228 protein-coding genes, 1 tRNA gene and 6 pseudogenes (2 of these 235 only partly in view) are annotated in these 224,742 nt (G+C 69.2%); 94 read left to right on the forward strand and 141 right to left on the reverse strand.

Features of this window, described 5'->3' with window-relative positions; genetic code table 11:
- The 3 genes in view from RPX00_RS02670 to RPX00_RS02680 are tightly spaced (at most 41 nt apart) and all read right to left on the reverse strand, a layout consistent with a single transcriptional unit that may run on beyond the window.
- Positions 1-415 carry the start of an acyl-CoA carboxylase epsilon subunit gene (locus RPX00_RS02670; RefSeq protein WP_406642738.1) on the reverse strand. It extends 515 nt beyond the left edge of the window, so the window shows 415 of its 930 coding nt (coding positions 1-415); it begins with the start codon at positions 413-415; its stop codon lies beyond the left edge, outside the window.
- A 41-nt stretch (positions 416-456) separates the two neighbouring features.
- Complete coding sequence (locus RPX00_RS02675; protein ID WP_406637109.1) at positions 457-2,025, reverse strand: acyl-CoA carboxylase subunit beta; 1,569 nt, start codon at positions 2,023-2,025, stop codon at positions 457-459.
- Positions 2,018-2,788: a thioesterase II family protein gene (locus RPX00_RS02680; protein ID WP_406637111.1), complete on the reverse strand. Its 771-nt coding sequence runs from the start codon at positions 2,786-2,788 to the stop codon at positions 2,018-2,020. The genes RPX00_RS02675 and RPX00_RS02680 overlap by 8 nt, the downstream gene beginning before the upstream one ends.
- Positions 2,789-2,948: 160 nt before the next feature.
- Between RPX00_RS02680 and RPX00_RS02685 the strand changes: the two genes are divergently transcribed.
- Complete coding sequence (locus tag RPX00_RS02685) at positions 2,949-3,785, forward strand: alpha/beta hydrolase (protein WP_406637113.1); 837 nt, start codon at positions 2,949-2,951, stop codon at positions 3,783-3,785.
- On the opposite strand, the gene RPX00_RS02690 is transcribed toward RPX00_RS02685, so the two are convergent.
- On the reverse strand, positions 3,764-4,450 hold the full coding sequence (locus RPX00_RS02690; protein ID WP_406637116.1) for a GNAT family N-acetyltransferase: 687 nt from the start codon (positions 4,448-4,450) through the stop codon (positions 3,764-3,766). The genes RPX00_RS02685 and RPX00_RS02690 overlap by 22 nt on opposite strands.
- A 155-nt stretch (positions 4,451-4,605) precedes the next feature.
- Here RPX00_RS02690 and RPX00_RS02695 point away from each other — a divergent pair, with 155 nt between their 5' ends.
- Both RPX00_RS02695 and RPX00_RS02700 read left to right on the forward strand, forming a co-directional pair.
- Positions 4,606-5,328: a VOC family protein gene (locus RPX00_RS02695; RefSeq protein ID WP_406637118.1), complete on the forward strand. Its 723-nt coding sequence runs from the start codon at positions 4,606-4,608 to the stop codon at positions 5,326-5,328.
- Between the two features lie 39 nt (positions 5,329-5,367).
- On the forward strand, positions 5,368-5,856 hold the full coding sequence (locus tag RPX00_RS02700) for a GNAT family N-acetyltransferase (protein ID WP_406637120.1): 489 nt from the start codon (positions 5,368-5,370) through the stop codon (positions 5,854-5,856).
- A gap of 7 nt (positions 5,857-5,863) precedes the next feature.
- On the opposite strand, the gene RPX00_RS02705 is transcribed toward RPX00_RS02700, so the two are convergent.
- The gene (locus RPX00_RS02705; RefSeq protein ID WP_235079332.1) at positions 5,864-6,316 is read right to left on the reverse strand and encodes an Lrp/AsnC family transcriptional regulator; all 453 of its coding nucleotides are present in this window, start codon (positions 6,314-6,316) and stop codon (positions 5,864-5,866) included.
- 140 nt (positions 6,317-6,456) lie between these two features.
- Here RPX00_RS02705 and pdhA point away from each other — a divergent pair, with 140 nt between their 5' ends.
- Genes pdhA through RPX00_RS02720 form a run of 3 tightly spaced genes read left to right on the forward strand, consistent with a single transcriptional unit; the run spans position 6,457 to position 9,811 of the window.
- On the forward strand, positions 6,457-7,557 hold the full coding sequence (pdhA, locus tag RPX00_RS02710; RefSeq protein WP_406637123.1) for a pyruvate dehydrogenase (acetyl-transferring) E1 component subunit alpha: 1,101 nt from the start codon (positions 6,457-6,459) through the stop codon (positions 7,555-7,557).
- Positions 7,554-8,570 (forward strand): alpha-ketoacid dehydrogenase subunit beta, encoded by a 1,017-nt coding sequence (locus tag RPX00_RS02715; protein WP_406637125.1) that lies wholly within the window; start codon positions 7,554-7,556, stop codon positions 8,568-8,570. Before pdhA ends, RPX00_RS02715 begins: the two co-directional genes overlap by 4 nt.
- On the forward strand, positions 8,570-9,811 hold the full coding sequence (locus RPX00_RS02720) for a dihydrolipoamide acetyltransferase family protein (protein WP_406637127.1): 1,242 nt from the start codon (positions 8,570-8,572) through the stop codon (positions 9,809-9,811). Before RPX00_RS02715 ends, RPX00_RS02720 begins: the two co-directional genes overlap by 1 nt.
- 6 nt (positions 9,812-9,817) lie before the next feature.
- On the opposite strand, the gene RPX00_RS02725 is transcribed toward RPX00_RS02720, so the two are convergent.
- From RPX00_RS02725 to RPX00_RS02745, 5 genes are all read right to left on the reverse strand, one after another.
- On the reverse strand, positions 9,818-11,086 hold the full coding sequence (locus RPX00_RS02725; protein WP_406637129.1) for a glycosyltransferase family 2 protein: 1,269 nt from the start codon (positions 11,084-11,086) through the stop codon (positions 9,818-9,820).
- Positions 11,083-11,256, reverse strand: a complete 174-nt coding sequence (locus RPX00_RS02730) for a hypothetical protein (RefSeq protein ID WP_406637131.1) — start codon at positions 11,254-11,256, stop codon at positions 11,083-11,085. Before RPX00_RS02730 ends, RPX00_RS02725 begins: the two co-directional genes overlap by 4 nt.
- Before the next feature lie 21 nt (positions 11,257-11,277).
- On the reverse strand, positions 11,278-12,960 hold the full coding sequence (locus RPX00_RS02735; RefSeq protein WP_406637132.1) for a DUF2334 domain-containing protein: 1,683 nt from the start codon (positions 12,958-12,960) through the stop codon (positions 11,278-11,280).
- Complete coding sequence (gene wecB, locus RPX00_RS02740; protein WP_406637134.1) at positions 12,957-14,150, reverse strand: non-hydrolyzing UDP-N-acetylglucosamine 2-epimerase; 1,194 nt, start codon at positions 14,148-14,150, stop codon at positions 12,957-12,959. Before wecB ends, RPX00_RS02735 begins: the two co-directional genes overlap by 4 nt.
- A gap of 370 nt (positions 14,151-14,520) precedes the next feature.
- Positions 14,521-15,006 carry a carboxymuconolactone decarboxylase family protein gene (locus RPX00_RS02745; RefSeq protein WP_406637136.1) on the reverse strand — a complete coding sequence of 162 codons (486 nt, stop codon included), beginning with the start codon at positions 15,004-15,006 and terminating at the stop codon, positions 14,521-14,523.
- A gap of 46 nt (positions 15,007-15,052) precedes the next feature.
- Between RPX00_RS02745 and RPX00_RS02750 the strand changes: the two genes are divergently transcribed.
- The 4 genes from RPX00_RS02750 to RPX00_RS02765 all read left to right on the forward strand — a co-directional run bounded on the left by RPX00_RS02750 (position 15,053) and on the right by RPX00_RS02765 (position 18,969).
- Positions 15,053-16,450, forward strand: a complete 1,398-nt coding sequence (locus RPX00_RS02750) for a PLP-dependent aminotransferase family protein (RefSeq protein ID WP_406637138.1) — start codon at positions 15,053-15,055, stop codon at positions 16,448-16,450.
- Between the two features lie 64 nt (positions 16,451-16,514).
- Positions 16,515-16,691, forward strand: a complete 177-nt coding sequence (locus RPX00_RS02755) for a CsbD family protein (protein WP_406637140.1) — start codon at positions 16,515-16,517, stop codon at positions 16,689-16,691.
- Positions 16,692-16,806: 115 nt separating this feature from the next.
- Positions 16,807-17,415, forward strand: coding sequence for a TetR family transcriptional regulator (locus RPX00_RS02760; protein WP_406637142.1), 609 nt, complete (start codon positions 16,807-16,809; stop codon positions 17,413-17,415).
- A gap of 18 nt (positions 17,416-17,433) precedes the next feature.
- On the forward strand, positions 17,434-18,969 hold the full coding sequence (locus RPX00_RS02765; RefSeq protein ID WP_406637145.1) for an FAD-dependent monooxygenase: 1,536 nt from the start codon (positions 17,434-17,436) through the stop codon (positions 18,967-18,969).
- Here RPX00_RS02765 and RPX00_RS02770 read toward each other — a convergent pair.
- A complete protein-coding gene (locus RPX00_RS02770; protein WP_406637147.1) occupies positions 18,941-19,750 on the reverse strand; it encodes a class I SAM-dependent methyltransferase in 810 nt (269 codons plus the stop codon). The two genes, RPX00_RS02765 and RPX00_RS02770, sit on opposite strands and share 29 nt — an antisense overlap.
- Before the next feature lie 23 nt (positions 19,751-19,773).
- Entirely contained in the window at positions 19,774-20,595 is an 822-nt protein-coding gene (locus RPX00_RS02775; protein WP_406637149.1) for a methyltransferase domain-containing protein, read from the reverse strand.
- A 36-nt stretch (positions 20,596-20,631) separates the two neighbouring features.
- Here RPX00_RS02775 and RPX00_RS02780 point away from each other — a divergent pair, with 36 nt between their 5' ends.
- A complete protein-coding gene (locus RPX00_RS02780) occupies positions 20,632-22,062 on the forward strand; it encodes an FGGY-family carbohydrate kinase (protein ID WP_406637151.1) in 1,431 nt (476 codons plus the stop codon).
- A gap of 4 nt (positions 22,063-22,066) precedes the next feature.
- Positions 22,067-22,750, forward strand: coding sequence for an alpha/beta hydrolase family protein (locus RPX00_RS02785; RefSeq protein WP_406637153.1), 684 nt, complete (start codon positions 22,067-22,069; stop codon positions 22,748-22,750).
- Here the strand turns inward: RPX00_RS02785 and RPX00_RS02790 are convergent.
- The 3 genes from RPX00_RS02790 to RPX00_RS02800 all read right to left on the reverse strand — a co-directional run bounded on the left by RPX00_RS02790 (position 22,743) and on the right by RPX00_RS02800 (position 25,136).
- Positions 22,743-23,441 (reverse strand): anti-sigma factor family protein, encoded by a 699-nt coding sequence (locus RPX00_RS02790; RefSeq protein WP_406637155.1) that lies wholly within the window; start codon positions 23,439-23,441, stop codon positions 22,743-22,745. The two genes, RPX00_RS02785 and RPX00_RS02790, sit on opposite strands and share 8 nt — an antisense overlap.
- Positions 23,438-23,977, reverse strand: coding sequence for a sigma-70 family RNA polymerase sigma factor (locus RPX00_RS02795; RefSeq protein ID WP_406637157.1), 540 nt, complete (start codon positions 23,975-23,977; stop codon positions 23,438-23,440). The genes RPX00_RS02790 and RPX00_RS02795 overlap by 4 nt, the downstream gene beginning before the upstream one ends.
- A gap of 916 nt (positions 23,978-24,893) precedes the next feature.
- Positions 24,894-25,136 (reverse strand): hypothetical protein, encoded by a 243-nt coding sequence (locus RPX00_RS02800; protein WP_406637159.1) that lies wholly within the window; start codon positions 25,134-25,136, stop codon positions 24,894-24,896.
- A 128-nt stretch (positions 25,137-25,264) separates the two neighbouring features.
- Between RPX00_RS02800 and RPX00_RS02805 the strand changes: the two genes are divergently transcribed.
- Entirely contained in the window at positions 25,265-26,149 is an 885-nt protein-coding gene (locus tag RPX00_RS02805; protein WP_406637161.1) for a DUF3800 domain-containing protein, read from the forward strand.
- Between the two features lie 6 nt (positions 26,150-26,155).
- Here RPX00_RS02805 and RPX00_RS02810 read toward each other — a convergent pair whose 3' ends face one another.
- Positions 26,156-26,575, reverse strand: coding sequence for a DUF5709 domain-containing protein (locus RPX00_RS02810; protein WP_378313735.1), 420 nt, complete (start codon positions 26,573-26,575; stop codon positions 26,156-26,158).
- 71 nt (positions 26,576-26,646) lie between these two features.
- On the opposite strand from RPX00_RS02810, the gene RPX00_RS02815 reads away from it, so the two are divergent.
- From RPX00_RS02815 to RPX00_RS02825, 3 genes and pseudogenes are all read left to right on the forward strand, one after another.
- Positions 26,647-27,720 carry a VanZ family protein gene (locus tag RPX00_RS02815; RefSeq protein WP_406637163.1) on the forward strand — a complete coding sequence of 358 codons (1,074 nt, stop codon included), beginning with the start codon at positions 26,647-26,649 and terminating at the stop codon, positions 27,718-27,720.
- 50 nt (positions 27,721-27,770) lie between these two features.
- Complete coding sequence (locus RPX00_RS02820; protein ID WP_406637165.1) at positions 27,771-29,255, forward strand: AlkA N-terminal domain-containing protein; 1,485 nt, start codon at positions 27,771-27,773, stop codon at positions 29,253-29,255.
- Positions 29,252-29,725: pseudogene (locus RPX00_RS02825) on the forward strand (methylated-DNA--[protein]-cysteine S-methyltransferase); the annotation flags it as partial. The gene RPX00_RS02820 and the pseudogene RPX00_RS02825, both read left to right, overlap by 4 nt.
- A 717-nt stretch (positions 29,726-30,442) precedes the next feature.
- On the opposite strand, the pseudogene RPX00_RS02830 reads toward RPX00_RS02825, so the two are convergent.
- A pseudogene (locus RPX00_RS02830) lies at positions 30,443-31,311 on the reverse strand (isocitrate lyase/phosphoenolpyruvate mutase family protein).
- A gap of 86 nt (positions 31,312-31,397) precedes the next feature.
- Entirely contained in the window at positions 31,398-32,030 is a 633-nt protein-coding gene (locus tag RPX00_RS02835; RefSeq protein WP_406637167.1) for a peptide deformylase, read from the reverse strand.
- Positions 32,031-32,123: 93 nt separating this feature from the next.
- Here RPX00_RS02835 and RPX00_RS02840 point away from each other — a divergent pair, with 93 nt between their 5' ends.
- The gene (locus RPX00_RS02840) at positions 32,124-33,320 is read left to right on the forward strand and encodes a cysteine desulfurase-like protein (RefSeq protein ID WP_406642740.1); all 1,197 of its coding nucleotides are present in this window, start codon (positions 32,124-32,126) and stop codon (positions 33,318-33,320) included.
- Entirely contained in the window at positions 33,321-34,055 is a 735-nt protein-coding gene (locus RPX00_RS02845) for an enoyl-CoA hydratase-related protein (protein ID WP_406637169.1), read from the forward strand.
- On the opposite strand, the gene RPX00_RS02850 is transcribed toward RPX00_RS02845, so the two are convergent.
- Complete coding sequence (locus tag RPX00_RS02850) at positions 34,052-34,567, reverse strand: TetR/AcrR family transcriptional regulator (protein WP_406637170.1); 516 nt, start codon at positions 34,565-34,567, stop codon at positions 34,052-34,054. The two genes, RPX00_RS02845 and RPX00_RS02850, sit on opposite strands and share 4 nt — an antisense overlap.
- Complete coding sequence (locus tag RPX00_RS02855) at positions 34,500-35,093, reverse strand: N-acetyltransferase family protein (protein WP_406637173.1); 594 nt, start codon at positions 35,091-35,093, stop codon at positions 34,500-34,502. The genes RPX00_RS02850 and RPX00_RS02855 overlap by 68 nt, the downstream gene beginning before the upstream one ends.
- A 318-nt stretch (positions 35,094-35,411) precedes the next feature.
- Here RPX00_RS02855 and RPX00_RS02860 point away from each other — a divergent pair, with 318 nt between their 5' ends.
- The 4 genes from RPX00_RS02860 to RPX00_RS02875 all read left to right on the forward strand — a co-directional run bounded on the left by RPX00_RS02860 (position 35,412) and on the right by RPX00_RS02875 (position 38,324).
- Positions 35,412-35,834, forward strand: coding sequence for a hypothetical protein (locus RPX00_RS02860; protein WP_406637175.1), 423 nt, complete (start codon positions 35,412-35,414; stop codon positions 35,832-35,834).
- Positions 35,835-36,288: 454 nt separating this feature from the next.
- On the forward strand, positions 36,289-36,843 hold the full coding sequence (locus RPX00_RS02865; protein ID WP_406637177.1) for a hypothetical protein: 555 nt from the start codon (positions 36,289-36,291) through the stop codon (positions 36,841-36,843).
- A gap of 492 nt (positions 36,844-37,335) precedes the next feature.
- On the forward strand, positions 37,336-37,785 hold the full coding sequence (locus tag RPX00_RS02870; RefSeq protein WP_406637179.1) for a helix-turn-helix domain-containing protein: 450 nt from the start codon (positions 37,336-37,338) through the stop codon (positions 37,783-37,785).
- On the forward strand, positions 37,782-38,324 hold the full coding sequence (locus RPX00_RS02875; RefSeq protein ID WP_406637181.1) for a toxin: 543 nt from the start codon (positions 37,782-37,784) through the stop codon (positions 38,322-38,324). Before RPX00_RS02870 ends, RPX00_RS02875 begins: the two co-directional genes overlap by 4 nt.
- Positions 38,325-38,596: 272 nt before the next feature.
- On the opposite strand, the gene RPX00_RS02880 is transcribed toward RPX00_RS02875, so the two are convergent.
- Together RPX00_RS02880 and RPX00_RS02885 are read right to left on the reverse strand one after the other, a co-directional pair.
- Positions 38,597-41,992, reverse strand: a complete 3,396-nt coding sequence (locus RPX00_RS02880; protein WP_406637183.1) for an aminotransferase class I/II-fold pyridoxal phosphate-dependent enzyme — start codon at positions 41,990-41,992, stop codon at positions 38,597-38,599.
- Between the two features lie 108 nt (positions 41,993-42,100).
- The gene (locus RPX00_RS02885; protein WP_406637185.1) at positions 42,101-43,042 is read right to left on the reverse strand and encodes an NAD-dependent epimerase/dehydratase family protein; all 942 of its coding nucleotides are present in this window, start codon (positions 43,040-43,042) and stop codon (positions 42,101-42,103) included.
- 266 nt (positions 43,043-43,308) lie between these two features.
- On the opposite strand from RPX00_RS02885, the gene RPX00_RS02890 reads away from it, so the two are divergent.
- Positions 43,309-44,439 carry an MAB_1171c family putative transporter gene (locus RPX00_RS02890; RefSeq protein WP_406637187.1) on the forward strand — a complete coding sequence of 377 codons (1,131 nt, stop codon included), beginning with the start codon at positions 43,309-43,311 and terminating at the stop codon, positions 44,437-44,439.
- Here the strand turns inward: RPX00_RS02890 and RPX00_RS02895 are convergent.
- The 5 genes from RPX00_RS02895 to RPX00_RS02915 all read right to left on the reverse strand — a co-directional run bounded on the left by RPX00_RS02895 (position 44,421) and on the right by RPX00_RS02915 (position 47,617).
- Positions 44,421-45,071: a DUF998 domain-containing protein gene (locus RPX00_RS02895; protein WP_406637189.1), complete on the reverse strand. Its 651-nt coding sequence runs from the start codon at positions 45,069-45,071 to the stop codon at positions 44,421-44,423. The genes RPX00_RS02890 and RPX00_RS02895 overlap by 19 nt on opposite strands.
- A gap of 79 nt (positions 45,072-45,150) precedes the next feature.
- A complete protein-coding gene (gene trxA / locus RPX00_RS02900; protein WP_406637191.1) occupies positions 45,151-45,459 on the reverse strand; it encodes a thioredoxin in 309 nt (102 codons plus the stop codon).
- A complete protein-coding gene (locus tag RPX00_RS02905; protein ID WP_406637193.1) occupies positions 45,456-45,848 on the reverse strand; it encodes a MerR family transcriptional regulator in 393 nt (130 codons plus the stop codon). The genes trxA and RPX00_RS02905 overlap by 4 nt, the downstream gene beginning before the upstream one ends.
- 29 nt (positions 45,849-45,877) lie before the next feature.
- On the reverse strand, positions 45,878-47,077 hold the full coding sequence (locus RPX00_RS02910) for an FAD-dependent monooxygenase (protein WP_406637195.1): 1,200 nt from the start codon (positions 47,075-47,077) through the stop codon (positions 45,878-45,880).
- 84 nt (positions 47,078-47,161) lie between these two features.
- Entirely contained in the window at positions 47,162-47,617 is a 456-nt protein-coding gene (locus RPX00_RS02915) for a MarR family winged helix-turn-helix transcriptional regulator (protein ID WP_406637197.1), read from the reverse strand.
- A 55-nt stretch (positions 47,618-47,672) separates the two neighbouring features.
- Here RPX00_RS02915 and RPX00_RS02920 point away from each other — a divergent pair, with 55 nt between their 5' ends.
- Complete coding sequence (locus tag RPX00_RS02920; RefSeq protein WP_406637198.1) at positions 47,673-48,488, forward strand: class I SAM-dependent methyltransferase; 816 nt, start codon at positions 47,673-47,675, stop codon at positions 48,486-48,488.
- Between the two features lie 80 nt (positions 48,489-48,568).
- A complete protein-coding gene (locus tag RPX00_RS02925) occupies positions 48,569-50,053 on the forward strand; it encodes an alpha/beta hydrolase (RefSeq protein WP_406637200.1) in 1,485 nt (494 codons plus the stop codon).
- A gap of 60 nt (positions 50,054-50,113) precedes the next feature.
- Here the strand turns inward: RPX00_RS02925 and RPX00_RS02930 are convergent, their stop codons facing one another.
- Positions 50,114-50,521: a hypothetical protein gene (locus RPX00_RS02930; RefSeq protein ID WP_406637201.1), complete on the reverse strand. Its 408-nt coding sequence runs from the start codon at positions 50,519-50,521 to the stop codon at positions 50,114-50,116.
- 114 nt (positions 50,522-50,635) lie between these two features.
- Here RPX00_RS02930 and RPX00_RS02935 point away from each other — a divergent pair, with 114 nt between their 5' ends.
- Entirely contained in the window at positions 50,636-51,031 is a 396-nt protein-coding gene (locus tag RPX00_RS02935) for a GNAT family N-acetyltransferase (protein ID WP_406637203.1), read from the forward strand.
- Positions 51,032-51,113: 82 nt separating this feature from the next.
- On the opposite strand, the gene RPX00_RS02940 is transcribed toward RPX00_RS02935, so the two are convergent.
- Together RPX00_RS02940 and RPX00_RS02945 are read right to left on the reverse strand one after the other, a co-directional pair.
- Entirely contained in the window at positions 51,114-52,502 is a 1,389-nt protein-coding gene (locus RPX00_RS02940; protein ID WP_406637204.1) for an aspartate aminotransferase family protein, read from the reverse strand.
- Positions 52,503-52,670: 168 nt separating this feature from the next.
- On the reverse strand, positions 52,671-53,156 hold the full coding sequence (locus tag RPX00_RS02945) for an Lrp/AsnC family transcriptional regulator (protein WP_406637206.1): 486 nt from the start codon (positions 53,154-53,156) through the stop codon (positions 52,671-52,673).
- Positions 53,157-53,344: 188 nt separating this feature from the next.
- Between RPX00_RS02945 and RPX00_RS02950 the strand changes: the two genes are divergently transcribed.
- Complete coding sequence (locus tag RPX00_RS02950; protein ID WP_406637208.1) at positions 53,345-54,715, forward strand: APC family permease; 1,371 nt, start codon at positions 53,345-53,347, stop codon at positions 54,713-54,715.
- Here the strand turns inward: RPX00_RS02950 and RPX00_RS02955 are convergent.
- The 6 genes from RPX00_RS02955 to RPX00_RS02980 all read right to left on the reverse strand — a co-directional run bounded on the left by RPX00_RS02955 (position 54,627) and on the right by RPX00_RS02980 (position 60,960).
- Complete coding sequence (locus tag RPX00_RS02955) at positions 54,627-55,544, reverse strand: class I SAM-dependent methyltransferase (RefSeq protein WP_406637210.1); 918 nt, start codon at positions 55,542-55,544, stop codon at positions 54,627-54,629. The two genes, RPX00_RS02950 and RPX00_RS02955, sit on opposite strands and share 89 nt — an antisense overlap.
- 90 nt (positions 55,545-55,634) lie before the next feature.
- The gene (locus tag RPX00_RS02960; RefSeq protein WP_406637212.1) at positions 55,635-56,126 is read right to left on the reverse strand and encodes a GNAT family N-acetyltransferase; all 492 of its coding nucleotides are present in this window, start codon (positions 56,124-56,126) and stop codon (positions 55,635-55,637) included.
- Complete coding sequence (gene rho / locus RPX00_RS02965; protein ID WP_406637214.1) at positions 56,127-57,194, reverse strand: transcription termination factor Rho; 1,068 nt, start codon at positions 57,192-57,194, stop codon at positions 56,127-56,129. It abuts the gene before it with no gap.
- Between the two features lie 297 nt (positions 57,195-57,491).
- Positions 57,492-58,256 (reverse strand): ArsR/SmtB family transcription factor, encoded by a 765-nt coding sequence (locus tag RPX00_RS02970; RefSeq protein WP_406637216.1) that lies wholly within the window; start codon positions 58,254-58,256, stop codon positions 57,492-57,494.
- 107 nt (positions 58,257-58,363) lie between these two features.
- Entirely contained in the window at positions 58,364-59,818 is a 1,455-nt protein-coding gene (locus RPX00_RS02975) for a M81 family metallopeptidase (protein WP_406637218.1), read from the reverse strand.
- Complete coding sequence (locus RPX00_RS02980; protein WP_406637220.1) at positions 59,815-60,960, reverse strand: ROK family protein; 1,146 nt, start codon at positions 60,958-60,960, stop codon at positions 59,815-59,817. Before RPX00_RS02980 ends, RPX00_RS02975 begins: the two co-directional genes overlap by 4 nt.
- 150 nt (positions 60,961-61,110) lie before the next feature.
- Here RPX00_RS02980 and RPX00_RS02985 point away from each other — a divergent pair, with 150 nt between their 5' ends.
- The 6 genes from RPX00_RS02985 to RPX00_RS03010 all read left to right on the forward strand — a co-directional run bounded on the left by RPX00_RS02985 (position 61,111) and on the right by RPX00_RS03010 (position 68,405).
- Positions 61,111-62,907, forward strand: coding sequence for a peptide ABC transporter substrate-binding protein (locus RPX00_RS02985; RefSeq protein ID WP_406637222.1), 1,797 nt, complete (start codon positions 61,111-61,113; stop codon positions 62,905-62,907).
- Positions 62,908-62,911: 4 nt separating this feature from the next.
- Positions 62,912-63,871: an ABC transporter permease gene (locus RPX00_RS02990; protein ID WP_406637224.1), complete on the forward strand. Its 960-nt coding sequence runs from the start codon at positions 62,912-62,914 to the stop codon at positions 63,869-63,871.
- On the forward strand, positions 63,868-64,698 hold the full coding sequence (locus tag RPX00_RS02995; RefSeq protein ID WP_406637226.1) for an ABC transporter permease: 831 nt from the start codon (positions 63,868-63,870) through the stop codon (positions 64,696-64,698). The genes RPX00_RS02990 and RPX00_RS02995 overlap by 4 nt, the downstream gene beginning before the upstream one ends.
- Positions 64,695-66,320, forward strand: a complete 1,626-nt coding sequence (locus RPX00_RS03000) for a dipeptide ABC transporter ATP-binding protein (protein WP_406637228.1) — start codon at positions 64,695-64,697, stop codon at positions 66,318-66,320. The genes RPX00_RS02995 and RPX00_RS03000 overlap by 4 nt, the downstream gene beginning before the upstream one ends.
- Positions 66,317-67,234 (forward strand): ROK family protein, encoded by a 918-nt coding sequence (locus RPX00_RS03005; protein ID WP_406637230.1) that lies wholly within the window; start codon positions 66,317-66,319, stop codon positions 67,232-67,234. Before RPX00_RS03000 ends, RPX00_RS03005 begins: the two co-directional genes overlap by 4 nt.
- 226 nt (positions 67,235-67,460) lie before the next feature.
- Positions 67,461-68,405 carry an MBL fold metallo-hydrolase gene (locus RPX00_RS03010; RefSeq protein WP_406637232.1) on the forward strand — a complete coding sequence of 315 codons (945 nt, stop codon included), beginning with the start codon at positions 67,461-67,463 and terminating at the stop codon, positions 68,403-68,405.
- 171 nt (positions 68,406-68,576) lie between these two features.
- Here RPX00_RS03010 and RPX00_RS03015 read toward each other — a convergent pair whose 3' ends face one another.
- From RPX00_RS03015 to RPX00_RS03030, 4 genes are all read right to left on the reverse strand, one after another.
- Complete coding sequence (locus RPX00_RS03015) at positions 68,577-68,978, reverse strand: Lsr2 family protein (protein WP_037815144.1); 402 nt, start codon at positions 68,976-68,978, stop codon at positions 68,577-68,579.
- 358 nt (positions 68,979-69,336) lie between these two features.
- Positions 69,337-70,962, reverse strand: coding sequence for a phospholipase C (locus tag RPX00_RS03020; protein WP_406637234.1), 1,626 nt, complete (start codon positions 70,960-70,962; stop codon positions 69,337-69,339).
- 41 nt (positions 70,963-71,003) lie between these two features.
- The gene (locus RPX00_RS03025) at positions 71,004-72,200 is read right to left on the reverse strand and encodes a Dyp-type peroxidase (protein WP_406637236.1); all 1,197 of its coding nucleotides are present in this window, start codon (positions 72,198-72,200) and stop codon (positions 71,004-71,006) included.
- Positions 72,197-73,366: an EfeM/EfeO family lipoprotein gene (locus tag RPX00_RS03030; RefSeq protein ID WP_406637238.1), complete on the reverse strand. Its 1,170-nt coding sequence runs from the start codon at positions 73,364-73,366 to the stop codon at positions 72,197-72,199. The genes RPX00_RS03025 and RPX00_RS03030 overlap by 4 nt, the downstream gene beginning before the upstream one ends.
- A gap of 569 nt (positions 73,367-73,935) precedes the next feature.
- Between RPX00_RS03030 and RPX00_RS03035 the strand changes: the two genes are divergently transcribed.
- The 3 genes from RPX00_RS03035 to RPX00_RS03045 are packed head-to-tail and all read left to right on the forward strand — an operon-like array spanning position 73,936 to position 75,723.
- Positions 73,936-74,643, forward strand: coding sequence for an RraA family protein (locus RPX00_RS03035; RefSeq protein WP_406637240.1), 708 nt, complete (start codon positions 73,936-73,938; stop codon positions 74,641-74,643).
- Positions 74,633-75,334, forward strand: coding sequence for an SDR family oxidoreductase (locus RPX00_RS03040; RefSeq protein ID WP_406637242.1), 702 nt, complete (start codon positions 74,633-74,635; stop codon positions 75,332-75,334). The genes RPX00_RS03035 and RPX00_RS03040 overlap by 11 nt, the downstream gene beginning before the upstream one ends.
- Entirely contained in the window at positions 75,331-75,723 is a 393-nt protein-coding gene (locus RPX00_RS03045; protein WP_406637244.1) for an NUDIX hydrolase, read from the forward strand. Before RPX00_RS03040 ends, RPX00_RS03045 begins: the two co-directional genes overlap by 4 nt.
- Here RPX00_RS03045 and RPX00_RS03050 read toward each other — a convergent pair.
- The 5 genes from RPX00_RS03050 to pucL all read right to left on the reverse strand — a co-directional run bounded on the left by RPX00_RS03050 (position 75,701) and on the right by pucL (position 80,146).
- Entirely contained in the window at positions 75,701-76,801 is a 1,101-nt protein-coding gene (locus RPX00_RS03050) for a glycerate kinase (protein ID WP_406637246.1), read from the reverse strand. The genes RPX00_RS03045 and RPX00_RS03050 overlap by 23 nt on opposite strands.
- Positions 76,798-77,175, reverse strand: a complete 378-nt coding sequence (locus tag RPX00_RS03055) for a gamma-glutamylcyclotransferase (protein WP_009082380.1) — start codon at positions 77,173-77,175, stop codon at positions 76,798-76,800. Before RPX00_RS03055 ends, RPX00_RS03050 begins: the two co-directional genes overlap by 4 nt.
- 14 nt (positions 77,176-77,189) lie before the next feature.
- Entirely contained in the window at positions 77,190-78,632 is a 1,443-nt protein-coding gene (locus RPX00_RS03060; protein WP_406637249.1) for an NCS2 family permease, read from the reverse strand.
- Between the two features lie 128 nt (positions 78,633-78,760).
- Positions 78,761-79,243 (reverse strand): nucleoside deaminase, encoded by a 483-nt coding sequence (locus RPX00_RS03065; protein WP_406637251.1) that lies wholly within the window; start codon positions 79,241-79,243, stop codon positions 78,761-78,763.
- 30 nt (positions 79,244-79,273) lie between these two features.
- On the reverse strand, positions 79,274-80,146 hold the full coding sequence (gene pucL, locus RPX00_RS03070; RefSeq protein ID WP_406637252.1) for a factor-independent urate hydroxylase: 873 nt from the start codon (positions 80,144-80,146) through the stop codon (positions 79,274-79,276).
- 161 nt (positions 80,147-80,307) lie between these two features.
- Here pucL and RPX00_RS03075 point away from each other — a divergent pair, with 161 nt between their 5' ends.
- The 5 genes from RPX00_RS03075 (at position 80,308) to RPX00_RS03095 (ending at position 85,200) form a co-directional block, all read left to right on the forward strand.
- Entirely contained in the window at positions 80,308-81,828 is a 1,521-nt protein-coding gene (locus tag RPX00_RS03075) for a PucR family transcriptional regulator (protein ID WP_406637254.1), read from the forward strand.
- Between the two features lie 181 nt (positions 81,829-82,009).
- Complete coding sequence (locus RPX00_RS03080) at positions 82,010-82,309, forward strand: YciI family protein (RefSeq protein WP_406637256.1); 300 nt, start codon at positions 82,010-82,012, stop codon at positions 82,307-82,309.
- Between the two features lie 138 nt (positions 82,310-82,447).
- On the forward strand, positions 82,448-83,317 hold the full coding sequence (gene folP, locus RPX00_RS03085; RefSeq protein WP_406637258.1) for a dihydropteroate synthase: 870 nt from the start codon (positions 82,448-82,450) through the stop codon (positions 83,315-83,317).
- A complete protein-coding gene (locus RPX00_RS03090) occupies positions 83,317-84,129 on the forward strand; it encodes a dihydrofolate reductase family protein (RefSeq protein WP_406637260.1) in 813 nt (270 codons plus the stop codon). The genes folP and RPX00_RS03090 overlap by 1 nt, the downstream gene beginning before the upstream one ends.
- Positions 84,130-84,144: 15 nt before the next feature.
- Entirely contained in the window at positions 84,145-85,200 is a 1,056-nt protein-coding gene (locus RPX00_RS03095) for an amidohydrolase family protein (RefSeq protein WP_406637261.1), read from the forward strand.
- Here the strand turns inward: RPX00_RS03095 and RPX00_RS03100 are convergent.
- Entirely contained in the window at positions 85,197-85,712 is a 516-nt protein-coding gene (locus RPX00_RS03100; RefSeq protein ID WP_406637263.1) for a GNAT family N-acetyltransferase, read from the reverse strand. The two genes, RPX00_RS03095 and RPX00_RS03100, sit on opposite strands and share 4 nt — an antisense overlap.
- Positions 85,693-86,448 carry a hypothetical protein gene (locus RPX00_RS03105; RefSeq protein ID WP_406637265.1) on the reverse strand — a complete coding sequence of 252 codons (756 nt, stop codon included), beginning with the start codon at positions 86,446-86,448 and terminating at the stop codon, positions 85,693-85,695. The genes RPX00_RS03100 and RPX00_RS03105 overlap by 20 nt, the downstream gene beginning before the upstream one ends.
- Positions 86,449-86,541: 93 nt before the next feature.
- On the opposite strand from RPX00_RS03105, the gene RPX00_RS03110 reads away from it, so the two are divergent.
- From RPX00_RS03110 to RPX00_RS03120, 3 genes are all read left to right on the forward strand, one after another.
- Positions 86,542-87,360, forward strand: a complete 819-nt coding sequence (locus RPX00_RS03110) for a response regulator transcription factor (protein WP_406637267.1) — start codon at positions 86,542-86,544, stop codon at positions 87,358-87,360.
- A gap of 26 nt (positions 87,361-87,386) precedes the next feature.
- Complete coding sequence (locus tag RPX00_RS03115; protein ID WP_406637269.1) at positions 87,387-87,728, forward strand: VOC family protein; 342 nt, start codon at positions 87,387-87,389, stop codon at positions 87,726-87,728.
- Between the two features lie 98 nt (positions 87,729-87,826).
- A complete protein-coding gene (locus RPX00_RS03120) occupies positions 87,827-89,353 on the forward strand; it encodes an AMP-binding protein (protein WP_406637270.1) in 1,527 nt (508 codons plus the stop codon).
- 50 nt (positions 89,354-89,403) lie between these two features.
- Here the strand turns inward: RPX00_RS03120 and RPX00_RS03125 are convergent, their stop codons facing one another.
- The 3 genes from RPX00_RS03125 to RPX00_RS03135 form a co-directional block, all read right to left on the reverse strand.
- Positions 89,404-89,631 (reverse strand): hypothetical protein, encoded by a 228-nt coding sequence (locus RPX00_RS03125; RefSeq protein WP_406637272.1) that lies wholly within the window; start codon positions 89,629-89,631, stop codon positions 89,404-89,406.
- Positions 89,628-90,296 carry a hypothetical protein gene (locus tag RPX00_RS03130; protein ID WP_406637274.1) on the reverse strand — a complete coding sequence of 223 codons (669 nt, stop codon included), beginning with the start codon at positions 90,294-90,296 and terminating at the stop codon, positions 89,628-89,630. The genes RPX00_RS03125 and RPX00_RS03130 overlap by 4 nt, the downstream gene beginning before the upstream one ends.
- A 366-nt stretch (positions 90,297-90,662) precedes the next feature.
- Complete coding sequence (locus RPX00_RS03135) at positions 90,663-93,419, reverse strand: ALF repeat-containing protein (RefSeq protein WP_406637276.1); 2,757 nt, start codon at positions 93,417-93,419, stop codon at positions 90,663-90,665.
- 365 nt (positions 93,420-93,784) lie between these two features.
- On the opposite strand from RPX00_RS03135, the gene RPX00_RS03140 reads away from it, so the two are divergent.
- Positions 93,785-94,318, forward strand: coding sequence for a hypothetical protein (locus tag RPX00_RS03140; RefSeq protein ID WP_406637278.1), 534 nt, complete (start codon positions 93,785-93,787; stop codon positions 94,316-94,318).
- A 91-nt stretch (positions 94,319-94,409) separates the two neighbouring features.
- On the opposite strand, the gene RPX00_RS03145 is transcribed toward RPX00_RS03140, so the two are convergent.
- The 5 genes from RPX00_RS03145 to RPX00_RS03165 all read right to left on the reverse strand — a co-directional run bounded on the left by RPX00_RS03145 (position 94,410) and on the right by RPX00_RS03165 (position 97,594).
- Positions 94,410-94,955 (reverse strand): dihydrofolate reductase family protein, encoded by a 546-nt coding sequence (locus RPX00_RS03145; RefSeq protein WP_406637280.1) that lies wholly within the window; start codon positions 94,953-94,955, stop codon positions 94,410-94,412.
- Positions 94,956-95,041: 86 nt separating this feature from the next.
- Positions 95,042-96,079 (reverse strand): LLM class flavin-dependent oxidoreductase, encoded by a 1,038-nt coding sequence (locus RPX00_RS03150; RefSeq protein WP_406642742.1) that lies wholly within the window; start codon positions 96,077-96,079, stop codon positions 95,042-95,044.
- The gene (locus RPX00_RS03155) at positions 96,079-96,591 is read right to left on the reverse strand and encodes an SRPBCC family protein (RefSeq protein WP_406637282.1); all 513 of its coding nucleotides are present in this window, start codon (positions 96,589-96,591) and stop codon (positions 96,079-96,081) included. The genes RPX00_RS03150 and RPX00_RS03155 overlap by 1 nt, the downstream gene beginning before the upstream one ends.
- A gap of 70 nt (positions 96,592-96,661) precedes the next feature.
- On the reverse strand, positions 96,662-97,165 hold the full coding sequence (locus RPX00_RS03160) for a winged helix-turn-helix transcriptional regulator (RefSeq protein ID WP_406637284.1): 504 nt from the start codon (positions 97,163-97,165) through the stop codon (positions 96,662-96,664).
- A 39-nt stretch (positions 97,166-97,204) separates the two neighbouring features.
- On the reverse strand, positions 97,205-97,594 hold the full coding sequence (locus RPX00_RS03165; protein ID WP_406637286.1) for a cupin domain-containing protein: 390 nt from the start codon (positions 97,592-97,594) through the stop codon (positions 97,205-97,207).
- A gap of 51 nt (positions 97,595-97,645) precedes the next feature.
- On the opposite strand from RPX00_RS03165, the gene RPX00_RS03170 reads away from it, so the two are divergent.
- The 5 genes from RPX00_RS03170 to RPX00_RS03190 all read left to right on the forward strand — a co-directional run bounded on the left by RPX00_RS03170 (position 97,646) and on the right by RPX00_RS03190 (position 102,459).
- Positions 97,646-98,611, forward strand: coding sequence for a helix-turn-helix domain-containing protein (locus RPX00_RS03170; protein ID WP_406637287.1), 966 nt, complete (start codon positions 97,646-97,648; stop codon positions 98,609-98,611).
- A 222-nt stretch (positions 98,612-98,833) separates the two neighbouring features.
- The gene (locus RPX00_RS03175) at positions 98,834-100,003 is read left to right on the forward strand and encodes a lytic murein transglycosylase (protein WP_406637289.1); all 1,170 of its coding nucleotides are present in this window, start codon (positions 98,834-98,836) and stop codon (positions 100,001-100,003) included.
- 50 nt (positions 100,004-100,053) lie between these two features.
- Entirely contained in the window at positions 100,054-100,962 is a 909-nt protein-coding gene (locus tag RPX00_RS03180) for an SDR family NAD(P)-dependent oxidoreductase (protein WP_406637291.1), read from the forward strand.
- 61 nt (positions 100,963-101,023) lie between these two features.
- The gene (locus RPX00_RS03185) at positions 101,024-101,632 is read left to right on the forward strand and encodes a TetR/AcrR family transcriptional regulator (protein WP_406637293.1); all 609 of its coding nucleotides are present in this window, start codon (positions 101,024-101,026) and stop codon (positions 101,630-101,632) included.
- The gene (locus tag RPX00_RS03190; protein WP_406637294.1) at positions 101,629-102,459 is read left to right on the forward strand and encodes an alpha/beta fold hydrolase; all 831 of its coding nucleotides are present in this window, start codon (positions 101,629-101,631) and stop codon (positions 102,457-102,459) included. Before RPX00_RS03185 ends, RPX00_RS03190 begins: the two co-directional genes overlap by 4 nt.
- A gap of 2 nt (positions 102,460-102,461) precedes the next feature.
- Here RPX00_RS03190 and RPX00_RS03195 read toward each other — a convergent pair whose 3' ends face one another.
- Positions 102,462-103,265 (reverse strand): TetR/AcrR family transcriptional regulator, encoded by an 804-nt coding sequence (locus RPX00_RS03195; RefSeq protein WP_406637296.1) that lies wholly within the window; start codon positions 103,263-103,265, stop codon positions 102,462-102,464.
- A gap of 119 nt (positions 103,266-103,384) precedes the next feature.
- Here RPX00_RS03195 and RPX00_RS03200 point away from each other — a divergent pair, with 119 nt between their 5' ends.
- From RPX00_RS03200 to RPX00_RS03215, 4 genes and pseudogenes are all read left to right on the forward strand, one after another.
- A complete protein-coding gene (locus RPX00_RS03200) occupies positions 103,385-103,798 on the forward strand; it encodes a DUF1992 domain-containing protein (RefSeq protein ID WP_406637298.1) in 414 nt (137 codons plus the stop codon).
- A gap of 483 nt (positions 103,799-104,281) precedes the next feature.
- Positions 104,282-105,409: a metallophosphoesterase gene (locus RPX00_RS03205; protein ID WP_406637300.1), complete on the forward strand. Its 1,128-nt coding sequence runs from the start codon at positions 104,282-104,284 to the stop codon at positions 105,407-105,409.
- 118 nt (positions 105,410-105,527) lie between these two features.
- Positions 105,528-106,328, forward strand: coding sequence for an alpha/beta fold hydrolase (locus RPX00_RS03210; protein ID WP_406637302.1), 801 nt, complete (start codon positions 105,528-105,530; stop codon positions 106,326-106,328).
- Between the two features lie 36 nt (positions 106,329-106,364).
- Positions 106,365-107,022: pseudogene (locus tag RPX00_RS03215) on the forward strand (HAD family hydrolase).
- 177 nt (positions 107,023-107,199) lie between these two features.
- Here the strand turns inward: RPX00_RS03215 and RPX00_RS03220 are convergent.
- The gene (locus RPX00_RS03220; RefSeq protein WP_406637304.1) at positions 107,200-107,658 is read right to left on the reverse strand and encodes an NUDIX domain-containing protein; all 459 of its coding nucleotides are present in this window, start codon (positions 107,656-107,658) and stop codon (positions 107,200-107,202) included.
- Positions 107,659-107,790: 132 nt separating this feature from the next.
- Here RPX00_RS03220 and RPX00_RS03225 point away from each other — a divergent pair, with 132 nt between their 5' ends.
- On the forward strand, positions 107,791-108,237 hold the full coding sequence (locus RPX00_RS03225) for a DoxX family protein (protein WP_406637306.1): 447 nt from the start codon (positions 107,791-107,793) through the stop codon (positions 108,235-108,237).
- A gap of 20 nt (positions 108,238-108,257) precedes the next feature.
- Here RPX00_RS03225 and RPX00_RS03230 read toward each other — a convergent pair whose 3' ends face one another.
- The 6 genes from RPX00_RS03230 to kynU form a co-directional block, all read right to left on the reverse strand.
- Complete coding sequence (locus RPX00_RS03230) at positions 108,258-108,857, reverse strand: GTP-binding protein (RefSeq protein ID WP_406637308.1); 600 nt, start codon at positions 108,855-108,857, stop codon at positions 108,258-108,260.
- Positions 108,838-109,212 (reverse strand): DUF742 domain-containing protein, encoded by a 375-nt coding sequence (locus RPX00_RS03235; RefSeq protein WP_406637310.1) that lies wholly within the window; start codon positions 109,210-109,212, stop codon positions 108,838-108,840. The genes RPX00_RS03230 and RPX00_RS03235 overlap by 20 nt, the downstream gene beginning before the upstream one ends.
- A complete protein-coding gene (locus RPX00_RS03240; protein ID WP_009082431.1) occupies positions 109,209-109,625 on the reverse strand; it encodes a roadblock/LC7 domain-containing protein in 417 nt (138 codons plus the stop codon). The genes RPX00_RS03235 and RPX00_RS03240 overlap by 4 nt, the downstream gene beginning before the upstream one ends.
- A complete protein-coding gene (locus RPX00_RS03245; RefSeq protein ID WP_406637312.1) occupies positions 109,625-112,111 on the reverse strand; it encodes a nitrate- and nitrite sensing domain-containing protein in 2,487 nt (828 codons plus the stop codon). Before RPX00_RS03245 ends, RPX00_RS03240 begins: the two co-directional genes overlap by 1 nt.
- A gap of 374 nt (positions 112,112-112,485) precedes the next feature.
- On the reverse strand, positions 112,486-112,776 hold the full coding sequence (locus RPX00_RS03250; protein WP_406637314.1) for a hypothetical protein: 291 nt from the start codon (positions 112,774-112,776) through the stop codon (positions 112,486-112,488).
- Positions 112,777-112,969: 193 nt separating this feature from the next.
- On the reverse strand, positions 112,970-114,160 hold the full coding sequence (kynU, locus tag RPX00_RS03255) for a kynureninase (RefSeq protein ID WP_406637316.1): 1,191 nt from the start codon (positions 114,158-114,160) through the stop codon (positions 112,970-112,972).
- Between the two features lie 144 nt (positions 114,161-114,304).
- On the opposite strand from kynU, the gene RPX00_RS03260 reads away from it, so the two are divergent.
- Entirely contained in the window at positions 114,305-116,131 is a 1,827-nt protein-coding gene (locus RPX00_RS03260; RefSeq protein WP_406637317.1) for an AMP-dependent synthetase/ligase, read from the forward strand.
- A gap of 425 nt (positions 116,132-116,556) precedes the next feature.
- Here RPX00_RS03260 and RPX00_RS03265 read toward each other — a convergent pair whose 3' ends face one another.
- Positions 116,557-117,444 (reverse strand): SDR family NAD(P)-dependent oxidoreductase, encoded by an 888-nt coding sequence (locus RPX00_RS03265; RefSeq protein WP_406637319.1) that lies wholly within the window; start codon positions 117,442-117,444, stop codon positions 116,557-116,559.
- 354 nt (positions 117,445-117,798) lie between these two features.
- Between RPX00_RS03265 and RPX00_RS03270 the strand changes: the two genes are divergently transcribed.
- The 5 genes from RPX00_RS03270 to RPX00_RS03290 all read left to right on the forward strand — a co-directional run bounded on the left by RPX00_RS03270 (position 117,799) and on the right by RPX00_RS03290 (position 125,938).
- Positions 117,799-119,007 (forward strand): MFS transporter, encoded by a 1,209-nt coding sequence (locus tag RPX00_RS03270; RefSeq protein WP_406637321.1) that lies wholly within the window; start codon positions 117,799-117,801, stop codon positions 119,005-119,007.
- 461 nt (positions 119,008-119,468) lie between these two features.
- Positions 119,469-120,833 (forward strand): GGDEF domain-containing protein, encoded by a 1,365-nt coding sequence (locus tag RPX00_RS03275; RefSeq protein WP_406637323.1) that lies wholly within the window; start codon positions 119,469-119,471, stop codon positions 120,831-120,833.
- Positions 120,834-121,219: 386 nt separating this feature from the next.
- Positions 121,220-123,391, forward strand: coding sequence for a phospholipase A2 (locus RPX00_RS03280; RefSeq protein WP_406637325.1), 2,172 nt, complete (start codon positions 121,220-121,222; stop codon positions 123,389-123,391).
- A gap of 163 nt (positions 123,392-123,554) precedes the next feature.
- Positions 123,555-125,228: an LCP family protein gene (locus tag RPX00_RS03285; protein ID WP_406637327.1), complete on the forward strand. Its 1,674-nt coding sequence runs from the start codon at positions 123,555-123,557 to the stop codon at positions 125,226-125,228.
- 125 nt (positions 125,229-125,353) lie between these two features.
- Positions 125,354-125,938 (forward strand): helix-turn-helix transcriptional regulator, encoded by a 585-nt coding sequence (locus tag RPX00_RS03290; RefSeq protein WP_406637329.1) that lies wholly within the window; start codon positions 125,354-125,356, stop codon positions 125,936-125,938.
- 280 nt (positions 125,939-126,218) lie between these two features.
- On the opposite strand, the gene RPX00_RS03295 is transcribed toward RPX00_RS03290, so the two are convergent.
- On the reverse strand, positions 126,219-127,679 hold the full coding sequence (locus tag RPX00_RS03295) for a flavin-containing monooxygenase (RefSeq protein WP_406637331.1): 1,461 nt from the start codon (positions 127,677-127,679) through the stop codon (positions 126,219-126,221).
- A gap of 71 nt (positions 127,680-127,750) precedes the next feature.
- Between RPX00_RS03295 and RPX00_RS03300 the strand changes: the two genes are divergently transcribed.
- Positions 127,751-128,350, forward strand: coding sequence for a TetR/AcrR family transcriptional regulator (locus RPX00_RS03300; protein WP_406637333.1), 600 nt, complete (start codon positions 127,751-127,753; stop codon positions 128,348-128,350).
- A 220-nt stretch (positions 128,351-128,570) separates the two neighbouring features.
- A complete protein-coding gene (locus RPX00_RS03305; RefSeq protein ID WP_406637335.1) occupies positions 128,571-129,110 on the forward strand; it encodes a hypothetical protein in 540 nt (179 codons plus the stop codon).
- A gap of 795 nt (positions 129,111-129,905) precedes the next feature.
- Here RPX00_RS03305 and RPX00_RS03310 read toward each other — a convergent pair.
- Positions 129,906-130,127 (reverse strand): DUF3618 domain-containing protein, encoded by a 222-nt coding sequence (locus RPX00_RS03310; protein WP_037358573.1) that lies wholly within the window; start codon positions 130,125-130,127, stop codon positions 129,906-129,908.
- Positions 130,128-130,251: 124 nt separating this feature from the next.
- On the opposite strand from RPX00_RS03310, the gene RPX00_RS03315 reads away from it, so the two are divergent.
- Positions 130,252-130,325 (forward strand) — tRNA-Leu (locus tag RPX00_RS03315).
- Between the two features lie 368 nt (positions 130,326-130,693).
- Here RPX00_RS03315 and RPX00_RS03320 read toward each other — a convergent pair.
- The 5 genes from RPX00_RS03320 to RPX00_RS03340 are packed head-to-tail and all read right to left on the reverse strand — an operon-like array spanning position 130,694 to position 134,389.
- Entirely contained in the window at positions 130,694-131,059 is a 366-nt protein-coding gene (locus tag RPX00_RS03320) for a MerR family transcriptional regulator (protein WP_406637338.1), read from the reverse strand.
- 18 nt (positions 131,060-131,077) lie between these two features.
- On the reverse strand, positions 131,078-131,839 hold the full coding sequence (locus tag RPX00_RS03325; RefSeq protein ID WP_406637339.1) for an SDR family NAD(P)-dependent oxidoreductase: 762 nt from the start codon (positions 131,837-131,839) through the stop codon (positions 131,078-131,080).
- Positions 131,840-131,883: 44 nt separating this feature from the next.
- Entirely contained in the window at positions 131,884-132,474 is a 591-nt protein-coding gene (locus RPX00_RS03330; protein ID WP_406637341.1) for a dihydrofolate reductase family protein, read from the reverse strand.
- Entirely contained in the window at positions 132,471-133,277 is an 807-nt protein-coding gene (locus RPX00_RS03335) for a metalloregulator ArsR/SmtB family transcription factor (protein WP_406637343.1), read from the reverse strand. Before RPX00_RS03335 ends, RPX00_RS03330 begins: the two co-directional genes overlap by 4 nt.
- Positions 133,278-133,324: 47 nt before the next feature.
- On the reverse strand, positions 133,325-134,389 hold the full coding sequence (locus RPX00_RS03340) for an FAD-dependent oxidoreductase (RefSeq protein WP_406637345.1): 1,065 nt from the start codon (positions 134,387-134,389) through the stop codon (positions 133,325-133,327).
- A gap of 75 nt (positions 134,390-134,464) precedes the next feature.
- Here RPX00_RS03340 and RPX00_RS03345 point away from each other — a divergent pair, with 75 nt between their 5' ends.
- Positions 134,465-135,064, forward strand: coding sequence for a TetR/AcrR family transcriptional regulator (locus tag RPX00_RS03345; protein ID WP_406637347.1), 600 nt, complete (start codon positions 134,465-134,467; stop codon positions 135,062-135,064).
- On the opposite strand, the gene RPX00_RS03350 is transcribed toward RPX00_RS03345, so the two are convergent.
- A complete protein-coding gene (locus RPX00_RS03350; protein WP_406637349.1) occupies positions 135,051-135,950 on the reverse strand; it encodes an MBL fold metallo-hydrolase in 900 nt (299 codons plus the stop codon). The two genes, RPX00_RS03345 and RPX00_RS03350, sit on opposite strands and share 14 nt — an antisense overlap.
- 115 nt (positions 135,951-136,065) lie before the next feature.
- Here RPX00_RS03350 and RPX00_RS03355 point away from each other — a divergent pair, with 115 nt between their 5' ends.
- The 4 genes from RPX00_RS03355 (at position 136,066) to bcp (ending at position 138,387) form a co-directional block, all read left to right on the forward strand.
- Entirely contained in the window at positions 136,066-136,935 is an 870-nt protein-coding gene (locus tag RPX00_RS03355) for a LysR family transcriptional regulator (RefSeq protein ID WP_406637351.1), read from the forward strand.
- 31 nt (positions 136,936-136,966) lie between these two features.
- On the forward strand, positions 136,967-137,149 hold the full coding sequence (locus RPX00_RS03360) for a hypothetical protein (RefSeq protein WP_037358542.1): 183 nt from the start codon (positions 136,967-136,969) through the stop codon (positions 137,147-137,149).
- Between the two features lie 206 nt (positions 137,150-137,355).
- The gene (locus tag RPX00_RS03365; RefSeq protein ID WP_406637353.1) at positions 137,356-137,895 is read left to right on the forward strand and encodes a hypothetical protein; all 540 of its coding nucleotides are present in this window, start codon (positions 137,356-137,358) and stop codon (positions 137,893-137,895) included.
- Positions 137,896-137,910: 15 nt separating this feature from the next.
- A complete protein-coding gene (gene bcp / locus RPX00_RS03370) occupies positions 137,911-138,387 on the forward strand; it encodes a thioredoxin-dependent thiol peroxidase (protein ID WP_406637355.1) in 477 nt (158 codons plus the stop codon).
- A gap of 174 nt (positions 138,388-138,561) precedes the next feature.
- On the opposite strand, the gene RPX00_RS03375 is transcribed toward bcp, so the two are convergent.
- The 8 genes and pseudogenes from RPX00_RS03375 to RPX00_RS03410 all read right to left on the reverse strand — a co-directional run bounded on the left by RPX00_RS03375 (position 138,562) and on the right by RPX00_RS03410 (position 146,165).
- Positions 138,562-140,262: a sensor histidine kinase gene (locus RPX00_RS03375; protein WP_406637357.1), complete on the reverse strand. Its 1,701-nt coding sequence runs from the start codon at positions 140,260-140,262 to the stop codon at positions 138,562-138,564.
- 39 nt (positions 140,263-140,301) lie between these two features.
- On the reverse strand, positions 140,302-140,988 hold the full coding sequence (locus RPX00_RS03380) for a response regulator transcription factor (protein WP_406637359.1): 687 nt from the start codon (positions 140,986-140,988) through the stop codon (positions 140,302-140,304).
- 22 nt (positions 140,989-141,010) lie between these two features.
- Positions 141,011-141,620: pseudogene (gene rdgB, locus RPX00_RS03385) on the reverse strand (RdgB/HAM1 family non-canonical purine NTP pyrophosphatase).
- Complete coding sequence (gene rph, locus RPX00_RS03390; protein WP_406637361.1) at positions 141,617-142,393, reverse strand: ribonuclease PH; 777 nt, start codon at positions 142,391-142,393, stop codon at positions 141,617-141,619. The pseudogene rdgB and the gene rph overlap by 4 nt, the downstream one beginning before the upstream one ends.
- Before the next feature lie 37 nt (positions 142,394-142,430).
- The gene (locus RPX00_RS03395; protein WP_406637363.1) at positions 142,431-143,198 is read right to left on the reverse strand and encodes an MBL fold metallo-hydrolase; all 768 of its coding nucleotides are present in this window, start codon (positions 143,196-143,198) and stop codon (positions 142,431-142,433) included.
- Positions 143,199-143,234: 36 nt separating this feature from the next.
- Complete coding sequence (gene murI, locus RPX00_RS03400) at positions 143,235-144,035, reverse strand: glutamate racemase (protein ID WP_406637365.1); 801 nt, start codon at positions 144,033-144,035, stop codon at positions 143,235-143,237.
- Positions 144,032-144,718 (reverse strand): rhomboid family intramembrane serine protease, encoded by a 687-nt coding sequence (locus tag RPX00_RS03405; RefSeq protein ID WP_406637366.1) that lies wholly within the window; start codon positions 144,716-144,718, stop codon positions 144,032-144,034. Before RPX00_RS03405 ends, murI begins: the two co-directional genes overlap by 4 nt.
- A gap of 124 nt (positions 144,719-144,842) precedes the next feature.
- Positions 144,843-146,165 carry an MFS transporter gene (locus RPX00_RS03410; RefSeq protein WP_406637368.1) on the reverse strand — a complete coding sequence of 441 codons (1,323 nt, stop codon included), beginning with the start codon at positions 146,163-146,165 and terminating at the stop codon, positions 144,843-144,845.
- Positions 146,166-146,187: 22 nt separating this feature from the next.
- Between RPX00_RS03410 and RPX00_RS03415 the strand changes: the two genes are divergently transcribed.
- Complete coding sequence (locus tag RPX00_RS03415) at positions 146,188-146,832, forward strand: TetR/AcrR family transcriptional regulator (RefSeq protein WP_406637370.1); 645 nt, start codon at positions 146,188-146,190, stop codon at positions 146,830-146,832.
- A gap of 40 nt (positions 146,833-146,872) precedes the next feature.
- Here RPX00_RS03415 and RPX00_RS03420 read toward each other — a convergent pair whose 3' ends face one another.
- From RPX00_RS03420 to RPX00_RS03430, 3 genes are all read right to left on the reverse strand, one after another.
- On the reverse strand, positions 146,873-147,823 hold the full coding sequence (locus RPX00_RS03420) for a PLP-dependent cysteine synthase family protein (protein WP_406637372.1): 951 nt from the start codon (positions 147,821-147,823) through the stop codon (positions 146,873-146,875).
- Between the two features lie 4 nt (positions 147,824-147,827).
- Entirely contained in the window at positions 147,828-148,106 is a 279-nt protein-coding gene (locus RPX00_RS03425; protein WP_370934711.1) for a MoaD/ThiS family protein, read from the reverse strand.
- A 64-nt stretch (positions 148,107-148,170) separates the two neighbouring features.
- A complete protein-coding gene (locus RPX00_RS03430; protein WP_406637375.1) occupies positions 148,171-148,578 on the reverse strand; it encodes a Mov34/MPN/PAD-1 family protein in 408 nt (135 codons plus the stop codon).
- An 81-nt stretch (positions 148,579-148,659) separates the two neighbouring features.
- Between RPX00_RS03430 and RPX00_RS03435 the strand changes: the two genes are divergently transcribed.
- Positions 148,660-149,031, forward strand: coding sequence for a hypothetical protein (locus RPX00_RS03435; protein ID WP_378308048.1), 372 nt, complete (start codon positions 148,660-148,662; stop codon positions 149,029-149,031).
- Here RPX00_RS03435 and RPX00_RS03440 read toward each other — a convergent pair.
- From RPX00_RS03440 to clpS, 3 genes are read right to left on the reverse strand one after another with little or no spacing between them, the layout of a single operon-like run.
- Positions 149,015-150,067 carry a P1 family peptidase gene (locus RPX00_RS03440; protein WP_406637377.1) on the reverse strand — a complete coding sequence of 351 codons (1,053 nt, stop codon included), beginning with the start codon at positions 150,065-150,067 and terminating at the stop codon, positions 149,015-149,017. The two genes, RPX00_RS03435 and RPX00_RS03440, sit on opposite strands and share 17 nt — an antisense overlap.
- On the reverse strand, positions 150,028-150,585 hold the full coding sequence (locus tag RPX00_RS03445) for a DUF2017 domain-containing protein (protein WP_406637379.1): 558 nt from the start codon (positions 150,583-150,585) through the stop codon (positions 150,028-150,030). The genes RPX00_RS03440 and RPX00_RS03445 overlap by 40 nt, the downstream gene beginning before the upstream one ends.
- The gene (gene clpS / locus RPX00_RS03450) at positions 150,582-150,881 is read right to left on the reverse strand and encodes an ATP-dependent Clp protease adapter ClpS (protein WP_037718267.1); all 300 of its coding nucleotides are present in this window, start codon (positions 150,879-150,881) and stop codon (positions 150,582-150,584) included. Before clpS ends, RPX00_RS03445 begins: the two co-directional genes overlap by 4 nt.
- Before the next feature lie 74 nt (positions 150,882-150,955).
- Here clpS and RPX00_RS03455 point away from each other — a divergent pair, with 74 nt between their 5' ends.
- Positions 150,956-152,260 carry a nicotinate phosphoribosyltransferase gene (locus RPX00_RS03455; protein ID WP_406637381.1) on the forward strand — a complete coding sequence of 435 codons (1,305 nt, stop codon included), beginning with the start codon at positions 150,956-150,958 and terminating at the stop codon, positions 152,258-152,260.
- Positions 152,261-152,270: 10 nt separating this feature from the next.
- Positions 152,271-152,846: an isochorismatase family protein gene (locus RPX00_RS03460; protein ID WP_406637383.1), complete on the forward strand. Its 576-nt coding sequence runs from the start codon at positions 152,271-152,273 to the stop codon at positions 152,844-152,846.
- A 4-nt stretch (positions 152,847-152,850) separates the two neighbouring features.
- Here the strand turns inward: RPX00_RS03460 and RPX00_RS03465 are convergent, their stop codons facing one another.
- Positions 152,851-153,510: a choice-of-anchor P family protein gene (locus tag RPX00_RS03465; protein WP_406637384.1), complete on the reverse strand. Its 660-nt coding sequence runs from the start codon at positions 153,508-153,510 to the stop codon at positions 152,851-152,853.
- Between the two features lie 187 nt (positions 153,511-153,697).
- On the opposite strand from RPX00_RS03465, the gene RPX00_RS03470 reads away from it, so the two are divergent.
- The 3 genes from RPX00_RS03470 (at position 153,698) to RPX00_RS03480 (ending at position 156,821) form a co-directional block, all read left to right on the forward strand.
- On the forward strand, positions 153,698-154,288 hold the full coding sequence (locus tag RPX00_RS03470) for a biotin transporter BioY (protein ID WP_406637386.1): 591 nt from the start codon (positions 153,698-153,700) through the stop codon (positions 154,286-154,288).
- Between the two features lie 91 nt (positions 154,289-154,379).
- Positions 154,380-156,431: an ATP-dependent DNA helicase gene (locus RPX00_RS03475; RefSeq protein ID WP_406637388.1), complete on the forward strand. Its 2,052-nt coding sequence runs from the start codon at positions 154,380-154,382 to the stop codon at positions 156,429-156,431.
- Positions 156,432-156,488: 57 nt separating this feature from the next.
- On the forward strand, positions 156,489-156,821 hold the full coding sequence (locus RPX00_RS03480) for a hypothetical protein (RefSeq protein ID WP_037815281.1): 333 nt from the start codon (positions 156,489-156,491) through the stop codon (positions 156,819-156,821).
- A gap of 108 nt (positions 156,822-156,929) precedes the next feature.
- Here RPX00_RS03480 and RPX00_RS03485 read toward each other — a convergent pair whose 3' ends face one another.
- The 4 genes from RPX00_RS03485 to ctaD all read right to left on the reverse strand — a co-directional run bounded on the left by RPX00_RS03485 (position 156,930) and on the right by ctaD (position 161,631).
- Complete coding sequence (locus RPX00_RS03485) at positions 156,930-157,334, reverse strand: OsmC family protein (protein WP_406637390.1); 405 nt, start codon at positions 157,332-157,334, stop codon at positions 156,930-156,932.
- Positions 157,335-157,392: 58 nt separating this feature from the next.
- Positions 157,393-158,154: a peptidyl-tRNA hydrolase gene (locus RPX00_RS03490; RefSeq protein WP_406637393.1), complete on the reverse strand. Its 762-nt coding sequence runs from the start codon at positions 158,152-158,154 to the stop codon at positions 157,393-157,395.
- A complete protein-coding gene (gene serB, locus RPX00_RS03495) occupies positions 158,151-159,380 on the reverse strand; it encodes a phosphoserine phosphatase SerB (protein ID WP_406637394.1) in 1,230 nt (409 codons plus the stop codon). The genes RPX00_RS03490 and serB overlap by 4 nt, the downstream gene beginning before the upstream one ends.
- A gap of 478 nt (positions 159,381-159,858) precedes the next feature.
- Positions 159,859-161,631: a cytochrome c oxidase subunit I gene (gene ctaD / locus RPX00_RS03500; protein WP_378308058.1), complete on the reverse strand. Its 1,773-nt coding sequence runs from the start codon at positions 161,629-161,631 to the stop codon at positions 159,859-159,861.
- Positions 161,632-161,766: 135 nt separating this feature from the next.
- Here ctaD and RPX00_RS03505 point away from each other — a divergent pair, with 135 nt between their 5' ends.
- On the forward strand, positions 161,767-162,597 hold the full coding sequence (locus RPX00_RS03505) for a phosphotransferase (protein WP_406637396.1): 831 nt from the start codon (positions 161,767-161,769) through the stop codon (positions 162,595-162,597).
- On the opposite strand, the gene RPX00_RS03510 is transcribed toward RPX00_RS03505, so the two are convergent.
- A complete protein-coding gene (locus RPX00_RS03510; RefSeq protein WP_406637398.1) occupies positions 162,590-163,354 on the reverse strand; it encodes an alpha/beta fold hydrolase in 765 nt (254 codons plus the stop codon). The genes RPX00_RS03505 and RPX00_RS03510 overlap by 8 nt on opposite strands.
- Positions 163,355-163,416: 62 nt before the next feature.
- Between RPX00_RS03510 and RPX00_RS03515 the strand changes: the two genes are divergently transcribed.
- Positions 163,417-163,929, forward strand: a complete 513-nt coding sequence (locus RPX00_RS03515) for a GNAT family N-acetyltransferase (RefSeq protein ID WP_406637400.1) — start codon at positions 163,417-163,419, stop codon at positions 163,927-163,929.
- 170 nt (positions 163,930-164,099) lie between these two features.
- Here the strand turns inward: RPX00_RS03515 and RPX00_RS03520 are convergent, their stop codons facing one another.
- Together RPX00_RS03520 and RPX00_RS03525 are read right to left on the reverse strand one after the other, a co-directional pair.
- Positions 164,100-164,405 (reverse strand): hypothetical protein, encoded by a 306-nt coding sequence (locus tag RPX00_RS03520; protein WP_406637402.1) that lies wholly within the window; start codon positions 164,403-164,405, stop codon positions 164,100-164,102.
- A 475-nt stretch (positions 164,406-164,880) separates the two neighbouring features.
- Positions 164,881-166,005, reverse strand: a complete 1,125-nt coding sequence (locus RPX00_RS03525; RefSeq protein ID WP_406637404.1) for an alkaline phosphatase family protein — start codon at positions 166,003-166,005, stop codon at positions 164,881-164,883.
- A 45-nt stretch (positions 166,006-166,050) separates the two neighbouring features.
- Between RPX00_RS03525 and RPX00_RS03530 the strand changes: the two genes are divergently transcribed.
- Positions 166,051-166,254, forward strand: coding sequence for a zinc ribbon domain-containing protein (locus tag RPX00_RS03530; protein ID WP_078870550.1), 204 nt, complete (start codon positions 166,051-166,053; stop codon positions 166,252-166,254).
- 159 nt (positions 166,255-166,413) lie between these two features.
- Here the strand turns inward: RPX00_RS03530 and RPX00_RS03535 are convergent, their stop codons facing one another.
- The gene (locus tag RPX00_RS03535) at positions 166,414-167,526 is read right to left on the reverse strand and encodes a trans-sulfuration enzyme family protein (protein ID WP_406637406.1); all 1,113 of its coding nucleotides are present in this window, start codon (positions 167,524-167,526) and stop codon (positions 166,414-166,416) included.
- A gap of 59 nt (positions 167,527-167,585) precedes the next feature.
- Between RPX00_RS03535 and RPX00_RS03540 the strand changes: the two genes are divergently transcribed.
- Both RPX00_RS03540 and RPX00_RS03545 read left to right on the forward strand, forming a co-directional pair.
- Positions 167,586-168,101, forward strand: coding sequence for an Lrp/AsnC family transcriptional regulator (locus RPX00_RS03540; protein ID WP_406637408.1), 516 nt, complete (start codon positions 167,586-167,588; stop codon positions 168,099-168,101).
- An 18-nt stretch (positions 168,102-168,119) separates the two neighbouring features.
- The gene (locus tag RPX00_RS03545) at positions 168,120-168,554 is read left to right on the forward strand and encodes an N-acetyltransferase family protein (protein WP_406637410.1); all 435 of its coding nucleotides are present in this window, start codon (positions 168,120-168,122) and stop codon (positions 168,552-168,554) included.
- On the opposite strand, the gene RPX00_RS03550 is transcribed toward RPX00_RS03545, so the two are convergent.
- The 7 genes from RPX00_RS03550 to RPX00_RS03580 all read right to left on the reverse strand — a co-directional run bounded on the left by RPX00_RS03550 (position 168,548) and on the right by RPX00_RS03580 (position 175,834).
- Positions 168,548-170,314: a 3-hydroxyacyl-CoA dehydrogenase family protein gene (locus tag RPX00_RS03550; RefSeq protein WP_406637413.1), complete on the reverse strand. Its 1,767-nt coding sequence runs from the start codon at positions 170,312-170,314 to the stop codon at positions 168,548-168,550. The two genes, RPX00_RS03545 and RPX00_RS03550, sit on opposite strands and share 7 nt — an antisense overlap.
- 116 nt (positions 170,315-170,430) lie before the next feature.
- Positions 170,431-171,117 (reverse strand): dihydroxyacetone kinase phosphoryl donor subunit DhaM, encoded by a 687-nt coding sequence (gene dhaM, locus RPX00_RS03555; protein ID WP_406637415.1) that lies wholly within the window; start codon positions 171,115-171,117, stop codon positions 170,431-170,433.
- A complete protein-coding gene (gene dhaL / locus RPX00_RS03560; protein WP_406637416.1) occupies positions 171,114-171,737 on the reverse strand; it encodes a dihydroxyacetone kinase subunit DhaL in 624 nt (207 codons plus the stop codon). The genes dhaM and dhaL overlap by 4 nt, the downstream gene beginning before the upstream one ends.
- Entirely contained in the window at positions 171,737-172,738 is a 1,002-nt protein-coding gene (gene dhaK, locus RPX00_RS03565) for a dihydroxyacetone kinase subunit DhaK (RefSeq protein ID WP_406637418.1), read from the reverse strand. Before dhaK ends, dhaL begins: the two co-directional genes overlap by 1 nt.
- Before the next feature lie 78 nt (positions 172,739-172,816).
- Positions 172,817-173,812 carry a hypothetical protein gene (locus RPX00_RS03570; RefSeq protein ID WP_406637420.1) on the reverse strand — a complete coding sequence of 332 codons (996 nt, stop codon included), beginning with the start codon at positions 173,810-173,812 and terminating at the stop codon, positions 172,817-172,819.
- Positions 173,813-173,859: 47 nt separating this feature from the next.
- Positions 173,860-174,126: a hypothetical protein gene (locus RPX00_RS03575; protein WP_406637422.1), complete on the reverse strand. Its 267-nt coding sequence runs from the start codon at positions 174,124-174,126 to the stop codon at positions 173,860-173,862.
- Between the two features lie 10 nt (positions 174,127-174,136).
- Positions 174,137-175,834: a sodium:solute symporter family protein gene (locus tag RPX00_RS03580; RefSeq protein WP_406642744.1), complete on the reverse strand. Its 1,698-nt coding sequence runs from the start codon at positions 175,832-175,834 to the stop codon at positions 174,137-174,139.
- A 276-nt stretch (positions 175,835-176,110) separates the two neighbouring features.
- Here RPX00_RS03580 and RPX00_RS03585 point away from each other — a divergent pair, with 276 nt between their 5' ends.
- Positions 176,111-176,536: a hypothetical protein gene (locus tag RPX00_RS03585; protein ID WP_406637424.1), complete on the forward strand. Its 426-nt coding sequence runs from the start codon at positions 176,111-176,113 to the stop codon at positions 176,534-176,536.
- Between the two features lie 79 nt (positions 176,537-176,615).
- Positions 176,616-177,059 (forward strand): hypothetical protein, encoded by a 444-nt coding sequence (locus tag RPX00_RS03590; RefSeq protein ID WP_406637426.1) that lies wholly within the window; start codon positions 176,616-176,618, stop codon positions 177,057-177,059.
- Between the two features lie 6 nt (positions 177,060-177,065).
- Here RPX00_RS03590 and nucS read toward each other — a convergent pair whose 3' ends face one another.
- Positions 177,066-177,725, reverse strand: coding sequence for an endonuclease NucS (gene nucS / locus RPX00_RS03595; RefSeq protein ID WP_101438079.1), 660 nt, complete (start codon positions 177,723-177,725; stop codon positions 177,066-177,068).
- Positions 177,726-177,818: 93 nt separating this feature from the next.
- On the opposite strand from nucS, the gene RPX00_RS03600 reads away from it, so the two are divergent.
- A complete protein-coding gene (locus RPX00_RS03600; protein WP_406637428.1) occupies positions 177,819-178,358 on the forward strand; it encodes an NUDIX domain-containing protein in 540 nt (179 codons plus the stop codon).
- A 169-nt stretch (positions 178,359-178,527) separates the two neighbouring features.
- On the opposite strand, the gene RPX00_RS03605 is transcribed toward RPX00_RS03600, so the two are convergent.
- Both RPX00_RS03605 and RPX00_RS03610 read right to left on the reverse strand, forming a co-directional pair.
- Positions 178,528-179,301: an enoyl-CoA hydratase-related protein gene (locus RPX00_RS03605; protein WP_406637430.1), complete on the reverse strand. Its 774-nt coding sequence runs from the start codon at positions 179,299-179,301 to the stop codon at positions 178,528-178,530.
- The gene (locus RPX00_RS03610) at positions 179,274-180,272 is read right to left on the reverse strand and encodes a GlxA family transcriptional regulator (RefSeq protein WP_406637432.1); all 999 of its coding nucleotides are present in this window, start codon (positions 180,270-180,272) and stop codon (positions 179,274-179,276) included. The genes RPX00_RS03605 and RPX00_RS03610 overlap by 28 nt, the downstream gene beginning before the upstream one ends.
- A gap of 70 nt (positions 180,273-180,342) precedes the next feature.
- On the opposite strand from RPX00_RS03610, the gene RPX00_RS03615 reads away from it, so the two are divergent.
- Positions 180,343-180,900, forward strand: coding sequence for a cysteine hydrolase family protein (locus tag RPX00_RS03615; RefSeq protein ID WP_406637434.1), 558 nt, complete (start codon positions 180,343-180,345; stop codon positions 180,898-180,900).
- Here the strand turns inward: RPX00_RS03615 and ehuA are convergent.
- From ehuA to RPX00_RS03650, 7 genes are all read right to left on the reverse strand, one after another.
- On the reverse strand, positions 180,884-181,648 hold the full coding sequence (ehuA, locus tag RPX00_RS03620) for an ectoine/hydroxyectoine ABC transporter ATP-binding protein EhuA (protein WP_406637436.1): 765 nt from the start codon (positions 181,646-181,648) through the stop codon (positions 180,884-180,886). The two genes, RPX00_RS03615 and ehuA, sit on opposite strands and share 17 nt — an antisense overlap.
- 4 nt (positions 181,649-181,652) lie before the next feature.
- On the reverse strand, positions 181,653-182,309 hold the full coding sequence (gene ehuD / locus RPX00_RS03625; RefSeq protein WP_406637438.1) for an ectoine/hydroxyectoine ABC transporter permease subunit EhuD: 657 nt from the start codon (positions 182,307-182,309) through the stop codon (positions 181,653-181,655).
- Complete coding sequence (ehuC, locus tag RPX00_RS03630) at positions 182,306-183,004, reverse strand: ectoine/hydroxyectoine ABC transporter permease subunit EhuC (protein WP_406637440.1); 699 nt, start codon at positions 183,002-183,004, stop codon at positions 182,306-182,308. Before ehuC ends, ehuD begins: the two co-directional genes overlap by 4 nt.
- Before the next feature lie 16 nt (positions 183,005-183,020).
- Positions 183,021-183,923: an ectoine/hydroxyectoine ABC transporter substrate-binding protein EhuB gene (gene ehuB, locus RPX00_RS03635; protein ID WP_406637442.1), complete on the reverse strand. Its 903-nt coding sequence runs from the start codon at positions 183,921-183,923 to the stop codon at positions 183,021-183,023.
- A 300-nt stretch (positions 183,924-184,223) separates the two neighbouring features.
- The gene (locus tag RPX00_RS03640; RefSeq protein ID WP_406637444.1) at positions 184,224-186,248 is read right to left on the reverse strand and encodes a protein meaA; all 2,025 of its coding nucleotides are present in this window, start codon (positions 186,246-186,248) and stop codon (positions 184,224-184,226) included.
- A gap of 50 nt (positions 186,249-186,298) precedes the next feature.
- On the reverse strand, positions 186,299-186,616 hold the full coding sequence (locus RPX00_RS03645; RefSeq protein ID WP_406637446.1) for a DUF6191 domain-containing protein: 318 nt from the start codon (positions 186,614-186,616) through the stop codon (positions 186,299-186,301).
- 3 nt (positions 186,617-186,619) lie between these two features.
- Positions 186,620-187,153 (reverse strand): hypothetical protein, encoded by a 534-nt coding sequence (locus RPX00_RS03650; protein ID WP_406637448.1) that lies wholly within the window; start codon positions 187,151-187,153, stop codon positions 186,620-186,622.
- Between the two features lie 308 nt (positions 187,154-187,461).
- On the opposite strand from RPX00_RS03650, the gene RPX00_RS03655 reads away from it, so the two are divergent.
- Complete coding sequence (locus tag RPX00_RS03655; RefSeq protein WP_406637450.1) at positions 187,462-188,088, forward strand: LysE family translocator; 627 nt, start codon at positions 187,462-187,464, stop codon at positions 188,086-188,088.
- Between the two features lie 7 nt (positions 188,089-188,095).
- On the opposite strand, the gene RPX00_RS03660 is transcribed toward RPX00_RS03655, so the two are convergent.
- The 3 genes from RPX00_RS03660 to RPX00_RS03670 are packed head-to-tail and all read right to left on the reverse strand — an operon-like array spanning position 188,096 to position 190,477.
- Positions 188,096-189,286, reverse strand: coding sequence for an alpha/beta hydrolase family protein (locus RPX00_RS03660; protein WP_406637452.1), 1,191 nt, complete (start codon positions 189,284-189,286; stop codon positions 188,096-188,098).
- Positions 189,283-190,089 (reverse strand): NmrA family NAD(P)-binding protein, encoded by an 807-nt coding sequence (locus tag RPX00_RS03665; protein WP_406637454.1) that lies wholly within the window; start codon positions 190,087-190,089, stop codon positions 189,283-189,285. The genes RPX00_RS03660 and RPX00_RS03665 overlap by 4 nt, the downstream gene beginning before the upstream one ends.
- Entirely contained in the window at positions 190,082-190,477 is a 396-nt protein-coding gene (locus tag RPX00_RS03670) for a nuclear transport factor 2 family protein (RefSeq protein ID WP_406637456.1), read from the reverse strand. Before RPX00_RS03670 ends, RPX00_RS03665 begins: the two co-directional genes overlap by 8 nt.
- A 93-nt stretch (positions 190,478-190,570) precedes the next feature.
- Here RPX00_RS03670 and RPX00_RS03675 point away from each other — a divergent pair, with 93 nt between their 5' ends.
- Positions 190,571-191,161: a TetR/AcrR family transcriptional regulator gene (locus RPX00_RS03675; RefSeq protein ID WP_406637458.1), complete on the forward strand. Its 591-nt coding sequence runs from the start codon at positions 190,571-190,573 to the stop codon at positions 191,159-191,161.
- Between the two features lie 132 nt (positions 191,162-191,293).
- On the opposite strand, the gene murA is transcribed toward RPX00_RS03675, so the two are convergent.
- Positions 191,294-192,568: a UDP-N-acetylglucosamine 1-carboxyvinyltransferase gene (gene murA / locus RPX00_RS03680; protein ID WP_406637460.1), complete on the reverse strand. Its 1,275-nt coding sequence runs from the start codon at positions 192,566-192,568 to the stop codon at positions 191,294-191,296.
- A gap of 61 nt (positions 192,569-192,629) precedes the next feature.
- Here murA and RPX00_RS03685 point away from each other — a divergent pair, with 61 nt between their 5' ends.
- Positions 192,630-193,196, forward strand: a complete 567-nt coding sequence (locus RPX00_RS03685) for a cob(I)yrinic acid a,c-diamide adenosyltransferase (protein ID WP_406637462.1) — start codon at positions 192,630-192,632, stop codon at positions 193,194-193,196.
- Positions 193,178-193,372 (forward strand): hypothetical protein, encoded by a 195-nt coding sequence (locus RPX00_RS03690; protein WP_406637464.1) that lies wholly within the window; start codon positions 193,178-193,180, stop codon positions 193,370-193,372. The genes RPX00_RS03685 and RPX00_RS03690 overlap by 19 nt, the downstream gene beginning before the upstream one ends.
- Positions 193,373-194,026: 654 nt before the next feature.
- On the opposite strand, the gene RPX00_RS03695 is transcribed toward RPX00_RS03690, so the two are convergent.
- The 17 genes from RPX00_RS03695 to RPX00_RS03775 form a co-directional block, all read right to left on the reverse strand.
- Positions 194,027-194,200, reverse strand: coding sequence for a hypothetical protein (locus RPX00_RS03695; protein ID WP_406637466.1), 174 nt, complete (start codon positions 194,198-194,200; stop codon positions 194,027-194,029).
- A 79-nt stretch (positions 194,201-194,279) separates the two neighbouring features.
- Positions 194,280-194,714 carry a DUF2550 domain-containing protein gene (locus tag RPX00_RS03700; RefSeq protein ID WP_037815359.1) on the reverse strand — a complete coding sequence of 145 codons (435 nt, stop codon included), beginning with the start codon at positions 194,712-194,714 and terminating at the stop codon, positions 194,280-194,282.
- Positions 194,715-194,742: 28 nt separating this feature from the next.
- Positions 194,743-195,108 (reverse strand): F0F1 ATP synthase subunit epsilon, encoded by a 366-nt coding sequence (locus RPX00_RS03705; RefSeq protein ID WP_009082582.1) that lies wholly within the window; start codon positions 195,106-195,108, stop codon positions 194,743-194,745.
- Between the two features lie 114 nt (positions 195,109-195,222).
- The gene (gene atpD / locus RPX00_RS03710; RefSeq protein WP_406637468.1) at positions 195,223-196,650 is read right to left on the reverse strand and encodes a F0F1 ATP synthase subunit beta; all 1,428 of its coding nucleotides are present in this window, start codon (positions 196,648-196,650) and stop codon (positions 195,223-195,225) included.
- Positions 196,650-197,588: a F0F1 ATP synthase subunit gamma gene (locus RPX00_RS03715; protein ID WP_406637469.1), complete on the reverse strand. Its 939-nt coding sequence runs from the start codon at positions 197,586-197,588 to the stop codon at positions 196,650-196,652. The genes atpD and RPX00_RS03715 overlap by 1 nt, the downstream gene beginning before the upstream one ends.
- Positions 197,589-197,599: 11 nt before the next feature.
- Positions 197,600-199,237 (reverse strand): F0F1 ATP synthase subunit alpha, encoded by a 1,638-nt coding sequence (gene atpA, locus RPX00_RS03720; RefSeq protein WP_406637471.1) that lies wholly within the window; start codon positions 199,235-199,237, stop codon positions 197,600-197,602.
- Between the two features lie 54 nt (positions 199,238-199,291).
- A complete protein-coding gene (locus tag RPX00_RS03725; protein WP_406637472.1) occupies positions 199,292-200,116 on the reverse strand; it encodes a F0F1 ATP synthase subunit delta in 825 nt (274 codons plus the stop codon).
- A 6-nt stretch (positions 200,117-200,122) separates the two neighbouring features.
- Positions 200,123-200,677 carry a F0F1 ATP synthase subunit B gene (locus RPX00_RS03730; protein ID WP_406637475.1) on the reverse strand — a complete coding sequence of 185 codons (555 nt, stop codon included), beginning with the start codon at positions 200,675-200,677 and terminating at the stop codon, positions 200,123-200,125.
- Between the two features lie 28 nt (positions 200,678-200,705).
- Complete coding sequence (locus RPX00_RS03735; protein WP_009082593.1) at positions 200,706-200,960, reverse strand: hypothetical protein; 255 nt, start codon at positions 200,958-200,960, stop codon at positions 200,706-200,708.
- A 58-nt stretch (positions 200,961-201,018) separates the two neighbouring features.
- Positions 201,019-201,804, reverse strand: coding sequence for a F0F1 ATP synthase subunit A (atpB, locus tag RPX00_RS03740; RefSeq protein ID WP_406637477.1), 786 nt, complete (start codon positions 201,802-201,804; stop codon positions 201,019-201,021).
- 385 nt (positions 201,805-202,189) lie between these two features.
- Complete coding sequence (locus RPX00_RS03745) at positions 202,190-202,681, reverse strand: hypothetical protein (RefSeq protein ID WP_406637479.1); 492 nt, start codon at positions 202,679-202,681, stop codon at positions 202,190-202,192.
- Between the two features lie 51 nt (positions 202,682-202,732).
- Positions 202,733-203,890 (reverse strand): glycosyltransferase family 4 protein, encoded by a 1,158-nt coding sequence (locus RPX00_RS03750; protein ID WP_406637481.1) that lies wholly within the window; start codon positions 203,888-203,890, stop codon positions 202,733-202,735.
- Between the two features lie 87 nt (positions 203,891-203,977).
- The gene (locus RPX00_RS03755; protein ID WP_406637482.1) at positions 203,978-204,628 is read right to left on the reverse strand and encodes an L-threonylcarbamoyladenylate synthase; all 651 of its coding nucleotides are present in this window, start codon (positions 204,626-204,628) and stop codon (positions 203,978-203,980) included.
- 138 nt (positions 204,629-204,766) lie between these two features.
- Positions 204,767-205,963: a hypothetical protein gene (locus RPX00_RS03760; protein ID WP_406637484.1), complete on the reverse strand. Its 1,197-nt coding sequence runs from the start codon at positions 205,961-205,963 to the stop codon at positions 204,767-204,769.
- A gap of 129 nt (positions 205,964-206,092) precedes the next feature.
- Positions 206,093-208,117, reverse strand: coding sequence for a M6 family metalloprotease domain-containing protein (locus RPX00_RS03765; protein WP_406637486.1), 2,025 nt, complete (start codon positions 208,115-208,117; stop codon positions 206,093-206,095).
- 397 nt (positions 208,118-208,514) lie between these two features.
- A complete protein-coding gene (gene prmC / locus RPX00_RS03770; RefSeq protein WP_406637488.1) occupies positions 208,515-209,381 on the reverse strand; it encodes a peptide chain release factor N(5)-glutamine methyltransferase in 867 nt (288 codons plus the stop codon).
- 75 nt (positions 209,382-209,456) lie between these two features.
- Complete coding sequence (locus RPX00_RS03775) at positions 209,457-209,801, reverse strand: MerR family transcriptional regulator (RefSeq protein WP_406637490.1); 345 nt, start codon at positions 209,799-209,801, stop codon at positions 209,457-209,459.
- Between the two features lie 172 nt (positions 209,802-209,973).
- Between RPX00_RS03775 and RPX00_RS03780 the strand changes: the two genes are divergently transcribed.
- From RPX00_RS03780 to RPX00_RS03790, 3 genes are read left to right on the forward strand one after another with little or no spacing between them, the layout of a single operon-like run.
- Positions 209,974-210,585 (forward strand): alpha/beta fold hydrolase, encoded by a 612-nt coding sequence (locus RPX00_RS03780; protein WP_406637492.1) that lies wholly within the window; start codon positions 209,974-209,976, stop codon positions 210,583-210,585.
- Positions 210,582-211,355: a TIGR03619 family F420-dependent LLM class oxidoreductase gene (locus RPX00_RS03785; protein ID WP_406637494.1), complete on the forward strand. Its 774-nt coding sequence runs from the start codon at positions 210,582-210,584 to the stop codon at positions 211,353-211,355. The genes RPX00_RS03780 and RPX00_RS03785 overlap by 4 nt, the downstream gene beginning before the upstream one ends.
- Positions 211,356-211,390: 35 nt before the next feature.
- Positions 211,391-212,818: a hypothetical protein gene (locus RPX00_RS03790; RefSeq protein WP_406637496.1), complete on the forward strand. Its 1,428-nt coding sequence runs from the start codon at positions 211,391-211,393 to the stop codon at positions 212,816-212,818.
- Positions 212,819-212,825: 7 nt separating this feature from the next.
- On the opposite strand, the pseudogene prfA reads toward RPX00_RS03790, so the two are convergent.
- Both prfA and rpmE read right to left on the reverse strand, forming a co-directional pair.
- A pseudogene (gene prfA / locus RPX00_RS03795) lies at positions 212,826-213,893 on the reverse strand (peptide chain release factor 1); the annotation flags it as partial.
- An 81-nt stretch (positions 213,894-213,974) separates the two neighbouring features.
- Positions 213,975-214,202 carry a 50S ribosomal protein L31 gene (rpmE, locus tag RPX00_RS03800; RefSeq protein ID WP_009082617.1) on the reverse strand — a complete coding sequence of 76 codons (228 nt, stop codon included), beginning with the start codon at positions 214,200-214,202 and terminating at the stop codon, positions 213,975-213,977.
- 233 nt (positions 214,203-214,435) lie between these two features.
- Between rpmE and RPX00_RS03805 the strand changes: the two genes are divergently transcribed.
- Entirely contained in the window at positions 214,436-214,960 is a 525-nt protein-coding gene (locus RPX00_RS03805) for a CHAP domain-containing protein (RefSeq protein WP_406637498.1), read from the forward strand.
- Between the two features lie 161 nt (positions 214,961-215,121).
- The gene (locus tag RPX00_RS03810; RefSeq protein ID WP_406637500.1) at positions 215,122-216,675 is read left to right on the forward strand and encodes a S1 family peptidase; all 1,554 of its coding nucleotides are present in this window, start codon (positions 215,122-215,124) and stop codon (positions 216,673-216,675) included.
- A 57-nt stretch (positions 216,676-216,732) separates the two neighbouring features.
- On the opposite strand, the gene rho (RPX00_RS03815) is transcribed toward RPX00_RS03810, so the two are convergent.
- The 6 genes and pseudogenes from rho (RPX00_RS03815) to argS form a co-directional block, all read right to left on the reverse strand.
- A complete protein-coding gene (gene rho, locus RPX00_RS03815; RefSeq protein ID WP_406637502.1) occupies positions 216,733-218,712 on the reverse strand; it encodes a transcription termination factor Rho in 1,980 nt (659 codons plus the stop codon).
- Between the two features lie 406 nt (positions 218,713-219,118).
- Positions 219,119-220,009, reverse strand: coding sequence for a homoserine kinase (gene thrB / locus RPX00_RS03820; RefSeq protein ID WP_406637504.1), 891 nt, complete (start codon positions 220,007-220,009; stop codon positions 219,119-219,121).
- Entirely contained in the window at positions 220,006-221,061 is a 1,056-nt protein-coding gene (thrC, locus tag RPX00_RS03825; protein ID WP_406637505.1) for a threonine synthase, read from the reverse strand. The genes thrB and thrC overlap by 4 nt, the downstream gene beginning before the upstream one ends.
- Complete coding sequence (locus RPX00_RS03830) at positions 221,058-222,332, reverse strand: homoserine dehydrogenase (RefSeq protein WP_406642747.1); 1,275 nt, start codon at positions 222,330-222,332, stop codon at positions 221,058-221,060. Before RPX00_RS03830 ends, thrC begins: the two co-directional genes overlap by 4 nt.
- Positions 222,333-222,395: 63 nt before the next feature.
- On the reverse strand, positions 222,396-223,826 hold the full coding sequence (lysA, locus tag RPX00_RS03835) for a diaminopimelate decarboxylase (RefSeq protein ID WP_406637507.1): 1,431 nt from the start codon (positions 223,824-223,826) through the stop codon (positions 222,396-222,398).
- A 3-nt stretch (positions 223,827-223,829) separates the two neighbouring features.
- Positions 223,830-224,742 (reverse strand): annotated as a pseudogene (argS, locus tag RPX00_RS03840) (arginine--tRNA ligase); it runs 739 nt beyond the window's last position.

Raw genomic sequence — 224,742 nt, forward strand, 5'->3', positions numbered from 1 at the left:
CGCCCGAACCGCCCAGCACCCCAGTCGCTTCCCCCTGCCCGGCAAGCAGTTCCGCACTGGTCACATCCGGCACGCCAGCCGACCCACCCCGCTCCGCGGGAAGACGCGCTCCAGCCGCTTCTCCCTGCCCTGCAAGCAATCCCGCACTGGCCGCACCCGGCACGCCAGCCGACCCACCCCGCTCCGCAGGAAGACCCACCCCAGCCGCTCCTCCCCGAGCAAGCAACCCAGCACTGGCCGAATCTCCGCCCGCTACCCCAACACGCCCTCCGCCGACCGCCCCGGCAAGCCCCAACCCAGCAGCCTCACCCGAAGCAATCCCCGGCCCAGCACCAGCCGACCCACCCGACCCCTCGCCCCCGGCAAGCCCGTCACCACCGCCCGACCCCAGCCCCGTCAGCACCCCAGCCCCCATCGCCGCATCCGTTCCCCGACCCGAGACCCAGACCGTCGTGATCACATCGGCGGGTTCCCGTGCTTGCGCGCCGGAACGTCGGCGTGCTTGGCCCGCAACATCGCCAGCGACCGGATCAGCATCTCCCGCGTCCGGCCGGGCTCGATCACGTCGTCGACCAGGCCGCGTTCGGCCGCGTAGTACGGGTGCATCAGCTCGGTCTTGTACTCCTTGATCTTCAGCCGCCGCACCGCCTCCGGGTCATCGGCGGCGTTGATCTCGCGGCGGAAGATCACGTTCGCCGCGCCCTCGGCGCCCATCACCGCGATCTCGTTCGTCGGCCACGCCAGCGAAACGTCCGCGCCGATCGACCGCGAGTCCATCACGATGTACGCGCCGCCGTAGGCCTTCCGCAGGATCACCTGCACCCGCGGCACCGTCGCGTTGCAGTAGGAATACAGCAGCTTCGCGCCGTGCCGGATGATGCCGCCGTGTTCCTGGTCCACCCCGGGCAGGAAGCCCGGCACGTCAACCAAGGTCACCAACGGAATATTGAACGCGTCGCACGTCTGCACGAACCGCGCGGCCTTCTCGCTCGCCTCGATGTCGAGCACCCCGGCCAGCGTCGCCGGCTGGTTCGCCACGATCCCGACCACGTGCCCGTCCAGCCGGGCCAGTGCGCACACCACGTTCGTCGCCCAGCCGGCGTGCACCTGGAGGAACTCGCCGTCGTCGACGATTTCCTCGATCACGGCGCACATGTCGTACGCGCGAGCCGCGTCCGTCGGCACCACCTCGAGCAGTTTGTCCGTGCGGCGGTCCGCCGGATCGGCCGTCGGCTCCACCGGCGGCACCTCGTTGTTGTTGGACGGCAGCAACGAAATCAGATACCGCACGTCCTCAAGACAGCTGGGCTCGTCGTCGTAGACGAACGCGGCGACACCCGACGTCGAGGCGTGCACGTCCGCGCCGCCGAGGCCATTCTGGGTGATCTCCTCGCCGGTCACCGCGTGCACCACATCAGGGCCGGTGATGAACATCTGCGAGGTCTCGCGCACCATGAACACGAAGTCCGTCAACGCGGGCGAATACGCGGCACCGCCCGCACACGGGCCAAGCATCACCGAGATCTGCGGGATAACCCCCGAAGACCGGGTGTTGCGCTGGAAAATGCCGCCATACCCGGCGAGCGCTGTCACGCCCTCCTGAATCCGCGCGCCAGCTCCGTCGTTCAGCGACACCAACGGCGCGCCGGCCGACGCGGCAAGATCCATCACCTTGTGGATCTTCTGCGCGTGCGCCTCGCCAAGCGCTCCGCCGAAGATGCGGAAGTCGTGCGCATACACGAAAACCGTGCGCCCGTACACTGTCCCCCAGCCGCACACCACGCCGTCCGAATACGGCTTCCGGTGTTCGAGGCCGAAAGCGGTCGCCCGGTGCCGGCGCAGGGACTCGATCTCGGTGAACGAGCCCGGGTCAAGCAGCAACTCGATGCGCTCGTGCGCGGTCAGCTTGCCGCGGTCGTGCTGCCGGGCGGTCGCGGCGTCGTCCGGGCCGCGCCGCGCGGCGTCCTTGATCTCCCGCAGCTCCTCGAGTTTGCTGTCGAATCCGACCGCCAATGCCTCAGACATGCGCACGCCCCTTGTCGACAAGCCGATCGGTCAGATACCGGAGGATCACGTCCTGGTGGCGGGTCAGGAAGAAATGCCCGCCGGCGAGCGGGACCAGCTCGAAGCCCGCCGAGGTGTGCTCGCCCCACGACCGGACCTCGTCGACCGAGGCGACCGGATCGTCGGTGCCGGTGAACGCGACCACCGGGGTCGCCAGCGGCTCGCCCGGCTGGTACCGGTAGGTCTCCACGGCGCGATAGTCGTTGCGCACCACGGGAAGGATCATCCGCACGACGTCGTCGTCGCCGAGCAGGTCCATTTCGGTGCCGCTCAACCGGCGCAGTTCGTCGATCACGCCGTCGTCGGTGCGGGTGTGCACGTTCTCGTTCCGATGCCGCGACGGCGCGCGGCGGCCGGACACGAAGAGCGTGTCCACCGCGGTGCCGGCGGCCTCCAGCCGCCGGGTCACCTCGAAGGCGATCATCCCGCCCATGCTGTGCCCGAACAGCGCGAGCGGCAGGTCGTCGCGGCCGCGCAGCAGGTCGGCGATCCGGTCGGCCAGCGCGTCGATGGTGGTGAGGAACGGTTCGTGCCGCCGGTCCTGGCGGCCCGGGTACTGCACCGCCAGCACCTCGATGTCCGGGGTCAGCGCCCGCGAAACCGGGAAGTAGAACGGGGCCGAACCTCCGGCGTGCGGCAGGCACACCAGCCTTGCCTTCGCTTCGGGCGACGTGTGGAAGCGGCGAAACCAGCTGTCCTCGTCGGAGTTCGCACTACCCGTCATGTCGTCCCACCGCCTTTCCGACGTCTGCGCCGGGACGACCCGGCCACGGATCCTTCTTCGCCGATCCACGGTAACCGCGCCCACCAAGCGCAACGACCCCTAACTCCCCCTAGATCCACAATGGACACCAGGCATCGCCCGAACCAGGAAGAATCCCCGTATGCAGCCCACGTTCGTCCTCGTGCCCGGCTCGCACGCCAGCGGCCGCTGCTTCAGCGCGCTCCAGCGCGAGCTGGCCCTGCGCGGCCAGCGCTCGCTGGCCGTCGACCTCCCCGGCCACGGCACCGCCGGGTTCTCGACCGCCTACCAGGCCCAAGACCTGGCCACGTTCGCCGAAGAGCCATCACCGATGGCTGGTGTCACGCATGCCGACAACGTCGCACACGTCGTCGGCCTCGTCCGCCGCGTGCGCGAACACGGGCCTGTCGTCCTGGTCGGCCACAGTCGCGGCGGTTTCACCGTCACGAGCGTCGCGAACGCCGTCCCGGATCTGCTGGCGCGAACCGTCTACGTCTCCGCCTGGTGCTGCGTCACCGGCACCGCGGCCGACTACCTAGCCACCCCGGCCTTCCGGCCGCAGACTGAGCCCGGCCTCACCCCCGTCGGCGATCCACAACGCCTAGCCGCAGTGCGGATGAACTGGCGCACCGCAGACCCAGCCGCGCTGAAACGCGCCTGGACCGTCCATGGCACCGAGGCAGACGTCGTCGCCTTCCTCGCCGCCCTCGACCCCGACGAATCCCGAGACGCGGGCACCGACCTCGTAGATCCAGCCGCCTGGGGACGGCTTCCGCACACCTACGTCCGGCTGACCGCGGACGCCAGCCTGCCCCTCGCCTTGCAAGACCACTTCATCGAGGAGGCCGATGCGCTGACCCCCGAAAACCCCTTCGACGTCCACACCTTGCCGGTCGGCCACATCGACCCGCTGCTGGACCCGGCCCGACTAGCCGACCTCCTCGCCGGAACGGCGGATCACCACTCAGGAGTCCGATAAACGCCGAACACCATCTCCCGCGAGAGCCGGAACCCCAGCTTCTCGTACAACCGGATCGCGCCGGTGTTCGTCGCGGCGGCGTGCAGCAACGGTCGTTCCCCGCGTTCCCGGATCACTGCGGCCACCGCGAGGACCAGCCGGGCGGCCAGCCCTTGCCCCTGAAACGCCGGGTCGGTGCACACCGCGCTGATCTCCGTCCAGCCCGGCGGATGCATCCGTTCACCGGCCATCGCCACCAGCGCGCCGTCGCGGCGGATGCCCAGGTAGGTGCCCAGGGCGATCGTCCGGGGCAGAAAGGGGCCGGGTTTCGTCCGGGCCACCAGGTCGAGCATCTCCGGCACGTCCGCCTCGGTCAGCCGCACCGCTTCCGGGTCGGCGGCCGCCGGGGCGGCCGAACCGTCCATCTGGACACCGGCCATTTCGGCCTCCACCGTCCAGCCCTCGGGCGGCGGAAGCCGGACGCCGCCGACCACGAGTGCCGACACCCCGGGGCCGACGAGGTCGGCGATGTCGTGCCACACCCGTTCGTCCGGCTGGTCCGGCACGGCCAGGAACGGCGAAACGTCCGCCTGATACCGCAGGACCTGCCCCTTCTGCTCCGCGAAGGACGCGTCCGGGCCGCTCAGCGCGGCCCAGGCGGGGTTTTCGAGCGGGGACGTGCTCATTCTCGCCTGCCATTCCGATCCGGGGTACCTGATCAAGAATGCGTGCGCCGAACCGCGCGCGGCCACCTTCTCCCACATTCTGAGCGATCTGCCGAGGACCGCAGCTGTCCGCAATAGCCCCTAACGTCGCCGACATCACCGACGAAGGGACCGCAATGAGCACCGTCGACCGCAACCAGCCGCTCGGCACCCCGACCTGGATCGACCTCACCGTGCCGGACCTGGACCGCGCGCAACGCTTCTACGGCGCCGTCCTCGGCTGGACCTTCGACGGCGACCACTGCCTGCTGCGCGACCTCCCCGTCGCCGGCCTGCGCCAAGCGGCCGACCCCCGGCCAGCGTGGACGGTCTACTTCGCCGCCGACGACTGCGACGCCACCGCCAAAGCCGTCATCGCCGCAGGTGGCAAGGTCCTCGACCAACCCCGCGACGACAGCGACCACGCCCGCGTCGCCGTCGCGGAAGACCCGACTGGTGCGCGGTTCGGGATCTGGCAGGGCCGCAAGCTCCCCGGCACCCGGCTCGTCAACGAACCCAGCGCCCTGATGCGCAACGACCTCGTCACGCCCGTTCCCCAGCCGGCGCGCGACTTCTACTGCACGGTCTTCTCCTTCACCCTGGACGGCAACGACGACCTGCCCGGCGTCGACTTCACCTTCCTCCGCCGTCCGGACGGTCACGAAATCGGCGGCATCATGGGCGACCAGTCCGCCCCGGCTCCGGCTTGGGGAACCCTCTTCCTGTCCACCGACGCGGACGCGGCTGGTGCCCGGGCGGTCGAACACGGCGGCGAGATCGTCGAAGCGCAAGACAGCCCGTACGGGCGCATGGTGACCATCCGCGACCCGTTCGGCGCGGAGTTCGTCCTGGGCTCCTGAACCATTGCCCTGACCCGGGTTCCTGGCTAGACAGGACAGGTGGACCTCGAAACCCTCCCCGGCGCGACCCTGCACCCCGCGACCCCGGACGACGCCGCCGAGCTGATGGTGCTCCAGCGGTGTTGCTGGGTGCAGGAAGCGCTGCTCAACAACACCCTGGAGCACCCGGCGCTCACCGAAGACCTCGCCGAGGTCCGCAAGTCGATCGAGAACTGGCACGGCTGGGTCGTCCGGCAAGGGCACCGGCTGGTCGGCGCGGTCCGGGCCCGCACCGTCGACAGCGACAGCTGGGAAATCGGCCGGCTGATGGTCGCGCCCGATCTGGCCGGGCGCGGCCTCGGCCGGTTCCTCCTTGAGCACGCCGAGCGCCACGCACCCCCGGAAACGAAGCAGTACGTTCTCCTCACCGGCGCGGCCAGCGAGCGCAACATCGCCCTCTACGAACGGGCCGGTTACCGCCGCACGCCGATGCCGTTCGAAGCGACCGGGGTGCTCCGCCTCGCGGTCTACCTGGTCAAACCGGCCTGACGAGAAGTCACAGCTCGTCGAAGACCAGCACGGTGTGCGTCGAGAGCACGTCCGGCATGGACTGCAGCCGTTCGAACACCAAGTCCCGCAGGCTGTCCGCGTCGCGGGTCCGCACGAACAGGATCAGGTCGTTGTCCCCGGACACCAGGCCGCCGTGCTCGATTTCCGGGATGTGCTTCAGTTCCGCGCTCACCGTGCGCCACGAGTTCTGCGTGACCTTCAGGTACACGTACGCCGCCAGGCCCTGCCCCATCCGGCGCGGATCGGTGACCGCCGCGTAACCCGTGATCACGCCCTCGCGGTGCAGCCGCTCCACGCGCGTGTAGCAACCAGCCCGCGAAATGTGCGCGCGTTCGGCGAGGGCACGCATCGAAGCGCGGCCGTCTTTCTTCAGCTCAGCGATCAGTTTCAGGTCGACCTCGTCCAGCGCCGCTGCCATTTGTCCACCCGGCTGGGACATCTGCGCCACCTCGCAAGCCAATCGTCCAACCCAGACTCCACAACCCGGCCATCATTCCACAGTTCCCGCACAAGTCTGGATCACTGATCGCCAGACAGCGAGTATCAGGGCCTACTCGTCTTCGTCGATGGGAGCTGTCGGTGACCACCACGGAACGCACTGCCGCGTCCTGCTTTTTGCCCAGCGACGAGCCGCTCGGCCTCGTGAGCGCCGACGGCACGCCGACGCCGGACCCGGCGCTCGCGATGCCCGCGGAGGACGTCCTCCTCCGCCTCTACCGCGGCATGGTTTCCGGACGCCGCTTCGACACCCAGGCCACCGCGCTCACCAAGCAGGGCCGGCTCGCGGTGTACCCGTCGGCGCGCGGGCAGGAGGCCGCCGAGATCGGCTCGATCCTCGCGCTTCGCCCGCAGGACTGGCTTTTCCCGACCTACCGCGACTCGATGGCCGTCGTCGCGCGCGGCGTCGACCCGGTCGAAGTGCTTACCCTGCTCCGCGGCGACTGGCACTGCGGCTACGACCCGTACCGCGCCAACGTTGCGCCGCAGTGCACGCCGCTTGCCACCAACACACTGCACGCGGTCGGCTTCGCGCACGCTGCGCGCGTGAAGGGCGAAGACACGGTCTCGCTCGTTCTCGTCGGTGACGGTGCCACCAGCGAAGGCGACACGCACGAAGCGTTGAACTTCGCCGCCGTCTGGAAGGCACCGGTGGTCTTCCTCGTACAGAACAACGGCTACGCCATCAGCGTCCCGCTCGAGAAGCAGACTGCTGCGCCTTCGCTCGCGTACAAGGGTGTCGGCTACGGCATGCCGTCCGTACTCGTGGACGGTAACGACGCCGCTGCCGTACACGCTGTCGTCGAGCAGGCCGTCGCACGCGCCGCAGCGGGCGAAGGGCCGACGCTGATCGAAGCTGTCACCTACCGCATGGAGTCGCACACCAACGCCGACGACGCGACGCGCTATCGCGACAAGGCCGAAGTCGAGCAGTGGCTCACGCGCGACCCGATCAGCCGCCTCAAGCAGTACCTCACCGACCGTGGCCTCCTCGATGACAAGGCGCAGCAGGAGATCGACGCGCGCGCCGAAGAGGAAGCAGCCGCACTGCGCGAGCGAATGAACGTCGACACGCAGCTCGACCCGGCGGACCTCTTCCGGCACGTCTACGCCGAACCGACCGCCGCCTTGCGCCAGCAGGCCGCCGAACTGGCGAACGAGAACACAGAGGACCAGGCATGACCGCCACCCTGGACACGACGCTGTCCCTCGCCGGCGCGCTCAACCGCGCCCTCGCCGACGCGCTCGCCGAGGACGAACGTGTGCTCGTCTTCGGCGAAGACGTCGGCACGCTCGGCGGCGTCTTCCGCGTCACCGACGGGCTGGCCGCCCGCTTTGGCGACGCTCGCGTCTTCGACTCGCCGCTGGCCGAATCGGGCATCGTCGGCACCGCGATCGGGATGGCGATGAACGGCCTCCGCCCGGTGATCGAAATGCAGTTCGACGCCTTCGCCTACCCCGCGTTCGAGCAGATCACCAGCCATCTCGCCAAACTGCGCAACCGCACCAAGGGCCAGGTCGAACTGCCCGTGGTGATCCGGGTGCCCTACGGCGGCGGCATCGGCGGCGTCGAGCACCACTGCGATTCGTCCGAGGTCTACTACACGCACACGGCTGGCCTGCGCGTCGTCACCCCGGCCACGCCGGACGACGCCTACACGCTGCTGCGCGAAGCGATCGACAGCCCGGACCCGGTCATTTTCCTGGAGCCCAAACGCCGGTATTGGGAAAAGGGAACCGTTGACCCGCAACGCCGTTCGCCCGGACTCGACAAAGCAGTGATTCGCCGCGAAGGCAGCGACGTCACCCTGATTTCCTACGGCGGCGCGCTCGGCACGACGCTAGAAGCAGCCGAAGCCGCCGCTGAAGAGGGCTATAGCGCCGAAGTGATCGATCTGCGCAGCCTCGCGCCATTCGATCTGGAAACGGTCGCTGCGTCCGTCCGACGCACCGGGCGCGCGGTTGTGGTGCACGAGGCAAGCCGGTTCTGCGGTTACGGCGCCGAGGTCGCCGCGCAGTTGTCCGAGACCTGTTTCCATTACCTGGAAGCGCCGGTCCTGCGCGTCGCCGGATTCGACATTCCCTATCCGGCACCGAATCTGGAACAGCACCACCTGCCGGGCGTCGACCGGATCCTGGACGCGATCGAACGGCTCCAGTGGGACGACGCGGCACCGCTCGACGGGGAGAAGTGATGGCTGTCTTCAAACTGCCTGACCTCGGCGAAGGCCTGACCGAGGCGGAGATCGTCGCGTGGCACGTCGCGGTCGGCGACACCGTGACGGTCGACCAGACAGTCGTCGAGGTCGAGACCGCGAAGGCGAGCGTCGAGGTTCCGGTGCCGTTCGCGGGCCGGGTCGCGACCCTGCACGGCGCGGCTGGCGACGTGCTGACCGTCGGCAGCCCATTGATCACTGTGGACAGTGCCGCGGACTTCACCGAACCCGGCGTCGTGACGCCGGAAGGCAGCGGGAACGTCCTCATTGGATATGGCACCAGCCATACCGGCACGCGGCGCGCGAGGCGGCCACGCGGCAGCAAGGCACCCGCACCAACTCCTGCCCCAGTGCCGAAGTCCACTTCGGACCGCATCCGCGTGGTCTCCCCGCTCGTCCGCCGCCTCGCCCGAGAGTCCGGAGTGGACCTCCACCAGCTCACCGGAACCGGCACGGACGGCATCGTGAGCCGCGCCGACGTAGAACGCGCGATCGCCACCCTAGCCACCCCAGCCGCCCCCGCACCGACCCCGGACGAGCAACGAATCCCGCTGCGCGGCCTGCGCAAAACCGTCGCCGACAAACTCACCCGCTCCCGCCGAGAGATCCCCGAGGCGACCGTCTGGGTGGACGTCGACGCGACCGAATTGCTGCAACTGCGCACCGCGCTCAACAGCGATCCACACGCCCCGAAGATCAGCCTGCTCGCGCTCATCGCCCGGTTCGCCGTCGCGGGCCTGCACCGCTTCCCCGAGCTGAACGCGCATTTGGACGGCGACGAGATCGTCATCCCGTCCGCCGTCCATCTCGGCTTCGCCGCACAGACCGACCGCGGCCTGGTCGTCCCCGTGGTCCAGAACGCGCATCAGCAAACCCTGGAAGACCTCTCCGCCGCACTCGCCGACCGCACCGGCCAAGCCCGAGCCGGACAGCTCACCCCGGCCGACCTCACCGGCGGCACATTCACCGTGAACAACTACGGCGTGTTCGGAGTGGACGGTTCGGCCGCCATCATCAACTACCCGGAGGTGGCGATCCTCGGCGTCGGCCGGATCATCGACCGACCGTGGATTGTGGACGGTCAAGTCACCGCCCGCAAGATCACTGAGCTGACACTGGCGTTCGACCATCGTGTCTGCGACGGCGGTACAGCAGGCGGATTCCTCCGCTTCGTCGCCGACTGCATGGAAAACCCGGTGCGGCTGCTGCGTACGCTGTGAGGACGGTCAGGCTGGCAACTCTGCCAGCCTTTCCGTTTTCGCCCAGACGTTCCGCTTCAAGACGATCCGGAACACGGCCCGCCAGGTCGCCAGCACCCCGAGCAACAGGAAGGCCGGATAACACAGTCCGGCCAGCAACGCCCGCCGCAAGGGTTCATCACGCAACCGGACAAAGTAGACGATCGCCCACATGATTCCGGGCAGCAGCAACGCAGCCAACCACCACACCACCGCCTGCATCAGATTCCCGGTCTCCGCCACCAAGCCGCCGAACGAGTTCCCGGTCAACACCGCCACCGGCACGATCACCAGCAAAGCCGCGGCGATCAACGACAACGGAACGGTCAGCCACGGCACGACGAGGTAGACGAGGAAGTCGAACAACCCAGTCCCGGCAATGAATCGTGACGTCGCGAGACTCCGCAAATGCCGTGAGCACTGGAGATTGCCCTGCGCCCAGCGAGTCCGCTGACGCAGCAGCCGGCGCGCGTCTTCCAACCCCTGCTGCGTCACCCAAGCTCGCTGCGTGTACCGGATCCGCACCCCGGCGAGATGCAGCCGCAGCCCCAATTCAAGATCCTCGACCAGGCAGTCGCTCCACGGCGACGGGCCGAACTTCCGCAGCACCGACAGCCGCGTGAACTGCCCGTTCCCGCCCATTCCGACGCTGCCGAGGACATCGCGCAACGACTGCGACGCATCCGCGATCGCCCCGAACTCCAAGTCCTGCAACAACGCCAGCAGCCGGTGTCTATTGTGGATCCGCACCCGGCACTGCACCGCCCCGACCCCACGGCTGCGCAACATCGCCGCGACCTCAGTGAGCAGTCCCGCACTGCCACGCCCGTCACCGTCGATGATGCCGACGACCGTCTGCGCGACAGTGCCCTCTCGCGCCGCAATGGCGTCGATGTACCGATAACCCGCGTTCAGCGCCTCGCCTTTACCCTGTCGCGCATTCGGCAAGTCACGACGCAAGACGTGCAACCGATCGTCAGCAATACCGGCGACAATCTCCGGCGTCGCATCGTCGGAGCCGTCGTCGATAACCAGCACTCGCACCGGCGTTTCCGAACTGCCCAGCCGTAGCGCGTTCCGCACTGTGTTGGCGATGACGCGCTCTTCGTTCAGCGCCGGAATGACAATCCAGAACCGCAGAAGGCTCGGCGCGCGCTCCGAAGCGGGCCGGGGCGCGCGCCACGCGAACGCCGCCAGCACCAGGTTGTGCACCGGCCACCAGCACAGCAGCAGCACGAACCACCACGGCTGCGTCATGCCGCGTGCCGGCCCCGGGATCCGCTGGTGCGCAACCGAACCGAACGGACCGTCAACGCCATCGCCACGAATCCGACGACGGACAAGACAAACCACAACACCCCGTGGAACGGCGCGACACCGATCGCGGCGGCGGACACGACCGCGGGAGCGACCCGGGTGACAGACATTCTTTTCCTTCCAGAAGAAACTCAAGCAGCAACGGCGGCCGGGGACACGAAGCGGTAGCCGAGCCCCTCGATGCCTTCGACCACCTTCCGAAGGTCGCCGATGCCAAGAAACGGGTGATAGAAGAAGCTGACGACGCTGTCGGTGACCACGCGATGCGTTTTCGCGTCGGCCAGGATGTCGTCGGCAGTGCGCGCGGCGTGCTGGTTGAACTTGGCTGGAGCCACGTTTCCGACGTTCTCCGGCACCACGACCGTCCCGTAGACGTCGCGGACAGGATACGGGAAGAACTGGCCGTATACCTCGCGATAGGACACGTCAGTCCGTCCACATTGGCCGCCGTCGCACTGTCCGGCGTAGTAGCTCCCACGGTCGTACCGCGCCGGGAAGATCCGGCCAGCTTCCTGATAGTCCACTGCGGACCCACCGTAGTGCGGGAACTCGAACGAATCCGGCCGAGGCAGGCCGACCCGGTCGAACTCGGCGAGACCGGTCGCGATCCGGCCGCGGAACCACTCCGGCGAATCCTCCGGAACCGGACCACTGAGCCTCACATTGTCCTGATGGTCCACGGTCGCGCGGTAGAACTCGTAGTCAGCAGCGCTGGTCGCCGAGTACGGATTACCCGTCTCGCCGTACTGATGGCTGTACCCGTGCATCACCAAGGTCCCGCCGCGCGCGACCGCATCGCGCAGGGCCACAACGAGTTCCGGACTGTCCACCAGCCGCGCGAACGTGGGCTTCCCACCATTCGCCGACCCGCGCGGATCCGCGTAGTACGGGTACACCGCGAGAGAGAACGGCACGCCGTGGCCGCTGAGATAGTCCGTGATCGCCCGCACTTCCGCAGGCGGCGTACGCGGGCCGATGTCCTCAACCCGCACCAACGCGCGCCGACGTTCCGGGGCATCGGGGGCAAGCACGCCGAGAAGAATGTCCGCAGCTGCCAGATAACGATCGCCCGCGCCGACATAGGAATACGGCACTTCAGCGAGATACGTGAAAGATCCACTGTGGACCGCCCACGGAGAGGTCACTCCCTCGGCGGACTTTGCCTGCGCCAGCACCTTCGCCTTCGGCGAGGTCACCCGCACTCCCACAACGTCGATCCCCGCGTTCGGGTCACGCCGCAGCTCAGTGTCCCGATAGGACACCGTCGTGACCTTGTCCTCCCGAAAAGGAGCCCAGGTCCAGCCCCACTTCCCAGCCAGCTCCGGCGCGCGATCGAACAGCTGCCAGATATTGCTGCCGATCCACATCACCGGCAGCCGAGTCCGGCTCACGTCGTCCAGCAAAGCCGACGGAAGTTGCGCGTCGTAGACCGTTCCGACGTAGACGACTGCCTGGTACTCGTTCAGCTCGCCGCGCCGGTAGTCGGCGGCAGGCAGCATCCGCCAAGCGGTGGAACGGGAAACCAGATTCGCCGTCTGAATCGCGTTGGCCTGCGCCTCCTCCGCGACCTGCGTCGCGGGCGGGCTCGGCCGCAGCCGCCGGCCGTCGTCGAACAGCACCAACGTGCGCCGATCGTCGCGACCGCCCGGCCCGGCCATCCCGATTTTCGGTTGCCGCAGAACCGGTTCGACCGGATCAGCCGCCGCCGAACCTGAGCCGTCGTCCGAGACGACCACGACGATCCCGCCCACCAAGCTGACCACCGCGACGACGATGATCCCAAGCCGCAACCACGCCGGGAACCGCTGGTTCACTGCCCGACCTCGGCCAGCTCTGGCGTGAACGGCTCCGGAGCTTCCGCGGCCAGGCCAAGCATCCAAGCCACCGCCTGCTCAGTGCGCTCCGCCGCTCGACCGTCACCGAACGGATTGGTGCGCGCGTTCATCGCCGCCCGCTGCGCCGGATCGGTCAGCAGCTTCGACGCAGTGTCCACAATTAAGTCCGCGTCCGTACCGACCAGCATCGCGCACCCGGCGTTGACCGCCTCCATCCGTTCCGTCGTGTCCCGCAGCACCAGCACCGGAACCTTGAACGTCGGAGCTTCCTCTTGAATACCACCGGAATCGGACAGCACGAGCGAACTCGCCGCGATCGCCGCCGCGGTCTGCTCATAAGGCAGCGCCGGAGTGAGCACCACCCGCGGGTTGCCGGCGAGTGCCGCGGTGACCGCCTCCTGCACAGCCGGATTCGGGTGCATCGGCAGCAGCACGCGAACGTCCGGATGACGCGCCAGCAGAATGTCCACAGCGGACAGAATCCTCAGCAGCGGCGTGCCCCAGGACTCCCGGCGGTGCGCGGTCACCAGAACCAACCGGCACTCGCCCCGCGTCGCCGACTCGACCACCTCGGCGACCGCACTGTCGGCAAAGGACACTGGCCGGTCAGTCACCCGGGAAATCGCGTCCACCACAGTGTTTCCGGTCACCAGCAGGACACTGTCGTCGATGTTCTCCGCCCGCAGGTTCTGCGCGGCCGCCGGCGTCGGGGCCAGATGCAAGCTCGCCGTCTGCGTAACCAGCCGCCGGTTCAGCTCCTCCGGAAACGGCGACTGCAGATCGAACGAACGCAGCCCGGCTTCCAAGTGCACCACGGGAATCCGACGCCAGAACGCGACCAGCGCACCGGCCACAGTGGACGTCGTATCGCCCTGCACCAGCACCGCCGCGGGCGGACGGCGCGCGGCGAACGCGTCGAGCCCGGTGACGAGCTGCGACACCAGCTCCGGCTGCCCGCCGTCGACCCGGTCCAGCGTGAGCCGCAGGTCCGGGGCCAGCGAGAACGCCGCGAGCACCTGGTCGACCAGCTCCGGATGCTGCCCGGTCGCGACGAGCACCGGCTCGAGCCGTCCGGACCGGCGCATCTCCTGCACGACCGGCGCCATTTTGATCGCCTCCGGCCGGGTACCGGCAATCAGCCAGACCACCGGTGCGTCACCCCGGGTCATCACGGAACTCCATTTCCACGAGAGCGGACTGCGATCCGGAAACCGCGGCTGGATCGCTCCGACCACGCTAACTACGGCCTCCGGAATCAACCTCACCCTCGCGGGTCAAACTCACCGTCAGTAGTCGCCGTCACAAGCCGTCAATAAGACACCAAACCGCCGCCCACCAAGCTTTTAAGCATCTGCTTACACCGCCGACCCTCGATACACCAGACAATGCAAGCACGGTCAGTAATCAGACTGGATCGGTTAAGTCACGAGACCCGGAAAAGGGCACCCGAAATCTCGGATGCCCTTTTCCGCTTCCCCGGTCAAACTGCCGGTATGGCCGCCCGCGATCCTGCTCACATAGTGGTCCAGACCACCAGGCTCAATGCTCTCCCGGCACGTATTCGCCGGGCACCATCCGCGTCGTGACCGCGAACCGGTTCCACGCGTTGATCACCGTGATCGTCGCGATCAGCTGAGCCAGCTCGGTCTCCTCGAAGTGCTCCGCGGCGCGCGCGAAGACGTCGTCGGGCACGAAGCCGTCGGTGAGCACAGTGACCGCTTCGGTCAGCTCCAGCGCGGCGACCTCCTTCGCCGTGTAGAAGTGCTTCGACTCCCGCCACGCGGAGAGCTGGATGACGCGTTCGGTCGTTTCGCCGGCGGCCAGCGCGTCCTTCGAATGCATGTCGATGCAGAAGGCGCAGTGGTTGATCTGCGAAGCCCGGATCCAGACCAGCTGCCGCAGGACCGGGTCGAGGCCGTGCCGGGTCGCGGCGTCGAAGCGGATCATCGCCTTGTACGCCTCGGGTGCCAGCTCCGCCATCTTGAGCCGGAGCGGTTGTACCGGAAGTCGTTCTGTCGTGGTCATGACATCGACCCTACGAGCGATTGGCACTCTGTTATGGTCCATTTCCGTGCGCGCGGAGTGGGCCAGTTCGCTGAGTGAAGACCTCCACCTCGACCTGCGCGGGCCCCGCCTGCGCGACGGCCTGATGGAGGCGCTGCGGGACGCGATCCGCACCGGTCGCCTGACCCCAGGGGCGAAACTGCCGTCCAGCCGCACCCTCGGCGCGGATCTCGGAATCGCCCGGAACACCGTGGCGCAAGCGTATGCGGAACTCGTCGCCGAAGGCTGGCTCACCGCGAGACAAGGTGCCGCGACCCGCGTCGCCCCGCGCGCGGAAACCGCGCCCGCACCGACGATGCCGAAGCCCGCGCCGCGCCACCGGATCGTGCACGATCTACGCCCCGGCCAGCCAGATCTGTCCGCGTTCCCTCGCGCGGACTGGCTGAAAGCCGCGCGCCGCGCGCTGACCGGCGCGCCCGACGACGCGTTCGGCCTCGGCGATCCGTTCGGCCGCCCCGAGCTGCGCGAAGCCATAGCCGCATACCTCGCCCGCACTCGCGGCGTACGCGCGCACCCGGACCAGATCATGATCAGCACCGGCACGTCACACAGTCTCGTTGTGCTCGCCGAAGTACTGAAGCAGCGTGCGACACCGGCGGTCGCGGTCGAGTCGTACGGCCTCCAGGTCCACCACGCGCATCTCGCCAAGATCGGCCTCGGCACCCCGCTGCTGCCGGTCGACGCCGACGGCGCGGTGGTCGAGCACCTCGACGACCTGCCCGACGTCGGCGCGGTACTGCTGACCCCGTCGCACCAGTTCCCCACCGGCGTCGCGCTGCACCCGGACCGCCGGGCCGCGGTGGTGGACTGGGCTCGCCGGACCGGCGGCCTAGTGCTGGAAGACGACTACGACGGCGAGTTCCGCTACGACCGCAGCCCGGTCGGCGCGATGCAGGGACTCGACCCGGAACACGTGATTTACCTTGGCACCACAAGCAAAGCGCTCGCCCCGGGCCTGCGCCTCGGCTGGATGGTCCTGCCGCCGCGGATCGCCAGGGCCGCCGCCGAGGCGAAGGGCGAACGCGACCCGTACTCCGGCGTGGTCGACCAGCTCACCATGGCCGAGTTCATCACCTCCGGCAGCTACGACCGCCACATCCGCGCGATGCGGCTGCACTACCGCCGCCGGCGCGACCAGCTCGTCGCGGCGCTGGCCGAACACGCGCCGAACACCCGGGTGACCGGGCTGTCCGCCGGACTGCAGGTACTGGTGGACGTTCCGCGCGGCGAGGAAAGCGCTGTGGTGCAAGGGTCCGCGTGGCAAGGACTGTCGATGCACGGACTCGGCGCGTTCCGGCATCCCGACGCGCCCGCGGACCGCGACGCGCTGGTGATCGGCTACAGCACTCCGTCGGCGAGCGCGTGGTCGGGCGCGCTGGCCGCGTTGTGCCGGGTGCTGCCTTAGCCGTTCCCTCGCGTTTGCCACCCGCTGGAGCGGGTAGCCGCAGAAGGAGAAGGGAGGACGCATCGTGAACGACAAGCTCGAGAACAAGGCCGACGAACTCAAGGGCCGCGCGAAGGAAGCCGTGGGCAACGCCACGGACAACGAGCAGTGGCAGGCCGAAGGCAAGGCCGAGCAGGGCACGAGCCACCTCAAGCAGGCTGCCGAAAAGGTCAAGGACGCGTTCAAGAGCACCAAGGACTGACTCGCGCGTCGCCGCGAAGCCCGGGGCATCCGTGCCCCGGGCTTCTTCTCGCCCTTCAAACTTGCACAACACGCAAACTTTGCGCATTACGCAAGTAGCGCGCTACGCTGATCTCATGACCGAACGACCCAACCTCCGAGACCGCCGCCGCCAAGAGACCCGAGTCGACATCTCCTGGGCAGCGGTCCGCCTCACGGTCGAACGCGGTCTGTCGAACGTGACCATCGAGGAGATCGCCCGCGAGGCGGGAGTTTCGCCGCGCACCGTCAACAACTACTTCTCCAGCAAAGCCGAGGCGATCGTCGCGCGGCACCAGGACCGGGCCCGCGGGATCGCTGATCACCTCCGCGCGCGCCCGGCGTCGGAACCGCTGTGGACCGCGCTGCGGGAGGCCACGCTCAGGCAGCTCGACGTCGACCGCGGGGACGCTCCCGAGGGCGCGCCGGATCCACAATGGACCGCCGGAGTCCGGGTCATGATCGCGGAACCCGCGCTGGCGGGCGAATTCCTCAAGGCCAACGCGGCCGCCGAAGAAGCACTGGCCGAAGCGATCGCGGAACGCCTCGGCACGGAGGCCAGCGACCTCCGCGTCCAGCTCATCGCCACCACCGCCGGCGGCGTGCTGCGCGCGGTCATCCAGGAATGGCTGCGCGTCTCTCCGCCGAAGGACTTGGCCGACATCGTGCACCAGGCGTTCGACACTCTCGCCGAGGTGCTTCCCTGATCCCGCAAGGAGATCCCCGTGTCCGAAATCGTCATCGCGGGCGCCGGGCCGAACGGCCTGATGCTCGCCGCCGAACTCTGCCTCGCCGGAGTCCGCCCGATCGTCCTGGAACGGCTCGCCGAACCCGACGGCGTGCGCCGCGCCAACGGTCTCGTCGGCCAGGTCGTGCCGCTGCTGCACCGACGCGGCCTGTTCGAGAAGCTCACCGGTGCCCCCGAACCCGCTCCGGCTCCCCGGTTCGTCTTCGGTGCGTTCCCGATCGAATTCGCCGATCTGCCCCGAAACCCGATGTACCTCCTGCCGAAGCCGCAGCACGAACTTGAGCAGACCCTGATCGAGCACGTCCGCGCGCTCGGCGCCGAACTCCGCCGGGGCCACGAAATCACCGGCTTGACCCAGGACGAGAACTCGGTGACCGTACAGGTGCAGGGGCCGGACGGGCCCTACGAAATCGCCGCCGGATACCTGGTCGGCGCGGACGGCGGACGCAGCACCGTGCGCAAGCTCGCCGGGATCGACTTCCCCGGCGTCACGTGGGACGAGTCGGTGTCCCGCAGTGCGAACGTCCGGATCCCGGAGTCGTTCGTCGATCCCGCGACCGGCGGGCTCAAGCTGGAGACCGGGGTCCTCCCGCCGTTCCAGCACCACCGGACGGAAACCGGGGTGGCCGTGTTCGCGCCGTTCGACCCGGCGAATCCGGTGCTGTCGACCAGCGAACACGGCGGAGCCGCCGATTTCGCCGAGGACGAGCCGCTCACCATGGCCGAACTGCGCGCGAGCGTACAGCGGGTGCTCGGGGCCGACCTGCCGCTCGAACCGCCGTCCGGTCCCGGTCCGTTCCTGCTGCGCAGGCTGACCGGCGGCAACACCAGGATCGCCGAGACCTACCGGCGAGGCCGGGTGCTGCTGGTCGGCGACGCGGCCCACGTGCATTCCGCGATCGGCGGGCCGGGGCTGAACCTTGGCCTGCAGGACGCGGCGAACCTCGCCTGGAAGCTCGCCGCGGAGGTGCAGGGCTGGGCTCCGCCGGGGTTGCTCGACAGCTACGAAGGCGAACGCCGCCCGGTGAGCGAGCGCGTCGTGATGCATACCCAGGCGCAGAGCGCGCTCGTCGCGCCCGGCCCGGAAGTCACCGCGCTGCGCGAATTCTTCACCGAACTGCTGTCCTATCCGGATGCGCGACAGCACGTCGCCGACCTGATGTCGGGTGCGGACATCCACTACGGCACCGACCCGAGCAGCGGCCGCTGGGCTCCCGACCTGCCACTCGCCGATCCGGGCCCGCTCACCGCCGCGTATCGGGCCGCGCGCCCGGTGCTGCTGGACCTGACCCCGGACGCCGCGCTCGCCGACGCAGCCGCGCCATGGCACGACCGCGTCACCACGGTGTCCACCACGGCAACGGGAGAGGCACCGACCGCCCTGCTCATCCGCCCGGACGGTTACGTCGCCTGGTCCTCCACCGACGCCCAGCCCGACGTCGAGTCGCTCCGCGCCGCGCTCACGCAGTGGTTCGGCGCGCCGGTCAGGTCAGCCGTGTCGTCGCCACGTTGATCCGCGCCCCGGCCGGCAAGGTGCCGTCCGGGGTCACCAGCGGCCGGGTCGCCACCCTGAACGCGGTCCGCAGCCCCATCAGCTGCGTCTCGTCCAGCGCGTCGATCTGGTAGTAGGTGTCGTGGCAGGTCTGCCACACCGAATCCGGCGGGCCGGACAGGTCCACCAGCAGCTCGTGCCATTCGACCGGCGCGAATCCGGCCGGGCCGAGCAGCGCGTCGAGGCCTTCGCGGGTGCGGCTGCGCGGATCGCCGGAGGTCGGCACCTGACGGTCTTCGGCCACCACCGCGAAAAGCGGCCGGGCGACCTTCAGGAACACCTCGAGGGCATCGGTTCCACCGCCGCCCACGCCGATCACGAAGGTGCCGCCGGGCCGCAGCACGCGGGCGGTCTCGGCGATCACCTTTTCGACGTCGGACATGAGCATCAACGCCATGAGCGACACGACCGCGTCGTAGCTGTCGTCCGCGAACGGCAGCTCTTGCGCGCGACCTGGCCGCAGCTCCGCGTCAGCGAGCCCGGCCCGGCCGCGCGCGACTTCCAGCTGTTTGGCGGAAAGGTCGATGCCCGCGAGCTTTTCGGCGCCACGACCGGCGAGCACGGCCAGCAGCGCGCCGTCCCCGCAGCCGAGGTCGAGCACGCTGCGCGGCTGGCCCACGTGGCCGGCGAACGCCTCGTACACCGAGCGCCCGTCGACCCGGCCCCGCTCGGCCAGTTCGGACGCTGCCGCCGGGTTCCGGTCGTGAAAATCGCGCAGGAACTCTTCGGCGGGCGTCATCATGCCCGTGACGGTAGCGCGAACGGTCACTTCAGCAGCTCAGTTTTGGCCAGGTTGACGCAAAGCCCCGCCGGAAGCCGGCCGTCCGCGGTGCGCAAATGCTCGGTTTCGGCGAGGAACGCCGAGCGCAGCCGGGCCAGCTGGACGTCGTCCAACGTGTCGGTCGAGTAATACGATTCACAGCACAACGTCCACACCTCGTCCGGCGCGGCGGTCAGGTCGATCTCGTACGGCTCCCAGGAAACCGGCGCGAACCCGGCCGGTGCCAGCACCTCGTCGATCCCCTCGCGGTTCGACGTGCGCCGTTCGTCGGTGTAGGTGGCCCGCCGCTCCTCCGGCACCTCCCGGAACAGCGGCCGCGCCAGCTCCAGGAACACCGGCGTCGCGCCGGTCGATTCGGGACCGCCGACGACCACCGCGAACGCCCCGCGCGAGGCCAGCACCCGAGCCACCTCGGCGGCGACGGCTTCCGCGTCCTCCATGAGCATGAACGCCATGTGCGACACGACCGCGTCGAAAGCCCCGTCGGCGAACGGCAAATCCTGCGCTCGTCCGTGATGAAGCTCCGCGTCAGCCAGCTCAGGACGCTGCCGGGCAAGCGCGAGCTGCCCCGAGGACAGGTCGACGCCAGCAAGCTTTTCCGCGCCGCGCCGCGCGCAAACGGCCAGCAGCGCACCGTCTCCGCACCCGAGATCGAGCACCCGGCGGGCGGGCGCGACCCGATCGGCGAGCACCTCGTAGCTCGTCCGGCCGTCGCCGGCCACCCGGCCGGACTCGATCAGCACGGACATCGCGTCCGGTTTGCGATCGTGGTACTCGCGCAGGTAGTTCTCCGCGGCAGAGGTCATGCTTCGAAGGTAGCGAATTCCTGGTACCCCTGTGGCATGGACGAAGAAGCTCTGCTCGGCATCGACGTCGGCACGACCGCGGTGAAAGTCGCGGCGTTCGCGCCGGACGGCCGGGAACTCGCGGCGCACTCCGCGCCGTACCCGATCCGCCGGCCGCGGCCCGGCTGGGCCGAACAGGATCCCGAGGAGTGGTGGCGCGCAACGGACTTCGCGCTCCGCACCGTCCTTTCCGGACTTCCCGCCGGTTCCGTGCGCGCGGCCGGGATCGTCAGCCAGGTCAACACTCATCTCCTCGCCGACCGCGAACTGCGACCGCTCACCCCGGCGGTGATCTGGCAGGACCAGCGCTGCGCGGAGATCGCCGCGGAACTCGACGCGCGCTTCACCGACGACGACAAAAAACGCATCTGGGGCGGGCCTATCGTGCTCGATGCGTCGTTCGCTGGCGCACGGGCCGCGTGGTTCGCTCGCGAGCACCCGGAATTATGGTCCCGCGCACGATGGATGCTGAGCCCCAAGGACTTCATCGGCGCGCGGCTCACCGGACGGGTCGCGACCGACCTTCTGTCCGGCGTGCGCATCGCAGGCGCTTCCGGTTACCTGCCCGAAGCGGTCGCCCTCGTGGACGGGCTAGGCGACCGCCTGCCGGAACTGCTCGCTCCGGAGGAACCCCTCGGCCACGCTGCCGTCTTGGGCGACGCTCCGGTCGTCGTCGGGACAATGGACGCGTTCGGCGCGGTTTTCGGCACCCGCACAACGGAACCGGGCCGCGCGATGGTCACCTGCGGAACGTCGTTGGTAGTCGCGGCCGCCTCCCGCCGGAACGAATCAGTACGCGGCCTGGTCACTTTCCCGCCACGCGGCGACGTCGTCGTGCACGCCGGACCGACGCAAGCGGCCGGCGACGCGGTCCGCTGGTGGAGCCGAGTGTCCGGGCTATCCGTGCCGGACGTGTTCGCGTCCGCCGCGGAAGGCAAGCCCGGCGTGGTGTTCCTGCCGCATCTGCAAGGCGAACGCGCGCCGCTGTGGGATCCGGACCTGCGCGGCAGCTTCCTCGGCCTGACCTCGTCCACAAGCACCGCCGACCTGTCGCGAGCCGTGCTGACCGGGGTCGCGTTTTCCGCCCGGCACGTGCTCGAAACCGTCGAAGAAGCCTGCGGCGAACGCCTTCCGTCCGTGACGTTCTCCGGCGGCGGCGCGCGCAGCGACCTCTGGACGCAACTGCACGCCGACGTTCTGTCCCGTCCCGTCGAACGCCTCCGCGTCCACGACAGCGCCGCGCTCGGAGCCGCTCTTCTCGGCGCAGTCGGCGCGGGACGGTATCCAGCCGTCGAAACCGCAGCAGCCTCGACGGTCGCCGTAGAGCGGACCTTCGCCCCCGAGACCGACTTGACCAGCCTGTACGAGGCGTATCGCGCGGCCCACGAAGGGCTCGCAAGAGTGCACGAACGGCTAGCGCGATGGTGATCTAATGGCCAGCATGGAAACCCTCCGCTACGGCAGCGAGCCCAGCCAGTTCGTCGAACTCCACGGCGCCCCGGGCGGGCGGGGCACCGCGATCCTGCTGCACGGCGGATGGTGGCGCGCCCGGCACGACCTGCACCAGCTCGACCCGATGGCGGCCGACCTCGTCGCAGCGGGCTGGTACGTGGCGAACCTGGAGTACCGGCGCGTCGACGGCGACACCGGCGGCTGGCCGCAGACCCTGGAGGACGTCCTGGCCGCGATCGCCGCCGTCGACCGCCCGGCCGCGCTGCCGACCGTCGCGATCGGACACTCCGCGGGCGGGCACCTGGCGCTGCTTGCCGGACGGGAACTCTCCGGCGTCATCGCGCTGGCCCCGATCACCGACGTCCCGCGCGCCAGGGCCGAAGAGCTGGGCGAAGGCGCCGCCGGACTGTTCCTGACCGGCGACGACCCCGCCGCGTCCCCGATCCGGCAACTGCCGATCGGCAGCCCGCAACTGGTCGTACAAGGCGACGCCGACGTCCGGGTCCCCGTCGCGCACAGCCGTGACTACGTCGCCGCAGCGAAGGCGGCCGGGGACGACGTGGAGTACGTCGAACTCCCCGGCGTCGACCACTTCCGCCTGATCGACCCGTCCGACGAACCGTGGCAACCCGCCCGCGACTGGCTCGACCGGCGATTCAGCTGACGTCCGCCTCGACAAACCGGTGCCCGGCGGTGTTCTCGATGACCACCGCCGTCACCTGCGCAGGGTCGACGACCGCCGTGCCGTAGAGATTCGCGCCGTCGCGCGCCGCCCGCTCGGACACCATCCAGCCGCCCGCGACCTGACGCTGGCCGTCCTTGCCCAGCACCACGAGCAGGCATTTCTCCCCGGCCGGGATGCCGGTCACCGAACCGTCCACGCGCACCCACCCCGCTTGCGGAACGATGTTCGCGGTAAGCCGGGCCTGCCCGCTGGCCCCGGAAACCACCTTGGTGCCAGGAACCGCACTCGCCGACGGCGGCGCGGTCGGCACGGCCACCGCCGGCCCGGACGAACTGCGCCCCACCAACACCCCGACCCCCACCGCGGCCGCGGCCACCACTACCGCCGCGGCGACCGCCATCCACCGCCCGCGCCCAGCCCGCGCCCGCGACTCCGCGCGAACCCGGTCCACCGTCCGCCGCATCACCAGGTCCGCCCCCACCGGCGGCCCGTCCAGCAACGCCTCCGGCGGCAGTTCGCCGAGGAAACTCTGCACCTCCCGCAGCGAGGCAGCCTCCGCCCGGCAACGCTCGCACCCGTCCAGATGCGCCTCGACGTCGCGCCGCTCGCCCGAGGAGAGCTGACCGGACAGGTATCCCGCCAGGTCGACGTGTTCGTCGGCAGTGTTCATCCGGCCACTCCTTCCGCTCGCCGGAACTCTTCCCGCAACGCCCGCAACCCGTAATACGAGCGGGACTTGACCGTGCCCGGCGGAATCCCGAGCCGCTCAGCCGCCTCGGCGACGCTGCGTCCCCGCAAATACATCTGCTCGAGCACCTCGCGATGCTCCGGAGAAAGCCCGTCCAGCGCGGCGAGCACCACCATCGAGTCGACCACCTGATCGGCATGATCCCGCTCAACCGGCCCGCCCGACGCCGCCTCAGCGACCTCCTGCGGCCGAGCCTCCTTCGCCCGGACCCGGTCGATCACCAGATTCCGCACCACGGTGAGCAACCACCCGCGCACCGACCCCCGCCCGTTGACCAGGCTGTCCGGACTCCGCCACGCCCGGACGAGCGCCTCCTGCACCACGTCCTCCGCCGCCGCGCGATCGCCGAGCAGCCGGGTGGCGTAGGCGAGCATCGCCCGCCCATGCTCCTCGAAAAGCGCGCGAACGAGCGCCTCGTCCGCAACCGCCCGCCGATGACGGGCCCTGAACCCGGCCATGCCCCGATCATCCTCCCGCCAGGACCCGATTGTCCCTCGCGGGGTGCGGAACCCGTGCCCCGATCGATACCCGCCCAGCAGCGTGGTTCCGCCGACACGATCGGGGAACGGACCCTCCGCAGGCCCGGGACCTGGGCTAAGTTCGAAATTGATCCAGCCGGAAGGCTTGCTCACCAGGTCGGCGCACGCCGGTGCCGTGCACTGGGATCACCGCCCCGGCCGCCCGACCGCCCTGGAGCCGCCGGGAGCGCTGCGCACACCGCCCTCCCGGCGGCTCCGGGGCACCCAGGGGCTGTTTCCTGCCGATCGCTTCCCGCCCCCGGCCGGTCCCTCGGCAGCCACGGGCTGTTTCCCACCACTCGCTTCCGCCTCCCCGGACCGGCCCCGGTGCCCAGGGACTGTTTCCGGCCGCGCGCCTCCGCCGCCCCGCGCCGATCCCTCGGCAGCTAGGCCTTCAACCGGTTCCGTCCGCTTCTCGCCGCTCGCCTCCGCTAGGCCCGACTGGTTCCCTCCGCGGCCAGGCCTTCAGCCGATTCCGTCCGCTGCACCTTCACCCGGCCCTCCCCGCCGCCGGACCTTCGCTGCACCTTCACCCGACTCCCTGCGCGGCCGGTGCATCGACCAGCAACTGGGGCGGCGGCGATGCCCGGACGGCTTGCGCTGAGCCTGTGGCGGCAATCGCTCTCGAACCTCGCCCGGAACTCCGCGAAGCAAGCGACTGCCGCTCGCCAAAACCTCCGGCAGGAAACCCGCCCGCGCCCGCCTTGCTCGAGTGGCGACTCGGCCGATCACCACCACGAGGGCCGGTACCCGCCTGCTCCGGCCCCGCCGATCGCCTGCCAGACCGCCGCGTCCGCAACCCCAGCAGTCGGCCTGGACCCCAGCCCGGCACCACCGCGCAGCGTCCACAAAGGACTCAAGCCGCGGCGGCCCCCAGGTCGGTCAGCACCACCGGACTCGCCGGTGCGCCCCGGCGGCGGGCGATCTTCACCAAGCCCCGGCGGCGCAGGCGGTCCATCGCCACCGTTTCCCACTGCGGGACCCGTCCGCCGACCGACCACAGGTAGCACTCCGCGGCCCCGACGAATCCGTTGTGGACCACCACCATCCCGCGCCGCACGTCGTCCAGTGCGTGTACGTCCTCCTCGACGAGCACCATGACCGGCTCCCTCCGTCCCCTTCATGGTGAAACTTCGAGGGCCTCCGGCACATCCGGGAATCCACCTCAGGGGTCCCCTGGAGAAACGGGGTCGCCACCGTCTCGCGGGTCTGGCAGGATCGGACAGTGTGCGGCCGCCGACGATCGCGTGCGACGAGTCCGGGGCGGAGGGCGTGAACCTGATCGGCGCGAACACCGCGGTATTCGCGCATGCCGCCGTCCGGCTGGAACCCGCGGCCGCCGCCGAATGTGTTGCGCGGCTTCGGGAACTCATCGGTTCCCCCGCGCTCGAGTACAAAGCCAACCATCTCCTGCGCGCCAAGAACCGCGGCGCACTAGAGTGGCTGCTCACCGAGGCTCTCGCGGACGCCGCCAGCGTGCTGCTCGTCGACAAGGCCCTGTTCCTCGCGGGCAAAATCATCGATCTGCTGGTCGACCAGACCCCCTATCCGGAATGTCTGCGCCGCCGTCCGGACGCCCGCGCTCGCGCCCTGCATCGGGACGGCCCGCGCGTCCACGGCTCCCGCCGCTGGAATGAGTTCCTGCGCTCGTTCACCGGACTGCTGCGTACCTCGAACCGCCGCCTTCCCGCGACGACTCCCGACGAGTTCTTCGCTCAAACGGACGTCCTCGGCGATCTGGTCGCGGCCCGCCCACAGGTCACCGCGCTGCGCGACGAACTCCTCGCCGACCCCGGTCTCGTCCCACCGCTCGACCCGCTGATGCCCGCCCTCGCCGACACGATCGCGTTCTGGCGTGCGGAAAACGTCATCCACGACGAGCAGCCGTCCCTCACCCCGGCCCGGCTCGCGCAACTGCTCGACCCGGTGCCGCGGTGGCGATTCGTCGACTCGAAGTCCGAACCGCGGGTCCAGGCAGCCGATTTCCTGGCCGGAGTCGCCCGGCGGCTGACCGAGGAAACCCTGCACGGCGGCGGGGACGCGGACCTTGTCAAACTGCTGCGGCCGTACGTGCTTCCGGCGTCGGTCTGGATCGGGGAGCCAGCGGACTGAGCGTGGTCACCAGTCCCGCGGATTGACCACGTGCACAGCGGCTTCCTCAGCCGACGCCGCGCCGCCGTCGATGCCGATGTCCGAGGCGTACAACTCGTCCTCGGTGTCCGGTCCGAAGCCCGCGTTGGTGGCCACCAGTCGGCCCGCGCGGCGGTCGCCGACCTCGTCGTCGACCAGTTCGCCGTCGGTGTCGTCCGTGTCGCCGAGGCCGTCGCCGTCGGTCGCGCGGATGTCCGGGAGTTCCCGGGCCAGCCGGCCCGACCAGCTTTCCCCGGCGGCCTCTTCGGCGGCCGTGGTGCCCCAGTCTCGAGTCGCGAGTGGACGTTCCGGCGGCGAGTAACCCTCGTCGTAGGGGTCGGTGTCCTCCAGCGTGTCCTCGGGATCCAGCACTCCGGTGTCGGCGTTGTCTTCGATGTCGTCGTCCACTGCGCCTCCTTCCCGCGTGCTCAGGTTACTGCCGCCCGCTAGCCTGTGCGCTCACACCGGGTGGAGGAACGATGACTCAGTGGAGCGGTCCCACGCTGATCGCCGTGTTCGCCGGATTCGGGCTGGCATTCGTGTTGGTAATGCCGTACGTGGCGATCAGCTATCGCAAACGCGGCGAACTCGGCTTGCTCCGCGCCATCGCCGCACCGGCGTTCCTCGTGTACTGCTTCGCGCTCGTCACCTACACGTTGCTGCCGCTGCCCGACATCGACGCGGCGTACTGCGCGGCACACGAATCGCTGCGGCATCCGGTCTGGAACCCGCTCCAGTTCCTTGACGACATGAAGCAGTTCAACACTGGCCTGCTGGATAATCCGGCGCTGCGCCAGGTGTTGTTCAACGTCGCGTTCTTCGTGCCGTGGGGCGTGTTCCTGCGGCGAATGTTCGAGCGAAGCATCGGATTCGCCATCGTCAGCGGGTTCTTCGTGTCGCTCGCCATCGAGACGACCCAACTGACCGGCGTGTGGTTCCTGATGGAATGCCCGTACCGGCTGTTCGACACCGGCGACCTGATGGCCAACACCGCCGGCGCGGCGGTCGGCGCGCTCCTCGCCCCCGTGCTGCGTCGCTCCGGCCGGTTGCGTCCAGCCGACGAACCGCGTCCCGTCGTCGCCCGGCGGCGACTGCTGGGCATGGTGCTCGACCTGATCGCGGTCACGCTGCTGGGCGTCGTGCTGAGCATGATCGCGCTCGCGGTCCAGTACGTCACGAAGGGCACGCTGCAGAACAACACGCTGCTCGACGAGATCCTCGGCCGCTGGGTGCCCACCGCGGTCCTCCTTCTGCTCGTACCACTGGCGGGCAACGGCGCGACGCCTGGTCAGCGGGCAGTTCTGCTGACGGTCGTGCGCGCGGACGGGCGCCCGCCTTCGGTGCTGCAGTCGATCGTCCGGTTCCTCGTCGGCTCGGGCGGCTACTTCATCCTGGTCGGGCTGGATTCCGGGTGGACGTCGCTGTGGCTGCTGGCGCATCTGGTGTTCATGATCTTCACCCGGGGACATCGCGGCCTGACCGGGCTCGTGTGCCGGTTGTCCGTCGTCGACACCCGGGCGGCGGTTCGCGAGCCAGTTGCCCCGCCAGGGTGATGTCGTTTTTTCGCGAGGTTTAGCCGGACCTCCGGGGCAGACTGGTCGGCGTGTATGAGGACACCGAACGCTGCGTCCGCGCGGTGCAGTCCAAGGACGACCGGTTCGACGGCTGGTTCTTCACCGCGGTGCTGACCACGGGGATCTACTGCCGGCCGAGTTGCCCGGTGGTGCCGCCCAAGGTCGAGAACATGCGCTTCTACCCGAGCGCCGCCGCCGCACAGGCCGCCGGATTCCGCGCCTGTAAACGCTGCCGCCCCGATGCATCGCCCGGTTCGCCGCTGTGGAACGAACGAGCCGACGTCGTCGCGCGCGCCATGCGCCTGATCGGCGACGGGGTCGTCGACCGCGAAGGCGTGCAAGGCCTCGCCGCGCGACTGGGCTACAGCGTGCGGCAGGTGGAACGCCAGGTGCAGGCCGAACTGGGCGCGGGACCGCTCGCGCTCGCCAGGGCGCAGCGCGCCGAGACCGCCCGGTTGCTGATCGAAACCACCACGATGCCGATGAGCGATATCGCGCACGCAGCGGGCTTCTCCAGCATCCGGACGTTCAACGAAACCGTGCGGGCAGTCTTCGCGCTGACCCCGAGCGAGCTGCGCTCCCGCGTACGCGGCGGGAAGCGGAGCAAGTCACCGGGCGTCCTTTCGCTGCGGCTGCCGTTCCGTCGACCGCTGTGTCCGGACAACCTGTTCGGCCACCTGATCGCCACCGCGGTGCCGGGCGTCGAGGAATGGCGCGACGGTGCCTACCGCCGCACCCTGCGACTGCCGAACGGCCACGGCGTGGTGTCGCTCCGCCCGGAGCCGGACCACGTCGCGTGCCGCCTGAGCCTCACCGACCTGCGCGACCTCGCCGCCGCGATCAGCCGTTGCCGCTGGCTGCTGGACCTGGACGCCGACCCAGTAGCGGTCGACGAGCAGCTCGCCGCGGACCCGACCCTCGCTCCCCTGGTCGCCACCGCCCCGGGCAGGCGCGTCCCGCGCACGACCGACTCAGCCGAGTTCGCCGTCCGAGCCGTCCTCGGCCAGCAGGTCTCGACCGCGGCCGCCCGCACCCACGCCGCACGGCTGGTCCTGGCGCACGGCACCCCGATCGAGGACCGGGAAGGCGGCCTGACGCACCTCTTCCCGTCGCCCGAGGCGTTAGCGGACCTAGACCCGGAAACCCTGGCCATGCCCAAGACCCGCCGCACCACCCTCCTTGCCCTGGTGTCCGCGCTGACCTCCGGCGACGTCGACCTCACCGCAGGCGGCGACTGGGTCCACGCCCGCGCGCAACTGGCCGCGCTCCCCGGCTTCGGCCCGTGGACGGTGGAAAGCATCGCCATGCGCGCCCTCGGCGACCCAGACGCCTTCGTCGCGACCGACCTAGGCGTGAAGATCGCCGCCGAAACCCTAGGCCTGCCAACGAGTCCAGCCGCACTGATCGCCCACGCCAGCCGGTGGCAGCCGTGGCGCGCGTACGCGGTCCAGCACCTCTGGGCGACCGGCGACCACCCGATCAACCGGATTCCTGAGGTGGAGGAATCGGCATGACCGTGGTGCACACCGTCATCGACAGCCCAGAAGGCCCACTGACCCTCATGGCCCGCGACGGCGGCCTGGCCGGCCTGTACATCGGCGACGAGCAATACCGCCCGCCCCGCGCCGCCTTCGGCGACCGAGACAACCGCCCGTTCGGCGCGGCGACCCGTCAGCTGAACGAGTACTTCGCCGGTAAGCGAGTCGAGTTCGATCTTCCATTAGCTTTCAGCGGCACTCCTTTCCAAGAGACGGTGTGGCGGGCGCTCCTGCAGATCCCGTACGGCGAGACGACGACCTACCGAGAGCTGGCGGAGTCGATCGGCCGCCCGACGGCGTCCCGCGCGGTCGGCCTGGCGAACGGCCGCAACCCGATCGGCATCGTGGTGCCGTGCCACCGAGTACTGGGCAGCGACGGCTCACTGACCGGCTACGCGGCGGGGATCGACTGCAAACGACGGTTGCTGGAGTTGGAACGGGGCGGGCGGTTGGTTGCGGGACGAGCCGGGTTCGGCCCTGGCCGGTTGAACGGCGGCTGGGGTGGAGGAGCTGGCTCGGACTGGGCGGTTGGTCGCGGGGCGAGCCCTGTTTGGGCCTGGCCGGTTGAACGGCGGTTGGGCTGAATGAGCTGGCTCGGACTGGGCGGTTGGCCGTGGGGCGAGCCCTGTTTGGGCCTGGCCGGTTGAACGGCGGCTGGGGTGGAGGAGCTGGCTCGGACTGGGCGGTTGGCCGTGGCGCGAGCCGGGATCGGGCCTGGTCGGTTGCGCGACGGTTGGGGTCGGTGGGCTGGCTCGGGCTGGGTGGTTGATCGCGGGACGAGCCGAGTTCGGCCCTGGCCGGTTGAACGGCGGTTGGGGTGGAGGAGCTGGCTCGGACCGGGCGGTTGATCGCGGCGCGAGCCGGGTTCGGACCGGTCAGCCGAGCGGCGATTGCGGTGGGCGGGCTGGTTTGGGACTCGGCGGTAGTCACGGGGGCACGGTCGGCCGCGCCGCAACCGGAATGGGTCGGCTCGGGCTGGATGGGGCAGCTCGGGCTGAGTGGCTGGTCGCGGGGTGAGCCCGGTTTGGGCCGGTCGGCTGAGCTGCGGCTGGATTGGACGTCGTCGAGCTGGCCGACTGGGCTGCGGTCGGAGTGGACGTGGTCGGCCCCGGCTCCGCAGCCTCATCCCGCGCTCCGCTGCCTCCCTCTCGTGCTCCGCAGCCTCATCCCGCGCCCGACAGCCGCCTCGTCCCAGGCTTAGCAGTCGCTAGTTGAACCAGCCGTTCACCGTTCCAGAAGTCCAGTGCGCCAGTCACCTCCCCATACGTCCCCTGCTTCAGCACCTCGGCCGCCGCGTGGTGGGCCAGGGAGTATGCCGCCTGGGCGATCGACGTGCCTACGCTCACCCGGCGCACCCCGGCCGCTGCCAGGTCCGAGACTGGGGGCGCGCCCGGTCCGGCCATGGCGCTCACCGGGATCGGCGAGGACTTCGCCAGGTCCGCCAGCACCTCGACGTCCACCAGACCCGGCACGAAAATGCTGTCCGCTCCAGCCTCGGCGTAGACGCGGGCTCGGGTCAGCACGTCGGCGAAGCGGCCGGCGGGTTCGCCGATGCCGAAGAGGTATACGTCGGTCCGGGCGTTGAGCCACAGGTCCGCCAGGCCGGCCGACGCGGCGGCGGCGCGGGCTGCGGTGAAGCGTTCTGCCTGTTCGTCTGGGGTGAAGAGGGTGGCGGTTCCGGCGCGGGAGTCTTCCAGGTTCACGCCAACCGCACCGGCTTCGACGACTCCGGTCACGGTTTCGGCGACAGCCGAGGGGCTAGGCCGTAGCCACCTTCCACGTCCGCCGTCACCGGGAGTTCTACGGCTGCCGCGATCTGGGCGATCACCGCGAGCATTTCCGCGCGGGTGAGGTGTTGGCCGTCGCCTTTGGCCAGGGCCCAGGAGACGCCTCCGCTGGTGGTGGCGATCGCGGGGGCGCCGGCGCGTTCGATGGCGACCGCGCTGCCTGCGTCCCAGGCGTTGGGCAGCACCAGAACGTCGGCGGCGTGGAGTTCGCGGAAGAGTTTTGCCTTGTCCTGCAACGAGTTCATGAGGTTCTCCCCAGTGGCGGGCCCCGGGCGGGGCGACTGGGACGGAACGTATCAGCGGGCACCGACAAAAACCGGAGCCAAGCAGGTCAGGGGAGGTCGAAGCCCAGTTCACGGGCGGCATCGGCGGGGGTCGGCTGGGTCCAGCGGCGAGCGACGGCCTCGTGCGTGGACAGCGAGCGCAACTCGGCTCGGTCCAGGTACAGGATGCCGTGCAGATGGTCGGTCTCGTGCTGGACGATTCGCGCTGGCCAGCCGGACAGTTCCTCGTCCAGTGCCGCGCCAGTTTCGTCGCTGCCGCGAAGCCGGATTCGCAGGGCTCGCGCGACCACAGCCTGCCAGCCGTGCACGCTCAGGCAGCCCTCGAAGAACGCGGCGGTTTCGTCGCCCACTCGGGTGTACGTGGGGTTCACCAGCACGCGGAACGGCAGCGGGACGATTCCGCGGGTGGCGAGAGTGGATTCGGCGACGCCGGGGCGTTCGCGGGCACCGTCCTCAACGACGGCGATCCGGACCGACAGGCCGATCTGCGGCGCGGCGAGGCCGACGCCGGGTGCCGCGCGCATGGTTTCCTTCATGCCTTCGATCAGCGCGGACAGCATTTCCTCGCTCAGCTCGCCCTCGTACGGACGCGCGGCGGCGCGCAGCACTGGGTCGCCTGCCTGCACGATCGGCCACGGCAACGGCTGGGCGAGCAGCTTTTCGACCTGTTCGGCGAGCACCGGCGGACCCCTCTCCAAGGGCAACGGGACAGCGGCATGATCGCACCCGCGCGGAGCACGACACTCGCCCGGGGATCAGGCAAGCTGGCAGCCGTGGCCTACGACGTGAACGCGATCCGCAAGCATTTCCCCGCGCTCGAGGGCGGCGCCGCCCACTTCGACGGACCTGGCGGCTCCCAGGTACCGGACGTAGTCGGCGAAGCAGTGTCCTCGACTCTCTGCGCCGCTATCGCGAACCGCGGCACCGTGACAGCGGCGGAGCGCCGCGCGGACGGCGTCGTGCGCGAAGCCCGCCAAGCCGTCGCTGACTTGCTCGGTGCACGCCCTGAAGGCGTCGTATTCGGCCGCAGCATGACCCAGGTGACGTACGACTTCTCCCGCACACTCGCGAAGAACTGGGGACCAGGAGACGAGGTCGTGGTCACCCGCCTGGACCACGACGCCAACGTCCGGCCGTGGGTACAGGCTGCCGAGGCGCGCGGCGCGACTGTCCGATGGGCGGACTTCGATCCCACGACGGGCGAGTTGCCGACGTCAGCGGTCACCTCGCTGCTCACTGACCGGACGCGGCTGGTCGCGGTCACTGCGGCGTCGAACCTGCTGGGCACCCGGCCCGACATCCCGGCGATTACCGACGCGGTGCGCGAAGCGGGCGCGCTCAGCTACGTGGACGGCGTGCATCTGACGCCGCACGCGCCGGTCGACATCGCGGCTTTGGGCTCGGACTTCTACGCCTGCTCGCCGTACAAGTTCCTCGGCCCGCACCTTGGTCTCCTCGCAGCCGCGCCGGACCTCCTGGAGACACTGCAGCCGGACAAGCTGCTGCCGTCGAGCAACACCGTTCCTGAGCGCTTCGAGCTGGGTACGTTGCCGTACGAACTGCTCGCGGGCACGACCGCAGCTATCGACTTCCTCGCCGGACTAGTGCCGAGCGAAGGCAGCCGCCGCGAACGTTTGCGTACGTCGTTGACGGCGCTCGAAGCGCATGAAGAAGCACTGCTGCAGCGGTTGGAGGACGGCCTCGCTGCTCTGCCGCGCGTCGTGCGTTACGGCTCGCCGACGCGGCACCGTACGCCGACAGTGCTGTTCTCGGTCACCGGTCTCACCCCGCAGGCGGTGTACGAACGCCTCGGTGCGCAAGGGATCAACGCGCCTGCTTCGACGTTCTACGCCATCGAGTGCGCACGGCACCTCGGCCTTGGCGACACTGGTGCCGTACGCGCGGGCATCGCGCCGTACACGACTGCAGCGGAGGTCGATCTGCTGCTCGCTGCCGTTGCGGAGCTGTGAATGAGCATCGAGACGACCGTCGACGGACAGGTCACCACCGTCACCATCAACCGTCCGGAGAAGCGGAACGCGCTCACGAAGGCGATGTACATCGCCCTCGCCGACGCCTTCGACGCTGTCCGCACCCCAATCGTCGTACTGAGCGGAGCTGGCGGCGCGTTCACCGCAGGCAACGACCTCGGCGACTTCCTCGCGCACGAAGCCGGTGACAGTACGAAGACTCCTGCGCGAGTCTTCCAAGAGGCATTGCTCGCAACGCAGGCTGTAGTGGTCGCGTCGGTGGACGGTCCGGCTGTCGGCATCGGCGCGACCCTCCTGCTGCACTGCGACCTCGTCTACGCCACCGAACGCAGCTACCTGCAGTTCCCGTTCGTCCCGTTGGGATTGGTGCCGGAGTTCGGCAGCAGTTACGCCCTACCGCGCCGCGTCGGTCCACAGCGGGCGACGGAGCTACTGCTGTTCGGAGAACGGCTCCCGGCGGCCGAAGCGGCGCAACTCGGGTTGGTCAACGAAGTGCTCCCGGACGCGACAGCGCTGAGTAAGCGGGTCTCGGAACGCGTGACGACACTCGCGGAACGGTCAGTGCGCGCGTTGACGACCACGCGCGCGCTGTTGCACGACCGCACCGACACGAGTGTCGAAGAGCGAATGGAGTCGGAGAGTAAGCACTTCGCCGAACTGCTGCACGACCCGGACACTGTCCAGACGTTGCGCGCGAAGCTCGACAGGCGTTAGCGACGACGGCGCTTGTCCACAGCGGCGTCGAGAACCGGACCGAGTTCCTCGACAACGGTGTCGAGCGCCGAGACGGAACGCTCCACTCGCGCCAGCACCACGGCACCTTCGAGCGCGCTGATCATCAGCACCGCCAACGAAGCAGCGCGCGCCGCCGGTACGCCCATCTGCTCCAACGCGGACACGATGGGCTTCCGCCACTCAACGAACGCGTCGTTAGCGCGCTCGCGCAACGGTTCGCTCGATGCCGCTGTGTCGGTGACTGTGGCCACCAGCGGACAACCGCCGCCGTACCCGATCTCGATGAACTCTCGGCGCCACTGCTCGACAACGGCGGCGAAGAGCGCGGACGGCGTCGGGTCGTCGAGAGAGTCCATCGCGCGCGTTACGCGGCGCGCGGCGTAACGGCCCGCCCAGTCGATGGCCTCGCCGAACAGCTGTTCCTTACCGCCCGGGAAGTAGTGCTGCAGCGACCCCCGCGGCGCTTCGGCATGCGCCACCACTTCGCGCATCCCAGTGCCGCTCAGACCTTGCGTACGCAGCAACTGCGCAGCGCTGAAGACCATCCGGTCGCGCGCCGGCCGTTCCGTCATCGAGCGTCTCCTCCGTGACTGTCAGCTCGTACTCGTTCTCTCCGCCGTACCCCGGGACGAAGCGGAACCCGCACGCCCGCAGCAATCCTTCCGCGGCGACGTTGCCCTCCTGCACCGTGGCGTGCAACGTCCAACCGCGCCACCGCTCGGCGGCCAGCCCGACCAGGCCGCGGCCGATGCCCCGCCGCTGCCAGCCGTCGGCGACGAGCAGCCCCAGCTCGACGCGGCGGTCGTCCTCCGGAACCGCGTTCAGCAGTCCGGCGGGCGCGCCCGAGGCCTCGGCGACGAGCGCGGTGCCGGCGAGGAGGAACCGCTGGTACCGGGCAAGGACTGCCTCCGGCTCGATCGCGCCGCCGAGGGTGAAGCGGCGGCTCAGCGATTCCGGCGAGCAGGCCCGGACGAGGTCGGCCACGGAACCGGCGGTAGCCGGTCGCACGGCGGTCATGACAGTCGTCATAAACCGAGAGTGGCACACGGCCGTGACTATGACAAGCGTCATGGGAGATGTCACGCTGCCGACACGGCCCGCGCGATCCGGCGGCCCCGGCGCCCGCGGACGGCCACCGGTTTCGGGTAAGGCGAATTAACTTATCGTGCCCGCGATACCCCATCGGCGGTAATTCCACCGATTAATCGGGTGCCGAACACGATGCGTGGTCGCCGGGCCTCTTTGGGTGAAAATGGTTCCCGATACCTGCCGGGAAGCCGTTTTCTCCTTATATTTTCCTGGACGCTCCGGCATGCGAGCAAAGGAGATACGGCCATGACCCAGTCGCTCGAGGTTCCGACGAAGGAATTCTGTCTCGACTGGACGATGGACGGCGCCAATGGCGGCCGGGTGCACTTCACCCTGTCCGGCCAGGTGAGCCTTTTGGACGGCAAGCGGTTCTACAAGATCGACGGCGTGCTGTACATCGCCGACGGCAGCGCGTACTGCCGGGAGATCGGGAACCCGCGGCTGCACGTGCGGCGCAACGGCGTCGAGGAGAGCGGACGGCAATGGGGCTGGGAACCGATCAGTTCCCGCAAGAGCGCGAACCGGCTCTGCACAATGGACGGTTATTTCGTGCGCACGGGCTACTGGGCCCCCGCCGATCGCAGCATCCAACTCGGAATAGTCGCCGAGCACGGAATCACCCGGCGGCGGACGCACAGCTCTACCGCGACGATTCGGCTCGTCGACTGAATGCCTCTCGGATATCGGGATTGTTCCAGGCTTTGCGATTTCGCGACGGCTCGGACAGGCACGCCTGTCCGAGCCGCCCGCGTTCCGGGCCGCCCAGGACCGCAAGATCGCTTACCCGCCAAGCCAAAACCACGCGAATCAGACATCCGCCCGACGCGCGCCCGTCCGCGCGCCTGCCCGGCGAAACACCCGTCCCCGGCAACGCACCCCGCCCGCGAGACATTGGCCTGGACCACTCACGAGCGACAACCGCCGCTCGTCGTCACCCACATGGGTAAACCCCTGTCCCGGAGGTAAGCAGGAACACACCGGATCCCCAGGAAAAACGTGAAAAACGTTGTGCGGGACACAGCGCTCGCGCGCGCGAAAGAGGACCATGGGAGCCATGCGGAACAGGACTCGGGCAGGCAGACCACCACACCCTGGTAAACGATTGCTCCGACGGCTCGGCGCCGTGCGCAACCCGCTCGTTCGCCGGTCGGATCGGATCGAAGGCGTACTCGCCGGGATCGTCACGCTGATCGCGCTCGTCGCGATTCCGTTCGCCATGATGATCGGCAGCGCGGACATCGACGCGGAGACCGCCGCGTCGGAAGCGCAGCTGCAGTCCCGGCACCAGGTGACCGCGACAGTGCTCACGACGGCGACGCAGCCAGCCGCTTCCGTCGGCGACAGCGCGCCGATCGCCAACACCGCGCGCGTGAACGCGGTCTGGAAGCCGCCGAACGGCGCGCAGCGGACCGGCGTCATCACGGTGCCCAGCGCCGCCGCGACCGAAGGCTCGACCACCGAGATCTGGCTCGACAACTCCGGCAAGCAGACCACCGCCCCGCTGACGCACGCGGACGCGGTCACCAACGGCGTGCTCGTCGCGGCCTTCTGCTGGCTGTGCGTGGTCGCCGTGCTGGCCGGCGCGTTCTGGGTGGCGCGGCGAGTGCTCGACCACCGGCGCGCGGCGCGGTGGGCGGCCGAATGGGCGCAGCTCGCCGGTCCGGAAGCGGTTCGCTGACACCTCCGCATGCTTGGCGCGGTCGCGGTGCCGGTGGGTGATGGCTAGCCCACCGGTGCCGTCGGCCCAGTCCCGTCGCATCTCCGCAAGCTGTCCGCGATCGCTTTACTGATCAGCTCCGCGAACCGTGCGTGACCGCCGTATTGATCAACTCCGCAATCCACCGACACCTCCGCGAACCATGCGCGATCACGGTGCGGCCAGCGGCTTTCCGACCTGAAGCACGGGCGTAGTGCGCCGGCCCGGAGGCAGCCCGCGCTCACGTGCGCTGCCTCCGGGCCCGGCCCCGGCGGACCGAGCGGGGCGACACCCCCAGCGTCGCCCCGGGCCGGTACTACGCCTGCCGCCCTGCCCGGATGTGGCGAGTTAGCCACCAGCTATCTCGTCGGGGCACAGTCTTGTGGAGCCCTCCGGCGATTGTCAACTGTGAGCTAATCTGAGATAGTCGCCTTAGCTGAGAGCAATCAGCTGCAACTGGAGGGGCGTAGCAGCATGTCCGAAGACACCCGGCCGGAGGATGCCCGGCCCACCCTGGCCTCCAGACTCGACGACCTCTTCCGCACCGTCCGCCCGCAAGGCAAGCACTGGACGAACGCCGAGGTGGCGGCCGAACTGAAGCGGGTCTCGCCGGAGCTGAAGGTCGGCGCGGTGTACTTGTCTCAGCTACGCACCGGCAAACGCACCAACCCCTCCCAGGAACTGCTTGCCGCGCTGGCGAAATTCTTCGGCGTGTCCGTCGCGTACTTCTTCGACGACGAGGTCGCCGGCTCCGTGCTGTCCGAACTGGCCGCGGTGGAGGCGATGCGCCAGGCAGGCGTCCGCGCGGTCGCGATGCGCGCGGCGGGCATGCGCGAGGAAAACCTCCAGGCGATCACCACGATCATGGACCAATATCGCAAGATGCAGGGGCTGCCCCCGGTCACGGACGAAGCGGCGCGGTGACCGGCACCCCGTCCGAAGCCCCGCAGCGGCGCGAGCAGCTGCGCCGGATGCGCGACGAAGGCGCCCGGCGGATAGCCGAACTCGACCTGCCGCCGAAATACGACCTGGCCACGCTCTGCGCGCGCCTTGGCGAGATCCGCGAACGGCCGATCACCCTAGTGCCGTTGCCGATGCCCGCGTCACACCCGTGCGGCATGTGGGTAGCCGCACGGGGCGAGGACCTGATCTTCTTCGACGCCAACACCACCGGGGCGCACCAGGAGCACATCATCTTGCACGAGCTGGGTCACATCATCTGCTGCCATCGCGGCTCGGGTCTCCTTGACGACGAGAGCGCCCGCTCGCTGTTCCCCAACCTGGACCCGGACATCGTCCGGGACATGCTGATGCGCGCCACCTACGACGACGCACAGGAACAGGAAGCCGAGATCATCGCCTTCCTGCTGTCCGAACGCATGGGCACCCCCGCGAAACCCATCGCCGAAACCCCCAAAGCAGGGGAAAAGCCGATGGACCGGATCGAACGCTCCCTCCTCTAGCGGGTCGGAACCGTCCGTGAGGGCCGCCTTCACGGACTTAGATTCCCTCAAGGAGTCCTCCACGACCCGCCCGAAACCGCCACCGACGCACCCACCCAGCCGTGCACCCATACCACCCCCGCACCCCGATACGAAGCCAAAATGCGGTCTGAGGGTGCTTGTCAAGGCATCTTTCCCGCCTTGACAAGCACCCTCAGACCGTCATCACAATCAAGCTTCGGGGTGCCCCACAACCACCCCGGCGCAATGTCGCCCCCCAGGGCGACGAGCCGTCACCGCCCCCGCAACCGAGCCAACTCCGTAGCCACAGTCCCCACCGCGTACCGCACCTGATCCTCCCGATGCTCGCTGGTCACAAAGAACCGCAACCGAGCCAACTCCTCCTCCACAGCCGGATACAAAATCGGATCCACCACAACCCCCCGCTCATACAACGCGGTAGCCAGCTTCAACGTGGTATCCGAATCCCCCACCACACAAGGCACAATCGGCGTATCCCCAGCCGACCCCGTCGGCAACCCAACCTCCGTCGCCAACCGAAGAAACAACCGGGAATTATCCCGCAACCGCACCAACCGCTCCGGTTCCTCCTGCAAAACCCGAAGCGCGGCAAGGGAAGCAGCCGCATTCCCCGGCGTAATCCCCACACTGTAAACAAACCCAGGCAACGAATACCGCAACCACCGCACCGTCCGAGCCGACCCAGCCAGATACCCGCCACACCCGGCCAGCGACTTCGACAACGTCCCCATCCACAGATCAACACCAGACCGGTCAACCGCGAAGTGGTCCCCCACCCCAGCCCCACGCGGCCCCATCGTGCCGATACTGTGCGCCTCATCAACCATCAGCAACGCCCCATAGCGCCGCTTCAACTCGATAAGACGAGGCAGATCAGCGACATCCCCATCCATGCTGTAAACGCCTTCGACCACAATCAACACCCGCCGGAACCGCGAGCGCGACCGCCGCAGCACATCCTCCAGCCGCGCAGTGTCATTGTGCGGGAACGGCTGCCGCGTAGCCCCCGACAGCGCACAGCCCTGCAGAATACTGTCGTGCGCCAGCGAATCATGCAGGATCAGATCGCCCGGCCCGACCAAATGCCCAATCGCCCCAACGTTAGTCGCGTGCCCGCTCACCATCACCAGACTGTCCTCGACGCCGAGGAACGCGGCCAGCTCGGTCTCCAGATCACGCGACAAATCACGATCACCAGCAAGCAACCGACTGCCGGAAACCGAAGTCCCGTACCGATCGACAGCCTCATGCACGGCCGCGGTCACCGCCGGATGCCCAGCCAGCCCAAGGTAGTTGTAGCTGGAGAAGGACAAATACTCCCGCCCGGCAACCGACGTCGTGGCGTCCATCCGCCCCTGATGCTTGCGGAAGTACGGATTCGGCACGCCGAGGTCGTCGAACTCCTTCAACCTCGCCTCGATCGCCGCCGCCTCCGGGAACTCCTCGATCGCCGCGCTCGCCGGGTCCCACGCCGGAGCCGGAGCGGCCGGCGGAGCCGCAGCGGGCACCAAAGCCGTTGCGGGAGCGAGCATTCCGGCTACCGCGCCCACTGTCAGCGCACCCGACTGCTCGACCTCCAACGGCAGGTCCGGGAACCGCTTGCGCAGCCGTCCTTCCAGCTCGGTGAGCATCAGCGAGTCGAAGCCGAGGTCGTCCACGAGCAACTGCCCGGCGTACAGCTCGCTGACCGGGAACGCCGTTGTCCGCGCGACTTCTTCGAGTACGACAGCCAGCACGTCCCGCGCGGACGTCGTCTCCTCTGCCTCCTCGACCGGCGCGGCGGTGGCGCCGAGCGGCTCCAGCGTCTGCGCTTTGGCGAGCTTCGCGTCGTCGACGACCCAGTGCCGGCGCGGGCTGAGCGGGCTTGGCGGCAGCGTGCAGCGCGGCAGGCCCTCCGCGACCGGCCGGAGCCCTGTCCCAGTCACGGCGCGCGGGGCCAGCTCTGCCGGTGCGCCGTCCTCGACCTGTTCCTCCCCCGGTGACACGACGCCAGCGAACACGCCTGGCACCAGCTCGCCGGACTGCCCGGATTCGAGCGCGACCGACGCGTCGACCAGCTTGGCGACCGCGTCCGCGATGTCGTCCGCCGCGACCGCCAGCCGTTCCGGGAAGAGCGTCCGGCGGGCGAGGGTGCCCGCGACCGCGGCCAGCGGCGGATTCTCGCGGCCGAGCGTCTCGGCCATCTCGCGGGCGTGCCGCGCCAGCCCGGCCCGGTCCCGCGCGGTGAGCAGCAGCAGCCGCGGCGTCTCCTCGCCCGGAGCTTCCTGCGCCGTTTCCTCGACGACCACGTGCACGTTCGAGCCGCCGAAGCCGAACGCGCTCACTCCTGCCCGGCGCGGGCCGTCGCTCTCCCACGGAGTGACCCGCCCAGCCACCTGGAGCCCGGCGTCCCGCAGCGACAGATGCTCAGCCGGCTCGAACTCCGGCTGCGGCAGGATCTGTCCCTTGTGGACGGCCAAAATGGACTTGATCAGACCGGCGATGCCAGCGGTGCCAAGGGAATGGCCGACCACCGACTTCGCCGCACCGAGATACGCGGAATTTTCCGCACCGCGGCGCAGCTCGGTCAGCGCGCTGATCTCCACGTCGTCACCGACCGCGGTCGCGGTGCCGTGTGCTTCCAGGAAGCCCACTGACGCCGGGTCGACGCCCGCGTCTTTGTAGGCCCGCCGCAGCGCCAGCAGCTGCCCGGATTCCTGCGGCATCATGCCGCCCTTCACCGCGCCGTCGTTGGACAGCCCGACGCCGCGGATCACCGCGTACACCCGGTCGCCCGCCGCCCGCGCGTCGGCGAGCGGACGCAGCACCAGCACCCCGGCCCCCTCGCCGAGCACGAAGCCGTCAGCCCGTCGGTCGAACGGACGGCATTCGCCGGTGCGCGAGATCGCGCCGATCCGGCACAGGCCCACGAACAGGTCCGGGGCCAGGATCAGCTGCGCACCGCCGGCGACCGCGATCCGGCACCGGCCCGCACGCAGCGCGAACACCGCGTTCGCCACCGCCGTGAGCCCGCCGGAACAGGCCGAATCGAGCGCGTAGCTCTCGCCGTGCAGGTCGAAGACGTTGCTGATCGAACTCGGCCCCATGTTCAGCAGCAGCCCGGCCATCGCGGTGGCGTGCAGCCCGCTGACCGCGGACGCCGCCTCGGCCATCGCCGGATCGCCGGGACGGCCGAACTCGCCGCCGATCAGCTGCTTCAGCCGCAGGTGCAGCGTGCTCATGTCGCGGTAGCCGCTGTCGCTGAGCGACATGATCACCGAGGTGTCGTCGCGGTCGAACCCCTCGGCCTCCCAGCCCGCGTCCTGCAGCGCCTCGCGGGTCAGGTCGACCAGCAGCCGGTGCTGCGGGTCGAGCGATTTGGCCCGCCGCGGCGGGATTTTGTAGTGCCCGGCGTCGAAGTCCCCGACGCCGTCGAGCAGCGCCATGCGGTCGGAGTAGACCGCCGCGCTGTCCCGGAAATCGTCGTTGTAGAACGCTTCGCGCCGCCACCGCGAATCCGGCACTCGCCGAAACTGCGGTTTGGGCTCGCTCAGCAGATCCCAGTACTCGTTGACGTTGCGCGCCCCCGGAAAACGACAGCCCATTCCGACAACGGCGATGGCCTGGTTATTTTCGGATTCTTCCCACCCAGATCCTGCAGACCCCATGGCATGACTTCCTCGTGCCGATTCCCACCCAGTCGACACCGAGATTGCCCGTCTTTACCCGGTTTTTCAAGGGCATTGGGCAATATGCGCGAGGAATGCACAGAAAACTCAACTCACGGTAGCCAAGCGATCACGCCACCAGGCCACGGTCGCCGCGAATTGATCTTTCTCCTTAGTCGGCGCGATATCGAAAAACTCCTGCGCGGCACGGGAATCGAGCACGTACGGCCGGTCGAACTGGTACCGGACCTCCCGCAACTCGCGTAACATGGATGAAACAAGCGCGCCCGCTCTCAGTAACGTCGGAGAAAGGCGTTGCACAGCCACCGGAGCGACTCCGGCCGCCTCGCACAGCATCGCGACCATCACCCGGGCGGACCTCGGCGGACCAGTCGGCACATGCCACGTCCTGCCCCAAGCCTTTTCTTCCCGCCCGGCCGCGACCAGAGTCCGCGCGACATCGGGAATGTAGCTCCAACTGTGCGGGGCGTCCGGATCGCCGAACACCTGCACCTTCTGTTCGCGCAGCACGTTAGGCACGACGCGCGCCGCGAGATGGCCGCCGTCGGTCACTCCGGGACCGAAGAAATCGGAGGCACGCACCTCGACCATGCGGAACCGGCCCTCGTCGTGCATTGCGTGCAGCTGTTCGGACAGCAAAGCCCGGACCCTGCCCTTGGTTCCGGTGGCCGCGAGCGGCAGATTCTCGGTGAGCGGGCCGTCGACTGGTCCGTACCCGTACAAATTCCCCAGCGACACGAGCAGCGCGTCATTCGCTTCGGCCGCGGCGCAGATCGAGGCCTGCAGCGGCGGCCAATCGGTCGCCCACCGAGGATAAGGCGGGCTCGCGCAGCTGTAGATCGCGGCCGCGCCCTCGGTCGCCTCGACGAGTGCGTCCTGGTCCGCGGCGTCGAGCGCGACGTGCTCCAGCCCCGGTTCGTCCTCCTTCGGCGAACGGCTGATCACCCGGACTTGTTCTCCTCGGCCGGCGAGCAGCGCAGCCGTGGCCGCTCCCGCCGGTCCGAATCCGATCACCACCTGAAGAGCCATGGCCGACACCCTAACCAGCGGCGCATCCCGTTGCGGCCGTTCACGACCCGGCCGCCCGCCGTTCACCGGCGAGTCCGCCCCAGCGGATCTCGAGCAGGACGCCGACACCGGCTGTCCACTCGGAATTACCCCAGGCCAGGACCAGTTTTCCGGCCCTAGTTCCGCCACTCGCGGTGGTGTATGGTCGCCGATCGTGGACATTTCCGCCAACGCTGCCCCGCACACCGTTCCGCCCGCCGGGCACTGACCGCATTCCGGGGGCGCGAGTGAACACCCTGAAGATCATCCTGTTCTCGTTGTCGGCGGTCTCCTCGTACGCGGCCTTGCTGTACAAGCTTTTCTCGATGCGCCGGTCGTGGCGCGACCCGGCCTACATCGTGCTGATGACGACGCTGATCCTGCAGTGCGTCACCTTCACCCTCGGCGCGATCTCGCTCAGCATCGGCTCGCTGTTCGGGATCCCCAATCTCGCTATCTTGATCTTGCACCTGGCCGCGGTCGCGTACTGCATCAGCGCGCAGCTGCTGCTGATGCTGTGGGCGAATCCGCCGTCGGAGATACGCACGCGGATCCGGGCGTGGATCTTCTCCGGCGCGGCCCTGTTCGTGGTGCTGATCGCGCTGTTCTTCATCGGCAACAAGCCCGGCACGCCAGGGACCGCGTTCGCCGTCGGCAGCAGCGACCCGGTGATCCTCACGTATCTGCTGCTGTTCATCATTTCGCAGGCAGTGCCGTGCGTGACGATCTACCTGCAGTGCCTCCCGTACGCGCGGAGCACGTCGCGGGTGTGGCTGCGCCGGACGTTGCGGACGCTGGCGGTCGGCGCGGTCGTGCTGTTCCTCTACTGCGCGACGCGCGCGCTGAACATCGTGAGCCCGATCCTTGGCTGGCATCTCGGCGCGTGGGCAATCCTGCCGTCGGTGTTCAGCGCGGTGGGCATCGCGATCGTGTCGTTCGGGCTGACCATGCCGTCGTGGGGCGAGCACGTGTCGTCGCTCGCGCGGTGGCAGCGCAACTACCGTTCTTACCGCGCGCTCTACCCGCTGTGGCATTCGCTGTACGAATCCTCGCCGGACATCGCGCTCGAACCGCCGACCGCGGGCGACACCGATCGGCGCTGGTCAGATCTGCACTACCGGCTGCACCGCCGGGTGATCGAAATCCGCGACGGCTGGCGCGCGCTGCGGCCGTACATGGACCGCGCCGACTCCCCGGACGGCGACCAGGCGATGGCCGAGGCCCGCAAGATCCGGCAGGCGCTCGAGGCGAAAACCTCCGGCGTGACCCCGGCGGAAAGCCAGGACAACGGCGCGTTCGACGACCACGACGCGAAGACGTTCGCCGCCGAAGTCGCTTGGCTCACCCAGGTTTCGGAGGCCTACGGCAAGCTCGCCTGAGGCTGCGACTGCGGCTGGGGCACGTCGCCCAGCAGCGTCTGGCCCTTCGTCAGCCACGCGAAACCGAACGCGAACACCGCCAGCGACTCCAGCCAGAGCGTCGGATGCAGGTCCGCGGTGGCGGCGCTGAAGAACAGCCCGTTGACGACGATCAGCACCAGGCACGCGAGCATCACGATGCCGCAGGTCCGGTAGACGGCGTTGCGCGAACGTTTGCGCTTGGTCGGCGCACCGTCGTCCTTGGTGAACAGGAAGAGGCAGAAGAACGCGAGGGTGAGGAAGAAGATCGCGGCGAACGCGAGGTGCGCGACACCGATCGCGTGCTGGGTGGGCGTCGGCGAGACCGGCTGGGTCGGGAACAGCGCGACGCCGATCCCGGCGACCGCGGCGATGTTGGCCGCGATGTCGTCTACGCGGCCGTAACCGCGGTAGGCGATCAGGAACACGCCGATCGCGCACAACGTGCCGACGAAGACGTTACGGAGATCGCTGTAGTAGTAGCCGCTGAGCGAGCCGAGCAAGCCGCCGCCCTCCAGCAGTTGCTTGCCGGCGATCACGACGATCGGCAGCAGGATCCCCAGCACCCCGATGGCGCGGCGAAGGAACAGGTAAGAGCGCACGAAAGCAGTCATGGCACGGCTCCCCGAAGTCGTGCACTCTTTGTACCTGTTCCGTCACCGGACCACCGGGCAAACGAGGAAATCCACCGGTTCAGCCCAGAAGATCGTCCAATTCCGCGAGAAGTTTCGCCTTCGGCCGCGCGCCGACGAACTTCGCGACCGGCGCGCCGTCGCGGAACACCATCAGCGTCGGCAGCGCCATCACCTGGTAGGCGCGCATGGTTTCGGGATTCTCGTCGGTGTTCAGCTCGCGCACGGTGAGCCCGGGCCGTTCCGCGGAGATCTCGGCGAGCACCGGCGCGATCATCCGGCACGGCGGGCACCAGTCGGCGGTGAAATCGACCAGAACGGGCTGGTCGTGCTCCAGTACCTCGGCGGCGAAGGTGGCGTCGGTGGTCATCGGGACTCCTCGGATTCAGCAGTGCATGGGTCGGCCGCGCGAGCGGTGGCGGCGGCGAGCTTGTCGAGCAGAGCGGCGCGGACCGCGGCGAGGTCGCGCATACAGGCCTCGACCTCGTCCAGCTTCCGCCGGTACACCTCGACCGAGGCGGGACATTCGTCGCCCGCGTCGTGGCCGGTGCGGAGGCAGTCGACGAACGGGCGGGTGTCGTCGAGGCTGAACCCGACCGTGCGCAACGTCTGGATTTCGGTGACCAGCCGCAGGTCGTCCTCGTCGTACTCGCGATAGCCGTTCGCCGCACGCGCCGCGGGGAGCAGGCCCTGCGCCTCGTAAAACCGCAGGGCCCGCGTGGTGGTCCCAGCTCGTTGGGCTAGTTCGCCGATCCGCATGTCTTCGACGCTAAACCTTCTCCTCAGCGTCAAGGCAAGGCGTGCGCGCGAGGTTGCGGGTACTCGCGGAACTTGACCGCGTTCGCCGCGCGGTTGCCCATGTACTCGAAGACGCGGCGGCCGATCGGACCGGACAGCCGACGGTACATCTGATTGCGCTTGCGCAGCTTCTCCTCGGTGGCCGGCACCAGGAAGTCGCCCGAACCGGCACCGTTGCGCTGTCCGACGCGGGCGGGTTTGCGCAGCCGCTGCTCGTAGCGGGCGAACGCGGTCGCGTGGTCGCCGCCGGCCGCGGCGAGTTCTCCAGCCAGCACCTGCGCGCCCATCATCGCGAGCCCGGTGCCGGATCCGCCCGGCCCGGCGCACCAGGCAGCGTCGCCGAGCAGCACGACCCGGCCGCGCGACCAGCTGTCGAGCTTGATCTGGCCGACGGTGTCGAAGTACAGGTCAGGCGCGTCGTCGACGGCGGTGAGCAGCTGCGGGAGTTCCCATCCGGCACCGGCAAAGACCGTCTTGACGATGTCCTTCTGCCGGGCCAGATCGGGGCGGCCGTACCCGTCCGGGTCGCCGCGGAAGGTGAGGCCGACCGTGACCGTCTCCGGGTCCAGGTGGCTGGCGACGATCGCGCCGAGGCCGGGTTCGTTGTAGAGCAGACCTGCGTGGTCGAGGCGGAGGTGGTTGGGCGCGGTGAAGCCGGCGACGTGGTAGCCGAGGTCGGTGCGGAATTTCGCCTCCGGACCGAACGCGGCCGTCCGCACACCGGAGTGGATGCCGTCCGCGCCGACGACCAGGTCGAACCTGCGCGGGGCACCGTGGCGGAAGGTGACGTCGACGCCGTCCGCGGTCTCGGCGAGTGAGGTGACGCGGTCGCCGAAGACGTACTCGGTGTAGTCCTTGGTGCGGTCGTAGAGGATGCGGGCGAGGTCGCCGCGCAGGACTTCCAGCTCGCCGTTGGTGAACCCGCTCGGCAGGGTGAAGGCGGGCTGTCCGGCCGGGTCGAGCTGCACCTGCTCGCGCAGCGCGGTCTCGTGTTCCCGCAGGTCGTCGAGCAGGCCCATCGCTTTGACGAGCTTCATCTGCTCGCCGCGGAAGTCGACTGCCTGCCCGCCCGGCCGCAGCCGCGGCGCGGCCTCGACGACGGTCACCGAATAGCCGTAACGGTGCAGCCAGTAGGCGGCGGACGGGCCCGCGACGCTGGCGCCGGACACGAGAACGGTCTTGCTGGTCATCTCTGCTCCCCTGGGTCGGTAGGCGATGCCGCAACACTGCGGCGCACCGCTTACCGCGCCCGCACGGAGCGCTGACGGCCTCGGTCAGTCCTCGGCCAGCCGGGTGAGCATCCGGGAGAAGACGCGGCCGAGCAGCTCCAGTTCGGGACCGCTGACCTGGTCGAAGAAGTACCGGCGCACGAGTTCGCCGTGCTGCTCCTTGGCCGACTCGACCGCCGCGCGCCCGGCGTCGGTGAGCCGAACGTTCGCCCCGCGCGCGTCCTCGGTGCAGTTCTCCCGCGTGACCAGCCCGCGCTTGCACATCCGGCTCACGTGATGCGACAGCCGGCTGCGGTCCCATTCGACGAGCGCGCCGAGTTCCCGCATCCGCAGCACGCCGCCGGGCTCGTTCGCGAGCGGGACGAGGAGGGCGTAATCGGCCCCGGAGATGCCGGCGTCGCGTTCCAGCTGCCGGTCGAGCGCGCTCCCGAGCACCCGCTGCACGCGCTGGTAGGAACACCAGACCTCGGCCTCGCGCCGATCGGGAACCACGTCAGCCATCCGGCGATTCTACAAAGAGCGGGCGGGTTTTCGCGCCGGTGCGTAAGTTGGGAGAGTGACCAGGTCCGAGCGAGAAACCTTCTTTCGTGCCTTCCACACAAGCCATCCGGCGGTTACCTCGCGCAGTTTCGGCGACGGGCGAAGCGCGGACGGACGGTCGAGTTACGAGCTGCTGCGGGACGAGATCGCCGATGCCGGACCCGTGCTCGATCTGGCTTGCGGCGACGGATTCCTGCTCGACCTGCTTGCCGAACGCGGATATCAGGCGACCGGGATCGACGTGTCGAGCACGGATCTTGCCCTTGCCAGGCAACGTCCGGCGACGGTGGTGGAAGCGCGGGCACAGCAGCTGCCGTTCGCGGACAACGCGTTCGGTGCCTGCGTGTCGCACATGGCGTTCATGCTGATGTCCGAAATCGACCAGGTCGCCGCCGAGCTGGCACGCGTCCTGCGGCCAGGCGGGCAGCTCGCACTTGTCCTTGGCGGCGGGCCTGCGGGCAACGAGGCGTATGCACTGTTCGGCAAGCTGCTCAGGGAAATCCTCGCCGAAGTCCCGGCTGAGCAGCAGCTCCCCCGGCTCGGCGACAAGCGCACCAGGAGTCAGGCCGGAGTGGACGAAATCCTCGGCCCGGCCGGATTCGCCCCGGTGCGGTGGCGCACCGAGGCGATCGACTTCAGCGGGTCGCTCGAGCAGGCCTGGGACTTCGTTTCGGTGACCTACAACCTCTTCCCGCTCGGCGAATCCGCCTCCCGGAAGCTGAAAGCCGCATTTTTCGCCGAAGCTCCCGCCCTGGCTACCCCCGATGGGCTGATTCCGCTTGTCTTCCAGGTACATCTGGCCAGCACCCACACCGTCCACAAAGGACACTAAACCCGCACTAGTGGCACCGCTCACCTTCTGGCAAGATCGAGGACTCTGACGTCTCCAGTTCACGCCGAAGGGGCAAGGCATTGGGTCTGGGCAGGAAACTGGCCGTCGCCGCCACCGCGGTCAGCGCGGCGACGGCGTTGTTCACCGCGGCACCGGCGAGCGCCGCGGCCGCGCCGATCGACTGGAAGCCGTGCCCGACCGGGCAGGGCGTCGAATGCGGGAAGCTCACCGTGCCGCTCGACTGGGACCGGCCCGGCGACGGGACGATCCAGATCGCGCTCGCGCGGCGCAAGGCCACCGATCCCGCGCACCGGATCGGTTCGGTGCTCATGGACCCCGGCGGGCCGGGCGGCGCGGGCGCGGGCGAGGTGCAGGGCGGCTGGACGCTGTCGCCGAAGATCGCCGCGCGGTTCGACACGGTCGGGTTCGATCCGCGCGGCGTCGGGGAAAGCACCGCGATCAAGTGCGGGCTCGACGAGATCACCGCGAAAAATCCCGTACTGCCCAAGAATTCCGCTGAATTCCAGCAGCTGCTCGCGTACAACCGCGCGCTCGGGCGCAGCTGCGAGCGGATCACCGGACCGCTCGCCACCCACTCCGACACCCGCAGCGTGGTGCGCGACATGGACGCGATCCGCGCCGCGCTCGGCGACCAGAAGCTGACCTACTACGGCGTTTCCTACGGCACGCTGATGGGCCAGCAGTACGCCGAGACGTACCCGGACCGGGTGCGCGCACTCGTGCTCGACAGCAATATGGACCACTCGATCCGCAGCACCTGGGAGTTCCTGAAGACGGAAACCCAGGCCACGCAAGAGTTGTTCGAGCAGTTCTCCGACTGGTGCGACCGGACGACGTCGTGCGCGCTGCACGGCCAGGACGTCAGCGCGGTGATGGCGGACCTGTACGCCCGCGCCGAACGCGGCGACCTCGGCACGCCGGACGACAAGCTCGACCCGATGGCGCTCGTCGGGCTCGTCTCGCAGAATTTCTACGGCCCCACCTGGGGCAAGCTCGCGAAGAGCCTGGTCGACCTTCGCGACGGGAAGCCGGCCGAGGCGTCCTTCGCCAAGGACGACATCCCGATTCCGAACCCGTTCAACAGCATCTTCTGCTCGGACTGGCGGCTGCCGGTCACCAGCTATCCGCAGCTCGACAGCTACCGCCGCGCGCTCGCGAAGGTGTCGCCTGACCTGCACTTCTCACCGCTGGGCTGGAGCGCGGCGGCCGGGTGCGCGAGCTGGCCGGGTCCGGTGCGCAACCCGCAGCATCCGCTGTCGGTCCGGCCGGGCGTGCCGATGCTGATGCTGAACAGCCGCTACGACCCGGCCACGCCGTACAGCTGGGCGGTGCAAGCCTCGCGGCAGTCCGGCGCACCGCTGGTCACCTACGAGGGCTGGGGCCACGGGGCGTACTTCAAGAAGAGCCAGTGCGTCATCGACGCCGCCGACGCCTTCCTCCTCGACGGGACGAACCCCGGTCGCGGCAAGCATTGCCCCGCGGTCGAGCCGAGTGTTCAGTCCAGGGTGGACGGTCCGAAGGCTCCCGTTACGCAGCTGTACTGAGATGACGAAAAGCGGGGCCCTGATCGGATCAGGGCCCCGCTTTTTCGTGGTCCGCGCGGCTCAGTAGTCGTCACGCCCGGTGAACTGCTGCTCCAGCAGCTCGGCCGAACCGGCGACGAGTTCGAGCGGATCGGTGAACTCGTTGAGGTCGAGGTTCAGCAGCGGCAGCGAATGCCGCAGCACGACGTGCTCGCCCATCACCACGAGCCCGCCGACCACCAGCGACTGGCCTACCTCGGTGAGCACGGCGTGCAGATCCACCTCGTCCACCCGGGCGAACGGGGTCGCGATCTGCACCCAGTCCTCGCGCTGGTCGAAAATCTCGCGGGCGATCACCACGACCTGCGCTCGTCCCGTCGTCTCCGCGTCGTCGCCGAACAGGACCCGGATCCGGATTTCGCCCGGGTCGTCCCGGATCACCCGGTAGGTCTGCCTGATGTAGGCGACCAGGTCATTCCACTGCGCCACGCGCTTCCTCCCGTTGGTAGGCAACGAAGATCAGCGTAGCGGGACCCGGCCGCCCGGGAAGGGAACCCGCACGGTCTCCGAGTCCCGGACGCCCGGACGGCCTATCCTCGCGACATGAAGATCATTTACGAATGGCGCGGCGGATTCGACAACACCACCCTCAACGCGCTGCACGCCGAAGGCTTCGACCACCCGGTCCTGGACATCGACTGGCTCGCGCAGGTCCACCGGCACAGTCTCGGCTGGGTCTGCGCTCGGCGTGCCGGCGAACTGGTCGGTTTCGTCAACGTCGCGTGGGACGGCGGGGTCCACGCCTTCATCCTGGACACTCTGGTCCGGACGAACCTTCGCCGGTGTGGCATCGGCGCCGGACTTGTCGCCGCGGCAGTCCGAGGCGCCAGGGAAGCGCATTGCGAATGGCTGCACGTCGACTTCGATGACGACCTGCGGACGTTCTACTTCGACGCCTGCGGATTCAAACCGACAGACGCGGGCCTCATCGCGCTGTGAGCAGCCCTCGCCAGCCAGCGACATGCGGCGACGGAACCACCGCGGCTCCAGAGTCCGCGAGGGTTCCCCGCCCGAATTTCGGTCAGAGCAATTTCCACGCTCCGGTGAGCGCCTCGCGCAGAATCTGCTCCATTTCGTCGAACTGCGGCTGATCGCAGATCAGCGGCGGCGACAGCTGCACCACTGGCTCCGCGCGGTCGTCGGCGCGGCAGTAAAGACCGCCCTCGAACAGCGCGTTCGAGAGATAACCGCGCAGAATCCGTTCCGATTCCTCGGCGGTGAAGGTCTCCTTGGTCGCTTTGTCCTTCACGAGTTCGATGCCGTAGAAGAAACCGGTGCCGCGCACGTCGCCGACGATCGGCAGATCGGTCAGCCGGTCGAGGGTCGCCCGGAAGGCGGTTTCCTTTTCCAGCACGTGGCCGTACAGGTTCTCGCGTTCGACGAGGTCGAGGTTGGCCAGCGCCACCGCGCAGGAAACCGGGTGCCCGCCGTAGGTTGAGCCGTGCATGAAGGTCGCCTCGCCGCCGGCGAACGGTTCCATCAGCTTCTCGCTCGCGAGCGCCGCTCCGAGCGGCGCGTATCCCGAGGTCAGGCCCTTGGCGGTGGTGATGATGTCCGGCTGGTAACCGTAGCGCTTGGCCCCGAAGTCGTAGCCGAGCCGGCCGAACGCGCAAATCACCTCGTCGGACACGAGCAGTACGTCGTGTTTGTCGCAAATCTCGCGAACGCGCTCGAAATAGCCCGGCGGCGGGACGAAACAGCCGCCGGTGTTCTGCACCGGTTCGAGGAATACCGCGGCTACAGTGTCCGCACCCTCGAATTCAATGGCCTGCTCGATTTGATCGGCAGCCCAGCGGCCGTACGCCTCGTAATCGTCAGCGTGTTCGGGCGCGCGGTAGAAGTTCGTGTTCGGCACACGCAAAGTGCTGGGCACGAGCGGCTCGAAATCTGCCTTCGCGCCGGGAATTCCGGTGATGGACAGCGCACCCTGCGACGTGCCGTGATACGCCAGCGCGCGGCTGATCACCTTGTGCTTAGTGGGTTTCCCAGTCAGCTTGAAGTACTGCTTGGCGAGCTTCCACGCGGTTTCCACGGATTCGCCGCCGCTGACGGTGAAGAACACGCGGTTGAGGTCGCCCGGGGACGCGGCCGCCAGGCGTTCGGCCAATTCGATCGCGGGCGGGTGCGCGTGACCCCAAAGCGGGAAATACGCGAGCTGTTTCGTTTGCTTCGCAGCAGCTTCGGCCAGCTCCTCCCGGCCGTGCCCGACCTGAACGGCGAACAGCCCGGCGAGACCGTCGAGGTAACGCTTGCCGGTGTCGTCCCAGATGTAGGCGCCTTCGCCACGCACGATCACCGGGATGTCGGCGGTGTCGGCGCGGCTGTGGCGGGTGAAGTGCAGCCAGAGGTTGTCGCGTGCGGCAGTGCCCGAGCCGGTGGTGATCCCGGCGGGTTCGGCGGTCGTGGTCATGGCTCCTCGAAACGGGCCTCGAAGCTGCCGGCACGCACCGTGGCGCACCGGCCGGACTTCTCGGTTATCGCACGAGCCGACGCCAGTTGGCAAGCGGATCAGTCGTTGGCACCACCCACAACGACTAATTTCAGCAGTCCTATCGGGACATACCTTCGGATTTCGTTGTCACCGGCGGTGCGAGCCCCACTGGTACGACTGCTTCCGCAGCTTGAGGTACACGAGCGTCTCCGCGGTGCGCACTCCGGGCAGCGTCCGGATGCGGTTGGAGATCACGTCGAGCAGCGCTTCGTCGTCGGCGCAGAGCACCTCGCACAGCACGTCGAAGCGGCCGGCGCAGAGCACGACGTACTCGATTTCGTCCATTTCGGCCAGTGCGTCGGCGACCGGTTCGAGCGGGCCGTCGACCGTGATCGCGACCATCGCCTGGCGGAAAAGCCCGATCTGCAAGGGATCCGACACCGCCACGATCTGGATGACGCCCGAATCGGACAGTCGCTGCACCCGCTGCCGGACCGCCGCCTCGGACAGTCCGACCGCTTTGCCGATCGTGGCGTACGGCCGCCGTCCGTCCTCTTGCAACTGGGCGATGATCTGCTTCGAGATGTCGTCGACCACCGGCGGCGCGGGCCGGTTCGGGTCCTGGCTCTGCATCCCGGGATCATCTCGGGTCCACCCCCGCGCAGGCAACCGGGACCGTGGCGAACAGGGGTCCACAGTGCCCGGAAGCACCGTCCACCCGGGGCACGGACAACGGATTTCGTCGTCTTTCCGGCGTTGACAACGGCAAACCCGTCCTGTTCCATCCGTCGAATTCCAGCGCCGCCGACGGAGGGATCCCCATGCCGCCTCATCCGGTCCCCGTCCAGACCGGCACCGCCGCCGGTTCGCCCGCGCCCCGCTCGCTGACCAGATCGATCGGCGTCGGCGGCGGCACCCTGCTGACGCTGAGCTGCGTAACGCCGGCGTCGTCGCTGTTCGTTCTCGTCCCGCCGCTGTTCGGCTCGCTCGGCACCGGCACCGCGCTGGCCATCGGGCTCGCCGTGCTGCTGTGTGTCGGGATCGCGTTCTGTTACTCCGAACTCGGCACCTTGGTCCCGAGTTCGGGTGGCGAGTACGCCATGGTGACGACGGTGGTCAGCCGGTTCGCCGGATGGATCACGTTCATGCTGTCCTTCATCGTGATCCTGGTGGTGCCGCCGATCATCGCGATCGGCGTGGCCGACTATCTGGCGGTGGCGGTGCACGTCGACCCGTCGGTGGCGGGCGCGCTGGTGATGCTGGCGTCCACCGGGATGGGCCTGGTCAACCTGCGCTCGAACGCGTGGCTGACCGGGATCTTCCTGGTCATCGAGGTCGTGGCGATCATCGTGGTGTCCGTGCTCGGGTTCGCGCACGCCGACCGCCCGGCGGCAGTACTGGTACGGCCCAGCTTCGACGGCGTGCACCCGATCGCGCTGATCTCGGTGATCGCCGGACTGGCGGTCGCGTTGTTCGTGGTGCAGGGGTTCTCGACCGCGGTGTACCTGGCGGAGGAAATGCGCGAGCCGCACAAGACGGTGTCGCGGACAGTGTTGTGGACGCTCGGCATCAGCGCGGTGGTGATCCTGGTGCCGGTCGTGGCGATCACGCTGGGCGTGCCGGATCTCGCGACGCTCGGGAGCCTGGACCTGACCGCGCTCGTGGTGAGCTGGAGCAGTTCGACGTTCGGCACGATCGTAAGCCTGTGCATCGCGGCGGCGATCGTGAACGCGGTGATCGTCATGGTGATCCAGAATTCGCGCGTGCTGTACGCGTCGGGACGGGATCACGCTTGGCCGGCCCCGGTGAATCGCGCGCTGAGCGTGGTGAGCCCCCGGTTCGGCGCACCTTGGGTGGCGACGCTCGTGGTCGGCGTTTCGGAAGCGGTGCTGTGCTTCGTGCCGGTGGAGACGCTGAGCGGCGTGACCGGGGTGGCCGTGGTGGCGTTGTATTTGGCGATTTCAGTGAGCGTGCTGTGGGCCCGCCGACCGGCCCACCGGCGGCCGCGAGTGTGGCGGATGCCGGGCTGGCCGGTGGTGCCGGTCGTGGTGGTGCTGGCGCTGGGGTACGTGCTGGTTTCGCAGAGCCTGCTGGATCTGGCGATTACGGCCGGGGTGCTGGTGGTTTCGGCTGGGTATTGGTGGGGGTATCTGCGGCGGCGGTCGGATCGGTGGCTGGTGACGGTGCCGTGACACGTGCCCGCGTGAGGACGGATAGCTCGGCCGGGCGGAGTGCGTCTTCGCGTTTCCACTCCGCTGGGCTGAGCGTCTCGCGTTGCCGGACGTGGTCGATCGGTTCGAGCCCGTGGTCTCGCAGGAGTGCGGCCATCTGGTCGGGGTCGAGGAAGGTTCGCCAGGGTTCGCCGTGTTCAGCCGCTGCGGCCATGACTAGCTCGGCGTACGTCTGACCCGCTTCGTCGCGGAGTGCGGCGGGGAGGAGGTGCTCGACGATGAGTTCCGTTCCTGGTGCGAAACCGCTGATCGCGTCGAGGGTTTCGCTGATTGCTTCCGCTGTGAGGTACATCGTGACGCCGAGCCAGCTGACCAGAGCGGGCCGGTTCAGGTCGAATCCGGCTTGGACGAGGTGACTGGTCAGTGCTGGTTCCTGCTCGAAGTCGACGGCAACGAAGGAGACCGTCTTAGGTGCGGTGATTCCGGCGTCGGCTAGCAGTTGCTGTTTCCAACGCTGGGTGGCGGGTTTGTCCACTTCGAACACACGCACGGCGAGCTGCGTTCGGTAGGCGAAGGAATCGAGGCCCGCGCCGAGAATGACGTATTGGTCGGCAGCCATTTCCGCCAGCCGATCCTCGGTGTAGCGACTGCGGGTGACAGCTGTGGTGCGCGCGCCGGACAGTGCTGGATGGCTGCCGTAGGACTGGTGGTAACCGAGGAGTTCTTCGGCGCGCTCGCCCAGGAAGCGTTTCGCGAGAGTGTCGGCGAAGATCGGCGGACGCTCGTCCACGAGAAGATGCGCGGCTCGCGCTGCGGCGGAGAGAAGAGCGGTGCGACTGGGTTGTGCCATGAGATCGGACTCTAACCGGATAATTCGTGATTATAGCACAAAAACAAATTTTTCGAAAGAGGCGCGGGATTCCGTTTTGGCTACGGAGGCTTAGGCGCCGAGGGAGAGTGCGTAGAGGGCGAACGGTTCGCCGCGATGGAGGAAGTCGTGGCGGTAGGTGAAGCCGAGACGTTCCATTACGGTGCGGGAACGCGCGTTGTGCACCTCGGTGAACGAGACGACTTCCGTCGCGCTGATCTCTCGCGCGAGGGCTAGGCCAGCGAGGCCGATCTCGGTGGCGTAGCCGCTTCCCCAGTACACCTCGCGCACCGCCCAGCCGATCTCCAGCCGTCGTGCGCCAGCGACGTCCTGATAGGACAGTCCGCCGCGGCCGAGGAGTTCTCCGGATTCCCGGTGGTGGGCCAGCCATTTGCCAACGCCGTCGCGCTGCCAGCCGCGGCCGATCTCCGCGGCGCGAATCTCCGCGTCAGCGCGGGTCCATTCGCCGTACCAGCGGGCGATGCCGGGATCGAGGTGCAGGCGATACAACTCGTCGGCCAGGTGCGGGCCGATCGGCGAAAGGCGGAGGCGTTCGGTCTCCACTCAAGCGGCCACAGTGGACGGAACCGCCAGCGAAGCGTTGACCCGCGCAATGAATTCCGCATTCGACTTCGTCGTGCGGACCTGCTCCAGGAACTGTTCCGCGGCTCGCTTCGGGTCCTGGGTGGACAGTGCGCGGCGGACCTCGTTCATCACGGCCAGTTCCTGCGGCGGGACGATCAGTTCGTCGCGGCGGGTGCCGGAGCCGAAGAAGTCTACGGCGGGGAATACTCGGTGGTCGGCGAGGGTGCGGTCCAGGCGGAGTTCCGAGTTTCCGGTGCTTTTGAGTTCCTCGAAGAATACCGTGTCCGCCAGCGAACCCGTGCCTACCAGCGCGGTGGCGATGATGGTGAGCGAGCCGGCGCCCTCGATGTTCCTTGCCGCGCCTAGGATTTTCTTCATCGGGTGCAGTGCGCTGGCGTCGACGCCGCCGGACAGGATTCGGCCCGACGTGCGGGCGGCCAGGTTGTACGCGCGGCCCAGGCGGGTCAGGGAATCCAGCAGCAGCACGACGTCGCGGCCGGTTTCTACCAGGCGTTTCGCGCGTTCTACCGCCAGTTCGGCGACGGCGGTGTGTTCGGCGGGCTTGCGGTCGAAAGTGGACGCGACGACCTCGCCGCGCACCGAGCGGCTCATGTCGGTGACCTCTTCGGGGCGCTCGTCGGCGAGCAGCACCATCAGGTGCGCCTCCGGGTGGTTGACCGCCACCGCCTGCGCGATCGCTTGCAGCACAGTGGTTTTACCGGTGCGCGGCGGCGCTACGATGAGCGCGCGCTGGCCTTTTCCCAGCGGGGCGACCAGATCCAGGACGCGCGTGGTGAGCTGGTGCCTGCTGGTTTCCAGGACCAGCCGCTGGTCCGGGTGAATGGGGGTGAGTTTGTCGAAATCGGGGCGCTTTTCTCCGGGAGCGCGGCCGTTGACGGAGACGAGTTCGCCGTCGTCGAGGACGAGTTCGTCGCCGCGGCGCAGGCCGTGCGTGCGGATCAGCGATAGCGGGACGGACGGGCCGCCGGGGCCGTAGCCCAGTGCGGCGGTCTTGCCGTGAATGTCGAGAATTCCTTGCTGTGTCATGGTTTGTGGCTCCTTGAGCGGCCGTGGCGGTCGACGCGGGAACGCGGACCGCCGGATGCGGCGAAGCGGGTCAGGCGACGGGCTTCGGGAAAGACGCCCGATCCTCGTCGCGTGAACTCACGCTGGCGGAGGGGGCGGAAACCCCGGGGCGGCGGGGCCGACTTCCTGGGGTATGCGGTGAGAGTAGCGCATCCGATCCGGCCGCACAACTGAAAGGGGCCTCGCGAGTGGTCACCCGGTGAAAACCGGCACTCACAAGGCCCCAACAACCAACGTCGCTGGTCTATTCCCCAGAGGTCACGGCATCTCCCACGGCGCCTGCGGCAGCACGTGCCCGGTCTCCAGCAGCGACTTCAGATTCGACAGCACCGCCGCCCAGCCGCCGGACACGTCCTGGTGCGCCTTCTCGTCGGGCAGGTCCTCGTGGGTCACCGTCAGCCGGACGATGCCCTCGTGCTGCTCGATCTCGAACGTCGCGCGCGAGGGCTCCTGGTCCTTCGGGCCGTTCGGGTCGAGCCAGGTGGTGACCAGGCGTTTCGGCGGGACCGCCTCGACGACCTCGCCCTCGACGTCGGCGATTCCGGATCCGTCGGTCCGCACGTGCGCCCACCGCGAACCCTGCTGCCAGTCGGATTCGTTGTAGTGACCCCAATACTGCCCGGTCAGCTCCCGGTCGGTGAGCGCGTGCCACACCTTCTCCGGGGTGCTTTCGATGTAGGTCACGTACACAAAGCTCGGTTTCATGGCTTCCTCTGCTCGACGTTTGACGGCGCTGAGCACCCGCAGCCGCGGCTGCTCGAACCGGTTCACCCACCGCTCCTGCATCTCGTGCAGCGGCACCGGATTCAGGTAGTGCAGCTTTTCCCGGCCGCGGCGCACGCTGCTCACCAGATTGGCCGCCTCCAGCACGGCCAGATGCTGGGTCGCCGACTGCCTCGTCATCTCCAGCCGGCGGCACAGCTCGCCCAGCGTCTGCCCGTTGTCCTCGCGCAGCTGGTCGAGCAGGTACCGGCGGGTCGGATCGGCCAGCGCCTTGAACACTTTGTCCAGGTCGGGTTGCACACTTACAGTAAGGCAGGCAAATACCTGCCTGTCAAGTCGCACGGGGAAAATACAGGTCAGCGCCGAGGCAGGTCACCGACTGCCCCGGCGCTGATCACGCAAAGTGGTCAGAAGACCTCGGGTTCGAGCGAAGGGGCCGCCATGTCGGCGTCGAACGGGAACATCGGCCGGACGATGCCGGAGTGGCCGAGCCGGAGCAGATCCTGGTCGACGCCGCCGGGCGTGAGGGCCAGCAGCCAGTCCGCGGCCATGTCGTACAGCTCCGGTTCGAGGTAGCCGATCTTCACGATCACCACGTCCGCCTCACGCGGGTGCAGGCCGAGCGCGTGGAAGTCCGATTCGAGGTGATACGGCTTGCGGCGCGCGGTCACGATCACCCGCAGGCCGCCGACGGCCAGCGCCACCGCGGTTCCGGCGACCGGATCGTCGGCGTCGATCGCGGCTACCTGTGCGGTGAGCGCGACCGGACCGTGCGGGCCGGAGTCGACTTTTCCGCCCAGCTCCACCGAGATCGTCGCGCCGACGCCAGCCGCCACCGCGGAAGCGACGGCTTCCGGATCCACAATGGCCGCGTACAAAGTGGTCAGCGATGAGTCCACAATGGCCGGTGTGCGCAGCAGTACGTCCAGGCTCCACGAAGTGTCCCCGGCGCCACCGGCGGTCGGGTTGTCGCCCGAATCGCTGATGAAGAACGGACGCGCGTCCGAGGTGACCGCTTGCGCGAGGCATTCCGGCAAGGTTCCGGTCGGGGCAACGAAAGCGAAATCGTGCCGAGCGTCCCAATAGGACTGCGCGAGACGTTGCGCTTCCTTGGTGATCACCGAAACGTCGTCGCCCATCACCACCACCGCGGCCTGGCAACGCGGTTCGTCGGCCCACGCGTAGCCGACCCAGATCGCCGCGTCCAGAACTCCGTCCAGCGCCTCAACAGAATCCACTGCCGCGTAAATGCTTTTCGCCGGTTCAAGCCGCGTGCTGGTCTTCTCCCCGGGCAGCAGCACCGGAACCTGCACCCACGCCTTCTTGGGGCGGCCGCCGGACCGCAGCCGCGACACCAGATTGCGCGCGGCCCGCTCGCGGGTCTCCCACGCGTCCTCGTGCGGAGCCATCCGATAGCAGGTGATCAGGTCCAACGCGGTGACCAGTTCCCGCGAAACGTTGCCGTGCAGGTCCATCGACGCCGACACCAGAACGTCCGGGCCGACGACCGAACGGATCTCCTGCGCGAGCGAAGCCTCCACATCGGACCGTCCGACCACGCTCATCGCACCGTGGATGTCGAAGAACAGCCCGTCCAGTTCACCCGCCGAACGGAGCCGGTCCAGTATTTCCCCGGACAGCTCGGCATAAGCCTCCTCGGTGACCGCGCCTCCGGGCAGCGAACGGGCGTCGACCAGCGGCACCCACTCGACATCGCGCGCCCAGCCCGCGTCGAGAAAGTCGTAGCGGGCGCGCAAATCGGAACCGCGCAGCACCCGGAAGTCGTCCACAGTGGACCGATGCGGCGAGAAGGTACTCGATTCGATGGCGATTCCGGTAATCCCGACCCGCAGCTTCTTCATCGTCCACTCCGTTTGATCGCTTGCTCGAACACCGCGTCCAGCGCGAGCGCACCCGCGCCGCAAAGTCCCGCGTCCGCACCGAATCGCACCCGGTCGATCCGCAGTTCCCTGGTAGCCAAGGGAAGGCACCGTTCGTACAGCGCACCGCGCACGGCCGCGACGAACGCTTCCGAACCGGACAGCGCGCCGCCGAGCAGCACCTCGTCCGGGTTGCTGAAGTTGACCACCGTGGCGAGCACCTCGCCGAGCCGCAGCCCGGCGCGCCGCACGGCCGTGGTCGCTTCGGGATGTCCGTCCTCGGCGGTGGCCATCACCTGTGCGGTGGTCTCCAGCTGCAATCCCTGCGCCCGCAACTCCCCGACGAGCGCGGCGCCGCTGGCCACCACTTCCAGGCAGCCGCGGTTCCCGCAGGTGCACGGCCGGTCCTCGGCGGCGGGCACGCGGACATGGCTGATGTCGCCCGCGACTCCGGCCCGGCCGCGGTAAAGCTCGCCGCCCAGCACTATTCCGGACCCGATGCCGGTGCCGGCCTTCACCACCAGCAACGTCCGGCCGGGCGCACCGGCCACGGATTCGCCCAGCGCCAGCAGGTTCGCGTCGTTGTCCACGAACACCGGCAGCTCGAAGTGCTCGGCCAGCGCGTCCCGGACCGCGAAACCGCGCCAGCCAGGCATCCGCGACGGCAGCGTGATGGTGCCCGCGTCGACGTCCACCGGACCCGGGAACGCGACGCCGAGACCGAGCGCGCGGCCCGGGCAGTCCGCGCCCGCCATCACATCGTGCACCGCGGCCGCCAGCCCGGCGACGAGTTCGCGCGGCTCCTGGCTGATGTCCAGCGGACGCTCGTGCACTTCCAGCAGGTTGCCCGCGATGTCCAGCGCGCCGATCCGCACGTGTCGCGAGCCGACGTCGGCGCCCCAGACATGGCCGAACTCCGTGTTGACCGACAGCAGCTTCGGCCGCCGTCCGCCCGCGGACCGGCCCTCGCCGGACTCGCTCAGCACCCCGGCGGACATCAGCGCCTGGGTCCGCACCGACACCGTCGATTGCGGCAGCCCGAGCGCTCGCGCCAGGTCCATGCGCGACGTCGCGTGGCCGTGCGCGACCAGCCACAACAGCCGCAGCGGTCCGGCCGGATCCACCGCGTCACCTCTTTCATCAAGACTGATGTAACTAAACTGTTCGACAGGACTCTTGGCATTTCCCGCCTCTCGTGCGAGATTACCCGACAGCCAGGACGCGGCATAGCACCTGGCAACGGTCTTTCATCAGAGTTGTTGGAAGTGATGCGAATGGCTCGACGCCCGTGGCGCACCGCGCTCGGGGTCACGCTCGCCGCCGCGCTGGCGCTGTCCGGCTGCGCGGCGAGCCGGGAACCGCACGGCGGCGGTTCCGGCACCCCGAAAACCGGGGGCACCGTGCGGTTCGCGATGCCCCCGTCGGCGACGCCGAACTGGATCATGCCGTTCTCGATCCCCGGCTACGGCGGGTCGTACAACGGCATGATCCGGTCGACCATGTTCGTGCCGCTGTACAGCTACGACGGCAGTTCCGGCACGGTCACGCTCGACGACGCCGCCAGCGCCGCCAATCCGCCGCGCTACTCCCCCGACGGCAAGACCGTGACCATCACGCTCAAACCGCTGACCTGGGCCACCGGCGAGCCGTTGACCAGCAGGGACGTCGAGTTCTGGCTCAACCTCGCCCGGGCGGGCAAGGACAACTGGGGCAAGTACTCGAAGGGCCTCATCCCGGACAGCATCACCGGCTTCCACGCGGTGGACGACCGCACGTTCACCTTCACCCTGGACAAGGCGTACAACCCCGACTGGTTCACCGCCAACCAGCTCAGCCTGATCGTCCCGATGCCGCATGCCTGGGACCGCACCAGCGCGAACGGGGAAATCGGCGACCACGACCGCACCCCCGACGGCGCGAAGCAGGTCTTCGACTTCCTGGTCAGCCAAGCGAAACAACTCGGCACCTACGGGACGAATCCACTGTGGAAGGTCGTGAATGGACCGTTCACTTTGGCCGGTTTCACCACGTCCGGCGAGGTGACACTGCGGAAGAACCCGAAGTACACCGGACCGGACCCGGCGAAACTCGACACCGTCCGGTTCCTGACCTTCACCAGCTCGTCCGCGGAGTACAACGTGCTGCGCGCCGGCGGCGTCGACTACGGCTACCTGCCGACGTCAAACCTCGGCCAGCGCCCGAAACTGGAGGAACAGGGCTACCGCGTCGAACCGTGGAGCGGCTGGTCCATCACGTACTCGCCGTACAACTTCAACAATCCGAAGCTGGGCAAGGTGTTCTCCCAGCTGTACGTGCGCCAGGCGATCCAGCACGCGGTCGACCAGGACGCCATCACCTCGGTGATCTGGCGCGGTGCCGCGCGCGTCGGTTACGGCCCGGTCCCGCAGGACAACGACACGAAATACCTGTCACCCAAGCAAAAGACCAATCCGTACCCGTTCGACCTGAACAAGTCGCGGCAGCTGCTCGCCGACCACGGCTGGAAGCCCGGCTCCGACGGCGTCCTCTTCTGCGCGGACGCCAAACAGTGCGGCGAGGGCATCGCGGAAGGCACCCGGCTGTCGCTGACCATGCTGACCGAATCCGGTTCCGACGAGACCGACGGCACCATGCAGGAACTGCGCTCGGAGCTGTCGAAGGTCGGCATCGAGATGAAGATCAACGCGCAGCCGCTCAACACCGTGCTGGCCAACGGAACCACGTGCAAACCGGCAGACCCGTCGTGCGGCTGGCAGCTGTCCTACTTCGGCACCCAAGGCAGCTGGTACTTCTCGGCCAACCCGAGCGGCGAGGAGCTGTTCGCGACCGGAGCGGGCACGAACTTCGGCGGCTACACCGATCCCAAGGCGGACAAGCTGATCGCGGCCACCAACCTGTCGTCGGACAACCGGGCGATGCTCGACTACAGCGCCTACCTCGCCGAACAGCTTCCGGTGCTGTGGCTGCCGAATCCGCCGTACCAGGTGTCGGCGATCGACACCGCGCTGCACGGCGTGACCCAGGATCCGATGGCCGGGCTGCTTCCGCAACGCTGGTTCTGGACGAGGTGAGGACATGACGCGCTACATCCTCCGCCGGCTCGTGCTGGCCGTGGTGGTCGTGCTGCTGGTCACCGTGGTGACGTTCGTGCTGCTGCATTTGCTGCCCGGCGGTCCGGCCCGCGGCGTCCTCGGGGTCAAGGCCACCGAGGCACAGATCGCCGCGTTCAACCACGCGCAAGGCTTCGACCAGCCGCTTCCGGTGCAGTACTGGGACTACCTGCTGCGCTTGCTGCAAGGCGACCTCGGCGAGTCGTACACGCAGAACTCGCCGGTGAGCACGCTGCTGGCTGAACGCATGCCGAAAACCTTGCTGCTCACCGTGCTCTCCACCGCGCTCGCGATCCTCGTCGCGCTCCCGCTCGGCGTGTGGCAGGCGGTCCGTCGCGGCCGTGCCGCGGATCTGCTCACCACGGCCATCACGTTCATCCTCTACGCGACGCCGGTGTTCTTCCTCTCCCTGGTGCTGATCATCCTGTTCGCGCAGGTACTGCCGTGGTTCCCGGCGCAGGCCGCGCAGGGCGAAACGATCGGCGAACTGCTGTCCCAGCCGGGTGCGCTGGTCCTGCCGGTGCTCGCCGGGACCGGGGCCGCGCTCGCCGCGTTCAGCCGGTACATGCGGGCGTCCACTCTGGACAGCCTGTCCGAGGACTTCGTGCGCACCGCGCGGGCCAAGGGAACGCCGGAGCGCACGATCATCTGGCGGCACGTCTGGCCGAACTCGCTGACCTCGGTGGTCTCCATGCTCGGCTACTACGTGCCGGTGGTGTTCGGCGGTTCGCTGGTCGTCGAATCGATGTTCAACTACCCCGGCATCGGCCTGCTGTTCTGGACCGCGACCCGCACCGCCGACTTCCCGGTGCTGCTGGGCGTCGTGCTCGTGATCGCCGTGGCGACCGTGCTCGGCTCCCTGCTCGCGGACCTGGTCCAGCTGGCGATCGACCCGCGCGTGCGGGTGAAGGGAGCGCGGTCGTGACTGTCCTTTCCCGCCTGCTGCGCCGCAAGACCGCCGTCGTGGGCGCGGTCCTGCTGCTGCTCGTGGTGGCGTTCTGCTTCCTCGGGCCGCTGGTCTACGGCACCGACCAGTCCCACACCGACCTCGCCTCGGCTCGGCTCGGCCCCGGCGCAGGACATCCTCTCGGCACCGACGACCTCGGCTACGACGTGCTCGGCCGGCTGATGGCCGCCGGCCGGACGTCGCTGGTCATCGGCGTGCTCGCCGGGCTGATCGCGACCGCGATCGGCGCGGTGTGGGGCGCGGTCGCCGGGTACACCGGCGGCTGGCTGGACACCGTGCTGATGCGGATCGTCGACACCGGCGTCGCGATCCCGGCGCTGTTCCTGCTGCTGGTGGCCGCGACCCTGGTGACGCCGAGCGTCGGCGTGCTGGCGCTGCTGATCGGCGCGGTGTCGTGGCTCGTGCCCGCGCGGCTGATGCGCGCGGAAACGGTGAGCCTGCGCGAACGCGACTACATCCGCGCGATCACCGTGCTCGGCGCGAGCCGCACGCGCGTGGTGTTCCGGCACATCATCCCCAACGCGATCGGCACCGTGGTGGTGAACGCGACGTTCCAGATCGCCGACGCGATCCTGCTCGTGGCGTACGTCAGCTTCCTCGGCCTCGGCGTGCCCGCCCCCGATACCGACTGGGGAGCCATGCTGTCTAAAGGAATTACCTACACCTTCGACGGCGCGTGGTGGCTGATCCTGCCGCCGGGCATCGCAATTGTGCTGGTGGTGTGCGCGATCAACTTCCTCGGCGACGGGCTGCGCGACGCGTTCGCGGTGAAGGGGCGACGATGAGCGAGGCGGTACTGGACATCCGTGACCTGCGGGTGTCCTATGCGGACGGTGCGGCGGCGGTCGACGGGCTGAGCCTGTCGGTCGCTCCCGGCGAGATCGTGGCGGTCGTCGGCGAGTCCGGCTCCGGCAAGAGCACGGCCGCGCTCGCGGTGCTCGGGCTGCTGCCGGATTCCGCGCGGGTCACCGGGTCGATCGAGCTGGCCGGGCAGAACGTGCTTGACCTGCGCGGCGAGGACCTGCGGAAACTGCGCGGACCGGCGGCCGGGATGGTGTTCCAGGAACCGATGACCGCGCTGAACCCGTTGCGGACCATCGGGTTCCAGCTGGCGGAGGCGATCCGCAACCACGACCCGGAGAAGCTGCGGCACCGCCGCTACTACGACCGGTGCGCCGAACTGCTGGACCGCGTCGGCGTCCCGGAACCGGCCGCGCGACTGAAGCAATACCCGCACGAGCTGTCCGGCGGTCTGCGGCAACGCGTGATGATCGCGATCGCGCTGGCGGCCGGCCCGAAGCTGATCATCGCGGATGAACCGACCACCGCGCTCGACGTCACGGTGCAGCAGCAGATTCTCGACCTGCTGCGCGATATCCGGGAACACGAAGGCACCGCGACGCTGTTGATCACGCACAACATGGGCGTGGTCGCCGATGTCGCGGATCGGGTCGCGGTGCTGCGGAACGGCAAGCTGGTCGAAGAGGCTCCGGCGGCGGAACTGTTCGCGGCGCCGAAGGCGGATTACACCCGGGAACTGCTGGCCGCGGTTCCGCAGCTGGGTTCGTTCTCGCACGAAGCGGCGGCCGAAGAAGTCCGGAAACCGGTGCTCGCGCTGTCGAATGTGGTGGTCGAGTACAGCGGACGGCGGGTGGTAAACGACGTTTCCCTCTCCGTCTCGCCTGGCGAGATTGTCGGACTGGTCGGCGAATCCGGTTCCGGGAAAACCACGCTCGGCAACTGCGCGCTCGGCCTGGTCACGCCGAAATCCGGCACCGTCGAGGTGCTCGGCGGGCCGCTGCCGAAGGGCACCGGCCGCTCGGCGCGGGCGGTGCGGCGACAGATCGGCGCGGTGTTCCAGGACCCGGCTTCGTCGCTCGACCCGCGGATGACGGTCGCGCAGACCGTCGCCGAACCGCTGGCGGTCCACACCTCGGCCGGCCGCGGCGAGCGCCGTCGCCGGGTCCGGGAACTCCTCGACGCGGTGGAGCTGCCGGAAAGCGTGCTGGACCGGTACGGCCACGAGCTGTCCGGCGGCCAACGGCAGCGGGTGAGCCTCGCGCGGGCACTGGTGCTGGGCCCGAAGCTGCTGATCGCGGACGAACCGACGAGCGCGCTGGACGTATCCGTGCAGGCAGCGGTGCTGGAGGTGTTCCGGCGGCTGCACCGCGAGTTCGGTTTCGGCTGCCTGTTCGTGAGCCACGACCTCGCGGTGGTCGACAGCCTGTGCGACCGGGTAGCCGTGCTGCGCGCGGGCGAACTGGTGGAGGAAGGCCCGGCGGAAACGGTGTTGCGCACTCCGGAACACCCGTACACGCAAGCGTTGCTGCTGTCCTCGCCGGTGCCGGATCCGCAGCTGCAGCGCAGCCGGCGCGAGGCGCTGGCCGGCGCGGACCCCGCGGCGTGACCGGGGTGCGGGCCGGAGTCGACATCGGCGGGACGAAAACCCTGGTAGTGGTGTGCGACGAGGACGGAAGGGAGCTGGGCTCGACGTCCGCGCCGTCGCAGGCGCACCGGGGCGGCGCGGCGATCCTCGACCGCGTGGCGGAGCTGGTCGGCTCGCTGGTGCCGGAGGACGCGGTGCTCGCCGGGGTCGGCGTCGGCGCGGCGGGCGTGGTTGACCCGGTGACCGGAACAGTGCTGGTCACCGGCGATTCGTTCACCGGATGGGCGGGGACGCCGGTCAACGCGGAGCTGTCCGCGCGGCTCGGCGGGGTACCGGTGCGCACCGTCAACGACGTGGACGGATTCCTGCTCGGAGAGTTGCTGCCGGGGGAACGGAACGTGCTCGGCATCGCGGTCGGCACCGGAGTCGGCGGCGCGCTGTTCGTGGACGGGCGGCTGCTGTACGGCGGTTCGACCGGGGCCGGCGAGATCGGGCACGTCGGCCGCTACGGGGAGGAACGCTGCACTTGCGGGCAGATCGGGCACCTCGAGGCATACGCGTCCGGCCGGGCGCTGGCCCGCCGCTACGCCGAGGCGACCGGCCGGACCCTCGCCGCGGAAGCCGTCGCCGCCGCCGCGCTCGCTGGTGATCATGCAGCTCAGACGGTGTTCACCGACGCGGGCCGGTTCATCGGCCAGGCAGTCGCGCACGCGGCCGGACTGCTCGGCCTCGCGACCTGCGTGCTCGGCGGATCGGTGGTCAAGTCCTGGGCGCTGCTGGAGAAACCGGTGCGCGAGGCGCTGGAGGAACGGCCGCTTTTGTCCGGGAAACCGGTGTCCGTCCGGCTCTCCCGGAACGGGGAGAAAGCGGTGGCCCTCGGCGCGGCCGGTCTCACTGCCGGTATTCATTGGCTACCGGAAGTGAACAACCCCTAAACGAGTCCTCTGTGGACCATCGAGAAAACCGTGGCCTCGGGGTATACGCTGGCGGGCACCGACGGAGCCGGGGGCAACGATGCGCGCGAAGCTGGGCGGAACGGGACAGGCGAGAACCGCGGCGGACCACGTGCGTGAGCGTGGTCTCCACCCCGCTGACAGCAGGTGACTTGGTCTATACCATTCCGGTGATCAATTCCCGTCCGGTGGCCAACGAGGGGATCCCATGCCCGTCATCAGGCGCAATATCGTCCCGCTCCGGTATTCCGACCCGAGCGTCGTCGCTTACGTGCGCAGCCCCAGCGACTGGATGGTGTCCAACTGCGGATGGATCCGCGGCCGGGAAGGCGTGCTGCTCGTCGACACCTGCGGCACCGAACGCGACACGCTCGACCTGGTCAGCGACGTCCGCAAGTACTCGACCGTCGAAATGCCGCTCACGCTCGTGCTGACCCACGCGCACGGCACCCACCACAACGGGGCCGGGGTCGCGCTGCGCAACGGCGGCCGGATCCTGGCCGCGCCGACCGCGGTGCCCATCATCCGGTCCGGACCGCAGTGCAACGAGGAGATCTTCGCCTGCGCGAACTGGGGCAAGCTCGAGGCGCCGCGTCCCGAGGCGGTGCACGCGGTGATCGAACCGGTCGAGGTCGACCTCGGCGGCGTGGTCGTGGAGGTCGTCCCGTTTCCCGGGACCGCGCACACCGACGGCGACCTCGTGCTGTTCGAACCGCGGACCGGGACGCTGTTCACCGGCGACCTGCTGTCGGTCGGGTCGACGCCCTTCGCCGTGCACGGCTCGATCCCGGGCTGGCTGACCGCATTGGACTGGCTCGACAAAATGTTCCCGGACGTCCGGACGTTTGTGCCGGGACACGGCGGGCTCAGCCATCCGGGCAGCTTCCCGGTCGCGGTGCTGCGCACGTATCTGCACTGGCTGCTCGACGCGACCGCGGGCGCGGGCACGCCGGACTTCGCCGAACTCGCCACGATCGCCCGCCGCCGCTGGCCCACCTGGACGGTTCCGGAACGGCACATCGGGAACCTGCTGCGCGCGCACGCCGACCAGCACGGGGAACGGCTCGCGTCCGCCGACGCGATGCGCGCGATCCGCGACGCCGCCGGCGGCAAGATCGACCTGGACGCGCTGCTCGGCCTCGGCAAGTCCTAACCCGGGAAATCGATTCCCCGCCCGCGCGCGAACCGGCCTATTCGCGGCGGACGGGCGCGGGAATCGCTATTTCCCCGGGACAGCCAGAAGGGCGCCGCCGGGAATCCCGGCGACGCCCTTACCGCTGATCAACCGCCGCGGCCCCCGCGGCACAGCTGCCGAAAAGAACGCTCAGGCGCTGGCCTTCTTGCGCGTCGCGCGCTTGCGAGCCGGCTTGGCCGGAGCCTCGGTGTCGCGCTCTTCGTACGCCTTCACGATCTCCGCCGGGAGCCGACCGCGGTCGGACACGGTGAAACCGTTGTTCTCGGCCCACTCGCGCATCGCCTTGTTGCGCTCGCGGTCCGCCGCGGTCGAAGCCGGCCGCGGGGACTGCCCGGCGGCCATGCGGACCTTGCGGCCGCCCACCCGGCGCGAAGCGGCGACGTAACGGGCCAGTTCTTCCCGCAATGCGGCAGCGTTGTCTTCGGACAGATCGATCTCGTAGCTCACGCCGTCGAGACTGAACGGGACGGTCTGTTCGGCGATGCTGCCGTCGATGTCGTCCACCATCTCGACATGGACTTTTTGCGCCATGATTCGCGTTCCTTCACCTTCTACAGGATGTGCCTGCGATTACCCTATCGTGTCGAGTGACGGACCGCGCAGCGTGACTCCATTCTTGTCCGGGGGCCCGCGCTTTCCCCTCCGGTTCCCGAACACCTTCGGTGTCCAATCCGCGACAGCGCGCACCGTTCCTTCCGGTCGCGCGGGTCCGGGCGCTCCGGTGCCCGGCGAATGCGAGCGTCTTTCACCTGGACTGGAAATTTCCAGTCCAGCCTGCGGTATTCGCACGCGGTTTCCCGCTGAGCGGACCCGGGCCAGTACCCGGAAACGGCCGAAGGCCACCGGGTCGAAACCCGATGGCCTTCGGTGTGGCGAGGGAAAACGCGAGCTAGCTGCGCCCGACCGGCGCCCCCGTCTTCGGGTCGAGCGGGAGCTTGCCCGCCTGCGGCCACCAGAAGTTGAACATGTTCCACAGTCCGCCCGCGCGAGTGTCGAACGAGCCGTCGCCGACGCGGCCGGAGAACCAGTTGTCCTCGATGAATTTCAGCACCGAGGTCTGGTCGGTCCGGGTGTGGTCGACGTAGTTCACCTTGCTGTAGGGCGAGATGACCAGCAGCGGCAGCCGCGGGCCGTACCCGCAGCGGTCCGCGTGCCCGCCGAGCCCGGTCGGCTTGCCGGTGCAGACGGCCTGGTCCTGCGCCGCGTCCTGCGAACCGTTGACGATCTTCGAGTTCTCGTGGTCGTACCAGCCGTCGGAGTCGTCATAGGCGAGCACGATCGCCGTCGAGCGCCACTCCGGCGACTGCTGGATCTTGTTGATCTCGTCCACGACGAAATGCTGTTCGTCCAGCGGGTCGGAATAGCCGGCGTGCCCGTCCTGGTACTCCGGCGCCTTCAGGAAGCTGACCGCGGGCATCGAACCGGCCTTGAGCGAATCGTTGAAGTCGCTCAGGTCGTACTGGTGGTTGGCCTGGTCGGTCTGCCCGATCGCCTGCACCGAGGACGGCGGCAGGTGGTGCGGGTTCGAAGTGGACTTGTAGTACTGGAACGGCTGGTGGTGCGGGCTGTAGTCCACGGAGGACTGATTGCCGACGTTCGCGTGCTTCTGGCCGCAGACCGCGTAGCCGTTCTGGGTGCCGGTCGGCTTGAAGCCGCCCTGGAACCAGCCCCACGTGACGTGCCGGTCGTTGAGCAGGTCGCCGACGTTGCGGCCCCGCATCGCGCCGAGGTTGTCCTTCGCGGTGTGGTTCTTGTCGGAACAGTCGTCCCACGCCGGGTCCGGATCGTTGATCACGGTGCCGACGCCGTCCTCGTCCGGCGAGGCGACGACGTAGGAATCGCTCTTCGGCTCGTGCGTGACCGGGTCGAGCGCCTGGATCCCGTGCGTCTGGCCGGAGATCAGGTTGATCGCACCCGGGGTCGAGGGGCCGAACACGGTGTTGAAGGAGTTGTCGCTCAGCGAGTAGTGCTGCGCGTAATTCCACATGCCGGTGACGGTGTTGCCGTCGTAGTAGTCCATGACCAGACCCGGCTCGCCGAACAGGACCGGCTGGCCGGTGCACTTGTCGGTCTCGGTCTTCTCGACGAACTTGTCCATCTTGCCGCCGTTGAACGCGGCCTGCTCGGCGCCGTAGCTGTGGTTCTGGTCGCAGGTGAGCGCCTGGTCCGGCCCGAGCCGCTTCGGGTTGTACGCGTTCGGGTTGTCGGTGAGCAGCTTCTGGTCGAGGCCGTTGACCTTCGGCGTGTGCTTCGCCGCCTGGAACGGAGTCCCATTTTCGTTGGTGGCGTTCGGGTAGGTGCCGAAGTAGTGGTCGAACGAGATGTTCTCGCCGAAGATCACCACGACGTGCTTGATCGGGGTGAGCGTGGGCAGCCACGCCGCTGGCAGCGGGTGCAGCGGCTGGGCCTGCGCGGACGACGCCGCGGAGCCGGTGCCGATCGCGAGCACCGCCGCCGAGACGAGCGCGCCCGCACCGAGCAGGCGACGGCGCCGTCTGCCGAATGCTGTGTCCACTGAGGATTCCTCCTGGTTCCGGGGATGGGGATCGGCGCGCCTCAGGCGAGGAGCGCCCGGCCGAAGTGGTCGCTGGGACCGGTGACGCCGGGCAGCGCGAAGAAATAGCCGCCGCCGAACGGGGAGATGTAGTCGACGAGCGGTTCGTCGATCAGCCGTTTCTGCACCGCCTCGAACTGGCGCTCGAGATCCTGCTGGTAGCAGGTGAAGACGAGGCCCATGTCGAGGTTGCCGTTGGCGTCGACGCCGCGGTCGTAGTTGACCGCGCGACGCAGGATCCGGCTGTCGTCGGTCTGCGGGGTGCGCGGATTCGCCTTGCGGATGTGACTGGTGAGCGGGATGACGGTGCCGATCGGATCGTCGGCGTAGCGCGGTTCGTCCTGTTCGGACGCACCGTCGAGCGGCGCACCGGTGTCCCGGCGGCGGCCGAACATGTTCTCCTGCTCGGTGAGCGAGACCCGGTCCCAGAATTCCACCAGCATCCGGATCAGCCGGATCACCTGATAACTGCCGCCCGCCGTCCACGCGGGCTCGCCCGCTCCGGACACCCACACCAGCCGGTCCATTTCGGACTCCGCCGGATTCGCGATACCGTCCTTGAACCCCATCAGATTGCGCGGCGTGCCGGACGGACGGGACGGCGAGCTGAACCCGTTGATCTTCCACCGCAGCTGCATTCCGCCCCGGGTCGCGCGAGCCAGGTCGCGCAACGCGTGCAGCACGGTGTCGGTGTCGCCCGCGGACAGGATGAGCGACAGGTCGCCGTGGCATTGCGGCGCGTCGAGCGCGTCGTTGGGGAACATCGTCATCGGCTTGAGCTTCTTGGGCTTGCGATCGGCCAACCCGTACCGTCCGTCGAAAAGGGACGATCCGACGCCGACGATCACACCGAGATCACTGTGCGGCACGACCGGCCCGAGCACCCCAGAGTCAGCAGGCGGCGCGGTAATCCCCAGCGCGGCCGGTGCACCGCCGTTCGTCAGAAACCGCGCGCGGTCAGTGATTTCCTGAAACAGCTGGGTCAACTCGGCCCGGTTCTCCGCAACGACGTCAAATGACGCGATGACACTCTGCGCCGGCGGCTGCCGAAGAATCGCAGCCTGCTTCGCCCCGTGAAACGGCACCGTAGCCGGGCTTTCACTCGCACTAGCAGTGACCCCGATCCCGGCAGCCGCCGTGATCCCCGCACCCACGACAGTACGGCGCAGGAAGGACCGACGAGAGGACTCCGTCGTCACGAGATCCTCCTCGGCTCCGCGATCGCGGCGATCGGAGCGAGCAACTCGGTCAACTCACTGACGTCCGCATTAAGCTTCTGCCGCTGCGACGCGGACAACTGGCTCACCGGCGTCCACGAGTTGTCCGGCTTCTTAGCACTGTCAAGCGTGGCTTTAGTCCGCTTCATCCAACTGTCCACTTTGGCCAGCGCTGGATAACGCGGAGCGAGAACCGGACGCAAGACGTCGAGGACCGCTTGCGTACCGTCCAGATTCGCGCGAGCAGTGGCAAGATTAGTACCGCTACCGTAATCGGTGCGAGCGGTCAGTTCGAATTGCAGGGTGTTCTCCACGATCTCGTGCGCGCGCAGGCCAAGGTCGTTCGGGTCGACCTGACTGTCCGCAAAGGACTTGCGGAGCTTCTGCACGTCGCTGTCCAACTGATCAACCACCGGGGCGAGCGTGGCGAGGTCTTCGTTGTGCCACAGCCCGAATTCAATCCGGTGAAACCCAGTAAAGTCCGGGCTCTTCACTCCGTCCGGAAGCCCAGCAGCGTTCCCGTTGATAGCCTTGTCGGAATCCCCGAACGCGTTGTAAGCCGCACCGAGGCGCTCGTAGTCGAGATGCGCGACAAGCCACGCGGCCTGACTCGCACCGCGATCATTGCCGCGAATGGCTTCTTTTACCTTTCCGACGTCGGCAGCCAACTGCCCGAGCCCTTGCGTCACATGCGCTTGATAGGACTTCAGCGGCCCGAGCAGATCATTCTGCGTCACCGGCGCAACCCCTGGACCGCGTTCCGCACCACCACTCACCGTGACAGCCGGTCCGACAATCGCCGACGAATCCTCAGGGAGACAACGGAATGCGTAGGTCCCGTTGCCAAGCGTCACCTGCAACGGCCGGACAGTCCCACTGCCAAGCCCTTCGACCTCGCCGTAGACAACGCCGGTCGCCGGATCGATGAGATCCACCTCGGCAGTCACGGATCCGGTGTTGCGCAGGTGAAAAGTCTGCACCCCCGGCCGAGGATCCGCCCAGCCCTGCCCGCAAGCCGACCGCGAGATCTGGATCTCCGGATCCTGCGCCGAAGCCCCGTCCGGCCAGACCGCGAAAGCAACGCCCGCCGCCACGACCGCAACCGCGACCCCACCGCCAATCCAGCGGCCGCGCACAGACCCCGGCACTCTTTCCTCCTGGCACACGTTCGGACTACCGGGAGGGAATTATGCGTGCGGAAAGTGAAGAAACCCTGGTCGAGACCACCCCCGAACCGGGAATTCACCAGGACTTCAACCAGCGAACGGAAGAAACCGGATATAGCCGCCAAACGGCATGGTAAATACCTGCCCGGTTTCGCCGCGTTTGGCGCGTTCCGTTCGGAGCGGCGGAGATGCCCGTCCACAAAGGACATAAACGCCGCCACAATGCCCGATTGATCACCCTATGACCGTATTTCCAGGTCCGTGAGGGACCCCCACGAACCCCCGCTCCCCAACACCACATGAGGGGCGCGAGCCCCACCCGCCACCGATGCACCCACCCATCGAGGCACCCAGCCCCACCCCCGCACCCCGATACGAAGCCTCCCTGCGGTCGGTGGGTGCTTGTCAAGGCATCTTTCCCGCCTTGACAAGCACCCACCGACCGTCAGCACAATCGGGCTTCGGGGTGCCCCACGCCACGCCCAAAACCCCACGACCACCCGCAGCACCCCCCGCTAACGTGAACCACCCCCAAGAAAGAGGCAGCCCCCATGAACCACCAAGAACTAACCACCCGCTTCAAGGCACTAACCACCGCCCACCTAGCAGACGCCTGCCTCCGCGCCCGCCTAACCGTCCGCTGCGCGCCCGCCGGAACCACCCCAGTAATCCCAGGCCAGAAGCTATCCGGAAGAGTCCTCCCAGCCAGACACTCCGGCAGCGTCGACGTCTTCCTGGAAGCACTAACCTCCGCCCAACCAGGCGACATCCTGGTAGTCGACAACCGCGGCCGCCTGGACGAAAGCTGTGTCGGCGATCTCATCACCGCCGAAGTCGCGACAGCCGGGCTCAGCGGCATCGTCATCTGGGGCCTCCACCGCGACACCGCCGAACTCCGCGAGATCGGCCTCCCGGTCTACAGCCTGGGCTCCCTCTCCACCGGCCCCCTGCACCTCAACGACCGCGCCGCGGACGCACTAGAAGCCGCCACCATCGGCGAGTGGACCGTGACGACCGACGACCTGGTCTTCGGCGACGACGACGGCGTGCTCTTCGTCCCAGCCGCCCAAGCCAGCGAAGTACTCCGGCTAGCGGAATCCATTCGCGACACCGAACGCCAGCAGGCGGAGAAGATCCGCAACGGGGTCACGCTCCGCGCGCAGGTCCGATTCAGCGAATTCCTGGCCCTGCGGGAGAAAGACCCGTCCTACACATTCCGCCAGCACCTCCGCGCGAAAGACAGCGCCATTGAAGAATGAGAAAGCTGCCCTGGTCACCGGCGTCGGCAGGCAAGCCGGAATCGGCGCGGCGATCGCGGCCCGGCTGAAGGAAGACGGCTGGGCCGTAGTCACCACCCACTGGTCCGAATATGACCGCCGGATGCCATGGGGCGCCGACGAAACCGTCCAGGGCCTCGAAGCCGACCTCGCCGACCCGGAAACCCCGGCAAGACTGTTCGACCAGATCGACGGCGACGTCCAGGCACTCGTGCTCGCCCACTGCGAGTCCGTCGACTCCAGCCTGCTCGACACCACTGTGGACAGTTTCGACCGCCACTTCGCCGTGAACGCCCGCGCCAGCTGGCTATTGATCCGAGAGTTCGCAAAACGCTACCGCGGACCACACGGCGCGGGCCGAATAGTGACGCTGACTAGCGACCACGTGGTGCACAACCTCCCTTACGGCGCAAGCAAAGGAGCGCTAGACCGGATCACCCTGGCCGCCGCCGGGGAACTCGGCCACCTCGGCATCACGGCGAACGCGGTGAACCCCGGCCCGACCGACACTGGCTGGATCACCGAGCCTCTGCGCGAGGCCATCACCCAGCACACGCCGCTGGGCCGAGTCGGCACGCCTCGCGACTGCGCCGGTCTCGTCGCATTCCTTTGTGGACCTGAAGGCGGCTGGGTGAACGGCCAAATCCTCGTCGCCAACGGAGGCGCGGCATGAACGACAAACACCTCGCCTACGTCCTGCTCCCGCGCGGCGAAACCGTCCTGCTGATCCGCCGCGCGCCAGGAACTTTCCTCGGCGGCCATTGGGAATTCCCCGGCGGCACCGTCGAACCCGGTGAAGCGCCGGAAACCACCGCGGTAAGGGAAGTCGCCGAGGAAACCGGGCTGCGCGTACGGCTCGCCGGGCAGCGGGCCCGCCAATCCTGGCCGGACCGCACCGGCAAACCGTTCACCGTGCACGCCGCCTATTACGACGCGCACCCGGACTTCCTCGGCGACCTTCAGCTCAACCCGGCCGAACACGACGACCATCGCTGGCTGACCCCCGCCGACGCGGCCGGACTCCCCCTGTCCGACCACGTCAGGCAGGTACTGCTCGGCTGAAATCCCGAGCCAGCTGCGCGGCCCGGTCCCGCAGCAGCGACCGGGCCTCGGCGACGCACCGGTACTCGTCCGGCTCCACGTCGGTCAGCGCGTACACCCCGGCGAAGCCCGCTGCCCGCCATTCCGGCGCGGACAGCAGGCATCGGCCGGCCAAGGCGACCACCGGCGTACCGCCCGCCGCCCGGACCACGCCGACCGGCGCTTTTCCGTGCAGTGATTGCGTATCCAGCGATCCTTCGCCGGTGATGACGAGCCGGGCGTCGCGGGCAGCGGCCGGGAAGCCCAGCAGCTCCAGCAGCACCTCGATGCCCGGCCGGATACGGGCGCCGAGTCCGGTGAGCACACCGAACCCGACGCCGCCTGCCGCGCCAGCGCCCGGGGTGGCGGCGTGCGCGGAGCCTGCTACTTCGGCCCATCGAGCCAGACCGCGTTCTAGCATCGCGATCTCATCAGGGCCAGCGCCCTTCTGCGGACCGTAAACCGCGGCCGCGCCGTCCACACCCAGCAGCGGGTTGTCCACATCGGACGCCAGGACAATGTCCACTTCGGGCAGTCCGGACAGATCCACTGTGGACAACTCGGTCAGCGCCGCACCGCCGGGGGCGAGCGGAGAACCGGAAGCGTCGAGCAACCGCGCGCCCAACGCGGTCAGCAATCCGGCCCCGCCATCGGTGCACGCGCTGCCGCCGACGCCCAGCACGATCTGCGTCGCGCCGGCGGCACGGGCGGCCGCGATCAGCTCGCCCGTGCCGTAGCTCGACGCGGTCAGCGGTTCCAGCCGGCCGCCGGGCAGCCGATGCAAGCCGGACGCCTCCGCCAGCTCGACCACGGCGACCGTCCCGCGAAGCGCGTAGTACGCGGTGATCCGGCGACCGGTCGGCCCGGACACCCGCACCGGCACCCGCCGGAACCCGGCGGCGACAGCGGCGGCGACTGTCCCGTCGCCGCCGTCCGCCACCGGCAGCTGCCGCACCGGTTCGCCCGGCGCGACCTCGGCGAACGCCGCGGCCACCACCTCCGCGACCTCCGCCGCGGTGAGCGAGCCCTTGAACTTGTCCGGAGCCACCAGCACTGTCACGCCGCGGCCTTGAACGCTCGCCAGTCGCCGATTTCGGTGATGTCCCGCAACTGCACGTGCGAGGTCTGCGGCCGCCGCAGCAGCATCGCGAACGCCGAGCTGCCGTCGGCCAGTTCGATCACGCCCAGCTCCAATTCCGGCGGTTCGGACGGGAGCACCCGGTCGCGCAGCTGGTCCAGGGTGAGGTCGTAGACCTCGCCGGAGATCGCCGCGCCGCCGTGCGCTACCGGGACCAGCGCCGGGCATTGCCCGCCCACCGAGTAGAACCGGTACTTCGCGGCCGTGGTCGTTTCGGCCACCAGCGGAGCGCCGTCGAGCAGATGGTGCAGAGGTTCGCCGCGCATCGCGCCGCCGTTGAGGAACATCAGAGGCATGTCGGTCCCTTTCTCTAGAGGATCGCCTTCACCACGTCGATTCCGAAATAGACGGTGAACACGAGCGCGAGCACGGTGAGAATCCACCCCGCTTCACGCCACTTCCCGCGGAAGGTCTTGATCAGCACGAACGCGATGAGGCCCGCGCCGACGCCGTTGGTGATGGAGTAGGTGAACGGAATGAGCGCGACCGTCAGGAACACCGGGATCGTGTAATCCGGGTCGTTCCACGGGATATTGCGGCACTGCGCCACCATCATCCCGCCGATCACCACGAGCGCGGGCGCGGCGGCCTGCGCCGGGACAATGCCCGCGATCGGCGTGAACAGCAGGGTCGCGCCGAACAACAGTCCAGTCACGACACTCGCCAGCCCGGTCCGCGCGCCCTCCCCGACGCCGGCCGCGGACTCCAGGAACACCGTGTTCGGCGACGAGCCGGTCAGCCCGCCCGCGATCGCGCCCGCCCCGTCCACGAACAGGATCCGGCCCATCCTCGGCACCCGGCCGTTCTTCGACAGCCCGGCCTCGGCCGACACGCTGGTGATCGTGCCCATCGCGTCGAAGAATCCGGACAGCACCAGGGTGAACAGGAAAATCGTCGCGGTGAGCGCGCCCGCCCTGGCGAATCCGCCGAACAGATCGACCTGTCCGAGCAGTCCGAAATCGGGGGACGCCACCACCGAATCCGGCAGCGTCGGCGTCGTCAGCCCCCATTCGCCGACCCCGAATCCGTCGTGCAGCACCACCGCGAGCACGGTGGCGGCGGCGATGCTGATCAGCACCGCGCCCGGCACCTTCCGCGACATCAGCACGGTCATCAGCAGCAGGCCGAAGCAGAACACCGCGATCGGCCAGCCGTCGAGATGCCCGTCGGTCCCGAGCCGCACCGGGACGGTCGAATGCGCCGCGTCCGGGGTCCGCGTGACGAACCCCGCGCTCACCAGGCCGACCAGCGCGATATACAGCCCGATGCCGACGGTGATCGCAGTTTTCAGCGGTCCCGGAATCGCGTTCATAATGCGTTCCCGGACGCCGCTGACCGCCATCAGCACAATGCAGACGCCTTCCAGCACCACGAGCCCGAAAGCCTGTGCCCATGTCATCGTCGGGGCCATCTGGAACGCGACGATGCCGTTGATGCCGAGCCCGGCGGCGAGCGCGAGCGGTGCGTTGCCGACGAGTCCCATGAGGACAGTCATTACCGCCGCGGCGAGCGCGGTCGCGGTAGTCACTTGCGCGGCGCTGAGTTTCGCGCCGGTGATGTCGGCGGAGGCGCCGAGGATGAGCGGGTTGAGCAACACGATGTAGGCCACCGCGACGAAAGTGGTCACGCCGCCGCGTACTTCGCGGCCTACCGTGGTGTCGCGGGCGCGCAGTTCAAACAGTCGCTCCACAATGGACTTGCGCTGAGGTCCGGGAGCCGAGGTCGCCGCTTCGTCGAGGCGTACCTGGGTCATGTCCTCCCCTTGCCGGTGGGTGTGCCGGACCGCGCCCCTGGCACGGGCAAGGGGCGGGCACGGCGGGACGTTTGCGTTTTTCTGGTGCTCCGGTCAGCACCGGGATGGTGGCCCGGTGGGGTAAGGGCTCAGTACTCGATCCGGTCGGACCGGCTGAGCCAAGCGGAGAACGGCGCGAATGAATCCTCTGTAGACACTCGGGACACGGGGGTCTGCCACGTTTCGCGCGGGTGCTCGAAAAGCTCGTAGAACGCCCGGTCGTCGAATCCGGCCCGGGCGGCGTCGTCGCGATCAGCCGCGTACAGCACGCGGTCCACGCGCGCCCACAGCGACGACGCGAGACACATTGGACACGGCTCGCACGAGGACACCAGCACACAGCCAGCGAGGCTGAACGTGCCGAGCGCCTGGCAGGCCGCGCGGATCGCGACCACCTCGGCGTGCGCGGTCGGATCAAGCGACGGGGTGACGCGGTTGACGCCGGTCGCGACGGTCTCGCCGTCCTTCACCACCAGCGCGCCGAACGGGCCGCCGCCGTCGGCGACGTTCTGCTCCGCGATCCGCACGCATTCGGCGAGCCAGGCGCGTTCGACGTCGATGGACACGGTCATAACGGTACTTCTCCCAACAGGTCGGATTGCTCAGGACCACGCCGGCCCGGCCGGCGGGGCGTCGTCGCGCAGGACGGTGCCCTCGATCAGGCCGTACGGCCGGTCGGCGGCGTAGAACACCTCGCCGGGGTTGTCGAGGCCGAACGGCTCGAGGTCGACGAGGAAGTGGTGCTTGTTCGGCAGCGCGAACCGGATCTCGGCGATCTCCGGGACGGCCTCAAGCACCGCCTGCCCCATCGCGTACAGCGTCTGCTGCAGGGACTGGCTGTGCGTGCCGCCGAACGCGTCGAGCAGGGTGGCGAGCGCGGTTTCGTGCGCGTGCGCCCAGTCGGTCTCCTCGACGGAGAACCGCCAGGTCGCGGACACCGCGGTGGCGAGGATCCGGTCCTTCACCTCGGCCAGCGTCGTGTACTCGTCGCGCGGGAAACCCCAGAATTCGGACCCGGTGGAGTTGAGCACGGTCAGGTCCTCGACCCCGCCGAGCACCCAGGCCCGCTCGCCGTCGTAGGTGACGCGCGTGGTGCGCGTGCCGGCCCCGGAACGCGCGAACGAGTGATGCGCCGGCCGTCCGCCGACCTGCAGCCGCTCCCACGGATGGGCCGCGATCGAGACGCGCGCGGCGTGGATGCTCTCCTGCGCGGACACGAAGTGCCGGGCCAGCCGCAGCGCGAAGTCCTCGATCTCGCCGATCCCGTCGCGGGCGAACGCGAACACGGTGTTCTTCTGCGTGTCCGTGGCCAGGACCTTGTCGTTGGCCCCGGTCAGGTGGGTGTCGCTCATGTCGCCCGACAGCGACACGCTCACGGTGAGGTCGGTGATCCGGTGCTCGTCTCCGTCCCGGTCGACGCGGACCAGCCGGTTTTCGGCCTTCCCGTAGCGGTTGTCGCCAAGAACGATCGCCATTGGTCATCCCTTCTCGTTCGCTCGCCGAGTGAGTACACCTGGCGCGACGTGGCACGGGCCACGGCAGATCCGCCGAAAGCGCGGCGGGCGAACGGCCGGTTTTTCGTAGTTTCCGCCAAACCCCTCTGGTGTGCGGTACTGATGGGCGGAAGGAGGCACGCATGCGGCTGGGTGCACTGCTCGACACCCCGGAGCTGGGGTTGCGGCTGCTGGCGGGCGAGAACGCGCGCGACCGCGAGTTCGGCCGCGTTTTCCAGGCGACCCTGCGGGATCCGACGCGGTACCTCGACGGCGGCGAGATCGTGCTGTGCGGCCTGCGCTGGCTGCCCGGGCGCGCCGACGCGGACGAGTTCGTCGGCAAGCTCGCCGCCGCGGGCGTCACGGCGCTCGGAGCGGGCACCGCCGAGGTCGGCGGGCCGGTGCCGGACTACCTCGTGACCGCCTGCGAACGCGTCGGCCTGCCGTTGTTCGAGGTGCCGGTGTCGGTTTCGTTCGCGACCGTGGCCGAACAGGTGATCCTGGGCCTCGCGGCGGAACGCTCCGCACCCGCCCGCGATTCGCACCGGCGGCTGGTGGCCGCCGTGACGTCGGGGCACGGGCTGTCCGCGCTGGTCAACGCCGGTGCGGAGGAGCTGGGCACCGGCTGCCGCGTGCTGAGCGCGACCGGACGGCAGCTGGCGGGCGGACCCGAACTGCCCGCCGAACGCCGCACCGCGCTGGCGCGGAAGTTCCTGCGCGCCGAGCGGCTGCCGTGCCAGGACGGCCCAGTCGCGCTGCTGGGCGCGGCGGGCCGCTCCGGGCACCGGATCGCGAGCTGGTTCCTGGTGGTGGACGGCGATCCGGCGCAGTGGCCGGCCGCGCGCCGCGAGCTGGCGCAGGAGCTGGCCGCGCTGGTCGGGCTCGAACGGTCCCGGGTGGACGAGGCCAGGCGGATCGAGAACCGGGCGGCCGAACCGCTGCTGCGGCTGGTGCTCTCCGACGACGCCGCGCCGGGCGAGCTGACGTCGCGGCTGGCCGCCGCCGGGTTCGCGCCGCAGGAACCGGTGGCGACGCTGTCGGCCGAGGTCCGCGGCGGCGGGCCGGGGCTCGCGCAGGTGCTGGTGGAGGAGCTGCTTTCGACCACCGGCGGCCCGGTGCTGGTGGCCACGGTCGACGGCGAGACGTTCGGCCTCTTCTCCTCGCGCGACACCGAGGCGCTGCGGGAAGCGGTGCACACCATCGAGCCCGCGCTCGGGTCCGCGCGGCTGACGCTCGGCCTCAGCCGCGCCGCGGACGCCGCCGGCCTGCGCTCCGGCGTGCAGGAAGCCCGGCACGCGCGCACACTGGCAGCGTTGACGCCCGGCCGGGCGACGGTGTTGTCCGGCGACGAGGTGGCGTCGCATTTGCTGCTGCTCGCCGCCGTTCCGGAAGACCTGCGCCGGACGTTCGGCGAAAAGGTACTGGGACCGGTACTCGCGTACGACGCCGCACACGGTTCCGAATTGATAACAACGCTCAAGGCGTTCCTGGAACATTCGGGATCTTGGACACAGACTTCGGCCACGCTGCACTTGCACGTGAACACTCTGCGATACCGCATCACCCGGATCGGCGAACTCACCGGACGCGATCCGAGCCGGTTCGCCGACCGGGTCGATCTTTATCTGGCCGGTTGCTTCACGCAGAACTGGGGCTGGTCCTGACCATCCGTCCGAAATGTCCTGGGCAAACGCCGCGGCCGGTGATTTTCCTTACCCCGTAAAGGAAATCTCCGCAGTACGGTTATCCGTAAAGAATTATTGGGAATACTTGACCATTCGATGACCCGGCGCGGCACTCGGGAGGAGGATGCACCATCCGACCGAGCGTCCTACGCTGAGGGGCATGTACATCGCATTGCTGTCCTACACAGCGCCTCGAAACGAAGTCGACTACGCACTGGCCGAACACGCGGACTGGCTGCGAAGCCACTTCGCGCACGGATTGTTCCTCGTTTCCGGAAAAGGAAACGAGGACGCGGACCAGGTCATCATCTCCCGCCCGTGTGCGCGCGGCAAGCTCGACGCCGTGCTCGCCACCGACCCGCTCGTGCTGCAACGGCTCGCGCATTACCGCGTGATCGAATTCTCCGCGACCCGCACCGCCAACGAATTCCTCACCGTCAACGAGGCGCTCGCCTCCTGATCCGCCGTACCCGCAGATCGCCGAACGCCCGGAAGCAGGTGGCCTCCGGATGGTTCCGCCCGCCACCTGCCGGACGTACTCCCGCCGCGAACTCGCCTATGATCACGCGAGATCTTTCGTTCCGGCCCGGGAGACCGCATGCATACGCCCGACCTCGTGTTCCGAGGCCGTCGCCTCACCAGTGACCGCGCCCTGGTGATGGCCATCGTCAACCGCACCCCAGACTCCTTCTACGACAACGGTGCGACCTTCGAAGAAGCCCCCGCGCAAGCGGCGATCCGCCGCGCGCACGCCGAGGGCGCAGACCTGATCGACATCGGCGGCGTTCCGGCGGGCAAAGGCCCCGAGGTCACCGCGGCCGAGGAGATCCGCCGGGTCGTGCCGACCGTCGAATGGGCCCGCGAGCACTTCCCCGAGCTGGTCATCAGCGTGGACACCTACCGCGCCGAGGTCGCCGACGCCGTCTGCCGCGCGGGCGCGGACCTGGTCAACGACAACTGGGCGGCGATCGAACCGGAGATCCTCGACGTCGCCGCCGAACACGGCGCGGGCTACATCTGCTCGCACACCAACGGTCTCGTCCCGCGCACCGAAGCCGTCCGTCCGGTTTACGACGACGTGGTGGCCGCGGTCGTCGAGGGCACCACCGAACTGGCCGAGCGCGCGCTCGCCGCGGGCGTGCCGCGCGAGGGCATCATGATCGACCCCTGCATCGACTTCGGGAAGAACTCCTACCAGTCGCTCGAACTGCTGCGGCACGTCGACGCGCTGGTCGCGACCGGCTGGCCGGTGCTGATGGCGCTGTCGAACAAGGACGTCATCGGCGAAACGCTGGACCTCCCGGTCGGCGAACGGGTGATCGGGACGCTCGCCGCCACCGCGGTGTCCGCGCTGCACGGCGCGGCGATGTTCCGCGCGCACCAGGTCCGCGAGACGCGGCAGGTCGCGGAGATGGTGGCGAGCATCGTCGGCACCCGGCCGCCGGCGAACGTTGTACGGTCGGTCTGATGCGCGAAGTCTTTCCCGGCAGCCAGGACCGCACCGAGGCCGAGGTCGAGCAGCTCTACGTCTATCCCGACGGGCCGAAGTGGCTCGCGGTGAACTTCGTGTCCAGCGCCGACGGCGGGATCACCGTCGAAGGCCGCTCGGGCGGGCTGTCGACGCCCGCGGACCGGATCGTCTACCGGCTGGGCAACGACCTCGCCGACGTCGTGCTGGTCGGCGCGGGCACCGCACTGGCCGAGGGCTTCGAGGGGCTGCGCCCGGACGAGCAGACCGCCGAGCGCCGGCGCAGGCACGGGCTGGCCCCGATCGCGCCGATCGCCGTGGTCAGCACCGGCCGTTCGCTGCCGCCGGACGCGCCGGTGATCACCAAGGCACTGGTGCCGACGATCGTCGTCACGAGCGCGGCGACGGACCCGGACCTGCGCGCGGCGTGGGCGGCGGCCGGGGCGGACGTCCTGGTCGCCGGGACAGGCGACCCAACCCTGCACGAGGCGACCGGCGACCCGGCTCTGCACGCCGCCGCGGACGATCAGCGCCCGCGCCCCCGCCACGGCGACGTCGACCTCGCGGCGGCGGTGGACGAACTGGCCCGGCGAGGCCTCCGCCGCATCGACTGCGAGGGCGGACCGCACCTGTTCGCGTCGCTGCTGGCCGCGGGCGTGGTGGACGAACTGCGCCTGACGGTCGCGCCGATGCTGATCGCCGGAGACGCCCCGCGCGTCGCGATGGGCGCGGCGATCGACCCGCGGCAGCTCGAACTGCTTTCCGCCCTGGTGGACGACAATTCAGTACTGTTGCGGTATCGCGTCCACTGACCCTGGGGAGGGATCGTGGCCAAGACCGCTCTGCGCAACGCGCGAGTCTTCGACGGACGAGGGCTCACCGAACCGCGCACCGTCGTCATCGACGGGCCGGTGCTCGGCATAGACCCTGCTGGGGCAACGGAAATCGATGCCGCCGGGGCGACGCTGCTGCCCGGATTCATCGACGCGCACGTCCACCTGACCGAGCCGGAACAGCTGGCCGACCTCGCCGCGTGGGGTGTCACGACGGGGCTGGACATGGCGTGCTGGCCCGCCTCTCGGGTAGCCGAGCTGCGATCGGTGGGTCCGGCGGACTTCCGCAGCGCCGGTCCGCCCGCGATCGGCCCCGGCGGCATGCACACCCGGATCCCCGGGATGCCCGCGTCCTCGATCGTGACGACCGCGGAAGCCGCCGTCCGGTTCGTCGAGGCGCGGGTGGCGGAGGGCGTCGACTACGTCAAAGGCGTCGCGGAGGCTCCCGGTGACGGCGGACCGCCCGCCGAGGCCTTGCAAGCGTTGGTCGACGCCGCGCGGGAGCGGGGCTTGGACACCGTTCTGCACGCGGCGACCCCGGGCGCGTACCACTTGGCCGTGGCGACCGGCGCGCGGTTCGTGACGCACGTGCCGGTGATCGGCCGGATCGCCGCCGAGGACGTCGCCGCGATGAAAACCGCCGGGCAGACGGCCGTCCCGACGCTCACCATGATGGAAGGGGCGCTCCCCTACTTCGCTGGCGCCGCGGGTGATTACGTGGCCAACGTGGCCGCTTTGCACGCTGCCGGGGTCGAAATCCTCGCCGGGACCGACGCCAGCGCCGAATCCGGAGCCCCGGTCGTTCTCCCGCACGGATCGAGCCTGCACCACGAGTTCGAACTGCTGGCCGAGGCCGGGTTGACGTCGGTGGAGATCCTTCGTGCCGCGACGATCGCCCCGGCGCGGGCGTTCGGGCTGACCGACCGAGGCGAGATCCGGCCCGGGCTGCGCGCCGACCTGGTCCTCGTCGAAGGCGACCCGGTGACGGACCTGTCGGCGACCCGGGCTATCCGCACGGTGTGGTGCGCCGGAACGGAAATCCCCCGCTAGCCGAGGTCGAGGACGTACCGGTCCAGCACCGCGCCGTCCTCGACCACCCGGCCGCTCAGCCCGAACCCGGCCCGCCGCGCCACCGCGCCCGAACTCACGTTTTCCGGCTCTGCCTTGATCACCGCGCGCCGCGTTCCTTCGCTAGCCGCGTACTGGACCGCCAGCAGCACCGCCCGCGTCGCGAACCCGTGGCCCCTCCACTGCGGGTACAGGCCGTAGGCCACGTTCGTCTCCCCCGGCGCGAGATGCTCGCCGGAGAACCGCAGGTCGACCGTCCCGGCCAAAACGCCGTTCACCCGGATGCCGAACGCCCGCAGCGACCCGCCGGAAGCCCATTCCTCCTGGCAGTGCTGGAAGTACTCCCGGGTGCCGGCCAGCGTCCCCGGCCCGCCGTTGAGCCACCGGATCAGCTCCGCGTCCTCGCCCGCGAAGTGCGCCTCCGCGTCGGCCGGACGCAACGGCGTCAAGGCGAGCACGCCGTCGGTCAGCTCCTCAAGATCGCTGGACGGCATCGTCGGCTTCCTCGAACGTCGTCTGCGCCTTGGTCAACTCCTCAGCCGCCCGAGCCGCGCGCTGCTCAGCCTCGGCAAGCCGCTCCCGCAACTCGGCCACCCGATCGTCGGCCTGCTCGGCCGCCCGCTCCGCACGCAGCAGATTCCGCTCCGCCTCTGCCCGCGCACGCACCGCCTGCCGCCGTTCCAGCGCCCGGATCCGGGCCTCCTCCTCGGCCTTCCGGTCCTTTTCGGACTGTCGGGTCTTCTTGGCCGGGGCGGGATTCGTCGGCAGCGACAGCCAGCGGTCGGCGTCCTGGCGAGCTTTGGACGTCAGCCGTCCGGCCAGCGCCAGCCGGGCAACGTCGGCGTCCGCGACGATCGCCTCCAGCGTCTCCTCCACCTCGCGTTCGACGGAATCGCTCAAGTCGGACGCGTCCCGGATGATCCGCTGCACCAGCTCCGCCCGCTGATGCGCCAGCTCGCGCAGCCGGGAGCCGTCGAGCTGTTCGTGCGCGTCGCGCAGCTGCTCGCCGAGCGACGCCAGCTCGGACAGCGGCGCGGACCCGTCGCGGGCCAGGCGGTTGATGTACGCCGCGGCCGCGGTCGGCTTGCGCAGCGCGCGGATCCGGCGCGCCAGCTCGACGTCGCCCGCTTCCTTCGCGGCGCGGGCGGCCGCGGTGCGCTCCGCGACGAAGTCGGCCGGTTCACCTGCGTAGAGCCGGTCGGCGACGGTATCGAAATCCGAGGTTGCCACGTGTGCCACCGAACCACACGAGTAGTCCGAACGCGACGCAACGCGTAACGTGGACGTCCACCCATCAAGGTCGAGTGAAGCGGGACGGTGCCCATGACGCCTCCGGGCCGGCTCGCGCTCACGGCCAGCCCCCTGGTCGCCGGCGCGCTCAAAGCACTGCAAATCGCTACCGAGCTGCCGGTCGCGATGGGCGGACCGGTGTCGGCGGCTTCCCGCTCGCACGTGATCGACCAGCTGCGCGGCACCACCACCCGGTCGCTGCAGCACGTACAGGTGGACACCGGAGCCGGGCTCGGCGGCAAAGCGGTGGCACTGGCGCGGCCGTCAACGGTCGTCGACTATCTCAACGCACAGGGCATCACGCACAAATACGACCACGCGGTAGCACCCGAACGGCTGCGTGCGATGGTCGCGCTGCCGGTGCGCGTCGGCGAGACCACGCGCGCGGTGCTGTACGCGGCGTCCCGGGATTCGATCACGTTCGGCGACCGCCTGTTGCACGCGGCGACCGCGGTGGCGACGCGGCTGGGACGCGACATCGAGGTGGAAGAGGAAGTGCAGCGTCGGCTGGCCACGCCGGCAGCCGTCCCCGCCGCCGAACGCGGCGACCTGCACGCGGAACTCACCGCGATCGCCAGTTCGATCCAGGACGAGAGCGCCCGGGAACGGCTGCTGGCGGTGTGCGAGCGGCTGCGCCCGGAGCTGGACCTGCCCGGCGTCGCGCTGACCCCGCGCGAGGTCGACGTGCTGCGGCTGGTCAGCGAGGGCTGTACGAACGACGAGATCTCCGACCGGCTCGGCCTGCTGCCCAACACCGTCAAGTCGTATCTCAAGCACGCGATGCGGAAACTGGCGGTGTCCAACCGGGTGCAGGCGGTGAACCGGGCTCGCGCCGCCGGGCTGCTGCGCTAGGCCGCGCGATGAGGCGACTGAGCGGAGTGACGATCGATTGCGCCGAACCGGCTGTCCTGGCCGGCTTTTGGAGCGCCCTTCTCGACCGGCCAGTTTCCGGCGAGCACGACGGCCCCGGCTGGGCAACGGTCGGCTCCCGGTTCGACGCCGTTCCCCGGCTGACGTTCCAGCGCGTTCCCGAGCCAAAACGCGGCAAGGCGAGACTGCATCTGGACATCGAGGTGGACGACGTCGACGAGGCACGGACGCAGATCGAGGAGTTGGGCGGACGTTGGACCGGGGAGCGCCACGACTACCCCGGCGAGGGCGTCGTGCTGGTGATGGCCGATCCGGAGGGACACGAGTTCTGCATTGTCCAGTACTTCTGACGGCCCGGCACCCTCCATGTGGGGTGGCTAGATCCGGTCCAGCGAGTGAAAATCACCCGCGCGGGCAGTGCGGCCCGCTGACGCGAAGGGATCGCCACGTGTTCTATGACCTCAGTGTCTGCGACTTCCTCGACCGCGCCGAAACGGTGTACCCGGACCGGATCGCGGTGGTGGACGAACCCGCCCAGCCCGCGCAGTCCTGGGGTTCGGTGTCCTACCGCGAACTCGCCCGCCGCGCCCGCGCGCAGGCGGCGAACCTCGACGCGCTGGGCGTGCCCGCCGGCGGCCGGGTCGCCATCGTCTCGCACAACTCCGCGCGGCTGCTGACGTCGTTCTTCGGCGTCTCCGGATGGGGCCGCATCCTGGTGCCGGTGAACTTCCGCCTCGCGCCCGCCGAAGTGCGCTACATCGTCGAACACTCGGGCGCGGAAGTTTTGATGATCGATCCCGAGCTAAAACCGTTGCTGGACAGCGTGACCGCGAAGCACGTGTTCATTCTAGGCGAGGACGACGACAAAATCTGGGGCGGCGAAGGCGAACCGCGCCCGTGGACCGCCGACGAATCCGCGACGGCCACGATCAACTACACCTCGGGTACCACCGCGCGGCCGAAGGGCGTCCAGCTCACGCACCGTAATTTGTGGCTCAACGCAACCACTTTCGGCCTGCACACCACGCTCAGCGACAACGACGTCCTGCTGCACACGCTGCCGATGTTCCACGCGAACGGCTGGGGAATGCCGTACGCGGTCACCGGTCTCGGCGGACGGCACATCGTGCTGCGCAAGGTAGACGGCACCGAAATCCTGCGCCGCGTGCAGGAACACGGCGTCACCATCATGTGCGCCGCCCCCGCCGTGGTCACCGCCGCGCTCGACGGCGCGGCTACCTGGGACGGCGAAATCCCCGGCCGCGACCGCGTCCGCATCGTCGTAGCCGGCGCGCCGCCGCCCACCCGCACCATCGAACGCGTGCGCGCCGAACTCGGCTGGGAGTTCATCCAGATCTACGGCCTGACCGAGACCTCGCCGCTGGTCACGGTGAACCGCTTCCGCAGCGAATGGGCCGACCTGGACCCGCACGAGCAGGCGAAGCTCCTCGGCCGCGCGGGCGCACCCGCCCTAGGCGTCCGCGTCACGATCGACACCGACGGCGAGGTCCTCACCCAAAGCAACCACAACCTCGACGGCTACTGGGAAAACCCGGAAGAAACCGCGCGAGTCCAGGAAGGCAACTGGTTCCACACCGGCGACGGCGGCAGCTTCACCGACGGCTACCTCACGATCGCCGACCGCAAGAAGGACGTCATCATCACCGGAGGCGAGAACGTGTCGTCGATCGAGGTGGAGGACGCGCTCAACTCGCACCCGGCCGTCCGGGAGGTCGCGGTGATCGGCATCCCCGACGAGAAGTGGGGGGAACTGGTCACGGCTTTGGTGGTGACGGACGGAACCGAGGCGACGGCGGACGAGCTGATCACGCATTGCCGCCAGCATCTGGCGGGGTACAAGTGCCCAAAGCGCGTGGAATTCCTCGCGGAACTGCCGCGGACGGCTACCGGGAAGATCCAGAAGTTCAAGCTGCGGCAGCCGTTTTGGGAGGGGCAGGACCGGCAGGTGAACTGAGCTTGCCGCAGTGCTCCTTCATCCCATGTCAGAAGGAGCACTGCGGGCGCTCAAGAGTCCCGCTCCCAGGCTTTCGTGTATTCGCGAAATACGCCGTTTTCTCCCCAGAACCACAACCGCTCGCATTCCGGGCAGCGCACGACCAGGGTAGCTTTGCCGAACAGTTCGACACCGGAAGCTTCGACGTCGAATTCATCATTGGTCAAGAAGTACATGCTGTCGTGCGGGTCGTCGTCTCTGACGATGTTTCCGCACACGCACCGGATCTTCGCCATCATCGCCCTCCGAAGAACTTGACCCCGCTCAGCAGGGGGCCCTTGCCCCAACTGGAGATCATACTGTTCGCCCAGTCCAGCGCCTTGGCCGCGCCGCCGAAATCAGCTTCGGTAAGACCGCTGGGACCGAGGTCGACGATCACTCCCCCGCCGTGCACCTGCGAGTACTTCCCGGCTATCCGGCTCACCACATTTTTGACAATATTTGTTTTCGGCGTAATCACATCCCACAGGACGCCGTCGACGACCAGGTCGCTCGTTTGTCCTTCGGCACGGGTTCCGATGGGGTCTCTCAACTCGACGCGAGCACCGTCAGACGCCATTTCCTCAGCCGCCCTGATCTCGGAAGCCGAGGCTCGGGTCGCGGTGATGTCGAGAAACCCGGGATTGGGCAGGTCGACGAGCCGCTCGGCTTCCCTGGCCAGCTGAGCGGCCCCGGCCGCCTCTTCCTCCGCCAGGCCCGCGGCCCGGCCGACCTGGGCGGCGATCTGCGCGCCGGCCGCGTCGAGGGTTCCGGCACCCGCGGTCGCCGCCTCCGCCGCTCCCAGCAGTTCGGCCGCCCCGATCCCGCCTTCGCCGAGTTCGACCGCGCCCCCGCCCAGGACTCCGATCAGGTCGCATTCCGGACAGGCGAGGGTGACCAGTCCGGTCAGGACGATCAGGCTCACTGTGCTCAGCCAAGCCGGAGTGTCGTCCCCGACCGGCCGGGGCGAGAAGTCGGGGCTGAGCAGATTGTGCGGGTCGAGACAGCGAGTGATGTCGTAGCTGCCGTAAGGATTGAGGTGGCGGCAAAGCTCCTGTAGATGGTTGAGGACGCGTTCCTGGTCCGCCTTGCTGCCGCTGAACAGCGCGATGCAGTCCTCGGTGGAGTAGATCCCCTCGTTCCAGGCAGCGCGAATCCCGGGCTGGCATTGATAGGTCCGCGCTTTGATCGCTTCTTGCTTCTCGACGGCGGCCTTGGCGGCGACGCTTTGCCAAGCAGTTTGCGCGGCAAGGGCGGCGTCTTGGGCGTTCTTGCCCGCGTCGACTGCGGCTTAATGTGCGTTGTGCGCCGAGATGCTGGCCTGCTGAGCGAAGCCGGCCGCGTTGTCCGCGGAGCGCTGTGCCCAAGCGGCCGAACGACCGGCCTGGTCTGCGGAAGCGGTGGCCGACACTGCGGCTCGAGAAGCCGCGTTGGCTGAGTCTTGCGCCTGTTTCGCGGAAGCAGCCGCCCGGTCGGCCGCGGCGCTGGCGTCGTTGGCGTATTTGGTTGCCAGGGTTGCGGCGTCCTCGGCTTGGCGCGCATAGCCCGCGGCCTCGTCGGCAGCGTTGCGGGCACGCGCGGCAGCAGCCTGGGCGTCGTTGGCGTCGTGGGTTGCCGTCGCAGCAGCGTTAGAGGCTTTCGCGAGCAGGCTGTCGATCGCGGCGTTGTGCGCAGCGGTGTTCTGGTCGCGGCGCGCGGCGGTGTACTGACCGACTGCGAGGAACTCGTGCAGCAGGGACGGCGGACCGTCGAGCGCGGCCTGTGCACCGGCGGCGACTTCGCGCTCGCCCGAGGCTTTGGCGGCCGACATGACCTGGTTGACCTTGAGCGCGTCGTCGATCTTCAGCGAGCTGTACTGCTTGGTTTGGACGAAATCCCGCAAGGCTTGATCGGTGTTCGCGTCGAGCGCTTTCTGCGCCTCGTCCACCACGACTGTCCGGCCGGCGGCACGGGCCGCGGACATGATCTGGTTGGTCTTGAGCGAGTCTTCCGTCCGCCGCTCGGGGTAGCTGGGGTCGCGCAGGAAGTTCCGGACGTCGAGGTCCGATCCGGCGAGCGCGGCGGCCGCGGCCTTCTGGAAGCCGTCCGTGCCGGAATCGCGCAGGCTGCCGAGGGTGACCCGGTCGTCTTGCCCCGCGGCGGCGGACAGACCGGCGGTCACGAAGTCGGCCGCCTCGTCGTCGGTGCCGCCCAACGCGGTGATCGCCGCGGATTTCGTCCAGGGACCGCCGGACTGGGAGAGGTTCATGGCGATCTTGCGGGCATCGGCGACCACCGTGGCCCGCGGGGCCCCGGCGGCGGTTGCCTCGCCGATCAGCCGGTTGGTCTCCGCGTCCCACGTGCTGGCCTGGTCAAGGCCCGGCCGGGGCGGGTTCGGCTGAGCCGCGGCCGACGCGGCGGCAGCCTTCGCGGCGTCGTCGGCAACCTGGGCGGCCTGCGCGATCCGGTCGTCATCCGCCTGGCGCGCGGAACGGGCGATCTGAGCGGCCTGAGTGGCGGCGGCGGTCGCCGCGTTCGCCGAAGCCGTCGCCGCATTCGCCGCCACCGTGGCTTTCCTCGCGGCATCTGCCGCTTCTCCGGCATGAGCGGCTGCGTCGTCGGCAGCCTGCGCGGCCGCGGTCGCGTCCGCCGCCGCGGCACTCGCCGCGTCCGCCGCCTGCCCGGCGGCCGCGCTCGCCTCGTGCGCCCAAGACTGGCTGGCGTTGGCAGCCGCGACCGCCCGCGCGGCCTGTGCCCGTGCCGTTGCGGCGGCTGCCTGGGCCTGCCGGGCATCCGCGCCCGCGGCAGCTGAATTGTTCGCGGCGTCGGTCGCCGCGTCCGCGGCAGCCCGGGACTGAGCGGCAGCGTCCTTCGCCAGCGAGCCGGCGGATTCCGCCGCAGTCGAGGCCGCCTTCGCGGACCGCGCCGCGTCCGCCGCCTTCGCCGCGCCCAATGCCGCGTCCCTAGCTGTCTGCGCGGCTAGCTTCGCGCCTTCGGACTTGTCCTTGTCCGTGATGGCGGCTTCAGCGGCGTGGTAAGCGTTCGACGCGGCCTGGCCTGCCCGCGCCGCCGCGGCAGCCGCGCGAGAGGCGGCAGCGGCTGCAGTGTGCGCGGCGCTGGAGGCCGCGTTCGCCGCACCGATCGCCTGCCGCGCGGTAGCGGCGGCCTGATCAGCGGCGTAGGCGGCACGGTTCGCCGCGTCGGTGGCTTCTCCCGAATGCCCCTGCGCTGCCGCGGCCGCGGCCTTCGCGGCTTCCGCCGCCCGTTGCGCCGCAGCGGCTTCCGCTACCGCACGGTCCGATTCCTGCTTCGCGGTTTGCGTCTCCGCCGCTGCTTGGTCGGAAGCGGCCTGCGCGGTCGCGACCAGGTCGGTGATCGTCGCGGTCTCGGCGTCCCGTGCCTGCGCCATCGGCAAATCGATCGCGAGAAACTGGGTGTAGGCGTCGACGTTGTTGGCGTCGAGGGCTTGCTGTGCGACCTTCTTCACCTCGGGCCCGCCGGCCGACATGGCCTGGTTGACCCGGAGACTCTGGTCTATCTGGAACGCGGCACGCCACCCGCTGTCGAGGAATTCCTGCAGCGCGTCGACGGTGTTCTCGTCCAGCGCCTTCTGCGCGGCCGCCTTGACCTGCGTGCCGCCCGCGGACATGACTTGGTTGACCCGCAGGGTCAGGTCGTTCTTGTGGGGCCCCTGCCATCCATTGTCCAGGAAGGCTTTCAGCGCGTCGTCTGTGTTCGCGTCCAGGGCCTGCTGCGCGGCGGTTTTCGTCGCCGGCCCGCCCGCGGACATGACCTGGTTGACGTGGATGTCGCGATCGATCCGCGCGTCCGGGTCTCGCTGCGTCGTCAAGAAGGTCGTGATGGCCGCATCCGAGCCGGCCAGGGCGATCGCCGCGTCGCGTTTGGTCGCCGGGCCGCCGAACCGCCACAGCGTCACTGTCTTCTCGCGGTCGGAAAGCGGCCGTCCGCCCGTCGAAGCGGCTGCCGGAACCGCGCGCGGGGCGCGCTCCGGAGCTGCGACCGCCTGCGGCGCGGCGAGCGTTCCCGCGGTCACCGCGACCGTCAGCACCGCGCTCAGCGCAGTTCGAAACCGAGTTCCTGACGCACGCATGCACATCCCCCTCGCTGAAGAAACGCAATCCCGCGGCAGGGCCAAATGGCGGATATCCGAAACGGGATTCCCCCATGGCACCGCCGGATTCATCGCCCTTTTCCCTCAGGCGTTACACCGCGAGCGAAACTTTTCTTCACTTTACCAAGGCTTGTATATTGCTTTTATCAATTATCGTGACATGTGTCACATCTCGCTTCGGTCGGCGACCATTCACGGAAAGCGGCGTCTAATCTCTCGATGTCACGCGGGGGTGACCGCGGAGCCTCTCGACTTCCGCCCTGTTGAATTCACTGCTCACCAATGGTCTATTTGGGGGAGAGATGCGCCCAATTCACCGGACAGCAATTGTCATCGCAGCTGCGACCACCGCGACCGCGCTCGCCGCCACGGCCGCGGTCACCGCCGCCAGCGGCGCCCAGTCCGGCGCGACCGACGAACAGCCGAGCATCGTGGAGGACTACTCTTATCCCGGCGCGGCCCAGATCCTCGCCGACTACCACGTGCAGCTGATCAGCGGGGACGGCCATCTGCTGATCACCCCGTGCCCCAGCCCGGTCACCGGGGTCATCGTGGTCCAGTCCAGCCAGACCGTCGGCCAGCAGGGCGACGGATCGGTCTGCTTCCGGGTCCTCGGCACGAGCGGCCACCTGACGCTGAAGATTCCCGAGGTCTTTTCGATTCGAGGAGACGGCGCGGCAGCGGGCCAAGGACACAAACTCCGGGCCGAATTGACCACTGACGCCGGGCAGCACAGCACCGTCGACGTCAATCCCAGCGGAACGACCCAAGTCGGCATCGGCACCACGCCGCCCGGAGCCGCCACGACGCTACTGCAATTGGACGCATCGGCGTAAGGCGGCACCGCTCGGATCTCCGCATTTCCCGACCGGGCCGGTGCTATTTCGCCGGCCCGGTACCCGCTGAATGGGACAGAGAACGGAACCCTCAATCATCGGAAGGCCGATAAACCAGCCGCAGCACCCCGTTGCGGAACGCCGCGCTCTCCGCGAGCCGAAAGTCCAGCTGCGGCCCCTCCGCCGGGAACAACCGCCGTCCCTTGCCGACCACCACCGGGTACTGCAGCAGGGTCAGCTCGTCCACCAGCCCGTGCGACAGGAGCCATCGCACCAGTGTCGTGCTTCCGCTGGTCATGATGTCGCCGCCCGCGCTGGCTTTCAGGTCCGCGATCGCCTCGCCGAGGTCGCCGCGCAGCAGGGTCGTGTTGTGCCAGTCCGTCGCGGTCAGGGTGGTGGACGCGACGTACTTCGGCACGCTGTTCATGAATTCCGCGCCCGGGTCGTCCGTGCGGCCGGGCCACGCCTCGGCGAAACCCTCGTACGTCACCCGGCCCAGCAACATCGCGTCGGCGTCCGCCATGCCGTCGCCCACCGCGTGCTCCAGTTCGTCGTTCCAGTACGAGAGCGACCACTGGTCCGGCGCTTCCACCACGCCGTCGAGCGAGACGAACAATGTGGACACGATCTTGCGCATCGAGCGACTCCTTGGTGTTCGGGATCGCCGACACTATGGCGCAGCCGGACCCGCCGACGCAGCCAGTTGACCCAATGCTTGGTCTGTCAGGGCACTTCCGTTACCAACTCGAGTGCCCTGCCGAGCGTCGCGAGCCGGTTTTCCAGGGTTTCGCCCGCCGGATACAGCCGGACGGTGTCGACTCCGGCGGCGCGCCACACCTTCAGCCGCGCGCGGACCATGTCCTCGGTGCCGATCAGCGTCGTCGCGAGCACCATCTCGTCGGTCACCAGCCCGGCCGCGCCGTCGCGATCGCCGGACTGCCAGCGTTCCCGCACCTCAGCGGCGACCTCGGCCCAGCCCTGCCTGGCGTAAGCGTCGTGGTAGAAGTTCGTGCTCGCCGAACCCATGCCGCCCAACGAAAAGGCCAGTTCCTTCTTGCGTCCGGCCACCATCGCGCGCAGTTCGTCCTCATCGGACGCGAACGCGACCTCCGCGCCTTGGCACACCGTGAGATCGCCGCGGCTCCGGCCCGCCTTCACGAGCCCGGCGTCGAGGTGACGGAAGTACGCGTCGGCTCCTTCGGGGACGAAGCTCGTGCCCAGCCAGCCGTCGGCGAGTTCGCCGGTGAGTTCCAGCATTCGCGGCGACAGCGTGGCCAGGTAGATCGGGATGTCCTCGTTCGGCGTCGTCGACAGCCGCATCGGACGGGACTCGCCGGGCAGCGGGATCTGGAAAGCCTTGCCAGCGAAGGAGATCTTCTCCCCGGCGAACGCGCTGCGGATGATCCGCACCGTCTCGCGCATCCGGGTCAACGGCCGCGCGAACGGCACCCCGTGCAGCCCTTCGATCACCTGCGGACCGGACGGCCCGAGCCCCAGCGCGAACCGGCCATCGGACATCTCGGCCAAGGTGAGCGCGGCCTGTGCGAGCGCGACCGGCGTGCGCACGCCGAGCTGCATGATCCCCGAGCCGAGCCGGATCCGGTCCGTGCGCGCGGCGAGGTAGCCGAGCACGGACGGTGCGTCCGAACCCCACGCCTCGGCCACCCAGCACTCGCCGAGACCCAGTTTTTCCGCCTCCAGCACGAAATCCCGGGTGTCCGGCCAGCCGGAGGACGCCTCGACCGTGGTGGCCGTCCGCATCATCCGGCGGTCTCCACGCGCTCCTTGATCGCGCCGAGCGTCGCGGTCATCGAGGCCTCGAACTCGCTCAGCCGGACGTGCACGATCTTCTGTTCCTTCTCCGGCATCCGCGCGATCACCTCGGTCACCCCGGACGGCCCCGGCCCCATCTGCGCCCACTGGGTCAGCCGCGTGCCGCCGTTCTCCGGGGCGAGGGTGAACCGCCAGACCGCGGTCGGATTGGCCGGATCGCTGACCGCCCAAGCGAAAACGCGCGGTTCCTCGCACTCGATGATGTAGGACGTCGTCTCCCACTCGCCGCGCATCTTGTGCCGGTTGTGCCCGACGAAGGACCGTCCGAGCGCCGGCTCCGAACCTTCGTCGCACCACCGGACCGACTGCAGTTCGCCGCTCAGCTCCGGCATGAGCACGACGTCCGAGGCGAACCGCCAGACCTGCTCGGGCGAGCCGTCGATCCACGCGTCCACCTGCACGGTCGGGGCGTCCGCGTACCGCGCGCCGGTCCACTCCATCGCGAGTCCTCCTCCATTGGCGTCTCGACCAGCATAGTTGCGCAACTAGACTGACCGTGTCAACGGACTGCTACTCCTGCGGAGCGAACCTCGCCTGCACGTCGGGCCGCTGTGAAAGGCGCTCGGGGAAGCCCGGGCCGCGCCGCATCCGCGTGTCGTCAGCCGACAACGGCTCGCCGCACTCCGCGCACACCACGGCCGCGGTGGTGTCGTGGCCGCAAGCGTCGTGGTGCAGCACGATCGGCGGACCCGCTTCGGTGGCCAGCCACCGGTCGCCCCAGGCCGTCATCGCGGCCAGCACACTCCAGAAATCGCGCCCCTTCTCGGTGAGCACGTAGTCGTAGCGCACCGGTTCGTCCTGGTAGGCGCGCTTCTCCAGCAGACCCTCGTCAACCAGCCTGCGCAGCCGGTCGGCGAGGGTGTTGCGCGCGATGCCGAGCGCCTGCTGGAACTCGTCGAAGCGGCGGACGCCGTAGAAGGCGTCGCGCAGCACCAGCGGCGTCCACCAGTCCCCGAGCAGGTCCATGGTCCGGGCGATCGAGCACGGCCACTGCGCGAAGGAAGTGCGTTTCATGGCGCCGATCCTACCCGTCCCACGGTGCAACCCAGCAGGTCAGACGCGATGTCCGACGGTCACGTCGACCGTGTCCGGCACCTCGTCGTGCTCGTCGCCGACCGAAAGCGTCCCGGTCGGCTCCACGAGCAGCACCACCGCGCCCTCCTTCGACGACGGCTTGTGGAACGTGCCGCGCGGGACCACGAACAGCTGCTCACGCGTCAGCGTCACCGTCCGTTCGCCGTCCGCTTCGCGCAGGCCAAGCTCGATGCTGCCGTCGAGAACGAGGAAGAACTCGTCGGTGTCGTCGTGCTTGTGCCACACGTGTTCGCCGGCGAACCGGGCGAGGCGGATGTCGTAGTCGTTGACGTTGGCGACGATCCGGGGGCTCCACGGAACGTCGAAACCGGCGAGGACGGCCTGCAGGTCAAGGGGCTGAGTTGTCATGTCTCGATCTTGAGCCTGGCCTCCGGCGTCCGGGAGTGCTAGGAATCGCATATGTCGAAAGGATCCTCGCACCGCGTCGTGATGATCGTCGGCGACGGGTCGAACCCGTTCGAAATGGGCGTCGCGACGGAGCTGTTCGGCTTGCGCCGGCCGGAACTGCAGCGCCCGTGGTACGACTTCGCGCTCGCGGCGCCCGGCGGGCAAGCCCGGATGCACCTCGGCTTCTTCACCCTCGCCGACGTCGCCGGCCTCGAAGCGGTCGACGCCGCGGACACGGTGATCGTCCCGAACCGGCCGGACCCGCACACCCCGGCCGACCCGGAGATCATCGACGCCATCCAGCGCGCGGACGCCCGCGGCGTGCGGCTGATGAGCTTCTGCACCGGCGCGTTCACCCTGGCCCAGGCCGGGGTATTGGATCATCGCCGCGCCACCACGCATTGGCAATGGGCCGACGAGTTCACCGCGCGCTATCCCCAGGTTCAGCTGGAACCGGACGTTCTCTTCGTCGAAGACGGCACAGTTTTCACCGCCGCCGGAAGCGCGGCCGCGCTCGATCTGTCGCTGTATGTAATCCAGCGAGATCACGGCGCGGAAATCGCCAACAAAGTGAGCCGCCGTCTCGTTTTCACCGGACACCGCGAAGGCGGGCAACAACAGTTCGTGGAACGCCCGCTGCCCGAGATTCCGGACGCTTCCCTCGCGCCAGTCCTGGAATGGGCCCGCCAGCACCTCGGCCAACCGCTCACCGTCACCGACCTCGCCGCCCGCGCGTCGACCAGCGCCGCCACCCTGCACCGCCGGTTCCGCGCCGAACTCGGCACGACCCCGCTCGCCTGGCTCACCGCCGAACGCGTGACACTGGCCCGCCGCCTCATCGAACGCGGCGAACATGGTCTGGACCGCATCGCGGCCCGCTCCGGACTAGGCACCGGCGCGAATCTCCGGATGCAGCTGCGCAGGCACACCGGGCTGTCACCGTCCGAATACCGGAAGCGATTCGGCCCGGCGGCCTAATGCATCGACGGGTCCACAGTGGACCCGACGAACGGATTGCTCCATTCGGCCTATTCAGCGAAGTCCCGGTTAAGCCCCGATGACGGGAACCCGCCGAAGGTTTTATGCCAGACGAACGAAAGTTGGCCGGAACGGACAGAATTCCGCCGACCCCTCACCGGAGCGCGCATTGATCCGCTAGCTTGGGCCGCGGACCGGCAGAACGGAAACGGGGAGAAGCGCATGGCCAGACGCCGCCTGGAGGGACGGAACGCCCGTAGCCGGGCTTTCGCCGCCCTCGCCGGAGGCGCGCTCGTGGTGCTGCCGACGGTCACGTCGTCCGGCATCCCGGTGGCGTTGCGCGCCGCGGACCCGCCGTCGGTCGCGCAATCCGCGCCGAACTCCCTCGGCCTGCCGCCGGGCATCACGCTCCCGCCGATCGGCGTCGACGGCAGCCTCCCGCAGCCGCCGGTCCCGCAGGCCCTCGGCGTGCCGGGCTACCCGAACGGCCCCGGCTCGGCCACCACCGCCGGCCCGCTGGGCATCCCGGACAGCATGCTCCGCGCCTACCGCAACGCGGCCGACATCATGGCCCGCGAGCAGCCCGGCTGCCACGTCGACTGGGCGCTGATCGCGGCGATCGGGCGCGTCGAGTCGAACCACGCGCGCGGCGGCTACGTCGACGCCCGCGGCAACACCCTCGAACGCATTCTCGGCCCGGTCCTCGACGGCGCGGGCGGGTTCGCCGCGATCCGCGACACCGACCGCGGCCGCTACGACGGCGACCAGGTGTGGGACCGCGCGGTCGGCCCGACCCAGTTCATCCCGTCGACCTGGGCGTCCTACGCCTCCGACGGCAACGGCGACGGCGTCTCCGACCCGAACAACATCTACGACGAGACCCTCGCCACCGCGCGCTACCTGTGCTCGGGAGGTCTGGACCTCTCCAGCGACGCCAACCAGCGCCTCGCGGTGCGCCGGTACAACAACTCGCAGTCCTATGTGGACACCGTGATGGCGTACGCGTACGGCTACCGCAACGGCGTTTCGAAGCTGCCGGACAGCCACGTCCCGATCGGGGCCCCGCCAGGACCCGGCGCGGTCGAGGCCGCGGCGGGCAGCCCGGCGGGCGACGTCGCGCCGCCCGCCCCGCCGCCGGTGACCCCGGCGCAGCCGAACACGCCGAGCCAGCCCGGCACGCCGACGCAGCTCCCGGGCAGCAGCACCGCGCCGAGCAGCAGCTCCCCGTCGAAGCCGACCAGTACGCCGCCGAGCACCCCGGCCACGCCCACCAGCACCACCCCCACGACGCCGACGAGCACGACGTCGTCCAGCTCCGCCCCGGCGAACCCGACGACGTCCACCACCACGACGACCTCCAGCACCACCACGGAGGCCGCGCCGACGCACTGACGGCGGCGTTCGTATAGTCCGGACCGAAACCGGACTATGGGGGAGCGATCGTGGCGTGGAATCCCCGGCGGCTGCCGGACCTGTCTGGCAAGACCTACGCGGTGACCGGGGGCAACGCCGGGATCGGCTACTTCATCGCCGAACAACTGGCTGCCGCCGGAGCGCACGTCGCGCTGCTGGGCCGGGATCCGGCACGGCTGCACGCCGCCGTCGAGATGGTGCGCACGCGTGTCGGGTCCGCCTCGCTGAGCACGATCCCGCTTGACCTCGCGGACCTGGACTCCGTCCCGGCCGCCGTCGAGGCACTCGGTCGGCTGGACCGGGTGGACGCGTTGATCGAAAACGCGGGCATCACCGCGCCCGGGCCGGTGCGCCGGACCACGAAACAGGGTCTGGAGCTGGCGGTCGGCACCAACCACTTCGGCCACTTCGCGCTCACCGCGCTGGCGATGCCGGTGCTGACCGCGTCGGCCGCGCGGGTGGTGCTGGCGGGCAGCCTGATCACCCGGATGTATCCGTACGACATCGATGACCTGCAGAGCGAGCACAAGTACTCGGACTTCCGCGCCTACGCGCTGTCGAAGCACGCCGTGCAATCGTTCGCGACGGAACTCGACCGGCGGCTGCGCGCTGCGGATTCGCCGGTGCGGGCGATCCTCGCGCACCCCGGCTTCAGCCTCGAACGCACCAGCCCCGCTCGCCCCGGGATCACCAAGCCCATGCCGGTGATGCGCCTGCTCGCGCCCTATACCCACGGCAAGGACCACGGCGCGTGGCCGGCGGTCCGGGCCGCGGTCGAGCCGGCCGCGGGTTCCTACTACGGTCCGGCCTTCGGCGGCGTCGGCCGGCCCCGGTCGGGCAAGGCGATGGCCGCCTCCCGGAACCTCGCGCGCGGCCGTCGGCTGTGGGCGCTTTCCGAGGAGGCAACCGGAGTCCGGTTCGCGCTTGAGGGTTCCTGACTCGCCCGCATCTTGGTAACGTCGTGTTTCTAGAAACACCGTGTTACCGAATGGGTGGGCCTTGACCAGACTGACGCGGGCCGAACAACAGCAGCTCACGCACGAGAAACTGATCGAGGCGGGGCGAGCGGTGCTCGTCCGGCGTGGGTTCCTCGCCGCGACCGTTGAGGAGATCGCCGCGGAAGCCGGGTACACGCGCGGCGCGGTGTACAAGCACTTCGGCGGCAAGGAAGGCGTGTGGCTGGCGATCATCGACGCCCGCGCCGAAGCACACCTCGACCTGATCAAAACCGCACTCGGCCAAGCGTCCAGCCGAGACGACCTGATCGCCGCGCTCACCCCCAGCGCCATCGCCGACGACGAGGAAGCTGCCCGCTGGAGCCGGACGACTGCCGAGTTCGCCGCCGCTGTCACGAGACTTCCCGAAACCGCTGCGGCCGCCGTCTCCGCACAACGGCAGCACGAAGAAGAAATCGTTGCCGTACTTGACGAACACTGCCAACGACTGGGGATCACGCCAGCCGTCCCGTTGCCGCAGGTGGTCGTGCTGCTCGGCGCGTTGAGCGGCGGGCTCGCCCTGCGTCGCGGCATCGATCCAGACACCGACGTAGCGGGCGTGCTCGCCGGAACCCTCGCCGCGGTGTTCCCCGATCCACGGAGGAATCCATGACCGTTTCGTTCGCCCGCAACGGCGAGATAGCTATCGCGTACGAAACCTTTGGCACCGAAGGACGTCCGCTGCTGCTGATCCAAGGCGGACTCGCCCCGATGCAGGGCTGGCCGGACAAGTTCTGCGAATCCTTGGTACAGAAGGGTTTCCACGTCGCCCGCTACGACAACCGCGACGCCGGCCAGTCCTCCCGCGCCACCGCCGACTACACCCTCGCCGACTCCGCCGCCGACGGAATCGCCGTGCTGGACGCACTCGGCTGGCCCGGCGCACACGTCGTCGGCGTCTCCCTCGGCGGCATGATCGCCCAGGTCATGGCCACTCGCCAGGCGGATCGCGTACTGAGCCTGACGTCGCTGTCCTCCGCGCCGGACCACCTCCAGCGGTGGAACCTGCGCAAAGTCCGCACGCTCGTCAAATTCGCCGCGATACACCGGAAACGGCCCACCGACCCGGAATCCGCCGGCGAGCAGCTAGTGCGCATTTACCGCGTCGTCGGCTCGCCCGGCCATCCGCACGACGAGGAATGGATCCGCGACGTCGGCCGCCGGACTTTCCATACCCGTACCGATTTCGCCGCGTTTCGCCGACAGGGCAAGGCAATGTACGCGCTGGGAGACCGTCGTGCGGAACTCGCCAGCGTGCGCGTGCCGACCCTGGTCATCACCGGCGAAGCCGACCCGGTGCAGCCAGTCAGCGCCGGCCGCGCGACCGCCGACGCCATTCCCGGCGCGAAATTCGTGACCTATCCCGGCATGGGACACGACCTGCCGCGTCCACTGTGGCCGGAGCTGATCGGCGAAATCGACGCCATCGCCAGGGTTTGACCCTACTTCGCGACCTGATCGATCCGATGGGCGATCCCGTCGAGAAGCCGGTCCAATCCGAACTCCGACGCCTCCGAAGCCTGCTTCGCAGTCGGGCTGTCGAAGCCTCCGGCCAGCCAGGTCCGGTTCATCGCCGGATGGGATTCGACGTCGAAATGCGTGTACCAGAACGAAGAACGCTGTCCCCACCACGCGTCATTGGACTGCCCGGTGGTCTGTTCCAAGTGGACACTCTCCGCCTCGACCGCCGCGTTCGCGTCGACATACCCCGCGACCGCACTAGCCGCCGCAGCAACTTCTCGCGCAGGCAGCCCCAGACTGTCCATAATAGACAGCAAATACTCCTGCCCAGCCAGCTGCCCAGGCCCCAGCGCAGGCCGGACCCGAGACCTCTCCCGCAGCCACGGATGCCGCCGGTAAATATCGCGGGTCCGGTCCGCGTAAACGCGCACCTGCGCCCGCCAATCCTCCGGCCGAGGTTCGCCGGGTCCAGGCAGATTCCTTTCCAGCAGAACGGTATCCACCATAAGATCGATCAACTCGGTTTTGCCGGGAACGTAGGTATAGAGCGTCATCGTGCCCGCCCCGAGTTCCTTCGCGACGCGGTGCATGGACGTCGCGACAAGCCCTTCGGCGTCCGCGACCGCGATAGCGGCCACGATGATCCGCTCGACGGTGAGCGTCGGCCGCCTGCCGCGCGGCGGAGGTTCCGGCGCGCCCGCGCGATCGCGCCACAGCAGGTCAAGCGTGCGCGCGACCTCCTCACGGGCAGCCTCGGGACCGTCGCCCTCGTGCTCGACGATCATCGCGTCCCCCTCCGGCCTCGTGCGGTCAACGTGGGATCCTACCTGCCGTTTCAGGACCTTCGTCCCCTCCGCACCGCTCCGCCGGCCGCTACGCTGGGGTGGCGAGGGAGGTGGTTCCAGTGACGGAACGCAAACCACCGGGCGTGTCGTTCGGCACGTGGGTCGACCGGCAAATCGCCGCCGCCGAATCCCGCGGCGACTTCGAGGACCTGCCCGGCGCCGGAAAACCCCTGCCGCCCCCGACCGGCCGCGACGCCGCGACCGACTGGGCAGTCCGGCGAGCCCGCGAAGGCGACCTCGACGTGGCCGCGTTCCTGCCGCCGTCGCTCGCCCTGCCGAGGGAAATCCAGGACCTGCCGGGAAAACTGGCGAAAGTCCACTCGGAACGCAAGGTGCGGGAAATCGTCGAGGACCTGAACGACCGCATCCGCAAGGCCCACGCACTGCCCCAGGACGGCCCGGTCCTACGAGCCCGGCCGCTGGACGTGGACGAAACCGTCGCCAGCTGGCGCGCGGGCCGGGGAGAATCCTGAGCCACGCCGGGTGAATCCGGGGCGGAGCGGTGCTTCCACGCGCCCGCGACCCCGCACCAGCGACCCGCGCACCTTCACCCGACCGGGCTCGCTGCCGAACTCCCGCGCACTTCACCGCGCGGCGGCCACCCGGCGCGCAGGCACGGCCCTGCGCAACTTCGCCCGACCAGGCCCGCCGTCAAACCCGCGCACCACACCGCCACAGCAGCAACCCCATCCACGGAGACCGCGCACTTCACCGCGCGGCGACCACCCGGCGCGCAGGCACGGCCCTGCGCAACTTCACCCAACCAGGCCCGCCGCCAAACCCACGCACCACACCACCACAGCAACAACCCCATCCACCCCACCCACGGCGACCGCGCACCTCCGCCCAACCACGCCCGCCGCCGACCCCACCAACCCCCACCTCCCTCCGCACCCCGCCGCCCACCGCCCAACTGCGGCTACGCTGGGTAGCACCTGGCCGAAGGGACAACAACCGTGGGAGTTCGTCGGGCTGCCTTCGTGGTCGCCGCGCTGCTGGTGCTGTTCGGCGAGCCCTGGTCGGTGCTCGTGCTGCTGCCGGACTGGCCGGTCGCGGGCACCGTCGCCGGCACGGTCGTTTTCGCCGTCGCCGCGCTGGGATTTCCGGTGCTCATGGCGCTCGGGCACGGTCCGAAGCAGAGCGACGCCGCCGCCCGGATCGGGGACGTCACCCTCGGCGTGATCTGGGTGTTGTTCACCTGGAGCGTCCTCACGCACGTGCTGCGGCTGATCCTGCTGGTGTCCGGAGTGGACGATCCCGCGCGGCCACGGATCGTAGCCGCGGTCACGCTCGCCGTCGCGGCGGTGCTGCTCGTCGCCGGGAACCGGATCGCCATGCGGGTGCCGCCGGTCAAGGAGGTCGACGTCGTCCTGCCGAAGCTGGGCGCCGGGCTCGACGGGCTGCGCGTCGCGGTCGTCACCGACACCCACTACGGCCCGCTTGACCGCACCCGCTGGTCCGAGCGACTGGTCGCCGAGCTGAACCGGCTGCGGCCCGACGTCGTCTGCCACGCGGGCGACCTCGCCGACGGATCGGTCGCGAAGCGGCGCAAACAGGTCGACCCGCTCGGCGGCGTGCAGGCCCCGCTCGGGCGGTTCTACATCACCGGCAACCACGAGTACTTCGGCGAGGCCCAAGCCTGGCTGGACCACATGGCAAGCCTCGGCTGGGACACCCTGCACAACCGCTCGACGCTGCTCGAACGCGACGGGGCCCGCCTGCTCTTCGCCGGCATCGACGACCCCACCGGAGCCGCCTCCGGACTGCCCGGCCACGGCCCGGACCTGGCCGCCGCCCTCGACGGCTCCGACCCGGACGTCCCCGTCGTCCTGCTCGCCCACCAGCCGAAACAGGTCGCACAGGCCCGCGAGGAAAACGTCGACCTGCAGATCTCCGGGCACACCCACGGCGGCCAGATCTGGCCGTTCCACCTCCTGGTCCGCCTCGACCAGCCCACCCTGTCCGGCCTCACCCGGCACGGGCCGACCCAGCTGTACAACAGCCGCGGCTCCGGTTTCTGGGGCCCGCCGTTCCGGGTCTTCGCCCCCAACGAGATCGCCCTGCTGACCCTCCGCAGCGCCTGACCAGCCCCTCCGCCCGCCCGAGCCGCCACAGATCCCACCGAACAATTTTTTTGTCTTGACAACTCAAGCAGTCGGATGCGAAGGTTCTTCCCACGACACCACGTCCAGGAGGAACCCCATGCCCACCGTCACGTCCGCCGACGGCACCCAGATCGCCTACTCCCGCATCGGCTCCGGCCCCGCGCTGGTCCTCGTCGACGGCGCGCTCTGCTACCGCACCTCGACCCCCAACGACGACCTCGCCAAAGCACTGGCCGACCGCTTCACCGTCTACACCTACGACCGCCGCGGCAGAGGCGAAAGCGGCGACACGAAGCCGTACGACGTGGAACGCGAGGTCGAAGACATCGCCGCGCTCGCCAAGGAAGCCGGCGGCGAGATCGGCCTCTACGGCATCTCCTCCGGCGCGGCTCTGGTGCTGGAAGCCGCCCACCGCGGCGTGCCGGTGAAGAAGGTCGCGGTGTACGAGCCGCCGTTCGTCGTGGACAGCACCCGCAAGCGCGTCCCCGCCGACTACCAGGCAAAACTCGAAGCCGCCATCGCCGCGGGCAAACCAGGCGACGCGATCAAGACGTTCATGGTCGAAGGCGTCGGACTGCCCGCCCTGATGGTCACGATGATGCGGCTGATGCCGGCGTGGCCGCGCATGAAACGCGTCGCCCACACCCTCGCCTACGACGCGCAGGTAATGGACGACAACCAGGCAGGACGCCCGCTCCCCGAGGCTCGCTGGTCCGGCATCACCGCCCCCACCCTGGTCCTCGACGGCGGCAAGAGCCCAGCGTGGATGCGCAACGGCGTCGCAGCGGCGGCGAACCAGCTGCCCGCCGCCGAGTACCGCACCCTGCCCGGCCAGACCCACCTGGTGAAAACCGCCGCACTGGCCCCGGTGCTGGCGGAGTTTTTCGCCACGAACTGACCCCGCCGCCGAGCCCGGTGCGGCAAGCTGCGAAACGTGGCTACGCGAGCATTGATTTTCGATTTCGACGGCACCCTCGCCGACACCGAAGCCGCCGTACTGCGGTCCTGGCAAGAAATGTTCGCCGACCACGGAGTAGAACTGCCGCTGGACGTCTGGCACACCGTCATCGGCACCCAGCACACCGCGAAGACGATGTTCAAGCTGCTAGCCGAACACGTAGCCGACCTGGACCCAGAAACCCTGCGCCCCGCGATGCGCGCCCGAGTCCACGAACTCCTCGCCGCCGACGGTCCACGAGAAGGCGTCCTCGACTACCTGGACGAAGCCGCCAGCCAAGGCCTGAAACTAGGCGTCGCCTCGAGTTCCTCGGAAGCCTGGGTACGCGGCCAGCTAGACCGGCTAGGTCTGACCACCCGCTTCACCGCGATAGAAACCGGCGACCGCCACGCCCCCAAACCAGCCCCGGACACCTACCTGGCAGCGCTGCGCACCCTAGGCGTCCCAGCAGAAGAAGCGATCGCCTTCGAAGACTCCCCCCACGGAGTCAGCGCGGCAAAAGCAGCAGGAATCACCACCGTCGCAGTACCAAACCCCATCACCGCCCAACTGGACTTCTGCCAAAGCAGACCAGCTCCTCCCCTCCTTCACCACCACCCCGCTCACCACACTGCTACGCCAGCTAAGCGCATAACCCCACCAAGGCACCCACACCACCCCCCGCACCCCGATACGAAGCCCAAATGCGGTCGAGGGGTGCTTGTCAAGGCATCTTTCCCGCCTTGACAAGCACCCCTCGACCGTCATCACAATTGGCTTCGGGGTGCCCCACCACAAGGACCGCAGCAATGTCGCCGCCAGGCGACGAGCCCTACCCCCACTCGCCGATCCGATCCAAAAACCCCCGCTGCCCCTTGACCAACTTCTCCCGAGCAGTAGCCAGATCGAACCACTCCACCCGATCCACCTCAGGAAACTCCTGCATCCGCCCGGACCGAGGCGGCCACTCCATCTCAAACACCCCCGGCACCACCCCGGCCGGATCAAGATCCCCCTCCACCGCCCAGGCGATCACCACCTTCCCGGACTGCCGCACCTCCCCCAGCTCCGTCCACTCCCCCTCCGGCACCGGCATCCCCAGCTCCTCCGCGAACTCCCGCCGAGCAGCCGCCTCCGCCTCTTCCCCCTCCTCGATCTCCCCCTTGGGCAACGACCAGGCCGCCAGGTCCTTCTTCGCCCAAAACGGCCCGCCCATGTGCGCGAGCAACACCTCGATCCCGCCTGCGCCCCGCCGAAACACCAACACCCCAGCACTACGCCGAACCACCATCGCCCCAGTCTGCCCGGCCCGCTGACCAGCCCGAACAGCGGCACGAAAAACTTCCCGGCGAAGTGTCGATCCGCGTCGAGCCCGTTCGACGCGTAGGTGAAGACACCGCCAAGCCCGGAAGGAACCCCAGCGATGACCACCACGATCACCACCAGCAACACCACCCCGGAAACCGCCAGCGCGAAGACCCTCACCGACCGGGTCCGCCCCACCATCCTGGCCCTTTTCCGGGCCGTGGTGTCGTTCCTCTTCCTCTGCCACGGCCTGATGGGCTTCGGCCTCTTCGGCGGCATCGACAACGCGGGCGGCGCGGTCCCCTTCGGCCAATGGCCCGGCTACTGGGCCAGCCTGATCGAGGTCGTCGGCGCGGTACTGGTGTTCGCCGGGCTCTTCACCCGGATCTCCGCGCTCGTGCTGTCCGGCGTGATGGCCTACGCCTACTTCACCGTGCACGCCCCGGAAGGACTGCTCCCTTTGCACAACATGGGCGAGCCCGCGGCGTTGTACGCGTGGGTGTTCCTGGCCATCGCGGTGGTGGGCCCGGGTGCGGCCTCACTGGACGGGCTGCGCCGCCGCTGAAGATGCCGTGAGTGGCGATCTCAGCCGGGATTGCCACTCACGAGCATCGCCCGCCCCAGCACATGCTCCATCAACACTGTCAACACCTGCTTCGTGGAATCCCGCTCCCGCGCGTCGCACAACAGCAACGGCACCCCCGGATCCAGATCCAACGCACCGCGGACCTCCTCGGTCCCATACCGGTAAGCGTCGTCGAAGCAGTTGACCCCCACGACGAACGGCAGCCCCCGCTGTTCGAAGAAATCCACCGCGGGGAAACAAGATTCCAGCCGCCGCGTATCCGCGAGCACCACCGCGCCGAGCGCGCCGTCGGCCAGTTCGTCCCACATGAACCAGAACCGGTCCTGCCCCGGCGTGCCGAACAGGTACAGGATCAGCTCGGGGTTGATGGTGATCCGGCCGAAGTCGAGCGCGACGGTCGTGGTGGTTTTGCCCTCGACGCCGGACAGGTCGTCCACGCCCTCGGACGCGGCGGTGATCACCTCTTCGGTGCGCAGCGGCGGCACCTCGCTGACCGAACCGACCAGTGTCGTCTTGCCGACCCCGAAGCCGCCCGCGACGAGCACCTTCACCGCCTGCGCGGTGAGGGACCGGCGGGGCTCAGAGTTTCCGGATGCCATCGAGAACCGCCTGGAGTACGTGGGGGCTGGGGGCGTCGGTCACCGGCGTCGCGGTGCGGAACAACACGAGGTTGCGTTCTATCAGATCGCTGAGCATGACCTTGACCACCGGCAGCGGCAGATCGACCCGCGCGGCCACCTCGGCCACCGAAACCGGGCGCTGGCACAGGGAAAGAATGCGCGCGTACTCCGGTTCGAGGCCGGGCGTCTCGTTCGCGGCGCGCAGCGCGACGACGAGGGTGATGAGGTCGAGCCCGCGGGTGTCAGAGCGGGTCCGCCCGCCGGTGACGGCGTAGGACCGCACCAGCGGACCGGCCTCGTCCTCGTACCAGGACTCGCGGGCCCGCCCGGTCATGGCGAGGTCCGCTGGACCGCTCCGGCCCGCGGCGCCGCGGTGAGCACCGCGCCGACCCGCTTGACCATCAGGTTCATCTCGTACGCGACGAGCCCCATGTCCGCGTCGACCCCGGCCAGCAGCGCGAGGCAGGCGCCCCGCCCGGCCGCGGTGACGAACAGGAACGCGTGGTCCATCTCGACCATCGTCTGCCGCACGTTGCCGCCGCCGAAATGCCGTCCGGTGCCGCGGGCGAGGCTCTGGAACGCCGACGCGACCGCGGACAGATGCTCCGCGTCCGCCTCGGACAGATTGCCCGACCGGCCGATCAGCAGCCCGTCCGCGGACAGCACCACCGCGCGGTCCGCGCCGGCGACCCGCTGCACGAGGTCGTCGAGCAGCCAGTCAAGCTCGTTGACGCCGTTGTTCGCCATCAGTCGCGGTCTCCGTACCTGTTGTCGTGCCCCGGATCGGTCTCGCGGGCCCGCCGGGTGCCCTGCTGGAACGCGCTGAGCCGGGAACGGGCCTGCTCCGGCGAGTCCTCGCGGACCTCGGCGGATTCCGGCGCCGGCCGGTCACTGCGCAACTGCGGAACCAGGTTCTGCTGCCGCCTGCGCTGCGGCAGCGGCGGACGGCCCGGCGGACGCGGCGGCGCGGCCCGTCCGTTCTCCACCGCCGGACGCGGCGCGCGGCCGTTGTCCGCGGGCGGACGCTGGTTCTGCGGCGGACGGACCGCCGGCGCCTCGGCGGATGGCCGCACAGCCCGCCGGGTCGGCAACTCCGGCCGCTCCTGCTCCGGCGCGCGACGCTGCTCGGGCGCGACCCGCGGCTCCGGCGCGGGACGCGAGGGCTGCGGCAGTTCCGCCTGCTGTGGCTCAGGAACCGGGCGCACCTTCCGTTGCGGCAGCTCCGGCCGCGACGGCTCCACCGCGAGCCGGGAAAGCTCCGGCACCTCGTCCGAAACCTCGCCAGCCTCGCCAGCGCCGTCTGCCGAAGACTCCGTCTCCCCGATCGGTGCCAGCAAATCCTTGCGCACCAACACGATCGCCCGGGTCCCGCCGTACGCGGACTCGCGCAGGTGCACCGATATCCCGTGCCGAGACGCCAGCCGCGCGACCACGAACAGCCCCAGCCGCGGTTCGTCGGACAGTGCCATGATCCCGAAGTCCGGCGGGTCGGCGAGCATCGCGTTGAACTCGTCGGCCTGCTCCTGCTCGATGCCGAGGCCCTGGTCCTCGACCTCGATCACGACGCCCTTGCCGACCACGTTGCCGCGCAGTTCGACGCGCGATTCCGGCGGCGAGAACGACGTCGCGTTGTCGATCAGCTCGGCGAGCAGGTGCACGAGGTCGCCGACGGCGGGCCCGCGCACCGCGACCTCCGGCAGCTTCGCCGTCTTCACCCGCGCGAAGTGCTCGGTTTCGGCCGCCGCGCCGCGCACGAGTTCCACCAGCGACACCGGATTGCGCCACTGCCGTCCCGGCTGGCCGCCGCCGAGGATGATCAGGTTCTCCGCGTTGCGCCGCGCGCGGGTGGAGAGGTGGTCGAGCCGGAACAGCGTGTCGAGCTGGTCCGGGTCCTCCTGCTTGCGCTCGGCCGCGTCCAGCACCTTCAGCTGCCGGTGCACGATCACCTGGCTGCGGTGCGCGATGTTGAGGAACACCGCCTTCGTGCCCTGGCGCGTCTTGGCCTCCTCGACCGCGGCGGCGATCGCGGACTGCTGCGCGAGGTTGAACGCCTCGGCGACCTCGCCGATCTCGTCCGTGCCGTGGTCGAGCAGATGCCCGCCCGCGTCGAGGTCGACCGGTTCGCCGTCGCGCAGGCGGTCCATGAGTTCCGGCAGCCGCACCTCGGCCGCGTCGAGAGTGTCCTCGCGCAGCCGGGCGAGGCGGGAGATGAACCGGTTCGACAGCCGCAGCGCGATCAGCACCACTGCGAGCGCGAAGAGGACCGCCGCCGCACCCGCGATGATCGAGTTCCGCAGCGTGTCGTCCGCGTCGGTGATCGCCGCGTTCGTCGCGTGCGCGCTCTGCGCGGCGAACATCGTCATCAGCGTGGTGGCGACCTGTTTGGCATCCGCCCGCCACTGTTCCAGCGGCACCGGCAGCTGTTTCGCGCCGGACAGCAAGGCGTTCTCGACCTGGGTCACCGTCGTCCACGCGGGACTCGCGATGAGCTTGTCGTAGTTCGCCCGCACCTCGGGCACCATCTGCGGCACCGACTGTTCGAGCTGTGCGTGGTACGCGCCGATCTGGCCGAGGTACGCGCGCTGCTCGTCGCCGGACAGCCCGCCAGAGGCGAGCCCGGCCGACGCCAGCGCGTCGCTGCGCTGCATTTCCTCGGCAGCGTTGAAAATCGGGATCGCGGACAGCCGGGCGTACGCGTTGTCCGCGCCGCGCGCGGCCTGCGCGAGCCCGGCGACGCCCTGGGTGAACTGGTCGATGATCTGGTTGTAGAAGGAAAACACCTCGAGCCGCGGCACCTGGCCGGAGTCGACCTGCTGCCGCAGCTGCGGCAGTTTCGCTTCCAGTGCGGCGAAGGTGGCGATGTTCTGCTTGACGCTCGCGGGCACGTTCGAGTCGCTCGCGAAGTTGCCCTGCAGCACCGAGGTGATCTGCGCGGCGGACGCGTCCGTCTTCGGCCGGGTGGCCAGCAGCGCGGCGCGCGCGGCGTCCTGCCCGGCGAGCACGCTCATCGACAGCTGCCGTTCCTGTTCGGCGGCGAGCAGGAACGGAATGCCCGGACCTTCCGAACCGCGAATCTTCTGCGCGTAACTGCGCGCCTGGGTCGCGTCGAAAATCAGGTATCCGGCGAGCGCGATACCGACCACGAGCAACGCCACACTCGGAATCAACGCGATCGCGAGCACGCGAGAGCGAATCGACGAACCGCGGCCGTTCCGCCCGGAATTCTGCTTCACCGTGATCCGTTTTCCTTCCGGCACTTACCTAGGTATTCGGGTCCGCGGCGTTTTCTGCACCGGTCCGACCAGCCGGATCACAACTCACCGTGGTCTGCGTTGCCCGCGACGACGTTAAGCAACCCGGACGGGCGAGTCAAGTCCGGACCCGCCTCGCCGTCACTCTCTTGTTACCTGCTAGTAACCCACTGTGGTGCTTGGAAAACTGATCACCACCGGACGTGACCTTGGTCGCACCGGCCCGGCCGCCGCCCGCCGGGCGCCCGCGCGTGAGGTCCGTCACGACGCGGCGCGCGCCCGCATTACCGGAATCTTATGCGCATTTCCGCATCGGCCACGAAAAAGCGCGGCACATCGAGATCAATTCCCGGAATTCAGCGCCGGACACCATTCGGCGGACGGTGCGCGGAAAGCCGCGGGCCGGGCAGCGGATCCGATTCCTCCGCGGCGGCCGGGCGCTCGCGGCGGACGAGGTCGTGCAGCATCTCCCGGCACGCCCACGCCAGCACGGCGACGGACGCGACCAGCACCGCCACCAGCGTCGATTCGACCGGATAGCGCGCGACCAGCCCGCCGAACCGGGCGAGCAGGAAGCCGAGCACCACGCCGACGAGGAGGGTCACGACATACGAGAGCGGCACTTCCCGACCGCGGGTCTCGATCATTTCGGCCCCTTTCCGCCCCGGATTCGCGCAGGTGCGGCCACGCCCCGATCGGCTTCCGCCCGCGAAAAAACAGGCACCGAGCATACCCGGCGATCAGCGCGCGGCGCGCCCGTCGATCACCCAATGGGGCGAGCACGACACCGATTGTTCACCCTGGACCCGCGATTTCGCGCGGACAGTGCGCGAATTCTTTTCACCGCACCTCGCGCAGCACGGTCACCGCCCGCAGCACCTCGGCGTAAGTCGTGTACAGCGGGGCCAGCCCGAACCGCAGCGCGTCCGGCGGCCGGAAATCTCCGAGCACCCCGCGTGCGTGCAGTGCGTCCATTGTCCGCTGGCCACCCGGGTCGAGCACCGAAACCTGGTGCCCCCGCGCGTGGTCCCGCGGCGTCGGGATGACGGCTCCCGGAAGCAGTTCGTCCGCACACCGGAAGAAGAAATCGCCCAGTGCCAAGCCTTTCGCGCGCAGCACGGAAAGGTCGACGTCGTCCCAGACGTCCAGTGCGGCGTCGAGCGCCAGCATCGACAGGATGTCCGGGGTGCCGGCGCGGGCGCGCGCGATTCCCGCGCTGCCGCGGTATCCCGGCTCCATTCCGAACGGATCCGCGTGCCCGGCCCATCCGGCGAGGGGCTGATCGAATTCCGCCTGATGCCGCTGCGCCACATAGATGAACGCGGGCGAGCCCGGCCCGCCGTTGAGGAATTTGTACGTACAGCCCACCGCGAAATCGACCGCGCACGCGTCGAGCTGAACCGGAATCGCGCCGACGCTGTGGCAGAGATCCCACACCGCGAGCGCACCGGCCGCGTGCACGGCTTCGGTGACCGACCGCATGTCGTGCAGCCGACCGCTCACGTAGTCGACGTGATTCACGAGCACCGCGGCGGTCCGCTCGCTCACCGCGCTGGGCAGCTCCGCCACCGGCACGCGCCGCACGGTGTGCCCGGTGAGCCGCGCGGCCTGTTCGGTCACGTAGCCGTCGGTCGGAAACGTTCCCGCGTCGAGGAGGATCTCGTCGCGACCGGGATTCGCCCGCACCGCCGCGACGAGCGCCTTGAACAGGTCCACACTCGTCGAGTCCGCCACCACGACCTGTCCGGCCGCGGCCCCGACCAACGGAGCGATCCGCTCGCCGACCCGCTGTGGTGCCTCCCACCAGCCCTCGGTCCACGACCGGATCAGCCGCCGCCCCCACTGCTCGCGGACGACCTGGCTCACCCGCTCCGCGACGTGTTTCGGCGGCGCGCCAAGGGAATTCCCGTCGAAGTAGGCGACTTCCGGGTCAAGGTCGAACTCCGCGCGTTTCGCGGCGAGCGGGTCGGCGGCGTCGAGCGCGGCCGCCTCGTCGGCAAGGCTCTCGCTGCGCACGGCAGATTCGGTCATGAATGCTCCTCGGGTCCCAGGTCCGCCATTCATAACAGGACGAGGGCGGTCTTATCGAGCGCCGATGCTGGCCGGGATTCTCTATCGGCGGCCGCCGCGACGACCTACAGTGGCCTGACCAGGCACCACCGGAGGAGGTCAGCGTTGACCCAGTCGATCGCCGAACAGACCGAGGGCCAGACGATCCCGCTGCTGCTGCGGCGCAACGCCGTGGAACACGGCGACCGGCCCGCGCTCACCTCGCTCGACCTCGAAGGCCGTCCGACCCTCACCTGGAGCGAGTTCCGGACCGCGATCGCCGAGGTGTCCCGCGGGCTCGCCGGGCTCGGCCTCGCCGCGGGCGACCGGATGCTGATCATGGCCCCGAGTTCGCCGGACCACCTGGTCGCCGACCTCGCCGCGGTGCACCTCGCGGCCATCCCGTGCACGGCCTACGCGACGCTGAGCCCGGAGCAGATCCGCTACGTCGCCCGGCACAGCGCCGCCCCGGTCGTCGTCCTCGCCGGCGCCGACGAACTGTCCCGCTGGCTGCCGGTGCTCGACGATCTCCCCGCGCTCCGCCGCGTAGTACTGCTCGACGAGTCCGCGCTCCCGGACGGCGACGACCGATTCGTCGGCTACTCCGCGGTGCGCGAAGCCGGCCGCGAAGCACTAGCCGCCGACCCGGACGCGTTCGACCAAGCGTGGCAGGCGATCCACCCGGACGACCCGCTCGCGATGATCTACACCTCCGGCACCACCGGCGACCCCAAGGGCGTCGTGCTGTCCCACCGCAACGCGATCCACGAGGGCCTCGCCGTGCACACGCTGCACAAGGCTCCGATGCACCCGACGAACATCGCGTACCTGCCGCTGGCGCACATCGCCGAACGCGAATTGTCGATCTATCTCCCCATCGTCGCGGCCGGTCACGTGCACACCGTCGGCGATCCGTCGGGGGTGGTCGCGGCGCTCGGCCAGGTGCATCCGCAGAGCTTCTTCGGCGTGCCGCGAGTGTGGGAGAAGATGGTGGCGGGCCTGAAGAACATGCTCGCCAGCGTCCCCGAAGACCGCCGAGAGGCGCTCATCTCGGCCAACGAACTCCTGCAAGAGGGCTACAAACTCCGCAGCGCCGGCCAAGAGGTGCCAGCCGATCTCGCCGAACGCATCGCGAAGACCGACGAGACCGTGCTCGCTCCGGTGCGCGGGCTCCTTGGACTCGACCAGCTGCACATCGCGTCCAGCGGCGCAGCCGCGTTGCCAGTGGAGGTGCTGTACTTCCTCGCCGGGCTGGGCGTCGAGATCCGCGAGGTGTGGGGCCTGTCGGAGACCACCGGCGCGGCGACCGCGAACAGCGCCGAGGCGTTCCGCGCGGGCACCGTCGGCAGGCCGATCGACGGCGTCGAGGTGAAAACCGGCGAGGACGGCGAACTGTTCGTCCGCGGCCCGATCGTCTTCCTCGGCTACCTGCAGCCGGACGGCACGATCGAACGAGCCACCGACGACGAAGGCTGGTTCGCCACCGGCGACATCGGCACGATCGACGACGACGGGTACGTGACGATCACCGACCGCAAGAAGGAACTGATCATCACCTCGAGCGGCAAGAACATCGCGCCGACCCGCATCGAGGGCTTGCTGAAGGAACACCCGCTGATCGGCCAGGCAGTCGCGATCGGCGACGCGCGCCCGTACGTGACCGCACTGATCGTGCTCGACGACGAGATCGCCCCCGGCTGGGCAGCGGCCAACGGCGTCGAAGCGGCCGAGATCGAAGCCCTCGCCGCGCACGAAGCAGTCCAAGCGGAGATCGCGCGGGCGGTCGAGTCAGCCAACAGCAGGCTCGCGCGGGCCGAGCAGATCAAGCGCTACCACGTGATCACCACGGCATGGACGCCCGAAACCGGCGAGCTGACCCCGACGCTCAAACTCAAGCGCCGGGTAATCAACGACCGCTACGGCACCGACATCGCCGCGCTCTACTCCTCGTGAGTGCTAATCGCGGCTAGAACCGTGCTCGCCACTCACGACACCCACCCGGGCGACGCGACCGCCGCGGGCTTCACGCCTGCCTCCTGCCGCGCCACGTCATGACTGCATGCCTGCTTTCCTCCGCGTTTCCGCCGCGCCCGCGTAGCGAGTGCATGCGCAGCCGCAGGTCTCGTGAGTGCTGATGCCGGTTCTAACCGGCGTAGCCACTCACGAGGTCTGGCCGGGCGACGCGACCGCCGCGGGCCTGCCTCCCCGCCGCGCCGCGCAGTGAGTGCCTGCCCGCCGAGCGCGGCCTCGGGTCTCGTGAGTGGCGATCCCGGTTAGAACCGGCAACGCCACTCACGACACCCACCGGACAACCGCGACCGCCGCGGACTTCGGGCACACCGCGTATCAGGCCTCGTGAGCTACACCGTGATCGCCACTCACGAGGCCTGCCGAGACCACTTCCGCAGCCGAGGCGGTACCCGCTTCTCCAGCCCGTAGTTCTCCAGATGGGCGGAGAACACCTCGTCGAACGCCTGCTGGACGGTCTCGGTGTCCCAGTCCGGCCGCTCCAGGATCGGCTGCTTCAGGTACGGCTGCCCCATCACGTGCAATTGCGGGCCGTTGCACCGGATCATCTGCCCGGTGATCCCGTGCGAGCCCTCGCCGAGCAGGAACAGCACGAGCGGCGCGATCTTCGCCGGCGTGCGCTCCGGCGGGCACGCGCGCAGCGCCCGTTCCGATTTCCAGACCATCCGGGTGTGCGCCACCGGGCACACCGCGTTCACCCGGATCCCGGAATCGTCGAGGTCCAGCGCCCACGAATAGGTCAGCGACGCGACCGCGCCCTTGCTCGCCGAGTACACCCCGAGCTTGCGCTGCCCGAGCGACGCACCGGAGGAGATGTTCACGATCGACCCGCCGCCGCCCGCCCCGACCATCGCGCGGATCGCGGCCAGCCCGGTGTACATCACGCCGAGCACGTTCACCTCGACCAGCTGCCGGGCCTGCTCGACGTCGTCTTCCCAGGGCAGCGCCTCGTAGTTGAGCCCGGCGTTGTTGACCAGTCCGTCGATCCGGCCGAACTCGGCGACGCACTGGTCGACGATCGCCTGCGCCTGCGCCGGATCGGCCACGCTGTGCCCGTTCGCCACCGCGCGCCCGCCGTGGCCGCGGATCGTCGCGGCGGTGCGCTCGGCCAGGTCGCCGTCCACGTCGTTGACCACCACCGCCCCGCCCGCCCGCGCCACGTGCACGGCGAAGGCCTCCCCGAGACCGCGTCCGGCCCCCGTGACGACAACGGCCTTGTCCTGCAACAGTCTGTCCACGCTCACTCCCCGCTGGTGCGCCCGGCGCGAGAACGTCCGCTCCGCCGGGTCTCTCCCAGTGTTGGACCGTTCGGCCCAGCCGCACCGGGCGATCGCGACGAACGGTGGTCGCGCTGCGCCGAACGAGGAAAGCTGATCAGTGCTACGGGTACCCCGCGGCAGATCAGTCCTCACGGCCGCGCGTTCCGGCCACCGGATTCTTCCCGACTGTTCACCCTGGTGTGATCGGCGGCATACTGAGGGTGCACCCCCTGGCCGGAGTAGTGACACTCCTGGCCAGGAGCGGCGCGGGCGAAGGCACAATGCGGGCACTACTGGCAATCACACGATCGGGGAGGGGGCAGTGGTCATCTCGTGACGACCGAAGCGACCTCTCGGCTGACGGCACCGCTGCGAAACGTCGAGTATCGCGTGCTCTGGGCGGCGGAGGCCATCTCGAGCGCGGGCGACCAGCTGGCGAAGGTGGCGTTGTCCATCCTCGTCTACCACCGCACCGGTTCCGCGCTCTGGGCCGCGGTCGTGTACGCGCTGACTTTCCTGCCCGCGCTCGCCGGCGGCCTCGGCCTTTCCTTCTTGGCCGACCGCTACCCGCGCCGCGCCGTGCTGAGCGTGAGCGCCGCGGCGCAGGCGGTGCTGGTCGGCTTGATGAGCCTGCCCGGCATGCCGCTGGCCGCGCTGTGCTTGCTGCTGGTCGCGGTGCAGCTGGCCGCGTCGCCCGCGAACGCGGCGCAGAACGCGATCACCCGCGAGGTGTTCACCGACGACCATCTGTACCTGCGCAGCCAGGACCTGCGCGGGATCACCACCAACACCGTGCAGTTGCTCGGCCTGGCCGGCGGCGGCGTGCTGGTGACCGCCGTGGGCACGTCGTGGGCGCTGGCGATCGACGCGGCGAGTTTCGCGGTGGCCGCGGCGATCGTGCGGGTGTGGGTGCACGACCGGCCCGCCGCCGGCGGCGACCACAGCACCTGGTTCTCCGCGACGCGCTGGGTGTTCGGGCAGCGCAAACTGCGCGTGCTGATCGCGTTGTCGTGGCTCGTGGGGCTGGCCGTGGTGCCCGAAGGGCTGGCCGCGCCGCTGGCCCATCAGCTGAACGCGCCGTCCGCGGCGGTCGGCTGGCTGCTCGCCGCCGACCCGCTCGGCTTCGTCGCCGGGGCCTATCTGCTGTCGAAATTCGCGTCCGCCGAGGTCCGGCAGCGGCTGCTCGGCGTGCTGGCGACGACGTCGCTGGCACTGCTCGCGCTGTTCCTGCTGCGGCCGAATCTGGTGGTCGCGCTGGTGCTGCTCGCGCTCGCCGGTGCGATGGGCGCTTACATCATCACCGTGACCGCGACGTTCTCCACCTGGGTGCCGAACGAACTGCGCGGCGGAGCCGGCGGGCTCTACCGCACCGGACTGCGCGTGGCGCAGGGCATCGGGGTGGCTCTCGGCGGGGTGGTCGCACAGGCGACCGGATCCGCCATCACCGCCATCGCGCTGGCCGGGCTGGCCGGCGTGGCTCTGGCGATCCCCACCGCGTTCTCGTGGACCAGGGTGCGGCACGCGGTCGCGGCCGGGGCCTGATCGTGGGTTTGCCGAAGATGCTGTGGCCGGGGTCGAGGCACCGGCCGGATGAGTCCGGATACGCCGGACGGGAACTCGTTTCACGCCTCACGGTCACGCACGGAACACACCTCCGCTCGCATTGTCACGAATCCGCGGTGGATCGGTCACGGAACTCACGCTTCACGGTCACGCACAGCTGCTCACCTCCGCTCGCTGACAATTCACCGGAAAATGACAACAGCTCGATTCACGCTTCGCGGTCGCGCACGGGAAAACACCTCACTCGGGGGGACGGCGGGGACGCTCCTCCGCAATTTACTTCATGGATGCAGCAGTTGTCGCGGAAGGCGTCTCCGGGTTCGGAGACTACCGAATACAGCGTTCGGAGTCGGTGAGTGAGATGATACCGGCAACTGATAACCGCGCAGAACCGGGAAGCGTCCGGGAACCGCATCCGACACCGGAGGAGGCACGGCCCGATGCCCGGAACCGAACCGGCGCGCGGTGACCGCCGCGTTCCCGGGGAGGAACCGCCCGCGGCCAAGGGCATCGCGAGGCGGCTGCGCGCGCTGATCGCCGCGAACCCCGTTTCCTCGTGGGATCTCTGGACGAAACCGCGCCGGATGGTGGCGTTCCTGCTCGCCTGGGACGCCATCGCGATCGCGTTGCTGACGTTCGGCGTCATCGCGTCGCCGAGCCCGGATCTCGTGGACTGGGGCCGGTTCGCGATCCTCGCCGGCTGCGCGACGGTGCACATCCAGCTCACCCGGCGGCAGGAGGAACGGCGGCGCAACCGGGTCACCGCCGTCCACATCGACCTGACCGGGATCTGGGTGTTCCCGGCCGCGCTGCTGCTGCCGATCCCGCTGACCCTGCTGCTGATCGGGCTCCTGCGCGTCCAGCGCTGGTTCAACTCCCGGCGGCCGCCGCACAAGTTCGTGTTCACCTCGTTCACGCATGCGGTGTCGGCACTGCTGGCGCACTACCTGTACCAGACTTTCGCGTCCGCCGAACTGGCCCGGCTCTCGCCGGCGAACTCGTTGCAGGTCTTCGGGATCCTGATGCTCGTCGGCTTCAGTTACGCGGCGCTGCAGGCGATCGTGATCGGCGGCCTGCTCGCGCTCGGCGGCACGTCCGCGCCCACGCTGCGCAACGTATTGGGCACCAAGGACGACAACCTGCTGGAGCTGTCGACGATCAGTCTCGGCACCATCGCGACGATCCTGCTGGTGAACATCCCGCCGGCGATCGTGATCCTCGTGCTCATCACGGTGCTGGGCAACCGGCTGGCGGAAATCAACCAACTGCAGTCCGAAGCGCGCACCGATCCGAAAACCGGGATCTTCAACGTGCGCGGGTGGTCGGAGTCCGCGGAACGCGCGCTGGCCCGTGCCGCGCGCGGCGGGGAAACCCTGGCGCTGCTGATGATCGACCTCGACCACTTCAAGTGGATCAACGACACGTACGGCCATCCGGCGGGCGACGACGTCCTCCGCACGGTGGCGCAAACTCTCGACGAGATCACCCGCCCCAAGGACACCATCGGCCGCTTCGGCGGCGAGGAGTTCCTGATCCTGCTGCCCGATGTGGACAGTACGGCGGCGAAGGTGACCGCGGAACGAATCCGTACCGCGATCGCCGATCAGCGCATCGTGACGACCGACAAACGCGGCGGTTCCGCATTGATCACCGAACGCACCTGCTCGATCGGCGTCGCATTGCTCGGGGTGAACGGAACAACACTGGAACAGTTGCTCCACGCCGCCGACGCGGCCGTCTACACCGCGAAGGAAGGCGGCCGGAACCAGGTGCGCTTCGCGGATGCGAATCCGCCTTCGGAGTGATCCGCAATTCCGATCACCGGCACTGTTCGCGATTAATCGCGAAACCGATTCAGCAACTGTGCGCGACTGTCCGCTCCCCGTTCTGCCGCCGGGTTAGTCCGCGGGGTTAATTGTCCTCGGCTCCGCTAACCGCGACAGCCGGTTTTCGGGAAGGAACGAAAGCCGCCGGGATTGCCGGACCCGGTCGGCCGAGGACCGGAATCCGCCGCCGCACCCTCCGGACTCGACCGCCGCTCCGTCCGTGAAGGACTCCTCGCGGGACTCTGATTCCCTCAAGGAGTCCTTCACGGACCGCCGCCCGCCGCACCCCCTGGGGGTTACCCCCCGCCCGGGTGAGGGGGACAGCCGCCTCCCGCATCGGGAACCGGACTGGCACCCTGGAGCGCATGCCAGCCACCGACGACCGTGCCCCGGCCGCCGTTCGCGTTCGCCGACCCTGGTCGACGTCCGGCTGGCTGTTCCTCGTCCTGCTCGTGGTGTTCGGCTTCGGCCTGATCGCCTCCCGGCCCGCGTCCCCGCCCGATCAGGGCCCGCCGACCGGCGGCGTGCTCGCGGCGCAGAACGCGGTCAACGCCCTCGCCCACCCCGACGGCGAGGCCACCGCGCTCGCGCTCCTGCCGAAGGACTTCACCGCGGTCACCGGCGTGAAGCCCGGCGCGCTGCCCGCCCGCGACGGCACCGTCCGCGCGGCGCACCTCGACGGCGGCTGCTCGGCTCCGTGGGGCGACGACAACACGAAGTGGGACTTCTCCGTCCCGTGCAAGGCGCACGACCTCGGCTACGACCTGCTCCGCTACGCCAACGACAAGGGCCACCCGCTCGGCCAGTCCGCCCGGGCGTCGCTCGACGACCGGCTCGAACAGGACATGCACCGCACCTGCGAGCTGAACCCGATGAACTCCGAGCGCACCTGCCAGCTCGTCGCGTCGGTGTTCACCGGCGGGCTGGTGGTCAACTCGTGGCATCAGCGCTGGGGCCCGCCGGTCGGCGACCCGATCGGCCCGATGGTCGCCGGCGTGCTGGTGATCGGCTGCCTGCTCGTGATGCGGCTGCGCGGCTGGCACACCGCCCGGCGCACGAGCCCGCGTCCGCACCGGCCGCGCGGCACGCCGCGCCCGTGGGCGGTGCTCGGCATCGCCGGGGCGGTGCTGCTGGTGGTCGGCGAATCGGCGACCGCGCTGGCCGATTGGGCGGGCGCGCCGCAGGCCACCTGGTGGCCGCTGACCTGGCTCGCCCAGCTCACCCCGCTCCTCTTCTTCGCGGGCGGGCTCGCCAACGCGGCGGGCTGGCGGGCCGAACGCGACCGCGGCTACCGGCATTACCTCGCCGAACGGTCCAGCCCGCTGCTGCGCCCGGCGTTGATCTTCGCCGTGGTCGCCCTGATCGTGCCGCTGGCGCTGGAGCTGCTGGGCATCCCGGCCGGGACCAACGCCACCGTCATGCGGATCGCGCTGCACCCGCTGTGGCTGCTGGGCGTGTACCTGCTGACCGTCGTCGGCGCGCCGATGCTGCTCGCGCTGTACCGCCGGACGCGGCTGTGGTCGGTCGCCGCGCTGACAGCCGTCGTCGTGGCCGGAGAACTCGCCGCGAGCGGGACGAACGAGTCCTGGCCGCGCTACGCCGCCACGCTGGCTCTCGCGCTCCTCGCGCAGCAGGTGGCGTTCGCGTACGCGGACGGCGTCCGCCTTCGCCGCCCAGTGCTCGGCGTCGCGGCTGTAAGCGGTGTCGCCGCCCTCGCGGTCGCAGTGTTCGTCTTCGACGCTTCGCCGGTACTGCTCGGCAACCCGGGTGCTCCGGCCGCGTTGTCCGCGAGGCCGTGGTCAGTGCTGCTGCTGAGCGTGTCGCAGCTCGGTGTCGTCGGGCTGTTGGCCGCACCGCTGCGTCGCTGGGCCTCCCGGAGCCGCGTCACCCGCACGGCCGCCCTCGTGCTGCGCGCGCCGATGAGCCTGTACCTGGCGTTCCTCGCGGCGATGCTGCTGCTCGTCGCCGTGGTCTACCTGCCAGGACCGATCGCCAACGGACTGAGCTGGCTGCTGAGCCCGCGCATGCTCGCCGCCGTCGCGCTGCTGCTCGTCCCGGCGGCGCTGGTCTTCTGGTGGTTCGAACGGCACCCGGGCAAACCCGGCGCCGAAGTCCCGGCCGTGCCGCTTCCGCGTCCGCCGACCGGCCGCCTTCCGGTGCTGCTCACTCGCGCGGCCGCCACGCTGGGCATCGGGTACGCGACGCTCGGCGTGTTCGGCCTCGCGCTGGCCCGGTTCGGCGCCGAGGCCGCGGACGCCGACGTGCTCGGCCTCCGGCTGGACCCGGTCCAGAGCCTCGTGCACCTTCTCCTCGGCGTGCTGCTGCTGCACGCCGTCCGCACCGGCGGGGCGGCGACCTCGGCCGCGACCTGGTTCGCCGCCGCGCTCACCTGCGTGCCGTCGCTCGTGGCCGCTTCCGGCGGCGAAACGCACGGTTCGGCGATCGTTGTCCTGCACCTCGCCACCGCGGTGTTCTTCCTGGTCGCGGCGGTTTCGTGCCTGGTTCCGGCGAGACAGCCGGCCAGCGCCGCGCCCTGACCCGCGACACGCGTACCGCCAACCGGGCGAAACCGCTTCGGATAACGGACCATGGGTGGTGCACACCACACCGCCTGGGGGAGGTGCGAATCCGCCGCAACCCCCGCCCGGCACCATGCGTCTTCAGAAGCGGACGACCAGAACGAGAGAAGGAGCCGACCGCGTGGACTACCCGCCTCGGAACGGGCAAGGCGATCGCCGCCCCGCCCGCTCGTGGCAGGACCAGCCCGGCCGGGCTCCGGCACGGCGTCCCGGGCCGCCGCCCCGCACCCGGCGCGAGCCGCCGGAGGGGCGCCGCCCAGGGCCGCCGCCGCGTCGTCCGGAGCGCCGGTCCAGCCGCGGCGGCGGGCTGCGCGGCGCGAAAATCGCCCTGACCGTCGTATCGCTGCTGGTCATGGGGCTAACCGGGTACGCGTGGGCATCGCTGCAGGGCCTGGTCAACGGGCTGAGCTACTCCGACGTGATCGGCGACGGCGCGGGCGGAGAGAAGCCCGCCGACGGCGCCCGCGACATCCTCCTGGTCGGCCTCGACAGCCGCACCGACATGCAGGGCAACCCGCTCTCCCCGGAACTGCTCGCCCAGCTGCGCGCGGGCGAATCGGACGGCGAGCTGAACACCGACACGCTGATCATGGTGCACATCCCGAACGACGGCAGCAAAGCCGTCGCGATGTCACTGCCGCGCGACTCGTACGTGAACATCCCCGGCTACGGCAAGCACAAGATCAACTCGGCGTACGCGAGGGCGATGCTGCAGGCGCGCAAGGACCTGCAGGCCCAAGGCGTCACCGATCCGAAGGAAATCGACGTCAAGGCCAACCAGGCCGGGGCGAAGCTGCTGATCGCGACGATCCAGGAGCTGACCGGGTCCACGATCGACAACTACGCGGCGATCAACCTGCTCGGCTTCAGCGACATCACGAAGGCCATCGGCGGCGTGGACGTCTGCCTGAAGAACAACGTCGACGACGACTACTCCGGCGCGAACTTCACCAAGGGCCAGCACACCATCGCCGGGGTGGAGGCGCTGGAATTCGTCCGGCAGCGGCACGGGCTGCCGCGCGGCGACCTCGACCGCGTGGTGCGCCAGCAGGTGTTCATGGCCGGCATGGCGCGCAAGGTCCTGTCCGCGGGAACGCTGACCGACTCGGGCAAGCTCAACTCGCTGATCGACGCGATCAAGAAGTCCGTGGTGCTGAACCAGAACTGGGACATCTTCAGCTTCGCCCAGCAGATGAAGGGCCTCACCGGCGGGCAGATGGAGTTCCGCACCATCCCGGTCGAGAACGTCGAGTACCGCACGCCGAACGACGGCGTCGCGGTGAAGGTCGACCCGGAGAAGGTGAAGTCCTTCGTGCAGGGCCTCGCCGGTCCGCAGACCGGTGCCGACGGCGCCCCGGCGCAGCAGCAACAGAAGCCGGACGAGTCCCATAAGGACACCACGGTCGACGTGCGCAACGCCTCGGACCGCACCGGTCTCGCGGCGACCGTGTCGAAGCAACTGGTGGACAAGGGCTTCACCGCGGGCGACACGGACAACGCGTCCTCGCGGAAGACGACTGTGATCTGGGTCCCCAGCGGCGGAGAGGCAGCCGGGCAGGCGGTCGCCGACGCGCTCGGCACCAAGGCGACGGTGCAGGAAGACAAGAGCGTGCCGAAGGGCCACGTGAAGGTCTTCCTCGGTTCGGACTACCAGCCCTCGGCCGGTGCCTCGAGCGGAACCGGTGCGGCACAAGCCCCGCCGGCGCAGCAGCAGGCCGCACCCCCGTCCGTGCCCTCGGGTCCGGGCAGCGACGACCAGCCGATCACCGCTGATGGCGTGCCCTGCGTCAACTGACGCATTGCTCCATTCGGGGTAAGTCGAGAACTCTTCGCGAAACCCGCGTAATGAGCGGCCGCTTCGGCACTTTCACCACCGGGACGCAAGCCCGCGTCCGCGAAGTTGGTTGAGGGGCAGGGGCCGTGATCGACGCTGAGCACTACCAGCGAGTGCTGGGAGACGAGCTGCGCAAGCTCAGGCGTGGCCGGGGATGGACGCGCAAAGAGCTGAACGCGCATCTGCAGAGCGAAATCTCGCTGCAGACACTGGCGACGTACGAACTGGGCACGCGGCAGTGTTCCGTGGTGCGCCTGGTCGAACTGTGCGTGGCGATGGACGAACTTCCCCAGGATTTGCTGGCGAAGGTGCACAGCCGGGTCTTCACCGAGGAACCGGGACGGGTCCGCGTCGACCTGCGCCGGGTCGTCGCGGAAGCCGGTCCGGAACTGACTCCGTTGCGGCGCTGGGCCGAAGGACGGTTGCGGCAGAACGGAGTCACGCTGCCGGGATCCGCCGCGCGCCCGGGTTCCGCCGCCCCCGCACGGGCTTCCGCACCTGGCCCGGTGCCCGCTGTACCCGGATCCGCAAGCACGCCAAGCCAAACTCCTTCCGCTCCGGACACCGACGAGGTGTCGCTCGACTTCGCCGCGCTGGAGCGGATGGCCGAACTGTGCGGTCTTCCGACGGCTGAGCTGGTTTCGCACCTGCGCAAACTCGCGCCCGCCTGATCCGCACCCACACACCACGAGGGGGACGTTCGCGACTCCTCCCCTGCCGCGAACGTCCCCCTCGTACTCCTCGCCCTCCCAGGTCCATTGTGGATCGTCCGCGCTGAATGCTGCCCGCCGATCCCCCTGAACTACGAGGGGACTTTCGCGACTCCTCCCCTGCCGCGAAGGTCCTCTCGTACTGAACCCTGAACTCCATTGTGGACCCCGCAGACCACGAGGGGGACCTTCGCGACTCCACCCCCGCCGCGAACGTCCCCCTCGTGCCGCACCCCCGGGGTCACCCGAGCAGTTCGTAGTCCTCGCGCCGCACCGTCCTGGTGTCGAGCCAGTACCGCCAGGTGAACCCCGGCCACAGCGTCCGGTTCACGCCCTTCGCGTCCAGATACCAGCTCTTGCAGCCGCCCTGCGTCCAGATGCCCTTTTCGAGTTTCCGTTGCACCGACCGGTTGAACCGCTCCTGCACGTCCTCGCGCGGGTCCAGCGCCCGGTCTCCGGCGAGACGCAACGCCTGCGAGATATAGGAAATCTGCGCCTCGATCATGAACACCACCGAGTTGTGCCCCAGCCCGGTGTTCGGCCCGAGCAGGAAGAACAGGTTCGGGAAGCCGTTCACGGTGATCCCGAGATGCGTCCGCATCCCCTCGCTCGCCCACTCCTTCGCGAGGTTCCGCCCGTCGCGGCCGACGATCTCCAGACTGTCGAAGGCGTCGGTCACGTGGAATCCGGTGCCGTAGACGATCGCGTCCACCTCGTGCTCGACGCCGGCCTGGTCGACGACGCTGTGCTCGCGGACCTCGGCCACGCCGTCGGTGACCACGTCGACGTTGTCGCGGGCGAGCGCCGGGTAGTAGTCGTTCGAGATGAGCACGCGTTTGCAGCCCATGGTGTAGTCCGGGGTCAGCTTGGCGCGCAGTTCCGGATCCGACACCGCGCGGTCGATGTTGCTCTTCGCGAGCCGCTGCCCGATCTTCATGATCCACGGCTGGCCGTTGAACCCGATCGCGCGCGCTTCCAGCGTCCAGTAAAGGAAATTCCGGTACAGCCGCTGCGCCGGCGGCACCGCGCGGAACAGCCCGCGCAGCCGGCCCGGCATGTCGCGGTCGGCCTTCGGCATCACCCACGGCGGCGTGCGCTGGAACAGCGTCAGCTCAGCCACCTCCGGCGCGATCTTCGGCACGAACTGGACCGCGCTGGCCCCGGTGCCGACCACCGCGACGCGCTTGCCGGCGAAGTCGAAGTCGTGGTCCCACTCGGCGGAGTGGAACGCGCGGCCCTGGAACCGCTCGATCCCCGGCAGGTCCGGGATCATCGGCCGGTGCAGCGCGCCGACGCCCGCGACCAGCGCCGGAGCCACGAACTCGTCGCCGCCGCGGGTGCTGACGTGCCAGCGGTTCTCCTCGGCGTCCCAGCGCGCGCCGGTCATCTCCTGGCCGAAGCGGATGAAGCGGCGCAGGTCGTACTTGTCCGCGACGCCGCGCATGTACTCGTAGATCTCCGGCTGCGGCGAGTACGCGCGCGACCAGCCGGGATTCTGCTCGAAGGAGAAGGAGTACATGTGCGACGGGATGTCGCACGCGCAACCGGGGTAGCTGTTGTCGCGCCAGGTGCCGCCGACGTCCTCGGCCTTTTCGAGCACGACGAAGTCCTCGCGGCCGTCCTTGCGCAGCTGAATCGCCATGCCGAGCCCGGAGAACCCGGTGCCGACCACGATCACGCCGGTCTCGGTGCGGTTGCCCATGCGTCCTCCCGTTAACTGTTACCCGAAGTCCAGCTTACTCGGAGTAGGTTACTGGCGGTAGAGTGTGCGGCATGACCACCGCCAAGCGCAAGCGCATGCCCCGAGCCGAGCGGGAACGGCAGATGATCGAGGTCGCCGAGCAGGTCTTCGGCGAGCGCGGCTACGCGATGGCGTCCATGGACGAGATCGCCGAACTGGTCGGCGTGTCCAAGCCGATGCTGTACGAGTACTTCAACTCGAAGGAAGGCCTGCTGCTGGCGTGCATCCGGCAGTCGCGATCGGCTCTGCAGGAGGCCACCGAGCAGTCGATCGTCGGCGCCGAGTCCGCACAGGACGCGCTGCGCCGCGGCCTCCTGGCGTTTTTCGTCTTCATCCGCGAGCGCCGCCAGGCCTGGTCCCTGCTCCGGCACGAGATGGCCCTGATCGGCACCCCCGCCGCGGACGAGATCGAGGAAACCCGCCGCCAGCAGACCGACCTGATCACCGCACTGATGAGCGGCTACTTCGACAGCGAGGACACCCTGCGCGCCGAAGCCTCGGCCGAGTTCGTCGTCGGAGCCTGCGAGCGGCTGGCGATCTGGTGCGAGCGCTTCCCCGAAGTAACCCCCGAGAAAGCCACCGAATACGCCATGGATCTCCTGTGGGCCGGGTTGTCACAGCGTGCGATCTAGTGTGCACGTGAAGATGACCGTGCATTAGGCCATTCGGTCGTCACTCAGCGCACATCTCTTCCCGTTACTTGTGACACAGAGTTTTCTTGCGGTATCGATGACACGGTAGAAAGACACACTGAGTGTCGCGCCAGCGGCCGGCAAGCAGGAATCGCGTCATGAGTTTGCGGTGGCCGGGTCTCGAACGGTGACGCATGCTGATGACGAGAGGGGTGAGGCAGTGGTGGAAACGATCACGGCGACTTACAAGCACGACAACGACGACTGGACGATCACCGTCAGCGGTCGCGGCAAGGAGCTGACCGGCAAGGCGCCGGGCATCATCGCCGCCCGCGACCGGGCCGACCAGCTCGTGGAGAAGCTCGCCCCGAACGAGCGTCCCACGGTCGTGCACCTGCTGAACGGCAACGCACTGGAGTTCACCAGCGCGTACATGGCCGCCCGCCTGACGCTGCCGGAGATCGAACCGCTGGAAATCCCGCCGTCGGGCGGAGCCAAGGCGGCCAAGGACGCTTCGTCCAGCTCAGACTCCGCCTCGACTTCCGACGCCGCGGACGCTTCGGACGCTGCTGCCAAGGCTCCGGCCTCGGCCACCGCCGCGAAGGCCACCGCGGAGAAGGCTCCCGAGCAGCCCGCCAAGCCGGCGCTGCCGCCGAGCAAGCAGCTCCCGAAAGAGGTCGAAGACCGCAAGCCCGAGGAAGCCAGCCGCCCCGGAGTGACCGCCGGTGCGTCGGCCACGCCGCCGGTCGCGCGCGCCTGAGTCCGCGCTCGTTCCTTTCCACGCAGCTCGCGCTTTTCGCAGGCCGTTTGCCCAGCTCGCGCTTTTCGCAGGCTGTTCGTCTAGCTCATGCTTTCGCAGGCCGTTCGCCTAGCTCGCGGCTTCGCAGGCCGTTCGCCCTGACTGGGCACGCTTTTCGTGGGCTGTTCGCCCTGACTGGGCATTTGGAGTCGGCCCCTGCCCCCTGCTCGCGGGCCAGTCCGTCGCACCCGTACCCGCTTCGCCGCTGGAGCCTGGACCGCCCTACTGGCGACTTCCGGCGTAGATCCAGCCGCACGGACGCCCGGAGACGGCGTCGACCCAATCCCCTGACCGAGCCCGCGAACAATCGCCTGCGCCCCGTACAGCGCGGATAAAGTCACCACGTCACCCCGCCGGGGTAGCCCGATACGGCGAACGTCCTCCCCCAAAGCGACCCAGGTGAGCGACCGCCAAAAGGGTGACCCCGAGTTCAGTGGCACTTCTCACGAAGTTAACCCGCCGTGACGATCAAGCCTGTCGATCCGCCACACGGGTCTAAAACAGCCAGTACTCGGCAGATCACGTGCCGTCGAGCATTCTGACCTGAGATGCTACTCGGAGTAACCGCAACGGCCTTGAGCCACGCGCTGGAAGCAGGTACCTGTGCAGGCATCTCCCGGCCAGAGGCGGCGCCTCGTTCCCGGATGCCTGCGGAGGAACCGCTAGGACGCCCGGACTCAGCCCCACGTCAGCGCCGACGACGACCCCTCAGCGGATCAGCTTCCGCACCGATCAGCAGGTACTTGACCTTCGGGTTCAGCGGAACAGCTTCCGCACCAGCAGGACCGCCACCAGCACGCCCGCACCGATCAGCGGGTACTTGACCTTCGGGTTGTCGAGCTTCGCGCGCACGCCGTCCTTCGCCTGTTCGGCGAGCTTCTGCGGGTTGGCCTTCGTGCCCAGCTGGTCGAGGGTCGCCGCCAGGGCGGTCCTCGCCTGCTCGATCTCACGCTCGATGGTCTCGGGGTCGCGAGCCACGTGCCCTCCTCGCCGCAGTCGGACTGTAGGCGGTCCACGGTAGAGGACAACCCCCGAGCGAAGACCACTGGCCACGCCGAGCCGACCCGAACGTGGCGCACGCTACGATCACATCCGGTTCCCGGGGGCCGTAGCCCAATTGGCAGAGGCACACGGTTTAGGTCCGTGCCAGTGAGAGTTCGAGTCTCTCCGGCCCCACCCTCACGTTCTGACCAGCAGCGCAGCAAGACGGGTTGATGATCCGCATCGACCGCGTACAGCAGGTTTACCGCAGCAGACCAGCGGAGCCCCGGTCAGCGAGCGTTGACCGGGGCGCGCTGCGACGAACTGGAAGCGCACATACGAGCCGAGCGTCCATGGGACAAGCCGGAAAGCTGAGTCACGCTCGGACACGGGCCCAGCGCTGATTGGGCGCGAGCAGATGTTCGCGAGAACGGAGGCGCAGACCGCGTCGGAGATTTCGCGTGCCTCGACCTCATCTAAGTAAGATCGGATCTTACTTAGATCGAGTCATACTTAGATCGGATCTTCCGCAGCGGTTCGCTCATCCCGCAGTCGGCACCGCGTCAATCGCAAGCAACGGACCCACTCGCCGCAGCCGCCCGGGACGACAACCGTTCCCGCGCCCGGGTCAGTGCCGCGATGCGCTCGTCCAGTGCGGCCAGCCGGCGGTCCACCAACGCAACGGCGCTCGAGGACAACCGCCGGGCGGGGAGGTCGCCTTGGAGGCACGAGCCCAGTGGGCGGATGTCCTCCATGGTGAGCCCCGAGTCGAGCAGGTAGCGGATGTTCCGCACCCGCTCGATGGCGGACTCGTCGTAGTGCCGGTACCCGTTGTGGGAGCGCGCGGCCCTCAACAGGCCCTGCTCCTCGTAGAACCGCAGCGCCCTGGTGGTGACGCCGGTGGCCTTCGCCAGTTCCCCGATCCGCACTGAACCGAGCATACGCCGCTAAGCGATCACTGCGCCGCCGTCGACGGGCATTACCGCGCCGGTCACGTAGGCCGCGCCGGGGCTGGCTAGCTGGAGGATCCAGTGCGCGATCTCTTCCGGCTTGCCCAGTCGCCGCAACGGAACCATCTCCATGAGGCTTTCGTGCTGTGCGCGGGCCTCCTCGGCGGTCAGGCCCTCGCGCGCGTAGATCTCGGTGGCGATCGGGCCGGGTGCGACCGCGGAGACGCGGATGCCGCGCGGGGCGAGTTGCACCGCCCAGCTTCGGGTCAGCGATTCCAGCGCGGCTTTCGTCGCCGCGTAGAACTCGCGGCCGGCCATGGGCCATCCGCGCTGTCCGATCGCGGTGGTCACGTTCACCACCGCGCCCTCGCTCTCGCTCAGGTGCGGCAACGCGGCCTGGAGGAGGTACACCGGTGCCACCAGGTTCGTTGCCACGACTCGGTCGAACGCGCCGGGTTTGATCTCTCCCAGCGCGGCCGGTTCGACGATGCCCGCGTTGTTCACCAGAACGTCGATCCGGCCGAATTCCGCCAGTGCCGCGGAGACAATCGCCTCCGCGGCGCCGTCCTCGGTGAGGTCGGCGGCGAACGGGCGGATCGCGGGGAAACCGTCCGCGGTTTCGGCGAGCCGTTCCGCGGTCCGGCCGACCACCAGCACGTTCGCGCCCTGGCGGGCGAACTCGCGTGCGGTGACCTGTCCGATGCCCGTGCCGCCGCCGGTGACGATTACGGCCTTGTCCTGAAACTGTCCATCACTCATGCGATCGACGCTAAACATTGCCGTATGCGTCAAGGTCAAGCCGCTCAGCGCACGCGGTCGTAAACCAGTGCCAGTTCCCCGAGATCGCCGGTCTCCTGGTGCGCGACTGTCCACTTGGTACCCGGCAGGCCGTCGTCGAACAGCCGGGGGCCGCCGCCGGCGATCTGCGGGCAGATGGTCAGGTACAGGCGGTCGATCAGGTCCTCCGCCAGCAGCGCCTTGATCACGCTGACGCTGCTGTTGACCAGGATGTCGCCCTCGCCGTCGGCCTTGAGCGACGCGACGACCTCCGCGGCCGGCGCGTTCACGATGCGCGTGCGCTCCCACGGCGCTTCGGTGAGCGTGCTCGACAGGACCACCTTTTCCGTGTCCACCAACCACTTCGCGTAGCCGCGGTCGCGCGGGTCGGCGTTTTCGTCGGCGGCGACGGTCGGCCAGAAGCCGAGGAAGCCTTCCGCGTTGCGACGGCCGAGCAGCGCGGTCGTCGCGTGCTCCCAGATGCGGCCGAGCTGATTGCGCGCGGTTTCGGTGGTGACGTACGGGATGATCGCGCTCATGTCGCCGGGGCCTTCCGGGCCGTGGTAGCGGCCGTCGAGGGTCAGGGCGAGGTTGGCGGTGACACGACGCTCGGTCATGACTGGACTTCCTTTCGGGTGATGACTTCGGTGAGGTGGTCGAGCACCTGTCCCCAGCCGGTTTCGATGCCGGCGATGGCGGACACGGCCTCGACGGTCGTTTCGGTGATCTCCAGACCCAGCCGCAGCCGGGTGCCGCCGTTCGCCGGGGCGAGGGCGAGGTCGTAGTGGCCGCTGAACGCGACGGCTCCCGCCGCGTCCAGCACCGACAGGTCGAACGCGAGCCGCTCGGTTTCGCGAGCGGTCCGGACCTGCCCTTCCGAGCGGTAGGTGCCTTCGGCGTCGCGGTAGGCGAGAACGACTCGCCCGCCCGCCTTCGGTTCGAGGACACACTCGGTGACAGTCAGGGACGGCGGGACCCACCACGACGCCAGCAGCCCGGCGTCCGTCCAGTACCGCCAGACCGTTTCCGGCGGCACCGGCAGCACGCGTTCGAAGGAGAACGCGCGACCGTCGGCCCAGCGATCCCGGTCCGCGGCGGCGGTGTCGGCTTCGATCGCCGCGCGGTAGCGGTCGAGCACGTCGCGCTCCCCCGCGTGCGCCTCGATCGTCGTGGCCAGCTGCTGGAGCTGGCCCGCGAACTCCCGCAGCGGAGCCGCTTCGGCCGCGTAGACCCGCCGCTGCCCGAGCGGGGCCATGGTGACCAGGCCGGCGCGGGCGAGGGTCTGCAGGTGCTTGGTCGTTTGCGGCTGCCGCAACCCGGTCAGCTCGACCAGTTCGCCGACCGACCGCGGCCGTTCAGCGAGCAGCCCGACCAGCTGCCACCGGGTGGTGTCTGCGAGTGCTGCGGCGATCCCGTCCATGCACCGAAGTATTCACCAGATCGAATATTCGTGTCAAGGAATTCTTTTCAGCCGGGCAGCAGGCGGGCGGCGAGGTTGCGGACCGCCAGGCCCCGCTTTGTGCGCGGGACCAGCACCGCAGCCGCCGCCGGGACCCCGCGTTGCTTGGGCTTCACGCGTGCTCGATGGGTCGCCTCGTAGCGCGCGAACGCCTCGGCGTGCGTGCCGTCGGCGAGGGCAGTAGCCAGGGTGTGCGCCCCGACGATGGCGAGGCTCGAACCGTCACCGAGCAGGGAGACGCACGAAGCGGCATCGCCGACCAGCGCGACCCGGCCTTGGTGCCACTTCGGCGGATCAACCACGGCGACCGCGTCGAAGAACACGTCGTCCGCCGCTTCGAAGCGAGCCAGCAGTTCGGGGACTCGCCAGCCGAGACCGCGGTAGGCAGTGGACACGATTTCCTTGCCCTGACCGGGATTCGACGCCCGGAAGATGAACGCGACCCCGGAATTTCCCCGCACCGGATGGATCGCCACGAGCCGGCCCGGCGTGTTCAGCAGGACCACATCCTCCGGATAGTCGGACGGCACGCCGAGCGACACCGTCCCGACGTACAGCCCGGCGTGCCGGACGAACTTCTCCTCCGCGCCGAACACGAGCCGCCGCACCGCCGAGTGCACGCCGTCCGCGCCGAGCACCAGGTCGAACCGGCGCGGAGCAGCGTGCTCGAAGGTGACGTCGACCCCGTCGGCGTCCTGCTGCAACGCAGTGACAGTGTCGCCGAAGAGGAACTCCGCGTCGTCGCGCGCCGATTCGTACAGCACCGAGGCAAGATCCGCACGCGGGACTTCGATCTCCTTGCGGACCGCCATCCGCACCGTCGTCACCGAACGCCCGCGCGCGTTGAGCACGCGCAGGCGACGCGCGTGCGTCGCGACTTCGCGCAGCCGCGGCACAACGCCCATCGCGTCGGCCACTTCCATCGCGCCAATGCGTACGTCGACCGGGTTGCCACTGCTGCGCTGACCTGCCGCCCGCTCGACCACAGTCGGCCGGAAACCGTTGCGCGCCAACCAGAACGCCAGGGTGGAGCCAGCGATTCCGGCACCGCACACCAGCACGTCTCGAGTCATGCCCTCGAAGATAACCGCACTCAGTGCAGATTTGCAATGAGTGCGGATATGCACTCGATGCCGTAAGATCGGGCCATGTCGCTCCGTGAACGCAAGCGCGCCCGCACCCGTCAGGCTCTGATCGACGCGGCCGCGGACCTCTTCGAGCGCAACGGCTACGACGAGACGACCGTCGCCGAGATCGCCGCGGCCGCCGAGATCGGCACGCGCACGTTCTTCAGCTACTTCGCCAGCAAGGAAGAACTGCTGTTCCCGGACGCCGACAGCCGGGTACAGGCGATGATCGAGGCGATCGCGAACCGCGCCCCGGACGACCGGCCGATCGACCTGCTCGTCCGCGTCCTCTCCGACGGCGGCGAGGTCAGCGAGGACATCGTCGGCAAGCTGACCCCGTTGCGGATGCGGCTGGTCCAGACCGTGCCCGCGATCCGGGGCCGCGCGCTGCAGATCCAGTTCGACACCGAACGCCGGATCGCCGATCTTCTCGTCGAAGCTTTCCCGGACCAGGTGGACGACCTCAGCGCGCGGGCGTTGACCGGTGCCTTCGCCGGCGCGGTGCGAGGCGCTTCGCAGGCGATGCTCGACCGGACCGGCGATCTCACCGCCGAACAGCGCAATGAAGCGACCCGGCAGGCCATCGCGACGACGCTGGCACCGCTGCTCAAGCGTGACTGACGTGCTCGGCGCACAGGCACGCCACCGCGGTGTCGATCCACTCGCGGCCTTCCCATTCCGGATGGCGCTTGATCAGCTCCTCGCGCACCTCCGCGATCACGGTCGCCTCGTCCATCGCCAAATCGCGGCGGCGCCAGGTCTCGTCGCGCAGCAGTTCGAGGTACGCGCGCAGGTCGTCAAGCAGCTCCCGGCCGCTGATGTCGCCGTGGCCGGGAACCACGATCTCCGGCCGCTGCTCCGCCAGCTTCCGCATGACCTCGATCCAGCGGATCCCGGACACATCGGTGTCGTGCGGCGGGAACCACGGGAAAATCGCGAACTGGCCGGTCTCGGCGAGGTCGCCGGTGAACAGGACGCCCGCGTCCGGCACCGTCACGACCTGGTCGCCCTTGCTGTGCGCGCGGCCGGTGGCGCGCAGCTGCACCACGCGTCCGCCGAGATCGAGGTCGTGTGAAGAGTCGTAGACGACGTCCGGGGTCGGCAGTTCGACGCCTTCGAGCTGCCGGGCGACTGGCTCCCCCAGGCCGGTGAACATCTGCAGGTAGCCGGGGCCTTTCGTGGTGAGGTCGGTCGCCTGCGCGCGGTTGACCAGGTACGTCGCGGCCCCGGCGAAGGTCTGCGCGCCGAACGCGTGCTCGGGGTGGAAATGCGTGGTGGTCAGGTAAATCCGGCGGCCGCGCGCGTACTCGGTCGCGAACTTCAGCACGGTTTCGGCGTTGCGCGGGCCCATGCCGGTCTCGACGACGAGCACCGAATGCGTCCCGCCGATCACGCCGACGTTCGGCACCAGCTGCACGCCCTGGTTCGGGAGCACCACGAGATCACTGGCTAGTTCGCGCACGTCCGAGGTCTGCACGACGGGATCGGGATACGGGTAGTCGGCCATCGCCGGATGCTCCTCAAAGCCAGGAATCAGTGACCGTTCCAGTCCAGCGCCGCGCCCGCGCGGTGTCCAAGACCGATCCGCTTTTCCCGATACCGCGCGGGTATTGTCGCTGGTTGTGGATCTCCGTTCGCTTCGGTACTTCGTCGCGGTCGCCGAGGAACGCCACTTCGGCCGGGCGGCGGCGCGGCTGCACATGACCCAGCCGCCGCTGAGCCGCGCGATCAAACAGCTCGAAACCGACCTCGGCGCGTCCCTGCTGGACCGTTCGCCCGCCGGGGTCACGCTCACCGCCGCCGGAACCGCGCTCTACGACGAGGCCCGCACGCTGCTCGCGGGCGCGGACCAGGCCCGCGCCCGGGTCGCCGCAGCGGCCGGGCCGGGGACGCTCACGCTCGGCACCCTCGCCGACAGCTCGGAACCGGTCGGCATCCGGCTCGCCGGCGAGTTCCGCGAACGGCATCCGGGCGTGCGGATCAGCGTCCGCGAGGCCGATCTCACCGACCCGACCACCGGCCTGCGCGCCGGGCTGGTGGACGTCGCGCTCACCCGGATTCCGTTCGACACCACCGGAATCCGCACGCAGGTGCTGCGCGCCGACCCGATGGGCGTCGTGCTGCGCGCGGACGATCCGCTGGCCGGACGCGCGCAAGTGCGCCGGGAAGAACTGGCCGACCGGACGTGGTTCCGCTTCCCGGACGGCACCGACGCGCGGTGGCAGGAGTTCTGGAGCGGCGGCGCCGCGGGCGGCCCGGTCGTCCGGACGGTGCACGAATGCCTGCAAGCCGTGCTGTGGAACGGAACCGTCGGGCTCGCGCCGCTCGCGCACTCGTTTCCCGAGGGCGTCACGACGGTTCCGCTGGCCGGCTACCCGCCGAGCCGGCTCGTGGTCGCCTGGCGCACGGACTCGGAGCCGCCGCTGGTCCGCTCGTTCGTCGAACTCGCCGTGCGCATCGCCAGCCGTCGCGAAACTCCGGCGAACCCGTAGGCTGGGCCCGGACATCGGGGAGGTGTGGGCCGTGCCGGAACGCAATCCGCTACGGATCCTGCGCAAATGCGCGGATTGGTTCGAAAACCGCGGCGTGTACATCCCCGGCGAGGAAAGCCGCGCGGTCGACCCGGTGCGCGACTTCGGCTGGCTCATGGTCGCCTGGGGCGCCGGGGTCGCCGTGTTCATCCTGTTGTTCGCGTTCGCGGTCTGAGTCGCGTTCGACGCTTCGGCGGCGAATTGACATCAAGGTGACGACTGTCACCCGGAGTGCTCTTTCGATCACGGATCGGCCACGGGTGTACACCAGGTCCGCGTCTTCCGCACCGTGACGGCATTAGTGCCGCCAGAGTGGAGCGGGTCCGGTCGGCAACTACGCCGAACGGCACACCGCCCCACCCCGACTGGAGTACCCCCGCGATGGCGCCCGCGCGCACCCCGAAGCTGTTGTTGACCGCCTGCCTGCTGTTCTCAGTGGCGGCCTGCGGCGGCGTCAACGCCCGGGAAGGCTCCGCCGCGCTGGGCGTCGGCAATCCGGCGGCCCCACCCGCGGCCGCGCAGGCCTCCGGTGACCTGCAGTTCGGTGCCAACCACCGCTTCGACAGCGGGATCACGGTCTCGCTGTCGGCCCCGCAGTCCTTCCAGCCGAGCCCGGCCGCGTACCCGCGCAGCGCGCGTGCGGCGGCGTTCTACATCCAGGTCACGAACAACGGCACGGATCCGTACCGGGTGTCGTCGCTTTCGGTCACCGCGACGGTCTCGGGGAAGCCAGCCAAGCAGGTCGTGGATGCCACGCAGGGGCTCGGCGGGGTCACCGACGCCGGCAAGGACCTGATGCCGGGTCGGTCCACGCAGCTCACGCTGGCCTTCGCGGTGCCGGCGGACAGTGCTCGGATGGCGGTGCAGGTGCGGCCTAGCACTGGTGAGCCCGCCGTCGTCACGTACTGCGGAGACGCCTGAATTACCCTCGTCTCCATGACCGACCAGCGACTCGCCCCGGGCGACGAAGCGCCCGAATTCACCCTGCCGGACTCCACTGGCAAGAACGTCTCGCTCAGCGATTTTCGCGGGCAGGCGGTGGTGGTGTACTTCTATCCGGCTGCCGGTACGCCTGGGTGCACTAAGCAGGCTTGCGATTTCCGGGACAATCTCGCGGAGTTGAATGACGCGGGGTATCAGGTGTTGGGGATTTCTCCGGATAAGCCGGAGAAGTTGGCCAAGTTTGTGGAAGCGGAGAAGTTGACGTTTCCGTTGTTGTCTGATCCGGAGAAGGTTGTGCTGAAGGAGTGGGGGGCGTTTGGGGAGAAGAAGAATTACGGGAGGGTTGTGCAGGGGGTGATTCGGTCTACGTTTGTCGTGGATGCGGAGGGGCGGATTGCTCGGGCTGGGTATAACGTTCGGGCTACTGGGCATGTGGCTAAGTTGATTCGGGATTTGGGGATTGCTTCCTGAGCCTCGGTGTTGCGTGGGGCACCCCGAATCTTGAGTGTGACTACGGTCTGGGGCTGCTTGTCAAGGCGGGAAAGATGCCTTGACAAGCAGCCCCAGACCGTGTTTTGGCTTCGTATCGGGGTGCGGGGGTGGTGTGGGTGCCTCGATGAGTTGGGTGCATCGGGGGCGGTTCCCTCACGATAATTGTGCTGGGAAGCGCAGGGTGAAGGTCGTTCCTTTTCCTGGGGTGCTGGTGGCGGTTACTTTGCCGCCGTGGGCTTCGGCTAGGTTGCGGACGATTGCTAATCCTAAGCCGCTGCCGCCGGAGATTCTGCTTCTGGACGGGTCTGCGCGCCAGAAGCGGTCGAAGACCTTGGGTAAATCTTCTGGGGCGATGCCGGTTCCGGTGTCCGATACTTCGAAGATCGCGTCGTTTTCCATTTGGCTCGCGGTTACCGTTACTGAGCCGCCTGGTGGGGTGTGGCGGATGGCGTTGGAGACCAGGTTGTCCAGTGCTTGACGCAGGCGTACTGGGTCCGCGGTGATGGCGGGGTTCGCCATGGCGGACACAGAGAGGCGGACACCGGCGGTTTCGGCGCGTGGGGTGTGGGCGGCGGCCAACTGGGTCAGCAGGGTGTTGGCGTCGATGGGTTCCGGGTGAACGCGCAGGGCACCGGCGTCGGCTAGGGCTAGGTCTTGCAGGTCGTCCACGATGTGTTGCAGGTGGACCGCTTCTTCCAGGAGCGAGGCGACCAGGTCGTCGTCCAGTTGGCTGATGCCGTCTTGGGTTGCTTCCAGCCAGCCGCGGATCGTGGCCAGTGGGGTGCGCAGTTCGTGGGCTACGTCGCTGACCATGGCCTTCCGGGCGTTCTCCAGCTCTTCCCTCGCGCGCGCCATGTCGTTGAACGCGGTGGCCAGGCGGGCGATTTCGTCCTTGCCCTTGACGCGGACCCGGGCACCCGCTTCGCCGGCTTTCAGGCGTTGGGCCGCGCCGGTCAGTGCGCGGAGGGGGCGGATCAGGCGGATCGACGCCAGTGCGGTGACGATGACTGTCAGCAGGAGGATCGCGGCGGTGACGGCGACCAGCTTCGTGCGGTTTTCCGCGGAGAGGGTGAAACCGGTTGGGGGCTGATCGGAGCCCTTTTCGGTGATGTAGAGCCAGGCCGCGGGGGCTACGTACGGGGTCAGTTGCTCTTTGCGGGCCGAGGTGACGCAGTTGGTGATGGTTTGGTCGGTGGCTTGGACTACCGGACCGTCGAAGGTCCAGGACAGGGCTAGTTTGGCTACCGGGACGGTGCTGTCGTTGCGGCCCAGGCAGGCGTCGATCAGGCCGGAGAGCTTGGCCAGGGCGGCTCGTTCGGTCTCCGTCGGGCGCTCCAGCAGGCCGGTTCCGCACTGCGCGGTGCCTGCGGGGGCGATGACTCTCGGGTGTCCGCTCGGCGAGACCTCCAGGCTGCCAAGGCCAGTTCTGCGCTGGGTGCAGGACAGGACTTTTTCGGCGATTTCCTGAAGCTCTTCGCGTTCCGCGGCGGGGAGATTGTACGGGCCTACCGCGTCTGGGTCGATCCGATCGGGGGTGGATTTGACGCCCAGGCGGGTGTCGACCGCCAGTGGGTCGATGACCGCGGACGGCTGGGGCGGGAGTTTGCCCGGGTTCTGCTCCGAGCTGGCGATGAGCTTGCCCTGCGGGGTGGTCAGGACGATTTTGCGACCGGTTTTGTCCGCGTAGTCGTTGATCGTTTTGGTGGCATCCGACCAGGTCGGGTGGGTCGCCGCGTAGGAGAGCAGGGCCTGGTAGATGGTGCCGTCGTCGGCGAAAAGCTGGCCTTGTTCCCGTTCGATGGCGCCGGAGGTCGTTCTGGACGCCAGCCAGGCGGTGGCCGCGATGGAGCACACCGCGATGGCCGCGGTGACCGCGAAAAGGCGGAAAGCAGGCTACGAGGCATCGGACTTGGCGGTCAGTTTGTAGCCGACGCCGTAGACCGTCAGGAGTTTCGCCGGTTTTCTGGGGTTGGGTTCGATTTTCTTTCTGAGGTTCATGACGTGGACGTCAATGGCCCGCTGCGTGATGTAGCGATCGAATCCGTGGAGGTGTTCCAGGAGCTGCGCCCTCGTGAAAACCTGGTCCGGGCGGGCGGCCATGACCTCCAGGATGCGGAATTCCCCGGGGGTGGTTTCCACCGGAGTGCCGTTGACGGTCACTTCGTGTTTGTCTTTGTCCACGGTCAGGCTGCCGACCCGGATGGGACCGTCGGCGGCGCTGGTCCGGCGGAGCAGGGTGCGCACCCGCGCCATGAGTTCCCGCGGACTGTACGGCTTGGTCACGTAATCGTCCGCGCCCAGGTCAAGGCCCTGCAGGAGGTCGTCCTCGGTCGACCTCGCGGTGAGCATCAGGATGGGCAGATTGGAACTCGCCCGGATGGTGCGGCAGACGGTGAGGCCGTTCATGCCGGGGAGCATCACGTCCAGGATGAGCAGATCCGGTTCCGCCGCACGGACTTCCGCCAGCGCGGCTTCGCCGGTGGGCGCGATGGTGACGGTGTGCTGTTCGTGCTCTAAATAGCGGCGGACCAGTTCCGCTTGTTTCGGATCGTCTTCGGCTAGAACTATGTTGGCGCACATATCACTCAAGCCGCCTTGCGGGTTACGAGGCGGCTAGTTTGCGCAGGGCGGGCACAAGAGCGCGCAGGGCTTTTCCTCGGTGGGAGGCAGCGTCCTTTTCCGCCGGGTCCAGTTCCGCGCTGGTCCTGGTTTCGTTTTCCGGGACAAAAATCGGGTCGTAGCCGAAACCGTTGGTGCCGTGCTTTTCCCGCGTGAGCGTGCCCCGCCATTCGCCACGGACCGTGGTGGTCTCCCCGTTCGGGAGGGCCAGCACGGCGGCGCAGACGAAGGCCGCGCCCCGGCGCTCGTCGGGAGTGTCCGTCAGCTGTGCCAGCACCAGGTTGAGGTTTGCCTCGTCGTCGCCGTGTTTGCCGGACCAGCGGGCGGAGAGGACTCCCGGCATGCCGTTCAGCGCGTCGACGGTCAGGCCCGAGTCGTCCGCGACCGCGGGCAGGCCGGTGGCGGCCACCGCGTCACGCGCCTTGGCCTCCGCGTTGCCTTCAGAAGTCGGGGGCGGTTTCCGGGGCCTCCGGGAACTCCTCGACGTCGTTCAGGCCCACTACCTCGATGCCCTGGATGCCTTCCGCCTCCAAGATCCGGCGCAGTTCGCCCAGCTTCTTCGCGTTCCGGGTGGCCAGCAGCAGCTTGGTCACTTCTGGCCCTTCTTCTTGTCCGGACGCGGTTCCGGCAGCTCCCCCGGATACGGCAGCGCCAGCGCCTCGTTCTGCAGGCGGGTCAGCTCCGCGCAGCCGGCCAGCGCCATGTCCAGCATGGTGTCCAAAGTGGACCGCGCGAAGGTGGCTCCCTCGCCCGTGCCCTGCACCTCGATGAGGGTTCCGGCGTCGGTGGCGACCACGTTCATGTCGACCTCGGCGCGCGAGTCCTCCTCGTACGGCAGGTCGAGGCGCACTCGGCCGTCCACCACGCCGACGCTCACGGCCGCCACCGAGGACGACAGCGGCTGCGGGTCGTTCAGCCGGTTCGCCGCGCCCAGCCAGGTGATCGCGTCCGCCAAGGCGACGTAGCCGCCGGTGACCGCCGCGGTGCGGGTGCCGCCGTCGGCCTGGATCACGTCGCAGTCGATGACGATGGTGTTCTCGCCGAGCGCGGCCAGGTCGATGCAGGCGCGCAGGGAGCGGCCGATCAGCCGGGAGATCTCGTGCGTCCGGCCGCCGATGCGGCCCTTGACCGCTTCCCGGTCGCCGCGGGTGTTGGTCGCGGACGGAAGCATCGCGTACTCCGCGGTGACCCAGCCGAGACCGGAGCCTGCCCGCCAGCGCGGCACGCCCTCGGTCACGCTCGCCGCGCACAGCACCCTGGTGTTGCCGAACTCGACGAGCACTGACCCGGCAGGCCACTTCTGGAACCCGCGGGTGAGCTTCACTTCGCGGAGCTGGTCGTCGTTCCTGCCATCTTTTCTAGCCACGAGGAGCACTCTAGGACGTACCCCCGACAGTTTCTGATCAGAGGTCGTAGACCGCGCCTTGCGTCACCAGTTCGGCGTCCGGGAACACGGCCCTGGCCTCGGCGAGAACGGCGTTCTGGTCGGTCCACGGCGCGATGTGGGTGAGCAGAAGACGGCCGACCCCAGCCTCTTTGGCCAGCTCGCCGGCTTCCTTGCCGGACAGGTGCACACCTTGCGGACGGTCGGCGGCATCGGTCCAGGACGCTTCGGACAGCAGGACATCGGCACCGTCGGCTAGCTCGCCCAGGCCGCGACAGCTTCCCGTGTCGCCGGTGTACGCGAGGATGGTGCCGCCGTACGCAATGCGTAGTCCGAACGCTGGAGTCGGGTGATACACGGCGACAGCGGTGACATCGAAGGGCCCGATCTCGATGGCCTCTTCGCGCAACTCATGGAACTCGTACACGTCCGACAGATCCGCGGCAGCACGCTCGGCCGCGTCGGCTGCGTACGCGTGCGCGAGACGCGAAGGCGCTTCTGCCGGCGCGTACAGCGGTAACTGGCGCGGCCGCGCGGGGTACGGCGGTGCGGGGTGATAACGGCGAAGCACTGTCAGCGAGTTGACGTCGGCGCAGTGGTCGGCGTGCAGGTGCGAAAGGACGAGCGCGTCGAGGTCGAACGGATCCAGCACGGTCTGCAATTGGGCGAACGTGCCGGTGCCCAGCTCAAGACCGAGCCGGTAGCCCTCCGCCTCCAGGAGGTACCCGGACGCGGCGGCGTTCGGTCCGGGAATGCTGCCCGAACACCCGAGGATCGTCAATCGCACCCCGTCACCCTAACTCCGCACAGCGCCACCGCAGCGTCACGCGCTGACCGGGTCCAGCGCACCGGGCGCGAAGCCCATGAACCGCTGCGCCAAGCGGGCGAACGGCTCCGGCGAACCGGTCGCGAGGAACTCGTGCCGCGGCGGCTCGTCGCGTTCGGCGAGCAGGTCGAGTTCGGTCAGCACGCGGTAGAGGTCTTTGGCGGTTTCGTCGGCGCTTAAGACGAGCGTGACGTCCTGCCCCATCACGATCTGCAGTACGCCGGACAGCAGCGGATAGTGCGTGCAGCCGAGGATGAGCGTATCGACTTCGGCTTCGAGCAACGGCTGCAGATAACCCTGTGCCAGGCCAAGGATCTGTCGCCCCGTCGTGATGCCGCGCTCCACGAAGTCCACGAAGCGCGGGCAGGCGACACTGGTGAGGCGTACGTCCGGCGCTGCGGCGAAGGCGTCGTCGTACGCCCTCGAACGCACTGTGCCCTCGGTGCCGATCAGACCGACGCGCCCGCTGTGTGTGGCGACAGCGGCCCGGCGCGCGGCCGGAAGCACAACCTCGATCACGGGTACGTCGTAGCGTTCGCGCGCGTCGCGAAGGCAAGCTGCAGACGCGGTGTTGCACGCGATCACCAACGCCTTCACCCCGCTCTCGACCATGTCGTCGAGAGCGTTCAGCGCGTACTCGCGCGCGGTGGCGATAGGCAGCGGGCCGTACGGGTTGCGCGCGGTGTCGCCGACGTAGCGCAGCTGTTCCGCGGGCAGCAGTTCGAGAATCGACCGCGCGACGGTGAGCCCGCCGACGCCGGAGTCGAATACACCGATGGGCGCGCCGGGAGAACTCACACCCCGAGATTACCCGGGGTCGTTGGCGTGGCCTTCGAGGATTTGACGCGCTCGCCGCGTGAGGTCAGCCACGCGGCGAGGATGCCGGCCAGCGCGCCGAAGAGATGCCCCTGCCAGGAGATCCCGGGGTTGCCGGGCAGCAGGCCCCAGAGCATCCCGCTCCAGATCCCGAGCAGCACGACCGCGACCGCGATCTGCGCGAGCGACCGGTGGAACAGGCCGCGCACCAGCAGGTACGCGAGCCAGCCGAAGGCGAGCCCGGACGCGCCGACGGTGTAGGCGTCCGACGGCCCGACCAGCCACACCCCGATCCCGGAGACCGCCCAGATGATCGCCGTGACCACGGCGAACCGGCCGATGCCGCCGGCCATCGCGAGGAACGAGAAGACCAGCACCGGCACCGTGTTGGAGAACAGGTGCGACCAGTTCGCGTGCAGCAGCGGCGCCCAGAGGATGCCGTCGAGGCTGGACGCGTGCCGCGCCAGGATCCCGCCGTCGGTGAACTTGCCCGGCAGGATCACGTCGAGCAGTTCCACGAGGTACAGCACCGCCACGAACCCCAGCGCGACGAACGCCGCGGCCTTGGGATTGGGCGGCAGGATGCGCTTCGCGACGTCGACCGGCTTGCCGCCGCCTGCTGCGGGCGGTGGTGACGTCGGCGGGAGGGGAGGCAGTGTGCTCACGACCTCAGGCTACGTCGGCGGCGGGCGGACGGCCTCGGGAGAAATCCCTGAACTTCGGCTCCGGGTGCTGGTCACCGGTGGTCCGGGAAGGACTCCTCGCGGGTTCTCCTTCCCGGACCGCGGCTCAAGCCATCGCGGGCTTGCGCAGCAGGTTTCCATAAGCGGCAGCGAACACCGCGGAAAGCAGCGCGGCCACCGCCGCCACCCCGAAGCTCCATCCTGGACCGCCTGCCGACAGCACCACCGCGCCAACCGCGCCGGCGAGGCTGCTGCCCACCACCCGGACGAGCGCGTTGATCCCGCCCGCCGCGGCCGTCTTCGCGGGCTCGACGTGCTCGACCGCCATCGTCCCCAACGCCGCGTAACCGAGCCCGATCCCCAGCCCCAGCACCGCTGCGACGGCATACAGCCCGAGCCCGTCCGCGGGCAACGACGTCAGCCACAACGCGGCCACCAGCACCACCACCGAGCCGCCAGCGACGAGCGCGGGCGAGCTGAACCGGCGCATCAACGCACCAGCCAGCACGGAAACCACCAGCATCAAGATCGTCGTCGGCAAGAGATAGAGCCCCACCTGCAGCACCGACGCCCCGAGCACGCCTTGTGCGTACGCGGAAAGCGTCATGATCGTGGCGAACAACGCGAAGCCAAGCAGGAACGACGCCACCGTCGCGCCCACCGTTTTTCGGTGCAGCAGCATCGGAATCTCGATCAGAGGCGTCTTCGTCCGCCGTGCCGTCACCACCCACACCGCCGCCAGCACCACGGCCGCGACCAGCAGCCCGATGGTCGCCCAGCCCCATTCCGCGCCCTTGCTGATCGCCAGCAGCAGGCAGATCAGCCACCCCGACACCAGCACCGCGCCCAGCAGATCCGGCGAACCGCTCCGGACGGCGGCCGTCTGGTCCGCCCGCACCGCGGCGACCAGCACGAACGCCAGCACGCCCAGCGCCGCCAGCACCCAGAACACCAGCTGGTGATCGCCGCCAGCGAGCCCGGCCAGGATCATCCCGCCACCGCTGCCCGCGCCGATCGTCGCGCTCAGAATGCCGATCGCGGTGGGCAGCGACCGGGCCGGCAACACAGTCCGGACCTGCCCAATCGCCAGCGGAAGCAGCGGCGCGGCCGTCCCCTGCAGGATCCGGCCGACAACCAGCAACGGCAATGACCCAGCCACCGCCGCCAGCACCGAACCCACAACGAGCAACCCGAGCACGACCAGCGACATCGTGCGCCTGCCGTACAGGTCGCCCAGCTGCGCGACCAGCGGAATCGCGACCGCGCCGGACAGCAGCCCAGCGGTCAGCGCCCAGGACACCGAGCTGAGCGGAACTCCCAGCGTCACCTGCAACTGCGGCAGCAACGGCACCACCACGGTCATCTGCAACGTGCCGACCGCCACCGCGAACGCCAGCGCGGCGACCGTCCCCCAGTAGTTTTTGTACATGTATAAAAAGTAGCATGGCGACATGCCAGCGCGCACCGGCCGACCGCCGAAGATCTCGAAGGACGACATCGTGGCCGCCGCTCACCGGGTCATCGAGGAGGACGGCGTAGCCGGGCTGACCATGCGCCGGCTGGCTCGCGAGGTCGGCAGCACGGCGATGGCGCTGTACCACCACGTGCGCGACAAGGAGGGTCTGCTCCTGCTGCTGCTCGACGACTACGCGCGGCGCGAGATGCCTCGGCCGGAGAACCTCCCCGACGAACCGGCGGAGCGGATCGTGGCGGTCGCGACGGCGATGCGGAACGGGCTGGCGAGCTGCCCGTGGATCGTGGACGTCCTGCGCTCCGACGACCTGCTGTCCGTCGGCGGGCTGTGGTACCCGGAGAAAATCGTTGCGGCGGCGGTGAAAGCCGGTCTGCCGACGGAGGCGGCGGTGGAGGTCTACCGAGCGGTGTGGCACTACACGCTGGGCGAGATCAGCTCACGCGCGGCGTCCGCGCGGCGACGGGATCAGGGCGGCGACACGTACCGCGAGCAGGTGTTCGCGAATCTGGACGCGACGGAATTCCCCACGCTCGCCCAGATCGGGCCGCGCTGGGAAACCCTTACCGCACAAGACAGTTACGAACGAGGCGTACGCGCACTCGTCAGGGGACTACTGCCGTGAGGGGAACCCGGGCCGGGTTCCCCTCACGGAAGTCACCAGGTCAGGCCCAGAGCTGACCGTCAAGCCGTTCTGCCGCTTCGTCCAGCGACCCGGAGTACGCGCCGGTCGACAGATACTTCCACCCGGCGTCCGCGACGACGAACGCCACGTCCGCCTTCTCGCCCCGAGCGGCGGCCTTCTCCGCGACGCCCAGCGCCGCGTGCAGCACGGCACCGGTGGAGATCCCGGCGAAAATGCCTTCGTGCTCCAGCAGCTCCCGCGTGCGCCGAAGGGCGTCGTAGGCCCCCACCGAGTAGCGCCCGTTGAGCACGCTCTCGTCGTACAGCTCCGGCACGAACCCCTCGTCGAGGTTCCGCAGGCCGTACACCAGCTCGCCGTACCGCGGTTCGGCCGCGATGACCTGGACGTCCGGCTTGACCTCGTGGAGGTACCGGCCCACGCCCACCAGCGTCCCGGTCGTGCCCAGCCCGCCGACGAAATGCGTCAGCGTCGGCAGGTCCTTCAGCAGCTCCGGACCGGTCCCGCGGTAGTGCGCGTCCGCGTTGGCCGGGTTGCCGTACTGGTAGAGCATCACCCAGTCCGGGTTCTGCTTCGCCAGCTCCTTGGCCCGCCGCACGGCCTCGTTCGACCCGCCCGCGGCCGGCGAGAACACGATCCGCGCGCCGTACGCCTGCAGCAGCTGCTTGCGTTCGGCCGAGGTGTTCTCCGGCATCACGCACACCATGCCGTAGCCCTTGAGCTTCGCGGCCATGGCCAGCGAAATCCCGGTGTTGCCCGAGGTCGGCTCGAGGATCGTGGACCCGCGCCGCAGGATGCCGTCCCGTTCGGCGGCCTCGATCATGGCCAGCGCGGGCCGGTCCTTGATCGAGCCGGTCGGGTTGCGGTCCTCGAGCTTCGCCCACAGCCGCACCTCGTCGGTCGGGGACAGCCGCGGCAGCCCGACCAGCGGCGTGCCGCCGAGCGCGTCGAGGAGGGACTCGTAGCGAGTCACCGGATCAGCGCGCGCCGCCCGCGACGGCGGGCAGGATGGTGAGGGTGTCGCCGTCCTTGACCTCGGCGTCGAGCCCGCCGGAGAAGCGCACGTCCTCGTCGTTGACGTAGACGTTGATGAAGCGGTGCAGCTTCTCCTCCTTGACCAGGCGCGCCTTCAGCCCGGCGTGCCGCGACTCGACGTCGTCGATGATCTCGAGGACGGTCTTGCCCGCCGCCTCGACGGACTTCTCGCCGCCGGTGTGGGTGCGCAGGATGGTCGGGATGGACACGGTGACGGCCATGGTTCTTACCTCCGGGTGGGTTCCTACACGCTGACGTATCGGACGCCGCGCTTTATTCCGGCAGTCAGTCGATGATCTCGACCGGCTCCTCGGTGATCTCGGCGTCCACGATCCGGTACGAGCGGAACTCGTGCGAATCGGGCTCACGGGTCGAGACGAGCACGTAGTGCGCGTCGGGTTCGGCGGCGATGTTCGCGTCGGTGCGCGACGGGTAGGCCTCGGTCGCGGTGTGCGAGTGGTAGATGACCACCGGGACCTCGTCGTTCGCGTCCATCTCGCGGTAGAGCTTGAGCTGCTCGCCCGAGTCGAACTGGTAGAACGTCGGCGAGCGCGCCGCGTTCAGCATCGGGATGAACCGCTCGGGACGGTCCGAGCCGGCAGGACCGGCCACCACCCCGCACGCTTCGTCGGGGTGGTCACGGCGGGCGTGGGCGACGATCTCGTCGACGAGTTCACGGCGGATCCGGAGCACACGGACATCTTAGTTCGTGGACCGAACGAGTCCACACTGTGAGAGCTACCGCTCATCCGCAGGTCAGGGCACAATAACGGGATGCCGGTGTCCTCGAAGATCCGCGAACGCTGCCGTCCGCTGCTGGCCGAGGGCGACGTCGTCCAGTACGTGTTCCCCGCCACATCGCTGATGGTGACGATGATGGCCGCGCACCGGAACTTCCTCGTCGTGGTCACCGACCGGCACGTCACGGTGCTCGCCTGCAGCACTTTCCGCCGGTGGAAGCCGGTTTCGGTGTGGCAGCAGCTGCCGAGGTCGACCGAACTGGGCCCGGTGGACACGCATCCGTCGCTCGGGCCGACCGTTTCGTTCGGCGACCTGGTGCTGGAGATCGACGAGGAGTACGTGGCCGTCGTGCGCGCCGCCGACCTCGAACGGAGTGAGGACGCCCTCCCTAAGGACCCGTTCTGACGCTCAGCGCCTCCGGCCACACGTCCCGGTAAGCCGGAACACCAGCCGCGGAAGTCGCCGACAGCAGGCCGTGCACCATCGCCCGCGCGAACACCCGCGCCGCCGCCGCGCACAACGCGTCCAACGCGCCCGCTCGCGCCGCCACCGCGAACGACCCGGGCTCCCCCGGCAGCTCCCGCGCGCCCGTCGCCAGCGCGAACACCGTGTCCCCGTCGAACATCGAGTGCGCCGGACGCACCGCGCGCGCCAGCCCGTCCTGCGCGGCGACCGCCAACCGGCGCGCCTCGGCTTTCGTTAGCGTCGCGTCGCAAGCCACCACGCCGATCGTGGTGTTCAGGTCCGTCCGCTGCCCCGGCACCTCGCCCGGCCGATCCGGCCAGCGGACGCCGAACTCGCCGTCCACCTCGTGATCGCCGGCGAACGCCCGCCCGGTCGCGAAATCCACCGCCTCGCCCGCCGCGTTCACCGCGGCGATCACGCCGACCGTCACCTCGCCGACGACCTCGCTCGCCGTCCCGATGCCCCCCTTGAGCGAGCCGACCACCGCGCCGGAACCAGCGCCGACGGTACCCATCGCGACCGGCTCCCCGGCCGCTTCGCATGCGGCGTAACCGAAATCGGCGCTCGGCCGGTTGCCCCACTCGCTGCGCGGCAGGTCGAACAGCACCGCCCCGGGCACGATCGGCACCACCTCATGCGGCTTCGCGCCAACCGGAAACCCCAGATTGCGTTCGGACAGCCACCGCATCACGCCGTCCGCCGCCGCGAGCCCGTACGCGCTCCCGCCGGAGAGACAGACCGCATTCACCCGCTGTACCAGGTTTTCCGGCTCCAGCAGGTTGGTTTCGCGCGTGCCGGGCGCGCCGCCGCGCTGATCGACCGCGCCGGTCGCGCCGTCCGGCACGAGCACGACAGTGGTTCCGGTGGCCCAGCCTTCGCCAAGCCGCTGGTGATGGCCTACGAGCACGCCAGGGACGTCGGTGATTTTCCCGCCGGTCAGCCGGTCAGCGCCTGGATCAGCGTCTCCTGCACCCATGTGAGCCAATGGTAGACGCCGAGATGGGGTGCCCGGGGGTCGTCTTCCGGCAGCTCGTCGGGCATGTCCTCGGTGACGTCGAGCGCGGTGCCCAGCGCCAGCCGGACGTCGTTCAGCGCGCCGAGCCAGGCGTCGGCCTGCTCGAAGGACAGCTTCACCGAACCGCCGTCGCGCGGGAGCGTGTCGAGCACGATCTTCGCGACGCCGACCTTCTTCTCCAGCAGCTCCGGCTCGTGCAGCGAGCGCATCGCCGCCGCCGAATCGAGGTCCTCGCGGCTCGGGTTGTCCGGGTCGAGCCGGTGGAAGTCCGGCAGCAGCCGCGACAGCACCGGGTCGTCCGGCGATTCGGCGGGGCCGGTGCGGATCCCGGTCAGCTCGGCCAGTTCGTCCTGCGGGGCCTCCTCCGCCCTGGCGGTGAGCATGTCCTCCAGCTGGCCGACCAGCCCGCGCAGCACGGCGGCTTCCTGCTGTTCGAACCCGGCGAGGATGGTGTCTCCCTTGCGCCGCCAGGCCTTCACGAGGGCTGTTCCATGGTCGCCCACAGGCCGGCCGCGTGCAGCTTCGCCACGTCGGTCTCCACCTTCTCCTTCGAACCGGACGACACGATCGCCCTGCCCTTGTTGTGCACGTCGAGCATCAGCTTCGTGGCGTGGTCCCGGCTGTAGCCGAACAGCTTCTGGAAGACGTACGTCACGTACGACATCAGGTTGACCGGATCGTTCCAGACGATCGTCCGCCAGGGCTGGTCGGATTCGGCCAGCTCGGCCCCGAGTGGATCGACCTGCGTCTGTTCGGATGCGACAGGCGTGGACATGCACACCATGGTGTCACGGGGCCATCCCGGTACGCCGCGCCAGGTCCGTCCATGTGAGTGAATAGGCTGCTCCCATGGGTTCCCCCGAGCCGGTCACCAGCGCCAGCACGGCGCTGCTCACCGACCACTACGAGCTGACCATGCTGGCGAGCGCGCTCGCGGACGGGACGGCCGACCGGCCGTGCGTGTTCGAGGTCTTCGCGCGAAGGCTTCCCGACGGCCGCCGCTACGGCGTCGTCGCGGGCACCGCGCGGGTGCTCGACGCGATCGCCGACTTCCGGTTCACCGACGCCGAGCTGACCATGCTGGAGCAGACCGCGGTCGTCGACCCGGAAACGCTGGCGTGGCTCGCCGACTACGAGTTCCGCGGCGACATCGACGGCTACCGCGAAGGCGACCTGTACTTCCCCGGTTCGCCGATCCTCACCGTGACCGGCAGTTTCGCCGAGGCGGTGGTGCTGGAGACGCTGGTGCTGTCGATCCTCAACCACGACAGCGCGATCGCGTCGGCGGCCGCGCGGATGTCCGGCGCGGCGCACGGCAGGCCGATCATCGAGATGGGCGGACGGCGCACGCACGAGTACGCCGCGGTCGCCGCCGCGCGCGCCTCCTACCTGGCCGGATTCGCCACGACGTCGAACCTCGAAGCGGGCCGCCGCTACGGAATCCCCACTCGCGGCACCGTCGCGCACGCGTTCATGCTGCTGCACGACAGCGAGGAAGCCGCGTTCCGCGCTCAGGTCAGCAAGATGGGCGCGGACACCACACTGCTGGTGGACACCTACGACATCACCGCGGGAATCGAGGCGGCCGTGCGCGTCGCCGGCCCGGAGCTGGGCGCGATCCGGATCGACTCCGGCGACGTCGGCCCGCTCGCCCGCAAGGCCCGCGACCAGCTCGATTCGCTCGGCGCACGGGACACCCGGATCGTGGTGTCCGGCGACCTCGACGAGCACGCGATCGCGGCGCTGCGCGCGGAACCGGTGGACGCGTACGGCGTCGGCACCTCGGTGGTCACCGGATCCGGCGCGCCGACCGCCGGAATGGTGTACAAGCTGGTCGAGGTCGACGGCCGCCCGGTCGCGAAACGCAGTGCGCACAAGGAATCCCGGGGCGGGCGCAAGCACGCGCTGCGCCGGCACCGCAGCACCGGCACGGCGGTCGAGGAAGTGGTCTGGACCGCGGCCAGCGGCCGTCCGGAGCCCGGCGAGAACGATCTGGACCTGCAGATCCCCCTGGTGCGAGACGGCGCGCCGGTGGATGATCTGCCCACGCTGGACGACGCGCGTGCCCGCCTGCGGCGCGCGCAGGTGAGCCTGCCGTGGGAGGGCCTCAAGCTCTCGCACGGCGAGCCCGCGATACCGACGACTTTTCTGTAGGGAGCCGACCATGGGAACCGCGCTGATCGTGGTGGATGTGCAGAACGACTTCTGCGAGGGAGGCTCGCTCGGCCTGCCGGGCGGGGCGGCCGCCGCGGCCGCCATCTCGCAGCGGATGGCCGAGGGCGGCTACACGCACATCGTGGCCACCCGCGACCACCACATCGACCCGGGCGACCACTTCAGCGACACGCCCGACTTCAACACCAGCTGGCCGCCGCACTGCGTCGCGGGCACGTCGGGCGCGTCGTTCCATTCGGAGCTGGACGTGGTGCCGGTCGAGGCGGTGTTCTCGAAGGGCGAGTACACCGCCGCGTACTCCGGCTTCGAGGGCAAGTCCGGCGACGGCAAGACGCTCGAGGACTGGCTTAAGGCGCATGAGGTCACCGACGTCGACGTCGTCGGCATCGCGACGGACTTCTGCGTGCGCGCCACCGCCCTCGACGCCGCTCAGGCCGGGTTCAACGTCCACGTGCTGCTGGACCTGACCGTCGGCGGTTCGCAGCCGACGGTGGACGCGACGCTGAAGGACTTCGACGAGGCAGGCGTGCGCTACACCGGCACGCCCGCCCTGCCGCCCGCCTGACCCGTCACTGCTGGGGCGCGCCGCCCTTGCCGAACGGATTGCACGCCGCGGTGCCGAGGTAGATGTCCCCGCTCGCCGGACCGCCTTGCGGGAACAGCTTCACGTGCACCGCGTGCGTGACCAGGCTGCCGTCGGCGGGCTGCGGCGTCACGGTTTCGTTGAGCGTGATCGTGGCCAGCGCCGTGCCCGCCGCGCCGCCGGGGATCGTGACGCGGTAGTTCGCCGGGATCGACGACGGCACCTTGAAGCCGGACACCTCGCCGATCGACATCGAACCGGTGCTGCCCGAATCCGTCGTGGTGGCGCAGCCGACCGAGTACGTGCGCACCTTCAGCTCCGGCCCGCCGTACCGCGTGAGCAGGTCGGACTCGAACCGCTGCCCGCCGGCCTGCACCTTCGCGACCGGGCCCTTCCGCTCGCAGGTGGTGCCGCCGAATCCGAACACCGCGACCTCGCCCGCCGCGCCGCCGGTGGAGCGCTGCGACGCGGGCCCGTCGGCGTCGCAGCGCGCCAGCTCGCCGGTGACGACGTGCTCGTGGTCCACCAGCACGTCGAGGCTTCCGGCGGAACCCCAGCCGGTGGACGTGACCGGCGGATCGGCGTGCGCCACCGCCGGAGCCGCCGCCAGCAGAACCCCGGTGACCAGCAGGATCCGTCCGCGCATTCGACCTGTCTCCCTTCGCCCGTGCTTCGACATCGGCAGCGCGGAGGGGGTCCCAAACGTCGCTCGTGACAGCTCACCCGTACGTGTGGCGCAAGACAGGGGTGGTGAGGAACGCAACTTGTCTCGTTCCGTCGCCTCACTCGACGATAACCTGCCCTGACGTCCGTTTTCCGTGGTTGGAGGTCCCGTGTCGTCACTGTCCCTCGCCGGCCGCCGTCAGGTGCTGGCTGACCTTGTGCCCGGCACCCTGGTGCGCGACCTGGCGCTGGTCGCCGGCGGAGCCGTGCTCACCGGCGCGGCCGCGCAGCTGATCATCCCGCTTCCGGGCACGCCGGTGCCGATGACCGGCCAGACCTTTGCCGCGCTGCTCGTCGGCGCGACGCTCGGCATGCGCCGCGGCGCTGCCTCGATGCTGCTGTACTTGCTCGTCGGCGCGGCCGGCGTGCCGTGGTTCCAGGGCGGGACCTCCGGGCTGTCCGGTGCCTCGGCCGGTTACATCGTGGGGTTCGTGTTCGCCGGTGCGCTCGTGGGCGCGCTGGCCGGTCGCGGCGGTGACCGCACTCCGCTGCGCATGGCGGGGACCATGGTGCTCGGCAATGTCGTGATCTACGCGTTCGGCGTGCCGTGGCTGATGGCCGCCACCGGATTCGATCTCGCCACCGCTTTCGACAAGGGCGTCACGCCGTTTCTCGTGGGTGACGTGCTGAAGACCGTCGTCGCGGCCGGCGTGCTGCCGCTCGCGTGGGCCGCGGTTTCGCGGTTCCGCAAGGAAGACTGACCCGTAATCCCGGGAGCTTCGATCCGGCGCGAGGGGTCCGTTCGCGCCGGATCGAAGATCCTGTCGGGGGTGGCGGCTATCGTGTCTCGCTGTGCCCGCCCGAACCGATTTCCCCGGCGTCCTCGAACTCCTCACCCACGCGGTGGAGTCTGTCGGCGGCGCTGAACGCCCCGGCCAGGTGAAGATGGCCGATGCCGTCGGCCATGCCATCCGCACCGGCGAACACCTCGCCGTGCAAGCGGGAACGGGCACCGGCAAATCGCTGGCGTACCTGGTGCCCGCGATCCGGCACGCGGTGGAGAAAGACACCACCGTCGTGGTTTCCACCGCCACCATCGCGTTGCAGCGCCAGCTGGTCGACCGTGATCTCCCGCGTCTGGCGAAGGCGCTCAAGAAGCCCCTCGGGCGCGAACCGACCTTCGCGATCCTCAAGGGCCGCCGCAACTATCTGTGCCTGCACCGGCTCGACACCGGCCCGGCCGACGAGCCCGAGGACGCGCAGCTGTTCGACCCGTTCGCGGTGTCCCGGCTCGGCAAGGAAGTCACGCGGCTGCACGAGTGGACGTCGGACACCGAAACCGGCGACCGCGACGAGCTGGTGCCCGGCGTGTCCGACCAGGCGTGGCGGCAGGTTTCAGTCACCGCAAGGGAATGTCTCGGCGCCGCGAAGTGCCCGGTCGGCACCGATTGCTTCGCCGAACGCGCGCGAGCCGAAGCGGGCCGCGCCGACGTCGTGGTCACCAACCACGCGTTGCTGGCCATCGACGCGTTGCAGGGCTATCAGGTGCTGCCCGACCACGACCTGGTGATCATCGACGAGGCGCACGACCTGGTCGACCGGGTCACCTCGGTCGCCACCGGCGAACTCACCAGCGCGATGGTGTCGGCCGCCGCGCGGCGCTGCGGAAAGCTGATGGACGCGGGCATCGCGGACCGGCTGCTGGAATCGTCCGACGGGCTCGCGCTGATCCTCGACGACATCCCGGCCGGAAGGCTCGACGCGCTGCCCCGGCCGTTGCAGGGCGCGATCCCGGCGGTGCGCGACGCGGCGAAGGAATGCCTCACCGCGCTGGGCTCGGATCGCAAGGAAGACGTCGGCGAGGCCACCGCGCGCAAGCTCGCGCGGTCGCTGCTCGAAGAAGTGCACGACACCGCGGTGCGGCTGCTCGACGCGTACGACGAGGATTTGGCGCACCAGCGCGACGTCGTCTGGCTGACCGGCGACAAGTACTCGGCGAACCCGCGTCCGCCGGCGTTGAAGGTCGCGCCGCTCGGCGTCGCCGGGCTGTTGCGGGAGCGCGTGTTCAACCAGCACACCACCGTGCTGACCTCGGCGACGCTCACCCTCGGCGGCGAATTCGACACGATGGCACGGCAATGGGGCCTCCCGCCGAGCGGCGCGCGCGTCACGAAGTCGCCGGGCACGGCCACCGACAAGGAAGCCCCGTCGGACGAGGACAACGGCCCGAAGTGGACCGGGCTGGACGTCGGATCGCCGTTCGACCACCGCCGCAACGGCATCCTCTACCTCGCCAAGCACCTGCCGCCGCCGGGGCGGGACGGGCTCGCCGAGTCCACAATGGACGAACTGGCCGGGCTGGTGGAGGCGGCGGGCGGCCGTACGCTCGGCCTGTTCTCCTCGATGCGCGCGGCGAAACAGGCCGCGGAAGCGATGCGGGAGCGGCTCGACCACCCGATCCTCTGCCAGGGCGACGACGCGACACCGTTGCTGGTGCGGCAGTTCGCCGAGGACCCGCGCACCTGCCTGTTCGGCACGCTCACGCTGTGGCAGGGCGTGGACGTGCCGGGCCCCTCGCTGCAACTCGTGGTGGTGGACCGGATTCCGTTCCCCCGTCCGGACGATCCGGTGTCGTCCGCTCGGCAGCGCGCGGTGGAAGCACGGGGCGGCAACGGATTCCTCACCGTCGCAGCGACCCACGCGGCGCTTTTGCTGGCACAGGGCACCGGACGGCTGCACCGCTCGGTCACCGACCGCGGCGTGGTGGCAGTGCTGGATTCCCGCCTGGCCACCGCACGTTACGGCGGTTTCCTGCGCGCGTCGCTGCCGCCGTTTTGGCCCACCACAGACCCGCAAGTCGCCCGTGACGCGTTGAAGCGACTCGACGCGGCCGCGCCCGCCTGACCGACGGCACGGGCCAGGCGGGTACGGTGAGTGGAACGAACACGACAGGGAGCACCGTTGACCCAGGATTCGTCCAGCGCACAATCCCGGACCGTCAGTGTTGACGACACCGGGGTACGGCGCCGGCTCGCCGATGGCAGCGAAGAAGCTGTGACGTGGTCGGACCTGCAATCCGTCATGGTGAGAGTGATCCCGGACGGGCCCTGGAACGAGGACGTCTTCTTCATGCTCGTCGGCAACGACGGCAAAGGCACCGCCGTCCCGAGCGGCGACCCGGCCGCGGACGCTCTCATCGAACGCCTGCAGACCTTGCCCGGCTTCGACAACGAGAAATTCATCGAGGCGATGACCACGGACGCCGACCAGGCGTACGTGGTGTGGCAGAGCTGAGCGCCGCTCCCAGGGTGCTGCCGACGGGGCTTGCCGAGGGGTTACCGGTGGCAGGTCAGCGATCTTCGCCGTGACTCAGCCACCGCGAAGATCGCCCGCCGCCCCGGCTCAAGCGGCCGGGAAGGTCTCCGTCACCGGAATGCCCTTCGTCAACGTCCGGCGCACGGTGCACAACCGCTCGATCGCGCGGTCCACCGCTCCGGCCAGCGCCTCGCGCTGCTTCTCGTCCAGCCCGGACACGTCGACGTCGAAATCCACGTGCACCGCGTCCAGCTCCGACGCTCCCTCGCGCCGGTCGGCCGACACCTCGACGCGGAACTTCGAGTCCTCGCCGACGCGCCGGGTGATCAGCTCCTCCGCGGTGACCGCCGAGCAGCCCGCGGTCGCGATCTGCAGCAGCTCAGCCGGGGAGAACGCGCCCTCCGCGCCGGCTCGCCCCAGCCGCACCTCAGCGCCGCGTTCGTTGCGGCCGACGAAGCTGTGCTTGCCTTCGCGCTGTACTTCCAGAGTCATCCGGGCACCTTTCCTCGCCTGACATTGGCACCAACCGCGCGGCCCTCGCCGATGTTCCTCAGGGGTGCTGTGCCAGCACGGTGATCGTGCCGGGGTCGACCTCGGTGAAGCCCGCGTCGCGCACGGCGATCACGCGGTTGTCGCGCCAGCCCGCCTCCGGGTCGTCGACCGGGCACAGCTCCTTCCACCGGCCCGGACTGGGCGTGCGCACCGCGACCCGGTAGTCCTTCGCCGCCCACGCCGCCAGTTCGGCGTCCGGCAGCAGCGACGCGAGGATCATCGTGGCGTGTCCGACCTGCGCGGACGCCTTGCCGACGGTCATCGGGACGTCCGGGTTCAGCATCAGCAGCGGAACGTCGGCCGGGGCCGGGCCGGGAGTGTCGGCGGGCAGTTCGCTGCCGGAGATCTGCAGCCGCGAGACCTCTTTCGGGGCCTCCTTGACCAGCCCGGGCACGAGCGCCCGCGCCTGCGCGCCGTCGACCTCGATGGTGATCCCCGGCTGGTCGAGCACCGCCTGCCAATGCGCGCCACGAGCCCGCCGCGCGACCTTGCGGATGCGGTTGTCGAGCCACGCGTGCACCGGCTCAGCCCATTCGCCGCCGGGCTCGGCGCGTTCGTCCAGGCACACCGCCAGCGCCGCCGCGGCCGCCGCTTCGAGCAGCGCGGTCCGGCCGGGCGGTTCGGCCCGTTCGATCCGCAGGATGATCGGCATCGCGCGGACCTCGTCCGGGTTCTCGTCGGAGGTGTCCGACGTGTCCTCGGCAGGGAGGCCGAGCCAGGAGGCGTACCGGCTGCGCAGCGGTTCGAGCAACGGGTTCACGGGCGGACCAGCTCGAGCCCGTCGGCCGCGTCCGCCGCTTCGACCTCGGCGCGCGTAACGCCGAGGACGAACAGCACCGCGTCGAGGTACGGGTGCGAGAGCGCGGTGTCGGCGACCTCCCGCAGCGCGGGCTTCGCGTTGAACGCGACGCCCATACCGGCCGCGGCCAGCATGTCGATGTCGTTGGCCCCATCGCCGACCGCGACACACGCGCCCAGCGGAATCCCGTACTCACCAGCGAACCGGCGCAAGGCGGTCGCCTTGCCCGCCCGGTCCACGATGTCGCCGACGACGCGTCCAGTGAGCTTCCCGTCCACGACTTCCAGCTCGTTCGCCGCCGCGAAGTCGAGGCCGAGGTCTTCCACGAGATGGTCGATGACCTGGGTAAACCCGCCGGACACGACGCCGCAGCGGAAACCCATGCGCTTCAGCGTGCGGACGGTCGTGCGCGCCCCCGGGGTCAGCTCCAGCTTCGCCGCGACGTCGTCCATCACGCTGGCGGGCAGCCCGGCCAGCAGCGAGACCCGCCGCTCCAGCGACTCCGCGAAGTTCAGCTCGCCCCGCATCGCGGCCTCGGTGATCTCGCGGACCTGCTCCTCGACCCCGGCATACGCGCCGAGCATCTCGATGACCTCGCCCTGCACGAGCGTGGAATCGACGTCGAAAACCACCAGCCGCTTCGCCCGCCGCGTGATGCCCGCGCGCTCGACGGCGACGTCAACGTTGGCCTCGGACGCCGCGTCGGCCAGCATGGACCGGAGTTCGGCGTCGGCCTCTTCGGTGTCTTCGCGCACCGAGACGTACAGCTCCAGCCCGGTCACCGGATAGTCGGCGACGCTGCGAATCGAGTCGATGTTCGCCCCGACGGCCGCCAGCCGCCGCGCGATCTCGGAAAACGCCCGCGCGGTCACCGGCCGCCCCAGCAGCACGAGCACGTGCGACGAATCGCGCCGCCCGAGCGCGAACGGATCCGCCCCGATCGCGTCGCCGATCCGGACCTCGACCTCCATGCCGACGGTCGCCATCGCCTGTTCGACGGACTCCTGGAGCCCCTCCGGATCGCGGTAGACGCCGGCGAGCACGCCGAGCACGAGCTGCCCGCGGATGACCACCTGCTCGATGTCGAGCACGTCCACGTCGTGCCGCGTCAGCACGGCGAACAACACGGACGAGACCCCGGGCTTGTCGGGACCGGTCGTGGTGATGAGGACGGGAGTCTGGCTCACTGGTTCGGTATCCCTCGTTCGTCTCGGCACCGACGCTTAGGCCACGGCGAGTCGGCACGCCCAGTCTGGCCTCCCGCGGCGGCGGGCAGAACGTCCCCGTGCCGTGCTTCACACCGCCGGTGCCACGAACGGGCGATGCGGGGGCGGTATGGGCGGGGTAGTGGGCAGCGCGCTGCGGCGGCTGGGCAGCGCCCTGGGATGAAGGCGGGCCGGCTCGGGCCCGGGTGCGGGCGGCAGGACGGCACGCGGCGGACGGCGGGCGAGCAGCAACGTGAGCGGCCTGCGGTGAGGCAGCTGGTCAGGTCTCGTGAGCGGCGATGCCGGTTCTAACCGGGATTGCCACTCACGACCACCCACCCGCACACCCCACCCCCACCGCCCTAACACCCCGCCGAAGCACTCCCCCGGTACGAAAACGGCGCGTGCCCGGCCGGGAAACCCCGACCGGGCACGCGCCGTGCAGCTTTTCGAGCGCCGGTTACTGCTCGCTCGCGTTGTCCTTGCTGTGGTCGCCCGGCATGGTGGCGTCCACGAGCTTCTGCGACGGAGCCGCGACGTGCTTCTGCTTGCCGAAGAAGCCGATCTCGCCTTCCGCGTGGAGGCGCTCCACCATGTGCGGGTAGTGCAGCTCGAACGCGGGCCGCTCGGAACGGATCCGGGGCAGCTCGGTGAAGTTGTGCCGCGGCGGCGGGCAGGACGTGGCCCACTCGAGCGAGTTGCCGTAGCCCCACGGGTCGTCGACCGTGACGATCTCGCCGTACCGGTAGCTCTTGAACACGTTCCAGATGAACGGCAGCGTGGACGCCCCGAGGATGTACGCGCCGATCGTGGAGATCGTGTTCAGCGTGGTGAACCCGTCGCTGGCCAGGTAGTCCGCGTACCGCCGCGGCATGCCCTCGGCACCGAGCCAGTGCTGCACCAGGAACGTGGTGTGGAAGCCGATGAACGTGGTCCAGAAGTGCCACTTCCCGAGCTTCTCGTCCATCATCCGGCCGGTGATCTTCGGGAACCAGAAGTAGATGCCGGCGAAGGTCGCGAACACGATCGTGCCGTAGAGGACGTAGTGGAAGTGCGCCACCACGAAGTAGCTGTCCGACACGTGGAAGTCGATGGCGGGCGCGGCCAGCATGATGCCGGTCAGACCGCCGAAGAGGAACGTGACGATGAAGCCCATCGAGAAGATCATCGGCGTCTCGAAGGACAGCTGGCCCTTCCACATCGTGCCGATCCAGTTGAAGAACTTCACGCCGGTCGGGACCGCGATGAGGAACGTCATGAAGGAGAAGAACGGCAGCAGGACCGCGCCGGTCGCGTACATGTGGTGCGCCCACACCGCCACCGACAGCGCCGCGATCGACAGCGTCGCGAAGACCAGGCCCTTGTAGCCGAACACCGGCTTGCGGCTGAAGACCGGGAAGATCTCCGACACGATCCCGAAGAACGGCAGCGCGACGATGTAGACCTCGGGATGGCCGAAGAACCAGAACAGGTGCTGCCACAGGATCACCCCGCCGTTGGCCGGGTCGAACACGTGGGCACCGAGGTGCCGGTCCGCCATCAGGCCGAACAGGGCCGCGGTGAGGATCGGGAACGCGAGCAGGATCAGGATGCTCGTGATCAGGATGTTCCAGGTGAAGATCGGCATCCGGTACATCGTCATGCCGGGCGCGCGCAGGCAGACCACCGTGGTGATCATGTTGACCGCACCGAGGATGGTGCCCAGACCGGACACCGCCAGGCCGGCGATCCACAGGTCGGCTCCGACGCCGGGCGAGTGGATGGCGTCCGAGAGCGGCGTGTACGCGAACCAGCCGAAGTCGGCGGCGCCGCCGGGCGTCAGGAAGCCGGACAGCACGATCAGGCTGCCGAACAGGAACAGCCAGTAGGAGAACGCGTTCAGCCGCGGGAACGCCACGTCCGGCGAACCGATCTGCAGCGGCAGGATGAAGTTCGCGAACCCGAACAGGCTCGGCGTCGCGTACAGCAGCAGCATCACCGTGCCGTGCATGGTGAACAGCTGGTTGTACTGCTCCTGGGACAGGAACTGCTGCCCTGGCTGGGCCAGCTCCGTCCGGATGAGCATGGCCATCGCGCCGCCGATCATGAAGAAGGCGAACGACGAGACCAGATACATGATCCCGATCTGCTTGTGGTCCGTCGTGCGGAACAACCGCAGCAGGTACGAACCCTTTGCCGTCTCGCGCGCGGGATACGGGCGCGTTGCGATCGGCTTGGGGGCTACGGCCGTCACTCCTGCCTCCAACACTGCAACCTTGTGGTGGTCAACTTCGGGGCGCTCGGGCTCAGGCGAGCCTGATCCGGGCGGTTAAGGGGATCGTAGCCCTCGGTACCGACAGTCGCTCGCACCGGCTGGTTAGATCACCGCATGACCGACCCGTACCGCGCCGCGGCGGTCTCGGCCGCGCTCTCGGTCGGCCGCCGGTTCGGCCTTCCGGCCGCCGCCGCCGAGGTCCTCCATGAACGCTCGAACGTGCTGGTGAGAATGGGTCCGGTCGTGGCGCGGGTCCCGGCGACCACGCGGCTGCTGCGGCCGGACGCCACGGCGTGGCTCGAACGGGATGTCGCCCTTTCGGCCTACCTCACCGAACGTGGTGTGCGCGTCGTCTCACCGACGTCAGATCCCCCGGCCGGACCGCATTTCGCCGAGGGTTTGCCGGTCACGCTCTGGCAGTGGACCCCGCACGATCCGGACCATCGGCACACGCCGGACGAGACCGCCGCGTCGCTGGCCCGGGTCCACGCCGCGCTGCGCGATTACCCGGGCGACCTGCCGTCCCGCGGACCGGTCGGCGAACTCCTGGACACCGTCGCCCGCGACGGCGAGGTGCTGGACGGCTTCGCCGACCGGATCCGCGCGGAAACCGAACGGCTCGCGGCGCTGCTGCCGTCGGGCCCCGGCCAGGCCCTGCACGGCGACGCACACCCCGGCAACCTCATCCAGACCGCCGACGGCCCGTGCTGGCTCGACTTCGAGGACACCTGGCGCGGACCGCTCGAATGGGACCTGGCGATCCTCGCGCGACAAGGCGGGCCGGAGTTCCTCGCCGCGTACCCGCACGAAGCGGACGAAGCTGTCCTCGCGACGTGTACGCAGCTTCGCTCGCTCTTCGTGGTGGTGTGGCGGTTCCTGATCGCACAGCGTTTCCCACACCGGCTAGACGAGGCGCGCGCCGCAGCGGTCGAGTACTTCAGCTGAGCCAGCTGAGGATCGCTTCGACCACGCCTGCCGGGTCCTCCAGTGGCGTCAGGTGCCCGACTTCGGGAAGGACGGCGAGGGTCGCGTCGGGTAGCGCTTCGACCATGGTGTTGGCGGCGTCGAGCGGCGTGAGCGCGTCGCGCTCCCCCACGATGACCAGCGCCGGGACCTCAGTTTCGCGCAGCAGGTCGACAGAATCGGGCCGGTTGCGCATCGCCCGCGCCGCCCAGGCGACCCCGGACGGCGGCTGCTCGTCAATCAATTCGCGCACGCGCGCGCGAACGTCCGCGGAGGCGGTGTCGGCCAGCAGCTTCGGCAGGTTTCCGTCGGCCAGCCACCCTTTGACGCCTTCGGCTTCGGCGCGATTCGCGACGTCGAGCCGGGTCTGCGCGGCTTCGGGGGTGTCCGCGGTGGCTTTGGTGTCGATGAGGATGAGCCCGCCGACGCGTTCGGGCGCCTGCCGCAGGACAGCCATCGCGAGGTAGCCGCCCATCGAACAGCCGCCGAGAACCACCTGATCGAGTTCGAGCTTGTCGAGAAGAGCGATGACGTCTCGGGCGGCGTCGGCCAGGTCCGGTTCGGTTTCGGTCTCCGGGGTCTCTGGGGTCTCCGGGGTCTCCGGCAGCGGGCTCCGGCCGAGGCCGCGCTGGTCAGGCGTGATGACCCGGAAACGTTCCGCGAGCGGCGCGCGGACCGGGTCCCACATGCGGGCGTCGAGCGGGAAGGCGTGCAGGAGCACCAACGGCAGTTCGGTCATGGCGGAGATTGTCGCGGTTTTTTGGCGCGATTTTTGTCGGACCCCGTCGTTATGGTCGGGGCGTGACAGAGATCGTGACGGAAAGGCTGGTGCTACGGCACTTCGTAGAGGCTGATCGGCAGGCGGTGGTGGAGATCCAGAGCGACCCGGAGACGAACCGGTTCAACCCGCGTCCGCCGGACACCGCGACCACGCTGGTGATGTTCGACAGCTGGCTCGACCACTGGGCGGAGTTCGGCTACGGGTACCTGGCGGTCCGCGAGCGAGGCAGGCCGGAGTCCGCCGACGGATCGGACGTGATCGGCATGACCGGCGTCCGGAACCGGGAGTTCCGGGGCGAGAAGGTGCTGAACCTGGCCTACCGGTTCCGCCCGTCGGCGTGGGGAAAGGGCTACGCGTTCGAGGCGGCGCGGGCGGCGGTGGAGTGGGCGGAACGGGAGATCCCGGCGATTCCGGTGCTCATCAGTGTCGCGGTGACGAACACGCCGTCGCTGCGGGTGGTGGAGAAGCTGGGGTTCACCGGGTACGTGGAGGAGGAGTACGACGGGGCGGTTTCGCGGCATTACCGGCGGTGAGGGCGTTTCTCTGCGGTGACGGCGTTTCAGGCGGAGAGGTGCGAGCGGCGACGACAGCGGTGGCAACAGTGGCGGCGGAGGAGGGCAGCGAACGAGGTAGCCGCGACGGGCGACAGCGATGGAGGTAGCGGCGGTGCGGAAGGAAGCCCTTTCCCAGTAACGGTTTCTCGTCACCAGCGCCGATTGGGCCGTCGACGGGCGCGTGCCTCCCAGCACGGGCGATGCCAATGCCGTCGGTCCGCGATGCCGCCGGTTTCGTCAGCGGGCCAGACGACCAGGTGCGGGACACCGGGCCGGATCTCGTGGTCGCAGCCGGGGCAGCGGTAGGTCTTGGCGGCCTGTGCGCCGGGCACGGTGCGCACGAGCCAGTCCCCGTCGGGCCCGGATTCGCTGCGAGCCCATCCGCTGACCGCACCGGCATCCGGTCGCTCGCCGGAACCGGGACGGCCTCGGCCGGGTCGATTGCGTCTGGGCACGCGATCACGGTAACTGGGCCTGGGCGGGGCGGCTCAGCCACACCTGGAACCCTGCGGCGCACCTGGAATTCCGCGGCGCACCCGGAACCCGACGGCTCAGCTTGACTGACGGGGAACCGCGTTTCGCGGCTGCCCACAACAACCCGCGTTCGGGCCAGCTCACGCGCCCGTGACGTTCGGCGCGGCGACCGCGCCCAATGTGGGCGTCGGATGCGCCCAACGCCACATTGGGTGCAGCAAGCGACGCAGGCCTGGCTGGATTCGGAGGAGCTGCTGTTCGCCAGCGTCAGTAGCGCGACGTCGCGCATTGCCGCCAGGTCGAGGTCAGTAGCGCGATGTTCAGCGTTGCCGCCAGGTCAAGCGGGGTCGCCACCAGGTTCGGGCACGGCAAGCCGGGTATCGCGAGGTGACCGCCGCCTATACCGGCCCGTGACCGACCTACGCCGCGGAGGTGTCGGGGTCGATGCCCTCAGAGTCAGCCCCGCGCGATCGCCAGCGGAACCAGCTGCTCCGCCGCCGTCAGTGAGCCGTGTTGGCCTATCAGGGTGGTTTCCACTGCCTCGGCCAGTTCGCGCACCATCCCGAACGTTCCCGTCGCCGCTGCGACGACGTCGCCGATTCGTGGGCGTACTCGGTCGCTCACCGCGGCACCGAACCAACCCGCTGCGATTGCCTCCTCTCGGGGCAGTACCCAGGCCCGTGGGCCCAGCACTTCGCGCCACGCGGCTACCACGTCGGCTGTCGCGCCGGGTTCTGTGTAGACGTGCCGCGCTCGGACCTCGCCGCCGAAGGCGCGGACGCCTGCTAGTAGTTCGGGGGTGTCCTCTAGGTTCAGTTTTTCCTCGACGGTGACCATTCCGTGGTCTGCCACCACCGCCAGGACGGCACCGGAGGGTAGGCCGTCCACAATGGACTCAACTAGGCGGTCGACGTGGCGGAGTTGCATGCGCCAAGCCGTCGAGCCGGGGCCGTAGAGGTGGCCTAGCAGGTCTAATTCACTGTGGTAGGCATAGCAAAACGCGCGCGAAGACAGGGTGTCCAGGGTTCGCGCGGCTAGGTCGCCTAGCGCGTGTACACCGGCGTATCGGGCACCGCTTTGTGTCGCCTGAGTCAAGGCAGTGTTGGCGAAACGCGCCGAAGACACTACGACCGCTTCGATCCCTGCGGCGGCGGCGCGTTCGAAGGTTGTCGGGAGGGGTTGGACGTCGCGTGGGGGCAGGGCACCACGTAGGTCTCCGCCGTCTTCGTGGGAGCACCAGCGCAGGGCGTTCATCACGCCCGCGCCTGGCACCTCGAAGGTATAGCCGACCATGCCGTGCTCGCCTGACGCCAGACCGGTGCCGATCGCTGCGACGCCGGCCGCGGTGGTCGACGGGAAGCCGACTCGCAGGGGGCGGCTGGCCAGTTCGGTGAGGACGGGAGCGTCGGCCGCGTGCTGGGCGAGCAGTTCCCAGCCGAGGCCGTCGATGAGGAGCACGCACGCGCTGCGGGCTTCGGGCAATGCCAGGCCGCCGTCCTCGCCGGGCACGCCCAGCGCGCCGAGCAGGGCGGGAACGACCTGGCCTAAGTGCGGAACATCCGCGTACTGGGGCACATCCACCCGGACAGCTTCCCACCAACGCGGCCCGCCAGCGATAATCAAGCCATGCCCACCTACGCCTACCGCTGCCGCGACTGCACCGAGACGTTCGAGCTTCAGCGCCCGATGGCCGAGTCCAGCGCGCCCGCTCCCTGCCCCGAGGGGCACACGGACACGGTCAAGCTGCTCACCACCGTCGCGCTCACGGGCTCGGCGTCCGCTCCCGCCCCGGCTGGCGGCGGGTGTTGCGGAGGCGGTTGCTGCAGCTGACATGCCTGCGCGGAGGCGGGGCACAGCGGATGCCCGACGCCAACTGGCAGAGGCGGACGCAACCCAGCGTTTCCGCCTCAGCAACACCCTGATCGGGCAAGAAGCCAGCGCGGGCCGCTGCCTCCGCACCAGCCAACCTGCCGGTGCGGAGGCAGCGAATCAGCAGGCCTTCAGCGCCTGGTCCAGGTCAAGCCACAGGTCCTCGACGTCCTCCAAGCCAGCCGAGAGCCGCAGCAGGCCGTGGGTGATTCCCGAGCCGGTGCGGTCGTCTTCGGCGACGATGCGGTGGGTCAGGGACGCTGGGTGCTGGATCAGCGTGTCCACGCTGCCCAGGCTCACCGCGGGCGTGATCAGCCGGACGGCGCCGATGACCGCGTGCGGGTCGCCGGTTACCTCGAAGGCCACCAGCGGGCCGCCCAGTTTCGGGTAGTGCACGGCGCTGACCGACGGGTGCGAAGCTAGCCGCGAGGCCAAGACGGCCGCTGTTTCCGAGGCGGCTTTGACTCGCAGGGGAAGCGTCGAAAGGCCGCGCAGCAGCAGGTATCCGGCAAGGGGATGCAGCACGCCGCCGGTCGCGAAGCGCAGGGAGCGGAGGCGCGCGGCTTCTTCCGCGTCACAAGCCACGACGCCGCCCATGACGTCGCCGTGGCCGCCCAGGAACTTCGTCGCGCTGTGCAGCACCATCCGTGCGCCGAGGCGGCCGGGGCGTTGCAGGACGGGGGTCGCGAAGGTGTTGTCGACCAGCACTGGGACGTCGCCGCACGCGGCGGTCAACGCGGCGATGTCCAGCTCGCTCAGGGTCGGGTTCGCGGGGGTCTCTACGAAAACCAGGCCGGTGTGGGGGCGCAGGGCGTCGGCGACATCCTCCGGCGCGGTCCAGGTGACTTCGGTGCCCAGCAGGCCGGTGGTCAGCAAATGATCGGTGCAACCGTAGAGCGGGCGGACGCCGACGATGTGCCGTTTTCCTTGCGACACCGCGGAAAGCAGACAGGCGGAAACCGCCGCCATGCCGCTGGCGAAGGCGACCGCGTGGTCGAAGCCTTCCAGCTCCGCCAGCGCCTGTTCGAACCGTTCGACGGTCGGGTTGCCGATCCGGCCGTAGATGCCGGTGACGTTGCCGCCCGCGGCGAACTCGTCGATCCGGCGGGCCTCTTCCGCGCTGTCCCGCGCGGGGTAGGTCGTGGAGAAGTCGAGCGGGGCGGCGTGCAGGCCGAGGTCGGCGAGATCGTCGCGGCCGGCGTGGACGGCTCGGGTGCGCAGGGCGGAAGTCATGGCAGCCACGGTCGGACAAAGGACGGGTTGAACACAACCAGATCGGTTAAAATTCGTGGATGACGCAGGAAGTCGAACTGAGTCCGGTTGATCTTGAGATTCTGCGGGTGTTGCAGAACGACGCCCGGACGTCGAACAAGGAGCTGGCGGCGGCGGTTGGGCTCGCGCCGTCGACCTGTTTGGACCGGGTGGCCCGGCTGCGCGAGACCGGGGTGATCACCGGGCAGCACGCCAAGGTCGACGCGGCGAAGGTGGGCCGTCCGCTCGAGGCGTTCCTGTTCGTGCAGGTCCGGCCGCATCGGCGGCCGCTGGTCGAGCAGTTCGTGGAGCATCTGCTGGCGCTGCCGGAAATCCGCGCGGTGTACCACCTGACCGGGCCGGACGACTTCCTCGCGCACGTCGCGACCACGTCCGCCGCCGAACTGCAGCGGCTCGTGCTCGACGAACTCACCTCCCGCGACGAGGTCGCCCGCGTGCACACCAACCTCGTGTTCCAACAGTGGCAAGGCGGTCCGCTGCTGCCGCCGGACGGCGAACCCGCCCAGGGCGCGCGCATCCGGCGGCGCGGGCGGTGATCGGCGCAAGATGGACCGGTGGAGATCAGCTACCTGACCGAATCCGACCGCGCGGACTGGGAAACCCTCGCCCGCGGCAAAGACGCGTACTTCGCCGTCGAGCGCGCCGACGACAGCTACGACCGGACCTGGCGCCGCCTGCTTGACGACGACCGGATCCGCGGGATCGCCGCCCGGCTGGACGGCACGATGGTCGGCATCGCGCATTACCTGTTCCATGCCAGCATTTGGTACTCCGGGAAGTGCTACCTCGCTGACCTGTTCGTCGCGGAGAATGTCCGGCGAAAGGGTGTCGCGACGGCGTTGATCGAATGGGTGGCCCGCGACGCTGACGAACAAGGCTTTCCGTCGCTTTACTGGAACACCCTCGAAGACGCCTCAGCCCGCGCGCTCTACGACCGAGTAGGCAAATACCACGACGGCTTCATTCTCTACACGTACAAGCGTCAGTAGTCTTTGAAGCCCTTCCCCGTCTTGCGCCCCAACCGTCCAGCCGTCACCAGGTGTTCCAGCAGCGGTGCTGGCGCGAAGCCTTCCTCGCGGAATTCGTTGAACAGCGTCCGCTCGATCGCGAGCGACACGTCCAGACCGACCACGTCCAGCAATTCGAACGGTCCCATCGGGAGGCCGCAGCCGACCTTCATCGCGGTGTCGATGTCGTCCGCCGACGCGTAATGCGCCTCCAGCATTTTCACCGCGTCGTTGAGATAGGGGAACAGCAACGCGTTCACGATGAATCCGGCCCGATCGCCGCAATGCACCGGGTGTTTGCCGACGGCCGCGCACACCGCCGTCGCGGTCGCAGTGACATCCGGGGCGGTCGCGATCGTCGACACGACTTCCACCAGTTTCATCACCGGTGCCGGGTTGAAGAAGTGCAGGCCGATCACATCACCGGGACGCGAAGTCGCCGCCGCGCATTCGATGACCGGCAGCGAGGAAGTCGTGGTCGCGAGCACCGCGCCCGGCCGGACGACCTCGTCCAGCGCCGAAAACACCGCCTGCTTAACGGAAAGCTCCTCCGCCACCGCCTCGACCACCAGGTCGACCTCGGCCAATTCCTCGAACTCGGTCACCGGCCGGATCCGGCCGAGCGCGGCCGCGGCGTCCTCTTCGGACAGTTTGCCCTTCACCACAGCCTTGTCGAGCGACTTCTTCACCTTCGCCACCGACGCTTCGGCCTTCTCCATACTGCGCGCCCGCAACACGACGTCGAACCCGCGTTTGGCGAACACTTCCGCGATTCCGGTGGCCATCGTTCCGGTGCCGATCACCCCGACGGACTGCACCGCGCGGGCGAGCGAAGAATCCACAGTGGACGACGCGACGGAATCCACCACCACGGGCGAATCCGGTGCGTCATAGGCGTAAAAACCGTGCCCGCTCTTGCGTCCCAGCTGCCCGGCGGTGATCATCTGCTTCAGCAGCGGCGCGGGCGCGTGCAGCCGGTTCCGGGATTGGTGGTACATCGTGTCGAGGATTTCGTACGCGGTGTCCAGCCCGATCAAGTCGAGCAGCGCGAGCGGGCCCATCGGGTAGCCACAGCCGAATCGCATTGCCGCGTCGAGATCTTCCCGGGTGGCGTAGCGCTGCTCGTACATCCGCACCGCGTGGTTGAGGTAACCGAAGAGCAGCGCGTTCGCGATGAATCCGGCCCGGTCGCCGATCACCACCGGCGATTTCCCCAGTCGCTGCGCGAATTCCACGACGTCGGACACCACGTCCGGCTCGGTCACCACCGTCCGCACGACCTCGACCAGCTTCAGCACCGGCGCCGGGTTGAAGAAATGCATCCCGACGACCTTGCCCGGCCGCGCGGTGTGCACGCCGATCTCGGTGATGGACAGCGACGACGTGTTGGACGCGAACACCACGTCCGGCCGCGTCACCTGGTCCAGCTGGGTGAACACCTCGGCCTTCGCCGCGAGGTTCTCCGGGATCGCCTCGATCACCAGGTCCACTTCGGACAGATCCGCGAGCGAGGTGGTGCAGCGGACCCGGCCCAGCAGCGCCTCCCGGCCCGCCTCGTCCAGTTTCCCGCCCGCGAGCGCCCGTTCGGTCGAATGCCGCAGGTGGCCGAGGCCGCGTTCGACCCCGGCCTCGTCCAGTTCCACCGCGACCACGTCGAGCCCGCTGCGGGCGAGCACCTCGGCGATGCCCGCGCCCATCGTGCCAAGACCGACCACACCGACCGTCGAGATTTCCCGTGCCACAGGGCCTCCAGAGGTTACCCGCTGGTAATTGCCGCTCACTGTGCCATGCGAGACCCCTGAAAGCACATCGGAATCGAGTCAGTCCCGGCGAAGTCACCCGGTCGGAAAGACCCGGGTCACTCCCCGAAGTTCGCCTCCACCAGCTCGGCCACCTTCGCGACCGCCTCCGCCGCCTGCAGCCCGCGAGCCCGCACCACGATCCGGTCGCCCTGGCGCGCGCCGAGCGACATCAGCGCCAGCACGCTGTGCGCGTCCGCCTCCTGCTCGCCCAGCCGGATCGACACCTCGGCCTCGAATTCCGCCAGGCTGCGCACCACGACCGCGGCCGGGCGCGCGTGCAGGCCGACGTCGTTGGTCAGCGTGAATTCCTTCTCCACCACGCCTTCCTCGCCTGCCGCGGACGGCTCCACCGCGGCCAGGTCGGGCGCGACCCCGGCGCTCGCCGCCGCCTCGCCCACCGCCTTGGCGTTCGCGCCGCCTTGCGCCGCGACGGCCGCCGCCACCGCGCCTTCCACCAGCGGTGCGTCGACCACGACCGCGGCCGACGGATCGGCCAGCGATTCCACCGCCAGCTCAGCGGTCATCTGCGCGCTGCCGAGGTCGTAGAGCAGCACCACGCCGTCGCCGGAGTCGGCGCGCTGGGTGGCGGCCACGACCTCGTCGTAGTCGGTGCCGATGCCGCCGTCGTCGGGCAGCCCGCCGGCCGGGACGATCCGGACGTCCGGGGCCATCTGCGCGGCCAGTTCAGCCAGTCCTTCGGCCAGTTTCGCGCTGTGCGACACAAGAACGATTCCGACGGTCACCGGGCCGCCTCCGCGAACGCGCGCAGCAGCAGCGCTGTCGAACGGGCACCCGGATCCATGTGTCCGACCGCGCGTTCTCCCAGGTAGGACGCGCGGCCCTTGCGCGGCACCAGGTCCACAGTGGACTCCGCGCCGCGGTCAGCTCCGTCGGCGGCCGCGGTGAGCACGTCCGCGATCGTGCCGTCCGCAGCGCCCTCGGCCGCGGAAATGGCCGGGAGCAGCGCGTCGACCATCGTCGCGTCGCCGCCCACCGCCTTGCCGCGGGCCTGCACGCCCTCCAGGGCCGCGCGCAACGCGTCCAGCAGCAGCGGCACGTCGACCTCCGCCGCGGTGCCGAGCTTCGCCGACGCGCGCAGGAAAGCCGTGCCGTAAAGCGGGCCAGCCGCGCCGCCGACCTTGGAAATCAGTGTGGTGGCAGCGAGTTTCGCGACTCCGGCCGGCGTTTCCGGCACCGCGGTCTCCAACGCGGAGACGATCGCGGCGAAGCCCCGGCTCATGTTCTCGCCGTGGTCGGCGTCGCCGATCGCCCGGTCGAGTTCCACCAGTTCGGTGCGGTGTTCGGCGATCACCTCGGCGGCGGCGCGCAACGCGGCCGCGACCCCTTCGGCAGTGCAGCCCATCAGATCCCCCACCGCAGCGCGGGCGTGCGCACCGGCGCGTCCCACAGCTGCGTAAGCTCGTCGTCCAATTTCAGCAGCGTCAGGCTGATGCCCTGCATTTCCAGGCTCGTGATGTACGGGCCGACCAGCCTGCGCTCGACCAGGATCCCGCGCTCGGCCAGCAGCCGCTCGGCGATGCCGTGCGCGAGGTACAGCTCCAGCTGCGGCGTGCCGCCCATCGAGTTGGTGAACAGCAGCACCTTGTCGCCGGATTCGAACGGCAGGTCGGACACCACCGCCTCGACCATCCGGGCGACCAGCGCGTCGGCGGATTCCGCCGGGATCCGCTCGCGGCCGGGTTCGCCGTGGATGCCGATGCCGAACTCGATCTCGTCGTCGCCGAGGTCGAAACTCGGCTCGCCGACGTGCGGCACGGTCGGCGCGGACAGCGCCACCCCGATCGATCGGACCTGCCCGATCACCTTGCGCGCCAACGCTTCCACCGCGTCCAGCGAATCGCCTCGCTCGGCCGCCGCACCGGTGATCTTCTCCAGCAGCACGGTGCCGCCGACGCCGCGCCGTCCGGCGGTGAACGTGGAGTCCTTGACCGCCACGTCGTCGTCGATGACGACGCTGCGCACGTCCAGGTCCTCAGCCGCGGCCAGTTCGGCGGCGGTTTCGAAGTTCAGCACGTCGCCGGTGTAGTTCTTCACGATCAGCAGCGCCCCGGCCGGTCCGGTGGTCGCGGCGAGGGCCGCCTGCACCGCGTCCGGGGTGGGCGAGGTGAACACCGGTCCCGGCACCGCGGCGTCGAGCATGCCGGGGCCGACGAACCCGCCGTGCAGCGGTTCGTGCCCGGACCCGCCGCCGGAAACCACCGCGACCTTGCCCGCCACCGGTGCGTCCGCGCGCACGACCAGCGCTGGATCGTCGCGTACGCGCAGCAGGTCGGCGTGCGCGACCGCAAGCCCTCTCAGCGACTCGGCGACGACGGCAGCCGGATCGTTGATGATCTTCTTCATGGCGGGCCTCCGGCACCTCGGCGTCGTGGACTGCCCCAACCTATGAGGTCGCCGGGCGCGCCGCAAAGCGCCCCCTCGTCACGCCTTGGGCAGTTTCCCGGCCAGCTGCTTGGCGAGCCCGACGCTCTTGCCGCACGGATCGTCCTTGTCCGCCTGCGCGTCGGAGTTCGTGTACTCCAGCTGGACCACCTCGACGCGGTCTTCCTTCCACTGCCGGTGCTGCCATTCGACCTTGCAGCTGGACCCGGAGGTGCCCTGCTTCGCGTACGCCTGGCTCGGCGTTCCGACGTCGGCTTTCAGCCAGCCGTCGCCCTCGGACGGCGCGGCACCGGGGGACATCGTCACCCGGACACTCGGGATCAGGCCCCATTCGCACGAGTGCAGCCCGGACGCTCGCGGCTTCCCGCCCTTCACGACGCCGTCGACGGCAGCTGTGTCGAGGACGGTGCACGGGTCGACGGCGAGCAGCGTGCCCGGACCCGGCGTGTACTTCTGCGGGTTGTTGTGCAGCTTCTCGACGGCCGACGCGACGAGCTTGCGCCCGGCGGCGCAGGCGTCACCGCCGGTGTAGTCGATCCGGAAGGACACGCCGAAGGTCGGGTTCCGCGCGGTGAGCGCGCTGACCACGCAGCCGGATCCGCCGCCGAGGTCGGGGACCTCGACCTGCGGGAGCCCGCCGACCACGCCGGTCGTCTTGTCCGAGGCGAACGTCACGATGCCGCCGACCTCGACGCTCGCCCGGATTTCCTTGCCGCCCGGGTCATTCGCCTTGGCGACGCAGGTGTCGAACTGCGTGCTCGACGCCCTCGGCTCTTCCTGCATCGTGCCGAGCGGGCTCATCGCCGTCTTGTCCACGAACTGGCACGGCATCAGGTCGCGCAGGACGGCGGGCGCGACCGCGGGGTCGGTGATCGGGCCGGACGTCGCGGCACTGTCCCCGGCGGCGGGGACGGTCGTGCGCGCGAAGTTCTCCTTGCCCAGATTCGGGCCGCCGCACGCGGACAACGCGACCGCGCCCACAGCGACCAGGGCGAACAGCTTCGGGAACCGGCCGAACCGGAGATCGTGCACCACGTCCGGCAACCTAGCGGGCCAGGTCGCCGGACGTGGGAACAACCCGGTTATTCAGTGGGTGACTCTTCCGTCGACGGCGGCACGACCAGCGGGCGCAGCACCGACCACAGCACGAACAACGCGGTCACCACCAGCAGGCCGATGCCCGACCAGAGGTTGATGTTCACGTCGGCGGCTTTCTTCAGGTCCTCGTCGCTGGTGAACCCGGCGCCCATGATGGTGAGGATCACGCCGTAGACGCCGAGCAGCAGCGCGATGATCAGCCGGATGTCGAAGGCGCCCGCCTTGTGCGGCCGCGAGGTTTTCTCGGTCATGCGGGCCTCCTCAGAAGATGATGTTGAGGGCGATGGTGAGCACGAGGACGATGCCGGCCAGCAGGCCCGGCTTGCGGTACCAGCCCGCGTTCTCGCCGGTGTTGTCGTGCTTGAGCGCGTCGCGCGGCGTGAGCGAGTAGACCAGGCCGACCAGCTGCGCCTCCGGCTTCGGCTGGGTGGACAGCGAAACCCCGACGCTCACCACGATGTCGACCACGAACGCGGTGCCCGCCGCGACGAAGCTGGTGCCCTGCCCGGCGAGCGAAAGCACGTCCGCCTGCGACAGCGCCCAGATCGTGATGGCCGACGCGGTACCGGCCACCAGGCCGATCCACCCGGCCGCCGCGGTCATCCGCTTCCAGAACATGCCGAGGATGAACGTGGCGAACAGCGGCGCGTTGAAGAACGAGAACAGGTCCTGCAGGTAGGTCAGGATGTTCGCGGACTGCGACGCCACGAACGCGGTGCCGATGGCCAGCACGGTCGCGACGACCGTGGTCTTGCGGCCGAGGTTCAGGTAGTAGCCGTCCGGTTTGTCCTTCTTCACGTACGTCTGCCAGATGTCGTACGTGAACACGGTGTTGAAGGAGCTGAGGTTCGCCGCCATGCCCGCCATGAACGACGCGAGCAGACCGGCGATCGCGATGCCGAGGATGCCGTTGGGCAGCAGGTCGCGCATCAGCAGCAGGAGCGCGTTGTTCGCGGTGACCCCGCTCTGCGCCGGTTTGTCCGCCAGCAGAAGTCCCTTGTCCTGCAGGTACTCCGGCACCACGACGCCGGCGATCATGCCGGGGATGATGACGATGAACGGCACCAGCATCTTCGGGAACGCGCCGATGATCGGCGTCCGCCGCGCGGCCGACATGCTCTTCGACGCCATCGCGCGCTGGACCTCGACGAAGTTCGTCGTCCAGTACCCGAAGGACAGCACGAAGCCGAGACCGAACACGATGCCGAGGACGGACAGGAAGTTGTTGCCGAAGCCGGTCAGGTTGTCGCCCGGCCAGGAGTGCAGCTGTTCAGTGCCGCCCGGGCTGTGCGTGATCTTGTCGACCAGGCCCTGCCAGCCGCCGACCTTGACCAGGCCGACGATGGTGAGCGGCAGCAGCGCCACGACGATCACGAAGAACTGCAGCACCTCGTTGTAGATCGCGGCGGAAAGCCCGCCCAGCGCGGTGTACCCGAGCACGATCGCGGCGGCGATGACGATCGACAGCCACAGCGGCCAGCCCAGCAGCAGGTTCACGACGCTGGCCAGCAGGAACAGGTTCGCGCCCGCGATGAGGATCTGCGCGGCGGCGAAGCTGATGCCGTTCACGAGGTGCGCGGCGGGCCCGAACCGGCGGCGCATGAACTCGGGGACGCTGCGGACCTTGGAGCCGTAGTAGAACGGCATCATCACGAGGCCGAGGAACAGCATCGCCGGGATGGCGCCGATCCAGAAGTAATGGACGGTCGGCAGGCCGTAGAGGACGCCGTTGGCGGACATGCCCATGACCTCGACCGCGCCGAGGTTCGCGGAGATGAACGCCAGACCGGTGACCCACGCGGGCAGCGACCGGCCGGAAAGCAGGAAGTCGAGGCTGCTCGACACCTGCCTTCGGGCGAGATAGCCGATGCCCAGCACCAGGACGAAATAGAACGCCAACTCGATGTAGTCGATCGGACTCGCGTCGAGCCGCAAGTTCGCGTCGGCGAGGAACGGCACCCCTGCCACCTCCGAATCAAACATTCTCACACAGAAAACACCATCGTTCCTGTCAGACCGGCACAGTACTGCATGGATTCCGAACAGGCACCCCGACACCGCGGTTTTTCACCAACCTGCCGCTGACCTGTGCATTCCGCGTGCCCGGAAGCACCCGTGTTGAGTCCTGTCGCTTCGCCGGCCAACCCCTCACGACGGGGACGAATTCACCCGATCCGGGAGGGGCTGCCCTAAGCTCCCGGCACCGTCGGTGCCCTCGGAAAGGACCTCGCCGCGATGACCGGCCCCGCGATCCCCATGCCCGGACGGCTCCGCGCCGCGCTCGCGGTCGTGGTCCTGCAGGTGCTCATGAACGGCGTGTTCGGCGCGTCCGCCCAGTTGCAGATCGCCAAGCAGCGAAGCGGCGCCGAGGAGCCGTTTTCGATCCTGTACGCGATCACGTGGTTGTCGTACGTCTTCGCCGCGGGGCTGCTGGTGTCCGGGATCGCGGTCCTGTTCGGCTGCGGCTGGGGCCGATGGTCGCTGCTGGCGTTCGAAGTGCTGTCCGCGATCGGCGGCCTGGTGAACCTGGCGGGCGGCAGCCTGGCGGCAGCGGTGGGTTTGGTGCTGGCCGGGTTAGTGGTGACGACGCTGTTCCGGGAACCGGTTAAGGCGTGGTTCGCGGTGAAGACCGCTCACCGCCGAGCGGGCTCGACGATCTGACGCCGAACCGGGGACGGGTCCCGCCACTCTGGGCCTACCGTCGCGCCACTGTCGGTAAGGCTGGAAAGGACTCGTCGTGATGACCTATCCCACGATCCATCCGCGCATGCCCAAGCGGCTGATCGCCGTACTCGTGTTCGTCTTCCTGCAGGCGCTGGGCAATGGCGCGTTCGCGGTGCTGACGCAGATCGACATCAGCGAACGGGAACGCCACTACCAGGACGTGCTGTCGGAAATGCACTTCGCCGTGGCTTTGTCGTATGTCTTCGCGGGGGCACTGCTGCTCGGCGGATTCGCGGTCGCGTTCGGGCACAACTGGGGACGATGGCTGGTGATGGCATTCGAGGCGCTGTCCGCGATTGTCGCCCTGATCGCGTTGTTCTCGGGGAACGTCGCGATGCTGGTCGGGCTGGTGCTGTTCGGACTGGCGATGTCGGCGCTGTTCAGCGAGAAAGCGAACGGCTGGTTCGCGGACAAGGCACTGGAGCGCCGGGGCACGGTTGCAGCGCCCAGTCCTCGGTGAACGCGCTCAGAACAGCCGGAACTCGTCCGAGTCGGTGCCGCGCAGGGCGTCGTAGTCCAGGACCACGCAGCGAATCCCCCGGTCCTCGGCGAGAACGCGCGCCTGCGGTTTGATCACCTGTGCCGCGAACACTCCTTGCACCGGGGCCAGCAGCGGGTCCCGGTTGAGGAGTTCGAGGTACCGGGTCAACTGCTCGACACCGTCGATCTCGCCGCGGCGTTTGATCTCCACCGCCACCGAACCGCCGTCGGCGTCGCGGGCCATGATGTCCACCGGGCCGATCGCGGTCGGGTACTCGCGGCGGACGAGGGTGTAGCCGTCGCCGAGGGTCTTGATGTGCTCGGCGAGCAGTTCCTGCAGATGCGCTTCCACGCCGTCCTTCTGCAGGCCGGGGTCGACGCCGAGGTCGTGCTTCAGGTCGTGCATGACCTCGTCGATCGTGATGACGAGCTTCTCGCCCGCCTTGTTCTGGACCGTCCAGACGTCCGGGTCCTCGATCAGCCAGCACGGCGGCGACATCCAGTTCAGCGGCTTGTACGAGCCGCCGTCGGAGTGCACGAGCACCGAACCGTCGGCCTTCACCATGAGGACGCGGTTGGCCATCGGCAGATGCGCGGTCAGCCTGCCGACGTAGTCGACCTGGCACCGGGCGACGACGAGCCTCATCGGACCCGCCCCGCACCGAGCGGGCTGGCTTGCTGAGAGGGGAGCACGAGACGCACCCGCCGAGGGTAGGACAGGCTCGGCGATACTGGCGAGGTGGACCCCATTCAGCGTGTCGCGACCCGCGAGGTGTATCGGAACAACTGGATGACCGTGCGCGAGGACGCCATCCGCCGCGCCGACGGCAGCGACGGCATCTACGGCGTCGTCGACAAACCGACCTACGCGCTGGTCATCCCCCTCGACGGCGACCGGCTGCACCTGGTCGAGCAGTTCCGGTACCCGCTCGGGATGCGGCGGTGGGAATTCCCGCAGGGCACCGCGCCCGACCTCGCCGAGACCCCGCCCGCCGAACTGGCCCAGCGGGAACTGCGGGAGGAGACCGGCTTGCGGGCTTCGGCGTTCACCGAGCTGGGGATGCTCGACGTCGCGCCCGGACTGACCAGCCAGCGCGGGCACGTGTATCTCGCGACGGGCCTTTCGCAGGGCGAGCCGGAGCGGGAGCTGGAGGAACAGGACATGCGGACGGCATGGTTCAGCCGGGGCGAGGTGGAGAAGATGATCTCCACCGGGGAGATCTCGGACGCGCAGTCGGTGGCCGCGTATACGTTGCTGTTACTGCACGAACGGCGCTGATCACCCGCGCTGGCGTCGCTTCAGTAGTGCTCGGAGCGAGACGGCCGCGCAACTCCGGCTGCAGAGGTCCGTGAAGGGGTCCTTGAGGGAATCTGATTCCCTCAAGGAGTCCTTCACGGACAGCGCACCCGCTACGGGGAAAGCCACATGGGCAGAGCGGGGTGCGGGGTTAGTCCGTCCACTCGGGTTTGCGCTTCTCCAGGAACGCCGCCATCCCCTCCCGCGCCCCCGGCAGTTGCGAGGCTGACGCCATCACCTCGACGGCGATCGCGTACGCGTCCGCCTCCGGGCGGTCCAGCTGCGCGTACAGCGTCTGCTTCCCCATCGCCTTGCTCGCGCGGCTGCCTCGGGTCGCGCGGCCGAGGAGTTCGGCGACCGCTTCGTCCAGGGAATCGTCCGGGACGACCCGGTTGACCAAACCCCAGTCGAGCGCGGTCGCCGCGTCGATGACGTCGCCGGTCAGGGCCAGTTCCATCAGGCGTTTCCGGCCGATCGCGCGGGCGACCGGGACCGCGGGCGTGTGGCAGAACCAGCCGCCCTTGCCGCCGGGCAGGGCGAAGCCCGACGACTCCGCCGCGACCGCCAGATCGCACGACGCCACCAGCTGGCAGCCCGCGGCGGTCGCCAGGCCGTGCACTCGCGCGATGACCACCTGCGGCACCGATTCCATCGTCCGCATGAGCGTCGTGCACAGGGTGAGCAGTTCGCGCACGCCCATCAGGTCGCGGGCGGCGACGTCGCCGAAATCGTGTCCGGCGGAGAACACCGGGCCCGCGCCGGCCAGCACGATGCCGGTCGCGTCGGACTCTCCTGCCTCGCGGAACGCGGCCAGCAGCTCGCCGAGATGGTCGGCGGACAGCGAATTGCGCCGTGCCGCGCGGTTCATCGTGATGGTGACCGTGTCCCCGTCGCGCTTCACGAGGAGGTGCTCGTACTCGCCCATGCTCCGACCGTAACCCCGCCGGACGGGATGCGGAAAGTGCGCCGATAGGAATCCGGTCCGACGCCCACCTCCGCCCGCAGCCGGCGGCGCAGGTTCGCGGCGCTGCCGAGTCCCGCGCGTTCGGCCACCCGGGCGACCGGCAGATCCGTCGTTTCCAGCAGCCGCCGCGCGTGCCGCACTCGCTGGACGAGCAGCCATCGGCCGGGCGTGCTGCCGGTCGCGGCGACGAACTCGCGGTGGAACGTCCGCGGGCTCATTCCCGCGTGCTCGACCAGATCCGGTACGCCGATCTCGCCGGACAGCCGGGTCATCGCCCAGTCCATAGTGGACGCTATACCGGGGCGGGAAGGGTTGCCGGGCAACGGGGATTCGGCGTACTGGCGTTGGCCGCCTTCGCGAACCGGGGGCATGACGAGCCGGCGCGCGAGGCGAGCGGCGACCTCTGCTCCGTGATCGCGGCGGACCAGGTGCAGGCAAAGATCGAGACCACCGACGACGCCTGCCGACGTGAGTACGCCGTCTTGTTCGGTGTAGAGCACGTCGCGGCGGAGGTCGGCGGCTGGCGCGGCTGTCGCGAGTGCGTCCAGGTCGCGCCAGTGCGTGGTGGCTGGGCGGCCGTCGAGCAGTCCGGCAGCAGCGAGGGTGAAGGCCCCGGAGCACAGTCCGGCAACCACCGCACCCGAGCGGTGCGCACGGCGGAGTGCCGCCTGCGCCGCCGCGGGGACCTCGGCGAGCGGGTTGTCGCGGCCAGGGGCGAGGACCAGGTCACAGTCGTCCAAGCCAGAAAGGCCATGCGTCGCAACGACTTCGCCGAACGGCGACACCTGCGTACGCCCTCGTCCGGGCGCACAGACCCGCACGGTGAACGGGCCGATGCCGCTGTCGGTGCGGTCCTGCGCCCACACCTCCGCGATCACCGCCAGGTCGAACATCCGGCTGCCCGGCAGGAGCAGCACCCCGATCGTGCGCATGGCAGAAAAGTACCGCATCGCGCGTCTTGTGCCACTCCCCTCGGCCCCGTTTCCCGGCCACACTCGAAGCATGACTACCGCACTGCTGCTGATCGACGTCCAGCAAGGCTTCGACGACGCCGCGTTCTGGGGCCCGCGCAACAACCCCGGCGCGGAGGCGAACATGAAGGCGCTGCTGCAAGCGTGGCAGGACCGCCGCGACCCGGTCGTGCTCGTGCACCACGATTCGGTCAAGCCCGGTTCGCCGCTGCGTCCCGGGCAGCCCGGCAACGACTTCAAGCCCGAACTCGACGGCGCCCGCCCCGACCTGGTGTTCGGCAAGAAGGTGAACTCGGCCTTCCTCGGCGACATCGACCTGGACGCGTGGTTCAAGACCCGCGGCATCACCAGCTTCGTCCTGGCCGGAATCCAGACCAACTTCTGCTGCGAAACCACCGCGCGCATGGGCGGAAACCTGGGCTACGACGTCACGTTCGCCCTGGACGCGACCTTCACCTTCGACCTGGAAGGCCCCGACGGCACCACCCTGACCGCCGACGAACTGAGCCGCGCGACCGCGACGAACCTGCACGGCGGCGGCTTCGCGACGGTCAAGTCCACCAAGGAAATCCTCACTCTCGATCGATGACCGCGCGCAGGAATTCCTTCGTGCGCTCGTGCTCCGGCGCGGTGAACAGCCGGTCCGGCGGCGCGTCTTCCAGCACCTGACCGCGGTCGAACATCATCACCCGATCCGACACCTCGCGCGCGAACTGCATCTCGTGCGTCACGCACAGGATCGTGATGTCCGTGGTGGACGCGATCTCCCGGAGCACCCGCAGCACCTCGGCGACCAGTTCCGGGTCCAGCGCCGACGTGATCTCGTCCAGCAGCAGCACTTCCGGCCGCATCGCCAGCGCGCGAGCGATCGCGACGCGCTGCTGCTGGCCGCCGGACAGTTCCGCCGGATGCGCGTCCGCCTTGTCCGCGAGGCCGACCAGTTCGAGCAGTTCGGTCGCGCGCGCCTCGGCGTCCGCAGTGGACAGTCCGAGCACGCGGACCGGCGCCTCGGTGATGTTCTGCCGCACCCGCATGTTCGGGAAGAGATTGAACTGCTGGAACACCATCCCGATCCGGCGGCGCATCCCGCGCAGGTACTTTTCGTCCGCCGGAACGAGTTTGCCCCGCCGCGGCATGTGGCTCAACGGCTGGCCGCCGACCTCGATCGTGCCGCCGTCGACCTTCTCCAGCGTCATGAGCAGACGCAGGATGGTCGTCTTGCCGGAACCGCTCGGCCCGATCAGCGAGACGAATTCCCCTGGCGCGACGGTAAAATCCAGTTCGCGCAGGACGGTGGTGCCGCCGAACTTCTTCACGACCCGGTCGAACCGGATCATTGGTTCATCTGCTGAGGCCAAAACGACGCTCCAGGAATCGCACGAGCAGGGAAGCCGGATAGCTCAGCACGAGGAACAGCACGCCGGCCAAGGTGAGCGGTTCGACGTACCGGAAGTTCAGGGAACCGACCTCGAACGCGGCCCCGGCGAGGTCGAGCACGCCGATCGCCAGCAGCAGCGGGGTTTCCTTGAACATCGAGATCGTGTAGTTGCCGAGCGCGGGCAGCACCCGGGGGATCGCCTGCGGCAGGATCACCCGCAGCCAGGTGCGCGCCCGGGGAAGGCTGAGCGCCACCGCCGCCTCCCACTGTCCTTTCGGGACAGCTTCGATTCCGGCGCGGTACACCTCCGACGTGTAGGTCGCGTAATGCAAGCCGAGGCCGAGCACCCCGGCGACCAGCGGCGAAAGCGTGACCCCGAACTGCGGCAGCACAAAGAACAGGAAGAACAGCTGTACCAGCAACGGAGTGCTGCGCACGAATTCCACGATCAGCCAGATCACCCAGCTGACCGCCCGGATCCGAGAGCGGCGCAGGACCGCGAACACCAGCCCGAGCACGTACGCGAGGAGCGCGCCGAGGACGGTCGCCTCGAAGGTCACCAGGAGCCCCTCCAGCACCGAGGGGAGCACCTGCCACAGATAATCCCAGTCCCAGCTCATGTGCCCGCCCCGCTGAGCACTGCCCGCCGCGGCGCGCGGCCCACTCGCGCGGCCGCCCGCCGTTCCAGCACCTTCATCCCGCTGGTGATCAGGATCGAGAGGACCAGGTAGAACACCAGCACGATGGTCCAGATCAGCGCGGCCTGCCCGGTGTAGCGCGTCACCAGCACCTGGCTCGCTTGGTAGGTCATCTCGGGCACGGTGATGAAGGTCAGCAACGCGGTGCCCTTGAGCAACTGGATGAACAGATTCGTGAACGGCGGCACCATGTCGACGAACGCCTGCGGCAGGATGACCCGCCGCATCCGCTGCGCCGGCGTGAAGTTGAGCGCGACACAGCCTTCCCGCTGTTCGCGCGGAACCGCCTGTACCGCGCCGCGCACGATCTCCGCGCCGTACGCGCCGAAGTTCAGTCCCAGCACCACAATGCCGGACCACAGCGGCAGGATCTGGAATCCGGTGAGCACTGGCAACGCGAAGTAGATCCAGAACAGCTGGACCACCTCCGAGGTTCCACGCCACACCTCGACGTAGACCCGGGTGATCGCGCGCAGCGCGGCGAACCGAGACAGCATGGCCAGCCCGGCCAGGAACGAAAGCACCGTGGCGAGCAGGATTCCGCCGACGGTCGCCTCGATCGTGAGCAGCAGTCCATTGGCGACGGTGGAGACGAACAGTCCGAAGTGGTCGAACATCAGCCGTCCACCGCCGTCAGGAAGCCGAGCAGAGCTGTTCGGTCGTGACGTCGGCGGGTGGCAGGTTGTCCTTGGTGAAGCCGAACGGCTTGACGATCTCCAGCCATTGGCCGTTCTGGTGCAGCTTCGCCAGCTCGGTGTTGAACGCGGTCACGAGATCGCTGTCGCTCTTGCGGAACACGAACCCGCCGGCCTGGATTTGTTTCTTGCCTTGCACTTCCGGTACGAAACCGTTCGTGACTTCCAGCGCCGCGCCCGGATTCTGCTTGAGCAGCGCCTTCAGCGAGATGTCGGTGAGCGCGCCGGCGTACGCGCGGTTCGCCTGCAATGCCTGCAGCATCTGCGGTTGGCCGTCGTAGGTCTGGAGCTGACTGTCCGGGATCCCGGCTGCCTTGGCCACCTGCTGCTCGATGGTGCCGGACAGCACCGCGAGGTTCACGCCCTTCGCCTTGACGTCCTCGAAGGTCAGCACCTGCTTCGGATTTCCCTTTGGCAGAAGGAAAGCTGTCGGCGTCACGTAGTCGACCGCGGAGAACGCCGCTTGTTTGCACCGGTCCGGCAAGATCGCCATTCCCGCCGCGACCATGTCGTATTGTCCGGCGGCGAGGGCGGGGATCAACTGTTTGAACTCGACCTGCGTCGCGTCGACCTTCGCGATGCCGATGTTCTTGAACACCGCCTTGGCGACCTCCGGCGATTCGCCGGTCACATTGCCGCCTTCGGTGTAGCCGTAGGGAATCTCGCCGGCGATGCCGACTTTGATCATGCCCGCTTTCTTAGCCCGTTCCAGCGCACCGCCGCCGCTTTGCCCTTGGGGTGCCTCGGTGCACGCGGCCGCGAACGCGGTTCCGCCCAGCACCACCGCTCCGGACGCGGCCAGCCGGAAGAAGTCCCGGCGCTTCCAGTCGTCGTGAACCATGTCTGCGGCCCCTTCGCCCTGATCGGGCCGCGTGCCCGCGACCTCGATTTCCGGTCACGGCCTGCCAGGGACCCCACCCGCGAAGCTGGCGGCAGTGACGCCGACAAGGATCGAACGTAGGTGCCGGTCGCGGCGTGGTCAAAGATTCCCTTGCGTCCGGTCGTTTCTGTTACCGATTAGAAACGCTTTGCTCGGCGCATTTTCCCGGCGCGAGCAAAAAATGATCACCGGAAAATGTACGCTGGCCCTGCGGTTTCCGTTCTCGCCGCCGGGCCAGCCTCACGCTGCATAACCGATCGACTACGCGCTGGCCAGCCCGTGCCGCTCGCGGATCAATTCCACGATCCCGGCCATGATGTCGGTCAGCTCGTAGTCCTTGGGCGTGAACACGCGCGCGATGCCGCGTTCGGTCAGCAGAGCGGCGTCGTCCGGCGGGATGATGCCGCCGACGATCACCGGAATGTCGCCCGCCCCCGCCGCGCGCAGGCCGTCGACCACCAGCGGCACGACCTCCAGATGCGATCCGGACAGCACCGACAACCCGACCACGTGCACGCCCTCTTGCACGGCGGCCGCGACGATCTGGTCCGGGGTCAGCCGGATCCCTTGGTAGATCACCTCGAACCCGACGTCCCGGGCCCGCACCGCGACCTGCTCGGCACCATTGGAATGCCCGTCCAGCCCCGGCTTCCCCACGAGAATCCGCAGCCGTTCCCCCATTTCGGACTCGGTGCGGCGGACCAGCTCGCGAACCCGCTCCAGCTCCGGATCGCCCTGCCCGGCAGCCGCCGCGGCGGAAACCCCAGTGGGCGCCCGGTATTCGCCGAACACCTCGCGCAGCGCGCCCGACCATTCGCCGGTCGTCACGCCCGCCCGCGCACAGTCCACAGTGGCCTCGAACAGATTGTCCGAAGTGGACGCTTTGGCCTTCAGCGCGGCGAGCGCCTCAGCCACCGCGGCGTTGTCCCGCTCCTCGCGCCACTTCTCCACCGAAGCGATCGCGGCCTTCTCCACCGCCGGGTCGATGGTCTCGATCGCCTTGGCACCTTCAGCCTGCAACGGTGACGGCTCGGTGGTCTCGAACTTGTTGACCCCCACCAGAATCCGCTCGCCGTTCTCCATCCCCCGCCGGTACTCCGCGAGCGACGAAACCAGCTGCGACTTCATGTATCCGCTCTCGACCGCGGCCACCGCGCCGCCGAGATCCTGCACCCGCGCGATCTCCTCGCGGGCACCGGAAACGATCTCGTCCACCTTGGCCTGCACGACGTGCGACCCGTCGAAAATGTCCTCGTACTCCAGCAGATCCGTCTCGAACGCGAGCACCTGCTGCATCCGCAACGCCCACTGCTGGTCCCACGGCCGGGGCAGGCCGAGCGCCTCGTTCCACGCCGGCAGCTGGATCGCCCGCGCCCGCGAACCGCGCGACAGCGAAACCGCCAGCATCTCCAGCACGATCCGCTGGACGTTGTTCTCCGGCTGCGCCTCGGTCAGCCCCAGCGAGTTCACCTGCACGCCGTACCGCAGCCGCCGCGCCTTCGGGTTCTCCACGCCGTAACGCTCACGCGTCAGCTCGTCCCACAGCTGCGTGAACGCGCGCATCTTGCACATCTCTTCGACGAACCGGACGCCCGCGTTGACGAAGAACGAGATCCGCGCGACGACCTTCTCCATGTCGGCCTGGTCGACCTGTCCGGAGTCGCGCACCGCGTCCAGCACGGCGATCGCGGTGCACAGCGCGTACGCGACCTCCTGCGTCGGCGTCGCCCCCGCCTCCTGCAGGTGGTAGCTGCAGATGTTGATCGGGTTCCACTTCGGCACGTGGTGCACGGTCCACGCGATCATGTCGGTGATCAGCCGGAGGCTCGGTCCCGGCGGGAAGATGTAGGTGCCGCGGGAGAGGTACTCCTTGATGATGTCGTTCTGCGTGGTGCCGGTGAGCTTGGCCAGCACCTCGTCGACGTCGCGGCCCTCGGCTTCGGCCTGTTCGCGAGCCACCGAGACGTACAGCGCGAGCAGCCACATCGCCGGCGCGTTGATCGTCATCGAGGTGTTCGCCTCGGCCAGCGGGATGCCATCGAACAGCCGCCGCATGTCGCCGATGTGCGACACCGGCACGCCGACCTTGCCGACCTCGCCGCGCGCGAGCACGTGGTCCGGGTCGTAGCCGGTCTGCGTCGGCAGGTCGAAGGCGACCGAGAGCCCGGTCTGCCCCTTCGCGAGGTTCCGGCGGTACAGCTCGTTGGACGCGGCGGCGGACGAATGACCCGCATAGGTGCGCATCACCCAGGGCCGGTCGCGCTCGTGGTCGGTGGGGTACGGCACGGTGCACCTCTCTTCGCCGAGACGACCGCCCGAGTGTACCCGCCGGTAACTTAATCGGCGGAGTGGATTCGGCCACGCCCGGGTGACGCACCGGGCCGGACGACCACTACCCCGCGGTCGAGGTCGACGGTACCCAGCGGCGGCGCTCCCTGCGCGTCTTCCTCGAGAGTCATCTCCACCGAATCCCGGTGCTCCAGCTCGTTGCGCTTGGTGCCGTAGAGGAACGCGGTGACCTCGTCGAGGTACGTGGAGGACAACCGCGCCTTGAGCCGCGACGGCTTGTTCCGGCGGCGCAGCTCCCATCCGCCGACGATCAGCAGCACGATGGTGGCGACCGGCAGCGAGAGACCCAGCAAGGTCAGCAGCATGTTTCACCCAACGACTGGCGCGCGCGAAGCGTTCCGGGCAATCAGCTCAGCGACCTGCGCGGCGTCCGGGACGGCCATCAGCTCCGGCAGGATCGGGTACCAGGCGGGCCGGGAGCGGAACCCCTGGTCGCGCAGCCATTCGGTGACCGTGGGGTGGAAGTCGATCGTCCCGGTGCCGTCGCCGTGGTCGCGGACTCGCGGCGGGCGGAGATCGGTGAGCTGGACCCAGCGGAACTCGATGCCAGGCGGCGAATCCGACACGAAGATCAGCCTGCGGTCGGTGACCAGGTAAGTCGTCACGGCGATGAAGCCGCGGCGCTCGCGGTTGCGCTCGAGCCCGCTGGTGAGAACCAGGCTGAGCACGACGATCCAGCCGATCATCGCCCAGTTGTTCAGGTCGAGGGCCGCGGTCACCCCGGCGGCGGCGAGGAGCAGGATCCCGACCGTGACGTAGTAGTGCCGATCGCGGTAGCGCCGCACGTACCGCTGCGGCCGCCCGGACCAGAGCAGTTGTTCGCCCTCGGCCAGTGGGTACATGACGCCCTCCTCGCAGTCGAAGAGAGCACGCTGGCCGGTTCGCCCTGGTTGCCCGGCCAGCCGGAGTTACTCGGCGACGACGCCGAGCGCGGCTATCGCCGCGAACCCCACCACGACGTAGCCGTGGTAGTTCGCGTACCGGCGGGGGCACCGCTGAGGCCGCCCCGGACCAGAGCAGCTGTTCACCCTCGACCAGTGCCCTCCTCGATGTCGAAGAGAGCGAACTGGCCGGTTCGCCGGGGTTGCCCAGCCACTGTGACGGAAATCCGCGAGACGCCGGGCCGGTCCGGGATCTACCGTGGTCAGACGTGACGTGGAGCGGGTACGGCAGTTATCTGGTGATCGTGGTCCTCATCGTGCTCGCGCCGGGGCCGGACACGATGGTGATGCTGAAGAACGCGCTGTCCGGCGGGGCGCGGGGCGGGCTGCTGGCCACGGCGGGCATCCTCGCCGGCAACGCCGTGCAGGGCACCGCCGCCGCGCTCGGGCTCGGCGTGGTCATCGCCCGTTCGCAGCCGGTGTTCCTCACGCTCAAGTGGCTCGGCGCGGCGTACCTGCTGTTCCTCGGCTTCCAGGCGCTGCGCGGCGCGTGGCGCGGCAACTACGACACCGTCGCCGACCCCCAGCGCAAGCGCGCCAGCGGGTTCCGGCGGTGGCGCGAGGGGTTCCTGTCGAACATCACGAACCCCAAGGTGCTGGTGCTCTACCTGTCCGTGCTGCCGCAGTTCCTCGACCCGGTGCGCACGACGACCCTGGACGCGCTGCTGCTCGCCTACACGGTCGCCGTACTGGGCACGATCTGGTTGCTGATCCTCCTGTTCTTCGTGCACCGCGTGCGCGCGTGGCTCAGCCGCCGCCGGGTCCGGCGCGCGCTGGACGGCGTGACCGGCACCGCGCTGGTCGGGTTCAGCGCGGCGCTGGCCCTGGAGTCCTGACCCCGGCTCAGAGCACGTCGTCCAGCCAGTCGTAGATCCGGCCGTTCGCGAGCCGCATCGCGCCGACGTGGCAGTGCGCGTCCGCGCCCTCCTCCGAGGTGAAGTTCAGCAGCTTCTTCGGGCCACTCACCCGGTCGTACAGCTGCTGCGGCTCGCCGGTGAAGAACAGGTCCTCCGGGGCGTCGCAGATCAGCGCCGGGCAGGTGATGCGCTCGGCCACGCCGTCGTAGAGGTTGTACTCGAGGTACTTCGCCAGGAACTCGCGATCGGTCGCGCCGCCCATCACGTAACGGCCGTGGCCCAAGGCCCAGCGGACGGTCGGGCTCTGCTCCTTCGCGGCGGCTAGCAAGGCGTCCAGTTCAGGGTCCTCCGGCGCGTTCGCCCGGCGGACGATCTCGGCGCGGTCCCACGGGAGCTGGTGCACGAAAGCCGCGCCCGCGTCGAAGAGCCCGTCCACCGCGACGACGGCGGACAGCCGCGGCTCGAACGCGGCGGCGCGCGGCGCGAGCATCCCGCCGAGGCTCCAGCCGATCAGGGCGACCTTCTCCGGGATTACACGCGGGTCGGCGAGGGCGTAGTCGAGCACCTGGCTGACGACGTGCTCCCAATCCGGGCGGAACAGCATCCCGTCGCGGTGCACGGCGCTCGGCTGGCCGGGGCCGTCGAAGGTCAGCACGTGGTAGCCGCGTTCCTGGCCCGCGGTCGCGCCCATGAAGTGCAGGTCCTCAGCGCTGCCGTCAAAACCGTTGTGCACCACCAGAAGCGGCTTCGGGCCGTCGCCGGGGGCGGTGTAGAAGTAGCCGCGCAGGACGTGGCCGTCGTACGGGATTTCGATGCGTTCGACGTTGTCCATCGACTCCACCGCGCGCTGGAAACACTCGACGTTGCGCTCGTAGGCGTAGTTGATCCGCGGGTCCTCGGGGTTGCCGTGCAAGAAAAACTCGGCGCGGCGGTAGTACGTGGAGGCGCGCAGGTACGCGTCGCGCGCGCTGACCGGGTGCATCGTGGCGGCCTCGGCGTAGAGCCGCTCGGCTGCGGCGAGCCAGGCGTCGTGCCAGCTGTCGTAGTCGCCGGACTTGATGTTCGACGCGATCGCGACGACCTCGCCGAAATCCGCACCCCCGTACGCGATCTGGCCCAGCGCGATCAGCGTCTCGAACCAGAATTGCGGGTCGTCTTCGAACAGCAGCGGCTTCATCGGATCTCCTCTTTGGCGAAGGTGCGGAAATCGCGGGCAGGCCGTCCGGCGACCCGCTCGACGGTGTCGGTGACGCGGTCCTCGGCCCCGCCGCGGATCGCCTCGTCCAGCAAGGCGAGCATTTCGGCGTAGTCCTCAGGGAGGCCGTCGCGGACCAGGAATCGCTGGTAGTCAAGGGTGGAAACCGGCTCGTGCACGACCGGACGGCCGAGCTGTTTCCCGACGATCTCGGCGGCCTCGGCGTAACTGAGCGCGCGCGGGCCGGTGAGGAGGTGATCGGTGTTGTGCGGTTCCGGGTCGAGCAGCGCGCGGACGGCGACCGCGGCGATGTCGCCCGCGTCCACGAACGCCACCCGGGCGTCGCCGGTCGCGGTGACGATCCGGCCCGCGCGAGCACTGTCGCCGACCAGGTTCCCGGCGGTGAAGTTCTGCATGAACCACGACGGCCGCAGCACCGTCCAGCCGGGCTCGCGGCGGACCAGGCCGGGCAGCCCGCCGATCACCGGAGTGTGCTCGTCCACCGAGGACGAACTGAGCAACACCACGCGCGCGCCCGGCGCGTGCCGGAGAAACTCCTCGACGAGCGGCTGCGGATCGGCCGCGACCGGAGCGATCAAGTAGACCGCCGAGACCCCGTCCAGCGCCGGGCCATACGTCGCGGGATCGTCCCAGTCGAACCGGATCTGGCCTGGTTTAACGGGATTGCGGGTCGCCTCCCGAGCACGCACCCCGGCGTCGTGCAGCCCACGCACGACGCGGCTGCCGGTGGTGCCGGTCGAGCCGAGCACGAGAACGTCAGACACCCGGCACCCCGAGAACGTCGATGACGGCGAGCGGGCTCCAGTAGTCGCGGTAGCGGCGGATCAGCCCGTCGCGGACGGTCAGCACCACGATGTAGCGCAGGCGGTAGGGCTTCTGGGTGGCGACCGCGATCCCGGCCAGCTCGAACTCCGCGATCGTGACCTCCGGATCGGTCGTCTGGTGCACGGTCTTCGCGACGACCTCGCGGTGGTCGAGCAGGTTCGGATAGTCGCTCAGGTACTCGGCAAGGGCCGCTCGGCCTTCGACGCGCTCAGGCCGCCCAGGCGCGGCGAACGGGAACTCGGCCACGGCGTCCTCGGCGAACAACTCCAGGAAGCCGGCCATGTCGTGCTGGATCAGCAGGTCGAGCGCGTGATCGATGAGTGTCATCGAACCCCTCCTCACGAATGGACGAGACGGTACCGTCTCGACGCCAACGTACACGGGACGGGACCGTCCCGTCCACCCGCTATGCTGAGCGGCATGACGACCCGCCGGACGCCGACCGGGGCTGCCGTTCTGCAGCCCGACATCACTTACGCCATCACCGAGGCCGTGATCGACGAACTGGCCGACCACGGTTTCGGCAGGCTGTCGATGGAAGCGGTCGCGAAACGCGCGGGGGTCGGAAAGAGCGCGCTATACCGGCGCTGGCCGTCGAGGGACGAAATGATCGGCGCGGTGATCGCGGATTTCAGCGTGGCACGCGCGGTGGATCCGGATACCGGCAGCCTGCGCGGCGATATCCGGGCCACCCTGCAAGCGCTCTACGAATGGATCACGCATCCGCGGTTTTCGCGGATTTTCCCCGGACTGATCGCGGAGGCCCGCCGAGACCCGGCAATGGCCGAATTCGCCCGCGCAACAATCGGCGGACCGCGACGGGCGATCAACCGGGCGGTATTCACCAGGGCGATCGAACGCGGGGAACTCCCGGCGGATACCGATATCGAACTGGCGCTGGATATGGGGGCGGGGATTATTTACTGGCGAGTGATCGTGCGCGGGGTTCCGACGGAGGAGGGTTATTTGGACCAGGTGACGGACCTGGTGGTGCGTGCGTTGACGCGGTAGTCCTGGCTGGTCACAGCAGGGTGCTCAGCGGGCTTGTCGATGTGATCAACAGTGCGCAAGCCTGGCGACATCACCTCGACGACAGGGCGGGTCGCGCAGCCGGAAGTCGACCTTGAATTCCGGCTGGCGTGTTCAAGCCCGCTCCGGCTCCCCCGCCACCCGTTCGATCCGCGCGCCCAGCCGGTTCAGGTTCTCCACGAAATGCGGGTACCCCCGGTCGATGTGGAACACGTCCCACACCTCGGTCACCCCGTCCGCGCACAACCCGGCCAGCACCAGTCCGGCACCGGCCCGGATGTCTGACGCCCACACCGGCGCGCTCGACAGCTTCTCCACGCCCCGCACCACCGCGTGGTGCCCGTCGGTACGGGCATCGCCGGAGAGCCGGATCATTTCCTCGATGAAGCGGAAACGCGCCTCGTAGACGTTCTCCGTGATCATCGACGTGCCCTCGGACACCGCCGACAGTGCGACCGCGAACGGCTGCAGGTCGGTGGCGAAACCGGGGTACGGCAGGGTCACCCAGTCCACCGCCTTCGGGCGTTCTGGCTGGACGACTCGGAAACCCTTGTCGTCGTAGGTGGTGACCTCCGCGCCGGCCAGGCGGAGTTTGTCCAGGACCAGGTCGAGGTGGTGCGGGTTCACGCCGCGCACGGTCAGGTCACCGCGGGTCATCGAGGCGGCGAAAGCCCAGGTCGCGCCTACGATCCGGTCGCCGATCACGCGGTGTTCGGTCGGGTGCAGCGCCTCGACGCCGTGGACGGTGAGCGTCGAGGTGCCCGCGCCCTCGATTTTCGCGCCCATCTCGGTCAGCATCGTGCAGATGTCGGCGATTTCCGGCTCGCGGGCGGCGTTGTCGATCACCGTCGTGCCCTCGGCCAGCACGGCCGCCATCAGGATGTTCTCGGTCGCGCCGACGCTCGGGAAGTCCAGCCAGATCTGGGTGCCCACCAGCGTTTCGGCCTTCGCGACGACGCAGCCGTGCTCGATCGTGCTCGTCGCGCCGAGCTTGCGGAGGCCGTTCTGGTGCATGTCCAGCGGACGCTGGCCGATCGCGTCGCCGCCGGGCAGGGCCACGACCGCCTGCTTCAGCCGCCCGACCAGCGGGCCCAGCACGCACACCGAGGCGCGCAGCTTGCCCATCGCCGCCGAATCGGCGCGGTGCGACAGCTCCGCGGGCGTGGTGATGCGCGCCGTGTCGCCCTCGATCTCCACCTCGCAGCCGACGCTGCGCAGGACGTCGCCCATCAGCGGGACGTCCAGGATCTGCGGGCAGTTCGTGATGGTCGTGGTGCCCTCGGCCAGCAGTGCCGCGGCCATCAGTTTCAGCACGCTGTTCTTGGCGCCGACCACGTCGACCTCGCCGACCAGCCGCGCTCCGCCATGCACGTCGAAGTGCTCGCTCATGGCCGCCAATCATGCCCTCTCGCCCAGTTTTGCCCGAACCCGGGCCGGTAGAGTCAGGCGCATGGTGGTTCGTATCAACCGGGTTTACACGAAGGTCGGCGACAGCGGCACGACCGCGCTCGGCGACGGTTCCCGGGTGCCCAAGACTTCCGCCCGGCTGGCCGCCTACGCCGACACCGACGAGGCGAATTCCGTGCTCGGCCTGGCGATCGCGCTCGGCGGGCTCACCGACGAGATCGCCGGCGTGCTGCGCCGGATCCAGAACGACCTGTTCGACGTCGGCGCGGACCTGTGCCTGCCGATCCAGGAGGACCCGCCCTACGAGCCGCTGCGCATCACCGAGGCGTACCTGGAGCGGCTCGAGGGCTGGTGCGACGACTTCAACGAGCGCCTGCCGAAGCTCACGTCTTTCATCCTTCCGGGCGGCACCCCGGGCGCGGCATTCCTGCATCAGGCGCGCACTGTCGCCCGCCGCGCGGAGCGGTCGGCGTGGGCGCTGATGGAGGCCGAGCCGGAGACCTCGAACCCGATCGCGGCCAAGTACCTGAACCGGCTCTCGGACCTGCTGTTCATCCTCGCCCGGCTGGCCAATCCGGAAGGCGACGTGCTGTGGCAGCCGGGCGGCTGATCGCGGCCGCAGCGCTCGCCGCGGCGGGCCTCGCCGGCGGCTGGGCCGCGCGCAATCTCAAGACGTACGACTGGGCCCGGCGGGCTGGATTCACCCGAACACGACGTGGTGGTCAACGGCTCGAAGCTCCATTACGCCGCTGGTGCAAGCCAGCGTTGCTGCTGATCCGCGGGTAGGCCGTCGACTGGCAGAGCTACGCACGCGTGCTGCCGGAGCTTCACGGTGTACGCGGTCGACGTCCATGGACACGGTCAATCCACCCGGGCACCGGAGAAGTACACCGCAGCGGCGATTGGCGCCGATCTGGCCCGCTTCGTCGAAGAAGTGATCGGAGAGCGGGTCATACCCGTCGGGCGGTAGCTGGCGGCCTGGCTCGCCGGGAATCGGCCGAATCTGGTCCGGGCGGTCGTGCTGGAGGACCCGCCGCTGTTCACCACCCTGCTGCCGCGCGCGGAGAAGACCTGGCACTGGGTCGATCTCGCCACCGCCTGCCATGCGTACCCGCAGTCCGATCCGGGCTCAAGCACCGGAAGATGCAGCCAGGCTGGACGATTGCGGTGTTCTTCATGCCGCAGAGCCGGAATGACCTGCAACGGCGGTCGAGCACGACACCCCCTTCGGGGACACGCTCTACACCGGCGTCGGAGACGACGGGGTCGACCACGAGGCCCCGCCGCGCAAGATCGAAGCGCCGACGATCTTGCTTTACCCAAACTGAAAAGATGGCGACGACGCGCGGCGGATCGCCGACGTCGAGGTGGTGCGCGTGGACAGCGGACACAACGTGCACGGCGAGAAACCGGCCCGGTTCGTCGAGAGCGTCCGCTCGGTTACCGCCCGGACCAGTTAGCTTCCTGAGCTGCCCAGTAGCGCTCGTAGTCGACGTTCCACGTCGAATCGCTGCCTGGCTCAACAGCCTGGGCAGCCGTCAGCTCCTCGAGCCGCACCGGCTTCGGCAGGGTCTGCCAGCGGCGGGCCCGGTCTTCCCGTTCTCGGGCGTCCATCCCTCCAGGGTAGCGCCCGAACGAGCAGCAAGAGAAGCAAAAAGCCCGCCACCGCAGTGACGGGCTTTTGCTGAAAAACTCACGAAGCTCGCGGAAGCCTTCGCCCCGGTGGAGCCGACTCCAGCCACGACAGGAACCCGGTCAACGCGCCCGGGCCCATCGCGATCTCGATCGCTTCCTGGTCCGAGGACTCGCAACGCAGCACCGTCGACCCCTCGGGCACCGCGTACGCCTCGGAACCGGACGGGTCCCGCCGGTCCGCGATCTGCATGCTTTCCCGTTGAAAAACGCGGTCCGGGCCGGTGCGCAGGCTCCAGACGCGGTACCAGACGAACTTCTCGCCCTCGTACCGGCCGAGGCCCAGATGCCAGCTCGAACGGGGACTGTCCGGACGCCACCGCAGCGCGACGCTGACGCCGCCGCCGCGGCGCATCCGGATCCACCGCTGGCCGTACCAGCCGACCACGACGACGAGCACGATCAGGAGCACTAGCACCACCACAGCGATCTGCACGGCCCGGCTCCTGCCCGTCGCTATCCGGTCAGACCGACTGCCCGGCCGCGCGGAGCTGGGCCGTGGCCCTCGTCCGCTCCGCCTCGTCGCCGGTGCTGAGGGCCGCCTTCGCCGCGGCCACGTCGATTTCGTCGGACAGTTCGGCGCTCTCCGCGAGCACGCTCACCCCGGTCGCGGTGACGGACAGGAATCCGCCGTGCACCGCGGCGGTCAGCACGTCGCCGTCCGTCGTGTTCACCTTCACCACGCCACCCTCGACGAGCTGGCCCAGCACCGGCTCGTGTCCGGGCATGATGCCGATCTCGCCCTCGGTGGTCTGCGCCACCACGAAGGTGGCGGTACCCGACCAGAGCCGGCGCTCGACGGCAACCAGCTCCACGGACATCTCAGCCACGTAGCACTCCTTCGCTCGGGGTGTCACCACCGAGTGTAATAGGTCTTGCTTCGGTTACGAGAACGGCGGGGGCCGATGTCCATTGTGGACAGTGCCCCCGCCGGTCTCACGCACTCACTTGCCGGTGATCTCGTGGTACTTCTTCTCGAGGTCCTCGAGCCCGCCAATGCCCAGGAACGCCTGCTCCGGGTAGTGGTCGAAGTCGCCCTTGGTGATGCGGTCGAACGACTCGATGGTCTCGGCCAGCGGCACCGTGGAGCCCGGGATCTGCGTGAAGGCCTCGGCCACCAGCATGTTCTGCGACAGGAACCGCTCGATCCGGCGCGCCCGCTGCACGGTCAGCTTGTCCTCTTCGGAAAGCTCGTCCATGCCGAGGATCGCGATGATGTCCTGCAGCTCCTTGTACTTCTGCAGGATCCGGATGACCTCGGAGGCGACGCGGTAGTGGTCCTCGCCGACGATCGCCGGGTCGAGAATCGTCGACGTCGACGCCAGCGGGTCCACCGCCGGGAAGATGCCCTTCTGGAACACCGACCGGGAAAGCTCGGTGGTGGCGTCCAGGTGGGCGAACGTCGTCGCCGGGGCCGGGTCGGTGTAGTCGTCCGCGGGCACGTAGATCGCCTGCATCGAGGTGATCGAACGGCCTCGGGTCGAGGTGATCCGCTCCTGCAGCTGGCCCATCTCGTCAGCCAGCGTCGGCTGGTAACCCACGGCCGAAGGCATGCGGCCGAGCAGGGTCGACACCTCGGAACCGGCCTGGGTGAACCGGAAGATGTTGTCGATGAACAGCAGCACGTCCTGGTTCTGGACGTCGCGGAAGTACTCCGCCATGGTCAACGCGGACAGCGCGACGCGCATACGCGTGCCCGGCGGCTCGTCCATCTGGCCGAACACGAGGGCGGTGTCGTTGATGACGCCGTCCTCGGACATCTCCAGGAAGAGGTCGTTGCCCTCACGGGTGCGCTCGCCGACGCCGGCGAACACCGACGTACCGCCGAAGTTCCGGGCGACACGGGTGATCATTTCCTTGATCAGCACCGTCTTGCCCACGCCCGCGCCGCCGAACAGGCCGATCTTGCCGCCCTGCACGTACGGGGTCAGCAGGTCGACGACCTTCAGGCCGGTCTCCAGCATCTCCGTCTTGCCCTCGAGCTGGTCGAAGGCGGGCGGGTTGCGGTGGATGCCCCAGCGCTCGAGGTCCTCGCCGTAGCCGGGCTCGTCGAGGCACTCGCCGAGCGCGTTGTAGACGTGGCCCTTGACCTTGTCGCCCACCGGCACGGTGATCGGGCCGCCGGTGTCGGTGACCTCCGCGCCGCGGACGAGGCCGTCCTGCGGCTGCAGCGAAATCGTGCGCACGAGGTTGTCGCCGAGGTGAGCCGCCACCTCGAGGGTCACCGTCTTGCGCAGCTGCTCGAAGTCGATGTCGACCTTGAGCGCGTTGAACTGGTCGGGAACGGAACCGCGCGGGAACTCGACGTCGACGACCGGCCCGGTCACCGAGACGATGCGCCCCTTGGCGCGCGGGGCTTCAGTACTGGTCATCAGTCATCACTTCCTGCTGCGGTGAGCGCGTTCGCGCCACCGACGATTTCGGAGATCTCCTGGGTGATCTGCGCCTGCCGGGCCTGGTTCGCCTCCCGCGTCAGCGTGTTCACCAGTTCGTTCGCGTTGTCCGAAGCGGCCTTCATCGCCGTGCGGCGGGCAGCCAGTTCGGACGCCGCGGACTCGAGCAGCGCCGCGTACAGCCGGGTGTTGATGTACTTCGGCAGCAGCGCGGAGAGCAGCTTGTCGGCACTCGGCTCGAACTCGTAGCTCGGCAGCAGACCGGCCGGCTTCTCGTCCTCGCCCTCGGAGTACTCGACCTCGAGCGGCGCGACGCGCTTGGCGACCGGGCGCTGCGTCAGCATCGACACGAACTCGGTGTAGACGACGTGAATCTCGTCCACGCCCGTGATGCCGTCCGCGTTGCCGGAGGCGTCGTCGACACCCGCGTTGAAGGACTGCACCAGCGTCTCGGCCGCCGCGACCGCGTCCGGGTAACCCGGCTGGTCGGAGAAACCGGTCCAGCTGCCGGCGACCGCGCGGTTGCGGAACCGGTAGTAGTTCAGGCCCTTGCTGCCGGTGGTGTAGACGTCGACCTGCTTGCCCTCGGACTTGAGGAGGGCAAGCAGTTCTTCGGTCGCCTTCAGCACGTTGGAGTTGTAACCGCCGCACTGGCCCTTGTCACTGGTGACGACCAGGACGGCGGCGCGCTTCGGGTTCGGGCGCTCGACCAGGAGCGGGTGGTCGAGGTTGGCCGCCGCGCCGGCCAGCGCCGAGAGCACCTTGGTGATCTCGTCCGCGTACGGCCGGGAAGCGGCGACCTTCGCGCGCGCCTTGGTGATGCGCGCGGTGGCGATGAGTTCCATCGCCTTGGTGATCTTGCCGATCGACTTCGTCGCCTTGATGCGCGAGCGAAGCTCCCGGAGTTGTGCGGCCATGGGCTACCAGCTCACTTCTTCGGGGCGGGCTTGTTGACCTTGACGGTCTCCTGCCCGACCTTCTCGGCGGCCATCGCGTCGGCGTTCGACTCGAGCGGCTTGCCCTCGGAGGTGGTGAACTCCTTCTTGAACTCGTTCACCGCCGCGATCAGCGCGTCGCGGGTGTCGTCCTCGAACTTGCCGGTGTCGCGGATCGCGCCCAGCACCTCGGCGTGCTTGCGCCGCGCCGAGTCGAGGAACTCGAGGTTGAAGCGGCGCACGTCCTCGGTCGGGACCGAGTCGAAGTAGCCGTTCGTGCCCAGGTACACCGTGGCGACCTGCTCCTCGACCGGAACCGGGGAGTACTGCGGCTGCTTGAGCACCTCGTACAGCCGGGCGCCGCGCTCCAGCTGCGCCTTCGACGCGTCGTCCAGGTCCGAGGCGAAGGCGGCGAACGCCTCCAGCTCGCGGTACTGGGACAGGTCGATCCGCAGCGAGCCCGCGACGTTCTTCATCGCCTTGACCTGCGCGGCGCCACCCACGCGGGAAACCGAGATACCCACGTCGATGGCCGGGCGCTGACCGGCGTTGAAGAGGTCCGACTGGAAGAAGCACTGGCCGTCGGTGATCGAAATGACGTTCGTCGGGATGTAGGCCGACACGTCGTTCGCCTTGGTCTCGATGATCGGCAGGCCGGTCAGCGAGCCCGCGCCCAGCTCGTCCGAGAGCTTCGCGCAGCGCTCGAGGAGACGGGAGTGCAAGTAGAAGACGTCGCCGGGGAACGCCTCGCGGCCCGGCGGGCGGCGCAGCAGCAGCGAGATCGCGCGGTAGGCGTCGGCCTGCTTGGTCAGGTCGTCGAACACGATCAGGACGTGCTTGCCCTCGTACATCCAGTGCTGGCCGATGGCCGAGCCGGTGTAGGGGGCGATCCACTTGAAGCCGGCCGAGTCGGAAGCCGGGGCCGCGACGATGGTGGTGTACTCCATCGCGCCCGCGTCCTCGAGCGCCGACTTCACCGAGGCGATCGTGGAGCCCTTCTGGCCGACCGCGACGTAGATGCAGCGAACCTGCTTCTTCGGGTCGCCGGTCTCCCAGTTGGCCTTCTGGTTGATGATCGTGTCCACCGCGACCGCGGTCTTGCCGGTCTTGCGGTCGCCGATGATCAGCTGGCGCTGGCCGCGCCCGATCGGGGTCATCGCGTCGATCGCGGTGATGCCCGTCTGCAGCGGCTCGGACACCGGCTGGCGCTCGACCACCGAGGCGGCCTTCAGCTCCAGCGCGCGGCGGCCGGTGGTCTCGATCTCGCCGAGGCCGTCGATGGCCTGGCCGAGCGGGTTGACGACCCGGCCGAGGTAGCCGTCGCCGACCGGCACCGAGAGGACCTGACCGGTCCGCTTGACCTGCTGGCCTTCTTCGATGCTCTCGAAGTCGCCGAGGATCGCCGCGCCGATGGAGCGCGCGTCCAGGTTCAGCGCCACGCCAAGGACGCCGCCCGGGAACTCGAGCAGCTCGTTGGCCATGGCCGAGGGCAGCCCTTCGACGTGGGCGATGCCGTCACCGGCGTCGGCGACGACGCCGACCTCTTCCCGCTCCACCGAAGGGGCGTAACTCGAGACGTAATTCTCGATCGCGTGGGCGATCTCGTCCGAGGAGATCGTCAGCTCCGCCATTTCGTTCCCGCTCTCGCTTCTGTTCTGTCCAGTGTGCAAAGTCTGTAGTGCCGCTCAGGCCCGGCTCAGCGTGCGGCGCACCGCCGCCAGCTGCCCGGAGGTGCTGCCGTCGATGACCTCGTCCCCGACGCGGACGACCAGTCCGCCGCCGAGTGCCGGGTCGATCTCGACGTGCAGCGCGATCGGCCGCCCGTAGATGCCGTCGAGCTTGGTCCCGAGAAGGGCCCGCTGCTCGTCGGTGAGCGCGTTCGCCGAGGTCACGTACGCGACCGAGCGCTCGCGCCGCTCGGCGGCCAGCGCGACCAGCTTGTCGAGCGCGTTGCCGATGCCGCGCCCCTTGGCGCGTTGCACGGCCTGCTCGACCAGGGTCTCGACGACCGCGTCGACCTTGTCCGCGAACAGCCCGCGGACCAGGGTCCGCTTCGCTTCCGCGGGAGCGGTCAGGTCGGACAGCGCCGCCTCGAGTTCCGGGGCGCCCGCGACGATCCGCGCGACCTGGAACAGCTGAGACTCGACGGTTTCGATGTTCCCGGCCTTTTCGGCGGCGGTGAGCAGCGCCGAACGGCCGATCGACTCGAGCCCGTCCACCAGCTCGCGGGGACTGGACCAGCGGCTGCCCGCCACGGTGTCGAGCACCTTCAGGGCCTGCTCGCTCAGCTTTCCGTCGAACAGGCGGCGGACCAGGCCCTGGCGGCTCTCCGGAGCGACCGAAGAATCGCCGACCGCGCGGCGCAGGCCGATTTCGCGGTCAAGGAGGTCGACGACCGAGAGCAGCTCGTCCCCGACCTTCGCGGGTTCGGCGCCCGCTCCGGCCAGCACCTCGCCGAGCGACCGCTCGGCGAGGTCGAGCGCTTCACGGCTCGCAGCATGCAGCGTCATGACGGTCTACTTCCCCGCTCCGTTGGTGGCCCCGGCCGTGTCCAGCTCCGCCAGGAACCGGTCGACGGTGCCGCGACGGCGCGCCTCGTCCTCGAGCGACTCGCCGACGATGCGGCCGGCCAGCTCGACCGCGTTGCGGCCCATTTCGGCCCGCAGCTCGGCGACGATCTGCGCCTTCTGCGCCTGCAGCTGGGCGTGGCCCTGCGCCACGATCCGCTGGGATTCGGCCTCGGCCTGCTCCCGCAGCTCCGCCTTGATCTGCTCGGCTTCGAGCCGGGCGTCGTCGCGGATCTTCGCGGCTTCGGAACGGGCGTCCGCCAGCTGCGCCTTGTACTCCGACAGCGCCTTCTCGGCCTCTGCCTGAGCCTTCTCGGCCTTCTCGATCCCGCCTTCGATCTTCTGCGCCCGCTCCTCGTACGCCTTCTCGAAACGAGGGACGACGTACTTCTTGAGGATGAACAGCAGGATCAGGAAGGCGACGATGCCGAGGATCAGTTCCGAGGGGTCCGGAACGATCGGGTTGTGTGCTTCTGCTGCGAGCACAGCTTGGGTCTTCAGCACAACGTCTCCTTACGCGAGAGCGGACGACTCAGGCGGAGGCGATGAAGTAGATGACGATACCGATCAGTGCCAGCACCTCGGTGAGCACGAAGGTGGCGTAACCGATGCCCTGCAGCTTGCTCTGGGCCTCCGGCTGACGCGCGGTGCCGTTGATCACCGCGGCGAAGATCAGGCCCACACCGATGCCGGGGCCGATCGCGCCCAGGCCGTAGCCGATCGCGGCGAGGCCCTTGTTGAGGTTGATGGTCTCGGCGGCGGCCTGGGCCAGAACGATGTTGCTCACGTGCGTTTCCCTTCACTTCGGTCCGCGCACTCACGCGGATCGGGGTCTTTAGGTGTTCTCAGTGCTCCGACGCCAGCGCGGCGCCGATGTACCCCGCGGACAGCAGGGCGAAGATGTACGCCTGGAGGCACTGGATGAACGCCTCCAGGAACGTCAGGCCGATGGCGAAGATCCACGCCACCAGCGACACCGGCTTCAGCGCGATGCTCGAGGTCTCGGTCAGCAGGAAGGTGCCGCCGAGGGTGAAGACCGCCAGGATCAGGTGTCCCGCGAACATGGCGGCGAAAACACGGATGGCGAGCGTGAGCGGGTTGAGGAAGAACTTCTCCGCGAACTCGATCAGCGCGTACAGCGGAAGCACCGGGCCGGGGACGCCGGCCGGGGCGAGTTCCTTCTTGAAGTACCCGCCGAGGCCGTGCTTCTTGATCCCGACGTAGTGGTAAACCGGGTAGACCACGAGCACCGACAACGCGACCGGGAACCCGAACCGCGCCATGGTGGGGAACTGCAGGAACGGGATGACCCCGTAGAGGTTGTTCAGCAGGATGAAGGTGAACAACGCGAAGATGACCGGCACGAAGCGCTTGAAGTCCTTCGAACCGATCTGCTCGCGGGCGATGTTGTTGCGCGCGAAGTCGTAGATGCCCTCGGCCACGAACTGGCCTTTGCTCGGAACGACCTTCAGCTTGCGCGTCGCCAGCAGGAAGTACCCCGCGATGATGATCACCGAGAGCACCACCAGAAGCATCGGCTTCGTGACGAAGCCGAACAACGGCGGCAGCTCAAAGCTTTCGGCGCCAGGGGGCGCGAAGGTCGCACCCTCGGTCAGTACCAGCGCGGCCACTGGGCTCCTCCCGGTTCTCCCGGCCGGCGTTCACTCCGCCGGGGGAATCGTCACGATCTGGACTTAACGTACCCGATACGCATCGGGACGCCGGAGGCGGCGGGTACCCACCGTGCGCGGAACCAGTCAGCCGGTCCGCACGCGGGGAGGTCTCGCGTGAACACTGCCCTGCGGTCTACTTCGGACCAGCCGTTGAGAGAGGCGGAACCATCCGGTCGCCACACTGCTGATCGCGGTTCGTCGTCGGGAGTGCGCGGCCGAGGCCGCCACCCATGACGCGGACCATACCAGCAGGTCAATCAGTGCCGTACAGGCGTACTCCTAACCAGCCGAATGGTCCAGGACCTAGGTCCCGAATCCGGCTGGGACCCTTGTCCCGAACCCGTCAATTCGCAGCGGGAATGATGGTGGGGATACGCGCTTTGCGGAATGCCGCGAACTCGACGGCGGCGGCCACGAGAATGGCGACGATCATCGTGATCCCGAGGGAAAGCGGGTGCAGCACGGTGACGCCCTTGAGCAGAGTGAGCGCGAGGAACAGCAGGATGACCTTCGCCGCGTAACCGCCGAGCGCGATGAGCATCACGAGCGACGGGTCCTGCCCGGCGGATACCTTCATCATGCCCAGCGTGGACAGCGACGCGACCATCGCCAGCACGCCGCCGACCAGCGCGCCGAGGAAGCCGTGCAGTCCGTTGAGGACGGTGAAAAGCACAATGCAGACCAGGATGAACGGCGGGGTGAACAGCAGCGAGGCCCGCGTCATCGAGCGCGCCAGCTGGCGCACCGGAGCGGCGTGCGGGTTCTCCGGAGCCGTGGCCTGAGCCGGTGCCTGGGACGTCTCGGCCGCGGTGTCCGGCGTCTCGGTGTCGCTCACTGCATTCGCTCCTCGTTCGGTTCGACCCGCCAGTATAGACCGCCGGGGAAGTCAGACGCCGTGCCGGTGCCGCGAACGCAGCCTCGGCACCAGGGAAACCAGTACCGCGACCATCAGTGCGGCGCCAATCGCCCAGAACACGACCGGACTGTCGAAAATTGTGATGGAGACCGCGCCGAAAGACAGAATTCCGGCCCACAAATAGATCAGCAGCACCGCGCGCCGTTGCGAATGGCCGATTTCCAGCAGCCGGTGGTGCAGATGCATTTTGTCGGCGGCGAACGGGCTCTGCCCGCGCCGGGTGCGCCGGACGACGGCCATCACGAGGTCGAGCACCGGCACGAACAGCACCGCCACCACGACGACCAGCGGGGACAGCAGGGCCAGCGCGTCCGAGGCGGAGAACCGGGTGTAGTTGACCCGGCCGCTCGCCGAGGTGGTGGCCCCGGCGAGCATCAGCCCGATCATCATCGATCCGGAGTCGCCCATGAAAATTTTGGCCGGCTGGAAGTTGTACGGAAGGAAACCGAGACAGGCCCCGGCGAGCGCGGCGGCGATGAGCGCGGGCGGGTACGCGCCGAAGTCGCCGCCCGCGTTGTCGAGCAGGCCGATCGAGAACGCGCAGGTGGCGGTCGCGGCGATGAAGCCGAGCCCGCCGGCCAGCCCGTCGAGGCCGTCGACGAAGTTCATCGCGTTGACCATCACCACGACCATGACCACGGTCAGCAGCGCGCCCTGGTTCTTGTCCAGCACCAGCACCGAGCCGATGGAATCGGCGTTGCCGCCCCACGGCACCCAGAACGACACCCACTGCACGCCGAAGATGACGAGGATCCCGGCGCACATGACCTGTCCGGCGAGCTTCGTCCACGCGTCGAGTTCGAACCGGTCGTCCAGGATGCCGATGAGCGAGATGACGCCCGCCGCGAGCAGCACGCCGACCGCGTCGTAGGAGACGTCGAAGCCGTGGCTCAGCGCGGGCAGCTGGTGCGCGAGCCCCATCGCCGCGGCGATCCCGAGGTAGATGCCGACGCCGCCCATCCGAGGGATCGGCTTCACGTGCACGTCGCGCGCGCGGGGGTTGGCGATCGCGCCGATCCGGATGGCCACCCGCCGCACGACGCCGGTCAGCAGATAGGTCACCGCGGTCGCGGTCAGCGCTACGAGCAGGTACTCCCGGATCGGGAGAAGTCCTTGGACTACAGGCATGTGTCACGCCCGCCGGGAGGTCGGAGTCACGGCGCCACGCTACCGCGCCCGCGTGCTGCCCCGGTGAACGGCAGTCACTTCCCCGGCTCAGTCCAGGGTCTCTTCGGCGACGCCGATCACCTCGGCGATGGCGGCCTTCGTGACCGCGCCCTCGCGCAGCACCACCGGCTTGTCGCCGGTCAGGTCCACGATGGACGACGCCACCGGCTCGCCGCTCGACCCGCCGTCGAGATACACCGACACCGAATCGCCGAGCTGCTCCTGGGCTTCCTCGGCGGTCGAGGCCGGCGGACGCCCGGAGACGTTCGCGCTCGACACCGCCATCGGGCCGACGTCGCGCAGCAGCTCCAGCGCGACCGGGTGCAACGGCATCCGCAGCATCACCGTGCCGCGCGAGTTGCCGAGATTCCACTGCAGACTCGGCGCGTGCGGCAGCACGATCGACAGATCGCCGGGCCAGAACGCCTCGATGAGCGCCCGCGCCTGCGGCGGCACGCCGAGCACCAGACCGTCCACAGTGGACCAAGACCCGACGAGAACGCCGACCGGCATGTCCGGGCCGCGGTTCTTCGCCCGCAGCAACGCCTGGACGGCGCCGGAGTCGAACGCGTCGGCACCGATGCCGTACACCGTGTCCGTCGGCAGGACGACCAGCCTGCTCGACCGCACCGCGGCAGCCGCCGCGGACAGGCCTTCGGCTCGGGAATCGCGCTTGCCGCAGTCGTAGACCGCACTCATGAACGGCAGCCTAGCCCCCGCCTTGCGGCCCTCCGGAGCGCCCCGACGCAGGGCAGGCCGCGGAAGTTCGTGAGGGGAACCCCGAGGGAATCAGAGTCCCCCAGGGTTCCCCTCACGGACATTTGGAGCAGGGTGGGGTCAGGTGCCGTAAGTGGCCTGTTTGACCGCGAAGACGTTGCGGTTCCCCTTGCCCTCCTGCAGCGACCACAGCAGGTCCGCGTCCGTCGGGTCCTCCCAGTACGAGATGCTCTCGCCGTAGCTCACCCACGAGTGCGTGGCCGGGCCCGCGTTCGGGGCCCAGTAGTAGAGCTGTTTCTGGGTGGAGGAGTTGAACCACCAGCGGCCGTTGTGCGAGGCGACGCCGTTGAGGTTGTACCAGGGCAGTTGCAGGGCCTGGCTCGCCGTCGTGGAGGCGGCGAAGGTCGTCGCGCCCGCGGCGAACGGGAAGCGCACCGCGCGCGGGGCGCGGTTCGGGTACTGCGTGCAGTCGGCCTTGCAGGTGTACTCGGTCATCACGATCGACTTGCTCACCCGGTCCAGCGAGATGCTCGACCAGGACAGGTTCGTGCCGGACGTGGTGTGCGCGGCGACCGTGCCGACCTGCGGCAGGACGTAGCGGTAGTTGTGCGCGTAGTACTGGCCGCCGGAAAGGCCGATCTGGTCGGCCGTGCCGCCCGAGTTGACCTCGAGGATCTTGCGCATGTCGAAGACCCGCATGCCGCCGCCGGTGTCGGCGACGTACAGGTAGTCGCCGTACCAGGAGACGCCGCCGGCGTGGATCGGGATGTCCTTGTAGTTCGGCGAGGCGGTGGTGCCGGTCGGCTCGACGAGCAGGATCTTGCGGTACTTGTTCGGGTACGTCGCGTCCCAGTCGGCGAGCGTGATGCGGCTGCGGACCTGTTTGCCGCCGCACGCGTCGCGCGTGTACCAGCTGACCGCGACGAGCTGGTGCCCGTCGTAGTTGCCGCCGTTGTCCCCGCCGACCGCGTCGCGGCTGGTGGTGATGCCCTGCGGGTAGTTGGTGCAGTCGTCGTTGTCGCCGTCGTCGAACCGGAAACCGCCGGTCAGCCCGGCTGGGTTGAAGGTGGACGGCAGCGGTTTGCGGTCGTGGTTCGCGTTGTCCATCACGGTGTGCACCGCCCGGACGGGCAGCTTGGCCGCGAGACCGGAGTAGGCCGCGTCGTACTTGTGGTAATCCGAGGTCAGGGTGTATTCGCCGGCGGGAAGGGTGGTGGGCCCGGCCGCGGCGGAGGCGCCGGTCGCGCTCGCGGTGAGCGCGCTGGCGGCGATGAGCACGGCGCCGCATCCGGCACCGATTCGATGACGTAAGGACATGAGACTCCCCCAGAGTCTGGTCGACAGGCCGCCCCAAGGTAGGGGGTCGCCTGGTGGACGGGCAAGTGGTTGTCGCCCAGTCGAAAACGGTGCCATCCACCGGGAAGGCGGATGGCACCGTCAGCTGGTTCAGAATCCGATCGCGGTGCAGGCGGTGGTCGTGGTCTTCGACGGGTCGGCGATCGACGTCGCGGTCAGCTTCACCCGCGCGGCGTGCGGGGCGCCCGCCGAGCGTTTCGCGTACGCCTGGATTCGCGTCGAGTCGCCGAACTTGGCGGTGGCCAGCGCGTTCGGCAGGCGGACCTCCCAGCCGCGGGTGTCGGTGGACGCGCTCAGCCGGTAGGTGTCCTGGTCGTACGGGGCTGCCGCACCGCGCGCCGAACCCTGGTTCGACAGGCGGAAGTCGCAGGTAGCCAGTCCCCCGTGGGCGAACGCGGGCAGTGCGGGCCACAACCACGCGCCGCGCGCCTGCGGTCCGGCACCGTCGAGGGACGCGACGGTGATCGTGTACGACAGGACACCGCGGCTGTCCCGGTCGAGGTCGGTGACGAGGAAACGCAGCCGGTTGGCCTCGTCGATGTACTCGTAACCGCCAGCCGCGCCGGTGCCCGCCTTGAACGTGGCGTCGTTGAGCTGCCGGTAGTCACCGACGGTGATCTTGACCGGCGTGCCGTCCTGGCGTACGTAGTCGGTCAGCCCGATGTCCTGCGGGTTCGCGTCCACGATCCATTCGAACGGCGCCGCGTCGCGGGTTTTGGTCTTGGCCAGCAGGACGCCGGAGTCCGGGGCGAACGAGTCCGAACCCATCCGGTCGACGACCTCGACGCTGTAGTGGTTGTATCCGCCGCCGTCGCACTTCGGGTCCGTCTTCGGATCGCACTTGGGCGAACGGTCGCCGCCGGTGAGCGCGATCATGATGCCCGCGTACGCACCCTGTTCGGGCACCGCCTCGCGCGCGGTCACCCGAGCGGTGACCGGACCGGTCGTGGCGAGCTTGTTCCGGTCGAGCTGCAGGACCGCGTTCGGATCGACGATGCCGAGCTTGATCTTGTTGCGCAGCATGTGGTGCGCGCCCATCGAACCGCCTTCGGTCGCCGGGATCTGCCAGCGCGTGTGCGGACCGCCGGGACCGTTGAAACTACCGCGCGACAGCATTTCCCATGGCCCGGTGTACGCACGCCGGGGCGGGTTGCCGAACGGGTTGTTGTAGTTGTCGCCGATGCCGAGGATGTGGCTGAACTCGTGCGCGTACACGGCCTGGCCGGAGCTTTCCCCCTGCGTTGACGATCCTTCGACCGCGTTGGGCCAGATGCTCGCCGCCGAGGCCCACGACGTCCACGGCACGTAGCGCGTGTGCGCCCAGTTCGGATCGCCCGGTTTGCTGCCCGGCGGACCGAATTCGGCGGGCACGTTCTCCTTCGCGCCGAACTTCATCTCGCCGAACTCCTGCCACGTGGAGCTTTCGTCCTGGCCCGCGGAGAGGAAGAAGATGAAGTCGAACTGATCGGCGATCGGACCGACGTCGGCGCGCCAGGCGTCGCCCGCGTCCTTGCGCAGGTCACGGGTGCAGTCGGCGGTGGGCGGGCAGTCCTGCGGTTGCATTTCCATGCCGTACTCGAAGGATTTGCCGGGCATCCGGTAGGGGCCGAACGCGGTGAGGTCGACGCCGAAGCGGCCGCCGGAGTCCTCCATCCAGTACTCGTTGATGGTGTGGCCGTGGTTGAGGGTTTCGGGTTTGTTGAGGAAATCCTGGTAGTACTGCGCGACTTTCCCGCGCGGCAGATTGCTCGCCGACGGCGACGGATTGCCGAAGACGGTCGAATGCGGCGCCTTGGTGACGACGAAATCCGCGTCCGGGTAGTCGGCGAGCACGACGGCACCCTTGAACTTGCGCACGGTCGGTTTCAGGGACGGGTCGGCCCAGTCGGTGCCGGGCACCTGGCGGTAGTCCTGCCAGGTCATGCTGGCCTGGTCGACCCAGTGCGCGGAGTCGAGCGGCGCGGGCCAGCCCTGGGTGAGCGGATCGGCCGCGGCGGTCCCGGCGAGCAGCGCGGGGGCCAGCGCCGCGATCGCCACGACGACGGCGGCACGGTTCCGGGTGCGGTTCCAGAGGCGGTTTCGGGTGCGGTTCCGGCGGGGTAAGGGGGATCTCATCCTCGCTCCTCACAGTCCGCCGGTACGCCCGGCGGTCCCGACGCCCGACGCTAACGGTGATCGTTAGGCGAGCGAACGAGATCCACCCCGCTGCCGCACGACGAAAGTCGGGCAAGGCATCGGCAAAGGTGCGAATGGCCCAGTGCTGCCAACCGGTGCGGTGGTCGGCTGTGAGGGGTCCCTTCACGGACCGCCGCTGGTCGTGAGGGCCACCTTCACGGACTCTGAGTCCCCCGGGGTTCCCCTCACGGACGCCAACGGGCCGTGAAGGACCCCCTCACGGACCTCCGCGGTACGTGAGGGCCACCTTCACGGACGTCAGCGGGCCGTGAAGGGCCCCTTCACAGACGTAGATTCCCTCAAGGAGTCCTTCACGGACAGGCCGGGAGCGGGAGCGTCAGCCCAGGCGGCGGGCGGTGACGAACCGGGCGCGGCCGGTGTAGTCCGGGTGGTCCTCGACCCCGGTCAGCACCCGGCGGGCCCGCACCAGGGCCGGGACTGCCGAGCCGTGCGTGTCGTCGTGTTCGATCGCCAGGCCGCCGCCGGGGCGCAGCAGCCGGGCACCGGCCGCGATCGCGTGCCGGATCACCGCCAGGCCGCTTTCCTCGGCGAAGACCGCGCGTGCCGGGTCGTGCTCGCCGACCTCGGGCGGGACCGGCGTTCCCTCCGGCACATACGGCGGGTTGCAGAGCACCAGATCCACGAGACCGTCCAGCTCGGCGAACATCGTCGGGTCCGCGATGTCGCCGGAGTAGAGCCGGATCGGGGTGTTGCCGGCCGCGCTGTGCACGTCGGCGTTGTGCCGGGCCCAGGCGAGCGCCTGCGGGTCGACGTCGACCGCGTAGACCACCGCGTCCGGGCGTTCGTGGGCCAGCGCCAGCGCCAGCGCGCCGGAGCCGGTGCACAGGTCGACCACCACCGGGTATTCGCGGCCCTGCAGGAACTTCACGCCCCATTCGAGCAGCAGTTCGGTCTCCGGGCGGGGGACGAACACGCCCGCGCCGACGTTGACCGTGATGTTGCCGAGCGCGGCCCATCCGGTCAGGTACTGCAGCGGGATCCGTTTGGCGCGCTGCGCGACCAGCTGGCCGATCGCGTCGATCACCGGCGGGTCGACCAGCGGCACCATCGGCAGCCTGCCCCGTTCGACGCCGAGCACGTGCGCGGCGATGAGATCCGCGTCCGACCGCGGCGATTCCACGCCCGCCTCGGTGAGGATCCGGGTGGCCTCCATGATGGCCAGGCGCAGCGGCTGCCGATTCACTGGTCGTCCTTCACTCGTCGAAACTCCCCCTGCCGGGGGTGCTGCCCAGCGTATCGATCCCCGGCCGCGCGGGCCTCACGCCTTGCCGAGATACCCGGACAGGACTTCGCGCCGTTGAGCGAGATCTCCCATCCGGCGGTCCACTTCGGCCAGTTCCCCGCGCAGCCTGCGCACCAGGTCCGGGCACAGGTCGAGGTGCGCGGCGGGTCCGATCGCGCACTCGAGCATCTCGGCGATCATCTCCGTGGTCAGGCCCGCGGCCAGCAGTTTCCGGATCTGCCGCACGCGGATGACGGCCTCTTCCCCGTACACGCGGTAGCCGCTCGAGTTGCGGGCCGAGTCGAGCAGCCCCTGCTCGCCGTAGTACCGCAGCAGCCGCGATGCCACGCCGGTGCGCTGCGAGAGTTCGCCGATCAGCATCCGATTTTCCCCTGAATCTGGCCTTCACACTGGTGTCAATCCTTAACGTCGCGGACATGACAGAACATTTCGTTCGCGGCCGAGGCCCCGGCCTGCTGCTCGCGCACGGCGCGGGCGGCGGCGTGACCGCCAACTTCGGCCCGCTCCTGGACGACCTCTCCCGCCACACACCGTGGTCGGGGCCGATTACCCCGCCGCGGGCGGCACCCTCGACGAACTCGCCGACGGCCTGGTCAAGACCGCCGTCGACGCCGGCGTCGAGAAGTTCACCGTGCTCGGCTACTCGCTCGGCACCGCCGTCGCGGTGCGCGCGGCCACCCGGCACCCCGACCGCGTGACCGGGCTCATCCTGACCGCCGGGTTCACCCGGCCGGACGCGCGCCTGCAGCTGGCCCTCGACGTGTGGGCGCACCTGCTGGAGGGCGACCGCACCCTGCTCGCCAAGTTCCTGATGCTGACCGCCGTCAGCGAGCCCTTCCTCGCCTCGCTCTCGCCCGACCAGCTCGCCGAGGCGGTAGCCGGGCTGGCCTCGTCGGTGCCTGAGGGCACGGCGAAGCAGGTCGAGCTGGCCCGGAGCATCGACACCCGGGCGGAACTGGCGTCGATCGCGGTCCCGACATTGGTGATCGCCACGACCCTGGACGCCCTCGTACCGCCGCGGCATTCGCGGGAGCTGGCCGACGGCATTCCCGGTGCGGAGCTGGTCGAGATCGCGACCGGGCACGGCATCACCGACGAAGCGCCGGACGCCTGGCTGACCGCGATCCGGAAGGGGCTGCGATGAGCCGCCAGGTCGTTCTGCCGAACGAATCGCCCGACCTGACCCCGCAGCGCCTCGCCTCGCTGGCCCGGCTGGCCGAGGAGCTGGGTTACGAGTCCGTCTGGCTGCCGGACCACGTGCTGCCGCCGGAACCGTTCGGCGAGGTCTTCGGCGGGGTGTACGAGCCGCTGGCCACGCTCGCCTACCTGGCCGCCGCGACCGAGCGCGTGCAGCTCGGCACATCCGTGCTGATCGCGCCGCTGCGCGAGCCGTATCTGCTGGCCAAACAGGCCGCGACGATCGACCGGCTGTCCGGGCACCGGCTGATCCTCGGCGTCGGCGTGGGATGGAACGAGCCGGAGTTCGCCGAGATCGGCGCGGACTTCTCCCGCCGCGGAGCGACCTTGGACGACACGCTTTCGCTGCTGGACCAGCTGTTCACCACCGGACGCGGCCGGGCCGGCGGGTACTTCGCGCCCCAGCCGGCGGGACGGATTCCGATCCTCGTCGGCGGGAACTCGACGGTCGCGCTGCGCCGGGCGGTCCGAGCCGGGGATCAGTGGGTGAGTGCGGGTCTTTCGCCGGAGGTCTTCGCGGAACGGGTCGCGACGCTGGCCCGGCTCGACCCCGAACGGCGAGTGCGGCGGATTGCCCGGCAGCAGTTCGAGGAAGGGACGGCCGTCGAGACCTACCGCGCGTATCGGGAGGCGGGGGCGGACGCGGTGGCGGTGCACTTCGGGAGTGACGAGGGGTACGAGGAGCGGATGACCGCGTTCGCCGCGGCAACCGCATGAGCTGAGCCCCGAGGCCGCCCCCTAGACTCCGCCCGGTGAGATCCAGGGACCTGCGCTTCGGCCTCGGGGTATTCGTCGCCTCGCTCGGGTTGTTGCTGCTGCGGTTCCTCGTGCCGCGTCCGGTCGGGATGGCCGACAACGGCGACGGCTGGCGGTTGCTGTGCCAGCTCGGCGGGAGGCAGCCGGACCGGCCGCTGGAAGGCTTCGTCCGGTTCAGTTACGGGTCCGCGCCGCCGTGTGATTCCGCGTACGTCTCCAGCCAGACCTGGCTCGACTGGGCGGCGGGCAAGATCGGCGCGCTGTTCGGCGCGTCCGGCGTGCTGAACCTGCTGGTGCTCGGCGTGCTCACCTGCGTACTGGTCGCGGGGGCCATCACCGTCACTGTGCTCGGCCTCGACCTGAACCGGCGAAACCGGCTGATCTCCACGGTGTTGCTGCTGCTCGTCATGGGCGACTCGGCGTTCTTCGGCTACTTCGCGTCGGTGCTCAGCGAGGGCGCGGCCTTCCTCGGCATCCTGCTGATCTGCGGCGGACTGTTCCTGTTGCACCGCACCGGAAAGCTGCGCTATGCCGGTGCCGCGGTGACTGTCCTCGGTGGACTCATCGGGATCAACGCCAAATCGCAGACCCTGTTGCTCATCCCGCTTTTCGCGCTCGCGCTGCTGCTGACCCGGCCGTCCGGCACGCGCGGACGCCACCGCTGGGTGCTGCCGCTGACGGTGCTCGCGATCACCGGCGCGGGCACCTTGGCGATCCAGTCCCAGGGCGACCCGGCCAACGCGGAATACCGCGAGGCCAACATGTACCACGCGGTCTTCGACTCCATTGTGGACGGAAAGCACGACACGAAGGCCGACCTCGCCGCGCTCGGGCTGCCGGAGTCGTTCGCGCAGTACGTCGGCACCGGCTGGTGGGGCGAGCACGCGGCCTGGCACGACCCGCTTTACCCGCAGTACAAGGACAAAATCAGCCGCCGCAACGTGCTGAACTACTACGCGACGCATCCCGCGCGGACGGCGGAAATCCTGCAGCAGGGCGGGGTCGACGCGCTCACCGCCCGGCCGGCGAACCTCGGCAGCTTCGGCGAACAGTCCGGACAGCCGCGGCTCGCAAAGGAGTACCGGGTGCCGGTGTTCTCCGGTCTCGCCGCGCTGGTCGCGCCGCTCGGATTGTTCGTGCTGGTGCCGATTTGGGTGCTCGTCGGCTGGGCCGGGGTACGCGCGTTCCGCCGGAACCGGCGCGAGTACGGGATTGTCGCGTTCCTGCTGGTGTTCTTCGCCGCCGGACAGCTCGGCCTGTCCGCCTTGGGCGAAGGCATCGAAGGCGTGAAACACCAGCTGCTGACGCTGTTCCCGACCGTGCTGGCCGTGGTGTTCGCGGTCCTCAGCCTGCTCCCCCGCGCGGCAGCCGCGCCGGAGCACACTGAGGACCCGAGCGCCGAGGAAATCCCCGCCGCCGTCTAGGAATCAGCCCCGCCTGCGCGGCGAGCCGCTCCTCCCGGTCGGCCGCCGCCAGCGCGTCCAGCACGCCGTCCAGTTCGCCGTCGAGAACCTGGTCCAGGTTGTACGCCTTGTAGTTCACCCGGTGGTCCGAAATCCGGTTCTCCGGGAAGTTGTACGTCCGCACGCGCTCCGACCGGTCGACCGTCCGAACCTGCGAACGGCGGGCGTCCGACGCCTTCGCCGCCGCCTCTTCCTCGGCGATCGCCTGCAGCCGGGCCTGCAGCACCTGCAGCGCCCGCGCGCGGTTCTGGATCTGCGACTTCTCGTTCTGGCACGACACGACGATCCCGGTCGGCAGGTGCGTGATCCGCACCGCCGAGTCGGTGGTGTTGACGCTCTGCCCGCCGGGCCCGGACGAGCGGAACACGTCGATGCGCAGGTCGTTCGGGTCGATTTCGACCTCGACCTCTTCCGGCTCCGGGTAGATCAGCACGCCGGACGCGGAGGTGTGGATGCGGCCCTGCGATTCGGTGGCCGGCACCCGCTGCACGCGGTGCACTCCGCCTTCGAACTTCAGCCGCGCCCACACGCCTTCGACGTCCGCGGTCTTGCTCTTGAGCGACAGCGTGACGTCCTTGTAGCCGCCGAGATCCGACTCGGTCGAGTCGAGCACCTCGGCCTTCCAGTTGTGCCGCTCGGCGTAGCGCAGGTACATCCGCAGCAGGTCGCCGGCGAACAGCGCGGACTCCTCGCCGCCCTCGCCGGACTTGATCTCCATCACGACGTCGGAGCCGTCGTACGGGTCGCGCGGCAGCAGCAGCTCGGTGAGTTTCGCTTCCAGCTGCGGGATTTTCGCCGTCAGCTCGTCGGCCTCGGCGGCGAACGCGGCGTCCTCGGCAGCCAGTTCCTTGGCCGCGGAAAGATCGTCGCGGGCCTGGTCCAGCTCGCGCACCGCGCGCACGACCGGGCTCAGCTCGGCGTAGCGGCGGCCCAGTTTGCGAGCCCGGGCCTGGTCGGCGTGCACCGCCGGGTCGGCGAGCTGCTGTTCCAGCTGGGCGTGCTCGTCGAGCAGCCCCTTGAGCGAACTCGAATCCACTTCGCCGTCTCCCTTTCCCGAACGGGCCCGGACAGAACAACGGCGCCCACCCGGGCGTGCGGGTGGGCGCCGTTGGACAAGCTACTTGGCGTCGGTCTTCTGCTGACGCTTGCCGTAGCGCTTCTCGAACCGGGCAACCCGGCCACCGGTGTCCATGATCTTCTGCTTGCCGGTGTAGAAGGGGTGGCAGTTCGAGCAGATCTCGACGTGGATCTGACCCGACTCCTTCGTGCTGCGGGTGACGAAGCTGTTCCCGCAGTTGCACGTGACGGTCGTGGTCACGTATTCGGGGTGAATACCGCTCTTCATGGTGTCCTCTCTCGTTGGCCCCGGGTCCCCAGTCAGGGGTGAACCGGTGCCGGACTTCAGCGGGTCATTCTGCCAGACGCGCTGGCAAGGGCTTCAACACACCCCGGTGACCAGGTATTCCAGCGCCGGACGCCACCGTGGGTAGTGAAGGACATTCGCATTGTACGGATTTTGTACCCCGTGGCGTGAAGCTGGCCGAGTTCGTGAATCGCTCACTTACTGGAGGTCCGGACATGCGCACGACCGACCTGCTCACCCGGCTCGCGAAGCCGGCCGCGGTGCTCGCACTGGCCGCTTCCGCCGCGGTCTTCGCGCCTGCCGCGAATGCTTCCGGCGGAATCACCGCGGCGGACGTCAACCCTGCCGCCGGGACGTTCTCGGAGCTGTCCGAGGCGAACCTCGCCGGGGCGGGCGACGGCACTCCGGCCGGAGCCGTCGCCTGGTACAAGGCGCACGCCGGAAGCACCGGGTGGGAGCACTATTGCGAGAAGGCCGCGGAGAACTCCTACGGCACCACCGGGGTCTGGGCGTCGGCCAACGCGCACTGGAACGGGGCCAGCCCGAAGCACACCAGCGGGAAGCCGCCCGCCGGTTCGTTCGTGTACTGGAACATCAGCGCCTACGGCCACGTCGGCATCGCGGACGGCAACGGCGGTTTCTACGCCACGAGCGTCGGCGGCAAGATCGGCCACGGCAGCTCCACGAGCTACTTCAACAACTACCGCGGCTGGACCCCCGCCGCCGTCCCCCGCCACTGAGCGGTGGATGCCGCTCATGCCTGCCATCCCCCGCATGAGCGGCTGAGCCGGCGGAGCGCTCCCCTGCGCCGGGAGCGCTCCGCCGGCTCGCAGCACAGCTACCGTGAAACTGTCACGCAGCGGTAGCCGTCCGCGGACATGCGGCCGACATCGTGCGAGACATGCGCATTCGATCTTCCGCGCTGCTGCTCGGTACCGTGCTGGCCGCCACCGTGATCCAGGCCAGCCCAGCCTCCGCGATCGTCGGCGGCACCGAGTCTTCGCAGCCTTACTCGTTCCTCGTTTCCCTCCAGTACGACGCGCCCCGGCCCGACGGGCATCGCTGCACCGGCGTGCTCATCGGCTCGCAATGGGCGTTGACCGCCGGACATTGCGCCAACACGCCCACTGGGGCGATCACGGCGGTCCCTCGCGGCTGGAACGTCCGGGTCGGCTCGCTGGACACGAAGTCCGGCGGCGAACTGGTCGCGGTCGACAAGTTCTATCGCCGCCACGCCAGCTACAACCCGCCGGGCGAAGACCTGACTGTGCTGCATCTGGCTCGGCCGGTCCGGGCGCAGCCGGTCCGGCTGACGACCAGCACCCCGGCCGTCGGCACCGCGGTCCGGATTCTCGGCTGGGGCGCTACTTCCCTGTCCTGCACGGACTTCGCCGATCCGGTCTGCTTTCCCCGGAAGCTGCACGAAGCCGACACCGTGGTGCAGCCGCTCGCGCAATGCTGGGACGACAACGGAATCTCGCCGCCGCTGTGCATCGGGAGCCTGAAAGACGGCGTCGGGCCGGGCGTGACCGACTCCGGCGGACCGGCGCTGGTCCGGGACGGCGCCGGATGGGCGTTGGCCGGAACGGTGGTCGGCTCGGGCATCCGCGGCGCCGACCTGCCGGACCTGTACGTCGACGTGACGCGGAATGCCGGATGGATCAACGGAATCGTGTCCGGCACCGCGGTTCCGCCGGACACGGTCATCCCCAACGTGGAAGGCACCGCGAAGATCGGCGAATGCATGGGTTCGGTGATCCGGCCGCGCACCGCTCGGGATTCGGATCCGGCGCTGGCGCTGACCAACGGGCATTGCGTGCCGGGCAACCGGCCGGAACCGGGGAAAGCGCTGGTGAATCAGCCTGCCGGGCTGGACAAGGCAATTCCCATCGCCGATCGGCAGGGATATCCGAAGACGACCGCCAAGGCGACCCGGCTGGCGTACGCGACGATGACCGGCACCGACCTCGCGCTGTACCGGCTGGACCGGACCTACGCCCAGCTCGCGGCCGCTGGTGCCAAGGTGTTCCGGCTGTCGTCCTCCCCGATGCGGACCGGGGACCGGATGCAGATGGCCTACGAGAGTCACCGGCCGAAGTGCACGGTGGCGGCCGTGGTGCCGCATCTGCGGGAAGGCGGCTGGCAGCAGGATCAGTCGGTGCGCTACGCCGACAGCGACGAATGCGTCAGCCTGCCCGGCTACTCCGGGACGGCGCTGCTGTCGCCGGACGGGAACACCGTGGTGGGAATCAACAACACCCACAACCGCGACGGCGAGTCGTGCACCGAGGGCAACCCGTGCGAGGTGGCGGCGGACGGGACGGTCACCGCGGTCAAGGGCCGCAGCTACGGACAGCAGGTGTCGGCCATCAACGGATGCCTCGCTCCGGGGAACCGGATCGATCTGGACCGGCCGGGCTGCCGGTTGACCGGGAGCCGCGCCACGGCGGCGTGAAACGAAAGCGGCCCGCCCCGGAAACCCGGGGCGGGCCGCTTCGCGTCGAGGCGAGACTCAGTCGTCGTCTCCGCCGCCGAGGGCGGTCTTCGAGACCTGCATCAGGAATTCGATGTTGGTCTTCGTCTTGCGCAGCCGCGAGATCAGCAGGTCGATGGCCTGCTGGGAGTCCAGCGCGTGCAGCACGCGGTGCAGCTTGTGCGTGACGGCCAGCTCGTCCGGCGAGAGCAGCAGCTCCTCCTTGCGGGTGCCGGACGGGTTGACGTCGACCGCCGGGAACACGCGGCGCTCGGAGATCTTGCGGTCCAGCTTGAGTTCCGCGTTGCCGGTGCCCTTGAACTCCTCGAAGATCACCGTGTCCATCGTGGACCCGGTCTCCACCATCGCGGTCGCGAAGATGGTGAGCGAGCCGCCGTTCTCGATGTTGCGCGCGGCGCCGAGGAAACGCTTCGGCGGGTACAGCGCGGTCGAGTCGACACCACCGGACAGGATCCGGCCGGACGCCGGCGCGGCCAGGTTGTAGGCCCGGCCGAGACGGGTGATCGAGTCGAGCAGCACGACCACGTCGTGGCCCATTTCGACCAGGCGCTTGGCCCGTTCGATGGACAGCTCGGCGACCGAGGTGTGGTCGGACGGCGGGCGGTCGAAGGTGGAGGCGATGACCTCGCCCTTCACCGACCGCTGCATGTCGGTGACCTCTTCCGGACGCTCGTCGACCAGCACGACCATGAGGTGGGCCTCGGGGTTGTTGGTCGTGATCGCGTTCGCGATGTCCTGCATGATCGTGGTCTTACCGGCCTTCGGCGGGGACACGATCAGCGCTCGCTGGCCCTTGCCGACCGGCATGATCAGGTCGATCACGCGGGTGGTGAGCTTGTGCGGCTCGGTTTCGAGGCGCAGCCGCTCGTTCGGGTACAGCGGGGTCAGCTTGGTGAAGTCGGGACGGCGCTTGGCCTCGTCCGGCTCCAGCCCGTTGATCGAGTCGACGCGCACCAGCGGGTTGAACTTCTGCCGCTGCTGCTCGCCCTCGCGCGGCTGGCGCACGACACCGGTGATCGCGTCGCCGCGGCGCAGGCCGAACTTGCGGACCAGCGACAGCGACACGTACACGTCGTTCGGCCCGGCCAGGTAGCCCGAGGTGCGCACGAACGCGTAGTTGTCGAGCACGTCCAGGATGCCGGCGACCGGCAGCAGGACGTCGTCCTCGCGGATCTCGGTGTCCGGCGCGCCGCCCTCGCGCTGGCCGCCCCCGCTGCCCCGGCGGCGGCGGTCGCGGAAGCGGCGCCCGCGGCGGCCGCCTTCCTCGTCGTCGTCCTGCGGGCCGTTGTTCCGGTTGTCCTGCTGGTTGTTCCGCTGCCGGTTGTCCTGCCCGCCGCGGTTGTCGCGGTTTCCGTCCCGGTTGTCGCGGTTTCCGTCGCGGTTGTCCCGGTTGTTGTCGCGGTTGTCGCGGTTGCCGCCCTGGCGGTCGCCGCGCTGGTCGCGCTGGCCGTCGCCCCGGTTCGCGCCGCCGCGGCGGCGGCGGTTGCGGCCGCCCTCCTCGGACTGTCCCTCGGACTGGCCCTCGGAACGGTCGTGCCGCTCCGGGCGCTCCTGCGCGGCGGGCTTCTCGGCGGGAGCCTGCGCGGTCTCCGCCTTCGGGGCCTCGGCCTTGGGCGTCTCCGCCTGGACCGGCTCGGCCTTCGGCTCCGCGCTGGGAGCCTTGGCGGCCTCGGACTTGGGCGCGTCGGACTTGGCCCGGCGGGCGGGCTTCTCCGCCTTGACCGGCTCGCCGACACCGTCGAGCGGCAGCGTCTCGGCCGTCGCGGCGGTGCGCTTCTTGCTCTTGCCCTGGCGCTCGCGGATCGCGGCGATCAGGTCCCCCTTGCGCATGCCGGTGGTCTCGCCCACGCCCAGTTCGCCCGCCAGCTGGCGGAGTTCGGCGATGACCATTCCGGACAGGCCCCCGGTGCGGCGCTTCGGAGCGGCCGCGGCCCCATTGGTCTCAGCGGCCGCGGCGGGGGTCTCCACGTCGCCGCTCAACAGATCGGTGTTGCTCACACATGTCCTTCCTGACCGATCCACGTTCCAGGTGGATCAGCGGACTGCCGCCGGTAGCGAGACGGCTTCTGCCTCCGATGCGGACGGCTCGCGCCCAGCCGTGCGAGACACAGCGAAGCGCCGCCAGCACAGGGTGTTTGCCCCCTCCGGACGGAGAAAGCGGAATTCGGCACCGCCGGAACCGGAAACCCGCCTGCGTCCCTCCGCCTCCCGCGTGCCAGGCGGTGCGGAATCGGCGGATCGACGAAGGATGCGGACCGGAGCCGCCGCTAGGGGCGAACAGGCCCGGCATCGGGTGCGGAAACGCACGGTGATCGAACGCCCCCGAGGGTAGACCGCGCCCTGTCCGGGTGCAACAACCACCCCCCGCGTGGCGCACGCTGCCGCCCAGCCTGTGACCAGGTCGTCACCTGGCCACAACCTGCACGCCATCGCGGTCCACCGGCAATTCGGCGAGGTCGAAACCGGTAACGTCTACACCTGTCGGAAGTATTCCGGTCAGCGTGAGAGCGAGCACAGTCGGCCCGGCCCCGGAGATCGTGGCGGGCACGCCCTGGGCACGCAGCGTGCGCACGAGCGCCGTGCTCGCCGGGTACGCCTCGGCGCGGTAATCCTGGTGCAACCGGTCCTCAGTGGCCGCCATCAGCAGTTCGGGCCGCTCGGTGACGGCCAGCACGGCGAGCGCCGCCCGTCCCGCGCTGTGCGCCGCGTCCACGTGCGGGACCTGCGCTGGCAGCAGGCCGCGCGTGGTGTTGGTGGACGACTTCTCCGCTGGCACCGCGACCACCGGCCGGATCGCCGGGTTCGGCTCCACGCGCTCGGCGCGGAACCGGCCGTCCTCGGCCCAGGCCACCGCGAGCCCGCCGAACAGGCTCGCCGCAGCGTTGTCGGCGTGTCCCTCGAACTCGGCCGCGAGCTGGAGCGCGTCGTCGTCGAGCGGACGCTCGGCCAGCGCGTAGCCCAGCGCCACGCCGGTCACCACCGCGGCGGCCGACGAACCGAGGCCGCGCGCGTGCGGAATGCTGTTATGGCAACGAAGATGCAGGCCCGGCACCTGGACGTCCAGGTGCTCGCACGCCCGCCGGATCGCGCGGACCACCAGGTGGGATTCGTCGGTCGGGACGTCCTCGACGCCGCCGGCCCCCGCGTCGAGCACCTCGATCTTCAGCCCGCCCTCGGTGACCTGCAGTTCGACCACGTCGTAGCGGGCCAGCGCGAGGCCGAGCGCGTCGAATCCCGGGCCGAGGTTCGCCGTGGACGCCGGGACGGTCGCGCGGAACGCGGGCAGCGCCGTCATCGCAGGTCCAGCGCCGCCGCCACGGCCGTCGGGTCGACCGCGAGCGGTTCCACCTCGACGTTGCCTTCCAGCGCCGTGGCCGGGTCCTTCAGGCCGTGCCCGGTGACCGTGCAGACCACCTTCGCGCCCTTCGGCAGCCGTCCGTCGGCCGCGGTGGCCAGCAGGCCGGCCACGCTCGTCGCGGACGCGGGCTCCACGAACACGCCCTCGCGGCGGGCCAGCAGCCGGTACGCCTCAAGGATCTTCTCGTCGGTGATCGCCTCGAACAGCCCGTCCGACTCGTCGCGCGCGGCCACCGCGCCCGCCCAGGACGCCGGGCTGCCGATGCGGATCGCGGTCGCGATGGTGTCCGGGTCGGAAACCGGCTCGCCGTGCACCAGCGGCGCGGCGCCGGCGGCCTGGAAACCGAACATCCGCGGGGTGTTCTTGACCACACCGTCGGCCGCGTACTCCGAATAGCCCTTCCAGTACGCGGTGATGTTGCCCGCGTTGCCGACCGGGAGGCAGTGCACGTCCGGGGCCTCGCCGAGCACGTCGCAGATCTCGAACGCGGCGGTCTTCTGCCCGGCGATGCGCACCGGGTTGACCGAGTTGACCAGCGTGACCGGGTAGTCCGCGGCGGTCTTGCGGGCGAGTTCGAGGCAGTCGTCGAAGTTGCCGTCGACCTGCAGGATCCGCGCGCCGTGCAGGACGGCCTGGGCGAGTTTGCCCATCGCGATCTTGCCTTGGGGCACCAGCACCGCGCAGGTGAGCCCGGCCCGCGCGGCGTACGCGGCGGCCGAGGCCGAGGTGTTGCCGGTGGACGCGCAGATCACCGCTTTGAGGCCGCTGGCCAGCGCGTGCGTGATCGCCACGGTCATCCCGCGGTCCTTGAACGAGCCGGTCGGGTTCGCGCCCTCGACCTTCAGGTACACCTCGGCGCCGGTCAGCTCGGACAGGTGCGCGGCGGGCAGCAGCGGGGTGTTGCCCTCGCCGAGCGTGACCACGCGCGCCCCGTCGGGGACCGGAACCCGGTCGCGGTACGCCTCGATAATTCCCGGCCACGCACTCATGCGTCTTCGCCTTCCACCCGCATCACGCTGACAACCTCGTGCACCACATCGAGTTTCGCGATTTCGTCCACAGTGGACTGCAAAGCCGCGTCGGGCGCAAGATGAGTCACCACGACGAGGCTCGCGGTGTCGTTCGCATCGCGCTGGCGCACCGCGGCGATGCTCACGCCGTGCGCGGCGAACGCTTGTGCCACCTGGGCGAGCACGCCCGCGCGGTCCGCGACATCGAGGCTCACGTGGTAGCGCGTCGGTGTCTGGCCCATCGGCCGCACCGGCAGCGCGGCGTGCGCGGATTCGCGCGGGCCTCGGCCGCCGAGGACCTGGTTGCGCGCGACCGCGACGAGATCGCCGAGCACCGCGCTGGCGGTCGGCGCGCCGCCGGCACCCTGGCCGTAGAACATCAGCTCGCCAGCGGCGTCCGCTTCGACGTAGACCGCGTTGAACGCGCCGCCGACGCCAGCCAGCTGGTGGCTGCGCGGAATCATCACCGGATGCACGCGGGCGGACACCGATTCCGCACCGTCGTCCGCAGTCACGCGTTCGCAGATCGCCAGCAGCTTCACCGTGCGGCCGAGCGTGCGCGCCGCGGCCAGATCGGACGCCGTGACGTCCGCGATGCCTTCGCGGTGCACGTCTTTCGCGGTGACCCGGGAGTGGAACGCCAGCGAGGCAAGGATCGCGGCCTTCGACGCGGCGTCGTAGCCGTCGACGTCCGCCGTCGGGTCCGCCTCGGCGTACCCGAGCCGGCTGGCCTCGTCGAGCGTTTCGGCGTAGCCCGCGCCGGTGGCGTCCATCGCGGAGAGGATGTAGTTGGTGGTGCCGTTGACGATCCCCATCACGCGGGTGATCCGGTCGCCCGCCAGCGATTCGCGCAGCGGGCGCAGCAGCGGGATGGCCCCGGCGACGGCCGCCTCGAAGTACAGGTCCGCGCCGCTGGCGTCGGCCGCCTCGAACAGTTCGGCCGAATGCTCGGCGAGCAGCGCTTTGTTGGCGGTGACCACGGATTTGCCCGCGTTCAGCGCGGCGAGCAGCCAGCTGCGCACCGGGTCGATCCCGCCGACCAGCTCGACCACCACGTCGACGTCTTCGCGGGCCACGAGCGCCGCGGCGTCGTCGGTCAGCAGTTCGGCGGGCAGCTCCGGGTGCTTGTCCGGCCGCCGCACCGCGATGCCGGCCAGCTCCACCGGCGCGCCCGCGCGGGCGGCCAGCTCGGCCGCCTGTTCGGTGAGCAGCCGGGCGACCTCGCTGCCGACCGTGCCGCAGCCGAGCATGGCGACCCGGATGGCGGGACGATCAGTTGGAGACAGGCTCTTCGGAGACACAGTGGACACTTCTCAAACCTCCAGGCGCAGCATGTCGTCCGTCGTCTCCCTGCGCAGCAGCAGCCGGGCGGCGCCGTTGCGCACGGCGACCACCGCGGGCCGAGGCAGCCGGTTGTAACCGCTGGCCATCGCGTAGCAATAGGCACCGGTCGCCGCGACGGCCAGCAGGTCGCCGGGAGCCAGGGTGTCTGGCAACCAGCAGTCTCGGACGACGATGTCGCCGGACTCACAGTGTTTTCCCACCACGCGAGACAAAGCCGGGGTCACCGGTTCGTCTCCGTCGGCCGCGGACCGGGAAACCACCCGGCAGTCGTACACCGCGTCGTAGAGCGCGGTACGGATGTTGTCGCTCATGCCGCCGTCGACGCTGACGTAGCGGCGGGCGGTCTCGTCGCCGAGCGCGACGTCCTTGATCGTGCCCACCTCGTACAGCGTGAACGTGCCCGGGCCGGCGATCGCGCGGCCGGGTTCGCCCGCGATGCGCGGCACCGGAAGCTCCGCGTACGCGCATTCCTTGCGGACGATCTCGCGGATCTGCGTGATCATCTGCGAGGGCGGCGGCGGGTTGTCCTTTTCGGTGTAGGCGATACCGAAACCACCGCCGAGGTCGACGACGTTCATCTGCTCCAGCAGATCCCGGCCGTGTTCCTTGGCCAGTTCGGCGAGCAGCCCGACGACGCGGCGCGCGGCGACCTCAAACCCGTCGGCGTCGAAGATCTGCGAGCCGATGTGGCTGTGCAGGCCGACCAGCTTGAGCGACGGCGCATTCAGCACCCGGCGCACGGCCTCGGCAGCGTCGCCGGAAGCCAGCGAGAAGCCGAATTTCTGGTCCTCGTGCGCGGTCGCGATGAACTCGTGGGTGTGCGCCTCGACGCCGACCGTCACCCGGACGAGAACCTTCTGCTCGACCTCGTGCGCGGCGGCGATTTCGGCGAGCCGGGCGATCTCGTAGTACGAGTCGACCACCACGGTGCCGACGCCCGCCTCGACGGCGGCGTCCAGCTCGGACACCGATTTGTTGTTGCCGTGGAACGTGATCCGCTCCACCGGGAAGTTCGCGCGCTGCGCGACGGCCAGCTCGCCGCCGCTGCAGACGTCGAGGCTCAGCCCCTGCTCGGCCACCCAGCGGGCGACCTCGACGGACAGAAACGCCTTCGACGCGTAGTGCACGAGCGCCGGGTCGTCGAACGCCTCGGCGTAGTCGGCGCAGCGGGACTTGAAGTCCGCTTCGTCGACCACGAACAGCGGCGTGCCGTACGTCTGCGCGAGGTCGCGCACGTCGACCCCGGCGATCCGCACGACGCCGTCCGCGGCGCGATAAACGTTGCGCGGCCACACTTTCGCGGGCAGCTGGTCGAGTTCGCCGGCACTCGCGGGCGGGAACCCGGAGGCGTCGGCATGGGGGTAGACGTCGGCGTGGCGGGGGCCCGCGGGGTGCGCCATGGTTTACATCCGTTCCGGAGCGGAGACACCGAGCAGCGACAGGCCGTTCGCCAGCACCTGGCGCGCGGCTTCGCACAAAGCGAGACGGGCGTGGGTGAGGGGGTGGCCTCCTCGTCGCCCTGCGGAAGAACCCGGCCCACGGTGTAGAACTTGTGGTACGCCCCGGCCAGTTCCTCGAGGTAGCGGGCCACGCGGTGCGGTTCGCGCATCTCCGCGGCCCGGCGCACCACGGCGGGGAATTCGCCGATGGTGCGGATCAGATCGCCCTCGGCGGGCAGGGTGAGCAGTCCGAAATCGACGTCCGAGACCGTGATGCCGAGGTCCGCCGCGCCGCGCTGCAGCGACGACAGCCGGGCGTGCGCGTACTGCACGTAGTAGACCGGGTTGTCGTTGGAATGCTTGCGCAGCAAGTCCAAATCGATGTCCAAAGAGGAATCGACGGAGTACCGGATCAGCTCGTAGCGGGCCGGGTCGACGCCGACCGCCTCCACGAGGTCCTCGAGCGTGATCACGGTGCCCGCGCGCTTGGACATCCGCACCGGCTTGCCGTCGCTGACCAGGTTCACCATCTGGCCGATCAGCACCTCGACGGTGGCCGGGTCGTCGCCGAACGCGGCCGCGGCGGCCTTGAGCCGGGCGATGTAGCCGTGGTGGTCCGCGCCGAGCATGTAGAAGCACAGGTCGAAGCCGCGGTTGCGCTTGTCCTTGAAGTAGGCCAGGTCGCCGGCGATGTAGGCCGGGTTGCCGTCCTTCTTGATGACGACCCGGTCCTTGTCGTCGCCGTACTCGCTCGAGCGCAGCCACCAGGCGCCCTCGGCGAAGTAGAGGTTGCCGGAGTCCTTGAGCTGCTGCACCGCCGCGTCGACCGCGCCGGACTCGTGCAGCGAGTTCTCGTGGAAGTAGACGTCGAAATCGG

Origin of the sequence: Amycolatopsis sp. WGS_07 (assembly GCF_045278895.1) — a bacterium.
Lineage (GTDB): Bacteria > Actinomycetota > Actinomycetes > Mycobacteriales > Pseudonocardiaceae > Amycolatopsis.

Coding starts and splice junctions, on each gene's coding strand:
- RPX00_RS02775 (WP_406637149.1), bottom strand. CDS start 20,595: ATGACCTCTGCCGCGGAGAACTACCTGCGCGAGTACCACGATCGCAAA.
- RPX00_RS03585 (WP_406637424.1), top strand. CDS start 176,111: ATGACCGGCCCCGCGATCCCCATGCCCGGACGGCTCCGCGCCGCGCTC.
- RPX00_RS02850 (WP_406637170.1), bottom strand. CDS start 34,567: ATGCGCGAAGTGGTGGCGCATGCCGAAGCGCCGCGGGGGTCGCTGCAG.
- RPX00_RS03810 (WP_406637500.1), top strand. CDS start 215,122: ATGCGCATTCGATCTTCCGCGCTGCTGCTCGGTACCGTGCTGGCCGCC.
- thrC (WP_406637505.1), bottom strand. CDS start 221,061: ATGAGTGCGTGGCCGGGAATTATCGAGGCGTACCGCGACCGGGTTCCG.
- RPX00_RS03715 (WP_406637469.1), bottom strand. CDS start 197,588: ATGGCCGCACAACTCCGGGAGCTTCGCTCGCGCATCAAGGCGACGAAG.
- RPX00_RS03440 (WP_406637377.1), bottom strand. CDS start 150,067: ATGGGTGCAGGAGACGCTGATCCAGGCGCTGACCGGCTGACCGGCGGG.
- RPX00_RS03465 (WP_406637384.1), bottom strand. CDS start 153,510: ATGCGCGGACGGATCCTGCTGGTCACCGGGGTTCTGCTGGCGGCGGCT.
- RPX00_RS02745 (WP_406637136.1), bottom strand. CDS start 15,006: ATGACCACGACAGAACGACTTCCGGTACAACCGCTCCGGCTCAAGATG.
- RPX00_RS03425 (WP_370934711.1), bottom strand. CDS start 148,106: ATGGCCGTCACCGTGTCCATCCCGACCATCCTGCGCACCCACACCGGC.
- rpmE (WP_009082617.1), bottom strand. CDS start 214,202: ATGAAGAGCGGTATTCACCCCGAATACGTGACCACGACCGTCACGTGC.
- RPX00_RS02720 (WP_406637127.1), top strand. CDS start 8,570: ATGGCTGTCTTCAAACTGCCTGACCTCGGCGAAGGCCTGACCGAGGCG.
- RPX00_RS03380 (WP_406637359.1), bottom strand. CDS start 140,988: ATGTGCGCCAACATAGTTCTAGCCGAAGACGATCCGAAACAAGCGGAA.
- RPX00_RS03165 (WP_406637286.1), bottom strand. CDS start 97,594: ATGACAACTCAGCCCCTTGACCTGCAGGCCGTCCTCGCCGGTTTCGAC.
- RPX00_RS03460 (WP_406637383.1), top strand. CDS start 152,271: ATGGGAACCGCGCTGATCGTGGTGGATGTGCAGAACGACTTCTGCGAG.
- ehuA (WP_406637436.1), bottom strand. CDS start 181,648: ATGATCCGGTTCGACCGGGTCGTGAAGAAGTTCGGCGGCACCACCGTC.
- RPX00_RS03590 (WP_406637426.1), top strand. CDS start 176,616: ATGACCTATCCCACGATCCATCCGCGCATGCCCAAGCGGCTGATCGCC.
- RPX00_RS03280 (WP_406637325.1), top strand. CDS start 121,220: ATGCCAGCCACCGACGACCGTGCCCCGGCCGCCGTTCGCGTTCGCCGA.
- RPX00_RS03610 (WP_406637432.1), bottom strand. CDS start 180,272: ATGCGCACGATCGGGGTGCTGCTCCTGCCGGGCAGCCGGATGTTCGAC.
- RPX00_RS03615 (WP_406637434.1), top strand. CDS start 180,343: ATGACTACCGCACTGCTGCTGATCGACGTCCAGCAAGGCTTCGACGAC.
- RPX00_RS03155 (WP_406637282.1), bottom strand. CDS start 96,591: ATGGAGTGGACCGGCGCGCGGTACGCGGACGCCCCGACCGTGCAGGTG.
- RPX00_RS03035 (WP_406637240.1), top strand. CDS start 73,936: ATGAACCACCAAGAACTAACCACCCGCTTCAAGGCACTAACCACCGCC.
- RPX00_RS02950 (WP_406637208.1), top strand. CDS start 53,345: ATGCCGCCTCATCCGGTCCCCGTCCAGACCGGCACCGCCGCCGGTTCG.
- RPX00_RS03080 (WP_406637256.1), top strand. CDS start 82,010: ATGTACATCGCATTGCTGTCCTACACAGCGCCTCGAAACGAAGTCGAC.
- atpA (WP_406637471.1), bottom strand. CDS start 199,237: ATGGCGGAGCTGACGATCTCCTCGGACGAGATCGCCCACGCGATCGAG.
- RPX00_RS03045 (WP_406637244.1), top strand. CDS start 75,331: ATGAACGACAAACACCTCGCCTACGTCCTGCTCCCGCGCGGCGAAACC.
- RPX00_RS03660 (WP_406637452.1), bottom strand. CDS start 189,286: ATGAAGCCGCTGCTGTTCGAAGACGACCCGCAATTCTGGTTCGAGACG.
- RPX00_RS02895 (WP_406637189.1), bottom strand. CDS start 45,071: ATGACTGCTTTCGTGCGCTCTTACCTGTTCCTTCGCCGCGCCATCGGG.
- RPX00_RS03195 (WP_406637296.1), bottom strand. CDS start 103,265: ATGATCGTCGAGCACGAGGGCGACGGTCCCGAGGCTGCCCGTGAGGAG.
- RPX00_RS03060 (WP_406637249.1), bottom strand. CDS start 78,632: ATGACCCAGGTACGCCTCGACGAAGCGGCGACCTCGGCTCCCGGACCT.
- RPX00_RS03295 (WP_406637331.1), bottom strand. CDS start 127,679: ATGGGCAACCGCACCGAGACCGGCGTGATCGTGGTCGGCACCGGGTTC.
- RPX00_RS02885 (WP_406637185.1), bottom strand. CDS start 43,042: ATGGCTCTTCAGGTGGTGATCGGATTCGGACCGGCGGGAGCGGCCACG.
- RPX00_RS03250 (WP_406637314.1), bottom strand. CDS start 112,776: ATGATCGAGACCCGCGGTCGGGAAGTGCCGCTCTCGTATGTCGTGACC.
- RPX00_RS02685 (WP_406637113.1), top strand. CDS start 2,949: ATGCAGCCCACGTTCGTCCTCGTGCCCGGCTCGCACGCCAGCGGCCGC.
- RPX00_RS03755 (WP_406637482.1), bottom strand. CDS start 204,628: ATGAGTGCGGTCTACGACTGCGGCAAGCGCGATTCCCGAGCCGAAGGC.
- wecB (WP_406637134.1), bottom strand. CDS start 14,150: ATGACCCGGGGTGACGCACCGGTGGTCTGGCTGATTGCCGGTACCCGG.
- dhaL (WP_406637416.1), bottom strand. CDS start 171,737: ATGGGCTGCACTGCCGAAGGGGTCGCGGCCGCGTTGCGCGCCGCCGCC.
- thrB (WP_406637504.1), bottom strand. CDS start 220,009: ATGACGGCGCTGCCCGCGTTCCGCGCGACCGTCCCGGCGTCCACGGCG.
- RPX00_RS03075 (WP_406637254.1), top strand. CDS start 80,308: ATGCGGCTGGGTGCACTGCTCGACACCCCGGAGCTGGGGTTGCGGCTG.
- RPX00_RS02855 (WP_406637173.1), bottom strand. CDS start 35,093: ATGACCGCCGTGCGACCGGCTACCGCCGGTTCCGTGGCCGACCTCGTC.
- RPX00_RS02990 (WP_406637224.1), top strand. CDS start 62,912: ATGACGCGCTACATCCTCCGCCGGCTCGTGCTGGCCGTGGTGGTCGTG.
- RPX00_RS02800 (WP_406637159.1), bottom strand. CDS start 25,136: ATGGTGCTCGTCGAGGAGGACGTACACGCACTGGACGACGTGCGGCGC.
- RPX00_RS03170 (WP_406637287.1), top strand. CDS start 97,646: ATGTCGAAAGGATCCTCGCACCGCGTCGTGATGATCGTCGGCGACGGG.
- RPX00_RS03805 (WP_406637498.1), top strand. CDS start 214,436: ATGCGCACGACCGACCTGCTCACCCGGCTCGCGAAGCCGGCCGCGGTG.
- RPX00_RS03175 (WP_406637289.1), top strand. CDS start 98,834: ATGGCCAGACGCCGCCTGGAGGGACGGAACGCCCGTAGCCGGGCTTTC.
- trxA (WP_406637191.1), bottom strand. CDS start 45,459: ATGACCACCGACGCCACCTTCGCCGCCGAGGTACTGGAGCACGACCAG.
- RPX00_RS02905 (WP_406637193.1), bottom strand. CDS start 45,848: ATGCGGATCGGCGAACTAGCCCAACGAGCTGGGACCACCACGCGGGCC.
- RPX00_RS02845 (WP_406637169.1), top strand. CDS start 33,321: ATGAGCATCGAGACGACCGTCGACGGACAGGTCACCACCGTCACCATC.
- RPX00_RS02975 (WP_406637218.1), bottom strand. CDS start 59,818: ATGAAGAAGCTGCGGGTCGGGATTACCGGAATCGCCATCGAATCGAGT.
- RPX00_RS03160 (WP_406637284.1), bottom strand. CDS start 97,165: ATGAAACGCACTTCCTTCGCGCAGTGGCCGTGCTCGATCGCCCGGACC.
- RPX00_RS02985 (WP_406637222.1), top strand. CDS start 61,111: ATGGCTCGACGCCCGTGGCGCACCGCGCTCGGGGTCACGCTCGCCGCC.
- RPX00_RS02945 (WP_406637206.1), bottom strand. CDS start 53,156: ATGCAGAGCCAGGACCCGAACCGGCCCGCGCCGCCGGTGGTCGACGAC.
- RPX00_RS03830 (WP_406642747.1), bottom strand. CDS start 222,332: ATGCTCGGCTGCGGCACGGTCGGCAGCGAGGTCGCCCGGCTGCTCACC.
- RPX00_RS03345 (WP_406637347.1), top strand. CDS start 134,465: ATGTCGCTCCGTGAACGCAAGCGCGCCCGCACCCGTCAGGCTCTGATC.
- RPX00_RS02785 (WP_406637153.1), top strand. CDS start 22,067: ATGGCCAGCATGGAAACCCTCCGCTACGGCAGCGAGCCCAGCCAGTTC.
- RPX00_RS03240 (WP_009082431.1), bottom strand. CDS start 109,625: ATGGCGAACAACGGCGTCAACGAGCTTGACTGGCTGCTCGACGACCTC.
- RPX00_RS03650 (WP_406637448.1), bottom strand. CDS start 187,153: ATGTACCCACTGGCCGAGGGCGAACAACTGCTCTGGTCCGGGCGGCCG.
- RPX00_RS03275 (WP_406637323.1), top strand. CDS start 119,469: ATGCCCGGAACCGAACCGGCGCGCGGTGACCGCCGCGTTCCCGGGGAG.
- RPX00_RS03000 (WP_406637228.1), top strand. CDS start 64,695: ATGAGCGAGGCGGTACTGGACATCCGTGACCTGCGGGTGTCCTATGCG.
- clpS (WP_037718267.1), bottom strand. CDS start 150,881: ATGTCCACGCCTGTCGCATCCGAACAGACGCAGGTCGATCCACTCGGG.
- RPX00_RS02695 (WP_406637118.1), top strand. CDS start 4,606: ATGAGCACCGTCGACCGCAACCAGCCGCTCGGCACCCCGACCTGGATC.
- RPX00_RS03150 (WP_406642742.1), bottom strand. CDS start 96,079: ATGCGGACGGCCACCACGGTCGAGGCGTCCTCCGGCTGGCCGGACACC.
- RPX00_RS03415 (WP_406637370.1), top strand. CDS start 146,188: ATGCCAGCGCGCACCGGCCGACCGCCGAAGATCTCGAAGGACGACATC.
- ehuC (WP_406637440.1), bottom strand. CDS start 183,004: ATGTTCGACCACTTCGGACTGTTCGTCTCCACCGTCGCCAATGGACTG.
- nucS (WP_101438079.1), bottom strand. CDS start 177,725: ATGAGGCTCGTCGTCGCCCGGTGCCAGGTCGACTACGTCGGCAGGCTG.
- RPX00_RS02880 (WP_406637183.1), bottom strand. CDS start 41,992: ATGGGGTCTGCAGGATCTGGGTGGGAAGAATCCGAAAATAACCAGGCC.
- RPX00_RS02715 (WP_406637125.1), top strand. CDS start 7,554: ATGACCGCCACCCTGGACACGACGCTGTCCCTCGCCGGCGCGCTCAAC.
- RPX00_RS03775 (WP_406637490.1), bottom strand. CDS start 209,801: ATGCTGATCGGCGAACTCTCGCAGCGCACCGGCGTGGCATCGCGGCTG.
- RPX00_RS03760 (WP_406637484.1), bottom strand. CDS start 205,963: ATGTCCTTACGTCATCGAATCGGTGCCGGATGCGGCGCCGTGCTCATC.
- RPX00_RS03110 (WP_406637267.1), top strand. CDS start 86,542: ATGACGCCTCCGGGCCGGCTCGCGCTCACGGCCAGCCCCCTGGTCGCC.
- RPX00_RS02870 (WP_406637179.1), top strand. CDS start 37,336: ATGTCCGAAGACACCCGGCCGGAGGATGCCCGGCCCACCCTGGCCTCC.
- RPX00_RS03100 (WP_406637263.1), bottom strand. CDS start 85,712: ATGCCGTCCAGCGATCTTGAGGAGCTGACCGACGGCGTGCTCGCCTTG.
- RPX00_RS03235 (WP_406637310.1), bottom strand. CDS start 109,212: ATGACCGGGCGGGCCCGCGAGTCCTGGTACGAGGACGAGGCCGGTCCG.
- RPX00_RS02815 (WP_406637163.1), top strand. CDS start 26,647: ATGACTCAGTGGAGCGGTCCCACGCTGATCGCCGTGTTCGCCGGATTC.
- kynU (WP_406637316.1), bottom strand. CDS start 114,160: ATGACCGAATCTGCCGTGCGCAGCGAGAGCCTTGCCGACGAGGCGGCC.
- lysA (WP_406637507.1), bottom strand. CDS start 223,826: ATGGCGCACCCCGCGGGCCCCCGCCACGCCGACGTCTACCCCCATGCC.
- RPX00_RS03015 (WP_037815144.1), bottom strand. CDS start 68,978: ATGGCGCAAAAAGTCCATGTCGAGATGGTGGACGACATCGACGGCAGC.
- RPX00_RS03785 (WP_406637494.1), top strand. CDS start 210,582: ATGAGCCGCCAGGTCGTTCTGCCGAACGAATCGCCCGACCTGACCCCG.
- folP (WP_406637258.1), top strand. CDS start 82,448: ATGCATACGCCCGACCTCGTGTTCCGAGGCCGTCGCCTCACCAGTGAC.
- RPX00_RS03685 (WP_406637462.1), top strand. CDS start 192,630: ATGGTGGTTCGTATCAACCGGGTTTACACGAAGGTCGGCGACAGCGGC.
- RPX00_RS03325 (WP_406637339.1), bottom strand. CDS start 131,839: ATGAGTGATGGACAGTTTCAGGACAAGGCCGTAATCGTCACCGGCGGC.
- RPX00_RS02690 (WP_406637116.1), bottom strand. CDS start 4,450: ATGAGCACGTCCCCGCTCGAAAACCCCGCCTGGGCCGCGCTGAGCGGC.
- RPX00_RS03605 (WP_406637430.1), bottom strand. CDS start 179,301: ATGGGCGAGTACGAGCACCTCCTCGTGAAGCGCGACGGGGACACGGTC.
- RPX00_RS03535 (WP_406637406.1), bottom strand. CDS start 167,526: ATGACTTCCGCCCTGCGCACCCGAGCCGTCCACGCCGGCCGCGACGAT.
- RPX00_RS02795 (WP_406637157.1), bottom strand. CDS start 23,977: ATGGCCGGGTTCAGGGCCCGTCATCGGCGGGCGGTTGCGGACGAGGCG.
- RPX00_RS03530 (WP_078870550.1), top strand. CDS start 166,051: ATGCCCACCTACGCCTACCGCTGCCGCGACTGCACCGAGACGTTCGAG.
- RPX00_RS03645 (WP_406637446.1), bottom strand. CDS start 186,616: ATGCTGCTGACCTTGCTGGGTCTCTCGCTGCCGGTCGCCACCATCGTG.
- RPX00_RS03055 (WP_009082380.1), bottom strand. CDS start 77,175: ATGCCTCTGATGTTCCTCAACGGCGGCGCGATGCGCGGCGAACCTCTG.
- RPX00_RS03455 (WP_406637381.1), top strand. CDS start 150,956: ATGGGTTCCCCCGAGCCGGTCACCAGCGCCAGCACGGCGCTGCTCACC.
- RPX00_RS03145 (WP_406637280.1), bottom strand. CDS start 94,955: ATGCGCAAGATCGTGTCCACATTGTTCGTCTCGCTCGACGGCGTGGTG.
- RPX00_RS02940 (WP_406637204.1), bottom strand. CDS start 52,502: ATGACCACGACCGCCGAACCCGCCGGGATCACCACCGGCTCGGGCACT.
- RPX00_RS03765 (WP_406637486.1), bottom strand. CDS start 208,117: ATGAGATCCCCCTTACCCCGCCGGAACCGCACCCGAAACCGCCTCTGG.
- RPX00_RS03670 (WP_406637456.1), bottom strand. CDS start 190,477: ATGACACTCATCGATCACGCGCTCGACCTGCTGATCCAGCACGACATG.
- RPX00_RS03010 (WP_406637232.1), top strand. CDS start 67,461: ATGCCCGTCATCAGGCGCAATATCGTCCCGCTCCGGTATTCCGACCCG.
- rho (WP_406637214.1), bottom strand. CDS start 57,194: ATGACACAGCAAGGAATTCTCGACATTCACGGCAAGACCGCCGCACTG.
- ehuD (WP_406637438.1), bottom strand. CDS start 182,309: ATGAGCTGGGACTGGGATTATCTGTGGCAGGTGCTCCCCTCGGTGCTG.
- RPX00_RS03675 (WP_406637458.1), top strand. CDS start 190,571: ATGACGACCCGCCGGACGCCGACCGGGGCTGCCGTTCTGCAGCCCGAC.
- RPX00_RS02725 (WP_406637129.1), bottom strand. CDS start 11,086: ATGACGCAGCCGTGGTGGTTCGTGCTGCTGCTGTGCTGGTGGCCGGTG.
- RPX00_RS02680 (WP_406637111.1), bottom strand. CDS start 2,788: ATGACGGGTAGTGCGAACTCCGACGAGGACAGCTGGTTTCGCCGCTTC.
- RPX00_RS03725 (WP_406637472.1), bottom strand. CDS start 200,116: ATGACGCTGCATGCTGCGAGCCGTGAAGCGCTCGACCTCGCCGAGCGG.
- RPX00_RS02730 (WP_406637131.1), bottom strand. CDS start 11,256: ATGTCTGTCACCCGGGTCGCTCCCGCGGTCGTGTCCGCCGCCGCGATC.
- RPX00_RS03350 (WP_406637349.1), bottom strand. CDS start 135,950: ATGGCCGACTACCCGTATCCCGATCCCGTCGTGCAGACCTCGGACGTG.
- RPX00_RS02780 (WP_406637151.1), top strand. CDS start 20,632: ATGGACGAAGAAGCTCTGCTCGGCATCGACGTCGGCACGACCGCGGTG.
- RPX00_RS03140 (WP_406637278.1), top strand. CDS start 93,785: ATGCGCCCAATTCACCGGACAGCAATTGTCATCGCAGCTGCGACCACC.
- RPX00_RS03575 (WP_406637422.1), bottom strand. CDS start 174,126: ATGACCGAGAAAACCTCGCGGCCGCACAAGGCGGGCGCCTTCGACATC.
- RPX00_RS02955 (WP_406637210.1), bottom strand. CDS start 55,544: ATGGCACAACCCAGTCGCACCGCTCTTCTCTCCGCCGCAGCGCGAGCC.
- RPX00_RS02935 (WP_406637203.1), top strand. CDS start 50,636: ATGAAGATCATTTACGAATGGCGCGGCGGATTCGACAACACCACCCTC.
- RPX00_RS02675 (WP_406637109.1), bottom strand. CDS start 2,025: ATGTCTGAGGCATTGGCGGTCGGATTCGACAGCAAACTCGAGGAGCTG.
- RPX00_RS02860 (WP_406637175.1), top strand. CDS start 35,412: ATGACCCAGTCGCTCGAGGTTCCGACGAAGGAATTCTGTCTCGACTGG.
- RPX00_RS02705 (WP_235079332.1), bottom strand. CDS start 6,316: ATGTCCCAGCCGGGTGGACAAATGGCAGCGGCGCTGGACGAGGTCGAC.
- RPX00_RS03090 (WP_406637260.1), top strand. CDS start 83,317: ATGCGCGAAGTCTTTCCCGGCAGCCAGGACCGCACCGAGGCCGAGGTC.
- RPX00_RS03230 (WP_406637308.1), bottom strand. CDS start 108,857: ATGGCATCCGGAAACTCTGAGCCCCGCCGGTCCCTCACCGCGCAGGCG.
- RPX00_RS03410 (WP_406637368.1), bottom strand. CDS start 146,165: ATGTACAAAAACTACTGGGGGACGGTCGCCGCGCTGGCGTTCGCGGTG.
- RPX00_RS03190 (WP_406637294.1), top strand. CDS start 101,629: ATGACCGTTTCGTTCGCCCGCAACGGCGAGATAGCTATCGCGTACGAA.
- ehuB (WP_406637442.1), bottom strand. CDS start 183,923: ATGGTTCACGACGACTGGAAGCGCCGGGACTTCTTCCGGCTGGCCGCG.
- RPX00_RS03225 (WP_406637306.1), top strand. CDS start 107,791: ATGACCACCACGATCACCACCAGCAACACCACCCCGGAAACCGCCAGC.
- RPX00_RS03365 (WP_406637353.1), top strand. CDS start 137,356: ATGGCGCCCGCGCGCACCCCGAAGCTGTTGTTGACCGCCTGCCTGCTG.
- RPX00_RS03220 (WP_406637304.1), bottom strand. CDS start 107,658: ATGGTGGTTCGGCGTAGTGCTGGGGTGTTGGTGTTTCGGCGGGGCGCA.
- pucL (WP_406637252.1), bottom strand. CDS start 80,146: ATGGCGATCGTTCTTGGCGACAACCGCTACGGGAAGGCCGAAAACCGG.
- RPX00_RS03330 (WP_406637341.1), bottom strand. CDS start 132,474: ATGACCGAGCGTCGTGTCACCGCCAACCTCGCCCTGACCCTCGACGGC.
- dhaK (WP_406637418.1), bottom strand. CDS start 172,738: ATGAAGAAGATCATCAACGATCCGGCTGCCGTCGTCGCCGAGTCGCTG.
- RPX00_RS03125 (WP_406637272.1), bottom strand. CDS start 89,631: ATGATGGCGAAGATCCGGTGCGTGTGCGGAAACATCGTCAGAGACGAC.
- RPX00_RS03540 (WP_406637408.1), top strand. CDS start 167,586: ATGACGCAGGAAGTCGAACTGAGTCCGGTTGATCTTGAGATTCTGCGG.
- murA (WP_406637460.1), bottom strand. CDS start 192,568: ATGAGCGAGCACTTCGACGTGCATGGCGGAGCGCGGCTGGTCGGCGAG.
- RPX00_RS03300 (WP_406637333.1), top strand. CDS start 127,751: ATGACCACCGCCAAGCGCAAGCGCATGCCCCGAGCCGAGCGGGAACGG.
- RPX00_RS03695 (WP_406637466.1), bottom strand. CDS start 194,200: ATGGACGCCCGAGAACGGGAAGACCGGGCCCGCCGCTGGCAGACCCTG.
- RPX00_RS03750 (WP_406637481.1), bottom strand. CDS start 203,890: ATGCCTGTAGTCCAAGGACTTCTCCCGATCCGGGAGTACCTGCTCGTA.
- RPX00_RS03340 (WP_406637345.1), bottom strand. CDS start 134,389: ATGACTCGAGACGTGCTGGTGTGCGGTGCCGGAATCGCTGGCTCCACC.
- RPX00_RS02790 (WP_406637155.1), bottom strand. CDS start 23,441: ATGAACACTGCCGACGAACACGTCGACCTGGCGGGATACCTGTCCGGT.
- RPX00_RS02910 (WP_406637195.1), bottom strand. CDS start 47,077: ATGACCAGCAAGACCGTTCTCGTGTCCGGCGCCAGCGTCGCGGGCCCG.
- RPX00_RS03435 (WP_378308048.1), top strand. CDS start 148,660: ATGCCGGTGTCCTCGAAGATCCGCGAACGCTGCCGTCCGCTGCTGGCC.
- RPX00_RS03210 (WP_406637302.1), top strand. CDS start 105,528: ATGCCCACCGTCACGTCCGCCGACGGCACCCAGATCGCCTACTCCCGC.
- bcp (WP_406637355.1), top strand. CDS start 137,911: ATGACCGACCAGCGACTCGCCCCGGGCGACGAAGCGCCCGAATTCACC.
- atpD (WP_406637468.1), bottom strand. CDS start 196,650: ATGACCAGTACTGAAGCCCCGCGCGCCAAGGGGCGCATCGTCTCGGTG.
- RPX00_RS02760 (WP_406637142.1), top strand. CDS start 16,807: ATGACCGAACGACCCAACCTCCGAGACCGCCGCCGCCAAGAGACCCGA.
- RPX00_RS03505 (WP_406637396.1), top strand. CDS start 161,767: ATGACCGACCCGTACCGCGCCGCGGCGGTCTCGGCCGCGCTCTCGGTC.
- RPX00_RS02770 (WP_406637147.1), bottom strand. CDS start 19,750: ATGATGACGCCCGCCGAAGAGTTCCTGCGCGATTTTCACGACCGGAAC.
- RPX00_RS03335 (WP_406637343.1), bottom strand. CDS start 133,277: ATGGACGGGATCGCCGCAGCACTCGCAGACACCACCCGGTGGCAGCTG.
- RPX00_RS03510 (WP_406637398.1), bottom strand. CDS start 163,354: ATGACCGAACTGCCGTTGGTGCTCCTGCACGCCTTCCCGCTCGACGCC.
- RPX00_RS03065 (WP_406637251.1), bottom strand. CDS start 79,243: ATGACCGTGTCCATCGACGTCGAACGCGCCTGGCTCGCCGAATGCGTG.
- RPX00_RS03485 (WP_406637390.1), bottom strand. CDS start 157,334: ATGACTCTGGAAGTACAGCGCGAAGGCAAGCACAGCTTCGTCGGCCGC.
- RPX00_RS02915 (WP_406637197.1), bottom strand. CDS start 47,617: ATGGCTGACGTGGTTCCCGATCGGCGCGAGGCCGAGGTCTGGTGTTCC.